Origin of the sequence: Neobacillus driksii (genome assembly GCF_013409995.1) — a bacterium.
In the GTDB taxonomy this organism is placed as follows: domain Bacteria; phylum Bacillota; class Bacilli; order Bacillales; family Cytobacillaceae; genus Neobacillus; species Neobacillus driksii.
This window is the reverse complement of the sequence record NZ_JACCBX010000002.1, coordinates 385,855-598,041: the sequence shown is the minus strand read 5'-3', so window position 1 is coordinate 598,041 and position 212,187 is coordinate 385,855. Positions and strand designations below refer to the sequence as shown.

At 37.3% G+C, this 212,187-nt stretch carries 210 protein-coding genes, 6 pseudogenes and 4 riboswitches (1 of these 220 only partly in view); of the genes and pseudogenes, 160 read left to right on the top strand and 56 right to left on the bottom strand.

Going from position 1 to position 212,187, the window contains the following annotated elements; translation table 11 throughout:
• The first annotated feature begins 395 nt into the window (after positions 1-395).
• Complete coding sequence (locus tag F4694_RS06155) at positions 396-815, top strand: DinB family protein (protein WP_257029144.1); 420 nt, start codon at positions 396-398, stop codon at positions 813-815.
• 291 nt (positions 816-1,106) lie between these two features.
• Here F4694_RS06155 and F4694_RS06150 read toward each other — a convergent pair whose 3' ends face one another.
• Positions 1,107-1,406 (bottom strand): hypothetical protein, encoded by a 300-nt coding sequence (locus F4694_RS06150; protein WP_179595998.1) that lies wholly within the window; start codon positions 1,404-1,406, stop codon positions 1,107-1,109.
• A 524-nt stretch (positions 1,407-1,930) separates the two neighbouring features.
• On the opposite strand from F4694_RS06150, the gene F4694_RS06145 reads away from it, so the two are divergent.
• The 4 genes from F4694_RS06145 to F4694_RS06130 all read left to right on the top strand — a co-directional run bounded on the left by F4694_RS06145 (position 1,931) and on the right by F4694_RS06130 (position 5,844).
• A complete protein-coding gene (locus F4694_RS06145; protein ID WP_179595997.1) occupies positions 1,931-2,509 on the top strand; it encodes a TetR/AcrR family transcriptional regulator in 579 nt (192 codons plus the stop codon).
• Between the two features lie 357 nt (positions 2,510-2,866).
• Entirely contained in the window at positions 2,867-3,565 is a 699-nt protein-coding gene (locus tag F4694_RS06140) for an SDR family oxidoreductase (protein WP_179595996.1), read from the top strand.
• A gap of 99 nt (positions 3,566-3,664) precedes the next feature.
• Positions 3,665-4,747 (top strand): alkene reductase, encoded by a 1,083-nt coding sequence (locus F4694_RS06135; protein WP_179595995.1) that lies wholly within the window; start codon positions 3,665-3,667, stop codon positions 4,745-4,747.
• 98 nt (positions 4,748-4,845) lie between these two features.
• Positions 4,846-5,844, top strand: a complete 999-nt coding sequence (locus F4694_RS06130; RefSeq protein ID WP_179595994.1) for an NADP-dependent oxidoreductase — start codon at positions 4,846-4,848, stop codon at positions 5,842-5,844.
• Between the two features lie 233 nt (positions 5,845-6,077).
• On the opposite strand, the gene F4694_RS06125 is transcribed toward F4694_RS06130, so the two are convergent.
• From F4694_RS06125 to F4694_RS06110, 4 genes are all read right to left on the bottom strand, one after another.
• A complete protein-coding gene (locus F4694_RS06125; protein WP_179595993.1) occupies positions 6,078-7,448 on the bottom strand; it encodes an MFS transporter in 1,371 nt (456 codons plus the stop codon).
• A 127-nt stretch (positions 7,449-7,575) separates the two neighbouring features.
• Entirely contained in the window at positions 7,576-8,022 is a 447-nt protein-coding gene (locus tag F4694_RS06120) for a PaaI family thioesterase (RefSeq protein WP_179595992.1), read from the bottom strand.
• Between the two features lie 327 nt (positions 8,023-8,349).
• Entirely contained in the window at positions 8,350-8,658 is a 309-nt protein-coding gene (locus F4694_RS32060) for a TetR/AcrR family transcriptional regulator (RefSeq protein WP_257029143.1), read from the bottom strand.
• 412 nt (positions 8,659-9,070) lie between these two features.
• Positions 9,071-9,541, bottom strand: coding sequence for a DinB family protein (locus tag F4694_RS06110; RefSeq protein ID WP_179595991.1), 471 nt, complete (start codon positions 9,539-9,541; stop codon positions 9,071-9,073).
• Positions 9,542-9,790: 249 nt separating this feature from the next.
• Here F4694_RS06110 and F4694_RS31740 point away from each other — a divergent pair, with 249 nt between their 5' ends.
• Together F4694_RS31740 and F4694_RS06105 are read left to right on the top strand one after the other, a co-directional pair.
• Positions 9,791-10,081: a hypothetical protein gene (locus tag F4694_RS31740; RefSeq protein ID WP_218895538.1), complete on the top strand. Its 291-nt coding sequence runs from the start codon at positions 9,791-9,793 to the stop codon at positions 10,079-10,081.
• 849 nt (positions 10,082-10,930) lie between these two features.
• A complete protein-coding gene (locus F4694_RS06105; protein ID WP_179595990.1) occupies positions 10,931-11,203 on the top strand; it encodes a DUF2277 domain-containing protein in 273 nt (90 codons plus the stop codon).
• Between the two features lie 268 nt (positions 11,204-11,471).
• Here the strand turns inward: F4694_RS06105 and F4694_RS06100 are convergent, their stop codons facing one another.
• Positions 11,472-11,639 carry a hypothetical protein gene (locus F4694_RS06100; protein ID WP_179595989.1) on the bottom strand — a complete coding sequence of 56 codons (168 nt, stop codon included), beginning with the start codon at positions 11,637-11,639 and terminating at the stop codon, positions 11,472-11,474.
• A gap of 166 nt (positions 11,640-11,805) precedes the next feature.
• On the opposite strand from F4694_RS06100, the pseudogene F4694_RS31735 reads away from it, so the two are divergent.
• Both F4694_RS31735 and F4694_RS31730 read left to right on the top strand, forming a co-directional pair.
• A pseudogene (locus tag F4694_RS31735) lies at positions 11,806-11,910 on the top strand (GNAT family N-acetyltransferase); the annotation flags it as partial.
• Between the two features lie 18 nt (positions 11,911-11,928).
• Positions 11,929-12,075, top strand: a complete 147-nt coding sequence (locus F4694_RS31730; protein ID WP_218895537.1) for a hypothetical protein — start codon at positions 11,929-11,931, stop codon at positions 12,073-12,075.
• A 23-nt stretch (positions 12,076-12,098) separates the two neighbouring features.
• Here F4694_RS31730 and F4694_RS06095 read toward each other — a convergent pair whose 3' ends face one another.
• The 5 genes from F4694_RS06095 to F4694_RS06080 form a co-directional block, all read right to left on the bottom strand.
• Positions 12,099-12,572, bottom strand: a complete 474-nt coding sequence (locus tag F4694_RS06095; RefSeq protein ID WP_179595988.1) for a hypothetical protein — start codon at positions 12,570-12,572, stop codon at positions 12,099-12,101.
• Positions 12,573-12,914: 342 nt separating this feature from the next.
• On the bottom strand, positions 12,915-13,103 hold the full coding sequence (locus F4694_RS32940; RefSeq protein ID WP_218895536.1) for a hypothetical protein: 189 nt from the start codon (positions 13,101-13,103) through the stop codon (positions 12,915-12,917).
• 43 nt (positions 13,104-13,146) lie between these two features.
• Positions 13,147-13,332 carry a hypothetical protein gene (locus F4694_RS32935; protein ID WP_179595987.1) on the bottom strand — a complete coding sequence of 62 codons (186 nt, stop codon included), beginning with the start codon at positions 13,330-13,332 and terminating at the stop codon, positions 13,147-13,149.
• A gap of 11 nt (positions 13,333-13,343) precedes the next feature.
• Positions 13,344-14,348, bottom strand: coding sequence for a DUF3231 family protein (locus F4694_RS06085; protein WP_179595986.1), 1,005 nt, complete (start codon positions 14,346-14,348; stop codon positions 13,344-13,346).
• A 599-nt stretch (positions 14,349-14,947) separates the two neighbouring features.
• Entirely contained in the window at positions 14,948-15,286 is a 339-nt protein-coding gene (locus tag F4694_RS06080; protein ID WP_179595985.1) for a L,D-transpeptidase, read from the bottom strand.
• 318 nt (positions 15,287-15,604) lie between these two features.
• On the opposite strand from F4694_RS06080, the gene F4694_RS06075 reads away from it, so the two are divergent.
• The 17 genes from F4694_RS06075 (at position 15,605) to F4694_RS06005 (ending at position 28,404) form a co-directional block, all read left to right on the top strand.
• Positions 15,605-15,967, top strand: coding sequence for a YciI family protein (locus F4694_RS06075; protein ID WP_179595984.1), 363 nt, complete (start codon positions 15,605-15,607; stop codon positions 15,965-15,967).
• Positions 15,968-16,277: 310 nt separating this feature from the next.
• A complete protein-coding gene (locus F4694_RS06070; protein WP_218895534.1) occupies positions 16,278-16,712 on the top strand; it encodes a hypothetical protein in 435 nt (144 codons plus the stop codon).
• Positions 16,713-17,415: 703 nt separating this feature from the next.
• Positions 17,416-17,904 carry a CBO0543 family protein gene (locus F4694_RS32930; protein WP_374757410.1) on the top strand — a complete coding sequence of 163 codons (489 nt, stop codon included), beginning with the start codon at positions 17,416-17,418 and terminating at the stop codon, positions 17,902-17,904.
• Positions 17,905-18,093: 189 nt separating this feature from the next.
• Positions 18,094-18,501 carry a VOC family protein gene (locus F4694_RS06065; protein ID WP_179595983.1) on the top strand — a complete coding sequence of 136 codons (408 nt, stop codon included), beginning with the start codon at positions 18,094-18,096 and terminating at the stop codon, positions 18,499-18,501.
• Positions 18,502-18,689: 188 nt separating this feature from the next.
• Positions 18,690-19,106 carry a nucleoside 2-deoxyribosyltransferase gene (locus F4694_RS06060; protein WP_179595982.1) on the top strand — a complete coding sequence of 139 codons (417 nt, stop codon included), beginning with the start codon at positions 18,690-18,692 and terminating at the stop codon, positions 19,104-19,106.
• A gap of 146 nt (positions 19,107-19,252) precedes the next feature.
• A complete protein-coding gene (locus tag F4694_RS06055) occupies positions 19,253-19,735 on the top strand; it encodes a hypothetical protein (RefSeq protein ID WP_179595981.1) in 483 nt (160 codons plus the stop codon).
• A gap of 310 nt (positions 19,736-20,045) precedes the next feature.
• Positions 20,046-20,540 (top strand): GNAT family N-acetyltransferase, encoded by a 495-nt coding sequence (locus tag F4694_RS06050; protein ID WP_179595980.1) that lies wholly within the window; start codon positions 20,046-20,048, stop codon positions 20,538-20,540.
• 390 nt (positions 20,541-20,930) lie between these two features.
• Complete coding sequence (locus F4694_RS06045) at positions 20,931-21,551, top strand: class I SAM-dependent methyltransferase (protein WP_179595979.1); 621 nt, start codon at positions 20,931-20,933, stop codon at positions 21,549-21,551.
• Positions 21,552-22,745: 1,194 nt separating this feature from the next.
• Positions 22,746-23,231 (top strand): CBO0543 family protein, encoded by a 486-nt coding sequence (locus tag F4694_RS06040; RefSeq protein WP_179595978.1) that lies wholly within the window; start codon positions 22,746-22,748, stop codon positions 23,229-23,231.
• Positions 23,232-23,509: 278 nt separating this feature from the next.
• Positions 23,510-23,680, top strand: coding sequence for a DinB family protein (locus F4694_RS32050; protein WP_257029142.1), 171 nt, complete (start codon positions 23,510-23,512; stop codon positions 23,678-23,680).
• Positions 23,681-24,167: 487 nt separating this feature from the next.
• Entirely contained in the window at positions 24,168-24,605 is a 438-nt protein-coding gene (locus F4694_RS06030; protein ID WP_179595977.1) for a VOC family protein, read from the top strand.
• A 68-nt stretch (positions 24,606-24,673) separates the two neighbouring features.
• Positions 24,674-24,844 (top strand): nucleoside/nucleotide kinase family protein, encoded by a 171-nt coding sequence (locus F4694_RS31720; protein ID WP_218895533.1) that lies wholly within the window; start codon positions 24,674-24,676, stop codon positions 24,842-24,844.
• Positions 24,845-25,574: 730 nt separating this feature from the next.
• On the top strand, positions 25,575-25,901 hold the full coding sequence (locus tag F4694_RS06025; protein ID WP_179595976.1) for a PadR family transcriptional regulator: 327 nt from the start codon (positions 25,575-25,577) through the stop codon (positions 25,899-25,901).
• Between the two features lie 15 nt (positions 25,902-25,916).
• Positions 25,917-26,258 carry a DUF1048 domain-containing protein gene (locus F4694_RS06020; protein ID WP_179595975.1) on the top strand — a complete coding sequence of 114 codons (342 nt, stop codon included), beginning with the start codon at positions 25,917-25,919 and terminating at the stop codon, positions 26,256-26,258.
• 342 nt (positions 26,259-26,600) lie between these two features.
• Entirely contained in the window at positions 26,601-27,362 is a 762-nt protein-coding gene (locus F4694_RS06015) for an ABC transporter ATP-binding protein (RefSeq protein WP_179595974.1), read from the top strand.
• Positions 27,363-28,112 carry an ABC transporter permease gene (locus F4694_RS06010; RefSeq protein ID WP_179595973.1) on the top strand — a complete coding sequence of 250 codons (750 nt, stop codon included), beginning with the start codon at positions 27,363-27,365 and terminating at the stop codon, positions 28,110-28,112.
• Positions 28,113-28,161: 49 nt separating this feature from the next.
• Positions 28,162-28,404 (top strand): hypothetical protein, encoded by a 243-nt coding sequence (locus F4694_RS06005; protein ID WP_218895532.1) that lies wholly within the window; start codon positions 28,162-28,164, stop codon positions 28,402-28,404.
• 174 nt (positions 28,405-28,578) lie between these two features.
• Here F4694_RS06005 and F4694_RS06000 read toward each other — a convergent pair whose 3' ends face one another.
• Complete coding sequence (locus F4694_RS06000; RefSeq protein ID WP_179595971.1) at positions 28,579-29,046, bottom strand: low molecular weight protein-tyrosine-phosphatase; 468 nt, start codon at positions 29,044-29,046, stop codon at positions 28,579-28,581.
• Between the two features lie 295 nt (positions 29,047-29,341).
• Between F4694_RS06000 and F4694_RS05995 the strand changes: the two genes are divergently transcribed.
• Complete coding sequence (locus F4694_RS05995; RefSeq protein WP_179595970.1) at positions 29,342-30,454, top strand: FtsZ/tubulin family protein; 1,113 nt, start codon at positions 29,342-29,344, stop codon at positions 30,452-30,454.
• A gap of 236 nt (positions 30,455-30,690) precedes the next feature.
• Here F4694_RS05995 and F4694_RS05990 read toward each other — a convergent pair whose 3' ends face one another.
• Together F4694_RS05990 and F4694_RS05985 are read right to left on the bottom strand one after the other, a co-directional pair.
• Positions 30,691-32,823, bottom strand: a complete 2,133-nt coding sequence (locus F4694_RS05990; RefSeq protein ID WP_218895530.1) for a glycoside hydrolase family 3 protein — start codon at positions 32,821-32,823, stop codon at positions 30,691-30,693.
• A 589-nt stretch (positions 32,824-33,412) separates the two neighbouring features.
• Entirely contained in the window at positions 33,413-34,033 is a 621-nt protein-coding gene (locus F4694_RS05985; protein WP_179596032.1) for an NAD(P)-dependent oxidoreductase, read from the bottom strand.
• A 300-nt stretch (positions 34,034-34,333) separates the two neighbouring features.
• On the opposite strand from F4694_RS05985, the gene F4694_RS05980 reads away from it, so the two are divergent.
• A complete protein-coding gene (locus tag F4694_RS05980; RefSeq protein ID WP_179595968.1) occupies positions 34,334-35,647 on the top strand; it encodes a polysaccharide deacetylase family protein in 1,314 nt (437 codons plus the stop codon).
• A gap of 145 nt (positions 35,648-35,792) precedes the next feature.
• On the opposite strand, the gene F4694_RS05975 is transcribed toward F4694_RS05980, so the two are convergent.
• Together F4694_RS05975 and F4694_RS05970 are read right to left on the bottom strand one after the other, a co-directional pair.
• Positions 35,793-36,695 carry a VanW family protein gene (locus tag F4694_RS05975; RefSeq protein ID WP_179595967.1) on the bottom strand — a complete coding sequence of 301 codons (903 nt, stop codon included), beginning with the start codon at positions 36,693-36,695 and terminating at the stop codon, positions 35,793-35,795.
• Positions 36,696-36,945: 250 nt separating this feature from the next.
• Complete coding sequence (locus tag F4694_RS05970) at positions 36,946-37,437, bottom strand: Rrf2 family transcriptional regulator (RefSeq protein WP_179595966.1); 492 nt, start codon at positions 37,435-37,437, stop codon at positions 36,946-36,948.
• Between the two features lie 207 nt (positions 37,438-37,644).
• Here F4694_RS05970 and F4694_RS05965 point away from each other — a divergent pair, with 207 nt between their 5' ends.
• From F4694_RS05965 to F4694_RS05935, 7 genes and pseudogenes are all read left to right on the top strand, one after another.
• Positions 37,645-38,088 (top strand): carboxymuconolactone decarboxylase family protein, encoded by a 444-nt coding sequence (locus F4694_RS05965; protein WP_179595965.1) that lies wholly within the window; start codon positions 37,645-37,647, stop codon positions 38,086-38,088.
• Positions 38,089-38,371: 283 nt separating this feature from the next.
• Positions 38,372-38,935: a VanZ family protein gene (locus tag F4694_RS05960; protein ID WP_179595964.1), complete on the top strand. Its 564-nt coding sequence runs from the start codon at positions 38,372-38,374 to the stop codon at positions 38,933-38,935.
• Between the two features lie 122 nt (positions 38,936-39,057).
• Positions 39,058-39,480, top strand: a pseudogene (locus F4694_RS05955) (winged helix-turn-helix domain-containing protein); the annotation flags it as partial.
• A pseudogene (locus F4694_RS05950) lies at positions 39,470-40,597 on the top strand (sensor histidine kinase). The pseudogenes F4694_RS05955 and F4694_RS05950, both read left to right, overlap by 11 nt.
• A 244-nt stretch (positions 40,598-40,841) precedes the next feature.
• Positions 40,842-41,408 (top strand): DUF4256 domain-containing protein, encoded by a 567-nt coding sequence (locus F4694_RS05945; protein ID WP_179595963.1) that lies wholly within the window; start codon positions 40,842-40,844, stop codon positions 41,406-41,408.
• Between the two features lie 699 nt (positions 41,409-42,107).
• Entirely contained in the window at positions 42,108-43,868 is a 1,761-nt protein-coding gene (locus F4694_RS05940) for an acyltransferase family protein (protein WP_179595962.1), read from the top strand.
• 170 nt (positions 43,869-44,038) lie between these two features.
• Positions 44,039-44,458, top strand: a complete 420-nt coding sequence (locus tag F4694_RS05935; protein ID WP_179595961.1) for a hypothetical protein — start codon at positions 44,039-44,041, stop codon at positions 44,456-44,458.
• Positions 44,459-44,495: 37 nt separating this feature from the next.
• On the opposite strand, the gene F4694_RS05930 is transcribed toward F4694_RS05935, so the two are convergent.
• A complete protein-coding gene (locus F4694_RS05930) occupies positions 44,496-46,004 on the bottom strand; it encodes an MHYT domain-containing protein (RefSeq protein WP_308806301.1) in 1,509 nt (502 codons plus the stop codon).
• 149 nt (positions 46,005-46,153) lie between these two features.
• On the opposite strand from F4694_RS05930, the gene F4694_RS05925 reads away from it, so the two are divergent.
• The 3 genes from F4694_RS05925 to F4694_RS05915 all read left to right on the top strand — a co-directional run bounded on the left by F4694_RS05925 (position 46,154) and on the right by F4694_RS05915 (position 48,224).
• A complete protein-coding gene (locus tag F4694_RS05925) occupies positions 46,154-47,032 on the top strand; it encodes a LysR family transcriptional regulator (RefSeq protein ID WP_179595959.1) in 879 nt (292 codons plus the stop codon).
• Between the two features lie 131 nt (positions 47,033-47,163).
• Complete coding sequence (locus F4694_RS05920) at positions 47,164-47,532, top strand: CidA/LrgA family protein (RefSeq protein WP_179595958.1); 369 nt, start codon at positions 47,164-47,166, stop codon at positions 47,530-47,532.
• Positions 47,532-48,224, top strand: coding sequence for an LrgB family protein (locus F4694_RS05915; RefSeq protein ID WP_257029141.1), 693 nt, complete (start codon positions 47,532-47,534; stop codon positions 48,222-48,224). Before F4694_RS05920 ends, F4694_RS05915 begins: the two co-directional genes overlap by 1 nt.
• A gap of 351 nt (positions 48,225-48,575) precedes the next feature.
• On the opposite strand, the gene F4694_RS05910 is transcribed toward F4694_RS05915, so the two are convergent.
• A complete protein-coding gene (locus F4694_RS05910; protein ID WP_179595956.1) occupies positions 48,576-48,884 on the bottom strand; it encodes a hypothetical protein in 309 nt (102 codons plus the stop codon).
• A gap of 395 nt (positions 48,885-49,279) precedes the next feature.
• Here F4694_RS05910 and sstT point away from each other — a divergent pair, with 395 nt between their 5' ends.
• Both sstT and F4694_RS05900 read left to right on the top strand, forming a co-directional pair.
• Entirely contained in the window at positions 49,280-50,518 is a 1,239-nt protein-coding gene (gene sstT / locus F4694_RS05905; RefSeq protein WP_179595955.1) for a serine/threonine transporter SstT, read from the top strand.
• A gap of 159 nt (positions 50,519-50,677) precedes the next feature.
• Positions 50,678-51,115 carry a universal stress protein gene (locus F4694_RS05900; protein ID WP_179595954.1) on the top strand — a complete coding sequence of 146 codons (438 nt, stop codon included), beginning with the start codon at positions 50,678-50,680 and terminating at the stop codon, positions 51,113-51,115.
• A gap of 53 nt (positions 51,116-51,168) precedes the next feature.
• Here F4694_RS05900 and F4694_RS05895 read toward each other — a convergent pair whose 3' ends face one another.
• Positions 51,169-51,735 (bottom strand): HAD-IA family hydrolase, encoded by a 567-nt coding sequence (locus F4694_RS05895; protein WP_179595953.1) that lies wholly within the window; start codon positions 51,733-51,735, stop codon positions 51,169-51,171.
• 440 nt (positions 51,736-52,175) lie between these two features.
• Between F4694_RS05895 and F4694_RS05890 the strand changes: the two genes are divergently transcribed.
• The 16 genes from F4694_RS05890 to F4694_RS05815 all read left to right on the top strand — a co-directional run bounded on the left by F4694_RS05890 (position 52,176) and on the right by F4694_RS05815 (position 70,233).
• Positions 52,176-53,312, top strand: a complete 1,137-nt coding sequence (locus F4694_RS05890; RefSeq protein ID WP_179595952.1) for a Gfo/Idh/MocA family protein — start codon at positions 52,176-52,178, stop codon at positions 53,310-53,312.
• Between the two features lie 177 nt (positions 53,313-53,489).
• A riboswitch (TPP riboswitch) is annotated at positions 53,490-53,601 on the top strand.
• Positions 53,602-53,702: 101 nt separating this feature from the next.
• A complete protein-coding gene (gene thiM / locus F4694_RS05885) occupies positions 53,703-54,509 on the top strand; it encodes a hydroxyethylthiazole kinase (protein ID WP_179595951.1) in 807 nt (268 codons plus the stop codon).
• A gap of 12 nt (positions 54,510-54,521) precedes the next feature.
• Positions 54,522-55,328 carry a bifunctional hydroxymethylpyrimidine kinase/phosphomethylpyrimidine kinase gene (gene thiD, locus F4694_RS05880; protein ID WP_179595950.1) on the top strand — a complete coding sequence of 269 codons (807 nt, stop codon included), beginning with the start codon at positions 54,522-54,524 and terminating at the stop codon, positions 55,326-55,328.
• A 9-nt stretch (positions 55,329-55,337) separates the two neighbouring features.
• The gene (gene thiE, locus F4694_RS05875) at positions 55,338-55,997 is read left to right on the top strand and encodes a thiamine phosphate synthase (protein WP_179595949.1); all 660 of its coding nucleotides are present in this window, start codon (positions 55,338-55,340) and stop codon (positions 55,995-55,997) included.
• Between the two features lie 246 nt (positions 55,998-56,243).
• Positions 56,244-56,351: riboswitch (TPP riboswitch) on the top strand.
• Positions 56,352-56,429: 78 nt separating this feature from the next.
• Complete coding sequence (gene thiW / locus F4694_RS05870) at positions 56,430-56,939, top strand: energy coupling factor transporter S component ThiW (RefSeq protein WP_179595948.1); 510 nt, start codon at positions 56,430-56,432, stop codon at positions 56,937-56,939.
• 15 nt (positions 56,940-56,954) lie between these two features.
• Positions 56,955-58,040, top strand: coding sequence for a LuxE/PaaK family acyltransferase (locus F4694_RS05865; RefSeq protein ID WP_179595947.1), 1,086 nt, complete (start codon positions 56,955-56,957; stop codon positions 58,038-58,040).
• A complete protein-coding gene (locus F4694_RS05860; RefSeq protein WP_179595946.1) occupies positions 58,037-59,485 on the top strand; it encodes an acyl-CoA reductase in 1,449 nt (482 codons plus the stop codon). The genes F4694_RS05865 and F4694_RS05860 overlap by 4 nt, the downstream gene beginning before the upstream one ends.
• Before the next feature lie 9 nt (positions 59,486-59,494).
• Positions 59,495-60,238 carry an ABC transporter ATP-binding protein gene (locus F4694_RS05855; protein WP_179595945.1) on the top strand — a complete coding sequence of 248 codons (744 nt, stop codon included), beginning with the start codon at positions 59,495-59,497 and terminating at the stop codon, positions 60,236-60,238.
• Entirely contained in the window at positions 60,235-60,978 is a 744-nt protein-coding gene (locus F4694_RS05850) for an ABC transporter permease (protein WP_179595944.1), read from the top strand. The genes F4694_RS05855 and F4694_RS05850 overlap by 4 nt, the downstream gene beginning before the upstream one ends.
• Before the next feature lie 14 nt (positions 60,979-60,992).
• Positions 60,993-62,000 (top strand): ABC transporter substrate-binding protein, encoded by a 1,008-nt coding sequence (locus F4694_RS05845; RefSeq protein WP_179595943.1) that lies wholly within the window; start codon positions 60,993-60,995, stop codon positions 61,998-62,000.
• A 9-nt stretch (positions 62,001-62,009) separates the two neighbouring features.
• Positions 62,010-62,780 carry a 3-oxoacyl-ACP reductase gene (locus F4694_RS05840; protein WP_179595942.1) on the top strand — a complete coding sequence of 257 codons (771 nt, stop codon included), beginning with the start codon at positions 62,010-62,012 and terminating at the stop codon, positions 62,778-62,780.
• Between the two features lie 273 nt (positions 62,781-63,053).
• Positions 63,054-63,440 carry a heterocycloanthracin/sonorensin family bacteriocin gene (locus F4694_RS05835; RefSeq protein ID WP_179595941.1) on the top strand — a complete coding sequence of 129 codons (387 nt, stop codon included), beginning with the start codon at positions 63,054-63,056 and terminating at the stop codon, positions 63,438-63,440.
• A gap of 174 nt (positions 63,441-63,614) precedes the next feature.
• On the top strand, positions 63,615-65,534 hold the full coding sequence (locus tag F4694_RS05830; protein WP_179595940.1) for a putative thiazole-containing bacteriocin maturation protein: 1,920 nt from the start codon (positions 63,615-63,617) through the stop codon (positions 65,532-65,534).
• Complete coding sequence (locus F4694_RS05825; RefSeq protein WP_179595939.1) at positions 65,531-67,477, top strand: TOMM precursor leader peptide-binding protein; 1,947 nt, start codon at positions 65,531-65,533, stop codon at positions 67,475-67,477. The genes F4694_RS05830 and F4694_RS05825 overlap by 4 nt, the downstream gene beginning before the upstream one ends.
• 22 nt (positions 67,478-67,499) lie before the next feature.
• Positions 67,500-69,077, top strand: a complete 1,578-nt coding sequence (locus F4694_RS05820; RefSeq protein ID WP_179595938.1) for a SagB family peptide dehydrogenase — start codon at positions 67,500-67,502, stop codon at positions 69,075-69,077.
• Between the two features lie 205 nt (positions 69,078-69,282).
• Positions 69,283-70,233 carry an MBL fold metallo-hydrolase gene (locus tag F4694_RS05815; RefSeq protein WP_179595937.1) on the top strand — a complete coding sequence of 317 codons (951 nt, stop codon included), beginning with the start codon at positions 69,283-69,285 and terminating at the stop codon, positions 70,231-70,233.
• Positions 70,234-70,354: 121 nt separating this feature from the next.
• On the opposite strand, the gene F4694_RS05810 is transcribed toward F4694_RS05815, so the two are convergent.
• On the bottom strand, positions 70,355-71,011 hold the full coding sequence (locus tag F4694_RS05810; protein WP_179595936.1) for a hypothetical protein: 657 nt from the start codon (positions 71,009-71,011) through the stop codon (positions 70,355-70,357).
• 177 nt (positions 71,012-71,188) lie between these two features.
• On the opposite strand from F4694_RS05810, the pseudogene F4694_RS05805 reads away from it, so the two are divergent.
• Positions 71,189-72,405: pseudogene (locus F4694_RS05805) on the top strand (translocation protein TolB).
• A gap of 67 nt (positions 72,406-72,472) precedes the next feature.
• Here F4694_RS05805 and F4694_RS05800 read toward each other — a convergent pair.
• Complete coding sequence (locus F4694_RS05800) at positions 72,473-73,036, bottom strand: DUF421 domain-containing protein (RefSeq protein ID WP_218895527.1); 564 nt, start codon at positions 73,034-73,036, stop codon at positions 72,473-72,475.
• A 152-nt stretch (positions 73,037-73,188) separates the two neighbouring features.
• Between F4694_RS05800 and F4694_RS05795 the strand changes: the two genes are divergently transcribed.
• The 3 genes from F4694_RS05795 to F4694_RS05785 all read left to right on the top strand — a co-directional run bounded on the left by F4694_RS05795 (position 73,189) and on the right by F4694_RS05785 (position 75,330).
• Complete coding sequence (locus F4694_RS05795) at positions 73,189-73,641, top strand: DMT family transporter (RefSeq protein ID WP_179595935.1); 453 nt, start codon at positions 73,189-73,191, stop codon at positions 73,639-73,641.
• A gap of 359 nt (positions 73,642-74,000) precedes the next feature.
• Positions 74,001-74,336, top strand: a complete 336-nt coding sequence (locus F4694_RS05790) for a hypothetical protein (protein ID WP_306458393.1) — start codon at positions 74,001-74,003, stop codon at positions 74,334-74,336.
• A 61-nt stretch (positions 74,337-74,397) separates the two neighbouring features.
• Entirely contained in the window at positions 74,398-75,330 is a 933-nt protein-coding gene (locus F4694_RS05785) for a patatin-like phospholipase family protein (RefSeq protein ID WP_179595933.1), read from the top strand.
• 521 nt (positions 75,331-75,851) lie between these two features.
• On the opposite strand, the gene F4694_RS05780 is transcribed toward F4694_RS05785, so the two are convergent.
• Entirely contained in the window at positions 75,852-76,406 is a 555-nt protein-coding gene (locus tag F4694_RS05780; protein WP_179595932.1) for a MerR family transcriptional regulator, read from the bottom strand.
• 244 nt (positions 76,407-76,650) lie between these two features.
• On the opposite strand from F4694_RS05780, the gene F4694_RS05775 reads away from it, so the two are divergent.
• The 7 genes from F4694_RS05775 to F4694_RS32925 all read left to right on the top strand — a co-directional run bounded on the left by F4694_RS05775 (position 76,651) and on the right by F4694_RS32925 (position 84,799).
• A complete protein-coding gene (locus F4694_RS05775; RefSeq protein WP_179595931.1) occupies positions 76,651-76,821 on the top strand; it encodes a hypothetical protein in 171 nt (56 codons plus the stop codon).
• A gap of 163 nt (positions 76,822-76,984) precedes the next feature.
• Complete coding sequence (locus tag F4694_RS05770; RefSeq protein WP_179595930.1) at positions 76,985-80,149, top strand: ATP-binding cassette domain-containing protein; 3,165 nt, start codon at positions 76,985-76,987, stop codon at positions 80,147-80,149.
• Between the two features lie 604 nt (positions 80,150-80,753).
• Positions 80,754-81,920 carry a cell division protein FtsZ gene (gene ftsZ / locus F4694_RS05765; RefSeq protein WP_179595929.1) on the top strand — a complete coding sequence of 389 codons (1,167 nt, stop codon included), beginning with the start codon at positions 80,754-80,756 and terminating at the stop codon, positions 81,918-81,920.
• Between the two features lie 119 nt (positions 81,921-82,039).
• On the top strand, positions 82,040-82,630 hold the full coding sequence (locus F4694_RS05760) for a cupin domain-containing protein (RefSeq protein WP_179595928.1): 591 nt from the start codon (positions 82,040-82,042) through the stop codon (positions 82,628-82,630).
• Positions 82,631-82,881: 251 nt separating this feature from the next.
• Positions 82,882-83,508: a class I SAM-dependent methyltransferase gene (locus F4694_RS05755; protein WP_179595927.1), complete on the top strand. Its 627-nt coding sequence runs from the start codon at positions 82,882-82,884 to the stop codon at positions 83,506-83,508.
• A gap of 73 nt (positions 83,509-83,581) precedes the next feature.
• Entirely contained in the window at positions 83,582-84,481 is a 900-nt protein-coding gene (locus F4694_RS05750) for a TIGR01777 family oxidoreductase (RefSeq protein ID WP_179595926.1), read from the top strand.
• A 204-nt stretch (positions 84,482-84,685) separates the two neighbouring features.
• Positions 84,686-84,799: a putative holin-like toxin gene (locus F4694_RS32925; RefSeq protein WP_374757408.1), complete on the top strand. Its 114-nt coding sequence runs from the start codon at positions 84,686-84,688 to the stop codon at positions 84,797-84,799.
• Between the two features lie 219 nt (positions 84,800-85,018).
• Here F4694_RS32925 and F4694_RS05745 read toward each other — a convergent pair whose 3' ends face one another.
• Positions 85,019-85,714: a helix-turn-helix transcriptional regulator gene (locus tag F4694_RS05745; RefSeq protein ID WP_179595925.1), complete on the bottom strand. Its 696-nt coding sequence runs from the start codon at positions 85,712-85,714 to the stop codon at positions 85,019-85,021.
• 140 nt (positions 85,715-85,854) lie between these two features.
• Between F4694_RS05745 and F4694_RS05740 the strand changes: the two genes are divergently transcribed.
• Complete coding sequence (locus F4694_RS05740) at positions 85,855-86,799, top strand: alpha/beta hydrolase (protein WP_179595924.1); 945 nt, start codon at positions 85,855-85,857, stop codon at positions 86,797-86,799.
• Positions 86,800-86,846: 47 nt separating this feature from the next.
• Complete coding sequence (locus F4694_RS05735; RefSeq protein WP_179595923.1) at positions 86,847-88,499, top strand: flavin-containing monooxygenase; 1,653 nt, start codon at positions 86,847-86,849, stop codon at positions 88,497-88,499.
• 506 nt (positions 88,500-89,005) lie between these two features.
• Here F4694_RS05735 and F4694_RS05730 read toward each other — a convergent pair.
• Positions 89,006-89,647, bottom strand: coding sequence for a hypothetical protein (locus tag F4694_RS05730; RefSeq protein WP_179595922.1), 642 nt, complete (start codon positions 89,645-89,647; stop codon positions 89,006-89,008).
• Positions 89,648-90,008: 361 nt separating this feature from the next.
• Here F4694_RS05730 and F4694_RS05725 point away from each other — a divergent pair, with 361 nt between their 5' ends.
• The 5 genes and pseudogenes from F4694_RS05725 to F4694_RS05705 all read left to right on the top strand — a co-directional run bounded on the left by F4694_RS05725 (position 90,009) and on the right by F4694_RS05705 (position 95,470).
• The gene (locus F4694_RS05725; protein ID WP_179595921.1) at positions 90,009-90,179 is read left to right on the top strand and encodes a Fe3+ hydroxamate ABC transporter substrate-binding protein; all 171 of its coding nucleotides are present in this window, start codon (positions 90,009-90,011) and stop codon (positions 90,177-90,179) included.
• A gap of 46 nt (positions 90,180-90,225) precedes the next feature.
• Positions 90,226-91,302 (top strand): NAD(P)H-dependent flavin oxidoreductase, encoded by a 1,077-nt coding sequence (locus tag F4694_RS05720; protein WP_179595920.1) that lies wholly within the window; start codon positions 90,226-90,228, stop codon positions 91,300-91,302.
• Positions 91,303-91,450: 148 nt separating this feature from the next.
• A pseudogene (locus F4694_RS05715) lies at positions 91,451-92,691 on the top strand (cytochrome P450).
• A gap of 413 nt (positions 92,692-93,104) precedes the next feature.
• Positions 93,105-94,175, top strand: coding sequence for an undecaprenyldiphospho-muramoylpentapeptide beta-N-acetylglucosaminyltransferase (locus F4694_RS05710; RefSeq protein WP_179595919.1), 1,071 nt, complete (start codon positions 93,105-93,107; stop codon positions 94,173-94,175).
• 179 nt (positions 94,176-94,354) lie between these two features.
• Positions 94,355-95,470, top strand: a complete 1,116-nt coding sequence (locus tag F4694_RS05705) for a mechanosensitive ion channel family protein (protein ID WP_179595918.1) — start codon at positions 94,355-94,357, stop codon at positions 95,468-95,470.
• Positions 95,471-95,577: 107 nt separating this feature from the next.
• On the opposite strand, the gene F4694_RS05700 is transcribed toward F4694_RS05705, so the two are convergent.
• A complete protein-coding gene (locus F4694_RS05700; RefSeq protein WP_179596029.1) occupies positions 95,578-95,664 on the bottom strand; it encodes a YjcZ family sporulation protein in 87 nt (28 codons plus the stop codon).
• 218 nt (positions 95,665-95,882) lie between these two features.
• Between F4694_RS05700 and F4694_RS05695 the strand changes: the two genes are divergently transcribed.
• Both F4694_RS05695 and F4694_RS05690 read left to right on the top strand, forming a co-directional pair.
• The gene (locus F4694_RS05695; RefSeq protein WP_179595917.1) at positions 95,883-96,176 is read left to right on the top strand and encodes an RNA polymerase alpha subunit C-terminal domain-containing protein; all 294 of its coding nucleotides are present in this window, start codon (positions 95,883-95,885) and stop codon (positions 96,174-96,176) included.
• A gap of 81 nt (positions 96,177-96,257) precedes the next feature.
• Positions 96,258-97,142 carry an alpha/beta fold hydrolase gene (locus F4694_RS05690; RefSeq protein ID WP_179595916.1) on the top strand — a complete coding sequence of 295 codons (885 nt, stop codon included), beginning with the start codon at positions 96,258-96,260 and terminating at the stop codon, positions 97,140-97,142.
• A 45-nt stretch (positions 97,143-97,187) separates the two neighbouring features.
• On the opposite strand, the gene F4694_RS05685 is transcribed toward F4694_RS05690, so the two are convergent.
• On the bottom strand, positions 97,188-98,174 hold the full coding sequence (locus tag F4694_RS05685; protein WP_179595915.1) for an inorganic phosphate transporter: 987 nt from the start codon (positions 98,172-98,174) through the stop codon (positions 97,188-97,190).
• Positions 98,175-98,205: 31 nt separating this feature from the next.
• The gene (locus F4694_RS05680; protein ID WP_179595914.1) at positions 98,206-98,820 is read right to left on the bottom strand and encodes a DUF47 domain-containing protein; all 615 of its coding nucleotides are present in this window, start codon (positions 98,818-98,820) and stop codon (positions 98,206-98,208) included.
• Between the two features lie 191 nt (positions 98,821-99,011).
• On the opposite strand from F4694_RS05680, the gene F4694_RS05675 reads away from it, so the two are divergent.
• The gene (locus F4694_RS05675) at positions 99,012-99,887 is read left to right on the top strand and encodes an alpha/beta fold hydrolase (RefSeq protein ID WP_179595913.1); all 876 of its coding nucleotides are present in this window, start codon (positions 99,012-99,014) and stop codon (positions 99,885-99,887) included.
• A 36-nt stretch (positions 99,888-99,923) separates the two neighbouring features.
• On the opposite strand, the gene F4694_RS05670 is transcribed toward F4694_RS05675, so the two are convergent.
• Positions 99,924-100,436, bottom strand: coding sequence for a GNAT family N-acetyltransferase (locus F4694_RS05670; protein ID WP_179595912.1), 513 nt, complete (start codon positions 100,434-100,436; stop codon positions 99,924-99,926).
• A gap of 443 nt (positions 100,437-100,879) precedes the next feature.
• Between F4694_RS05670 and F4694_RS05665 the strand changes: the two genes are divergently transcribed.
• Positions 100,880-102,232, top strand: coding sequence for an MFS transporter (locus F4694_RS05665; protein ID WP_257029140.1), 1,353 nt, complete (start codon positions 100,880-100,882; stop codon positions 102,230-102,232).
• Between the two features lie 92 nt (positions 102,233-102,324).
• Here the strand turns inward: F4694_RS05665 and F4694_RS05660 are convergent, their stop codons facing one another.
• Complete coding sequence (locus tag F4694_RS05660; protein WP_179595911.1) at positions 102,325-104,283, bottom strand: XylR N-terminal domain-containing protein; 1,959 nt, start codon at positions 104,281-104,283, stop codon at positions 102,325-102,327.
• Positions 104,284-104,506: 223 nt separating this feature from the next.
• On the opposite strand from F4694_RS05660, the gene F4694_RS05655 reads away from it, so the two are divergent.
• The 12 genes and pseudogenes from F4694_RS05655 to F4694_RS32040 form a co-directional block, all read left to right on the top strand.
• Entirely contained in the window at positions 104,507-105,787 is a 1,281-nt protein-coding gene (locus F4694_RS05655; RefSeq protein WP_179595910.1) for a Rieske 2Fe-2S domain-containing protein, read from the top strand.
• 324 nt (positions 105,788-106,111) lie between these two features.
• Positions 106,112-106,249 (top strand): hypothetical protein, encoded by a 138-nt coding sequence (locus F4694_RS05650; protein WP_179595909.1) that lies wholly within the window; start codon positions 106,112-106,114, stop codon positions 106,247-106,249.
• Positions 106,221-107,645, top strand: a complete 1,425-nt coding sequence (locus F4694_RS05645; protein WP_179595908.1) for an amidase — start codon at positions 106,221-106,223, stop codon at positions 107,643-107,645. The genes F4694_RS05650 and F4694_RS05645 overlap by 29 nt, the downstream gene beginning before the upstream one ends.
• Before the next feature lie 19 nt (positions 107,646-107,664).
• Positions 107,665-108,051 (top strand): VOC family protein, encoded by a 387-nt coding sequence (locus F4694_RS05640; RefSeq protein ID WP_179595907.1) that lies wholly within the window; start codon positions 107,665-107,667, stop codon positions 108,049-108,051.
• A gap of 83 nt (positions 108,052-108,134) precedes the next feature.
• Entirely contained in the window at positions 108,135-109,049 is a 915-nt protein-coding gene (locus F4694_RS05635) for a catechol 2,3-dioxygenase (RefSeq protein WP_179595906.1), read from the top strand.
• A 147-nt stretch (positions 109,050-109,196) separates the two neighbouring features.
• Positions 109,197-109,523, top strand: coding sequence for a 2Fe-2S iron-sulfur cluster-binding protein (locus tag F4694_RS05630; protein WP_179595905.1), 327 nt, complete (start codon positions 109,197-109,199; stop codon positions 109,521-109,523).
• Position 109,524: 1 nt separating this feature from the next.
• The gene (locus tag F4694_RS05625) at positions 109,525-109,965 is read left to right on the top strand and encodes a GlcG/HbpS family heme-binding protein (RefSeq protein WP_179595904.1); all 441 of its coding nucleotides are present in this window, start codon (positions 109,525-109,527) and stop codon (positions 109,963-109,965) included.
• A gap of 259 nt (positions 109,966-110,224) precedes the next feature.
• Entirely contained in the window at positions 110,225-111,709 is a 1,485-nt protein-coding gene (locus tag F4694_RS05620) for an aldehyde dehydrogenase (protein ID WP_179595903.1), read from the top strand.
• 189 nt (positions 111,710-111,898) lie between these two features.
• Positions 111,899-112,615 carry a 2-keto-4-pentenoate hydratase gene (locus F4694_RS05615; protein WP_257029139.1) on the top strand — a complete coding sequence of 239 codons (717 nt, stop codon included), beginning with the start codon at positions 111,899-111,901 and terminating at the stop codon, positions 112,613-112,615.
• 45 nt (positions 112,616-112,660) lie between these two features.
• Positions 112,661-113,443 carry a 2-keto-4-pentenoate hydratase gene (locus tag F4694_RS05610; protein ID WP_179595902.1) on the top strand — a complete coding sequence of 261 codons (783 nt, stop codon included), beginning with the start codon at positions 112,661-112,663 and terminating at the stop codon, positions 113,441-113,443.
• Positions 113,444-113,504: 61 nt separating this feature from the next.
• Positions 113,505-113,693 (top strand): 4-oxalocrotonate tautomerase, encoded by a 189-nt coding sequence (locus F4694_RS05605; RefSeq protein WP_179595901.1) that lies wholly within the window; start codon positions 113,505-113,507, stop codon positions 113,691-113,693.
• A gap of 355 nt (positions 113,694-114,048) precedes the next feature.
• Positions 114,049-114,168, top strand: a pseudogene (locus F4694_RS32040) (group II intron maturase-specific domain-containing protein); the annotation flags it as partial.
• Between the two features lie 401 nt (positions 114,169-114,569).
• On the opposite strand, the gene F4694_RS05595 reads toward F4694_RS32040, so the two are convergent.
• Both F4694_RS05595 and F4694_RS05590 read right to left on the bottom strand, forming a co-directional pair.
• A complete protein-coding gene (locus F4694_RS05595) occupies positions 114,570-115,634 on the bottom strand; it encodes a tyrosine-type recombinase/integrase (protein ID WP_179595900.1) in 1,065 nt (354 codons plus the stop codon).
• Positions 115,635-116,144: 510 nt separating this feature from the next.
• The gene (locus F4694_RS05590; RefSeq protein WP_218895526.1) at positions 116,145-117,608 is read right to left on the bottom strand and encodes an alpha/beta hydrolase domain-containing protein; all 1,464 of its coding nucleotides are present in this window, start codon (positions 117,606-117,608) and stop codon (positions 116,145-116,147) included.
• 275 nt (positions 117,609-117,883) lie between these two features.
• Between F4694_RS05590 and F4694_RS05585 the strand changes: the two genes are divergently transcribed.
• From F4694_RS05585 to F4694_RS32035, 18 genes are all read left to right on the top strand, one after another.
• Positions 117,884-119,206: a prolyl oligopeptidase family serine peptidase gene (locus F4694_RS05585; protein ID WP_257029138.1), complete on the top strand. Its 1,323-nt coding sequence runs from the start codon at positions 117,884-117,886 to the stop codon at positions 119,204-119,206.
• Between the two features lie 220 nt (positions 119,207-119,426).
• Entirely contained in the window at positions 119,427-121,064 is a 1,638-nt protein-coding gene (locus tag F4694_RS05580) for an apiosidase-like domain-containing protein (RefSeq protein WP_179595897.1), read from the top strand.
• Positions 121,065-121,150: 86 nt separating this feature from the next.
• Positions 121,151-122,164, top strand: a complete 1,014-nt coding sequence (locus tag F4694_RS05575) for a LacI family DNA-binding transcriptional regulator (protein ID WP_179595896.1) — start codon at positions 121,151-121,153, stop codon at positions 122,162-122,164.
• Between the two features lie 347 nt (positions 122,165-122,511).
• Positions 122,512-123,999 carry an ABC transporter substrate-binding protein gene (locus F4694_RS05570; RefSeq protein ID WP_179595895.1) on the top strand — a complete coding sequence of 496 codons (1,488 nt, stop codon included), beginning with the start codon at positions 122,512-122,514 and terminating at the stop codon, positions 123,997-123,999.
• A 317-nt stretch (positions 124,000-124,316) separates the two neighbouring features.
• Positions 124,317-125,222 carry an ABC transporter permease gene (locus tag F4694_RS05565; RefSeq protein WP_257029154.1) on the top strand — a complete coding sequence of 302 codons (906 nt, stop codon included), beginning with the start codon at positions 124,317-124,319 and terminating at the stop codon, positions 125,220-125,222.
• 17 nt (positions 125,223-125,239) lie between these two features.
• Positions 125,240-126,127, top strand: a complete 888-nt coding sequence (locus tag F4694_RS05560; RefSeq protein ID WP_179595894.1) for a carbohydrate ABC transporter permease — start codon at positions 125,240-125,242, stop codon at positions 126,125-126,127.
• Between the two features lie 91 nt (positions 126,128-126,218).
• Positions 126,219-126,869, top strand: coding sequence for a YesL family protein (locus F4694_RS05555; RefSeq protein WP_179595893.1), 651 nt, complete (start codon positions 126,219-126,221; stop codon positions 126,867-126,869).
• A gap of 233 nt (positions 126,870-127,102) precedes the next feature.
• On the top strand, positions 127,103-128,404 hold the full coding sequence (locus F4694_RS05550; protein WP_179595892.1) for a prolyl oligopeptidase family serine peptidase: 1,302 nt from the start codon (positions 127,103-127,105) through the stop codon (positions 128,402-128,404).
• A 291-nt stretch (positions 128,405-128,695) separates the two neighbouring features.
• Positions 128,696-130,411: a sensor histidine kinase gene (locus tag F4694_RS05545; protein WP_179595891.1), complete on the top strand. Its 1,716-nt coding sequence runs from the start codon at positions 128,696-128,698 to the stop codon at positions 130,409-130,411.
• A gap of 29 nt (positions 130,412-130,440) precedes the next feature.
• Complete coding sequence (locus F4694_RS05540; RefSeq protein WP_179595890.1) at positions 130,441-132,054, top strand: response regulator transcription factor; 1,614 nt, start codon at positions 130,441-130,443, stop codon at positions 132,052-132,054.
• A gap of 307 nt (positions 132,055-132,361) precedes the next feature.
• Positions 132,362-133,306: a fumarylacetoacetate hydrolase family protein gene (locus F4694_RS05535; protein WP_179595889.1), complete on the top strand. Its 945-nt coding sequence runs from the start codon at positions 132,362-132,364 to the stop codon at positions 133,304-133,306.
• Positions 133,307-133,313: 7 nt separating this feature from the next.
• Positions 133,314-133,802 (top strand): DinB family protein, encoded by a 489-nt coding sequence (locus F4694_RS05530; protein WP_179595888.1) that lies wholly within the window; start codon positions 133,314-133,316, stop codon positions 133,800-133,802.
• Between the two features lie 12 nt (positions 133,803-133,814).
• On the top strand, positions 133,815-134,927 hold the full coding sequence (locus F4694_RS05525) for a cupin domain-containing protein (RefSeq protein WP_179595887.1): 1,113 nt from the start codon (positions 133,815-133,817) through the stop codon (positions 134,925-134,927).
• A gap of 318 nt (positions 134,928-135,245) precedes the next feature.
• Positions 135,246-137,528: a glycoside hydrolase family 3 protein gene (locus tag F4694_RS05520; protein WP_179595886.1), complete on the top strand. Its 2,283-nt coding sequence runs from the start codon at positions 135,246-135,248 to the stop codon at positions 137,526-137,528.
• Between the two features lie 71 nt (positions 137,529-137,599).
• Positions 137,600-139,675: a beta-glucosidase family protein gene (locus tag F4694_RS05515; protein ID WP_308806300.1), complete on the top strand. Its 2,076-nt coding sequence runs from the start codon at positions 137,600-137,602 to the stop codon at positions 139,673-139,675.
• A 59-nt stretch (positions 139,676-139,734) separates the two neighbouring features.
• Positions 139,735-140,703 (top strand): ROK family protein, encoded by a 969-nt coding sequence (locus tag F4694_RS05510; RefSeq protein ID WP_179595884.1) that lies wholly within the window; start codon positions 139,735-139,737, stop codon positions 140,701-140,703.
• A 61-nt stretch (positions 140,704-140,764) separates the two neighbouring features.
• The gene (locus F4694_RS05505) at positions 140,765-142,285 is read left to right on the top strand and encodes a DUF1593 domain-containing protein (protein ID WP_179595883.1); all 1,521 of its coding nucleotides are present in this window, start codon (positions 140,765-140,767) and stop codon (positions 142,283-142,285) included.
• Positions 142,286-142,427: 142 nt separating this feature from the next.
• Positions 142,428-142,559 (top strand): hypothetical protein, encoded by a 132-nt coding sequence (locus tag F4694_RS32035; protein ID WP_257029137.1) that lies wholly within the window; start codon positions 142,428-142,430, stop codon positions 142,557-142,559.
• A 255-nt stretch (positions 142,560-142,814) separates the two neighbouring features.
• On the opposite strand, the gene F4694_RS05500 is transcribed toward F4694_RS32035, so the two are convergent.
• Positions 142,815-143,855 carry a LacI family DNA-binding transcriptional regulator gene (locus tag F4694_RS05500; protein ID WP_179595882.1) on the bottom strand — a complete coding sequence of 347 codons (1,041 nt, stop codon included), beginning with the start codon at positions 143,853-143,855 and terminating at the stop codon, positions 142,815-142,817.
• Between the two features lie 321 nt (positions 143,856-144,176).
• Between F4694_RS05500 and F4694_RS05495 the strand changes: the two genes are divergently transcribed.
• The 6 genes from F4694_RS05495 to F4694_RS05470 all read left to right on the top strand — a co-directional run bounded on the left by F4694_RS05495 (position 144,177) and on the right by F4694_RS05470 (position 150,895).
• Positions 144,177-145,613, top strand: coding sequence for an L-fucose/L-arabinose isomerase family protein (locus F4694_RS05495; RefSeq protein WP_179595881.1), 1,437 nt, complete (start codon positions 144,177-144,179; stop codon positions 145,611-145,613).
• An 18-nt stretch (positions 145,614-145,631) separates the two neighbouring features.
• Positions 145,632-146,462, top strand: coding sequence for a transketolase (locus tag F4694_RS05490; RefSeq protein WP_179595880.1), 831 nt, complete (start codon positions 145,632-145,634; stop codon positions 146,460-146,462).
• The gene (locus F4694_RS05485) at positions 146,459-147,427 is read left to right on the top strand and encodes a transketolase family protein (RefSeq protein WP_179595879.1); all 969 of its coding nucleotides are present in this window, start codon (positions 146,459-146,461) and stop codon (positions 147,425-147,427) included. Before F4694_RS05490 ends, F4694_RS05485 begins: the two co-directional genes overlap by 4 nt.
• 7 nt (positions 147,428-147,434) lie before the next feature.
• Positions 147,435-148,925: a glycerol kinase GlpK gene (gene glpK / locus F4694_RS05480; RefSeq protein WP_179596026.1), complete on the top strand. Its 1,491-nt coding sequence runs from the start codon at positions 147,435-147,437 to the stop codon at positions 148,923-148,925.
• 84 nt (positions 148,926-149,009) lie between these two features.
• Positions 149,010-150,494 carry an apiosidase-like domain-containing protein gene (locus F4694_RS05475; RefSeq protein WP_218895525.1) on the top strand — a complete coding sequence of 495 codons (1,485 nt, stop codon included), beginning with the start codon at positions 149,010-149,012 and terminating at the stop codon, positions 150,492-150,494.
• Positions 150,495-150,592: 98 nt separating this feature from the next.
• The gene (locus F4694_RS05470; protein ID WP_179595877.1) at positions 150,593-150,895 is read left to right on the top strand and encodes a hypothetical protein; all 303 of its coding nucleotides are present in this window, start codon (positions 150,593-150,595) and stop codon (positions 150,893-150,895) included.
• Between the two features lie 259 nt (positions 150,896-151,154).
• On the opposite strand, the gene F4694_RS05465 is transcribed toward F4694_RS05470, so the two are convergent.
• Entirely contained in the window at positions 151,155-153,080 is a 1,926-nt protein-coding gene (locus tag F4694_RS05465; protein WP_179595876.1) for a BglG family transcription antiterminator, read from the bottom strand.
• A 190-nt stretch (positions 153,081-153,270) separates the two neighbouring features.
• Here F4694_RS05465 and F4694_RS05460 point away from each other — a divergent pair, with 190 nt between their 5' ends.
• From F4694_RS05460 to F4694_RS05430, 7 genes are all read left to right on the top strand, one after another.
• Positions 153,271-153,588: a PTS sugar transporter subunit IIB gene (locus tag F4694_RS05460; protein ID WP_179595875.1), complete on the top strand. Its 318-nt coding sequence runs from the start codon at positions 153,271-153,273 to the stop codon at positions 153,586-153,588.
• Between the two features lie 18 nt (positions 153,589-153,606).
• The gene (locus F4694_RS05455; RefSeq protein WP_179595874.1) at positions 153,607-154,839 is read left to right on the top strand and encodes a PTS sugar transporter subunit IIC; all 1,233 of its coding nucleotides are present in this window, start codon (positions 153,607-153,609) and stop codon (positions 154,837-154,839) included.
• Positions 154,840-154,842: 3 nt separating this feature from the next.
• The gene (locus F4694_RS05450) at positions 154,843-155,193 is read left to right on the top strand and encodes a PTS lactose/cellobiose transporter subunit IIA (RefSeq protein WP_179595873.1); all 351 of its coding nucleotides are present in this window, start codon (positions 154,843-154,845) and stop codon (positions 155,191-155,193) included.
• A gap of 81 nt (positions 155,194-155,274) precedes the next feature.
• Positions 155,275-156,720, top strand: a complete 1,446-nt coding sequence (locus F4694_RS05445) for a glycoside hydrolase family 1 protein (RefSeq protein ID WP_179595872.1) — start codon at positions 155,275-155,277, stop codon at positions 156,718-156,720.
• A gap of 58 nt (positions 156,721-156,778) precedes the next feature.
• On the top strand, positions 156,779-157,045 hold the full coding sequence (locus F4694_RS05440; protein WP_179595871.1) for a phosphocarrier protein HPr: 267 nt from the start codon (positions 156,779-156,781) through the stop codon (positions 157,043-157,045).
• A gap of 241 nt (positions 157,046-157,286) precedes the next feature.
• Entirely contained in the window at positions 157,287-157,436 is a 150-nt protein-coding gene (gene sda / locus F4694_RS32920; RefSeq protein ID WP_179595870.1) for a sporulation histidine kinase inhibitor Sda, read from the top strand.
• A 372-nt stretch (positions 157,437-157,808) separates the two neighbouring features.
• The gene (locus tag F4694_RS05430) at positions 157,809-158,102 is read left to right on the top strand and encodes a hypothetical protein (protein ID WP_179595869.1); all 294 of its coding nucleotides are present in this window, start codon (positions 157,809-157,811) and stop codon (positions 158,100-158,102) included.
• Between the two features lie 475 nt (positions 158,103-158,577).
• On the opposite strand, the gene F4694_RS05425 is transcribed toward F4694_RS05430, so the two are convergent.
• On the bottom strand, positions 158,578-159,129 hold the full coding sequence (locus tag F4694_RS05425) for a cysteine hydrolase family protein (protein ID WP_179595868.1): 552 nt from the start codon (positions 159,127-159,129) through the stop codon (positions 158,578-158,580).
• Positions 159,130-159,250: 121 nt separating this feature from the next.
• Between F4694_RS05425 and F4694_RS05420 the strand changes: the two genes are divergently transcribed.
• The 4 genes from F4694_RS05420 (at position 159,251) to F4694_RS05405 (ending at position 161,013) form a co-directional block, all read left to right on the top strand.
• A complete protein-coding gene (locus F4694_RS05420) occupies positions 159,251-159,691 on the top strand; it encodes an Lrp/AsnC family transcriptional regulator (RefSeq protein ID WP_179595867.1) in 441 nt (146 codons plus the stop codon).
• Positions 159,692-159,979: 288 nt separating this feature from the next.
• On the top strand, positions 159,980-160,351 hold the full coding sequence (locus tag F4694_RS05415; protein ID WP_179595866.1) for a DUF2089 domain-containing protein: 372 nt from the start codon (positions 159,980-159,982) through the stop codon (positions 160,349-160,351).
• The gene (locus F4694_RS05410) at positions 160,351-160,740 is read left to right on the top strand and encodes an SHOCT-like domain-containing protein (protein WP_179595865.1); all 390 of its coding nucleotides are present in this window, start codon (positions 160,351-160,353) and stop codon (positions 160,738-160,740) included. The genes F4694_RS05415 and F4694_RS05410 overlap by 1 nt, the downstream gene beginning before the upstream one ends.
• A gap of 3 nt (positions 160,741-160,743) precedes the next feature.
• Positions 160,744-161,013 carry a hypothetical protein gene (locus tag F4694_RS05405; protein WP_179595864.1) on the top strand — a complete coding sequence of 90 codons (270 nt, stop codon included), beginning with the start codon at positions 160,744-160,746 and terminating at the stop codon, positions 161,011-161,013.
• Positions 161,014-161,092: 79 nt separating this feature from the next.
• On the opposite strand, the gene F4694_RS05400 is transcribed toward F4694_RS05405, so the two are convergent.
• The 4 genes from F4694_RS05400 to F4694_RS05385 all read right to left on the bottom strand — a co-directional run bounded on the left by F4694_RS05400 (position 161,093) and on the right by F4694_RS05385 (position 165,501).
• Positions 161,093-162,964: an ABC transporter permease gene (locus tag F4694_RS05400; RefSeq protein WP_179595863.1), complete on the bottom strand. Its 1,872-nt coding sequence runs from the start codon at positions 162,962-162,964 to the stop codon at positions 161,093-161,095.
• On the bottom strand, positions 162,939-163,703 hold the full coding sequence (locus tag F4694_RS05395; protein WP_179595862.1) for an ABC transporter ATP-binding protein: 765 nt from the start codon (positions 163,701-163,703) through the stop codon (positions 162,939-162,941). The genes F4694_RS05400 and F4694_RS05395 overlap by 26 nt, the downstream gene beginning before the upstream one ends.
• A gap of 92 nt (positions 163,704-163,795) precedes the next feature.
• Entirely contained in the window at positions 163,796-164,797 is a 1,002-nt protein-coding gene (locus tag F4694_RS05390; RefSeq protein WP_179595861.1) for a sensor histidine kinase, read from the bottom strand.
• Positions 164,794-165,501: a response regulator transcription factor gene (locus F4694_RS05385; RefSeq protein ID WP_179595860.1), complete on the bottom strand. Its 708-nt coding sequence runs from the start codon at positions 165,499-165,501 to the stop codon at positions 164,794-164,796. The genes F4694_RS05390 and F4694_RS05385 overlap by 4 nt, the downstream gene beginning before the upstream one ends.
• A gap of 208 nt (positions 165,502-165,709) precedes the next feature.
• On the opposite strand from F4694_RS05385, the gene F4694_RS05380 reads away from it, so the two are divergent.
• The 5 genes from F4694_RS05380 (at position 165,710) to F4694_RS05360 (ending at position 167,911) form a co-directional block, all read left to right on the top strand.
• On the top strand, positions 165,710-165,934 hold the full coding sequence (locus tag F4694_RS05380; RefSeq protein WP_179595859.1) for a cyclase: 225 nt from the start codon (positions 165,710-165,712) through the stop codon (positions 165,932-165,934).
• Between the two features lie 186 nt (positions 165,935-166,120).
• Positions 166,121-166,618 carry a hypothetical protein gene (locus tag F4694_RS05375; protein ID WP_179595858.1) on the top strand — a complete coding sequence of 166 codons (498 nt, stop codon included), beginning with the start codon at positions 166,121-166,123 and terminating at the stop codon, positions 166,616-166,618.
• A gap of 44 nt (positions 166,619-166,662) precedes the next feature.
• Entirely contained in the window at positions 166,663-167,088 is a 426-nt protein-coding gene (locus tag F4694_RS05370) for a hypothetical protein (RefSeq protein ID WP_179595857.1), read from the top strand.
• A 116-nt stretch (positions 167,089-167,204) separates the two neighbouring features.
• Complete coding sequence (locus F4694_RS05365) at positions 167,205-167,543, top strand: YolD-like family protein (RefSeq protein ID WP_179595856.1); 339 nt, start codon at positions 167,205-167,207, stop codon at positions 167,541-167,543.
• A gap of 170 nt (positions 167,544-167,713) precedes the next feature.
• On the top strand, positions 167,714-167,911 hold the full coding sequence (locus F4694_RS05360; RefSeq protein WP_179595855.1) for a hypothetical protein: 198 nt from the start codon (positions 167,714-167,716) through the stop codon (positions 167,909-167,911).
• 170 nt (positions 167,912-168,081) lie between these two features.
• Here the strand turns inward: F4694_RS05360 and F4694_RS05355 are convergent, their stop codons facing one another.
• The 4 genes from F4694_RS05355 to F4694_RS05340 all read right to left on the bottom strand — a co-directional run bounded on the left by F4694_RS05355 (position 168,082) and on the right by F4694_RS05340 (position 171,875).
• Positions 168,082-168,639 (bottom strand): TVP38/TMEM64 family protein, encoded by a 558-nt coding sequence (locus tag F4694_RS05355; protein WP_179595854.1) that lies wholly within the window; start codon positions 168,637-168,639, stop codon positions 168,082-168,084.
• Positions 168,640-168,914: 275 nt separating this feature from the next.
• Positions 168,915-169,295: a DUF1259 domain-containing protein gene (locus tag F4694_RS05350; RefSeq protein ID WP_179595853.1), complete on the bottom strand. Its 381-nt coding sequence runs from the start codon at positions 169,293-169,295 to the stop codon at positions 168,915-168,917.
• A gap of 282 nt (positions 169,296-169,577) precedes the next feature.
• Positions 169,578-170,489, bottom strand: a complete 912-nt coding sequence (locus tag F4694_RS05345) for an EamA family transporter (RefSeq protein ID WP_179595852.1) — start codon at positions 170,487-170,489, stop codon at positions 169,578-169,580.
• Positions 170,490-170,657: 168 nt separating this feature from the next.
• Complete coding sequence (locus F4694_RS05340; RefSeq protein ID WP_179595851.1) at positions 170,658-171,875, bottom strand: ROK family protein; 1,218 nt, start codon at positions 171,873-171,875, stop codon at positions 170,658-170,660.
• Between the two features lie 242 nt (positions 171,876-172,117).
• Between F4694_RS05340 and F4694_RS05335 the strand changes: the two genes are divergently transcribed.
• Positions 172,118-172,936, top strand: coding sequence for a purine-nucleoside phosphorylase (locus F4694_RS05335; protein ID WP_179595850.1), 819 nt, complete (start codon positions 172,118-172,120; stop codon positions 172,934-172,936).
• Positions 172,937-173,172: 236 nt separating this feature from the next.
• Here the strand turns inward: F4694_RS05335 and F4694_RS05330 are convergent, their stop codons facing one another.
• The 7 genes from F4694_RS05330 to hppD all read right to left on the bottom strand — a co-directional run bounded on the left by F4694_RS05330 (position 173,173) and on the right by hppD (position 180,512).
• Positions 173,173-174,198 carry a TDT family transporter gene (locus F4694_RS05330; protein WP_218895523.1) on the bottom strand — a complete coding sequence of 342 codons (1,026 nt, stop codon included), beginning with the start codon at positions 174,196-174,198 and terminating at the stop codon, positions 173,173-173,175.
• Between the two features lie 350 nt (positions 174,199-174,548).
• Positions 174,549-174,785 carry a DUF1450 domain-containing protein gene (locus tag F4694_RS05325; RefSeq protein ID WP_179595848.1) on the bottom strand — a complete coding sequence of 79 codons (237 nt, stop codon included), beginning with the start codon at positions 174,783-174,785 and terminating at the stop codon, positions 174,549-174,551.
• 27 nt (positions 174,786-174,812) lie between these two features.
• Positions 174,813-175,763: a cupin domain-containing protein gene (locus tag F4694_RS05320; protein ID WP_179595847.1), complete on the bottom strand. Its 951-nt coding sequence runs from the start codon at positions 175,761-175,763 to the stop codon at positions 174,813-174,815.
• Positions 175,764-175,898: 135 nt separating this feature from the next.
• Positions 175,899-177,056: a homogentisate 1,2-dioxygenase gene (locus F4694_RS05315; RefSeq protein WP_179595846.1), complete on the bottom strand. Its 1,158-nt coding sequence runs from the start codon at positions 177,054-177,056 to the stop codon at positions 175,899-175,901.
• Between the two features lie 34 nt (positions 177,057-177,090).
• Positions 177,091-178,389 (bottom strand): fumarylacetoacetase, encoded by a 1,299-nt coding sequence (gene fahA / locus F4694_RS05310; RefSeq protein WP_179595845.1) that lies wholly within the window; start codon positions 178,387-178,389, stop codon positions 177,091-177,093.
• Positions 178,386-179,327 (bottom strand): hypothetical protein, encoded by a 942-nt coding sequence (locus tag F4694_RS05305; protein ID WP_179595844.1) that lies wholly within the window; start codon positions 179,325-179,327, stop codon positions 178,386-178,388. Before F4694_RS05305 ends, fahA begins: the two co-directional genes overlap by 4 nt.
• A gap of 63 nt (positions 179,328-179,390) precedes the next feature.
• Complete coding sequence (gene hppD, locus F4694_RS05300) at positions 179,391-180,512, bottom strand: 4-hydroxyphenylpyruvate dioxygenase (protein ID WP_179595843.1); 1,122 nt, start codon at positions 180,510-180,512, stop codon at positions 179,391-179,393.
• Positions 180,513-180,761: 249 nt separating this feature from the next.
• Between hppD and F4694_RS05295 the strand changes: the two genes are divergently transcribed.
• The 8 genes from F4694_RS05295 (at position 180,762) to F4694_RS05260 (ending at position 187,404) form a co-directional block, all read left to right on the top strand.
• Positions 180,762-180,998 carry a DUF1450 domain-containing protein gene (locus F4694_RS05295; protein ID WP_308806288.1) on the top strand — a complete coding sequence of 79 codons (237 nt, stop codon included), beginning with the start codon at positions 180,762-180,764 and terminating at the stop codon, positions 180,996-180,998.
• A 119-nt stretch (positions 180,999-181,117) separates the two neighbouring features.
• Positions 181,118-181,759, top strand: coding sequence for an Ntn hydrolase family protein (locus tag F4694_RS05290; protein WP_179595841.1), 642 nt, complete (start codon positions 181,118-181,120; stop codon positions 181,757-181,759).
• A gap of 297 nt (positions 181,760-182,056) precedes the next feature.
• Positions 182,057-182,761: a GntR family transcriptional regulator gene (locus F4694_RS05285; protein WP_179595840.1), complete on the top strand. Its 705-nt coding sequence runs from the start codon at positions 182,057-182,059 to the stop codon at positions 182,759-182,761.
• 14 nt (positions 182,762-182,775) lie between these two features.
• Positions 182,776-183,666 (top strand): hydroxymethylglutaryl-CoA lyase, encoded by an 891-nt coding sequence (locus F4694_RS05280; RefSeq protein ID WP_179595839.1) that lies wholly within the window; start codon positions 182,776-182,778, stop codon positions 183,664-183,666.
• A gap of 103 nt (positions 183,667-183,769) precedes the next feature.
• On the top strand, positions 183,770-184,930 hold the full coding sequence (locus F4694_RS05275) for a CaiB/BaiF CoA transferase family protein (protein WP_179595838.1): 1,161 nt from the start codon (positions 183,770-183,772) through the stop codon (positions 184,928-184,930).
• Between the two features lie 89 nt (positions 184,931-185,019).
• Complete coding sequence (locus F4694_RS05270) at positions 185,020-186,354, top strand: CitMHS family transporter (protein ID WP_179595837.1); 1,335 nt, start codon at positions 185,020-185,022, stop codon at positions 186,352-186,354.
• A 38-nt stretch (positions 186,355-186,392) separates the two neighbouring features.
• Positions 186,393-186,896, top strand: a complete 504-nt coding sequence (locus F4694_RS05265) for a gamma carbonic anhydrase family protein (RefSeq protein WP_179595836.1) — start codon at positions 186,393-186,395, stop codon at positions 186,894-186,896.
• Positions 186,897-187,101: 205 nt separating this feature from the next.
• Positions 187,102-187,404 carry a YerC/YecD family TrpR-related protein gene (locus tag F4694_RS05260; RefSeq protein WP_179595835.1) on the top strand — a complete coding sequence of 101 codons (303 nt, stop codon included), beginning with the start codon at positions 187,102-187,104 and terminating at the stop codon, positions 187,402-187,404.
• Positions 187,405-187,537: 133 nt separating this feature from the next.
• Here the strand turns inward: F4694_RS05260 and F4694_RS05255 are convergent, their stop codons facing one another.
• Positions 187,538-187,852, bottom strand: coding sequence for a DMT family transporter (locus F4694_RS05255; RefSeq protein ID WP_179595834.1), 315 nt, complete (start codon positions 187,850-187,852; stop codon positions 187,538-187,540).
• Complete coding sequence (locus F4694_RS05250; protein WP_179595833.1) at positions 187,852-188,193, bottom strand: DMT family transporter; 342 nt, start codon at positions 188,191-188,193, stop codon at positions 187,852-187,854. Before F4694_RS05250 ends, F4694_RS05255 begins: the two co-directional genes overlap by 1 nt.
• A gap of 596 nt (positions 188,194-188,789) precedes the next feature.
• Positions 188,790-188,887, bottom strand: a riboswitch (guanidine-I (ykkC/yxkD leader).
• A gap of 123 nt (positions 188,888-189,010) precedes the next feature.
• Between F4694_RS05250 and F4694_RS05245 the strand changes: the two genes are divergently transcribed.
• The 8 genes from F4694_RS05245 to F4694_RS05215 all read left to right on the top strand — a co-directional run bounded on the left by F4694_RS05245 (position 189,011) and on the right by F4694_RS05215 (position 195,099).
• Positions 189,011-189,355: a hypothetical protein gene (locus F4694_RS05245; RefSeq protein WP_179595832.1), complete on the top strand. Its 345-nt coding sequence runs from the start codon at positions 189,011-189,013 to the stop codon at positions 189,353-189,355.
• A gap of 423 nt (positions 189,356-189,778) precedes the next feature.
• Positions 189,779-189,988, top strand: coding sequence for a hypothetical protein (locus F4694_RS32030; RefSeq protein ID WP_257029135.1), 210 nt, complete (start codon positions 189,779-189,781; stop codon positions 189,986-189,988).
• A gap of 301 nt (positions 189,989-190,289) precedes the next feature.
• Entirely contained in the window at positions 190,290-190,490 is a 201-nt protein-coding gene (locus F4694_RS05240) for a cold-shock protein (RefSeq protein ID WP_027322891.1), read from the top strand.
• Between the two features lie 275 nt (positions 190,491-190,765).
• Positions 190,766-191,257 carry a hypothetical protein gene (locus F4694_RS05235; RefSeq protein ID WP_179595831.1) on the top strand — a complete coding sequence of 164 codons (492 nt, stop codon included), beginning with the start codon at positions 190,766-190,768 and terminating at the stop codon, positions 191,255-191,257.
• A gap of 584 nt (positions 191,258-191,841) precedes the next feature.
• Positions 191,842-193,506: a hypothetical protein gene (locus tag F4694_RS05230; protein WP_179595830.1), complete on the top strand. Its 1,665-nt coding sequence runs from the start codon at positions 191,842-191,844 to the stop codon at positions 193,504-193,506.
• Between the two features lie 308 nt (positions 193,507-193,814).
• Positions 193,815-193,973 carry a hypothetical protein gene (locus tag F4694_RS05225; RefSeq protein ID WP_179595829.1) on the top strand — a complete coding sequence of 53 codons (159 nt, stop codon included), beginning with the start codon at positions 193,815-193,817 and terminating at the stop codon, positions 193,971-193,973.
• 346 nt (positions 193,974-194,319) lie between these two features.
• Positions 194,320-194,562 (top strand): hypothetical protein, encoded by a 243-nt coding sequence (locus F4694_RS05220; RefSeq protein ID WP_179595828.1) that lies wholly within the window; start codon positions 194,320-194,322, stop codon positions 194,560-194,562.
• Between the two features lie 93 nt (positions 194,563-194,655).
• A complete protein-coding gene (locus tag F4694_RS05215; protein ID WP_179595827.1) occupies positions 194,656-195,099 on the top strand; it encodes a GNAT family N-acetyltransferase in 444 nt (147 codons plus the stop codon).
• 288 nt (positions 195,100-195,387) lie between these two features.
• Here the strand turns inward: F4694_RS05215 and F4694_RS05210 are convergent, their stop codons facing one another.
• The gene (locus tag F4694_RS05210; RefSeq protein ID WP_179595826.1) at positions 195,388-195,591 is read right to left on the bottom strand and encodes a hypothetical protein; all 204 of its coding nucleotides are present in this window, start codon (positions 195,589-195,591) and stop codon (positions 195,388-195,390) included.
• Positions 195,592-196,233: 642 nt separating this feature from the next.
• On the opposite strand from F4694_RS05210, the gene F4694_RS05205 reads away from it, so the two are divergent.
• From F4694_RS05205 to F4694_RS05195, 3 genes are all read left to right on the top strand, one after another.
• Positions 196,234-196,995 (top strand): SDR family oxidoreductase, encoded by a 762-nt coding sequence (locus F4694_RS05205; protein ID WP_179595825.1) that lies wholly within the window; start codon positions 196,234-196,236, stop codon positions 196,993-196,995.
• 238 nt (positions 196,996-197,233) lie between these two features.
• The gene (locus tag F4694_RS05200) at positions 197,234-197,593 is read left to right on the top strand and encodes a P-II family nitrogen regulator (RefSeq protein WP_179595824.1); all 360 of its coding nucleotides are present in this window, start codon (positions 197,234-197,236) and stop codon (positions 197,591-197,593) included.
• Between the two features lie 5 nt (positions 197,594-197,598).
• Positions 197,599-198,909: an ammonium transporter gene (locus F4694_RS05195; protein WP_179595823.1), complete on the top strand. Its 1,311-nt coding sequence runs from the start codon at positions 197,599-197,601 to the stop codon at positions 198,907-198,909.
• A gap of 116 nt (positions 198,910-199,025) precedes the next feature.
• On the opposite strand, the gene F4694_RS05190 is transcribed toward F4694_RS05195, so the two are convergent.
• Positions 199,026-199,148, bottom strand: coding sequence for a hypothetical protein (locus F4694_RS05190; protein WP_179595822.1), 123 nt, complete (start codon positions 199,146-199,148; stop codon positions 199,026-199,028).
• Positions 199,149-199,385: 237 nt separating this feature from the next.
• On the opposite strand from F4694_RS05190, the gene F4694_RS05185 reads away from it, so the two are divergent.
• Positions 199,386-201,212: an APC family permease gene (locus F4694_RS05185; RefSeq protein WP_179595821.1), complete on the top strand. Its 1,827-nt coding sequence runs from the start codon at positions 199,386-199,388 to the stop codon at positions 201,210-201,212.
• A 59-nt stretch (positions 201,213-201,271) separates the two neighbouring features.
• On the opposite strand, the gene F4694_RS05180 is transcribed toward F4694_RS05185, so the two are convergent.
• Positions 201,272-202,264: a potassium channel family protein gene (locus F4694_RS05180; protein ID WP_179595820.1), complete on the bottom strand. Its 993-nt coding sequence runs from the start codon at positions 202,262-202,264 to the stop codon at positions 201,272-201,274.
• A 386-nt stretch (positions 202,265-202,650) separates the two neighbouring features.
• On the opposite strand from F4694_RS05180, the gene F4694_RS31715 reads away from it, so the two are divergent.
• Together F4694_RS31715 and F4694_RS05175 are read left to right on the top strand one after the other, a co-directional pair.
• Positions 202,651-203,022, top strand: a complete 372-nt coding sequence (locus F4694_RS31715) for a hypothetical protein (RefSeq protein ID WP_218895521.1) — start codon at positions 202,651-202,653, stop codon at positions 203,020-203,022.
• Positions 203,023-203,054: 32 nt separating this feature from the next.
• Entirely contained in the window at positions 203,055-203,264 is a 210-nt protein-coding gene (locus tag F4694_RS05175) for an SDR family NAD(P)-dependent oxidoreductase (protein WP_179595819.1), read from the top strand.
• 92 nt (positions 203,265-203,356) lie between these two features.
• Here the strand turns inward: F4694_RS05175 and F4694_RS05170 are convergent, their stop codons facing one another.
• Positions 203,357-203,500, bottom strand: coding sequence for a hypothetical protein (locus tag F4694_RS05170; protein WP_179595818.1), 144 nt, complete (start codon positions 203,498-203,500; stop codon positions 203,357-203,359).
• Positions 203,501-203,665: 165 nt separating this feature from the next.
• Between F4694_RS05170 and F4694_RS05165 the strand changes: the two genes are divergently transcribed.
• The 3 genes from F4694_RS05165 to F4694_RS05155 all read left to right on the top strand — a co-directional run bounded on the left by F4694_RS05165 (position 203,666) and on the right by F4694_RS05155 (position 205,871).
• Positions 203,666-204,265 carry an NADPH-dependent FMN reductase gene (locus tag F4694_RS05165; protein WP_179595817.1) on the top strand — a complete coding sequence of 200 codons (600 nt, stop codon included), beginning with the start codon at positions 203,666-203,668 and terminating at the stop codon, positions 204,263-204,265.
• Positions 204,266-204,631: 366 nt separating this feature from the next.
• On the top strand, positions 204,632-205,354 hold the full coding sequence (gene prsW, locus F4694_RS05160; RefSeq protein WP_179595816.1) for a glutamic-type intramembrane protease PrsW: 723 nt from the start codon (positions 204,632-204,634) through the stop codon (positions 205,352-205,354).
• Between the two features lie 295 nt (positions 205,355-205,649).
• A complete protein-coding gene (locus tag F4694_RS05155) occupies positions 205,650-205,871 on the top strand; it encodes a hypothetical protein (protein WP_179595815.1) in 222 nt (73 codons plus the stop codon).
• 461 nt (positions 205,872-206,332) lie between these two features.
• Here F4694_RS05155 and F4694_RS05150 read toward each other — a convergent pair whose 3' ends face one another.
• Positions 206,333-207,460: a 5-methyltetrahydropteroyltriglutamate--homocysteine S-methyltransferase gene (locus F4694_RS05150; protein ID WP_179595814.1), complete on the bottom strand. Its 1,128-nt coding sequence runs from the start codon at positions 207,458-207,460 to the stop codon at positions 206,333-206,335.
• Between the two features lie 79 nt (positions 207,461-207,539).
• Positions 207,540-207,641: riboswitch (SAM riboswitch) on the bottom strand.
• Between the two features lie 207 nt (positions 207,642-207,848).
• Between F4694_RS05150 and purT the strand changes: the two genes are divergently transcribed.
• The 4 genes from purT to spo0A form a co-directional block, all read left to right on the top strand.
• Entirely contained in the window at positions 207,849-209,018 is a 1,170-nt protein-coding gene (gene purT / locus F4694_RS05145; protein WP_308806282.1) for a formate-dependent phosphoribosylglycinamide formyltransferase, read from the top strand.
• 49 nt (positions 209,019-209,067) lie between these two features.
• Complete coding sequence (locus F4694_RS05140) at positions 209,068-210,339, top strand: L-lactate MFS transporter (RefSeq protein ID WP_179595813.1); 1,272 nt, start codon at positions 209,068-209,070, stop codon at positions 210,337-210,339.
• A gap of 191 nt (positions 210,340-210,530) precedes the next feature.
• A complete protein-coding gene (locus F4694_RS05135) occupies positions 210,531-211,184 on the top strand; it encodes a DsbA family oxidoreductase (RefSeq protein ID WP_308806298.1) in 654 nt (217 codons plus the stop codon).
• Between the two features lie 283 nt (positions 211,185-211,467).
• Positions 211,468-212,187, top strand: partial view of a sporulation transcription factor Spo0A gene (gene spo0A, locus F4694_RS05130; RefSeq protein ID WP_179595811.1) — the 5' portion only. Its footprint extends 66 nt past the window's final position; 720 of the gene's 786 nt are visible here — the first part of the coding sequence; it begins with the start codon at positions 211,468-211,470; its stop codon lies beyond the right edge, outside the window.

Below are 212,187 nucleotides of genomic sequence, written 5' to 3'. Positions count from 1 at the left end.
CAGATACGTTCTACCCTGGCTACTGATATAATAAGACCAAAATAAATAAGGTCAACCAGAAATATTTAGCATTCTGGCTAACCTTATAATACGAAGGGGCAGGTTAGTGGAATAAAAAGTGAATTAATCCATTATTATCTGTATTATGTTAACTGCATAAATCAGTTGTACAGAGATAATAAAGTTGTTTAATTTGCAATTATTTTGCGGTAATGAAATTAAATATCAAAAATAAAGGAAATATCTTCTTGACAGTCGAATATTTGCCTAGAACCATAATTAGCTATTCCGATGAGGAGGATTCTTGTGCGTCCACGGCCATTATTTATTGAAAATCCAGAGCATTATAGGTATGTCAGTCTAGTGCCAGATGGAGATATTGAAGAAATACTTAGTTGCAACCAACTAAGACCATTACCCTGTTAAGCAGCGTATCAGAGGAGTCATCAAGGAAGGCGTACGCACCAGGGAAATGGACTTTAAAAGAAGTGATCGGGCATATGACCGACTCGGAACGTGTGATGTCGTATCGAATGCTTGCCATTGCACGAAATGAAAGTGCACCACTCCCAGCAATGGATCAGGATCAATACGTTTCTGCGGCAAACTTCAACAAATTATCCTGGGAGCAGTTACTAGCTGGTATAGACACGGTACGCTCCAACACGTTAAGCCTTATTTCAACCATTGATGATGCAGCGTGGGTTCGTAATGGAACTGTAATGAACAGCCCTGTTTCGATAGGTACCATTGCATATGGCATTGCCGGGCACGAGTTACACCATATGAACGTGATTAGTGATAAATACTTATAAATCTTTTTCTATTAATGAAAAAACCTAATTTCTCATTTAATGCTGAAAAATTAGGTTTTTTTATATTGAAACTTCCTTAACGTTGTAAATCTGCATTTTCCTGACGCTCCCCCTTATAGCGAATTTACTATACTTTCAATCAGAAAAAGCAACAAGAGAATTAAATAAAACTTCTTCTGCAACTAACGGGTAGCTTTAGTTGAAGAAAGCCACTGATTTTTATCAGCGGCTTTTTGTTTGTTTAATGAAAGACTTCTTACGATTAACTATTTATTCAATCACGGCGGAATTCTAGTTACTTAATTCCATTAATAATTCGTGGACAATGTGCTGTTTAAAATCTTTTGGCTTATCCAATAGTATCCCTCTTTTTGATGTAGCTGCAATTATTAGTCCTAATTCATAGTACATATTTTTAGAAACTAATCCTTTTGAAATCATTTTTTGCACTTCATAATAAAATTGAATCAAAAAATCACTTGGTAATTTCTCATACAAAGACATTCCCGAAACACCTACTATTCCTACCTTATTAATAGGAATTGTATCAATTAAAAGCGAAATTGAAAAGAGTTTTTTCTCCAGATTCACAAATTTTTCATTTAATTACAGTAGGTTTGACAATACAGCTTTAATCTTGTTGAACTAAAGGTGCTGTTTAGTTGAATAAGGAATGGGAATAATACTCCTAAAAATGTTTAGGTGATAGAACTATGACTACTTTCTTACTTATATCCTGTGCGCCAATTTGTGGTGCTGTTTATGTAAATTCAAACGACGAGTCGGGTTTTGATTTTGATACCAATAAAAAAATGCCCTTCCTTCTAAATCACAAAAATCAAATTTCTTAAATTACACAGAAAAAAACAGTTTTTTTATTACACAAAAGTATTTTCTTTTTAAAAATCAGTCTTTGGTAAGATTCTTGGGACCATATGATCAAGCGATTTAGGTTATGCTGACAGATAAAATGTAGAAGAGATTGTGGAGTTTCCTTATTTGAGCTATAAGTAGTTTCACTACATTTGATAATATTTGGAATAATTATTACGAGATTACTTTCTTTATCGTTCGTTCTCAATATGTTATAGTGACTATGGGAGGAGGATAATAGAATGGCAAGAAGTAAAGAATTCGAAGAGAACGTAGTATTAGACAAGGCGATGAAGCTCTTTTGGGAACAAGGTTATGAGAAGACATCCATGACCGATCTGGTCGAGCATATGGGAATCCATCGCAGAAGTTTGTATGATACATTTGGCGACAAACATACGCTGTTTTTGAAAGCTATGGATCGATTTCGCGATAAAGTCAGTGCTGATCTTACGGGAGAAGTTAAACGCTCCAAGAATGCAGCGGAAGCTCTTCAGTTTATTTTTAGTTTCATGATATATGGTGAAGAAAACTCTCCTTCAGGCTGTTTAATGGTGAATTCGGCGGTGGAATTGGCAATGCGCGATGCTGATGTGGATTCAAAGTCCACTGAATCGTTCACACTATCAGAGCAGCTACTCAAGGATATTATTCTGTGGGGGCAAGAGGAGGGAGAATTTGCTTCAGAGTATGATGCCGGCGAACTGGCGGAACATCTGCATACTGTGTGTGTTGGGTTAAGGGTAATGACAAGAACCTCCATTCCCAAAGAAAAATTACACCGTATAGCCAATTTATCGATAAAACTTTTAGATAAATAGTTCCTATAAGAGAAAGTTTGAACTGTAGTAAAGCTTTCTCCTATGAAGATATCATTGCTTATGTATTTTTTAGAATGATTGTTCTCATATATGATTCTTGCCTTGCTTAAGCTCTCTCCATGAAGGGATTTTTCTTTTGTGTTTTTTAGAATGATCGTTCTTGTATATGATTTTTGCCTTACTTAAAAATTTCTCAAATGAAGGGATCATTCCTTTGTACTTTTTAGAATGACCATTCCCATATAGCAAGACTTGCCTATGCCCAAAACTTCTCCTTAAGGAAATCGTTACTTGCGTAGTTTTGAGGAGTAAGACATTTTGTTGTACCAAAATAAATATTAAAAGGAGCACATAAAAATGAAAATTTCTGAACAAGTCGTATTTGTAACCGGAGCGAACCGAGGTTTTGGACGCCATTTAGCACTTGAACTTCTATCCAGAGGGGCTAAGGTTTATGCCGGTGCAAGAAATCCGGAGTCCATTGACATTCCCGGTGTAATTCCTGTGAAGCTTGATATTACCAACCCTCAAGAGGTAGCTGCAGCCGCTATGGTCGCTAAGGATCTTACGCTTTTGATTAACAATGCAGGATCGTCTACAGGTGCTTCTTTGATTGATGGTGATCTCGATAAAATACATTTGGAGTTTAATACCCATTTCTTTGGCACACTTTCCATGGTACGAACTTTCGCACCGATTTTAGCAAAAAATGGGGGAGGAACGATTCTGAATATTCTTTCCGCATTATCTTGGGTCAGTTTGGGAACTGTTGGCGCTTATACAGCTGCAAAGGCGGCAGAGTGGGCATTGACAAACGACCTACGTATAAATCTCTATCCTCAAAATGTGAGAGTAGCTGGATTACATGTAGGCTTCATGGAGACAGGTATGACATCGAGCTTAGAAGTTCCCAAATCCAACCCTAAGGATATCGCAAAAATTGCTGTTGATGGATTAGAATCCGACAGTTTTGAAATTGTTGCTGATGACGTGAGTCGAAATATCCAAAGAGTTTTTGCTGGTGGTGTATCTGCGATATACCCACATCTCTCCTAATACAAATTACTAATACAGTGATTGGTCCAAGATTTCAAACAAAAGGTAAAAGGACACCGTATACACCGGGGAACATAATTTGAAGAGGAGTGTACAAAAATGGATAAATTGTGGAGCAAAATGAAAATTGGAAATTTGGTATTACCTCATCACTTAGCGATGGCACCAATGACACGTAGTAGGGCGCAAGAAGATGGTACACCAGGAGAACTAAGTTCCCTTTATTATGCTCAAAGAGCATCAATGGGATTAATTATTAGTGAAGGTACACAACCTTCTGATGATGGACAAGGCTATTTATGGTCACCTGGCATCTATACTGAAAGGCATATTAAAGGGTGGAAAAAGGTTACGGATGCTGTGCATGAAGCAGGTGGATTTATGTATATCCAATTAATGCATGTCGGTCGTATGTCGCACCCTGACAATACACCACATCATCGTCAAGCAGTTGCACCATCTGACATCGCACCTGGAGTAGAAATGTTTACTGCTAAAGGGATGCAGGAAATACCCGTTCCCCGCGAGTTAAGTGAAGAAGATATTCAAACGACAATTGCAGACTTCCGAAAAGCAGCATCTGCAGCTATTGAAGCAGGAGCTGATGGTGTTGAAATTCATGGAGCAAATGGTTATCTAATTCATCAATTTATCGGTGAAAATTCTAATAAACGAACGGATAAATACGGCGGATCAATAGAAAATCGTGCTCGCTTTGCTATCGAAATAACGAAAGCAATCGTTGAAGAAATTGGAGCAGAAAGAACGGGATTTCGTATCTCACCAGGGGTACCTCTTGGTGGAATTGAAGAAGGTGAACAAGGTCCTGAAGTTTATCTCCATCTTGTAAAAGAATTAGCTCAATTCAATTTGGCTTACCTTCATGTTATGCATGTAGGAAACGAAACACTGCTCCATAAAATTCGTTCACTTTGGTCCAATCCATTATTAGTCAATCGAGCTGGTCGAGCTCTAGAAAATATTAGTGTAGATATTGATAATGGCGTTGCAGATATGGTACCAGTTGGTGTATGGTCATTAGCTAATCCGGATTTAGTAGAACGTCTCAAAAATGGGGTTCCTTTGAATGAAGCAGACCGTACAACATTCTTTGGTGGTAACGGAAGCATGGGTTATACGGATTATCCTACCATGAAAGAATTAAAATCTCAAGAGGGGTAAGTATAGCTTATAAGGTGAAGAATGGCGTACAACTGAAAAATTGTACGCCATTTTATAGGAAAAAGCACCAAAAAATTGTAGAGGAAGAGGATGAAAAAATGAGAGCTGCTCAAATGCAGAAATATTCAAAAGAAGTTCAAGTGGAATTGAATGATGTTAAAATTCCAGAATTTAATAGCCGGGAGGTACTCGTTAAAGTAAAAGCAGCAGGTGTTAATCCATTAGATATCCTTATTTTAAATGGAAGTATTCGAATGATTTCTGATTATGATTTACCATTAACTTTAGGAAATGAACTATCTGGAGTTATTGAGGCTGTTGGAAAAGATGTTAAGAACTTCCACGTTGGTGACCACATTTATACGAGGTTGCCAGTTAATCAAATTGGAGCTTTTGCTGAATATGCGGTCGTCAATGAAGATGCTATATCCATAATGCCTAAAAATCTATCCTTTATTGAAGCAGCAGCTGTTCCTCTCACTGCTTTGACTGCTTATCAAGCATTAAATGATGTACTCAATGCTCAGCCTAACAAAAAGCTATTTATCCCTGGAGGAACCGGAGGCTTTGGTGCTATGGCAATCCCCATCGCCAAATCAATGGGGTTATATGTTATAACAAGCGGCAGTGAAAGAGGTAGATCCCGTACAATGTCGATTGGCGCTGATAAATTCATAAATTACCATGAGGAAAACTATGCCAACATTTTATCTGATATAGATTATGTTATTGACACCTTGGGAGCAAAAGAGATAAAAGCAGAACTTGGTATATTAAAGCCTCAAGGGAAATTAGTATCATTAAAAGCCGTACCTAATTATCGCTTTGCGGTTGAAAATAATTTTCCAGTGTGGAAAAAACTATTGTTTGGTTTAGTGGGTGCTCGTGTAGATTCTTTAGCACGTAAACATAAAAATGAATATCACTTTTTATTCGTTCAAGCCAATGGCAGTCAGTTACAAAGAATCACTAACCTTGTTGAAAAGGAAAATATCACGCCCTCTATTGATTCAACTTATAATTTTAATGACATTAACAAAGCATTAATAAAAGTTTCTACTGGACACTCACAAGGCAAAGTTATTGTAACCTTTTAATCTAAAATTTAAGTAAGTGGAAGAACTCTTGTAAACTATAAGATGCTTTCCTTTTATAGTTCCAGCTACCAATAGGGTAGCTTTTTATTTCGCAAACGGGGAAGTTCAATTATAAGATGACTCACAACTGAAAAAATTATTTTATTGACCTTCTTTGGAAATAAAACAGCACCCTTGAAAGAGTGCTGGAAACCTATTATGGAAGTCCTATTTCTATTCAATCGATGAAGAATTTAACTTTGCTCCTTTAACCTAGCTCTACGAAGATAGAAGACGTATATGAAACCAGTCATAATGTTAATAATCGAAAAGCAAATAAAAATATTTCTATAAACCGTTTCCAAAGTTAAACCTTCTTGAATGGTTATGAGTAATCCAGAAATAGTCACTCCGAGACCCGCACCGAAAAATTGCATTAATTGTCCGATTCCAATACCCGAACCAATTTGATTGATGGGTAAGATCCTTGTTATCTGGTTTGAAATACTCGAAGAAATTGCCGTAAAGCCAACGCTAGCAAACATATAAATGAAAAGGATAAAATAGGGATTTGCAGAAGAGAACCATGCAAATAAGATTGAGGCACTTAATAACAATAACTGTCCAAAAATAATTAAGGGTGCATTCCCAAAACGGTCAATGAATCTTCCTATATATATGCCAGCAACCATGGCGATAATGGCACCTGGAAAAATCATCAGTCCTAGCTCTGCTGGTTCTTTACCGAATACAGTTGTGAGAATAATAGGCATTAAAAACAGAAGTGAAAAGTTAATGAAAAAAGCAGAACAATTAATAAGAAGGAGCTTTGTGTATTGCTTATTTCTAAGTAGGATTAGCGGAATAAACGGTTCTTCCGTCTTATTAAGATATTTCCAACATACCGCAAAAAGAACGACTGTTCCTAATAGTATCCCATACGAAAATGTAGATAGAAAAAGTAACAGACCTGTTACACTAAGCCCAGTAAGAATAGCACCGAATAAATCGAAATGACCTTTTTTAATCACCTCATTAGGCAATAACTTTAGGAAGAAAGGCATAGACAGGACAGAAAAAATAGTGACAACGAAAAGATAATTCCATCCTAAGTATTGAGTAATCACTCCCCCTAGTACAGGACCTAACCCAAATGCCAAAGAGGCAGCTGAAGCAATAATCGCCATCGCTTTTCCACGCCTTGATAGAGGGATATACCGCCCAGCCATGATCATACTTAATCCCATAACGGCTCCTGCTCCAGCTGCTTGAAGAATTCTAACTCCTAATAGGATAAAAAAATTAGTTGAAAAGAAACCGATGACTGATGATATTCCTAATAGGCAAATTCCATGGAGTAAAAGACTTGAGAGGGGAACAAAATCAGATAGGCGACCAAAAGTTAACGTTGAAATGGCAAACATGATGGAATAACCTGATACCAGCCATGAGCCCAAGGATGAACTTAAGGATAAGTCTCTAAGTATAAAGGGTAATGCAACATTAAACATGGTTGTATTCATTACAACAAGCAAAGTGGTAACACTCCATATTAAAATGAGTTTATTCTCTTGTAATTGCACCGTGCTTTCCATTTTGGAAGGAGCCGTTAGAATAGAAGGCATTTGTTCCCACCTAACCTTATTAAAATTGGTAAAAATGAACTTTACATCGTACTACAAGCTAAATGATAGCTAAACCTTTATGGACCTTACTTTGAATGGACTTTCTTTTTACAAGAGATTAGTTATATTATTCTATTTTCAATCTTTTTCCGGCAGAATTACCCTTTAAAATCATACATGTACTTGTAGAATGTGCCACAAGACTTTGTTTTTCATCATATACATGACACTCCAGTAATCCGATTGATGAACCTTTTTTTATTAATTTTCCCACAGCTCGAAGTCTAGATTTAAAAATAGGTTTTAGGAAATTTAATTTAATTTCGATCGTCGTAAAAAGTTCGTCCTCAGCTAATGTAGTTACAAATGCATAGCCCATAGCGGCATCGGATATGTCACATAAAATCCCTCCATGTAGTGTACCGATCGGATTGTGTAATCTTTCTGTTGCATCCATTTCGACCACAACCTTCCCTTCCTCAACATCTGTTATGTGAAAACCGATTACCTCTGCAGCCGGCGAACCAGGTATTTCGCCCTTTGCCATTTTCTTCAAAAACTCTAAATGATTCATTCTTTTCACCCTCCATATTAAAAATAAAAAAGATTGTACTAGAACGTTCATTCTAAAAATGTTAATCTAATACCGCTAAAGTCGAATCAATGATGTTTTGAAGTATCTCTTTATCTTTCGTTGTTTTGGCTAATACTCTTACCCCAATAAGTGAATTATGAATAAATTCAGATATTTTTTCTATATCAAGTTGATCGGATATTTATTCACTTATTTGCCCCTGCAATAGTAGTTCGTATATAACTGATTCTGTCTTACTAAAGCTTTTACTAATCCTGTCAGCAACTTCTTGGTCATGTAAGGTTAATTCTACAGCTGTATTTACAATTAAATATCCTGGGGGTTATTCTTCATCCGAAAAACCACCATTTCAAATAATCTTCTTATCGCTAACTTGACTGAATTAATAGGTTTAATTTGTTGTTCCATTCTTATTTCGAATATTTCTTCGAAGAGTTGTAGAGCTCGCAGAAACAACGTCTGTTTATCACCAAATGTGTCATAAATAATTCGACGGTGTATGTGCTTATAGTCTACTAAATCTTGCATAGACGTTTTTTCATATCCATTTCGCCAAAAAAGCACCATTGCTTTTCGTAAAACCTCGGCTTCATCAAATTCTTTGTGTCTAGCCATTTCCCCCCCTTTTTTTAAAATTTTATCATTTTTAGAATGATCAGTAAAGAATATTTCAACTATTCAAATAATAAGGGGTTATGAACAGCAGTAACATCGATATTTTCTTGTTCCTTTCAAAGAAATTGTGAAGAAATGTACTTAAAGTAACGGGTGCGATGCTTCGATAGCGAAGGAACGCACTTTCTTCTTGAAGTAACGTGCAGGATAGTTTAAGAAAGAAGGGGAAAAATAATCTCCCTTTAAGTTATATTTAAACCAAATTGCGACTAAAGTAAATATAATTATTACTCGAGAGCTTATCCGACTGAAGATTCAAAACAAGAAATAGGGCAAACATGAACAGTGATTCAGAACTAATCTGTGAAATAAAAAAGGTGCATCACTATTGTGTTAGCACCATCGGAGTGGATTAATCCCAGATACGGACTCTTGGAACACCTGCTGTTCTCAAATAATCCAATAACTGACCCGTATGAATAGATTCATGATAGCCAACACGTAATAACATGTCGCCTAAATCTCTTATGTAACCTGAATCAGAGCGGTCAATCTTTATATTTTCTAAGTCTTCTTCAGAAAATGACTTGATTGTATCTATGAACGCTTTTCTATAAGGTTCTGCATATTCCAATTCGGCATTTACTGAGGTAAATGGACGATTTTCGAAAGGAGAATTGAAAACGGACAAACTCCCTCTATTTTTAATTGCTAAGTGATAGTAATGTTCACTTTCTAGTACATGTCTAACCATTTCCAGGCAATTCATTGCCTCACCATCTGGCTTCCAATGGAGTTTATCATCAGGAATGGATGTCCAGACTTTAATGCTTCTTCTCCTTATTTCATTAAAGTTTAAAATAATTAAATCAATAGAATTCATCAAAATTCCTCCTTTTATTAGAATATCTTAATTATACACGAATGAACGTTCGTGCAAATAAAAAGGATAAATATTTAGAAAATTTATTTCACAGATACAATTATGTGGATTTCGAAATATTGTGAAGAAGTGTACTTAAGCTAACCGTAGCAAGAGTTAAATATGTGATTGCTGCGGCGATCTTTTTTCTTGTAGAGCTAAAGTGGCAATTAACTTCAAGAAGGAAGAACTTTATGTTAAAATTTGGATATGAAAGAGGTAGGAGGGGGATACATTTTGGGACAAGTTATTTTAATATTTTTGCTTTTGATCAATATTTCCTACTTAGTAAGTTTTCTTGCTTTCTTTGGGGCTTCATTATTAAATAATTTATGGTTCGGTACTTTTATAGTTAGTTTAATATTATCTTTTTATTATTTAATGCGTACTAGAAAACAAAAGGGCTACACGCCTTATTTATCAATTGCAGTAATAAGTTTTAGTATGGGTTCGTTGGGACTTTACGTTTTTATATACTATCTCTCCAATCTATTGGGATAGATATTCAATTTAAGGAGCGGCTGTTACTTACAGCCTTTTTGTTTGGAGCTAACGAAGCAGCTTAGTTGAAGAACAGAGTAGAGGCTTTCCCATAAGGAGTCAGACACCTTAAGTAATTATCAGATTATGAAAAGATATACTTAAACTAATGGGTGCATTCCTTCAATAAGGAATGCTGATTGCAGCTAAAACATTGGTGTTGCTACTTTAACTTACCTTGACGAAAATAAATAATGAAAGCCAAGCACCGTCCTTTCTCTATATTTTGTTATAGGGGAAGGGTGGTGTTTTATTATGGGAATTACAGCCACCGGATCTTGATAGAAAAAATTGTAACGTTTTATCTTCTTTTGTAGAAAACAACCAACTAGCACATTAATCATGCTAAAGTGAACAAAACATATCTGAGGAGGAAGGGTAATGCATATTGATAGTTTCGGTTGGAGCTTAAATATAATTCTAATGATTTGTTTTGTTATAGCATTATTGGTACTAATGAGAAAACCGAAAAAAACACAAAGAAGAAAATGTGAAGTAATGTACTTAAACACAAACAGGTGCTTTACTTTAATAACGATATAAAGAAACAGATAGGATAGCTTATTGAAGTAACGGGGCAGATAAAGAAGGTATTGTTAAAAACATGGAGAATAAATACCTTAGCATTTATTTAAAAGTAGGTGTTAGATATGAAGTGGAGTTTTCCATCAATGGTAATTCTAAAAATAGAAAAGATCCATTTTTTTGATCAATTTTTGTTCGAAAAGATGAATTTTTATATTCCTTAAATTTAATCAATCTTTTTTCAAAACCAACAATAATGAAAACAAAAAGGAGATAGAGTAAGTTATGTGCCGAAACATTCGAACGTTATTTAATTTCGACCCACCAACTACCGAAGAAGAGATTCATGCAGCATCTCTTCAGTACGTCAGAAAGATAACGGGTTATAACCAGCCCTCAAAGGCGAATGAGGAGGCGTTTATTCGTGCAGTCAATGAGATTGCAATGGTTTCTAGAGAACTATTAAACACACTGGTAACGAGTACCGAACCACGGAATCGTGAGGTCGAAACTGAGCGTGCTCGTACTAGAGCAGCTAAAAGGTATGGAACAAATTAGAGGACTAAAAAATAGAAAAAAGTGTTTGAAGGATAGGTCCTTTAACCAGTTCTTAAATCAATAAGATAAGCTGTTTCGACAGCTTATTCAGAATTAGTTTGTAAAACTACACGTGCTTGAGTTGAGGAGGAAAGGCTGCCGCGGCAGCCTTTTTATTCTACTAACAAAGCAGTTTAGTTGAAGAAGAAAAAACGTTTAATGCGATTTTTGACTCAAATTGCGAAAAAAAATGAACTGTACTATGAAGACAGTTCAATTAATAAGTATTTTATTTTTTAAGAGGGGAGATGACATTGTAATAAAAAAATGTTTCCCATTTAGCCAACAAACCGTTTCCATTTTCACCACGTTGTATTTTCATTTCGTGGTGCTTATGAAAATCTGCTATTCGTTTAGTATGTTCTTTATGCCATTGATGGAGAGCAACTTGTTTCATTTATATTCTCCTCTCTTTTAATACCTTAATTATATAGCTCTGGTTGAAAATTACAAAGTAAATTTAGCCACAAAAATTAAGATAAAGATATTAAACAGGTGGAGAAAATTATGTAATGGGAGTACGATATTGAAATTGAACCTGTAAGATGAAGAACACCAATGCCGTAATACAACTTACTACTGATAAACAAAGAGTCGATGCATTACGTTTTTATGAGCGATTAGGTTTTAAATCAACGCACGAAGGGTTAAAAATGAAATTGAATTAGTTAGCTTATTCAACTAACGTGGCAAGAGGTTTAGATGGGATCGCTGCGGCGGTCTATTTTTGTTATGGAGCTATCGGTGCAGAATACTTGAAGAAGGTGTTCACAGGTTCCTTTGGCCTTCGTTTTTTAGTGCAACTAACAGAGCAGGTTAAAGGGCATCCTTAAGGTTGCCCTTTTTGTTTTCCCCCTTATCTTTTTTTCGCCTTCAATAAGGCAGCGTAGCTTGCCGCCTTTTCGGGTGGAGCAGTGAGGGATTTCTCATAACCTTTCTGGAAGCTTTTTTCGTACGCCCTCACAAACCTCTGCCCGAGTATTCGCTGGGCCGCCTGTACCGCATTCATTTCCGGATGGGCATGAAGGTAGGCGTAGAATTTCTCCCCAGAGGAAAAAAAGAGGTACACCTGCCGGAGAAGTCCTATATTTATGAGGGGCCGAGCTATCTCCTTCTTGTTGTCTAAGCTCAACTGGGAGCGCGGCATCTGCTGCCAAGCACGAGAGATCCTGAAATTATGCCGGTCTTCAAGCCCCGAACGGATTCCTTCATAATATCCTTCTTCCATTCCCATCTGGACAGGGTCGGAAGGCGGTTGGCCGTCTGTCTGAATACCGCCGGCGAAAAGAAGGCAGACAAATAGGAAAAAGGCCATAAATTTCCGTATCACAGCTTTTTCCCCCTTTCTATTTACTTTGTCTTCTTTAGTTTAACCAGTCATTTCCTTCATATGTAGTAGGGAAGGAGGAGAATCTGATGGATAAAAAGGATCTATCTAGGAAGCTAATTTTCTTTGTGCTGAAGAGCTAGTTCAAATAGACATAATAAATATTTCTTTATTTATGAAAGGAATTTTGATGAGGTAACTACTACCTTTTCTTAAAATTGTGAAGTGTTTCACTTAAAGTAACGGGGGCGTTAGTGGAAGATGAACTAAAGGAACATTAAATTAGAAAACCATCAGATTGTATTGAATCTGATGGATTTTTGAAAGATGGCTTTAAAAAATGTACTAATAAATAACCCAATAATTAAAAATAACATTTGCAACCAAACCGGTCAGAAGAGTATTCCCATTATCCTCAATGTCGGGGAAAAGATTAGACCAACTGTTATAAAATAAGCAGAAAACAAACAGCAAAAACGAAAAAGATTCTTTTCCACCGTCAGCGTCTTTATAAGCATCCCACATGGAAAACATGTATAGACAAGGGTAAAACATCAGCCATTGATAATTCGTTCTATCAATGGCTGATTGGATATGACCGAAAGCTTAAAATGATTACTTCGTTAAAATTTGATTGAATGTTAATTAAAAATTTTAACGAAATGAAAAGTAATCCTTTTAGAAACTTTCCGTTTAAGACTTGAGAAAGTCCTGGTAATGCAATACTCAAAAGGACGCTTTCAAGTTGATTTGTATTCTTCATTTTATTTCCCTCTAAGTATTAGCTAATTTATCATGGTCCACTACTTTTGGTGGTTGTTCCATCCAACCATAATCGATCATTATGTTTGCAGCGTCTTCTGTATATTTTAGAACTTCCCCTAAGATTCGGAGGTAATTTGTAGATAAATCACGTCTAGAACTTGTTGACAAGCTTGTTCCGTAATATCCTATGGCGCCCGCGGCTAGTGCATTTACATGAAACATCATTAGTTTATCGGAAAAAGGGGAAACGGTTGAGTCTAATACTTGGTTATCCCAAGACACAGAAGCAGGAAGCTCATTTTCTTTTAAAACGGAACTATAAATTTCAATATGCTTTGAAGCGATTTCTTTTCCTCTTGCCATAAAACGACCCACTTCTTTTGACTTTGCCACTTGACTGAAGCCGATGAATGTTGTCATAGCTAACACATTTCTTTGAAGATTAGCATAAAGATTCGTTATTTCTAACGTAGTAAGTGATCTACGTTCTCCAAACCAACCAGCTAAGAAGTTTTGTTTTCGAATAAAATCAACCTTTTCAGGAGTCGTAACATATGGTGCTCGTATATAGAGACCTTTAGATAGTAAAACATTTCTTGTTTTTTTGAGAAGATTCTTCGAATCATCAATACATTCTGAAAAATATTGAAATACATCAGAACGTGTTGCTAAAGACAACGAGATGCCATAAGCTTCTAACCCTATTGAACTCCATTGTTGAAGATAATAAAGAAAGTAAGAATCCGAAAATAATCGTGGAGCTGTAATATCGACATCTTCATCTTTAAATCCGTATGGAATCGGAAATTTCTCACTGTTAAAGATTAATATAATTTTTTTTACGTGTGCGTGTGCTACCTCAAGTGCAAATTCTACTACAGGACGAATCTCAGGATCCTCTGCTTTTTCCAAAAAGTATGTAAGTACACAAATTGACAGGCTATCATTCATGTAGGCAAACCATAGCTGTGAAATTTCAGCAGACGTTAGTTTAATGTTATTTTCACTTTGCATAAGAGACCACCACCATTAATTTGAAATGAAATCCTTATGATATGTTTCCTAATAATATAAATAAATATTTATCCGTATTATGAATCCAAATATGTTGAGAGAAAAAAGTCTTGGACACTTTTATTACAAGGTTAAGATTTCATGTAAAAATAAAAATTAAATTCCTAACCTTTAATCAAAGAAAATGTCATATCCTGTATAAACATTTTTTATATACGATTTAATGAACAGTACGACCTTATTATGGAATAAAAGCGTATATGCTTGTTCAAGTAACAGGTGCTTTAACACAGTAACTAATAAAATTAATAAACCTAGAATATGCAAGTTTTTATGCACAACTTGCATATTTTGCTTTTTTTACCTTCAAAAAACATACTCAAATATACACAGCATATTTAATTTCCAAATACACCTAGAGGCTCCAAGACAACACCTTAATCGCTTATCTATGGAATCATATAAACAATGATAAAAGGTGCACCATTCGAAGGTTTTGTTGCTGATACTGTATATAAGAACCAGGTTAGTTTAATAAGAAGAACTGGGCTGTTGTCGTAAGACACAAACAATGCAGTTTAGAGGTGAGATTAACAGAATTATTTATGAATGATGACCCTAGTACCTATCGGAACTCGAGATGATAATTCTAAAACATCATGATTAAACATTCTAATACAACCGTGGGAAACGCTTTTACCTATGGATGAAGGATTGTTTGTACCATGAATTCCATAATGAGGTCTTGATAATCCCATCCATAAAGCCCCAAAAACATGTCTAGGAGGATTTAGCTGCTTATTTATTAAGGTGTAGGTGCCAAACGGTGTCGCAGTTAATATTTTTCCAGTAGCTATGGGATAGGATTTTATCAGTCTGTGTCCTTCATACAATCTTATTCGGTGTTTTGATGTTGATACGTCAATCCATCTCGCCACGAAGATCAACTCCATTTTTTTAATAATGTATGTAGTAACTCAAGCCTTTGTTATTTAACAGAGATTGATTGTATGAGAAGTAACAGTACGTTGGGATTACATGCAATAGCAGAGAAGGTGCTTGTTAACCAACGTGCGCATTAATCCAAAATTGATTAATGCACTTTTTGTTGAAGTTCTTCATGTGCTAAGGAGCAGTTTAGTTGAAGAAGGATTCTCTGTTCAGATGTTGAATAACATAAAAAGGTAAGAACTTTTATTCAAATTACTATTTTCAGCAGAAACTATAACCAAGCAAGTACAAAGGAGGGGTGACTAATGAAATTTATGATGGTTGTCAAAGCTTCGAAGGATTCTGAAGCAGGGACAATGCCAAAGGAGCAGATGGAGAAGATGTTTGCCGCGATGAAAAAATACAATGAAGAACTGAAGAAAGCAGGAGTTCTGGTATCAGTTGGTGGACTCCATCCAAGCTCCAACGGCATTCGTATTTCTTACCCTGTTCCGGGAGAACCGCCGACCATAACAGAGGGTCCTTTCGCCGAAGTCAATGAGTTGATTGCAGGATACTGGTTCATAGATGTGAAATCTCGCGAGGAAGCCATCGAGTGGGCGATGCGTGCGCCAGATCCGCATGGTCTTGGAGAAGGACAGATCGAGCTTCGCCAAGTATTTGAATAGACAAATAAGCTGCAAGTCGGATTAACAATGATTCTATTGAAGTGGTTCTAATCAATCATAAAGCTAGGAAATAAAGATATAGGATCAATAACCATCATGGCTTGGTATAAATGCAATGATTTATTTATTTTTAGAATACTGATTTTTGTGAAGTAGTGTACCTAAACTAAAAGGTGCTAGAGCTCAAGGGGGATCGCTGCGGCCAGTGTTTTATTCTAATTTGACTAATGAGTCGGGTTACTTCAAGAAGAATTGATCAATTGATCACTCTTTTCTATTTGGGGGAAGTTAGAAAAGAGGTGATTTTATTTTGAAAACATTGGGTCCACTTCTCTTTATCATTCTCTTTTTTACTTTGGGGTCATCTGAAGTCAACGCACAACCTAAAGAATGTCCTGTGTTAGGTGAATTAGAGCAAATATCCATCAAGGATAGAAAAGAGGTTATTGAAGCATTAAATACTTTAATACCAAAAACTTATGGAACTGGAATAGATGATTTTCCCGCCATATACACTAAATGGAATGTAGTAACTGCTAAACCTTTTCCTAAAACAGCTGGCAATAGAGAAGAAGAATCCTATTTTGGAATGGCAAAGAACTTTTGTGGTACGGAAATTGCTGAAAGGTCATGGTTTGTACGCTTAGATTTCCCAAAAGCACCTGGTGCGAACTTAGCCCAAGGTCAAATGTTTTTAGCAAAAAGTAAGGAAAAAGGATGGTTTGTTTGGTTTCGGTATCATTAAATTTAAGAATTTCTAAGCATTACTTAAAAATACTGCTGCCGAACCAGGCAGCTTTTTCTTGTTGTACTAGTGGGACATGATATTTGAAGTAGATTTCTTTTTTAAGGTGGTTAGGTTTTAAAATGGAGGTGATATATAATGACTTATAGGAAAATTAAATTGAAGGAGAATAATTTGTGTGGAAACTTGTATATCTATGTTTTGGTATTTTTAACGTAGCTACATTTTTGATACCTAAATTATAAAATTGAAATTTACGCAACTTCCTTTTTTGCCTTCACCTATGGTGTTACAGTCGATATGATATTAGACTTACATTATGATTTTTACGGATATTTTGGAGAAGGATTTCAATGGTTGGGACTTTTAGCTATATCTTTGTATTTTCCATCTATCAGCGTACTGTTTCTTAATCTATATCCTTTAGAAAGTAATAAACGAAAAAAATAATATACATTTTAGGCTGGACCGTTTTTTCAATCGCTTTTGAATCGTTTTGACTACATACTAAATTTTATTATTACAATGGGTGGAAACTGTGGTATTCTGCAATCGCTTATCCAATAATATTTTCAACACTTCTGTTTAATTTAAAGCTAGTTCGGAAACTAAGTCACCCTAATTAGAAAATTAATAATTTTGACTATTTAGCAAATATTAAAACCAAACTGTTTAATAAGGGTGTTTCTATTGCGTATGTCTTCTGTGCCTTACTGTTATACTCTGTTGCTGGAAAATTGGAGATATAAAAAATTGGAAAAAGTATTATCCAACTATTTTATACCTTGTTTTAAACAATTTATTATATTGCTTCTTTGTTGGCAAAAAACACTTTCTATGGAGGTTGGAACCTGATTTTTTATTGAATTTCACGTTTTCTATTTTAGTACAAACGTTCATTATACTACCGTGCATTGCAATACTGTTCTTGTCTTATTTACCTAAGACTCGGAAGAAAGTAATACTATATTTAATAATAACAGGATCCATTCTTGCTGGGATTGAAACGATCATGTTTATTGCTGAAAAAATCACCTATCATAACGGTTGGAATTATTGGTGGTCAGTAGCCTTTAATTTCTTATGGGTTATTATGTTGAGATTTCATTACCTTAAACCCATTTCTGCTTGGATTGTTTCGTTTTTATTTACAGCTTTTTTTATTATTTACTTTCATGTTCCGTTACCTTAACACTAACCGTTTCTTATTCAACTATTGGGTGCGTTGATTCAGAAGGATTTATGTCGTTTTTTATAGAACTTTATTAGAGTATCGGGCGATATTAGTTGAGGAATGAATATATTATTACGAACCATTATTTAACCTAAGTAAACAAGTTATCGGTAATAATCAGAATAATTTGAATAGGAGCCAAAGAAAATGGCATTTAAATCCAAGAATATTTTTATCAATTTACCAGTAAAAGATGTGAAGAAATCCACCAACTTTTTGACTGAAGTAGGTTTTGAGCTTAACCCACAATTTAGCGATGAGAACACATCTAGTATAGTCATCAATGACAATATCTTTGCATTAATCATGAATGAGGAACGTTTCAAGGAGTTTAGTAAGAAGGAAATTGTGGATACTACTACTGCCTCCGAAGCGATTTTCTGTTTATCTGCTGAAAGTCGAGAGCAAGTGAACGAGTTGGTAAATAAAGCAATTTCAGCTGGGGGAAAAACTTATAGTGACCCTCAAGATCACGGATTTATGTATGGATGGGGTTTTCAGGACTTAGACGGTCATATATGGGAAGTAGTTTATATGGATGAAAGTGCATTTTAGCTGATGTGATACTCACGTAAAAAAACAGAAGCCATACAGTTTCTGTTTTTTTGTTATTACACCGATATAATAATAGTGACATTTCTTAGAATAAGATTGTGAATTATTGTACTTAAACTAACGAGCAGGATAGTTTAATAAGAGGTGTTCAGGTATATGTTAAAATCTGAAAAAAAGGGAGAGATATGATGAAATTTTATATAGCATCTAGCTTTAAAAATATAGAAAAAGTTAGGTATGTTAGTAAAAAGTTAAAAGATAAAGGATTTATCCATACATATGATTGGACTGTAAATGAAAACGTAACAACATTTGAAGAACTAAAGGCGATAGGTCAAAAGGAGAAAAATGCTGTAATAAAAGCTGATTTTGTTGTAGTTTTATTACCAGCAGGAAAAGGAAGCCATATTGAACTAGGTATTGCTATTGGGAATGGTAAAAAAATTTATCTTTATTCACCGAACAATGAAGTAGATAACATTGAAACAACGAGTACTTTTTATCATTTACCTGAAATCGAAAAGTGTTTTGGAACCATAGATAAGTTAGTAGATATTATAGACTTAAAATCAAAAAGTTTATTAAGTAACAGGTGCTTGAGTTAAGGATCAGCTGCCATTCTCCTCGGCTTTTTTTATTCAAGTAACGGAGAAGTTTAGTCGAAGAAGGATTTTTCAGATTTGAAAGAGAAATAAGATTTACCTTTAAAAAAAAAATAGAAGATATCCAAAGACTAATATTAGATAAAGGGATGACCGAAGCTGATATAAGTCTTTATTATGAAAATAAGTGGAAACCAAAAAGAGTTCTGTTTCGGGATCAAGTTAGATGTATAGCTAGTATGTATACATATTTATTAGGACGGTTTCAAACCGAAAGGACAGAGAAAATAACGATAAATTGTGTAGAAAAAACAAACGACAATGCACTTGTAAAAACAACATTGGACGGATTTACTAAAGTTTCGGTAGAACTAGATATCGATTCCTATTTTTTGTTATCAAATTATGAAAAGAAAAGGGTAATTCTAGAAAAAATAAATGGAGGGGTTACAAAAGTAGCAAATGAGTTTTCATGGGATATTGAACTCTTTAATCGTATTTCATATGAAATAATTAAAAATGACTATGTTAATGAATATGTTTGGAAACAAAAAACTTCGCCAGACAAAAAGTTCAAAGCTGAGGTATATTGCCAACATGATATAGACTTTTTCACCATTTCTATTTTATAAGAGATAGAAAAACAGGTGACATTATAAAAAAAGAGGTGATTTTGAAGGATAGACCCCATCTTTCATTGACTACCGGGTGCAATATTTAAAGATAATGATCGCTGTTGCGATCATTTTTTCTTGTTGAACTAACGAAGCAGGTTAGTAAAAAAAGAAATACAACTATATAAATTAAAAAGTTAATCTTATCCTAAAATAACCTGTTAGATTTTCTCACATAAACCATCTATCTAATATTTTTTGTGGTATTTTAACTATAGATACTAAGTTAGTGTAGTTGTCCTTGGGTATCTATTGGGAGGGAGAAAATATGAATTTAGATATAAGGTTAGCAAATGAGAAAGAAACTCCAATTGTACATAAGCTTATGTTAGAGGCGTTTGAAGAATATCGATTCCTCGAAGTTCCTTCAAGTGCATTAAATGAATCACTAGATACCTTGCTAAATGCACTTAAAAACGGTTCAGAAAAAGCCTTATTGTGCTTTGTAGATGGGGAACCATTAGGTTCTTTAAGATTTACAATTAAAGACGATTCGTTATATTTTTCAAGATTATCTGTAACACCACACGCAAGAGGAAAGGGGATTGCAAAGGCTATTTTATTGTGGCTTGAGAAATATGCGAATGAAAATGGAAAAATGAAAATGGAATGTCGAGTTCGAGCTTCATTATCTCAAAATATAAGTTTATATGAGGCAATGGATTATATTGTTTCTGAAGAAGAAGTTGTAACTAATCCTAATGGTTACCGTGTTAAAACAGTGGTTATGGAAAAGAGTTTGGAGCAATTAACGGCTTGTTAAACTAACTGGGGGCAAGAGTTGAAGATGAGAGCTGTCATTTTGGCAGCTTTTCTTATACCACTAACTAGCAGGATAGTTCAATAAAAGTTCAAAATACAACCATTGGAAATAGTGGTAAAGTTGGCTTAAGTATCCAGTAAAGGATGATGGTCGATGATAGCAAATATACTGATGTCTATTTTTATATTAGCTCTTACAGTAGGTTTGGGAATTCTCCTGTTTAAATTAGCTAAGGTTTTAAAAAAATAATGAACTTGGGCGACTTTTCAAATACAATTGTCGCTTTTCTTTATTGAAGTAACGGGGCAGGTTAGTTAAATTGGAGGAAATCAAATAATTAGTATAGAAATAGTTAACAAACCCAATAGAAACCTTTAGGAGAGGAAAGTAATGAATAATTCATGGAATAGAGTAATATATAGAATCTGGTCTCCAATATATGATAGAATTTTTAATTCTGGAGTTTTCTTGAAAGCTCGAAAACAAATATTTCAGCAGATACCTTTTAATAGTGGTCAAAAAGTTTTGTTTGTTGGCGTAGGAACAGGTGCTGATTTGGAGTTAATTAATCCAACGGATTTGAATATAACAGCAATTGATTTTTCACCTGATATGCTAAATCGGGCAAGGGGAAAATTTAAGAATTCCTCTATTAAGTTCATAGAAATGGATGCTCAAAATATGGAATTTATAAATGAAACATTTGATTATGTAGTTGCCAGTCTTATTCTTTCTGTTGTACCTGATGCAGATAAGTGTTTAACAGAAATGACAAGGGTTTTAAAAAAAGAAGGAAAAATAATTATTTTTGACAAATTCGTATCTAAAGAACATAAATTATCTTTACCAAAAAAACTTCTTAGACCACTTATTAAAGTATTAGGAACAGATATTGGATTGAATTTCGAAGAGATGTACCATAGAAATAATAAAAATTTAACGATAAATGAAGATAAAAATGTAATGATGAATAGAATGTACAGAAAAATAATAATTAGTAAACGTAATTAGTAGAAAATATATTTATTTTGCTTCACTAAATAATTTGTGATGTATTGCACTTAAAGTAACGGGCGCTTTTGTTGAATAAAAAAATTAAAACCCTCTTGCACGAGAAGGGCTTTTTAAAATAAAATCGTTTAAGTCTAGACAATTGTTACTCTTTTCTAATAAACCTAATATGAATTGGTAGTATAATACCAAAAGCAATAAGAAACACAATAATTGAAATTAACCAATTCCATCCTTTAAATTTCATATACCCAACATAGACCATCCCAAATTCTATTAAAAGTGAAATTATAGTGAAACAGAATGTCAATTTCCATTTATTATTCTTTGTAAGGAAGTTTAAATAAAGTATTGCCAGTGAGGTTGGTATAAAGGTATAACTGAGAATATCTCCAAGTCCAGCTTTTCTCGGGTCCCCTACATCAAAAAGGTCGAAACCCCTGGCAAGTAGACCATCGCTAAACCAAGTAACAAATCCTACAACCCCAAATGTAATATAGATTTCTTTCCAAGAAATATTTTTTTTTGGGGATTATAAGGGCTGTTATAGCAAATAAAACACTTGCTGCAACAGGAAACCACAACCCCTTTGCTCCTAAGTCTAAATTTTTTATAAATTCCTGCATTTATCTTTATCCCTTCTAACTTCCCTTTAAATTTTTATTTTATTTTTAGCTATTGGAAAAGGTTATATACTGATTCTTTAAGGACAAAGCCTTGTTTCAAACAGAGCGGCGATGGGAGACTAATGAGAATTGAATGGTCGATCATAATATCCGTGTACGTATTGGCAACAGTAGTTATGTTGTTCATTCCGAAAGATAGAATTCGCCTAGTAATATTTGCACTTTTGTGTAAGCAGGTAATTACTTTCCTATTTTGTTTTGAAAAATATACTGAACTAATCAAATACATACACTGGGAATGGTACATTACTTGGATTACATTATTATCACGTTTTATATTGTTCGTTTATTATATGTTTTGTTTTTCACAAAGGAGTGAGTTTCATACATGAATTCCTTTGCATTGACATATGGCATTAATAAAAAAAATGATGTTGTAACTGTATATTCACCCATATTTTAGCTGTGTGTTACAGAAAATTTTTTGAATATTTTAAAGGATAATATTTATTCAATTAGGAAATTGTATAATTGTCAATATTAATTTTTTTTGGAAGGATGTATTTTTTTGGAAAAGAAACTCTTAAATTTACTTACAACTTTATGTTTTATTTCTTTACCATTTATATTTAAAGGACCAAAAATGAGAGAAAATCTCGTGATTTTTTTCTCAAAAGGAGTAATTTCTTCTCTTATAGATGCATATGTTGTTGGAAAAAAAAGAGTTGAATATCCTGTGCGTCCTTTTCCAAAAATTTTTAAAACAAATATTATTTATGACACATTATTTTTCCCGATTTTAAGTGTTATATGGGTTAAGATTTCATACAACGATAAGTTTTGGAAAATATTACTAAAGAGCTTAATATTTAGTGTTCCCATGACTATTGGTCAATGGTACATGGAAAAGAATACAAGATTATTTAAGTGGAAAAAATGGACACCATTACATACTTTTGGCTTCGTAAATTTAACTTTGTTTATAATTAGAGGATTTGTAGGATTACTAAAAATATTAGATAAATTAAAGAAACATCAAAGAGTAACTGAATAATTTAAATTTACATTATTTTCAGCGTCATCTTAAAGGTAAATCGTTGCTGCTGTAACCTTTTTTTTATTATTAGATTAAAGTTTGTCAATTTATGTACTTAAACTATAGGGTGCTTTACTTCAGTAAGGAGTAGAGCTTTTTGTTGTTCCACTAATGGGGCAGATAGTTGAATAATATAAAAGGAATAAGTGTCTTATCGATGTTTAAAATAAAGGTTTTCAGCTTAATAGTATAGAATAAAAATAATAATTCAAAATTTTTTCGGGAGCGGGTATTACATGTATAAAGACAACGAGTATTTTGAGCATTGGATACGTCATAGGAAGGTACTTCACGATTTATTGGATTTTATTGATAACGAGCACATCCATTATAAACCTTGGAGTGGTGCATTCTCGCTAGGAGCTTTGGCGATTCACATTGCAGTATCATCCGACAGGTTTGTATAAGGGATAAAGAACGGTGAATTTACTTTTTCCCATTCATCAAATGATTTTGAAACAATTGAAGATATTAAAAATATCATTAGTGAATATACAGAGAAAACTAAATCCACTTTAAAACTATTATCTGATTCTGATTTGGAACAACAGCTGGCTTTCAATGGATTTATTGCACCAGGAAAAATATGGCTTAGTACAATGATTGACCATGAGATTCATCATAAGGGTCAATTGTTTTACTTACGCTCGATTGATTGGAATTGACAAACTACCATTTTTCATAATTCAACCCCCAAAACAGTGAATATATCCTCTTCAAATAATGGGAATTGAGTGAAAGATGTGATTCCAATGATGATCGCTACGGCGATCATTTTTTCTTGTTAAGTTAACGGGGAATTTAGTGCAGAAAGGAATTGCGAAGTAAAAATCGAATAAAGGAAACTAAGCATCGGAGTATTGCAAATAAAACAGAACATAGGAGATGTGGGATATGAAGATCAATAGAATAGACCATGTGGGTGTAATCGTAAATGATCTGACAGCAGCTAAGGCGTTTTTTCTTGATTTTGGACTTGAGGTGAAAGGGGAATGGGAAATGGAAGGAGAGTTGATGGGATATGCAGTTGGGCTTAATGACGTTAAAGTAGCGTGTGTAGGATTGGGAACGCCAGACGGTCAGACATGGATAGAGCTAATCAAATTTTATACACCGTTAGATGAAAAAGATATTCAGCAACCCTTTGCAAATTCACTGGGTATCCGACATATTGCATTTGCTGTTGAAGATATTGAAGCTGTTGTTGCCAATTTGAAAACGAAGGGCACTGATATTTTTAGTGAGATACAGCAATATGAAGAAAGTTATAAGTTATGCTACGTTCGTGGTCCGGAGGGGATTATTTTAGAGTTAGCTGAGGAAATTAAATAAGTATTGAAATTACCTAATTCAAAGGTTCTTTTTTTGATGACTATGATCTCAATGTTCCAAATGACATTGTGAACTGGGTAGATAATGGGGGAGACCCTAACAAATGGGATTTAACTCCTTTAATCAAGGATTTAGAGGCGTTATTAAGTGAACAACTCGATTACATCGACTTAGACTTCCCGATTTCCTATAAACATTCTGAATTAAGTAAATTCATTGATTTTCTCCGTATTTATTGATATTCCATTAGACATTGCTTTGGAACGTTGAGTAATAGAAGATTTTAGGGATAGTTCACTGATATTATTTTGTTTGATATGGAAAATTATATTTCGTTGTTGATGGTACATACAAGTAACCGAAGTTGCAAAAATTGCTTTTGATAATTAAAAAAAGTTGCCTCTTAAGCATATTCAAGGTAAAAAATTTTGAAATATTACACTTAAAGTAAAGGGTGCTAGAGTTGAAAAAAGGGTTGCTGCGGCAGCCCTTTTTTTTTGTTCCACTAACGAAGCATTTTAATTTAAGTATATTTCTTCACAAACTTATTGATAAGCCAATATCTAAGTTAACAAACGCATCAAATTAATTGAATCGATGCGCTTGTAACTGAATAGTGCCTGCCTTTTTGCGAAGTCGAGACCGTTTGTATTACTAATCATCATTTTGGTCACTTTAACATGTAAATCATGCACGTAAATGAGCGAGTTCTCCCTTCACCAATTATTTTTAAATTATTAGCTTTTCTTGAGAAAAATTACGTGTCTGGCTAAAGTCTAAGCTAACAAATTGGATAAAAACATCTGTGAAGTCGTAATTAGGGATTTTTGCCGAAAAGTTTTATTGACAAGTGACGCTAATCGGTAATACTATATACTAGTAGTCAGTAATACTAAATATCAGTAACACAAAATACCTGTGTTACAGAGTACTGAAAAAATTTAAGTAAAATATAAATGGAGGTAAAGAATGGAAAACATCACAGAAATGCTGAAAGGGGTGCTTGAAGGTTGTGTGCTTGAAATCATCAGCCGAGGGGAAACTTACGGCTATGAAATCACGCATCAGCTGCGAGAACTTGGCTTCACTGATGTAGTTGAAGGCACAGTTTATACGATCACCATGCGTCTTGAGAAAAACAATTTGGTGGACATCGAGAAAAAGCCATCCACTATGGGACCGCCGAGAAAATTTTACACACTCAACGCAGCAGGTCAAGAGCATCTTGAGGTTTTTTGGAAAAAGTGGGATTTTATATCAAGTAAAATAAACGAACTTAAGGATAAAAAAAATTAAAAGGAGAGAAGTAAAATGAATATATTTGAAAAAATTATCGGAAGTTTGGATGACAAGCGGGAATGGAGGGAGATGGAGGCACGTGCGAAGGCACTTCCAAGTGAGTACCGCAACGCTTACAAAGCTATCCAAAAATATATGTGGACTGCTGGTGGTGGTCCCACCGACTGGAAGGACAGCAGCCGTATCTTTGTAGGTATTCTCGATCTCTTCGAGGAAGGAGCAGCGGAAGGCAAGAAAGTCATTGACCTTACGGGCGAGGATGTTGCTGCTTTCTGCGACGACTTGGTTAGGGATGAGCAAACTTGGAAGGACAAATATCGCAAGAAGTTGAACGATACGATTGGTCGTGGCTAACGGTGAATTCCAATTGGAGTTTCGCCTAGCATGGACACTAACCATGGAAACCGTCACTGTGGACGACCTGGCTTCCTTTCCGACGAACAAGTGGCTCCCGCTAAAACCTATGTCGGCAAGTACGTGAAGATTTGAATCAGTGTATCATGAAGCGATTGGAAAAAAGTAAATTCAATAGACATTTCGACTGAATAGAGAGGGTTACAAATGAAATGTGTCACCTTCACTATTCAGTTATATATTTAACTCGGTAGTAAGTAATACAGAATATCAGTCAGACATAGTAGTGAAGTATAGTCAATCTAGCGCCTTGCTGCGCTTATTAATAAGGAGGAAAAAAGTATGAGCAATGCAGCGATTTCTGTAAAAGGGTTAAAAATGTCCTTTAAAGATAAGGAAGTCTTAAAGGGGGTGGATTTTGAGGTGCGGCATGGGGAAATTTTCGCCCTGCTGGGCTCAAATGGTTCGGGTAAGACCACGACGGTCAACATCCTCTCGACGCTGATGAAGCCCGATGGCGGCGAAGTCTGTTTTTGCGGCTTTGACATCCAGCGTCAACCGGATCATGTTCGCCAGAGCATCAGCTTGACAGGACAGTTCGCAGCTTTAGACGGCATGCTCACAGGAAGGGAAAACCTGATAATGATCGCCAAGTTGAGAGGGGTTTCCGATCCCGCTCAAGTCGCTGACCATCAACTTGCAAGATTCAGCCTGCGTGACGCGGCAAACCGCCGGGCGGATAAGTATTCCGGCGGGATGAAGCGCCGGCTTGACATCGCCATGAGCCTGATTGGGACGCCAGAAGTCATTTTTCTCGACGAACCGACGACAGGGCTTGACCCCGAAGCGCGGATTGAAGTCTGGGATACCGTCAAGGAGCTTGCCGGAGGAGGCACGACGATCTTGCTGACGACCCAGTATTTGGAGGAGGCCGAACAGCTGGCTGACCATATCGCCATCCTGCATGGCGGAAAAATCATCACAACCGGTACCCTGAAAGAACTCAAAGAGATGTTCCCGCCAACGAAAGTGGAGTATATCGAGAAGCAGCCCACATTGGAGGAAATTTTCCTCGCAATCATCGGCAAAAAGGAGGATATGTAAATGAAAAGCAAAACAGGGGTAATACTAGGACGAATAATGCGCAACATCATGCGAAGCCCGGATACGATAATTACGGTGGCGATTACACCGATTATGATGATGCTGCTGTTTGTCTACGTATTTGGCGGCGCCATAGAGACAGGTACGGATAACTACGTCAATTATTTATTGCCGGGAATCTTGCTGATGGCTATCGCTTCCGGCGTCGCTTACACTTCATTGCGGCTGTTTAACGATGTAAAGAGCGGACTGATGGCTCGTTTCATTACCATGCCCATCAAGCGTTCCTCGGTATTGTGGGCTCACGTGTTGACTTCGCTTGTCTCCAATGCGCTTACTGTCGTGGTGGTTATCCTCATCGCGCTCTTGATGGGCTTCCGTTCCAGTGCTGGTATCTTGGATTGGCTCGCCGTAGCTGGGATAGTCGGGCTGTTTACGCTGGCGCTGACATGGCTTGCGGTCATTCCTGGATTGACAGCGAGCTCTATGGAAGGGGCGACAGCCTACTCGTATCCGCTGATTTTCCTGCCGTTTATTAGTTCGGCCTTTGTCCCTACCGAAACCATGCCTAAAATTGTCCGTGCGTTCGCTGAGAACCAGCCCGTGACTTCAATCGTGAATGCGATTCGAGCCCTCTTGTATGAAGGGTCTGTTGGCACCGATATCTGGATTGCGCTTGCCTGGTGCGTCGGTATTATGGTCATCGCTTACTTCTTTGCTAATAAAGCATTTAAACGACAGTTAGGGTAAGTATACCATTAAGGGATTAACCCCTATCAATAATAAGCCCCTATGATAAATGCATTTGCTACACATTGAAGGCTACTTAAATGCGGTGCAACCATTAATGAAATCATGGAAACCCTCAAAATATGTTGTGGTTGGAGGCGCATTGATCACTTATACAGCTCGGGGTTGCCAGGATGGGGTAGAAGAATGTACAGCGGTTAGTGCTCTTTCGCAGGAGGAGAAATTAAAAGCTTACAGCATTCCTGTAATAAATGAGTGGAAAACAGACAAGTTTGTGAACAAATCTACTTAAATAAAAGAGTGCTTTTGTGAAATAAAGTTTAGTTATTCCTAACAAGAAACTCGCCAATTGTGGCGAGTTTTCCGTTTTTATATACATGTAGAAACCACTATCATTTCGGCACTTATTTTTAGAAAAAGCACCTCAAAACGGAACCCGTTATCGTGTATTGGTGGGATATTTTTGTTAGCGTAAGTTATGCTCATGGCGAATTTTTTCGAGCAACGCCTGACAGCCTTCTGAAACAAGCTGGTAGGTTTCTTCAAAATCTCCCGTGTAATATGGGTCAGGAACATCTTTGTTATGTTGTGTTAAATCGAGCAGACGGATGATTTTCGGATGATTCGGTTTACCGGTGATCTCGAAAATGTTCTGTACATTGCTCTCATCCATCCCGATGATATAGTCGAACGTTTCAAAGTCTTCCTTTGTTAATTGACGCCCGACAAGTCCTTGCGCGGAAATATTGTATTTCTTTAAGATGGCAAGGGTTCCTTTATGCGGAGGAGAACCGATGTGCCAAGAACTTGTAGCAGCAGAATCAACGCTGACCTTGCTAGACAAATTTTCCTTTTTCAGTAAGTCACGAAACACGCCCTCAGCCATCGGTGAACGGCAAATGTTTCCCAAACACACAAATAATACATTAATCATGTCATAAACTCCTTTTAATCTTTTAAACTACGATGCGACTTCCATAACGACCATTCTAAGCATTTTTTCAAAGATTGTAAATTGAAATACAACAAACAACATTAATAACCAAAGCTATAACAGCCATGAAAATAGATGTGCGCTGTTATAAAGGGCAGGGACATATTTTGGTCATAATCGGTACATCTAAATAGTAAAAATGGTATAAGGATTGTTTTTTCCATATCCATGATTGGTAAAAATACTTCTGAATTTTACAAACTTAGATAATTAGATTATTAAGGAGGCGTGTTTGGTGAAATCGATTGGAATCTTGGGCGTAGGTCAAGCAGGTGGGAATATAGCGGAAATTGCATCAGCCTTGAATTTTCCGACAGCTCTCATTAATACGAATCAACGTGATGGTGTTGTAAACACCAGGGTAGAAAAAAAGTTTTTTGTTCCAGGATATAATGGTGCAGGTCAAGATCGTTCATTGGGACTACGGGCACTTCAAGAAAACTATAAGGAAATTATTGATTTTGTTAACAGCTCTTTTAAGAATATTAAGCTCCTTTTAGTTGCTTTTTCAACAGACGGTGGCACGGGGTCTGGGATGAGTCCAATGCTAATCGATCTGTTAATCGATCAACTGCCTGGTATCAAGGTTGGGGCAATTGCAATTATACCTGAACGAAATGTATTAGCAGGAAATCGTATTAATACCGCGGAGTGTATCGAAGAACTTTCAAATATCGAAGGGATTTCTTCTGTATTCCTCGTCGACAATGATCAAATGCGTAAACAGAAACCACAATCAAGTAAACACGAAATTTACCTGTCTGCTAATCTTCAAGCCATAGAGTCCATAAACCATCTTTTAAAAATCACGAAGAAGAGCTCATTCTTTGGCAATTTTGATGAAACCGATTTAATGAATATCCTTGGATCCAGGGGCGTAACGATTATCTCTTCTGCTCCCATTACGGACGCGAAGAATACATCGGAAGTATCAAAGAAGGTACAGGTTTCTTGGGAGAACTCGATTTTCTGTCCTGTTGAATCACAGGGGGTAATTCGAGCTGGGCTGATCTATGAGGGGCCAGAGAACATTTCAAAGCTGATTAATGTTCCGTCGATTTTTGAAAGGGTGGGGGAACCGCTGCAATTATTTGAAGGGACGTACATCACAGACTCTGACCCAACAATCACAACCGTTCTTGCAGGATTATCATTTCCAACGCGCCGGATGCTCTCGGTGGAAGAATCGATTGAAAAGAATAAAGAACGACTACAGAACCTCGTAAAAAAGGAAAATACCCAAAATTACGAATCTGGTATCCGTTGGGCGTCTAACTTAAAACTAATGAAACAAAACAGTAAGCCGGTATCCATCACTACGAAGTTAAATAAATATCAAAAGAAATAAGAATGAGTGAAAGGAAACAAAGTCGGGGGTGAGATACCTAAATAAAGCTTCTGTCATAAACTTTGTTACTTTTCAAGGCAAGATTAGCTAGAGGGATTAGTCCTCAAGTCCCTTTATAAAATAACAATCTATGCGAAAACAATCAAAAAAAAGAATGATAGGGCTGACTTATACTAGCCGTATTATAACGACTATCCTAAGTCAGCCCATTTTAAACTATTTAAGCGATATGTTGTTTACTTTTCATAGGTTAGACCAAAATCAAACCCATATGCATTACCGTTCTTATCACGATATACATAAGAAGGATCTTCAGCGTAACCGGGAACATCGCCATTGTTATTATTAATTGCTTCTTGATCAGCAGGGATGGTGAATGGAAGTTTTCCTGTTGGAGCAAATTTGCCGCGAATCACATCGACTAACGCTTCTGCTTTCACTCCGAATACTGCTAAAGTAGCTGCTGCGTTTTCTTCAATCTCTCCAATTAACCATGGGCTTGTCATATTAACGGTCAGGATGGTAGGAACAGCTGCTTCAATTTCTTTAATTCTTTCCACATTTATCCCTGTTTCTGAACCTAGAGCAACAGAAAGTGGAATGTCCGGACGATCAGGCACTGTGCTTGGAATGGCATAAACTAGTGCGTGAGTAGCATCCTCTAGGTTGTCAACTACTTGGATAGCTGGATCATACTGTGTTATCGATTTTTTCAAATCAGCAGTTCTAGTTTGTGCGCTGTTTCCGGAGGAGAATACCTCAACATATAATTTAATATCCTCGACTTTATTATCGTTCAGAGGTAATGTGTTATCATCATTACGCAGCAAGACTACGGATTTACGGTGTGCTTCATCTGCTTTTGCCTGTGAAGCTGGGTCATCGGCAATCTGTTGTGCTTGATTCGGATCAACATACGGATTTTCAAATAAGCCTAATTCCATCATTTCGCTTAGAAGTCTTGATACCGCTTCGTCGATTCGCTTCTCGGTAATTAACCCATCCTTAACTGCTTTAATAAGGTCAGTAGGATCCGCTTCACCGGAAACAATATCTGTTCCTGCGTTAATAGCCTTCGCATAACGTTCAGGTTTTGTCAGATCTTCGACTCCCCAAGGCATAGAGTAGATTATGGACGTATCGCTATTTACATATCCCTTGAATTTAAGCTCTTTGCGCAACAAATCTGTGATCAGCCTTTTATTGTAGGCAAAGCCCACTTCCTCAAACTCCTCACCTTTTTTCAACTGTGGTACGCTATGTTCATTACTTGGGTAGGCATAATAAGGCATGATGGATGTCGTTCCGGCTTCAATCGCTGCTTTAAAGGATGGAAGGTGGTACTTATATAAGCTGCCTTCGGTTGGATATGGATTGAATTTAGACCACTCATAATGTGGATCATGACCATCTTGACGAGCACCGCCGCCAGGGAAATGCTTTGTCGTTAGTGAAACGCTATGTGTACCAAGTTCATCACCTTGGAATCCTTTAACCACTGCATAAATCATTTCAGAGGCAAGGTCAGGTTGTTCTCCAAACGTACCGTTGATACGATTCCATAGTGGATCTGTCACGACATCGGCCATGTACATGTAACCCTTACGAATTCCTGTAGAAGTCCATTCCTTCGCAGCAATTTCACCAAATTCTTTAACTAGGTCTGCATCTCGTGTAGCTGCAAGTCCTAGTTCACCTGGCCATAATGAAAACTGTCCGGATGCTTCGCTAAAACCAAATGCTAAATTTCCAGCATGATTTCGAGGATTTGATGTCATGACGACAGGTATTCCTAGTCTTGTATCCTCAGCAATTTTTTGTAGCTCATTGATCCATGAGGCTAAATCTTTAGCAGCAGGATTGTCCCGAATAATTAAGTAGCGTAAATTCCGTTCCTGAATTCCCTTTGTCGCAGCAGATGCTTCAACAATCGGCGGATTAAATTCATAGAATTGCTGACCAGGAACAGACCAGCGATTAGTACTAGTTAGTGTATCTTGCTCACAGGTAATAAAGTCCCCCGTGTCCGGACAAGATCTGCTGTTTCCCATATAGTGAGAAGAGATCAACATCATTCCGGCTTTTTCCTCAAGGGTCATTTGCTTAACAAGATCCTTTACACGTACATTTACTGGAAGGTCCCAGTTTTCATATTTGTCTAGTTTTCCGTTATCATTTAAATCTTTGTACTCTTTACCGTTGACAGTAAGAATATCCTTTGAAATTACACTAAGTCGAGGGACTGTTATAACCTCTACTTTGTTTTCATTTCCACCGTCAGCCGAGGCATAAGGAATCACTAGCGATGATAACATCAGTGCTCCTGCTGATAATACAGCTGCTTTTTTTATCTTTTTCAATAAACCCACCTTTTTTTCCTCCCTCATTTTCATAGACTTAAATCCTTAGCAAAGCAATTTGGTTTATGTAAATGGAAGCGGTAAGAACACAAATCACCAGGTCCATTCAACATAACCAAACAAAAAGAGTAGAATATTTATTATATATAATCACCCCCAGCAATCTAAGCAAACGCTTTCTTTTTCAACTTAAGTGTACGAAAGGGGAGGACAAACGGAGTAGGGAGTTTTTTTAGAAAAATTTGTGATTTTTTAATATTCTGAAAGATAATGTTTTATACCTAGTACTTAATCACTACCAATCTAGTGAAAAAATTCATAAAAATAGATAGAAAACCTCGACGTTTTTCTTTTTTTAGAATGGGGGTGTCATTCCAAACAGAGTTAGACTGATTACTAGTCAATTTGTAGAGCACTTCTGTTTCACTTAATGGAGAATTTAAGCCTATCTTCAAATATTTAAAGGTTCTTAACAAACATTACTTAAAAAAGGGATCATCAGCCGCTGTGCGACCGATGATCCCTTTTTCTAAGACACTTATTTATCAACAATATCCCTAATGGTTACATTTCTTATGCCATTAATAAAGTAGTATAATTAGTAGGCGATACCTACACGTGATTGTATATAATCATTACTTTTTATCAAGTTATATGTAAATTCTGCTGTATCTGATACGGATATTTCAACGCCGCCCTCCGGTAAAAAATTACGATCTACACGATAATCCCCTACACTCTTACCATCCGGCAAATAGGTAGGGCAGACAATAGTCCATTCTAGTGTTGATTGTTTAAGAATATCGTAAACTTTATGATGTTCTTTCGCTGCGCGGACGGACTTGCGTTTTGATTCACTTGACTGATATCGAAGTGTATTTGGGCTTGTTCTACTTTGCAGGATACCTGCAGTGCCTATAGTTATAATTCGTTTTATACCTTCGTTTTCCATTGCTTCGATTATTAGTGGCATACTATCTGATAAAGTGGTTGTCCCGTCAGTATTTAATGCACTAATAACTACATCGATCTCACGCATGGCACGTACGATATCATCTTTATTTAAAACATTACCTTGAAGAATAGTTAAATTTTCATTGTTTATTTGAATCTTCTCTGGAGTGCGGACTAATGCAGTAACATGATGTATGTCACGAAGGGCAAACGTAACTATTTGACATCCAACTCGTCCAGTTGCACCTAAAATTAAAATATTAATGAGTATGAACCTCCTTTTACGATACAATTTTACCCTACACTTAAAAGTAATTCTATCGTTTTCTTCAACAAATGGGTATAAGAGTTGATGAAGGGATAGTGCGGTATCTTGTTTTTGTTATTTTTTAAATTACGAAATTTAGCGGTGCTGAAACCGATGATTTTACTTTTGGGAGAGGAGTATATCTTTCCCCCATCTAAACGGACACGTTATTCTCAAGGCCAGATGCTTTACATAGCAGCAGTTCACACTTCAAAAGATTTGTAATTTTGAGAACATCAGTGATATTAGGAGGAGAGGATGGTTTTTTTGAAAAGATATTTATGGATTCTTGTATTTTTTTATTTAATTATTCTTGTTTCTTGCAGCCCAGGTCCTGTTACCAGTTCATCTAAAAGTAATGAAGAACCCAACCATCAAGAAGATATAATATCTGACCCTCCAACAAAGGAAGAAAGTAAACCCTCAGAATCTTATCCAAAACAAATAAGAGATTTAGCTTTGAATGGAAAGGGTCTTAATTCTGAATTTACATTGAAAACTAACATCCAAAGAGTTTATGAAAATTGGGGCGATCCTGATTATACAGATAAGTATAACGAGAATTTTTATGTAAGGTATGAACAACGGGGAATTACATTTGGTTTTTATGAAAACGGGGAAATTTTTGATATTCGATCTTACGATGATGAACTACACTCGTTGACCTATGATGAAATTAGTTCAGCACTTGGGGAACCTACCGATAAAAGGAGAGTAAATGACGAAACTATTTATGTGTATAAACTCAATGAAGAAAATGAGCTAAAATTTATTATTCCTAATGGAACAGGCAAAGTAGATCATACATCGGTATTCCTTACTCAAAAAAATGTCGATACATCAAACATAATTAAGGACTATATTTTAGAAATCAAAGGAACATCCGATAATTTGTCAAAAAAAGCATGGGCGAATATGTTGAAGTCACGTGCAGAAATGCTTGCTTTGGCTAAAAGTAACCCTAAGAACATATTTTTAAATGGATCTAACCAGAAAAAAGTTGCCCTTACTTTCGATGATGGGCCAGATAAAATAGTGACACCTGCAATAATAGATATATTAGCTCGATATAACGTAAAAGGTAATTTCTTTTTTGTCGGTGAAAAAGTTCGTCTTTATCCAGAAATCGTTAAAACGGCATTTGACGATGGCAATTTAATATTAAGCCACAGTTATTATCATAATGACCTTAGTAAGAGTGGTAAGGAGGTTATAACAAGGGACCTAGCATTGACAAATGATGCGATTCAAGATGTTATCGGGAAAAGACCAGCGATGTTTAGACCTCCATATGGAGCAACAAGTAATTTTGTTATTTCTGCTGCTCAAGAAATAAATATGAAAATCGTCCTATGGTCCATTGACACTCTTGATTGGTCTCAAAAGGAAAGTACTCATATTAAAGAAAATGTCCTTAATAATGTTAGAAGTGGGGATATTATTTTAATGCACTCGGATGAAGATAAGACAGAAACTGAAAAAGCACTGCCTTTAATCATAGAAGAACTTAAAAATAAGGGTTTTCAAATAGTTACTCTAGATATTTTAATTAATGAAGCCGCTTATAGATAGAAAAGACTTGATTGAAACCGCGTATTTTCCGTTTGAAACTAGTAAGGGAACAGACCGGTGGGAAAACCACCGGTCCCTTTGTATACAGCGGATAGAGCCAATATAGAATTAAAGACAAAAAACGGGGAAGACCAAAGTAATAAACTCACTTGGGTAGCCGACTATTCTGATAAGGCAGATATGGAACATTTTTAGGGTTAAAGGAAATTACATCCGAAGAATAGATCTCAATCATTAATTTATTCCCTAATGTATTTGCTTGAATTAAAATCGGTTGATTGTATTTATTTTTAAAAACGAAATCAGGTCCATTCCAACTTACAGTGGCATCCCGCCCAGGTGGAACGTACGAAATCGGACTGCTGTGGGGATAACGCTTAATAACTTCTAAACCTGCATTATCTACTGCATTATAAAGAGTTGATGAAACTTGACAAATTCCACCACCTGTATCTTCTGCAAATTTCCCTTTCTCGATGACAGGAGCGGGTAAATAGCCTTTACCTGCTGTTCTTTCCCCAACCACTTTATTAAATGAGAAGGTTTCACCGGGATAAAGAACAAAATTATTAATCGCTTCTGCGGCAAGATAAATATTATTGTTTCGGTTTTTTTTATTGGTACTGAACGCTGTAACATATTCCCCAATTTTTTCACTTCGAATTGTTCCAAGTAATTCACTATCAACCTGAGGATAAATGGCTTGTAATGGAGCTTCTAATTCAGACGTAGTGTTATTAAAGTAATAAGTATAAACTTGTTCTGTGAATTTTTGACGATCTAAACGATAACCAATCTGCTCTCCAATGATATTTCCAGACCTATCTATAAATGCGTTTTTGGGATCTTTAGAAACATCTTTATCTATTTCGTCCATAAATTTATTAAACTTTACTGTATTCATAATAGGTAATCCAGGCAGGTTCAACGATAAGTCAGTACAATTAACCGTTGATATAGGCTGACCATTGTTAGTAATTAATAAACTGCCTGGAATATTTAATTGTTGAGATAGAATCATTAGCCCAAGTATCCAAGTAAAATTCATATACAGGAAAGCCCCCTTAACTTTTTATGGAAGTATAGACATTAGACTATATTTTAATTTATCCTCTTTAATAATTCCCAATCCATCAACTTTAACATTCCCTCAAGCGTCTGCCTTTAGAATTGGAAAAGACATATGGATCCCACTTCCAAAAATATTGGTATGAATATTAGCTTCAGGAATACTTTCGTTTGGTGCAAAGAAAAAACCTCTCTAAATTCCCTTTGTAAAGGAATTTCACGAGAGGTTTTTATATGTCGCTCTTCGAAAAATATTTCCGAGTTTCTTCACGCATTTGTTTAGGTAAGACTACATCTAGCTCTTCATTTAACCATGCAAGTGTTTTACTTCGTAAGAAATCACGCATTTTTTCCTCTGCAGCGAGCATTACGATATTTATCGTACAAGAGGAGGGAGCTGAACAGCAGTTTTCTCTATACAAATATCCATTATCTTTGATATTTTTACATTGAAAAATTGGCTTAGGACCTTCAACTGCTTTAATTACATCCCAAAACGAAATTTCATCTGGAGATTTAGCAAGTCTATAACCACCCTTAACTCCCGGGACGGAACTTACGATACCTGCCTTGGATAATTTAGTAAAAATCTTTGAGAGATATGTATCCGAAATACCTTGAAAAGAGGAAAGTTCCTTTATTCCGGTGGAAGAATCCTCAGGGATATCAATTAAATAAACGAGACAGTGAAGTGCATACTCAACTCCAATACTATACTGCATAAAAGACACCTTTCTCATAAAAAAAGTAATTTACTTAATCTTAGAAATGATTTAATTCTTTGTCAATCATACTAGCACTTGAGTGGGTTGACAGAATATAATAAACAACCTATTATAGATATAAGTAATCGCCGATTAACATTATCTGTAATTGTTCTTGATTATATATTTATTAATCGAGTGACCTATTTTAAGGAGGTAATTAAATTGAAACAACGAATTGATTACAACAATGTTGTACCAGCAGCACTGAATATAATGATGGAAATGGAGAAATATACGAAAACTACAGGTATAGACCGCAAACTTCGTGAACTTATAAAAATCCGGGCTTCTCAAATTAACGGCTGTGCTTATTGTTTGAATATGCATACAGATGACGCTCGAAAAATGGGCGAAACAGAACAAAGAATATATTGTGTCAGTGCTTGGGAAGAATGTGAATTCTATACTGATGCAGAAAAAGTAGCCTTAGAGTTGACAGAATACGTGACATTAATTTCAACAAAACGTATTCCAGAAGAACTTTATCAGCGCGTACGTAAACATTATGACGAAAAAGAGTATGTGGACCTTATCCTAATCATTAATCAAATTAATAGTTGGAATAGAATCTCGATTGCAATGGGGAATACAGCTACGGAAAAATAATTTATCTCAGACAATAGCTCGGTATCTAAGTTCGTATTCAAAATAAATAACGCTGTTACAATCAAATACAATTAAGAAGGAGCTTGGATTTTCCAAGCTCCTTTTTAATTACAAGAACAGTTTCGGTGCTCCAATAGAAGCTCATTTATCGAGAGACTGCAATAAATTTAGGGAACCTTTACTCTCTCTTTAAAAAATCTTTAACAATTGCCACTATACTAAAGTCAAGCTTAAGCGAAAGAACAGCGCCATCAACGATTTTAAATTTAGGAGGAGAAACAATATGTATTACACAATAGATTCTTGGTATATTTTGCTGCCGGCATTCATTCTCTTTTTAGTAACTCTTTTCATTGGAACCAGAAAAAAAGACTATCGAGCGGGACAATATTTTCTATTAATAACACTTGCTATATATCTTTTAGCAGTGATTCATTTAGTATTCTTTCCAGTAGAGGTCTATTCAGGAGAATATAAATCCTCGCAACCATTGTTGCAAATGATTTTTCAAGAATTTAATTTTATTCCAATCTTAACCATCGACACTCCAACTTTTGTATTAAATATAATTATGTTGATACCTTTTGGTGTGTATTTACCATTACTTAATGGTAAAGTGGATTCAGCTAAAAAAGCAGCAAAATATGGTTTCTTCCTAAGCTTGTTAATTGAAGTGATACAATTGACAATTGAAGTCACATTAGGAAGTGGCAGAATCGCAGATATTTTTGACATTATTGCCAATACACTTGGAGCTGCAGTTGGATTTTTAATAATAAGGAAATTGGTAAAAATAAAAATATTCAACGTTTTGGTTTCTAAACTTTCATTAGCAAAATCTGAGTAAATCCGCTATCCAGGGGATTTATGCTTGATTCGAACTGGTTTTAGGGGGTTGTATTTTGAGTAAAGCAATACTTGTTGTCGATGATGATAAAGAAATTGCAGAGTTGATTGAAGTGTACCTTCATAATCGGATTAATGACAGGTGCAGATGATTATATAAGTAAACCTTTCAACCCGTTGGAATTGACAGCAAGAGTGAAAGCATTACTTAGAAGAGCCAGTTACCAGCAGCCGGCAGTGGAGAATGATCGAATTCAAATTTCTTCACTAGAAATTGACAAACAGAGTCATGAAGTAACGGCTAACGGAAGAGCAATAAAATTACCTGCCATTGAATTTGATATTTTATATTTACTAGCCAAGAATCGGGGTAGAGTTTTTGGCTCAGAAGAGATTTTTGAAAAGATATGGAATGAGCCTGGGGCAGGGTCGAATAAAACGGTTATGGTTCATATAAGTAACTTGCGAGATAAAATCGAAGCGGCTTTGCCTGGAGAATCGATTATTCAGACAGTCTGGGGGGTTGGCTATAAAGTTGATAAATAATTTCCTTGATGTCGTAAAGCTTATTCCGAATAAGAAAATTTATCTTTATCTTTTTCTTTCCGCAATAATGACCATAATTACGGCTTTTTTTGTTATTCCTTCTTTAGAATATTACGATGAACACTCACGATTTTTTTCGAAGATTGTTGAAGTATTGTCCTATTTCGGGCCATTTTTCATTATTTTTTTCTATTGTTCTATCTTTTGTGCGTACCTTTTTCTATTTTATCAATATGAGAAACAACGATACACAGCCTTTAGAATTTATAAACTGTCCGGAAATTCGTTTAATTGCAAAAGCTAATTTTGATAAAAAGGTAACAGAAATAGATGTGAAAACAAATTGGGGCAATTAACGGAAAGTATTAACGCTATTATCATTCAAGCACAAAAGGCCATTGAGGAAGAAAGAAGGGCAAAGGATATTAAGAATGATTTAGTAACGAATGTTGCCCATGACCTTAGATCACCTCTCACCTCTATTATTGGATACTTAAACCTTATCAATACCGATCATTATCGGGATGAAATCGAACTACGCTATTACACCCAGATTGTACAATCAAAGGCTGAGAGATTACATCACTTAATCAATGATTTGTTTGAATATACGTATGTCCAAAACAAAGAAATCCTGATAATTAAAGAGCCAATTAATATAGAAGAAATGGTAAACCAATTAGCTGTTTAATATTGGATTCAGCTGCAAGAAGCTGGAATGTAATTAAGACAATTCACAACCACCGAAAATCCGATTATTAGAGGTGAAGGTAATAAACTGGCCAGAGTATTTGAAAACCTGATACAAAATGCCATCCGCTATGGAAAAGAAGGGAAATATTTAGATATTAGAATAATGGAACAAGTGGAAACGATAGAAATTGCCATCAGTAATTATGGTCAGCCAATACCAAGTGTGGACCTTCCACATATTTTTGAACGGTTTTACAGAGTAGAAAAATCACGTTCTGAATATACAGGTGGTGCCGGGTTAGGACTCGCCATTGCCAAAAGTATCGTTGAATTGCATGATGGCGAGATTAAAGTAGAAAGTTCCGCCGGGAAAACCACTTTTATTGTTAGCTTAGTAAAAGAGATGGTTGAAACAACTATTTAATCCAAACATGCAGGTATCTGTCTTTTCCATAGCGTTAAATATAAAACGCTAATATATGAGAACGCCTGTCTTTTCGCTAACCTAGTGTTTCTATTGGGATTACAAGGTAAACTACGGGAATGTTTGAATTCTTGTAATGATAATAGATAAATTTTGGCAATAGTTGAATAAATTCTAGGGGATTAATTGAATGAACAGGTTAGTTCTTATACAATTAGGAGTATAAACAAGGGAGGAAACCAATATGACAGTTATAAATAGGGAGTTGTCCCTGGAACAACGTGAAGAACTACTTAGAACATTGAAAGCCCGATTTGAGAAAAACATGATCCGACATGATGGTCTTGAATGGACTAATGTACAAGCTAAGCTCGAAGCCAACCCTGAAAAACTGTGGTCGCTCAATGAAATGGAAGGTACTGGCGGTGAACCGGATGTGGTGGGCCATGATGAAGAGACGGGCGAATACATATTTTATGATTGTTCTGCAGAAAGTCCTAAAGGTCGCAGAAGTGTTTGTTTCGACCGTGCTGCACTGGACGCAAGGAAAAATCACAAACCAGAAAATAGCGCAATGGATCTTGCTGCTGAAATAGGGATAGATCTTTTAACAGAAGAACAATACCGGGAGCTCCAGAAACTTGGAAAATTCGATTTAAAAACGTCGAGCTGGGTGCAAACACCTGCTAATATAAGAAAACTTGGCGGGGCACTCTTTTGTGATCGCCGCTATGATACTGTCTTTGTTTACCATAATGGCGCAGATTCGTACTATGCTGCAAGGGGATTTCGTGGGTCGCTAAGAGTCTAATCTTTACACAGGCATCTTTATGGGATTTCCTTGTGGCAATGTGGAGGATTTTACATAAAAGGAAGGCTCTGCTAAAGAATGATGTTGATTTTTCCCAAAGAAATCCTTATGAAGGACTAATCTCACTGGAAACTCTCCTGATTAGTCTCTCAACATGCTTATGAAGGACTAATCTCACTGAAAGCTTTCCTGATTAGTCTCTCAACATGCTTATGAAGGACAAATCTCATTGGGAACTCTCCTGATTAGTCTTTCATCCTGCTTTTGATGGACTAATCTCATTGGGAACTCTCCTGATTAGTCTTTCATCCTGCTTTTGATGGACAAATCTCACTGAAAGCTTTCCTGATTAGTCTCTCATCCTGCTTTTGATGGACAAATCTCACTGAAAGCTTTCCAGATTAGTTCTCAACATGCTTATGAAAGACAATTCTCACTGAAAACTCTCCAGATTAGTCTTTCATCCTGCTTATGAAGGACTAAACTCACTAAGAATTCCGCTGATTAGTCTTTCATCAACCTTTTATACCGTTGGACTAATAATCAACAATAACTAAAAGTAAAATTGAAATAGATATAAACAGGAACAGACGCGGTTTGGGGAATGATTAACCCATCATTATCATAAAAAACATTAGGGGCGTAATTAAACCTCTAATGTTTTTTTGTCCTTTCAACATAAAGGAAGGAGAGGATGGAATGGGAGTCCCAAAAAATGAAAAACGTAGATATATGCCAGGAATTGATGGACTTAGAGCGATAGCCGTCATTGGCGTTATTCTTTACCATCTGAATATCCCTTGGTTTCAGGGTGGATTTTCAGGTGTAACGGTATTCTTTGTTTTGTCTGGCTACTTAATTACAGACATCCTAATTGATGAATGGGATAATAACAATAAAATTGACTACTTTCGCTTTATGATTCGGCGTTTTCGCAGACTGGCTCCCGCATTATTGACGATGATTTTTATCGTTACCCTATGGGTAATTTTCACGAATCATCCTTCGTTTGAAAAACTACGTTCAGATTTTCTTCCTTCACTTTTGTATGTGACAAATTGGTGGTACATTTTTCATAATGTTTCCTATTTTGATCGCTTCGGTCCTGCTTCACCCCTTACTCATATTTGGTCACTAGGCATTGAGGAGCAATTTTATCTTATATGGCCGCTGTTGGTGATTCTTGGATTTATTTTTATAAAAAGAAAAAGGTTACGAGTTTTGGCAATCTTGGCCGGAGTCTTCATATCTGCTTGGTTAATGGCATTCCTTTATACACCGGGAGAAGATCCTTCTCGTGTTTATTATGGAACAGATACAAGAGCTTTTTCACTACTGTTAGGTGCTGCACTTGCATTCGTTTGGCCAAGTCAGCGATTGTCTAAGACCTTACCAAGGCATGCTAGTTGGGTTCTAGAAATGGTGGGCTTAACGGGAGTATTGCTGTTAATTATTATGTTTATGGTTACGTCAGAATTTGACTCTTTTCATTATCAGGGAGGCATGCTTCTATTATCCATTATTACCACTTTAGTGGTAGCGGCATTAGCTCATCCTGAAAGTATGCTAGCGAAATGGCTAAGTGTGAAGCCTTTGCGATGGATTGGAGTTCGTTCCTATGGGATTTATTTATGGCATTATCCGATAATCATCCTAACCACACCGATTATTAACACAGAAGGATTAAATGGTTGGCGAATAACCATACAAATAGCTGCGACAATGATTATTTCGGCCTTGTCCTATCATTTTGTGGAAACACCAATTAGAAAAGGGAAGATTAAATTTACGTTAACTGCCTTTAAAAAACTGTCCTTTTTAAAACGAAGGATTGTTTTAGGAAGCTGTTCTTTACTATTTGCGTTATTAATCGGCATTGGAGTCGAATTTGCAAAAACACATGTTATTGTTACGACCAAGGCACCCTTAACGATTGAAACGATACATGAGATTGAATTCAACAATGACCCAATCATAGAACCTGAACCAGCTCCTGAATTGAAAACGATTACCGTCATTGGTGATTCGATTCTTTATGATGTTGCTCCATTCTTTAAAAATCTTTACCCAGAGGCGGTTATCGATTACCGAGTCGGACGGCAAATGTCTGAGGTGCCAGAGGTGATACAGCAACTAGAGAGCAGTGGGCAATTAGGACAAAATGTGATTATTCAACTTGGAACCAATGGACCGTTTGTGAAAACAGACTTACTAAATTTAATTAATAGTCTGGAAAATAAAAAAGTCTATTTAGTAAACTGTCGAGTACCACGTGTCTGGGAATCCACTGTGAATCGTACGTTAGAGGAGGTCGTTACTAGTACGCCGAATACTGTTCTCGTAGATTGGTATAGTACCAGTGCCGGGCATCCTGAGTTTTTTGCAAACGATGGTGTTCATTTAACGAGGTTTGGCGGCGAAACATATGCTAATATGATTGCCGCGATGGTAGCAGAGTAATTGGAATCCGTCATTACTCTGCATTTTTTTATTCTCATTAGTGATTTCGATAAGGTCGTAAAATGTCGATATTTGTATTTTTTTATTTCGATTGGTTTCCAAATAATTGGAAATCATAATAAACACTTCCATTAAACGGAAATAGCAAACATCGTGCAAAGGAGTTATTCATGAGAAACCTTGCTGCTTTATTTTCCATGCTTATGCCTGGATTTGGTCAACTGTATAATAAACAATTTTTAAAAAGTGTATTTCTTCTCTTTGTTGAACATTATGATAATGTATTGGGTAGAATCAATACGGCCATTCATCTAGATTTTAATGGCTTCCATCAAAAAGCGTTAGAGGCAGCCAATTTTCAATATGTGTTATTTTATCCTGGATTTTATGCCTATACGGTTTGGGATGCCTGGTATTTTGCAAAGCCAAATGCAGATAAAAAAAAATCCGCCATCCCTTTTTTGATAGGTGGGTTTCTTGGTGAATTTGGTGCGATCTTCTCTAGTCGATTGCCCATTCCTACTCTAACGGTGGGACTGCTAATGGTTGTACCTATGATTGTAGGAATGATTATACTAAGAAATCAATAAAAAAGCTTTACCTTTTTGTGTGGTAAACCAGTTCAACTTAAGAAGATTCCGATAAAGTGGGATCATCTTTAAGATTTTGTTTTACATACTCTAGATGGCTAAGTTCTGTGGGCAAGGTGATTGTTACGGTTGTAGCGATGTTCGGCACACTTTTTATTTCAAACTTCCCATTGTGATTTTGAATGATTTTCTTGCTCACCATTAGCCCCAAACCGGTTCCCTCTGTTTTGGTTGTATAAAAGGGGGTGCCTAATAAAGGAAGATTTTCCCTCGATATCCCCACACCGTTATCAATGACCGAAATAATTAAATTGGTGTTTTGATGTTCCATTCTAATCTTAATTTTTCCTCCTTGCGGCATGGCTTCTATCGAATTCTTAATGAGATTGGCAATTACTTGTTTTATTTGATTTTCTTCGCATTTAACTAAAAATCGGTCTCCAATAAACTCCGGGATGATTTCTATGTTATTCATGATCGCCTGTGTATTTAAGAGGGTAATCACATTTTTTACACTTTGCGAAATATCGGTTAAGGAATACTGAACGATATGTGGTTTAGAAAGGACCATAAATTCACTCACAATAAAATTGATCCTGTTTATTTCATCAATCATAATCTTGGAATATCGTTTATTTGCTTCGGGATCGGTATTTTCATTCATCATTTGCGTAAATCCTTTTAGGGTCGTTAAAGGATTTCTAATTTCATGTGCCACACCAGCTGCAAGTTCTCCTACCAGCGATAGTTTCTCAGATTCTCTTAACTTTTTCTCATGATTATTTAAATCCTTCATTTGAGCAATTAGCTTTTTATCCAAAAAGGCACTGGATAATAACATAATCAACACGACGAAAATGGCAGGGACTGAGATAAAAGAACTCAAGTTATTGGAGCTTACTGAGTAATATGCCGCTGAAGGTGGGTGAGAAGGTTGATAGTGAAGATTCGTACCCCACATCCCAATATAATGCATTCCTGCGATTCCAATGCCCATTAGGATACTGCTCAATACCCGGCGATTAAATTTCATTGAGCGCTTATGATTAAAAAAGAAAAGTACCCATAAAGAGCCAAATGCACTCGTAAAAGCAATACATAACGACAAAAGCACGATCGTAGGGTTATAGGTGATGGAGAAGTTCAGATGCATTGCCTCCATCCCTAAATAATGCATACCCACGATTCCTCCGCCCATAAACAGACTCGCATAAAGGAGTCTGCCATAATTCATTTTCATCATAAAGAAGGCAAGCCCAGTACCTGCTATTGAAATCAACAGTGAAAGCAATACCATCCTAGCGTCATACTCACTATCACTTGGCATATCCATCGCAAACATACCCACAAAGTGCATGGTCCAAATTCCAATCCCCATTGCAATCGCACAACCTAGTAACCAAAGATTGTATTTTAAATTTTTAAAAATGATCATTTTCCAGCGAAGATCTAACGCTATATATGAAAAAAGAATTCCAACGAGAATGGAAAAAACGAACCAGTAATCATTATAATTCCCGGTCAAATTATGTTCCATCATTAACACTTCCAACTAGTTTATATTTTTACCATGATTCACTTCCAACCAATTTATTATAACGAAATAACAATAAATGGTAAAATATACCCAAATAGCGATAAACCGTTAAAAGTACTATACTTTAGTAAAATATAAAGACATGGGGGTTTTATGCTTTGGAATTGCGACAATTACGAGTATTTGTAGAAGTAGCGAGGCATAAAAGTATAACGAAAGCTGCAGAGCATTTGCATGTTTCACAGCCAGCACTGAGCAAGTCGATCATGGCCTTGGAAGAAGAGCTGGGCATGTTGTTAATGATTCGAAGTAATAAGACAAGCGAGATCACCGATGCTGGCAAAGTGGTGTTGGAATATGCACAAAAAATGACGCTGCTGCTTGACGAGATGACAGATACCTTGAATGACATGACAAACCTGACACGTGGACAAATAAATGTTGGATTGCCTCCGTTTATTGGCAGCTTATTTTTCCCGCGCGTAATGGCTAAGTTTCATCATTCCTATCCGAATATTGGTTTGAATATTACGGAGTATGGAGGGGCTAGGGTGGTGAAAAGTGTCGAAGAAGGAGAATTTGAACTCGGAGTAGCCGTTCTTCCTATTGACGAAAAGCAGTTTCATGTCTACCCGATTGTAGAAGAAGAAATGAAATTGCTCGTATACAAAGACCACCATCTAGCTTCAAAAAACGAGGTAGATATAAAAGAATTAAAGGACGAGGAGTTTATTTTTTATCATGAAGAATTTGCGCTTCATCAAATTATGAGGAATCATATTATCGCTGCTGGCTTTGAGCCAAAAATCTTATTTAAGAGTTCTCAATGGGACCTGATGTCAGAAATGGTCGCGGCAAATCTCGGAATCACCATTCTTCCGCAGTCCATCTGTAATCGGCTGTTTAACAAGGACATAAAGATTATTAACTTAAAACAAGAAATCTTATGGAAACTTGCAGTTATCACGAAGAGGGACCGGTATATCTCTAACGCTGGGAGAACCTTTATTGATTTCATTTTAAACGAACGTCTATAACTTTTAGTTATGAAACTCATTCTGAATATGTATTTTACGAATGGTGAATTTCGTCGTACCATTATCCTATTCTTAAAAAAGGCTTTTGAAAGAGTTAACCCAACTCTTTTTTTAATAGAAAGGATTTTACGATGAAATTAACGGTTATTGTCCTACAGGTATTGTTCATACATGTGTTTTTATTTTTAGGTGCTGCGTTAAAGGAAGTGATTCCGCTCCCGATACCAGGATCGATGTTTGGTTTGATTCTCCTTTTTCTCGCACTTTATTTTAGAATTGTAAAGCTGGAATGGGTAGAAAAAGGGGCAAAATGGCTAATGGCCGAGCTGTTATTGTTCTTTGTTCCATCAGCAGTTGGAATCGTGAATTATGACGAAATTTTAAGTCTGCAAGGAGCAGAAATTGTGCTATTGATTGGAATCAGCACCGTGATTGTTTTAGGGATGACGGCTCTTGTAGCAGAAAGAATTACTGGCAGAAAAAGAGGTGAGCAGCATTGATGATGATTTTGTTTACTGTTCTTACATTTATTATTTACCGGTTAGCGAAGTTGGTTTATTCCAAATTTGCCGTAGCAGTCTTTCATCCGTTGTTGCTTGCACCTATTCTATTAATCCTGCTGATTAAAGGTGTGAATGTTTCAGCCAATCAATATCTAGATGCGACCAAATGGCTCACACATTTATTAGGACCCGCGACAGTTGCATTTGCTGTTCCGATTTATAAGCATTTACCTACGATAAAAAAACATATGGGAACGATTATGATTAGTATAACAACAGGAACGTTGGTGGCGATTTTTTCGACCTTCGCCCTCTCAAAGATGATTCATTTAAAATCTGACTTTTTAACTTCGATTCTCCCAAGATCGATTACGACGCCAATTGCGATTGAGGTTTCAAAAGAAATTGGCGGACTGCCAACTCTTACGACAGTTTTTGTCATTATCACAGGTTTAATGGGTGGTGTAATGGGACCTTCCGTCATCAAGTGGCTGTCAATAAAAACACCTATCGCAAAAGGGCTCGCTCTCGGAATGGCTGCACATGGTGCAGGGACCAATAAGGCCATGGAATATGGGGAACAAGAAGCTACATTTTCGTCCTTAGCGATGATTTTCGCCGCTTGGATTACACTACTTTGGGGAGTTCTATTAATTCCAGCATTGATCCATATGAAGCCTTTATTCTAGAAGATCATCAAAATAACAAAGCCATCCTCAATGGGGGATGGCTTTAAGGCGCTGTTATGATTCATTTTTGATTTTTGTGTAGGTATGAGAATTAATAGGCGGAGAATTTCCGGTTAATGGATAAAGAGGAAGCTTAAGGAGCAGATATAAGCGGAGATATTCCGGTTAACTTCTATAAAGAGAGACAAATCCAAAGATTTGGATCATATAACCGGAAAAACTCCGCTTATTTTTAAGGAAATATGGGTATTTCCCAATATAGCCGGAATTTTTCCGTTTATTTTTCAAACACAGTAAATCATCATCAGACTTTAACCAAGCAAAAAATATTAGACTCGGATACCTGCTAGTTTATTTTTTTTCCACTTTTACTAACCCTTTTCCAAAATTATCTTTCTCAAAATAGCAAATAACCACATCACCAACTTGAATTTTTTCACTCGATGTGATGCTTTCAGCAGAAAATTCAATCTTGGTTCCATCTTCACTTTGCCCATAAAATTGATCTTCTTTAATTTGGCTAATTTTGTATTCAACCATTTTGTATTCAGAATTTTCATTGTCTAGATTGGTAACAGGAGTGCTGGTTTGGGATTTTATGATCATTAGCACGGTTAAGATAGATACGAGTATTCCAAGGATGATTATTTTTTTGAACATATACGACTAACCTCCCATTAGTATTTTAAGAGATGTTGGGGGAAAGTAAATCCTACTATTTTCCTTTAGTCTTTCTACCTATAAAATTATTTATATCTAGGGTCTAACACTTCAATAATAAAAAGCGAACGATTTAATACTAAATTTAATCAATATGCAGTAAAAGACGAACGAATATAAAATAAATCTAAATATTGTTCATATATTATTGCTAAACGACTATGATGTTGTTATACTAGTCTAAACGATAAACTATTGTAATATATCTAAATATTCACTATAATTCTATTTATTAATATTTAATCGGGTAATGAATTATTAGATACCTAGGAACACACCTAATTGTTTCTAAGTCCGGTGAAATTTGATTGACTACAAGTAGGAGGGATACATCTATGAAAAACTTATTGAAAAAGTGGAATCAAATCAGTCTGGTTAAGCAAATATCTATTGGTCTACTAATTGGTATTATCCTGGCTGTCGCGATTCCTGAAGTAGCAAAACCAGTTATCATTTTAGGGTCATTATTTGTTGGAGCATTAAAAGCTATTGCACCAGTACTAGTTCTTTTCTTGGTTATGTCAGCAATAGCGCAGCACAAGAGTGGGCAGCAAACCAATATGAAATCGATTATATTCCTATATCTTTTAGGGACATTTCTTGCTGGGTTAATTGCTGTTATTGTTAGCTTTATTTTTCCTGTAAGTATTACTCTTACAAAGGGTGCAGGGGATGTGACCGCTCCAGGTGGTGTAGTCGAGGTTCTAAAATCATTACTGATGAACGTTGTCGATAACCCTGTAAATGCGATTGCAAATGCAAATTATATTGGTATTTTAGCTTGGGCAATTGTTCTAGGGTTGGCTTTAAAAAGTGCCCCAGAATCAACTAAAACCTTGATTACTAATTTTTCAGATGCAGTATCGAAAATGGTGACATGGGTCATCAAGCTGGCACCGCTAGGAATTATGGGTCTAGTGATTGATTCCATTACAACAAATGGACTTGAGTCACTCTTAAGCTATGGAAAATTACTTGTCATCCTGATTGGATGTATGCTTTTTGTGGCATTCGTTGTCAATCCACTTATCGTATTCGTGAACGTACGTCAGAACCCTTATCCACTTGTTTTAAAGTGCCTAAAGGAAAGTGGTATTACTGCATTCTTTACACGTAGTTCTGCGGCTAACATTCCGGTAAATATGAAATTATGTGAAAATCTAGATTTAGATAAAGATACGTATTCTGTATCGATTCCATTAGGCGCCACCGTCAATATGGCTGGTGCAGCGGTTACCATATCAGTCTTAACCCTTGCAGCGGTTCATACACTGGGCATTCAAGTGGATATTCCTACAGCGATTCTCCTCAGCGTCGTTGCAGCTATTTGTGCGTGTGGAGCTTCAGGTGTAGCCGGCGGCTCACTATTATTGATCCCGCTCGCTTGTAGCTTATTCGGAATTCCTAATGATGTAGCAATGCAGGTAGTTGGAGTAGGTTTTGTCATCGGTGTTTTACAAGACTCCTTTGAAACGGCACTTAACTCCTCAACGGACGTCCTTTTCACAGCAACAGCTGAATATAAGAAGAGGATTAAAGAAGGCAAAAAGGTCAATATCAAAAAAGTTGCATAACAAACAGATAAATCCCTTTTGTGAACACAGGTTAGACCTGTCTCACAGAAGGGTTTTTTTAATTGGAACAAAGTTGTCACTATCTCACTGCCACAAATTAACAACACAGAAGTATAATAAAAGTATAAGAAATAGTTTTTTTATGAGAGGATGATAGAAATGTTAACGGATTATTCAAGAATCGTTGTTGCATATGATCATTCGGAATTAAGTAAAAAAGCATTGAAGATGGCCATGAATTTAGCAAAGCAGGATAAACAAATTGAATTGTTGGTGGTTATGGTCACACAACCTGATAGACCTATGGTTTACTCCTATGGTTATGCATTTGAGGCCTACCATGAGAAGCAACGGGAAGAAGTAAAAGCCATCCGTAATGAGCTTGAGCAAGAATTAGAGTTGCTGCCAAATAAAACTAGAACATTTGCGATAGAGGGCAATCCAGGTCACATGATTGTGGAATTTGTGAAACAAAATGACGCGGATCTTGTTGTGATGGGAAGCAGAGGATTAAGTGGATTGAAGGAACTATTCTTAGGAAGTGTCAGCCACTATGTCGTACAAAAGGCACACTGTCCCGTTTTTATTGTGAAATGACTATATGAAAAAAGCTTTTAGAAAAAGTCCAATAGGACTGATTCTAAAAGCTTTTATTTTTGGAAAACCAAAGGCATAAATTCAGCATAGCTATTAAGGTGAAAATCTGCTTCGATGTTGCGGTTTTGAAAAGCAACTGTTTTAATTCCAAGTTGTCTAGCCGGAAGTAAATCCAATTCCCGGTCACCCACGACCAAGTCGATGTCATACTTTTTCAAGACAAATTCATAAGAAGAAGGATGGGGTTTTCTGTTGAATCCTTGTTCTTCAACAGAAACAATCTCTGTAAAGTATTTTGATAAACCGTATTTTTCAAGCAAGTAGTCAGCCGATTCTCTGTCACGATGGGTCACAATAATATTGTTATCAACCGCTGCTAAAACTTCTGTTAAATGGTCAAAAGGCTTACTCGCTTTTGAGTATTGAATATCTAGCTGTTTATACTCGTCACGTCGGTCTTCATTGATCCCAAAATGTTTAAAAGCCGTTTTCGAATCGACTTTTAACCATCGTAAGACTTCATTGCGGTCAAGGTCACGCTGACTTAATCTAACAAAACCCTCCACCAGGGCTGGATATGTATCAAAAAGCGTACCATCAAAATCCCATAATATATTCATCTTATATCCCCTCATTTCAAAAATAATCTTTAAAAGTATTACTTTATCATTTTCTAATCTATAAAACCAGCGAGGCTCGTAGCACGCGGTGGAAATCAAAGGAGGAAGTGGGAAATATAGGTATAAGGTAGGTAGGACAAATAAGGAGATTGACACATTTACAGATAATTCAAAAAACAATAACATTAATATGTAATCGATTTCAAAAACTTAGATATCTTGTTACCTTTGGCTAAGAGCAACGCGCTATTATTAAAAATTGTTTAATAATAGTGCGCTACACACAAATGTAATCGATTACATTTGTGTTATCAAGATACCAAAACTTAAGGTGGGTAAGGTAAATCGTTTCGAAGGGAGGAGTACATAACTCTAGAGTTAGTACAAAGTTAATGAAGCGATGGTAGTAGGTTTTAAACAATGAGGAGGAGTATGTGGATATGAAGAAAATAGTATGTGTTTTCATTTCGACGGTTTTATTGACAGTGCTACTTGCAGGTACGATTAATCCTGATGTGCCTTCAGCAGCACAAAACAATACAAAGGTACGTCTTGCGCTTGTGGGTGCTTGGCATGTACATACGAAAATGTTTATTGAAAAAATAGCTAAACAATCGGCTGGAAAAGTTGAATGGGTAGCGGTTTGGGACCATGATGCTGAACGAGGTAATAAATATGCAGAAATGCTTGGTGTTCCTTATGAATCTGATTATCAAAATATCCTGGATAACGAAAACATAGATGCGGTTATGATTGAAGCCGAAACTAATTTACACAAAGATCTTATTATCCGCGCTGCAAATGCAAAAAAGCATGTTTTTACAGACAAAGTCATAACCACTACTGTTAAAGATGGTTTAAGTGTGAAAAAGGCGGTTGAAGAAAATGGTGTAAAACTGGTAGTCTCACATGAATCCTTACCTATTGGTTCATATCAATATGCTAAGAAATTGGTTGACGAAGGAAGTCTTGGTGATATTGTTGCCATTAATTTTAGGCGCGCACATGGTATGGCGAAAACAAACAATCTGCCTGAAACCTGGTATGACAAAGATGTAGCAGGAGGCGGGGCCTTAATTGACCTAGGCGTACATGGTATGTCTATGCTTACTTATCTTGCAGGAACACCAACGAAGGTTTCGTCTTTTATGGAAAACTGGACAGATAGAGAAGTTGAAGATAGTGCAACAATCATGCTTGAGTTTGAAAATAATGCTATCGGTACGGCACATACGAATATGGTTACAAGCATAATGGAAAATTCATTAGAAGTAATCGGAACAGATGGGATCCTAGTAGTCTTGGGTGTGGAAGGTAGAGAATCTGTTTATCTAAATTCTAAACATATTTCGGGGATGGAAACAGGAATGAATTTGATTGAACCGACTGTGTATGGATCGGATGGTTCAGTTCCAATAAACTTATTTATTGATTTTGTTTTAGATGAGTCCAATAAGGATCAGTATTTACCTGGATTTGATATAGATACTGCGCTAACAGTTGTTGGTATTGCAGAAGCTGCCTATAAATCTGCTAAAACAGGAGGAAGTGCGGTTAAGTTTAAAAAATCTTGGTAATGCCAAAAGAAAACAGTAATTAATTTCATGCAGCTTAAAATATTGTAAAAAAGGCAATTTTAACCTGTGGTTAAAGTTGCTTTTTTCTTTAATTTTCAAAGGGACGTAAAATTTTATTGGTAAAAAATACTTTACATATAGAAATATGTAGACTAACATAAAAATAACTTCATACGATTTAACTACTAGGGGTGCCCGGAACTTGGGGCTGAGAGAAAAACGTTACGTTTTTTAACCCTTCGGACCTGATCTGGATTATACCAGCGTAGGAAAGTAGCCAAGTGAAATTACCTTTTTCTCTAACTATTAAGCCAGGTCCTATTTTAATGGATCTGGTTTTTTTATGTTTAGAAGACTAATAGGTGAATGAAAAAGATGGGGGTTGTTGTGATGAATCATCACGAAGTAAGTTCTATTTTACAAAGGGTTAGAGATGAAAACCCGCTCGTACATAATATTACCAATGTAGTGGTCACCAATTTTACCGCAAATGGTCTTTTAGCACTTGGGGCTTCACCCGTAATGGCTTATGCTCCAGAAGAAGTAGCGGATATGGTGAGAATTTCACGTGCGCTTGTACTGAATATCGGGACCTTAAACAAGGACGTGGTCAGCTCGATGATCTTAGCTGGAAAAACAGCCAATGAGCTGGGAATTCCGGTCATCTTCGACCCTGTTGGTGCAGGAGCCACCCTGTTCCGTACAGAAATGGCACAAAAAATAATTGAAGAGGTGAAGATATCAGTTATTCGCGGAAATGCCGCAGAAGTCGCCAATGTTCTAGGCGAAAAGTGGGAGATCAAGGGCGTGGATGGCGGTGCACGTCAGGGAAGCAATGTCGAATTGGCTGTCACCGCTGCACAAAAGCTGCATACCACTGTCGTGATTACCGGGAAAGACGATGTACTGACAGATGGGAAGACAACGTATTTGGTTTCCAATGGTCACCCTCTGTTAACAAAAGTGACAGGAACAGGCTGTCTGTTAACCTCTGTCATCGGAGCCTTTGCGGGAGTGGAAAAGGACTTACTGCTTGCTGGGGTGTCGGCGCTAACCTTTTATGGAATTGCAGCGGAGAGTGCATTCGAAAAGGCGGGTGATTTGGGACCTGGTAGCTTCCAGATTGAATTTTTAAATCAACTATCACACGTTTCTTCTGAGGATATTCAACAATTAGCGTCATTCAAACAATTATAAGGAGTGGACATTATGAAAAAAGCATTAACGATTGCTGGTTCTGATAGCGGTGGCGGTGCAGGCATTCAGGCAGATTTAAAGACTTTTCAAGAGTTAGAGGTTTTCGGGATGTCAGCACTGACAGCTGTTACTGCTCAAAATACTTTGGGGGTTCAAGCCGTCTATCCGATGACAGCTGAAGCCGTCAGCAAGCAAATACAATCGATTGGCGAAGACATGGGTGCAGATGCCGTTAAAACAGGAATGCTGTTTAATGCAGAAATCATCCAAACTGTTTCTGAGCAAATAGAACACTATAACTGGAGAAATGTCGTGGTTGATCCCGTTATGATTGCAAAGGGCGGGGCGTCCCTGCTCCAACTTGAGGCCATTACCTCATTGAAAAAGTATTTATTACCGCTGGCGATGGTGATCACACCGAACATTCCTGAAGCGGAAGTTTTAACAGGGATTTCCATTCGAACAGATGAGGATAAAGAGGAAGCCGCTAAATATCTTTATAACTTAGGTGTTAAACATGTGGTCATAAAGGGCGGGCATGATGATGACCGTGATGTGTCGGTTGATCTTTTATATGATGGGAACGAATTTAAGACGTTTACGAGTAAAAGAATTCCGACAAAGAATACTCATGGAACAGGGTGTACATTTTCAGCGGCTGTTACCGCAGAACTAGCCAAAGGGTTAAGTGTTAATGAAGCTGTATCAAAAGCGAAGCATTTTATCCAGGCAGCCATTGAGGATCAGCTTCTAATTGGTCAAGGTCATGGACCAACCAATCATTGGGCATATCGAAAAAGAATGGTGGCGATGAGGTAGGTGACCAGCATGAATATTCGCAATAGTGACTCTTTAAAAGAGACATTGAAAGTTTACTTTATCATGGGCAGTCCCAACTGCAAGGAAAATCCAGCTCGGGTTTTGGAGGAAGCGATTGAAGGTGGAATAACGCTTTTTCAATTCCGTGAAAAAGGTATTGAGGCTTTAACAGGTGATAAAAAAGTTGAACTGGCCAAGGAACTTCAGCAAATATGCAGAAAGCACCAGATACCTTTTATCGTGAATGACGATATCGATTTGGCTATTGAACTTAACGCAGACGGTGTTCATATCGGGCAAGAGGATGAGCCGGCAGCGGAAGTTAGAAACAAGATTGGCCATGAAAAAGTTATTGGAGTTTCTGTACATAGTTATGATGAGGCAATGAACGCATTAGAGGGTGGTGCTGATTATTTTGGCATCGGGCCCGTTTTTCCAACGAAAACAAAAGCAGACGCCAAACCTTCAAACGGAACGAAGCTAATAGAAGAACTAAGAGACAAGGGAATAAGTATTCCGATTGTCGGAATTGGCGGAATCACTGCGGAAAACGCAGGGTCTGTTATCCAAGCAGGTGCTGATGGAGTTTCGGTCATTACCGCGATTAGCCATGCAGATTCTGTTACAGAAGCAGCAAAAAGCTTAAAAAGAAGGGTTTTTGAAGGTTAGAAGTTTTGATCCTATTCTATGAAGCCAAAAGTCAGGTCAGAAATCTTAAAAAAGGACTCATGAAGGGTTTATGAGACCAAAACGCGTTTAAGAAAGCTGTAATTAGGACTCATGAACGGATTATGAGACCAAAACTTATGTAAGAAATCTAAAAAAGGGTCCCATGAATGGTCTATGTGGCCAAAACTCATGTAATAAGGGTCCCATGAATAATCTAAGAGGCTATAGCTTTTTATTAAAATTTCATACTAGCACTGGGGGAGCCGAATCTGGCTGAGATTAGACTATTAAAGGTCTTAAACCCCTGAACCTGATCTGGGTAGTACCAGCGTAGGGAAGTGAACGATACGTCCATGAACTGTTTGAACCATAATGGAATGTATTAACCCGTAATCCCCCAGTGCTTATTAAAAAATCGGAGGGATTTTTTTTATGAGAAAAACGCACAAACTCACATTGACAGCGATGATGATCGCGATTGGTACACTCTCTAGTAATTTATTGTTTATTCCGGTAGGGTTCACAAAGGTGTTTCCGATTCAGCATTTCTTGAATGTTTTGTCTGCAGTCTTATTAGGACCGGTTTATGCGGTTGCCCAGGCACTATGTGTCTCAATCCTGCGAAATATCATGGGAACTGGATCGGTTTTTGCGTTTCCAGGAAGTATGGTGGGTGCCTTGTTGGCAGGGCTCCTCTTTATGAAGACGAGAAAGATTTATATGGCTTTTTTCGGTGAGGTTATCGGAACGGGCATTCTTGGCGCGATTCTCTGCTATCCAATCGCCACTCTATTAATGGGGCAGGAAGCTGCCGTATTTGGATTTATCCCGTTATTTATATTTAGCTCGATTGCGGGTGCACTGATTGGTGCCATTATCCTATCAGTCTTTTTAAAAAAGAAGGTTGCTATATTTACTCAAAACGGATCGACTTTGAAATAGAAAGGAAGTACCATCGTGGAACAGCAGCAAATCATAAACCAACTACTTACTATTCTACAATCTGATTCGCTATCAAATGATGAATTTAATCAGAATGCCTTACAACTATTTGCTTATCAGTTCACAAATAACCTTCCATATCGGAAGTTCTGCCAGCAAAAAGGCAAAACCATCCGGACGGTAAAATCATGGAAGGACATTCCAGCGGTGCCGATTAATGCATTTAAAGAGGTGGCCCTGACCTGTACGCCGCCAGAAGAAGCAGAAAGGTATTTTATGACAAGCGGCACCACACAAGGTGTAAAAGGGAAGCATTATCATCCGACCTTACAAGTATGGAATCTATCGATGAAAACCTATTTTAAACGGCGTTTTATGAAAGAAACGGAAAAAATCCGCATGGGTATTCTGTTCCCGACGGAGGAAGAAATGCCTAATTCCTCATTAGCTCGGTATTTAGCGCTGGCGAAACAGGAGTTTGGTACGGAGGAGAGTCACTATCTTCTAGGTGATAATGGGATTGATCTTGAGAGGGTGATTCAAGAATTGGAACAGGCAGAACACTCAGGTGAACCTTTTGCATTGTTAGGTGCCTCATTCAGTTTTGTTCATCTGTTCGAAGAACTCGCAAAAATCGGCCGCAGCTTTCAGTTACCGGCTGGAAGTAAGATTTTAGATACAGGTGGATTTAAAAATCAGTCAAAAGAATGGGAACTGGACGAGTTTTATCACGAGTTATCGAGAGTGCTAGGTGTTCCGAGAAAAGATTGTATCAATATGTACGGTATGACGGAGTTAAGTTCACAGCTCTATGACGCTGGAAATGAACAGGTTCCATCTATTAAATCCGGTCCTCATTGGCTGAAAACGAGAATTATACATCCGTTAACCGGTGAAGAAGTCGCTGAGGGGGAACGTGGGGTTATCGTCCATTGTGATCTGGCAAACTATAATTCTGTCAGTTCAATTTTGACCGAAGACTTAGGTATGAAAGTTGGTGAGGGGTTCCTTCTTTTGGGCAGGGTCCAAGGAACTGAGGCAAAGGGATGTTCAATTGCCGTTGAGGAATTTATTAAGGCAGCCACGGAGCCAACACGATGAGAGAAAGAGTTGGATACCTTCCTGATATCGGAGAAGAAATCATAGAAACCAAGATTCTTACCTTTACCAGAAAGGGTGAAGTGCTTGAGGTAGAAGCTCCACTACTTACTATGAAGCAAATGCAATTGGTGACAGAAAAGGTTAAAACAGCAAGTTCAGAAGTATTAAAAAACATGAGTATCACTGAGATAATTTCGATCATTGACACCGCCATAGAAGTTCTGCTCGATCGTCATTCAACCTACCGGAAAAAAGCAGAAATGCTGCTGCCAATTGTTACCGGATACGATAAAGAAATGATTCGCCTGGGGCTTACTTCCTTTTTAAAAAAGTTCCGCAAACATGAGCTGCAGCGCTTCGTGGTCGAGGACTTAGGAAATCCTTTGCTGCTAGATGATTTCCAGCCTCGTGTAAAAAGAGGATATTCAAAAGCAGTGGGACCAGAATTGATTCTCCATGTATGGGCAGGAAATGTACCCGCACTCCCCTTATGGAGTCTGATTTCAGGGTTATTGGTTAAGTCTGGCAACATTGGCAAGGTATCGAGTGCCGAGCCGTTGTTTGCTGGCTTGTTCGCACAGGTTCTAGTCGAAGTGGCTCCCCAATTAAAAGACTGCCTGGCGGTTGTCTGGTGGAAAGGAGGAGATGAGGCACGAGAAAAGGAGATTTTTAGATATTCAGATGTGGTCGTCGGCTATGGAAGTAATACTTCGCTAGAATCCATGAGTCGAAGAATTCCCGTCACCACTCGTTTCCTGCCATTTGGACATAAAGTCAGTTTCGGGGTAATTAGTAATGCTGCTCTAGACTCACGGAAAGCATTAACCACTGCTCATCATGCTGCATTTGATATCATCCAATTTGATCAACAAGGCTGTTATTCCCCGCATATTTTCTATGTTCGAAAAGGGGGTAATGTAACACCGGCCGAGTTTGCGCAGTATCTTGCACAGGAGCTGGAAAGTTATCAAAAACGTTACCCGAGGCGCACTCTTACCTTAGAAGAAATGACAGCAGCCGTCCATTGGCGTAACCAAGAAGAAGTAACTTCTTTTTCAAATCCTGCGAAACAAGTATTTGGTCAAACGGATCACCATTGGACCGTTGTTTATGAAGAGGGTGCTGCGTTCTCACCAACTTGTTCCAACCGTACGGTGAAAGTTATTGCTTTTGATGAGATAGAGGACATTTTGCCAAGTATGCTGCCCTATCGGAAAATCTTGCAGAGTGCTGGTATTGCTGCCGCTCCGAAGGAACTGTTTCGATGGGCTGAAAAGTTTGGGAATATCGGTGTAACAAGAATTACTGCTCTAGGTAAGATGACTTCTCCTGAAGCAGGCTGGCATCATGATGGCGGGTTTAATTTACTAGATTTGGTTCAAATGGTTGATATTGAGCATTCAGCGGAAGAGTATGCGGAGTATTTTGCAGCTTATGTTGATTAGGAGGCAGAAATGGCTTATTTGAGTTTACAAGATGTTCGTTACAGCTATGCAAAAAATAACCTGATTGTCGATTCCGTTAGTTTCGATGTGGAAAAGGGAAAGTTTCACAGTTTACTAGGTAAAAGCGGCTGTGGAAAAACCACGCTATTAAAGCTGGCGGCAGGATTATTAACACCAAATGAGGGTTCAATTCTGTTACAAGGTGAAAGAATAAAACCTTCAGAAAAAATAGGCTTTGTATTTCAGTCACCAACTTTATTGGAATGGAAAACAGTAATAGATAATGTTCTTTTACCCGTTTCTCTTAAACATAAAGTAACAAAAGAACATGTAAAAAAAGCAGAATCCCTTTTGGATTTAATGGGACTGTCTCATTTAAAAAAGGAATACCCAGCTCGTTTATCTGGCGGACAACAAAGTCGTGTATCGATTGCTAGAGCGCTCATGGGATCGCCGACCCTGCTTTATATGGATGAGCCTTTCTCAGCTCTTGATGCCATCACAAGAGAGGAGCTTCAAGATGATCTTCTCCGGCTCTGTGAGCTCCATCAAATGACGGTGTTATTTGTTACCCATGATATTTCAGAAGCAGTCTATTTGTCAGACAGGATTGCAGTTATGGATAAAGGGAGAATTATTCATGAGTTTTTTGTTAATATACAAGACCGGCACACACCAGATAGTCGATATTCCGGGCAGTTTAGTCAGCTTTGCCTGGAAATCCGAACAGCCATAAGTGGAGGACTGAGATGAAAAAAGGTTCGATTTATTCCTGGTTATTATTCATCTTGATTCTATTACTCTGGGAAATGCTGGCCAAGCAAATGTCCGAGCTGGTACTTCCAGCACCATCCGTTGTGTTCAACACACTGATAGAGGGATTAACGAGCGGTTACTACACTCCCCATATTCTCCGAACAAGTTTGGAGATTGTCATCGGCCTTTTTCTCGGGAGTTTGTTAGGAATCCTTACGGGCATTTGGATGGGTGAAGTGGAGTTTATTCGAAAGCTATTATTTCCTTATGTGATAGCTAGTCAAGCTGTTCCCAAACTGGCACTGGCACCATTATTTATTCTTTGGTTTGGTTTTGGAATGACATCAAAAGTTGTCATAACCGGTTTAATTTGCTTTTTCCCGTTAATGGAAAATACCGTTACCGCCATTCAATACACCGATCCAAAAAAATTAGAATTGTTTCGTGTGTTAGGGGCCAACCGATGGCAAACCTTGTTTAAATTAAAAATACCTGCTGGGCTGCCTAGTATCATGGCTGGTTTTCGGGTTGCTGTTGTCCTCGCTGTTGTCGGTGCCGTAGTGGGTGAATTTATCGGAGGCAGTGAGGGATTAGGTGCTTTGATTATTGCTTCACAAGGGATGATGGACACACCTTTAATGTTTTCCGTGCTTATGTTAATTACGTTGATTGGAACCTTTCTCTATCAACTCATTTATTTTATAGAACGTCGCTTATTTAAATATAGAAAACAGTGAGGAGTTTAGTACAAATGAAATTGAAACGAAGTATTACAGCAATTGCCATGGTCCTAATCTTGTTGTTAACGGCTTGTGGTTCAAAAGACACTAAACAGCAAGCCACAGCGGGAACAGAGTTGGACACAGTAAAAATCGCGAGCTGGAGTCAGCCGATTTCAGAACAAACGAACCTGCTTGTCAGCGATGAAAAAGATTTTTTTAAAAATGAAGGTTTAAATGTTGAATTTATTCCGGGTGCAGGCGGCGGTGATGCCATTAAAAATATCCTTACTGGTAAGGCTGATATTGCCTTTACTGATCCAGGTTCGCTCTATTTTGCCTTAAACCAAGGGGAGAATTTAAAAGTCATCTATAATATTTATCCTCAAAACGTATTTAATGTTGTTTCTTTAAAGGAAAGCAACATCACGAAACCTGAGGATTTAAAAGGGAAGAAGATTGGAGTATACAGCCTTTCTAGTGGTACTAGGCAAAATCTTCTTGTTCTATTGAACCAAGCTGGCCTATCCGAAAAGGACGTTACGATTGTTGAAACAGGTCTCTTGAATTTTGCCCCGTTAATGCAGGGGCAGGTCGACGCAACAGCAGCCACAGACACTGGCTTAGTGACAGCAGCAGAAAAGGGATTGGCGGATGTTAATGTACTGGAGGTGAAAAATTATCTTAATATCCCTAGTGATATCTTCGTGGTTTCAGAAAAAACATACAATGAAAAAAAGGATATGTTGAAAAAGTTTGTTAAAGGCTATCAAACGAGTGCGGAGTGGATGATCAGCCAGCCCGAGGAAGCTGCTGCTTTAGCAGCTAAACATGCGATTGATGGCAAGGATCAAAATCATAATTTAGAAATTATTAAACTGCGAAACGAAGCCGGTACTTCAAAGGCTACAAGCGAAAGAGGCTTAGGTGCATTAGAAGTGGATGTTTTGCAGCAGGGTGCTGATATCTATCACGAGCTTGGACTAATTGATAAGGAATTACAAATGTCAGAATTTATCGTTGAAGACTTTACGAAATAGGGTGAGCTTGTGAAAAAATTTGAGAATAAAACAGTATTAGTTACTGGTTCAAGTAGAGGAATTGGTGCAGCCATCGCAAGAGGTTTTGCAGTAGAAGGTGCCACGGTCATTGTTAATTATCTTCAAAATGAAGAAGCTGCAGAAAAAACAGTGGCTTCTTGTCTTGAGCTTGGTGGTGATGCTTGGGCGATTCAAGCAGACGTTACGTCTGAATCGGATGTTAACCGTATGATGAATCAAATTGAGCTAGAAGTAGGCAAATTAGATGTAGTCGTCAATAATGCCTTTAAACCCTATGTCTTTAATCCCGAAACCCGAAAAATGTTCTCGCAAGTAAAATGGGAAGACTATCAGGAACAAATCGATGGAGCAGTAAAATCTACTTACTATGTATGTCAACAAGCCGTCCCCTTAATGAAAAAACAAACCAGGGGAAGCATTGTTAATATCGTAACAAACTTAGTACAACGCCCCCTCATTCCTTATCATGACTATACAACCGCTAAATCTGCATTAATTGGGTTTAGCCGCAATTTAGCCGTTGAAGTTGGGGCATTCGGAATTCGAGTGAATTGTGTAGCACCTGGTTTGGTGTATCCAACCGACGCAAGCAGAGAAACGAAAGAAGAAGTAAAAGAAATGATTATTTCTCAAACACCGCTTAGGAGAATTGCACAACCTGACGATATTGTCGGGCCTGTCATGTTCTTATCTTCGGAATGGAGTCAGTTTATGACAGGGCAGACACTGATTGTCGATGGCGGGCTGGTAATGAGTTAGGTAAGTCTTTCAAAATTATGTAAATGATTAGTAGCATATTCGGGGCCCTATAGCTGGGGCCTCTTTTCCTATTTTGGCTGAGAAAATTCTTTTTTCGTCCTTATAGTTTTTTTGAAACTTCATAAATAGGCTTTTGTATTAGTAGCAATACCCAGCCATTATACATATTTTGTTGGAGAAGGTATAGCAGTGTATTTACCTATATTTCAGGATTGTTCTGTGCCCGTTTCCTGTAGCTGCGCCCTTTTTTTAAAATATAAGGAGGTATATAGAATGAATGATTTCCAAAGTCAACTCCAGGGCTTAAGTCTTGGGGATTTCCAAGCAACCGAGGCAGTTCCTTTTGACCCAAGCATGTACTACACTGATCCAAATCGATTTGGTGGTCTAGGCGGTATTGGTGGTTTAGGCGGTGTTGGCGGTATTGGTGGTATTGGTGGTATTGGCGGTATTGGGCGATGTTTTAGTTGCTTTAGTTGCTTTAGTTGCTTTAGTTGCTTTAATTGCTTCCACAATTGCTTCCACAATTGCTTCCACAATTGCTTCCATAATTGCTTCCATAATTGCGGTGGACATCGTTGCCATAATTGCGGCGGAGGACACAATTGCGGCGGAGGCGGTCATCGTTGTGGTGGCGGAGGCCATCGTTGCGGCGGTTGATAACAATAGATTTTTAACAAAGACTCCACCTAGAAATGGAGAGGAGAAGAGCCCTTGCAGTTTTTGCAGGGGCTTCTTCTCTTCAACAATTAACATAAGGGACAAATTGCAGTACATAGGATGATAGTGATGATAATTAAAAATGAAGTATGCTAAGGCTAAGGAGGAGCGGAAATGACAAATATGAACCCTTCTGTGCGTCTGAAGGTGAAAAGGGACACGTTTTTTCTCCCTGATCCAAACAGTGGTGTGTATTTTCGGAACAATATAAGCTCATTTCGTATGGAAGGCAGTATGATCGATCAATGGGTTGAAAAGCTGATACCAATGTTTAATGGCGAGTATACCTTGGAATATTTGACCAACGGATTGCCGGCGGCATACCGAGATAGAGTGTTTGAAATTGCAGAGGCACTATATCGAAATGGGTTTGCTCGAGATGTTAGCCAAGACCGTTCCCACCAATTGAAGGAACATGTTCTAAAAAAGTATGCATCTCAAATTGAATTTGTAGACAATTTGGTTGATTCGGGGGCGTTTCGTTTTCAGATCTATCGTCAGGCAAAAGTGTTGGCAGTAGGCTCTGGTCCTTTTTTTGTTTCATTGGTTTCTTCCTTACTTAATTCTGGATTGCCCAAGTTCCATATGCTAATCAATGACCGGGTTCAAACCAATAGAAGGCGGTTGATGGAAATTGTGGAACATACGCGTAAAACAGACGCTGAAGTGGAGATGGAAGAGGTCACACTAAACCAGCAAGGGGAAATTTCCTGGGAGGAGATTATAAGACCGTTTGACTATATTTTGTATGTGTCACAAAAGGAAGATGTAGAGGAACTCCGGCTTCTACATAGGGTTTGCAGGGAAGCGGGTAAAGCGTTTCTCCCTGCTATTTGCTTAGAACAGGCGGGTTTAGCGGGTCCGTTAGTGTATCCAGACTCAGAAGGGTGCTGGGAGTCTGCATGGCGGAGTATTCACCAATCAGCTCTCTTTAAAGACCAGCCATTATCCGATTTTTCTTCCACAGCTGGAGCTATGCTGGCTAATGTTATCGTATTTGAGTTGTTTAAAGACGTTACGGGTGTGTCCGAAAAGGAGCAGAAGAATCAATTCTTTCTTCTAGATTTGGAAACGTTAGAAGGAAACTGGCACTCGTTTATGCCTCATCCATTGGTAACAGGACGGTCAACAACTAGATTGGTAGAAGATATTGATTTGCGACTAGCAGACCGCATGGAGAGTGTCGATCCAGGTAAATTACTTTTTTCCTTCAACCAGTTGACATCAAAGGTAACAGGGATTTTCCATATTTGGGAGGAGGGGGATTTAGGGCAGCTTCCGTTAGCTCAGTGCCGAGTTCAGGTATTCAACCCATTGGCAGATGGACCAGCTGAACTAATTGAAGATATTGTCTTATCAGGTCTGACACATGAGGAGGCAAGAAGGGAAGCAGGTTTATCAGGAATCGAAGCGTATGTTTCACAACTAGTGGGTCTGCTCGACCTACCTCCGGAAGTTGAAGTTGGAGCTGGTGAAATGTTCGCGGAAAGTGTTTGTAGAGGATTGCAAAGATGTTTGGACCAAGAGTTAATCAAACAAAGCCTTGAACAGAAATATTCAGTTTCGAAGGTACAATTGAGTACGGTAGAAGATGAACGCTGTCGGTTTTATTTGCAGGCACTGACCACGTTGCAGGGAGCACCAACTATAGGGATAGGCGAGGAAGTATCAGGATTCCCCGTGGTGTGGATTGGTACAAATGACGGATGGTATGGCAGTGTTGATTTGAATATTACTAGGGCTTTACGAAATGCCCTTCAACAGGCACTTACCAAAATCCAAAATGAACAAGAAATCGTTACTGCCCGATCCTTGGAAGTTTCGTCCATGCTTTTAGATGAAAAAGTTCCGCTGAGCGTTGAAATTCCTGCTTGTGAAGAGAGGATACAATCCGAGGACTTGCTGAGCGCTATGGAAATCTTGGAACAGAACGGAAAGCAGTTGTTTGTATATGAATTAGAACTAGAACCCTTTTTGAAAGAGGGATTGGCAGGGATCTTTGGCGTATTGGTTCAAGAGGAGGGATTAAGGTGAGTGCGGTCGTTTTGGTTGTTGGTGAAGGGATGCTGGCAGACCACATGTGTGAAGAAATGTCATCTCAATACTTGGTATTTCGCCAATCCGATTTCGGAGCATTAATACCGGTCGGGATTGATTTGGCTTTAGTTTTACATGATGCATGGAATCCGTTTATTCATCAAAAAGCTGAAGAGGTGTTTCGCCAAACCAACACTCGTTGGCTGCGAGGCTTTGTTAATTTTGGAGAGGGGATTATTGGTCCTTTGGTTCACCCAAATCGGTCAGGATGCTCTCAATGTGCTGAATTGCGGCGTCATATTACAAGAACCGACCGCACAGAAGTATGGGAGCTACAAAAGAGGTTAGAGTTATCTGGAGGAATAAAGCAGGAAGCTTGGGCGACGCGCTCGGGAATATTACAGATGGCCCACTTAATTGGGGCGGAAGTACAAAGAATTATGCAGGGTGATGAGGCTTACTCGGAGGGAAGGGTATGTTATATTAACTTGAAAACATTGAAAAGTTCTTGGCATAGGTTTCTGCCAGTTCCCTTGTGTCAGGTGTGTAGTCAATTACCCGACGATTCACCAACTCTGGCTCAAATTACACTGCAACAAAGTCCCAAGGTATCCAGCGACAGTTATCGCAGCCGTTCGTTAGATGACCTGAATAACGTTCTTGTTAAAGACTATCTTGATGATCGAACAGGCCTTTTGAATGATAAAATGGTTAACCTCGTGCACACATTTGCTGATGTAAGTGTCAATTTACCTATGTTCGAGGGGGACGAGGGAACAGCAGGACGGACTAACTCCTTCGCTGTAAGTGAGTTAACAGCTATTTTGGAAGGGTTGGAGCGATACTGTGGACTAAAGCCCCGTGGCAAAAAGACAGTGGTACATGATAGTTATAACCATTTGAAAAATCAAGCACTCAATCCGATAGAGGTTGGTGTACACGCCAAAGAACAGTATGAGAGACCTGGTTTTCCGTTTACAGAATTTGATCCAGATCGCCCGATTGATTGGGTATGGGGATATTCACTTTTACAGGAACGTCCGATACTTGTTCCAGAGTTGCTTGCCTATTACAGTTTGGGCTGCGGGTCACGTGGATTTGTATATGAAACTTCCAATGGATGTGCGTTGGGGGGAAGTCTGGAAGAAGCCATTTTCTACGGTATTTTGGAAGTGGTGGAACGTGATTCGTTCCTGATGACTTGGTACGCGCAGATGTCCCTACCACGTCTTGATCCAGCCTCCATTGAAGACGAAGAGCTTAAGTTAATGATTGAACGAATGCGTGCGGTCGCGGATTATGATCTATATTTGTATAACTCTACGATGGAGCATGGGATTCCAAGTATTTTGGCCATAGCGAAAAACAGAAAAGATAAAGGGATGAATCTTATCTGTGCGGCCGGATCTCATTTGGACCCGGTACGGGCGGTGAAAACGGCGGTTCACGAGTTAGCGGGTATGATGCTGTCTTTGGATGAGAAATTAGAGGCGCACCGGGAGGAATATGTGCGAATGTTGCATGATTCTACCTTGGTGCAACAAATGGATGACCATGGCATGCTGTACGGTTTGCCGCAATCAGAAGAGCGTCTGCAATTTTTGCTTGACGAAAATCGCCCAATGCGACCATTTCACGAGGAATTACAGTGGAAGTCAAAACATTTAGATCTTACTGAGGATCTTCAGGATATTCTTCAAGTTTTTCGGCGAATAAATCTCGATGTGATTGTGGTTGACCAGACGACACCGGAAACAATCCGAAACGGGCTCTATTGTGTAAAAGTACTAATACCGGGGATGCTGCCGATGACATTCGGACATCACCTTACTCGCATAACAGGGCTGGAAAGAGTGTTCAGGGTACCTATGGAACTAGGATATTCAAATGAACCGCTGACAGCCGAACTGCTAAATCCACATCCTCATCCGTTTCCATAAGCAGTCACTAGGAGGATAGAGTATGATTCTTGATGAGTTTCTGCACAATTTACATTTTGACATTGAAAAAGCAAGCATCCCGAATTGGGAAGTGGATTGGGAAGATGGACCACTTCCTTATAAACTATACCGCGGATTGCCTGTGGTCCCATTATCTTTAGAAGTACCACTGACACTTGAAGGACATAAACAACCCTTAAAGCCTGACCTGCGTCAAATGGGGCATTTTCTTTGGTATGTTTATGGCCTTACTCAATTTAGCCAAATGGTCTTTAACTTGGATCCTTCAAAGAATACAACAGAACGAATGCAATCAAACAGGAGGTTTGCTCCCTCGGGCGGAGCTCTGTATCCAAATGAATTATACGTATATTTGAAAATCGAGGATTTGCCATTTGGTGTGTATCATTATGATGTGGCACACCATCGCTTAGCATTACTGCGAGAAGGAAATTACGATTCCTATATTGCCAGGGCTCTTGGTAATCGTTGTGAGATTTCATCATGTTTTGGGACGGTTTTTGTAACGACCATGTTTTGGAAAAATTTTTTTAAATACAACAATTTTGCCTACCGACTGCAGGGGTTGGATGCGGGTGTTTTAATTGGACAATTATTGGAAGTATCGAAACGATTTGGCTTCGAATCGGGCGTATACTTCCAATTTCTTGACCGGGCCATGAATCATTTACTTGGATTAACTGAAAAAGAGGAGAGCGTGTATGCTGTCATTCCTCTATCGGTGGAACCTACTATTTGGTCAGCCAATGGGGGTGAAAAAGACAGAATTGTTACTGCAGATGAGTTAAGTCGAGAATTGACATCGATTCATCCAAATCATTATGTCCGGTCCCAAAGGGTCAAAGAGTATCCGATGTTAACCAAGTTAAATGAAGTGTCCATGTTGGATTCTACAACAAAGTTTCCTTTGATCATGGCGAAGGAAAATGTAATTAGTGAGGGTCAAGCCGTATCTTTGCCTCATGCTGAGAGGCTCCAGTATGATCTGGGATCTGTATGTCGAAACCGATTTTCTCCAGATATGGATTTCATATTGGGAAAGGTAAGTCAAGTCGAACTGGCAAATCTGCTACACGAGGCAACGGATTCCTTTTTGTATCGAAATGATTTGGAGGTTGTCCATCAGAAGCATAAGCCGCGTGTGTCACTGAATGTCTGTTTATATAATGTTGAAGGAATTCCTAATGGTGCGTATCAATACGACAGCACTGCTCATGTATTACATCCGGTCCAACTAGGAGATCATCGACTCCTGCTGCAATCTGGTATGTCGTTATATAATGTAAATTTGCTCCAAGTGCCACTGTGCATACATGTCACTGGAGTTAAGGATTACTTTAAAACTACACTCGGATACAGAGGATATCGAATCCAACAAATGGAAGCAGGGATGCTCGTGCAACGATTACTCTTATCAGCAGTAGCCAGTGGAATGGGTGGGCACCCGCTCCTCGGATATGATTCCAACCTGTGCGATGAAATTTACAAGATGGAACCACAAGGAAACACCAGCTTAATTCAAATTCCGATTGGTCCCCATCGACATCGTCCTTGGTTATTGGGAGGTTTGTGTAGTTAATAGCTTTACAAATAAAAATCAACTTTGTTAAGCAGCTTAAAACTTCAAAAGTAAGGAAAAAATATATAATTGAGAAAAGGTTTATGAGGAATAACAGACGAATAAATAAGTAACGGCATTTCTACTAGTTACATAGAAATGTCGTTATGTTATTACATAGTTTTAAGAAAAACAAACATTAGCAAGATAGAGGAGGTTCAAATAGATGGACCAGTACCCACCGCTAATTAAAATCTCGGAGGATATCTATCAACTAGTTGTTCGGTATCCGTTTGGAATGTTTGAAATGAACAGTTACTTAATCCGAGGAGAAAACGGCTTTACCATCGTCGATACAGGTAGTGAGGCACTAGAATCCATCGAACTATGGGAGAAAACATTAGCATCAGGAATCATTGTCGAAAAATTAGTGTTAACTCATGCCCATCCAGATCATTGTGGACTTGCTAGATGGTTTCAGGAACAACATCACATTCCAGTCTTTATTTCAAGTTTAGGTTACCAAGAATTACAGAAAAAACGAAACAATAATAGGGTTAATTGGCTTCACAGTTTCCTAACATCACATGATTGTCCAGAATTAACTCAAAATATGGGGAACTCGGAAGAGGCGGCATATGAATTTGAACCTGATGGAGTATTTGAAAACCAGCAACCTATCAAACTAGGAAATGATACGTATGAAACCATTTGGACCCCAGGACATTCTTATGACCATTTCTGTTTTTATAACGCAATTCAGCAGGTAATGCTGACAGGGGATCATGTGTTAGCTGGACTTTCACCGATCGTAGCGCTATGGACAGAGAACGATGAGAATCCAATAAAAGATAATTTTTCCTCTTTAGAAAAATTAAAAGCATACCCTACCAAGCTTGCACTTCCTGGTCATGGTGAACTTATTTACAACTTGAACGAACGGATAGATGAAATGATAAAGAGTCACAACTATCGCTTACAGCAAATCTTAAATTTTGTTGGAAGTGATGAAAAGACAGCGTGGCAAGTTTGCCAGGACATCTACGGTTCTCTTAGTAATACCAAATTCTTTGCTCCTCTTATGGCCACGATAGCAAGACTTATTTTCCTTGAAAAAAGCGGGGAATTACATAGTGAGTTGAGAAGCGGGAAATGGTACTTTCAGTCGAAGCAGTAAAAAGTAAGCATTATAAAAAACAAGTCTGCCCCCGATTTACGGAAGCAAGGGGGACTTGCTTTTTTGAAAATCTATTTGTTTACATCCGCTCTTTATTCGATATTGAAAGAGAGGTTGACTTTTATTTTGTTACATAGAAAATAGTTTCAAGTTGTCCATCAGGCATTGTTCTATGTTCTACGTTTGTAACATTTAATTTATAAGTTGATGCAATATAAGCAATAGCAGTATTGTCGAACCAAGGTTGCATACCAACTGCATAAATCCATCCTGCATTTTGTGATGTGTTTACAGAACCTTCAGTAGTATATTGACCTTGTGATTTTGCCCAAGTAATCCAATCTTGAGTCATAGTTTCATCTGTCCACTCTATTGGCTTTTCAATATCTACTTCAGGCTTTTCAATATCTACATTATCAGATAAAATGTGATATTCTACCATAAGATATAATTCATTGGTTTCTTTATCGAAAGATAACACACTAACCTCTTCACCTACATAACCAATATCATTTGAATTATAACCGTCTTTAAACATTCTTAATTGCTTTTTAGTAATATGATTATCCTCAACATTCGTTACATGAAAAATCTCATAATTTTCATCAGCATTTACCCAGCTTAAAAAATTATCCCCTTTGAAAGCTTCATCCACTTTCCAAAAAAATGCATTACCAGTTGGATCAACAGTTTCACTAGAACCTTTAGCAAAACCATTTCCTGCAAAACCTGTTAGTAAAATTGCTGCCACAGTTAAACCTGTTAATAATTTTTTCAAATGGGTAAATCCCCCTTATGCTTTGCACATTATACTTTGTATTGTATTATCTCTCAACCACATTCTTATTATTATATTTACAACGACAGTTTTCTAATTGTGGTAGCTAGAAGCATTGATTGTAAGTAAGAATTCTCACTCATGATCAGGACATCCTATAAACAGGAGGGATAGATCATGTGTTTTCGAGTACTATTATTATTCATCTTTATCTGTTTTCATTTTTCATCGTTGGCCAGTGCTGACGTTCCACTAACGGCAGCATTTATCCGTGACCATCAGCTTTGGATCAAAAAAGAGATCAAGAAGTCCAACTCACAAAAGGACAATATATACTTTCTCCAAAATGGTCATAAGATGGACGTTTTATTGCGTATCTTGATGGCGATGAGCAGGGAGAGAAATCAAATTTATACATTTATGACACAAAGGAAAAAGAAAGCTTCCAGCCTTATGTAACCATTGAAACATCCGATTTTAAGTGGTCGCCGGTAAAAAATCAACTAGCCTACAATTCACGCGGTATATTAAATGTTACAAAAGAAAAGAATGGCCGGCCGCATGGATTTGAAAATGTTTCCCTAGGTGTTAGTGATTTTGAATGGTTTCCGAACGGGAAAGAATTTATTGTTTCCTCACAATCTAATTTACTTCCTACGGGATGGGGACCTGTCCCCCTGTTTAGAATTCCTGTAGATGCCAATCTTAATACAGAGAAAATGAAGCCTTTTTATACGATTCAAACTGATGAATCCGATTTGTTTGCGATATCTGCTGATTATTTTAAATGGAGTTTTGATGGAAAGTGGGTTAGTTTTTTAGCAATGCCTACTGCTTCCTGGTCCAATGATAGCAATACCTTATGTGTCTTATCTTCACAAGGAGATCAATTTCAAGCGGTTGGAAAAATGCTATGGTACAAAGATTGGATCAAGTGGTCAGCTTCAGCTAATCAACTCGCCTATATTTCAGGAGAAGGCAGATTTTTCGTTGATAACAAAAAAACGAAAATTGCTGAAATGCCAAGTTCATTACAACAAAAGGAATATACTCCTAAGGGCTTCGTTGACCTTGATTTAGAATGGTTCTCTCCAGATAACGTGATTGTAGCACGTGCAAAAGAGAATAAGGAGTGGCACGAAGGACCTGTCCCTACCATGTTTACTGCACTCTATTCCATTAATATTAAATCAGAAGAACAACAGCAGATTTCCTTTCCAAAGGAGAATGAACTGGATGTTGATCCTCAGGTTGTTGGGTCTCATATTACTTGGTTACGCAAAAAGGGCAGGGAACTTAAAGGGGATGTGTGGATAAAGAATGCTTTAAATAATAAAGAACAGATATGGCTGAACAATGTTGATGATGCTCCAGTGTTTTTTACACAGAAGTAATGATCTTCGATCCCCGATTATACAAAAACGGGGATTGTTAGTGCGTTTATGTGACATCACTTTGGTGTTATTTAATATTAGGTATTTTATTGAATAAATTACCTAGTTTTTTTTCTGAACTTGTTTGTAAATTTTCATTGCGATATTCCCCAATCATTTCTACTAACTCTTTACGCGTCACTGGCTGGGTATGTTCCATTAGTTCATAACCTAAACCGCCATCTGATTCAATTGTGGCGGTTTTTACATCACTAATATAAGCTATGCCTTTTTGCCGCAATTTCATTTCTAGTTGATCCGTAGTCATTCGTAGTTTTTTTAACCCATCGATGATGATTTTACCATTTTGGATTACTATTGTTGCATTACCCGTTATATAACGATCTAGGATGTCTAACTTTAGTTGAAGGAATTGGACGAAAATTAAATAAAGTACAAAAATAGTTAATATCACTACTATTTGCCAGAATTTATTTTCTTTAATCGCATGTCCCATTGTGGTTCCGATTGCCAAGGTAATGACAACCTCGAGACTTGACATTTGGGCAACTGATTTTTTACCAGCAATCCTAAGGAGTATGGTGCTAATCAAAAGTAAACTGATGGATTCCCATATAAAAGTAATATTCATTTGCCCACCCCAAGCGCTTTTAGTTTATTTTGTATCAATTACATCCTATTCAAACACGATTTCAGATAATGTATTAGTCAGTCAGCTAAAAGCATACTAATTAGTATTAAATGTCCCTTTGGCCTTACCTAAGGGGTTAGGTGGAATCATTCATGTATATGTTTTTTTATTTATTATTAGCCATAATTGGCGGTACTTGTATTGGATTACAAGCCGGGATAAATGGTGTGTTGGGAAAAAAGATTGGAGTAATTGAAGCTTCTTTTGTTTCGTTTTTTATCGGAACGATGATTCTTTTATTACTCGTTATCTTTGCGGGTAAAGGGAACATATTAAATGTAACCAATGTTCCGAAGTGGCAGCTGCTGGGTGGAGCGCTCGGAGTTGCATATGTATCAATTATGGTAGCTATCGTACCGAAAATTGGCGTCGCATCCGCCATCACAGCAGTCATTGTTGGACAGTTAATTATTAGTGTTACCCTTGATCATTTTGGCATCTTCACAAATCAACGAATACCGATTGATTGGTACCGTATTTCTGGATTGTGTTTATTACTCATCTCATTATTATTAATATTTAAAGGTAACATTAAATGGTTTTAAAAAAATAATATATCAATTGCATCATAAATGTCCATCGCCTATGGAGTATCAATGTTCATCCAAGGTGCAGGACTCTTTTTTTTGCATAGGGATTTTTCCTCAATTGGCCAGTGATAATATAGGTATCTAGATTTGTTTTATGATGTGATGAATAAATGTTGTCATTATAGCTTTATAGTTTTACTTTATATTTGTAAAATGGAAGAGTATAAAAATAATAAAAATCGTATATTGTCAGTTAAAAGGGAAGTGTCAGCGTAATGCTTTATATCAGAAATATCGAGAAAATTATTGAAGAAACTTTAGAGCAGCACAAATTAGATCTTAACTATGAAATTAACAATAAACTCACTGTACCCATGAGTTATAACGTTTCAACAAACACGATTAAATTTAATTACCTTCAAGTTAATGGTTATATTAATAAAATTAGAATTAAAGATACAGATGAAAATGTTGTTAAAGTTATACTTTATCATGTAATTGGATATTATTTAGATTTTAAGAAAAACAAACATGATTTGAGAACCTTAAAGTATGGTGAAGACTACGAAATCGCAAAGCTTAAGATGGAAATAGAAACGAATGCCTGGGTGTATGGGAGAACATTGGTACCTGAACAATTGTTACATTCATATGATCAGGTACGTGAACTAGATAAAAACCTCGTACATGGTAAACTAACGAATATATAATGATATTTTTCTCCTTAAATAGCATTTTAAACTTATGTCAGAGAGGGAGAGGTGTAAATAGTTGAGAGCAGATGCTGTTTTCGAAGGCGGTGGGGCAAGGGGAATTGCCTTTGTCGGAGCCATTCAAGCAATGGAAGAGGAAAAGGTAGAATGGCAAAGAATTGCTGGAACCTCAGCTGGAGCCGTAATCGCTGCTCTTTTAGCTGCCGGCTATAAAAGCTTTGAGATTAGAAAGCTTCTTAGTGAACTAGATTTTTCTAAGCTTCGAGGCAGGACGATCATGAATCGAATTCCCATTATTGGCAGTTTACTTGAACTAATGTTCAATCTAGGTATATATAAAAATGATTATTTGGAAGCCTGGGTTGATTCACTTCTTTTAAAAAAGGGTATTAATACATTTGCGGATCTTCCAGCCGAGAAGTTAAAAATCATCGCTTCTGATGTTTCGAATGGACAAATGTTTATTTTGCCGGATGATTTAGAGCGCTATGGAATGACCCCCGCAGATTTGAAAATTTCAACTGCCGTTATGATGAGTGCATCGATTCCATTTTTCTTCCGTCCGGTTATTTGGAAATCGAAAGATCGTAACAAATCCTACATATTAGATGGCGGTTTGCTGAGTAACTTTCCAATTTGGATTTTTGATACGCCAAATCCTCAGTTTCCCACCTTCGGCTTCCGTTTTGTAAAAGACAAAGTTAGTATAGATCCAGTAATACCAACACCGCTGCATCTTTTTAAAAATATTTTTAGAACGATGCTGCAAGCTCATGATTTACGACATATGAACGAAGATACACTAGAGCGCACAATTAAAATTCCAACAGGGGACATCAACGCAACTGATTTTAAACTGAATAAGGATGAAATCGATTTTCTCTATCATTCAGGCTATTCATCCACAAAAAAGTTTTTATCGGGGTGGGATTTTGAACAACATAAGGCCAATAGAATTGCAAAGATTAAAGAAGACAAGGGGGCTAGATAACGCCCTTCCATAAAAAAATAAAGGGTTCCGTTTTCTAGTGCATTCTTATTAAAAGACACCGAATTGACGTATGAACAGTCATACGTCTTTTAGCCTTCTAAGAAATATTATTAAGGTAAGCACCTGTACAGATCAATAGGCGGAGAAATTCCGCTTAATGAGTAATTAGTATAAAAAAAAGCTTTAATAGATGGAGAAATTCCGCCTATTGACTCGAAAAATACGAAAATGGGAGATTTTTCTTTGATTTAGCGGAAAACCTCCGCTTATTTACCCCGAAACTAACTTCATTTAGCATTTAACCGGAAATTCTCCGCTTATTTTACTCTTGCTAATTAATCGAATTAAGGACAAGACATCTTAACAAAAAGAGAGTGACTTTTTTTTCAAAAATCTAATAGAACCTCATTTTGGTGCAAAACAACTAAGGTGTTTTTTATGTCAATACGACTGTCATTTCAGCACGTATTTTAAGAAAAGCACCTCAAAGGATCCCATTCCATAAAAAGAAAGACGTTTTTTTATTTCCACCACTGCCACCATTTCTTTTGCTGTGCAGCTGCAATCTGTTTTCTAGTTTCCTCTAGCATGAAATTACTACGCTCCTCCAATAGCTGCTCCGTTCGTTCCACATACTTTAAGATTTTGTTTATCTTATCTTCTAGATATGCTTCCCGTACGGCTTTCTCCTTTAGGAGTGTGAGTAAATCCATGTTGATGCGCTCTAAATTTTCGATCCGTTCCAAAAAATCATCCAAATCACCATTTTTCGTCATGATCTGGTCAGGCATAAGTTGTACTGGTTCTTCTTCTGTAACCTCGACTGTTATATCCGCTACAGCTATCCCTGTCATAATCGCTTGGGCCGAAAGTTCCAACGTCATCCCCTCTTGACTGCATAATTCTATGAATTTGCGAATCGTGTTAATATCCTTTTCAAAATAGCCCCGATGTCCTCTGCTATTACGGTGAATAGGATACCCGTGTCCTTCTAATAGAGTGGCATACTTTCGTAATGTATTGCTATCAATGCCCAGTAATTCTTGTACATGACTAGGGGAATATAGTTCCGTCATAACAAAGCCTCCTCTATTACTATGAATTTATGAATCATTCAAAAAATATGTAGATAAGGTCATTATAACAAGTGATCGTTAAGTTTTTGTCGAACCAACGGATAGTTACCGATTTGTAATTAGAGTGTTAAACATTTGAAACATTTAGTGTAAAAAAATTCTATTCAACGTGATGTATATCACATCAGTGGAAGGGAGGTATCCCTTAAAATAACATTAAGACGATAACAAAGGGGGAAATGAAATGTTTCTAACTTGGTTGATGTGTATTAGTTATTTTATTGGTTCTTATTATATTTGCGTTTTTATTTTTGATCGACTTAAGGAGAAAGATCAAGCTGACTTAGCTCAATTAGAATCTCAATTTATAAACATTTCCGTAAATCCTACAAAATCTATGAAACAAGCAGTTTAATTTAAAAAATAAAACCGTGTTAAAAATGACAGCCAAAAGGCGTACTCAGATGCCTTTTGGCTTTTTATTATGAGAATTTGTAAACGTTTTTACTATAACTAACGTATTAACTTGTAGTTGTGCTATTATTAATGTTGAAATTCGAGAGTGGAGAGGATATCCATTGAAAATTAATGCATTAATTGCCAACAATATCAACAAATTAGATGCCTCCATACCAGTAGACCAATCACTAGGAATTGCGGGATTGTCTGGTTCAGGTAAAACCACATTCTGTCAAACCATCGGTGAAGAATCCAAGAAGCGTCTTGTTTCCCTGTTACCAAAGGCTGAATATCAGTATCTTTTTTCCAATATCATGGAAACAAATTTCAGTGCAATTAAGATGGAAGACATGCCGTTGGTCCTTTTTCTCGGAAAATCATCGATATCATCCAATCCACGTTCGACCATTGGAACGCATACAGGAGTCTTTAGAGAGATAAGGGAATGCTTTGCGGATAAACATCATCTTTCCCCAGAAGTTTTTTCCTTTAATAATGCATTAGGCTGGTGTCCAGATTGTAAAGGTCGCGGGACCACCAAAAATGTTGAATGTCCAAAGTGTAAAGGCAGGCGCTATAGCCAGGAAGTTGAGCAGTACAAGCTTGAATTATTTGGTCAGCCACATAGTATTTCCGATGCAAACAACTTAAGCATTGAAACTATATATTCTCTAGGAGAAGAATTACATATCAGTGAAGGTAAGCTACATATACTTCAAAACATTATCAATATGAATATCGGTTACTTAACCTTAAATCGGATTATGGGTACCTTATCGGGTGGAGAATTAACTCGTCTTTACCTGGCAGAATTCATGGCTGCAAGCGAAAATACGGTGATTATTATCGATGAAATCTCCGTCGGTCTCGATCACCAAACATTATTGAAAATTTTAGAACAGATTAGAAAATTAGGTTTTAAAAATCAAATTTGGCTCATTGATCATTCAGACACTGTACTCGACGCAACGGACGAGCAATTGTTCTTTGGACCTGGAAGCGGGAAATATGGTGGTAAACTTGTCGACGAATCACCACGCCCAATACCAATCATTTGGGAACGAGATCCTGCACCTCCAACAGAATACTATCAATTTCGTGACCTGTACTGCCGTAATATTCAAATGGCAGAAATTGAAATTCCTAAAAATAGACTTATTACGTTTACAGGTGAGTCTGGTAGTGGTAAATCGACGCTGGTTAACGAGTGTATCGCTAAAGATTTTTTGAAGCGTTATCCAAAAGACAAGCTGGTAATCGTTGGGCAGGATCGAAACCAATCAATCACCAGTCGCTCTACGGTCGCTACTTTTCTTGATATAAAAAGAAAACTCACCAAATATAGTGATGACATTGATGATATTTTTCAGCGTTCGATTGAAGATATTATTGAAGAACTACCAAATGAAGACATCGCACATAAACGTTTGAGTTTATTGATTAAACTTGGCCTCGGTTATTTGACGTTAGAACGAAAGACCCAAACTTTATCAACGGGTGAGTTTCAGTGTGTTCATTTAGTATCTGAGCTGTTTGCTAATACAAGGAACCCTCATACGCTGTTTATTTTTGACGAACCTTCAAAAGGGTTGTCACAAAATATCTTAAATCAATTTATTGATAGTGTTAGAGTCATTCTTCAAGACGAGTCTGTCTCCATCATCATGATTGAACACAATGCCTATATGCTTGAAAGCTCAGATTATATCGTTGATTTTGGTAAAAGACAGATTGAACCTGTCACACATTTAGATGTTCTAAGTCATGAAGATTATGTTTGTCATAATAAGCGTGAAGATAACGATACGCCCATTCAAATTTCTTCAACGCTTGGGTTGCAAAGTGGCATTTGCTATCAACAAGAAAATCAAATCGCCTATTTTAAAAATGCTGAAAACATCTATAAAGGCGGCATTTTAAAAAGCTTGTCATCAATGGCACGCTTGATTTATGGAGAATACGAATCTGAAACAATCGCACCTGTTATCGCCATTGATCTAGAACGACATTTGTATAGTCAATATAGTTTTCTCTATGAACTTGGCGGTCTGATTAATCATATTGTGGCGTCTCATCAGACAAATAAAGATACACGAAGCTTCGATTTCTATCTGCAAGACAATCACTGTCCATGCTGCTCAGGCCGGCGTGTCATTGAAAAGTTCAATTTCGATGTGGTCGTACAAGACAAAACCGTACCATTTTGGGACGGGCTATTATATCCCGATGTAATGGAGGTATTAAAATGGTACCAATATCCAAAATTGCAATTCCTTTTTGATGAGATCAAGAATGAACTTGGTCAAGATATTAGTAAAAGCTACAATGAGATGACAGAAGCAGAAAAGCATACCTTTTTATATGGGTATTGGGAAAAGTCATTTTACGATAAAGCAGGTAAGGCACAGAGAACATGGGAAGGCTTTAATATGATCCTGGGGCGTTATATGTTCATTTCGAAATCGATTATTAAAGAGCAAATGAAAGAATCAAAAGAGATGATCACTTGTCCGGTCTGCAAAGGAACCGTGTTAAACCACCATAAAAAACTTCATTTTGGTGATCGTGATATTCGAGAGATTATCCAAATGCCACTTGATCAAGTCATCGAAACTGTAGGCAACTTACCGGAACTTGAAAAACTAAAAAGTATTGTAAGCGGCGATATGGTACTCACAGAAGATGTATCCTTATTGCCCCGGGAAACACAGGTAAGATTGAAGATGTTTGAACTTGAACTCGCAAGCTTTGTTGGCTATGAAGTGGTGTTGCAAAATGCCTTACCATTTTGGGGCAATATAAAAGGCAATATCGAAAACATAAGCAGTAGAAATCTAGTGACTATCTGTGATTTTGACAATATTACTGAAACAAGAGAAGCGATTATTGATAAATATTTTACCAATGGAAAATACAAAAAACTATCGTATGTCTATGAAGCGTTCGGCTACAAGAAAATTGTTACCTTAATCAATAAGATCAAAGCGGCTCATCCATGTCCTTTCTGTAATGGGAAAAAGGTTATTTCAGAAGATAACCTCCATGAAGGCGTACATAAATTATCGGTACCATGTGTGAGTTGTCATGCGAGCGGCATTAACGCTGAAGGGCGCAAGGAAATTGTCGAGGGCATTGAGGTACAAACATGGCTTACTGGTAAAGTAAGTGATGTTGTGTCAGGAAGCCTAGTTACTGAGGCTTTGGCAGATATCCCTATTTTTAATCGTATTCGTGAGTTGAATAAACGAGATATGATGGCAGTTTATCAAGTGCTTGAGCAGTAGTTAAACAATGCTAAGGAGAACTCATTTGCAATTGATCATTGCAAATGAGTTTTTTTAATTTCTAGTTTACAAAGGAAAGCAGGTGTTTGTAAAATTTCAATTTATTTTAGAAAAAGATCAAACCCGATTGTAATCAACCAGCCAACAGCAAGAGTAACGGTGACATATGTACCCAGGTAAAGCAATATTTCCGCCATGTTTCCTCCTATTCTTCCTTCTTCTAAGATATAAAGCCATCATAACAGGGGACTTTTTCAAAATTTGTCGAACCAAAGGATATTAACCAATTTGTAACTAGAATGTTAACTGCCTTTAACATTAGAAATACCCTCAAAACAAACAGGACCTTACTCCCCCAAAAAGGAAAAATATGACTGCTTTTCACCTTAAAGAAGGGTGTGCTTTTTCCCATATCACCTCTCGAAATAATAGGTAACCCTTAACTAGACAATAAATTTAATGTTCCGTAGACTAAAAACTATATTATTTTTCTAGTAATTTACTTAGGGGTAAAAAGTAACTCTACTTAATCGAATAATAGAATGACTACCGAATAATAGCGAATAGTGTAATAGTAGGATTTCATGTAACGGGAGGAATAACCATGTTAGAATTTGATACAAGTATGGACCAATTAGCCACAATTAAAGTAATCGGTGTAGGCGGCGGGGGTAATAATGCCGTAAATCGAATGATTGAGGATGGAGTTGTTGGTGTAGAATTTATCGCCGTTAATACGGATGCACAAGCAATCAAGCAATCGAGTGCAGCCATTAAAATGCAAATCGGGTCCAATTTAACCAGAGGTTTAGGTGCCGGGGCTAATCCAGAAATAGGAAGAAAAGCGGTGGAAGAAAGTAAACACCACATCGAAGAAGTGTTAAAGGGTGCCGACATGGTCTTCGTTACCGCTGGAATGGGCGGTGGGACAGGAACAGGTGCAGCACCTGAAATTGCGAGAATTGCCCGGAAGCTTGGTGCATTAACGATTGGTGTTGTCACGCGTCCTTTCAAATTCGAAGGGCACAAGCGAGCCGTAAATGCAGAAAGTGGAATTAGTGCGATGAGAGAAGCTGTAGATACGTTAATTATTATTCCAAATGATCGCCTATTGGAGATTGTAGATAAAAAAACGCCGATGATTGAAGCTTTCAGGGAAGCGGATAATGTTCTTCGCCAGGGTGTTCAAGGGATTTCTGATTTAATTGCAGTGCCTGGTTTAATTAACCTTGATTTTGCTGACGTGAAAACAGTCATGTCCCATAAAGGTACTGCTCTCATGGGAATTGGCATTGCGGAAGGTAGAAATCGTGCAACGGAAGCTGCGGAAAAGGCATTAAATAGTCCGCTATTGGAAACCTCCATTAATGGTGCACATGGTGTGATCATGAATATTACTGGCGGTAACAATTTAAGTCTTTTTGAAGTACAGGAAGCAGCCGAAATCGTTGCCTCTGCTTCGAATGAAGAATTGAATATGATTTTTGGATCGGTTATTAATGAAAATTTGACTGATGAGATAATTGTAACGGTCATTGCTACAGGTTTCACTGAAAAAGAGGAAACTGAAGTACATAAGCCTTCCCAGCCAGTCATTGAGGAAACGCGACATTCCTATAGGAGGGAGCAACGTATACAATATCAAGAACCAGAGCCCATTATCCATTTCGAAGAAGTTCTAGAATATGATGAACACCGAGAAGAATCAGAGGAATCTGAGGATATTCCAGCGTTCTTGCGTAATCGAAGAAAACGAAATCGTTCCTTTTAAGACTACTTTTTACGAGCTGTAATTCGAATCGTACGGTAGATTGCTTAGGAAGGATTAGGTACATTCATTGTTAAAAAGGAATAGGATAACGGGATAATTCTTTGAAAGGAATGAGCAAAATGAACTATGTTCCTTATTTGTACCCCTATCCTTATCAATATCCTTATTATGTCAACGTTCCAATCGATCACTGTGGAAGACAGATTATGAATTGGGATTACACTGACGAGTTTATATATTCAAATCCAAATCCATATCGACATTGGCACCCTGTTTTCGATGAAAGAAATATTCAATTGAAGGATTATGGAAAAGAGCCATATGTGGTCAATATCAACGAGGCCTCTAAGCAAAACAGCACATTTCGTACGGCAATATGGACAGGAAATCATCTGCAAGTTACTTTAATGAGTATCGGCGTTGGGGAAGATATCGGTTTAGAAGTACACCCCCATATCGATCAATTCTTGCGGATTGAAGACGGTACAGGGATTGTTCAAATGGGTGATTCCAAAGATAACTTAACCTTTCAAGCGCGCGTTTCTGATGATTTTGCCATTATGGTCCCTGCTGGTAAATGGCACAATGTAACCAATACCGGGAATAAACCACTTAAACTTTATTCCATTTACGCACCGCCTCTGCATCCTTTTGGAACTGTTCATAAAACTAAAGCAGAGGCCATGGCTGCAGAAGAAAACCATGCATAACCAACATAAAATAATTAGCCCTAATAAACAGCTTTTTTGTTTATTGGGGCTTTATTACATTCAAATTGAGTCTATAGAGTAAATTCGAATTTTTCTGGTCTTAAAATGGTATAATTTGTAGGCTGGCAGATAAAAAGATGAGGCAGCAGTACCCCGATATAATTTAGAAGAACTGGATTGGGGAATGTTTAACATTAGCGTTAATCATGATACATATCAATACATTTTAATTCCAAAGGAGATCGATATTGATGGAGTTCTGGGAATCAAGCTTTATTGAAAAAGAAACGATGTGGGGATTTGAACCTTCTGACTCCGCAATTTTGACTAAGGACTTCTTTCTTCAAAAGGACGTTAACGACATACTGATACCAGGTATTGGATATGGTAGAAATGCGAAGGTGTTTATCGATAATGGAATTAACGTAACAGGAATTGAGATTTCAAAAACGGCAATCGAATTGGCGAGGCAGAACGGGCTTAATATTGATATTTTCCATGGTTCGGTAACGGATATGCCTTTTGACAATAAACTTTATGACGGTATCTTTTGCTATGCACTTCTTCATTTATTGAATGCACATGAGAGAGAGAAATTTATTAAGGATTGCTACAATCAATTAAAACCAAATGGCTATATGATTTTTACAACTGTTTCAAAAGACGCCCCAATGTTTGGAAAGGGCAAACAACTTGATAAAGACTATTATGAGATTATGGAAGGCGTGAAAATGTTTTTTTATGATTCTGACTCTGTAAAAGGAGATTTTGAAAAATATGGGCTGGTAGAGTTTTCAGAAATAGACGAACCAAATAAGAACATGGAAAATAAACCTTCCATCAACTTTATAATGGTGACATGTAAGAAGGAACTATAGAGTAATCATACAATAATAATAGTTTCCATTAAAAGCAGGATTGCTGGACGACGGGCCAATTGGGGGAGATAAAATGAAGATTGTTATTGCCGGCGGTACAGGTTTTATCGGTAAAAAGTTAACAGACATGCTTCTAACAGAAGGGCATTCTATTGTGATTTTAACAAGAGGTAATCGTGAATCTTCCGGGAAAGTCCAATTTGTAAAGTGGCTAGAGGAAGGCGCTCAACCAGAAAAGGATATCAGACATGCAGATGCCTTTATTAACTTAGCTGGTGTTTCCATCAACGCTGGCAGATGGAGTGAGAACCATCAGAAACAAATCTATGAAAGTCGGATGACTGCAACAGACGAGTTACTAAGAATCATCTCCTTGCTACCCGAAAAACCTTCAGTTCTGGTCAGTGCAAGTGCCATCGGCATTTATCCTGCCTCAATAAAAAATGTCTATACGGAAGTTTCGACAGATCGAGCAAATGATTTTTTAGGGAAGACGGTTCGAGATTGGGAAAACAAAGCGAACCGAGTAGAAGAACATTCTGTTCGTGCGGTTTTCATGAGATTCGGTGTCGTGCTCGGTAAAGAGGAAGGTGCTCTGCCACTCATGGCACTGCCATACCGTTTATTTGTGGGCGGAAAAGTAGGTTCGGGTGAACAATGGGTATCCTGGGTTCATGTTTTGGATGTTGTCCGCGCTATCGTATTTGCCCTTGTAAATGAAGACTTGCGAGGACCCGTCAATGTTACTTCACCATCACCCGTTCAGATGGACGATTTTGGAAAGACTATTGCCTCGGTGTTACATCGTCCACACTGGATTCCTGTTCCTTCTTTCGCTATGAAAATGGTCCTTGGGCAAAAAAGTGCACTCGTTTTGGAGGGGCAGCATGTAGTACCTCAAAGGTTAATAGACTATGGGTTTGAATTCACGTTCCCGATTCTAAAGCTTGCTTTAGACGATCTGCTTACATAGTTTAACTATTTTCGCATTGATTGTTGTTCAGATTGCAACCATGTTCACGAAATCCTCCTCTTAAATAGTTGTCTTTTCGTTTTTAACGAAAGTTAAAAGGTATGCTTTAGTTTTTATTATAGAATATACGAATATATGTTCTTGTTTTAAATAGTTTTATGATATACTAGAAAGGCATAGAATAGGTGTCTCAATAGTGTCGGCATGCTCCCATTGGAAAGGGGGTGCTGCTGTTTGACAATTTTTGAAACGTTCATGATTATGTTTGGTTTTACTAGTTTAGTCATTGCCATTCTGACGTTTAATCAAAAAAAATAACCCACCCATGAGTTTGGAAGCCTCGGGTGGATTATTTATACGCATACTAGCCGATCCTATTGAGAGACCGTCTATTGCAGGACCGACATGTTGCACCATGTTCGGTCTTTTTAGTTTGTGATGATGTCTATCTATATTATAACGAAAAGTAGGAAAAAAGAAACATATATGATGTGTAATCTAATTAACAAATATAGATAGTAAGCGTTTACATTTTATTTAAGAAATAATACCTCTTCTTAAAAGTTCACTTACTGCATGAGAACGATTATGTGCACCAAGCTTTTTGATTGCTGACTTCACATATTGCTTTACGGTTAATTCACTTATATCCATCGCATCAGCCATTTCCTTCATGCTTTCTCCCCAAGAAATCTTTCTCATTACCTCTAATTCTCTTTTACTTAAATTTGGTGTTTCGTCCAAGGTGTTGGTCTTTTCCATGTAATTTCCAACTATTCTCCCGTAATCAGTAAGAGAGGTAAGTGTCTGTTCATCGATTACAGCATGATTAGAAAATTCTGTGGTACATATGTAGCCGATCACCACTTTATCAAAACAAATCGGGGTTACAGCCATTGAATTTACGTTGGGAGTAAGGATATACTTGCTGCTCGTTTGTTTTAAAAATTCAATCCCAGAGCAATACTTGGCTCTTCTTTCTAAGATTGCAGAGTAAATGATGGGCAAAGTACGAATGTTGTCCCGGATATCGTTTATGTAGACAATGCCAGTGGTGTTTAACATGATAATTCCTTCACCCAAATACCCTAAAGGTGAGAAGCGGAATAAATACGAATTCCGTACAGGGTAGATTGACATGTATAATTCTAATATTTTATACAACTTCTCCTCATGACTAGCAGTTTCCTCCAGCTGGCCAACTTTTTCCATCAAGGTATACTGTGAAGCCAAATTATCATCTCCTTTTGGGGGAATCGGTAGATATAAAATTAGGAATATTCAAATTATACAAAATATTTTATTATTTAGATAGTACTTACTATGCTTATACAAAAAAAGATGAAAACTTTTAAAACGAAGGGAAGATGACAATGGCAAATTTAAAACCACAATCACAACTCTACCTAGAGGCATTTAAGCAAATGCCGCCAATCGCTTCATTAGAACCACAAACTGTAAGAGATATGTTTGCGATGGCACCTCCAGTAGAGGTAGAACTAGCACCACTTGCAAAGATTGAAGATCGCCTTGTACCCGTTCAAGACGGAGAAATTAATGTGAGAATTTATACACCGGAAGGGCAGGGTCCTTTCCCGGTTTTTGTATATTACCATGGCGGCGGCTGGGTAATAGGCGATATCGCTACAGCTGATGCCAGTTGCAGAATGTTGGCAAATAAAACCCAAAGGATTGTCGTCTCTGTCGATTATCGACTTGCACCTGAATATAAGTTCCCTGTACCGGTTGAAGATTCCTATGCTGCTTTACAATGGGTAAGTGAAAATGCTGCGGCTTTAAATGCAAACGCTTCCAATGTTGTCGTAGGCGGTGATAGTGCGGGCGGCAATCTTGCTGCTGCCATGACCTTAAAGTCACGAGAAGAAAACGGACCTACCATTGCTGGTCAAGTACTTATCTATCCTGTTACGGCCTTAAGTTATGATTCCCCTTCCTATGAGCAATTTAAAGAAGGATTTGGTTTAGACAGAGACCTTATGATTTGGTTTGGCAATTACTATATCCGTAATGACGAGGACGCTAAGAACGTACTTGTCGCACCTATTTTGGCTGAAGATTTACGTAATCTCCCGCCTGCTTTTGTCCTGACTGCAGAGTATGATGTATTAAGAGATGAAGGGGAGGCCTATGCAGAACGGCTTCGGGAAGCTGGAGTGTATGTGGAAACTTCACGTGAGGAAGGCTTAATCCATGGTTTCTTTACGAATATGGCGGTTTTCCCGGAAGATATTAAAGGGTCGATTGATAAATTTGCTTCCTTTTTAGCAAAGGTAGATCAAGAGGTAAGTAGAGTCTAATTAAGATAGAAGCTGTATCTGAACCTTATATTAGGAGGGAAATGCTAATGTCATCTAAACAAGAAGCGAATCAAATTGCAAGTTTTGACGCAGTTGTAATTGGTGCAGGCTTTTCAGGTATGTATGTGCTTTATCGCTTACGTGAAGCAGGTTTATCGACTCGAGTATACGAGGCCGCCGATGGTGTTGGCGGTACCTGGTATTGGAATCGTTACCCTGGGGCACGCTGTGACTCGGAAAGTATCTACTATAATTATACCTTTTCAGAGGAGCTTTATCGTGAATGGACATGGTCTTCACGGTATCCGGAGCAGCCTGAGATTTTAAAATATCTTAACTTTGTTGCTGATAAATTCAATTTGAGAACCGACATTCAGTTTGAGACCCGGGTACAGGCAGCACAATATGATGAAGACAGTAAGAGATGGCAGATTTCTCTAAACGATGGTACATGCGTTTCAGCTAAGTACTTTATCACGGGTGTGGGATGTCTTTCTGCATCAAACCTACCTAAATTTAATGGCTTAGAAAACTATAAGGGAGATTGGTACCACACAGGGCATTGGCCGCACACAAAGGTTGACTTTACAGGCAAACGGGTTGGGATTGTGGGAACTGGTTCGAGCGGCGTTCAAGCGATTCCGGTTATCGCTGAAGAAGCAGCTCATCTAACCGTCTTCCAGCGGACACCGCAATATAGTGCACCTGCTAGAAATCACCCTTATGACGCAGAATATATCCGAGAGGCAAAAGAGAACTTCCACGAAATTAAGAAGCAAATACGAGAATCCGCAGGAGGAGCACCTGCAGAAGTGCCTACCAATTCAGCGCTTGAGGTAACTCCTGAAGAACGGTTGGCGAAGTTTGAAGAGGCATGGGAGGTTGGCGGTCAAGGTATCTTTACCTCGTTCTATGACATTACCATTAATCCAGAAGCCAATGAACACGCAGCCGAATTCATCCGCTCTAAAATACGTTCCATTGTTACAAAACCGGATGTCGCAGAAAAGCTTTTACCTACCTATTTTTATGGAACCAAGCGTCCGATTATCGACACCGATTACTATGAAACGTATAACCGAGATAATGTTTCATTAGTCGATGTGAAGAAAAATCCAATTGTAGAAATTACGGAAAAGGGAATTCGTACGACTGAAGGAGAATTTGAACTCGATGCCATTGTGTTCGCTACTGGCTTTGATGGCATGACAGGCCCACTGTTAAAAATGGACATTCGCGGTAAAGATGATGTGTCATTGAAGGAAAAATGGAATGGGGGAGAAAATACACGAACCTACCTCGGCGTTGCCAATGCCGGATTCCCAAATTTCTTCATGATTACCGGACCAGAAAGTCCCTCTGTTCTAAGTAATATGCCGGCTTCCATTGAGCAGCATGTGGAATGGGTCTCGGATTGTATTGAATACATGGTTGCAAATAACTTGGAAACTGTGGAAGCAAATGTGGAAGCAGAAGAAGCATGGAGCAAGCATTGCCGGGAAGTTGCGGAAGCCACACTATTCACGAAGACAGAATCCTGGTATACCGGGGCCAACATCCCTGGTAAGACTCGCAGATTCTTAATCTATTTAGGCGGCGTCGGTGCATACCGTCAAAAATGTACAGAAATTGCCGAGAATGGGTATGAAGGATTTACGTTTGAAAAGTCAACTGCGCCTATACAGGGCAGTATAAAATAAATCATTATCCCTAGACATACGTCTAGAGATTTTTGCTATCGAACCAGAAATGGATAATAGATTTGGTCATGAAGGGTTCATGAAGCCCGAAATCATCAGTTACTTCGAAAAAGTGGCTTCATGAAGGGTTCATGAAGCCCAAAATCATCAATTATTTCTAAAAAGTGGTCTCATGAAAGGTTTATGAAGCCCAAAATCATCAGTTACTTCGAAAAAGTGGCTTCATGAAGGGTTCATGAAGCCCAAAATCATCAATTATTTCAAAAAAGTGGTCTCATGAAAGGTTTATGAAGCCCAAAAACATCAGTTATTTCTAAAAAGTGGCTTCATGAAGGGTTCATGAAGCCCAAAATCATTAGCTATTGCGAAAGAATGGTCTCATGAAGGGTTCATGAAGCCCGAAAATTGTGACCATCCTTATAAATAATGTAATAAGGCTACTAAACAAGGGTTTATGGTCACTTGTATAGTAACCTTTTACCATTCAAAATCACGAACCTTCTAGTTTATTCCGAAATTCCACCATCATAAATAAACTCAAAATATCGATTAACGCTGTTGCCTGTTGCATTAGTTGCGGTAATCCGGTAGGTACGATAGTTAGGCGAAGATTCATCAAAATGAATACTCTTTTCAAATGAATTTGGTAACTGTTCTGTGGTCTCCTCGTCTGTAAAATTTAGACTAGCAGCATCCGAGCATCCTTTGAATGTGACATCATGTTCTCCTGCAGGAAGGTGTGTCACAATCTGGGCAGGACTTTCAATGGTTAGTTTTGGGAGTGTAGTATCAGGTGCTTCCTTAAACGTAAGCCCTTTTAGGATGAAATGATAGGAAATCAGGGAAGGGTCTTCTGGTGATTCAGCTGGATTTGATGTTATCACTAACATATAATCTCCTGCTGGCAATTCATTGCCATTTCCATACATCGCTGACCAGTTTTTATCAGTGATGATATAATCGGATCCAAGTGTATCCGGTCCCCAACTGATGTCAATGGTTCCTTTCTTAGAAGTTGAAAATAGGTAATAGTGTGTCTCCAGATCACGATAGATCTTACCTTTATATTCAACCGTCATTTTGACCTTTTCCTTTTGTTTTTTCTCTGTTTTTATCTGTGCTGCAAATACAGACTCATGTTTCGTCATTGGAGAAATCATTCTGGGTGTGAAAAACAGTAGGAACACCATAAAACTAATTAGAATATAAAAAAACCTTTTTGATAGAAACATAACAATCATCCTTTCTTGATGACAATAAAATTATTGAGTTTCGTCCAGTGCCTGATTGTATGCTGCAATTCTTATCTCTCTAAAGTAGACGATATCATATGAGTATGGTTACACTGGTTTCTGAGAAGATATCTTTTCAGGTGCCCATTTTTTTTATAAGTTAGAAGAATTGTTTTAGTTCGTTCGTATTGCTGTTATCCTAATAAACTAATAATATGGTTATATACAAATTTAAACAGTAATTACAATGTTTGTTAGAACAGGAGGCCGTTTGCTCATGTTGTGGGATAAACCAAAATGCATGGTTTGTGAGAAAGAAATTAAGGAAGATGAGATCGTCTTTGTAAAAATGAAATATCCTAAACGTAAAGGTTTTACAGAAATCAAAGCCTATTTAAGAAACGAAGGGAAATTTGTTTGCGAAGACTGCATTGCACTTAAAAAATAGGAAGAGTAAGTATATCCAGAAAAATATAATCTACGAGGTGTAATCGATGTTAAAAAACAAAATGACTGAGCTTTTAAAAATCGAGTATCCAATCATTCAAGCTCCGATGGCGGGAGGAATAACGACTTCGAAACTAGTAGCTGAGGTTTCGAATGCTGGAGGTCTTGGAATGATAGGCGCTGGCTATATGACTCCAAATCAGATCCGAGAACAAATCATAGAAATAAAGCAGTTCACACCCAAGCCATTTGGTATAAATTTATTTGTTCCAAACGAATTTGCTTACGCTGAAAGTGAAGTGAAATTAGCCAATCAGCTATTACAGCCCATTCGTAATGAATTACATATAAACAAAGGTCCTAACAATGAAATCCCAACATGCTATCAGGAATTTAAAACATTTAACAAACAAATCAAGGTTATCATAGAAGAAAGCGTTCCAGTTTGTTCCTTTACATTTGGTATTCCTTCTGAGGCAGTTATTTCGGAATTAAAACAAAATAATATTTTTGTGATTGGAACAGCTACAACAGTGGAAGAAGCCATTGAAGTTGAAAAGTCAGGAATGGATATGGTTGTGGTGCAAGGCAGTGAAGCGGGGGGACACCGCGGTAACTTTATTAGATCAACTCAAGATAGTTTAATAGGTTTAATGTCACTCATTCCACAAGTTGTCGATCATGTCAGCATTCCGGTTATAGCTACTGGTGGAATTATGGACGGAAGAGGTTTAATGGCTTCTCTATGCTTAGGTGCAATGGGAGTTCAAATGGGGACTGCATTTTTAACGTGTATCGAAAGTGGAGCGCATCCGATATACAAAGAAGCTATTATCCATGCAAAAGAGGACCAGACTGTCTTAACTCGAGCTTTTTCTGGTAAATATGCAAGAGGAATAAAAAATAAATTTATTGATGAAATGGAGAAACACGAAGATTCATTACCAGATTTCCCGGTTCAAAATGCACTTACTCAGTCTATAAGAAAAGCTTCATCTTCTCAACAAAACCCAGACTACCTATCACTTTGGTCCGGTCAAAGTCCTAGATTAGCAAAAAATCAAAGTGTTAAAATGCTATTTCAAACCATATTAACCGAAGCTAAAAACATGAAAAATAAATAATGAATCTATAGGATGCGTTTCTACTTTTGTAGAGACGCATTTCTTTTTGAAGACTACATATAAGCTCTACTGTGCATAAATCAGGAAGGAATTTACAAATAATACAGGTAAATCTTACAAAAATGGGGATGATCCTTTGTCAGCTTCAATGCCGCATGAAGATGGAATAGACCACACAATCAGCCTTATGAGAGAAGGTTATCTATATATTTTAAATCGTCGCCGCAGTTTTAACTGCGATGTTTTTGAAACCCGTTTACTCGGTAAGAAGGCGATCTGCATGGGAGGAAAAGAAGCAGCAGAGATTTTTTACGACCCAGAAAAGTTTCAAAGAGAAGGTTCAGCACCTCATCGGCTGGTCGAAACCTTATTTGGCAAGAAGGGGATTCAAACACTAGATGGAGAACACCACAGACGTCGTAAGGAAATGTTTATGGCGCTAATGTCCCCTACTAATATAAAAGGGTTAGCCGACCTGGTTAAAGAAGAGTGGATATCTGCCGCAAAAAAGTGGGAGCAAATGGATGAGATTGTCTTTTACGAAGAAGTGCAGAAAATTCTCTCCACGTCCGCTTGTCGTTGGGCAGGTGTAACTGTACCAGAAAATGAATCGAAGATTTTCCTAATGATTTAGTGGCATTATTTGAGTCTCCAGCAGCCATTGGTCCGGATCATTGGAAAGGAAGAAATGCGCGGAATCGAGTAGAAAAGTGGGTAGGAGAACTTATTGATAAGGTACGGGATGGGAAAGAAACGCCACCGGAAAATACGGCCTTACATAGCTTTGCCTGGTTTCGCGATTCAGATGGAAATCTACTAGATACCGAGACGGCTGCTGTTGAAGTAATAAATATCTTAAGACCAATCGTTGCGATTTCAATTTTCCTTAACTTTACGCTATTGTCCTTACATCATTATCCTGAAGAAAAAGAGAAACTGAAAGTGCAGGATGATAAATATGCGAAAATGTTTGTGCAAGAGGTACGGCGGTATTATCCGTTTTTTCCATTTGTGTCAGCTAAGGTTAGAAAAGGATTTGTCTGGAATGACTTTACATTCGAAGAGGGGACTTTGACGTATTTGGATCTTTATGGAACCAATCACGATCCAAAGATTTGGGAAAACCCAGATGTATTCAATCCACAGCGCTTTGCTGATTGGGAAGGAAGTCCCTTTGGGTTTATTCCACAGGGTGGCGGTGATTATTTATTGGGTCACCGTTGTGCCGGTGAGTGGCTCACCATAGAAGTTATGAAGGTTAGTCTAGACCTCCTTATGAACCGAATGAATTACGAGATTCCTGATCAAGATTTAAGTTACAGCATGGTGAGTATTCCAAGTATACCGCATAGTAAAATAGTTATTAAAAATATAAAGCTGGTTGATTAAAGTCCTTATTGGTAACTAACTATATGATATTTCGCATGTAATTTATAAAAATCCTGCCAAGATTAAAGTGGCAGGATTTATTTTGTTTTACTGGTTTAAAGCAGTTTCTATCAGATCTATATTTTTCCATGCCCACACCAGTGTAAATAAATAAATAAATAAAAAAATAAAAAAATAAATAAATAAATCCGATTCAGCAAGAGAGACCATGTCTTTTGTCGATGGTTCAAAAGAGTGAGCGTCTACACAGGAGGTAAAAACAAGCATATACTTAATCTTAAAGACAAGAAATAATAAATTTTCTTGTTTTTTTATTTGGAGGGGAGTTATTCTAAGGAATAAAAGAAGAAGAATTTACCTATATAAGCAGCGTATAATGGGTACTACATAATCATGAACAAACAGGAGGATTTATGGCGAACAAGAAGATTGTATTCACCGGTGGTGGTTCTGCTGGGCATGTAACGCCAAACATAGCCATTATTAATGAGCTTCATAACGATTGGGATATATCGTATATCGGGTCTATAAATGGAATTGAAAAGGAATTAATTCAAAAAATAAGCATTCCTTATCATGGTATAAGCAGCGGGAAACTTAGAAGGTATATAGACTTTGAAAATTTCGTGGATCTATTTCGAGTAGCAAAAGGATGTTTTGAAGCAAGAAGTATTCTAAAAAAATTGAAACCTAATTTAGTATTTTCTAAAGGTGGATTTGTTTCAGTTCCGGTTATTTTAGCTGCAAAGTCATTAAGAATCCCTATATATATACATGAAAGTGATTTGACACCTGGATTAGCGAATAAAATTTCTCAAAGATTTTCAACGAAGATTTTTACTTCGTTTGAAGAAACAAAAAAATTCTTCCCAGAGTTTAAAACAACTGTCATTGGTTCTCCGATTAGAAAAGAAATAATGAACGGCTCCGCTGTTAATGGACGAAAATTACTTGGATTTGATAAACATACGCCAATCTTAACGATTATGGGTGGAAGCCTAGGAGCAAAAAAAATAAATGAAGTAGTCCGGGAATCGTTAGAACAACTAACGTTACATTACCAGGTTGTTCATATTTGCGGAAAAAATAACAGGGATGATCAGTTAACAAACCTTTCTAAGTATAAGCAATTCGAATATGTTTATGATGAGTTATCAGACATATTAGCTGCTACGGATATCGTTATTACTAGGGGTGGTTCTAATGCAATCTTTGAATTTCTTGCCTTAAATATACCAATGCTTATTATTCCATTAGGTTTAAATCAAAGTAGAGGTGACCAAATATTAAATGCGAGGGTTTTTCAAGATAAGGGTTATTCACTAACCTTGGAAGAAGAAAACCTTACTAGTAAAACGCTAATGGAAAACTTAAATACTGTCTATAAAGATAAGAAAAAATACCAGAAAAATATGAAGGAATCTTATAATCGTGACGCCTTACAAACTCTTGTAACAGAGATCAATAAAGTGAAAACCACCTGATAAAATTTTGTAAGATCTGGCTGGTAAAAATGCAGCCTTTTTTTGATTAATAAACTTCAAAAATTATAAATCTAAGACTTTGGTTGTATTCAAATATCTTGTTTAAGAAGTTATTATATTGAAATGTGATGGTTTTAACCATTGTAACTGTTAAGAATTATGAAAGAAGGTTTTTGTGAATGGCTTTTGATTCATTTGGCATTGCTTTTTTAGGTATACGTTTAGACTATGAACTGTTAAAAGATATAGGGATTTCAATTGGGATCTTGCTATTATTTATCCTGTTTCGAAACATATTTACGAAGTATGTATTCCAGCTAATTTTAAAATTGGCAGGTAAAACACCTACAGATCTTTTTACAAAAATCTGTTTAGGGTTTGAGCGACCATTAGGATGGGCCTTTATTATTCTAGGGTTGTATGTAGCGATGGATTATTTCCCTTTTATCGAACAACACAATGCGTTATTTTTAAAATTCTTACGTTCCATGGTCATTGTCTTAATTACATGGGGATTATTTAACTTATCCTCACCTACAACGGGAATCTTAATTAGCGTGAATGAAAAGATTAATAATAAGATAGATTTAATTCTACTTCCGTTTATTTCAAGAACCATCCGCGTAATCATGATTGCGATCAGCATCAGTATTATTGGTCAGGAATTTGATTATGACGTAAATGGCTTGGTCGCAGGACTTGGTTTAGGGGGGCTCGCTTTTGCATTAGCAGCGAAAGAAGCGGTTGGGAATCTAATTGGTGGTATCGTTATTGTAACAGAAAAACCTTTTTCGATTGGTGACTGGATTTTGACACCAAGTGTTGAGGGAACAGTTGAAGATATTAACTTCAGAAGTACCAAGATTCGAACCTTTAGCCAAGCGCTCGTTACGGTTCCAAATTCAACACTGGCAAACGAACCGATTACCAACTGGAGCCGAATGGGGAAAAGAAGAATTACTTTCCACTTAGGGTTAAACTATCAAACCTCCAAAGAACAAATTGAAAGAGTGGTAAAGCGGATTGAGCAAATGTTGAGGATTCACGAAGAAATTCATCCGGATACCATCATGGTAGCATTTGACCATTATAATGATAGCAGTCTTGATATTTTGTTATATTTTTTCACGAATACAACCGTTTGGGCAGAGCACGTTAAAATAAAACATGACATCAACCTAGCAATTATGGGGATCTTAGAGGAAGAGGGAGTAGAAGTCGCTTTTCCAAGTAGAACGATTTATGTATCTCCACAATCTAGTGAGCTATTCCAAACAATGGGATCATTTGATTAATAAACTAAGAAAAAACTCGCCAATAGTAAACTAGCCTTAATTGGACAGTCACTATTTTGGCGAGTTTTGCATTTATTCGGCTAACAAATTCATACCAACAACAATAATCAACAAACAGCCCAAATAATAATTAACAGGATAAATAAGACAACAATTAAATGAAAACCAAAACCTGATTCATATTCATTACTCATTTGAAATACCTCCTTATTCTGGGAAGAATACATCTTATGACATTCGCCCAAGGAATGATACTAAAAAACATCATAAATAATTCAGCACGAGTCATTGTCTTGAATAAACCGGTTTTTTGCTGCAGTATGTAGGAAGGCGATTTATTTTTTATAAAGGTATAAATATATTATGATTAAAATAAATACAGCCTTTATACCAAGTGGAGGTGATTTTAGCAATGACTACTTCAGAAAAAAATGTTAGAACTTGCCCCGAAGGACACAAGTATTATAAAAGTAGTGATTGTCCAACCTGTCCGACCTGTGAGCAAGAACGGAAACCCAAAAGTGGTTTTCTCTCACAGCTCTCCGCACCAGCAAGACGAGCATTGGAAAACAATGGGATAACATCATTACAGGAACTATCAACCTATAGTGAAAAAGAGATTTTGAAATTACACGGAATGGGACCTGCTTCTTTACCTAAACTTAGGTCAGCATTATCCGAAGAAGGCTTACAATTTAATAAATAACATCCAAGTTTTACTTGTTGACCTTACCAAGAAGCTGGCAGAAGGGGAAAGTTATTCAACAAATTGGGGATGAGATATTTCATGAACTGGGTAAATGGAGAATATCATATACAAATTAATTCAATTAAACATTGGATAAAAATTGAGGGGAGTGAACATCAAACCACACCTTTGGTTCTTCTTCACGGCGGCCCTGGCGGAAACCATTACAGCTTTGAAAGAACCATTGGACCTTCGCTCTCTGAAAAAAGAACAGTCGTCTATTATGAACAGCGCGGCTGTGGCAGAAGTGAAAAGCCTATATCAGATGAAGATTATAAAATCGAACAGCTTATATCTGATTTTAGCGAAATAAAAAAGTGGCTTGATGTAGATAAGGTCGACCTATTAGGCTACTCCTTCGGTGGAGAATTAGCGCTTGAAATTGCCTATGCTCTGCCTAATGAAATCAACAAGATCGTGCTCTCTGGACCAAGTTTAATTGATTTAGAAATGGGGAAATTAATTCAAATTGCTGGCTTTATGTCAGTTGGTGATCCTCAACTATTAAAACAAATGAATGAATTGCTAAAACAAAATCTTCCTATAAGCAGTTTATATGACCAAGTTTGGAGTTTGGTTGATACCAAAACAGTTGATCGACTGTTATTTCAAAATCAAACTATAGCGCTTCAGAACAGAAAGCTTTGGGAAGAAAGTCAGCTCACCAATACAGGGTTAATGGCAAAAGTAATCATGGGCCAGCCTATGGAAACTCCGTTACTAGACCGGTTAAAACACATAAAACAGCAAGCTTTAATTATTACTGGTATTTTTGATCGAAATACAGGGGTAACCATTTCCAAGCTCATACATAATGAATTAAGAAATAGTGAATTAGTGATTTTTAAAGAAAGCGCTCATTTTCCGGACTTAGAAGAACCCAATCATTTTAGAGATACCGTATTAAGCTTTTTACATTCTTAATAATCTAAAATGGGTAACGAATTTTATTTTCGTTACCCCTTAAATTTAAATGAAGAGTTTTATGATCATCATAACGATACCAGCAATTAATGCAGAAATTGGCAGTGTTATAACCCATGTGGTCACGATTCTAATGGCTACTCCCCAGTTTACACCTTTAAAACGCTTTGAGGCACCAACACCTAAAATAGATGAAGAAGATACATGTGTAGTGGATACCGGCAGTCCTAAAAAGGTAGCACCCTGCAAAACAGCAAACGAAGATAAATCTGCTGCAAATCCATTGATTGGCTGAACTTTAAAGATTCTTTTCGCGACCGTTTTAATAATACGCATACCACCAATCATCGTCCCAAGTCCGATGGTGGCTGCACATGTGACCTGTACCCAAAATGGTACGTCTAAGGTTGCTTGATAACCCCCTGCAACCAATGCAAATACGATTATCCCCATCGTTTTCTGCCCGTCATTTCCACCATGAGAAAATGCCGCTAAGCCTGAAGCAATGATTTGAAACCCTCGAAAACCGCGTGTTGCACGGTAAGGATTTGCGTTTCTGAACAGAATCGCTAATATTTTCATAAGGATAAATCCTACTCCAAAAGCTAAAAAGGGAGAAATGATTAGTGCTTTGATAATATCGGTAAAACCTTCCCAGTTAATTGAATCTAACCCTGATCCAAAAATAACAGCTCCAGCAACTGAACCGATTAAGGTGTGTGAGGAAGAGGAGGGAATTCCATAATACCAAGTTAAAAGGTTCCAAAAAATAGCAGCAATTAGGGCGGCTATTACGATTAACATTCCGTTCTCAATTTGAAAAGGGTCTGCGATTTTCCCACCAATTGATTTTGCAACAGCTTGTGATATTAAAGCACCAACAAAATTTAAGACTCCTGCATAAACAACTGCAAATCGTGGTGTCAAAGCCTTGGTAGAGACTGACATCGCAATCGCGTTGGCTGTATCATGAAAACCATTGATGAATTCGAAAACTAAAGCAAGAATTAAGATAATAATGAATGTTGTCATTAGAACCTCCAATCGAGTATTTCAGCTGTAGCTAAGCGTTTTTCATGATGATTGTTTCTAATGTATTGGCTACAGATTGACAGTAATCTGCAATATTTTCAAGCTCTTCATAGATTTCCTTATATTGAATAATACGGATTGGGTCTTTTTCATTTACAAAAAGACTCTTGATGGATTCCCTTAAAATCCCATCACATTTGGATTCTAAATCTTTGATTTTTATTGCATGTTCTCTCATGTCCTGTAATTTCTTTGTTCCCAGCATTTCAATTGCTGTTTCAATTTCAGATGCACAATTTCTAATTGCGTCCACAAACCTAAGCATATAATCATCTGCATTTACCACCGAATACATTTCAAATAGTGCAGCTGTATGCTCTAAACCATCTAAAACATCATCCATACTCATCGTAAGAGTTAAAATATCCTCACGTTCAATAAAAGTAATAAAAGCATTATGTAAATCCTTAAATACTTCATGAACCATTGAATCTCCTTTGTTTTCATATTCCTTCATTTTTTCTGAAAAAGTCTTTAGGTCACTGACATTCTTTAATTTATAATCTGCAAAAAAGTTAGCACTTTCTTTTAAATTTGAAGCGATATTTCCTAAATAAACTGCAAATTTGTCCTTTTTCTTAGCCATGCTGTTACCTCCACATTTATCCAATTGTTTTAGAACTATTTATTTATTTTTACTATATCCTGATTGGACTATCCAATACGTATATCCACATAAACGAAAGGAAAATGTTTCATAAAACGAAGAAGGATTCCTGTACTTTTTGTTGAAATAGTCTTAAGAAATCTAGGGTAAATCTAAAGGGAGAGTACTTAATGAAGAATTACATTTTAGAGTTGGACGGGAAAAAGGTAAATTACTATACGGAGGGAGACCCAGAAAAACCACTGATTGTCTGCTTGCATGGCTTAGCTGGCAGTGCAGCCTACAGTTTCACAAATCTAAGCCAACAATTATCAAAATTTTTTCATTTGCTGTTAATCGATCAGCCTGGGCATGGGAAAAGCACATCATTTAATAGGGAAGAGGACTATTTATTTTCCAACCTCGCCACATGGTATGAAAAGGTCTTTACATCTTTAATAGACCAGCCATTTTACCTACTAGGTCATTCGTGGGGCGCAGATGTTGCACTACAGTATGCCAAATTTTTCCCTGAAAAAGTCAAGGGAGTAATTCTACTTGATGGTGCTTATACTTTCCCCGAATTTCAGGAGGAAATGACATTTTCAACGGCTTACAATGGATGGGAATCTTACATGGCTAATGCTGAATATAATACCTGGGAAGATGTCCTTAATGAGTATCGTACATATACAAAACGATGGAATCAATCGATAGAGCATTCGGTGAATTCGATTTTTGCCAAGAACAACCAAAGGTATGAATTAATCGCTTCAAAATTCACTGTTTTATCGATTATAAAGGCCTTTTTTGAAGAGCCGTTTTCTACTGCCTATCCAAATATCCAGTCACCATTATTATTACTACATGCTACTGAACCTGAAGAATTACATGCTGCAAGGGAAAAAGGGATTGCTCAATTAAGGAAGGATATAAAAAACGTTACGATCATTCCTTTTGAGGAGGCGGGTCACATGATCCAATGGGATCAACCGGAGAAAGTATGTGCTGAAATAGTTAGGTGGATCAATAATAATGAAGAAAACTATTTAAATCTGTCAAAATAACCCCCAAAGCAATGGCTAAGGGGGTGAATCAACTCATTATTCTTCTATAGGTTTATTAGGGCCGTCTAAGTTCAATTGATAAAAAGCTAAATCCAACCAGGTATTGAATTTATAGCCTGCATTTTTAATTGTCCCTGCATGGACGAAACCAAATTTCTCATGCATGGCAATGCTTTTATCATTTGCAGCATCGATACCGCCAATTAATGTTTTATATTCTCGTTCATTCGCGATTGAGATGATCTCTTTTAATAAAGAAGATGCAATCCCTTTCCTTTGATAATTACTGTCTACATAAATAGAATGTTCGATTGAATATTTGTAAGCCGGCCATGGTCTAAAGGGACCAAAAGTAGCAAAGCCAACTACCTTATTATCTAACTCATATACAACAACTGGAAAACCTTCATCCATTTTTTGTTTAAACCATATTTCTCGGCTTTCAAGTGTTTGAGCTTTATACGTATATACAGCAGTAGTATGGAGGACGGCATCATTATAAATATCTAGAATGTTTTGTAAGTCCTTTTCTTGTGCAAATCTTATCACGTTCGACACCCCTAAATTACAATATGGCGTTTATTATATCAGTGAAAGACTAATATGAAAATAACTTAATACAAAACTTTGGTTGGGTGTCATAGAATATTCATTATCTTAAATCATATTGTAATTACAACTTTTCCTTGTGCATGATCCTGCTCAAACTTAAATCCACACATTTAGATGCAATTAGTTTATAGAAAAAGTAGTTATTTAGATGAACATTGTTAATGCTATCTGATAAAATTACACTTATATGGAATTATTAGGAGGTAGTCAAACGTAATGAACAAGAAGATATCGCTCATCCATTCTATAATCAGTTTATAATATCCTCATAGTAGAAAGAGGTGGAAGTACAAATTATTGTAATAGAAATAGAAAAGACCTTGTAAGTAAGCAATGGCAGTCTTGCCTGCAAATGTAGGAATCTATCGGAGGTGTTTATGATGTCTAGCATGAATGCAAATGAAATTTCAGACAAAAAAATGGCGAGAAGGGCTCTAGTTGGTTCAACCTCTGGTGCGATTATTGAGTGGTATGACTTTTCACTTTATGCAACTGCTTCTGCCTTAATCTTTCCAAAACTGTTTTTTCCGAATTCAGACCCGTTTATCGCAACAATCCTGTCATTCGCAACTTTTGCAACCGGTTTCTTAGCAAGACCAATAGGAGCGATTATATTTGGACATTTTGGTGATCGAATTGGCCGGAAGAACGCTTTGATTGTTACTTTATGGATGATGGGTTTGAGCAGTGCTTTTATGGGACTCATTCCAACCTATAACTCAATTGGAATATGGGCTCCTATTCTGCTAGTTTTAATGAGATTAATACAGGGTGTTGGTGTTGGGGGGGAATGGGCAGGATCCATCCTATTATCAATGGAATGGGGAAAGAAAAAACAGCAAGGATTTATGGCAAGTGTCCCTAATGCAGGAGTGGGAATAGGGATGTTGCTATCCTCGGCTGTCATAGGGTTGTGCATCACTCTTGCAGGCGATCGTTTCTACGTATGGGGTTGGAGGATTCCATTTATCGCTAGTTTATTGTTATTAGCTGTAGGACTTATTATTCGAGCAAAAGTTATTGAAACACCGTCATTCCGCAAAGTTCAAGAAGGTGAAGCAGTTTCTAAAATGCCGGTCTTAGATGTGATTAAACAACATCCAAAACAGATTTTTTATACAGGCTTAGCAAAATTATCTGAAAACGCACCATTTTCTATTTATACGACCTTTTTGATCAATTACAGTATCAATAATGTAAATATTAGTTCCTCTTATATGGTTAATGTTAATACAGCTGCAAGTTTCTTATTATGTATTTTTATTCCATTATTTGGCTACCTATCAGATAAAATAGGAATTAAACGTCTATTTATGATGGGGGCGGCTACAACACTTATCTGGGGATTTGTTTTTGTTGGATTCGTGAATACAGGTATACCAGCTATGATCACAGCAGCTATGTTAATTTCGATGATTCCACATTGTATGCAAACCGGTGCACTTCCTGCCTTGGCTTCGCAGGCATTTCCAGCCCGGTTACGGTATAGTGGTACTTCACTAGGGACACAAATCCCTGCTATCTTTGCAGGAGGCATTGCCCCAATGATTTGTACGTATTTAATACAGGCAACAGGAACGATTTATTCGATCGGATTTTATATTGCATTTGTTGCTATTGCCAGCTTAATCGGTACAAGCAAGCTTAAGAATCTTTCAAATGAAAATGGTGCTGTAAGCACAGACAACCATGGTGGTTTGATGTTAGATACTACAAATGAAGTAAAAGCATAATCGTTGTAATGAGATCAGGATGTATCTAAGTTATGGTAAAAAATGCAAGGGACTGTCCAATTAGGTCAGTCCCTTTATTTAATTCGTAAATCTCAATCTCCTAAACCTTCTTCCACTTGGTTCAAAAGGAGGGCAGACAGTTTGCCAAATGCTACATATATGTCTAAGGCCATTTGAACTTCACGACGCGTTGTTGCATTCATCATATCGATGTTAAATCGTTCTTTTAAATTCGCAAGGCGGTAACGCATCCCTCCAATTGATAAGTTCAAGAAGCGGGCTGTTTTATGCAAATTGCATTCATTATATAAATAGAAATAAAGAGTTTTTAATAGTTCTGCGGATTTCTGAATATCATATTGATAGATCGTACCTAAAATATGATTGGCATAGTCCTCCAATTCCTGTGGATTTCTTGCATCTAATAAAATGGAGATAGGTCCAATAGCCGAGAAATGGAACACGTGTTGGTTCTCATTGTTGATTTGAGCAATTTCTAAAGCCTTTTTCGCTTGTTTATAACCATCGTGAACTTCATTTATATTCAAACATTTGTTGCTGATTCCAATTATTAGTCGAGATGAAGGAAATTTATTTTTCACTTCTTTCACTATAGATGTCCCTAACTTCTTTTCGCTCCAATTATTAGCCTTCAATAAATCTTCTGAAATAAGTGCTTGAACCTGTCCAAAAGAGTTCGAGATTAATATATTTTCTCCTGCAGATGCTGAATATTTTCTAAGGATGTTCATAATCACTTCCTTTTCATCATGTACTAATTCATCCCTTTGAAAATCAAAGGATTGATTTTGTAAGCGAAAAATAAACACATAATGAGGTTTGTTAAGATTATAGCCTAGAAAAGATATTTTTTTCGTTATGTTAGAATCTAACTTTGGCTGTAGCAGAACTTCGTCTAGTAATTCTCCTTTCATTCTATGTTCCGTATCAATGGCTGTTTTTTCATTTAGGATATGAAGTGCACAAATATTTGCTGCCCGCTCGATAAAAGATGACTCGAGTTCGTCCATTTCTTTCGAGTTTTTTATAATCGAAATATAACCAAATACATGGCTTTGTACTATGATTGGAGTGATTAAAGGATAATGAGAAAATCCTTGTTTATCTAAAGTATTGAGTTGAATGGTGGTTCGATGATGGATCATTTCAATTATTTTTTTCTGGTCTGATGAGTCAAGATTTTCCTTTTTTTCGATGATGCTTTTTAAGGAATATTCAAATACATCCCCATATTGTGATTGGGTTTCGAAATCTTTGTTGGAGATAACGATTCCACATTTTAAGCTGCTTCCAAGTGTCTGGGCAATTGAATCAAGTCCTTTTCCCTGTAAGACAATTTGTGTCAATTGGTTACTTAACAAATTCCCTCGTTTTAAAATTTCACTTTGTCTTTCAATTCGTTTATGTGCTTGATCTAGTTCGTCCCCAATATCTTCTCGTGCATAATCAACCAACTCAGGTGAAATTTCATCTTCCCATAGATCTAGTGTTTTTCCAATAAAGTGACAATATGGATCACCCTTCCCGATACACTCGACTTCTTTAAAAACCACTTTTTGGCCGAAAGAGGTACTGCAGTAACCGCTTGCATACCCTTCAAGAAAGTAGCAAACAGGCTCAGAGTGTGTGGGGAAGTGCTGCAAATATTGTAGGGCCTCATAAGAATTATTCCAATATCCTTCCACGTCAAATTCCTGATTTTCAGCATCAATATGAACTTTAATCGGAACGGATGTTGTTCGTCCGGAAAGGCCATGCATGGTAACCCCTCCCATGATCCATTCCCTTTTATTTTCCCAATTAAACATTTCCTTCAGCATCAAGGCTTCATGCCTTCCGCATTGATATCCATAACGTAATAGAAAGCGTTTGGCTCTTTCAATTCCTAGAGCTAAAACTAAATCTTTAATTAAAGCTCCCCAGGCATCCGCGCTTGAAATAAACATTCGATGAGCCTGCAGGAAGTTGTCATTCTCAGGGTTCATTCCAAATAAATCTCCCAAGGTGATGGTGTTTGCTTTAATGGCCATATTGCCTCCTCCAGAAAATCATAATCATTTATTACTACTTTATCATAATTTACAATATTTTTGAAAGAGTCAGACCACTTATCTCTAACTGTATGTTTCGGTTGTAAAATGAAAATTTTCCGACCTAAAAATATATTGTTTGAATGGGTGCTAATTTAATAAGATATAAACATAAAATCGAAATTTTCTAAAAACAAATAAAGTACAAATAGGAGGAATCGACATGTTGTCAAAACAAGATAATCATTTATTAACAAGAGTAGGGCCTGGTACTCCGATGGGTGAGTTGTTTCGCCGCTATTGGATACCGGCATTAAAGTCAGATGAATTACTAAGCGACGGCAAGCCGCAGCGCGTGAAATTGCTCGGGGAGGAATTAATTGCGTTTCGTGATACGGAAGGGAAAGTCGGCTTAATGGAGGAAGCCTGCCCGCACCGTGGAACATCTCTATATTACGGCATCAATGATGGATGCGGCTTACGCTGTATGTATCATGGCTGGAAATTTGATACGAATGGTGATTGTACGGAAATTCCGTCAGAGGAAGGCGATCCGAAGTTTAGACATAAAATCAAGATCAAAAATTATCCGGTGAAGGAGGTAAAAGGTATCGTTTGGACGTACATGGGACCGGAAGAGAGCCAGCCTGAATTTCCTGAATTCTACTGGATGGGGCTTCCTGATGAATATATGATGTCGGAACGGGTTTGGCAGGAATGCAACTATGCACAGGTAATGGAAAATGATCTTGATTATGTACATGCGGCGTTTCTTCACAAAGCACATGGGAAACAGGAGACAGGAGAAGGAATTTTAAGTACAGATTTAGGAATTGATCCGAACCATCCGCTTGTGAAGAATCCACCGGTCAAACAAGATGTAGAGGATACCAATTACGGAAAACGCTGTGTAGCCGTAGGAATTGGCAACGAAACAGAAAATGCCTTTATGGAAATTCATTATATCTTCCCGTTTTATACTTATCCACCAAGATTTGAGGGTGAGGATGGAATGTGGCATGCGTTCATTCCAAGAGATGACTACAGCACTTGGTCCTGGGATGTCCAATTTTCACATAACCGTACAATTGATGCTCAGGCCAATCATGAACGCCGCGGCTTAAAGTTAGATGAGCACTTCAAAAAACAAATCAGTCTTGAGAATGATTATGCACAGGACCGTGAGCTACAAAAGACAGGAAATTTCACAGGAATCCGAGGAATCGCTAATCAGGATCACGCAGCAACCGAAACAATGGGGCCGATTGTCGACCGCTCTAAAGAGCATCTAGGAACAAGTGATTTACCGATTATTCATATGCGCCGCTTATTGCTTCAACAGGTGAAAGCGTTTCAAGAAGGAGCAGAGAACTTTAAGTTAGACAATGAATCACTGAAGAACCTATACAGTGCGGGACTCTACGACAGGAACGAAAAGTCCTGGCAGGAGGCTTTTCCTTTGGAGGAACAGTATAAAAAGGATGGGCAGAAAGTAAAGTCTTAAATATTGAATAAAGCAACTTAATAGGCTGTGTTATGGGTAGTTATTGTTAAATGACCAGTGGTGTGATCTAGTTTCAGCGCCTACCCCCTAGAGGTCACAAGCCAATCATCCTAGAAAGGTAAAGAACACCTTTCCGCAAGGCTGGTCTTGGGCTTGTCGGGGTGGGCAAGGCACATACACTTTTCTATAGTATAGTGTCCGTGCGTGTGATTCAGCATGAATCAGTTGATGGACAAGTACTCCAAAGGTCATTGTGGCATCTATACTATTAAACGCAGCCCTTTAATAGAGTAGTAGGAATATCAAAGTGAGAGCAGGGATTTGATGACTTTAGAAGAGTATCTACGCACCATTTTATGTGATGAGGAACTAGAATTAGCAACATTAGAGCCGTCCTTTACTTTTAATTTAGAAGTTTATGAGGAGACAAGCCATGAATCAATTCCTTTTCGAAACAATTGAAACTGCAGGGGCCGCGATTAGAAATAAACGGATTTCACCGGTTGAGTTGACGCAAATGACATTAAACCAAATTCACGAGTATGAGCCAAGAGTTAATGCGTTTATTACTGTCATGGAAGAAGAAGCCCTGGCTCAGGCGAGGCAATTGGAAGAGGAATTACTGAATAATGTAGTGCGGGGGCCGTTGCACGGAATTCCAATTGCTGTCAAAGACATTTTAAAAACGAAGGGTGTAAAAACGACTGGCGGCTCGAAAATTTTTGAAGACTGGATTCCTTCTGAGGATGCGGCAGCTGTTCAAAAGCTAAGAGAGGCTGGAGCCGTTATCATCGGCAAGGCTAATCTGCATGAGTTTGCCATGGGGGCAACGACGGAAAATCCTCATTATGGAAGCACCAAGAACCCTTGGAATGTCACTAGAATTCCAGGCGGCTCAAGCGGCGGCTCAGCAGTGGCAACCGCAACAGGAATGGCCTTTGGTGCGGTAGGCACAGATACAGCTGGGTCCATTCGACTACCGACTGCGATGTGTGGCACAGTCGGGTTCAAGCCAACCTATGGAGTCGTTAGCAGACGCGGGTGTCTACCGTTCAGCTGGTCATTGGATCATGTAGGGCCGATGGCAAGAACGGTTCAGGATGCGGCCATCATGCTTGAGGTCATGAGAGGGCATGATGTGAAAGATCCGGCATCTGTTAAAAGGAATGTTCCTGTTCGATTTGACTCCTTAGGCGACTTAAAGGGTGTTAGGCTAGGATTCTATGAGCCATACATGTTTTCCGGGATTGATGCTGATGTGAAATGGGTGATTGAACAAGCCTTCCGTCAGCTAGAATCACTTGGCGCTGAAATCATTCCGATTGATTTACCAGGAATAGATGAAGCCCTTAACGCCTTAAAGGCAATCGCACAATCAGAGGTTGTCTCCGTGCACGAACCATTATTGAAAAAATACGGTCATCTATACGGAGATGATTTGAAATACCGCTTTGAATTTGGCAGTGATATTTCCGCAACAATCTACCTTCGTGCCCAGCGCAGGAGAGAGCAATTTGTCAGAGAAACAATCAAACAAATGAATGGGATTGATGCCTTAGTCGGCCCAACAAATGTCCAGCCACCGTTTGAAATCGGTACGATGGTTCCGGAAATGGCAATTAGCAATATGTTTACACTTGGAAAAACACCATTAGCAAATATCCTAGGCTTCCCAGCTCTATCCGTAGCCTGCGGCTTTACAACAGAAAACCTGCCAGTAGGATTGCAGCTAATTGGAAAACCATTCACAGATCGTCGAGTGCTTCAAATTGGCGACTGCTACGAAAGGTCAATGCCATGGGTCAAGGCACTAATGATGTTGCCAAGGGGATGTTCTGCTGCTTCCTCAAACAAATGAAGAATAAAAGGAGAACTATATGATTCGGAAAATGGAGCACGTATCCATAATGGTTCGTGATATGGATCAATCGATTCGGTTTTATTCGGAGATTTTTGGATTTAACGTCCGTCTCCGGGGAAGTAAATCCGATCGCGAAATGGCATTTTTGTATCTTGAATCACAGCCGGATATGGAGATTGAGCTTATTCAAGAGAAAACAGCAGCGCTTAAGTACAGTGAAATGGGTATTGTGAACCATCTTGCTTTTACAGTCGAAAACATTGATGAAACGATTCAGTTTTTAATAGAACAAGAGATCATCGTTACTTCGGATGTGGTCAAGCCAACGCTTGATGGCGGGCGCATGATCTTCTTTCACGGGCCAAGCCGGGAGCTGCTGCAGTTAGTAGAAAAAGTAAAATGAGCTGCTGTCAGCATTTTCAATAGTGCTAAGGTGGCATTAAGGTGCCATCTCTCAAAAAACTACCTATATTAGGAGGATAAAAAATGACAAGAGTTATGCGTTTAGGCCGCGTGGAATTAAATGTATTAAACTTAGATAAATCAGTAGAATACTATACAAAGGTTATTGGGTTAGAAGAAACGGGACGTATGGGAAATAGTGTTTACTTAAAAGCATGGGATGAATTTGATCATCATAGTTTAATTTTAACAAAATCGAATAAGGCAGGTTTAGTCCATTTAGCCTTTAAAGTAGAGACAATTGATGATCTTGCCTATTATGAAAGAAAAATAGAGGAATTTGGCTGTACGACTACTCGTATTTCCAGCAATAGTAGATTAGGTGAAGGGGAAGCCGTCCATTTTATTTTGCCAACTGGTCATCACTGTGAACTTTATCATGAAATCGGTTTCTTAGGCACTGCCGTAGGAACGAGAAATCCTCATCCATGGCCATTAGGTATGAAAGGGATCGCTCCACATCGCCTTGATCACCTATTACTTACTGGTGACGATTTAAAAACAGTTACAAGATTCTTTGTTGAAGTGCTTAATTTTGGACAAAGTGAAAGAGTTGTTACAGAGGGGGAAGAAGAATTAGTCGGCAGTTTCTTATTTACGACAAATACGTCTCATGATATTGCTTTTGTAAAAGGGCCAGATGCAAAACTTCACCATGCAGCATTCGGTGTAGAATCTCTTCATGATGTATTTAAAGCAGCTGATTTATTATCGATGTATGAAGTACCATTCGATGTGACTCCTACTCGACACGGAATTTCAAGAGGACAAACCATTTATTTCTTTGACCCATCAGGAAACCGTAATGAAGCATTTGCAGGTGGATATATGGCATTTCGGGATATGCCAACGATTACATGGGATGCATCAAAAATTGGAACGGGTATTTTTTATCACCGCAGAGAATTATCTGAATCCTTTATGAAGGCATTGACTTGATTTAATTTTCAGAGTAAATGAAATTGACCTACTTGGAAAAAAGCCCCTACAAAGTAAGTTGGAAAACAAATGGGTGGGGCAAGGGATTCCTTCTCCCATCTGCCTCGGTGAATGCCGAGAGTCTATCTGAAATTAAGGAGAAACGATATGTATAAAGTAACTTTAAAGGTAAGAAATCAACAATTTGAGTATAATTGTGCTCCAGATCAAACACCTTTAAGAGCAGCCCGAAACGAGTTTATACCATTTCCGACAGGATGCCAGCGCGGCGGCTGTGGGATGTGCAAGATGAAAGTTTTAGAAGGGGAATATAAGCAAGAATTAGAGCGCTCACATGAAGCACTTTCTGATGAGGAACTAGCCAACGGCTTTGCCCTAGCTTGTTGTATGACAGTTAAAAGTAATCTTGATATTATTTCGGCAGCTGATTACGAAGACCAACTAAAAAAAGCGAATCTGGAAGAAGCGAAATAAAATGCTATATCAAAAATACGCTTTAACCCAGTCGCTAGCATTGAAAATTCTTGAGACAGTTACAAATAAAGCAAAAGAGTTTGGAATTAAAATTAATGCTGCCATTGTAGATGAAGGAGCTAATTTAAAAGCCTTCATTCGCATGGATGAAGCCGCATTACTAAGCTCAGACATTGCCCAAAATAAAGCTTATACTGCTGCTGCATTTGGAAAACCGACACATGAATGGTATCCAATGATAAAGGATGAACCCGCCTTGTTAACAGGGATTGTTCATACAGATAAGCTTGTTGTTTTTGGTGGAGGTATTCCCTTACTATACAATGGAATTATTGTTGGAGGCATTGGTGTTTCCGGCGGTAGTGCCACAGAAGATGTACAATGTGCCGAAGCAGGTGCTAAAGTATTTGAACAGTATGCTCAGCTTAATCTATATAGCTAGTAGCCCTATTTTATATGTATAAAGGCAAAAAAAATCGGCCTTTCTCAAAATTAAAGACTTTTTTCTACTAATGTAGATAATCGGGAACCGTTAATAGAATAGTAGATACACTGTTTAAAAAATGAATATGGGCTGTTTTTAAATAAACTTTTTAATAATTACCAATTAGTTGCTTTATAGTAACTAATTGGTGTTATATGAATCGGACAAGTAGTAACATAAAGTAGGTAAGCATTAGTAGTCAAGGAGGAGTTTTACAATGCAAGTCCAAACTAAAACAGTAATTGAACCTATTGTTAAAGCATTTGATTGTTTACATTATTTTGACGGCAAATTTGTTGAATCTATAGATGGAAACACATTTAATAACGTGAACCCTGTAACGGAAGAAGTTTATGGTACAGTTGCAGAAGGAAGCGCAGCAGATATAGATTTAGCTGTTAAAGCTGCTAAACGTGCTTTCGAAGAAGGACCATGGGGAAAAATGAGTGTACAAGAACGTTCGAAAATTCTCCGCAAAGTTGGTGATATTCTTGAAGCAAGACAAGAAGAAATCGCACAATTAGAATCCTTGGATACCGGGAAACATCTTAAATTCTCACGTCACGTTGATGCACCTCGTGCAGCAGCAAACTTCCATTTCTTTGCTGACTACATGATTTCTATAGGAACAGAAGCATACCAGGATGAAGTTCATAATGCGCTTAACTACGGATATCGCCGCCCAATCGGAGTAGTCGGATTAATCCAGCCATGGAACCTTCCATTATTCTTATTAACTTGGAAATTAGCTCCAGCTTTAGCTGCAGGCTGCACAGTAGTTATTAAGCCATCTGAATTAACTCCAATGACAGCAACAAAATTAATGGAGATTCTTAAAGAAGCTGGTGTTCCAGATGGAGTTGTAAACTTGGTTCACGGCTTTGGACCTGGTGCTGGAAGTGCTATCAACAAACATCCAGACATTTCAGGTATTGGCTTTATCGGTCAAGTATCAACAGGTACTAAGATCATGGCAGAAGCTGCCCCTACTTTGAAAAAGCTTTCTTTCGAATTAGGCGGTAAAAACCCTAACATTATCTTTGCGGATGTGGATATTGATGAAGTAGTTGCCACCACTATTCGATCAAGTTTTACAAACCAAGGGGAAGTTTGTGTATGCGGTTCAAGAATTTACGTTGAGCGTCCAATTTATAAAGAATTCATAGAAAAATTTGCCGCAAAAACAAGAGAATTAAAAGTTGGCAATCCATTTGATATGGCCAACGATCAAGGCGCATTAGTTGCTAAAGTACACTATGATAAAGTAATGAGCTACCTAAAAATTGCTGAAGAAGAAGGCGGTACTTTCGTTACAGGAGGTAAACGTCCTGAAGGATTAGATAAGGGATATTTCATAGAACCAACTATTATTACTGGTTTAGATGACAACTCGCGTTGTGTTCGTGAAGAAATCTTTGGGCCAGTTGTTACAGTTATTCCATTCGACACAGAAGAAGAAGTAATTGCGGCAGCAAATGATACTCGCGTGGGCTTAAGTAACACAATCTGGACTAATGATATCCGTCGTGCACATCGTGTAGCTCAAAAAATTGTAACAGGTTTATCTTACATCAACTGCTGGTTCGTTCGTGATTTAAGAACTCCATTTGGCGGTACGAAAGATAGCGGACTAGGTCGTGTTGGCGGTGCTCATAGCTGGGAATTCTACACAGAATTAACGAATATTTGTGTTAAACTATAATTCTCTTTTCTAAATACGACTATGTTGCATGGTTTAGATAGGTTAGGCCGTGCAACAGGTTTTTAATGTTGACTGTTAATACGAACAATGACCAAAATACATATCTAGTAGAAAGGATGTATTTAATTGATAAGTAAAATTTAAAAGTTTGCAGCTCAATTAATTGAAGCTGAACAAACCCGCGTTGGAATGGATCCGTTAACTACGTCAGATCCAGAAATTTCGATCGATGAGGCATATTATATTCAACTGCAAAATATTAAAAAGAAGCTAGTTGAAGGACAAAAAATAGTCGGTAAAAAAATCGGCTTAACTTCTGTAGCAGTGCAAAAAATGTTAGGTGTGGATGAACCAGATTACGGACATCTTTTAGACAGCATGGTAGTAGAAAATGGCGGAACTATTGACATTAAAACCATGCTTCAACCAAAAATTGAAGGCGAAATTGCTTTTATTTTAAAAAAAGATCTAAAAGGTCCTAATGTGACTGTCCTTGATGTTTTACAAGCAACAGATTATGTTGTCCCCGCTTTAGAAATTGTTGACAGCCGGGTTCAAGATTGGAAAATCAAATTACAAGACACAGTTGCAGATAATGCTTCTTCAGGATTAGTCGTATTAGGCGGCAAGCCGACAAAAATTGAAGATATTGATCTTGAATTAATTGGCATGGTATTAATGCAAAATGGTGAGGTTGCCAATACCGGGGTTGGGGCGGCTGCTCTTGGAAATCCGGCTTCTTGTGTTGCATGGTTGGCAAACCGTTTGGCTGATTATGATATCACCCTAAAAGCGGGGGAAGTAATTCTCTCTGGTGCACTTTCTAGCATGGTGGTTGCAAAGCCTGGTGACAACTTTACTGCAAGATTTGCTCATCTAGGACAAGTAAGCGTTAACTTTAAATAATTTGGCTTGAATAGATCATGGACTTGTATCTGAGGAGGAAAAGAAATGGCTAGTGAAATCTTTAAGCAAATTGCAGATTATCTTGAAGCTGCAGAATTAGAAAAACGTGAAGTTGTAAAAATCACAAAGACAATTAAACCTGATTTAACTATGGCGGAAGCATATCAAGCACAAGAATTGCTTGTTCAAAAGAAATTAGATCGAGGACACAAAATCGTTGGTCCTAAAATGGGCTTAACAAGTAAGGCAAAATGGGATCAAATGGGTGTTTCTGAGCCAATTTATGGATATGTATTTGATTATATGCTTGTTGATAATGGCGGAGTCGTTCCTTTTCAAATTCATCCAAAAGTAGAGGCTGAAATTGCTTTCCTTATTGGTGAGGATATTGAAGGACCTGGAATTACTGGTGCCCAAGTATTAGCAAAAACAGAATATGTTTTGCCGGCACTTGAAATCATTGACAGCCGTTATGAAAACTTTAACTTTACCCATACAGATGTTATTGCTGATAATGCATCTACTTCAAGGGTTGTTTTCGGAAATACACTAAGAAAACCAAGTGATTTTGATTTGGAATTAATGGGTGCTACACTTTCGATTAATGGTCAAATTAAAGATCTTGGAGCTGGTGCAGCTGTTTTAGGGCATCCAGCCAATGCAATTGCTGTGTTAGCCAATATGCTTGCCAGAAAAGGCGACAAGATTAAAAAAGGTGAAATCATCATGTCTGGTGCCTTAACAAGTGCTGTCCTTTTAAAAGTAGGGGATTTTGTTTCCGGAAAGTTCGACGGACTTGGAGAAGTTACTTTTACTGTTGGTGAATAAGGTAATTAAAGTTAAGATAAGGTAAGATTGAAATTTTATGAAGGATTGAGAGTGATAGATTATGCCGCTTATTCAAGTACATATAATGGAAGGCAGACCCCCTGAAAAAATAAAAGCATTAATTGAAAATATTACTGATACAGTTGTTGAAACATTAGATGCTCCTAAACAAAGTGTCAGAGTTTTGGTTAATGAAATGCCAAAGACTCATTGGGGAATTGCCGGAGTACCAGCTTGCGAAAGAAAATAAAAAATAGTAACAATGTAAACGTCAAATAGTCCCCCATCTGTCGATTATCAAAACCAACAATAAAAATAAAAAAAGATAAATAACATGAGTCTTGCATTTTTCGCTTTGGATCCTAAAAAAGACAATACTAAATAAGGGTTTAACCTATTCAGTTTTTTAAGCCCACAATTTTAGACATTTCAGTACTTCAGCCAGAGGTCTTTGGGTAATTCCTTGTTGATATGCATAGAGAATCAAAGGACCGAGATGACCTTTTCGAATTCGGCGAACAGTGATGGACTGGAAACTGCAGTAGAAAGCAAAAAAAGATCTTACGGACCTTTCAAATATGTTTAACTCAAAAATCATAGGCTAAATAAACTACTATGGTAAGTTCTACAAACCCGAAATGTACTCAACATTAAGGCATATTAACGAAGCCTTAATAATGTGGGCAAGGAAGAAATATAAAAGGCTCGCCCGTCATAAGAAAAAGGCAGAATATTTTATGGGTAGAATTTCGAAACAAAATCGCAGACTCTTTAAGCACTGGGAAATAGGTATCAATCCTACGGCTGAACAACCGGAGCCGGATGAGCTGAGAGGTTCACGTCCGGTTCTGTGAGGGGCTACTGGGGAGGTACCAGTGGTCTACTTGCCTTGTTTGTTGTTTTCAATATAAAAGTGAAGCTGAACAATTCTTCCATTCGCTAAAGTTAAGGTTAAAGAAATTTAACTTAGAAATAGCTGAGGACAAAACCAAAATTATTCCCTTTGGACGGTTTGCGGAGATAAATGCAAATCAAAAGGGGAGAAGTAAACCAGATACCTTTGATTTCCTTGGTTTTACACATTACTACGGGAAAAGCACAAGGAAAGTTCCGAGTAAAACGGAAATCAAGCAGGAAGAAAGTCCAGGGAAAACTCAAAGAATCTAAAGAATGGTTGAAGAGTAATAGAAAAAAAGATATTCATATGATTATGGATAGATTTCGACGCTAACTGGTTGGCTATTACAACTACTATTGCATCACAGATAATACCCAAAGTGTTATCAGCATGGTCCAGGATTTTCTGTAACGTGAATACATCACCGTCGTTTAGAATGTAATTTCGTGCAAATGTATGACGAAACATATGAGGGTGGAGCTTTGGTATGTTCAATTTCTGCTTAAGTCGATTTAATCTTTTCCTAAAGGCGTCTGCAGTAAAATCATCCCCGTAGGCGTTCATAAAGATCCGTGAACCTTCACCAAAATATTGTTCAGTTTCAGCAGCTAATTGTTTCAACCTTTTAGTTATTTCACGGCTAATTGGTATTTCTCTCTGTTTTCTATTTTTAGCGATTTCTGAGGGAACAATAAGAGTGTTATGTTGAAAATCAACATGTTCCTCAGTAAGCGACATGGCTTCGTTAATTCTTAATCCTCGCCACTGAGCAAATAGTTTATCATCATAGGAAGCTAGAATCATATCGATTTCCTTGTCAGTCAACCCCTGAACCTCTTCATGTAAGTCATCTTTCACAAGGGGGATATTGCTTGATGGGTTTTTGGTTAAGATTCCTTCTTCGGATAAGAAACGGAAAATTGCTTTAATGTTTCTTAATCGGATATTAATCGTATATATAGATAACCCCTTTTTAGTTCTCTCACGTTGTTTATCACCTTGATAAGGTAATCGATCTTTTTTTAAATAATATATATAACTTCGTAAAAGCGTACTGGTGATTTCATCAATATATTCAATATCATTATTTAACCAATCCCTGAAGTATCGAACTGTATCATAGTATCCTTTGATAGTGCTTTTACGTAAACCCTCAGCTTCCTTCGCGTGAATAAAGATTTTGACAGCGTCTTGGATGGTATGTCGGACATCAGGTGTCTGTCGGTCATGACGGAACTGTCGGTCATTGGTCGATTTTGTTTGTCCTCGTTGTGCAATAAATGTACGTCCCATAAGTTATTTTGCCCCCTGTTTGGATGCTGCATGTCCTATAGTCACAAAACTTCATGTCCTACAGTGTAGCGAAAAAACAGCAAAAAAACGCTAATTTATCGCTATACCTCAACCATCATAAAACAACGGTTAAATAGCTTTAAATCAGCGTTTTCAGGCTTTTGTACGTCCCGAAGAGGATTCGAACCTCCGACCTACAGTTTAGGAAAAGTAGGAAAAGGATTAAATCGTTAACAAAATTTTTATCAAGATGTTAATTTATCAAGCTTTTTAGTTAATTAAAATTAATCTAGTAAAATAAAAATAATATGGTTTTACTGAGTTTTTCGGCAAATTTTCGGCAATCAGATACCCTCCAATCCGTGATCCATCACCGATATTTCAAAACAGTACGTTCTTCCAATTGATAAAAAAATACCAGAGCATAGAAATATTTTGCTGGGTTGCAAACACTTCAAAAGAAGTAATAATAAATGAACTAAACAGTTAGGAAAAATGAAATTATGACCTTTATTCTAAGCCTCTGTTTGTTGCAATAGAAACAACTCTTTCAATCAATTCGTTACGATCTTCAGGCAGGATAAAGCCAAGAGAGATGGCGTTGTCAGTACTTTTCGTAACCAATGAACGATAATTTTCAAGAGTACCATAAAAAACTTTCAATTGCTCCCGAGAAAAGGGCATTACATTGCCAAACATGGCCTGTACACTGCCAGTAGCCGTTTTACTAAAACTGGTATAAACACCAGTAGGGCAATCTGCAGCTGGATGCCTGATCCCGCCAACTGTATTCCCAAAATGATCTTTAACATTTTCCGCAAAGCTGCCAAACGGGTCTTCTACCGTATCTGGGTTGATGGAAATTCTTGTTTTGATTTTAGGTGCATGTGGTGCAGGGATCCTATATTTTGCCCAATTGTATAAATGGAAAAAAGCTGCATTATAGATTGGTTCATAAGGACAATCCATCGGTTCGCCTTCGCACCCTTCCCATGCATTTGTGATATTAATCTTGTTCAGGTCTTCACGTCCCTGACCTTCATAATATTCGATCAGATTATAATGGGTGTCATGGCTGGAAGCAGGAATCTGCCAGGTACGAAATTTGAAATCAGGTTCGTCGAAATCACCAAACCAGTAGGCAAGCCGGTTCTCACTTTCCGTGTTAACGGCAATTACCGGTTCTTTTCCACCAAGAATACTGCCCTGCGGGATGCCGCTTTGAAAGAAACGGGCAGTTGTACTTGGACTGTATGCATTGAGCGGGGCGTTCGTTGCGCCGCAGCCGGCCAGCAGGTATCCGTCAAAAAGAGGTCCGTCTGCTGTGTTTTCTTGCAAATAGGCGAAAGAATGCAGGATTCTTGCAAGATAACTGCCTGATTGAGACCAGCCAGTTAAATAAAGCATTGCTTTTCCATAGTCGGAAACTGGATTGAGGGCATGATCCGTTCGCAGAAGTTTTGCAAGATCAATGAGCATATCCCAGAACAGTCCACTTTCATACTGCGAAAGAAATGGGAAAGGTCCTCCGAGAATTTCTGGGGATGGGATGCGTTCCGGTTGAGGATTGCTCCAGTTGATTGCTTCATACCGCACAGAATCAAATTTCTTTAATGAATCAACAACATGTCCTTTGCTAGTAATTCCAATATAAATATCTCCGTTACGTGTGAAGAATTTCCAACTGTTGACCCACATCCGGTCAATATCAATCATTGCCGTAGCATTAAGAATTTCAATGACGATATTGCCGCTGAAGTTCTGTTTCTCTTTAGGGCGGCGGATTAGAAGCCGGGTGGTATAGGGAGCATTGGAAATAATGACCTCAGGCTTTTGGTCCTCTGATTCTTCATAAATGTTTGCAGTACCTGACATAAAATACTCGTCTTCTATATAGTCGATTTCGGTAAAACGGCATTTCTCTGCAGCAGAAGCAAAAGGCCGAGTACTGTCAGTAGTGGGAATGTAGTTCATCTTCGTGATAATGGTATTACCTCCTCCAATAGTTATACTTCCAGTATGAAACATAGTTAAGTGAAATTCAATAGATTTATAACAAAACAAAAACCTAAAAAATAAAAACGTTAGGTAAATATTCACTGTTAATGACCTAACGATTTAAATATAATCAAATTATCATAGATTGAAGGAGGTAGCTAAATGTATACCAAGGAATTTATGACGCAAACATGAAAACAGGTAATTGTCCCTTTTTACAATGTCTGCGAAAAGTAGAGGAGGTAGTAGAGTTGGTAGGTAAAATTAAACAAATATTGTTTCTAGTGATTGTAACAGCTGTTATATTTTCTTTCGGTTTAAGTGTTTCTGCACAGGACAAAGAAGGTACGTACAGAACCGTAATCGAAGTTCAGGACTTTGGGCCGGTAATTACAAAGGTAATAGTTGAGTTAGGTCATCCAGTTCCGAAAGGCGCAGTTACGAAAGATACTTTTAATGTGCATGTTGAAAAGACAGACCCAAGGGTTCCTGAGGGCGGTTGGGGAGCACATGTTGAAGGTGACCGTACCGTAACGAATGCTTATGTTTCTGACAAAGATGGTAACCAAATTGATAATGGAACAGGAAAGTACGCTGTCTTAGAAATGGAAATTGGTCCAAATGATTTATTAGGTTCAACTGTAAATTATGACTTCGCTTCAGGTCATAATGATTGGGTTGACTACGACTATACCATCACTCAAGTAAATGATATCATAGCACATCCAGGAAAAAGTGGGAAAATTTCTGATTTAGAAATTGATACATTCGCAGGAGAAACTAGAGTCCTTGTGGATGATTTCACTACTGGTGAAGCTACATATGGTGATATCACATTATCTTATGCTGATTTCAAGCCTGTTAAAGATAAGGGTCAAAATCCACTCATTATCTGGTTGCATGGTGGTGGTGAAGGTGGAGTGGATCCAACGATTGCCATTGGTGCCAACAAAGCTGTTGCTTTCGCTTCTGGTGAAGCACAAGAAATCTATGGTGGTGCCTATGTATTAGCTCCGCAAGCACCTACTTATTGGATGCAGGGGAAAACTAGTCCTCTTGACGGAACTTCTATCTATAGTGATGCTCTAATGGCTTTGATTCAAGATTATGTAGCGAATAACCCAGATATTGATCCTAATAGAATCTATATCGGTGGTGCTTCAAATGGCGGATATATGACGATGTTAATGATCCGAGATTATCCAGGATATTTTGCAGCGGCATTTCCAGTTTGTGAAGGCTTATTCGATACACGCGTAACCGATGAGGATATTGTAAAGATGATTCAAACTCCTATTTGGTATGTTCATTCCAAAGCTGATAAAGTATTAAATCCTAACTTTACCTCTATTCCAACATACAATCGTATGATGGAGGCTGGTGCAAATAATGTTTACTTATCATTATTTGAGGATGTGCATGATACATCGGGATTATATACTAATGCTGATGGACAACCACATGAATATGATGGTCACTGGTCTTGGATCTATGTATTCAATAATGCACCAACCGCAACAATCGACGGTGTAAAAACAACGATCATGGGATGGATGGCGGCACAGTCAAATTAATAGATAACTATAGAATAAAAAACTGCACCCCGTTGATGGGCACTCAACAAGTGGGGTGCAGTTTTTTATCCTTTCGGCATGAAATAACATTAGGAAAAAACTAACAGAATTAAAACATAACAAATTCCTAAAATATTTATACTGTTAGGTTAAAATAGATTGATGTTAACCTAACGAAATAGTTATAATCAAATTATAATAAATTAGAGGAGGTAGCACCATGATTGCCAATGAATTTATGACCCAAACATGGAAACAAGTAATCCTTCCCTTTGAAATTGACTGCCAGTATGAAAACCCGTTTTTGGATGTTTCTATTGAAGCCGTTTTTACTGGTCCTTCTGGACAAAAAATCGTCCGGGAGGCATACTGGGATGGAGGTAAAACTTACAAAATTGCGTTTGCTCCTACAGAAGTGGGTCAGTGGAAATGGATTTTGAAAGCTCCGGAAGAAACAGGATTGAATGAGAAAACAGGACAGGTAATCTGTATAAAATATGAAGGTACTCTTCCCATTTATAAACACGGTTTTCTAAGAGTGGATGCTTCACGCAGATTTTTGACGTATCAGGATGGAACTCCGTTTTTCTGGTTGGGAGATACGCACTGGGCATTTGCTTATGGAGAGAACTGGGATGAATCTAACCATCCACAAATGGATAGTATGTTTAGGGGTATGGTGGATCGTCGTGTAAATCAAGGCTTTACAGTTTATCAGACAAATCTGCGCAGCGACCCAGGCAGTTGGGGAGGAGCAGATAAGTATTGGTTGGAGGGCAAAATTGGTTCACTGCCTAATGTTCATTTCTATCAGGAAGAATTGGATCGGAGAATGGAGTATCTAGCAGAGAGTGGTCTAGTAAATGCTCTTGGCTTTGCCTGGTTTATGTCGATTCAAAATAACATCCCTCTGTGGAAAAATATGGCGCGATATATTATAGCGCGTTATGGTGCATTACCGATGGTCTGGACCCTTGCTGGAGAAGTTGCTGGCTATTTTGGTGAACCATCGAGATCCAAATTTATCAATGGTTGGCGTGAAGTAGCAAAATATATTGAGGAAATTGACGGATACGGACAGCTGCAGACAGCACATTATACGAATGAGCGTCCTTTTGCAGACTATTATTATGATGAGGATTGGTTTGACTTTACCCTAAATCAAGCTGGCCATGGTGATTTTAATGTGAGAGCTGAGGATTTTTACGAGTATCGGAAAGCACATGCGGACAAACCGTTTGTAGAAGGGGAGAGTATGTATGAATTCTGTTCCACATTAGAAGAAAACGGAACTAGATTATGTACTGCGGATATGGTACGCAAAGTTGCTTATACAGCCATGCAGGTTGGCAGTTGCGGTTATACCTATGGTGCACAAGGCATTTGGGATAATGTTTGGGACAAACCGGAAAAACCAGATCCTTTTAACACCTTTAACCGGTTTGGTATTACCTGGTATGAGGCATTAGATGGTGAAGGTGCCGTGCAGATGGGATATATGCGTGAGTTTTACGAAAAACAGCATTTTGAGAAATTGGTACCAATTGCAGTGTCTGCGATTAGTCCGTTCGGAAATTTGTTAGGTGAAGAAGGAAAAGTCGATATGTTTTCTCCGTTGGCAACAGCAAATTCGGATAGAAGTCATATCAACATTTACTATAATGAGCATACTAGAGGCGGATGCAGTATCTCTGGATTGAAACAGGAAGAATATACTGCTTTATGGTTTGATCCGAGGACGGGAGAATATACATCAGCGGTGAAATCTTTTATTCCAAGTGAGGGAAAATGGGAAGCGCCTGCGAGGGAACAAGGCGGAGACTGGCTAATGGTAATCAAATTGAATTCTGCAAACTAACATGTTAAGATAAATTACACTATATTTTTGGAAAATGTTTGTTTCAAAAAATAGATTTGTAGAATGGAATTTTGGGGATGAAAATCATGGCAGGCATATCGATGAGAGAATTGGCAGAGGCTTTAGGTGTAAGTGTGGCTTCCGTTTCTGTAGCTTTACGTGGGAAATCTGGAATTTCTGATGAGACAAGGGTGCGTATTCTCGAAGAAGCGAAAAAAAGAGGATACGATATGACAAAACTCAGCATATCTGAATCAAAGGGTATCATTGAAATTATAGATTATACTTATTATAACCTTAAAGCTGGTGCAACGAAAGAAATGTTTACTTATTATACCCAGTTTATCGATGCAGCCACGGCTGCTATTGAAGATTATGGTTATCAGATGGCTGGTCCTTATAATCCGAAAGAACCGGGTTTTGCGTCCAGACCCTCTGCCTCCGGAGCGATCCTGCTTGCTGCTGCGATTACGCCAGAGGAACTTGAACTATATCAGAAAGGCAAAAAATCTTTCGTTGTTTCGGGAAATTCTATGAACAGAATGGCCGTAAATACAGTTTCCCATGATAATTATTATGGAATCGCGATGGCCCTCGATCATCTGATCACATTGGGTCACGATAAAGTAGGATATATTTGTTCTATTCACGGAAACATTGGTACAGAAAGATATCATGCTTTTTTATCAGAAATGGCAATAAAGCAGATGGCACCGGCAAATTACCTGGATCTTAGGGGAGAAGAAGCCGACAGCATGCTGAATGCAATAAATGACTGGCTAGATCATAATAAACTGGAAGCGACTGCTATTATCTGTGACAACGATTTTGTAGCAGCTTCTATGATGCGGGCATTAAGGGAGCATCGAATGATTCCAGGTAAAGATGTTTCTGTGATTGGATTCGACGATCAGCCCTTTTCTGTTTTGCTGGAACCGCCTCTTACCACTGTTCGTACGTTCGAGGCTGAACTTGGGGCTGCATCAGTAGAACAGTTGGTTTATTGTCTAGAACATCCAGAATATAAATTCAGGCATCTTTATATTGGGACAGAGCTTGTGATAAGATCAAGCACTTGCTCTGTCTCTAATAATAATTGATAAAGTGGGAGTATTGGGATTGAAAGAAGACCTTTTGATTCAATGAGGTGGAGATGACAAACGGTTGAGCTCATGTATCATTTATGATATATGGGCTTTTTTAGGAAGCTAATATGCTTATCAGATATCTACGTAGAACTCTATAATTCTGCAAAAAAAGTTATGAGTTTAGATCCGTTAGACTGTCGAAGTTCTTAAGAAAGTCAGAAAAGTCGGAAAAATTAAAATTAAAGGTCGTATTATTAGTAAGTCCTTTTTTAAACTATGGATTAAACTAAGAATGTAATTGATAGCGCTTTCTCGGAAGGTTATCAATAAGCATAACTAAAAAAGGGGGAAAGAAAAGAATGAAGAAAACTAAATCGTTTGCAAAATTCTTCATGATCATCCTATCAGCAATTTTAGTGATGGCAGGATGCTCTTCGAAGGAAAGTAACACAAGTAATGGTGACTCGAAGGCGGCGCCATATGAGGTAACGATCGCTTATTTGTCGTTTGCAAACATAGACGACCTTCCAGCTGTCCAGGAAGAAATAAATAAAATTACCAAGAAGAAAATTAATGCAACCGTAAAACTGATGCCAATTGGCCCCGCTGCCTGGCAACAACAGTCTAACTTAATGTTAACAGGTAACGAAAAACTTGACCTTATTGTAACTACAGCATCAGGCGGTTTTCTTACACAGGCCGCTAAAGGACAATTTATTGCTTTAGATGATTTACTTAAATCTCATGGACAAGATATCTTAAAAGTAGTTCCTAAACATCTGTTAGAAGGAGGGAAGGTTAAAGGGGAAATATACGGCGTTCCTAGTATGAGAGACTTTGGTATGAATTACGGATTTGGAATGAGAAAGGATATTGTCGATAAGTATCAAATCGATCTTTCTAAAGTTAAAACCTTTGCTGATTTAGGAGAAGTGTTTAAACTCATTAAAGAAAATGAACCTACATTAATACCAGTAGTAAACGCTAAATCTGTTGCCAATCCTGTAACTGTAGTAACAGGTGGACTTTATGATCAACTCGGGGATTACCTGGGGGTAATGTCATTTAAAGATAAAAAAATCATTAATCTGTTTGGAGACCCGGATTATATCAAAGCACTAGAATTAGTTAGAGAGTGGTACAAAGCTGGATATATAGCAAAAGATGCAGCAACATCGACAGATACCCCTGAAAGTATGATTAAAGCGAATAAAGCGTTTGGTTTCTTTAATCGTATGAAACCAGGGTATGAGGTACAGGAACAAAGTATGACAGGCTATGAAATGGTAACAGTCAGATTAACAGATGTATATTCATACACTGATGCTGCAATAGGTATTAATTTGTCCATTGCCAGAAATAGTCAAAATACAGAAAAAGCAATGGAATTAATGAATCTATTATATTCAGATAAAGATATTATGAATTTATTAGCTAATGGTATAGAAGGGAAGCATTATCAGGTAAAACCAGATGGCACCGTTTCACTGCCTGATGGTGTAAAAGAGTCTAAGTATGTATTTAATCAGTGGGAAATTGGAAATAATTATTTAACTTATCCTTGGGAAGGAAATTCTCCAGAACTCTGGGAAGAAATGAAGAAGTTTAATGATTCAGCAATTCTTTCTCCTGCATTTGGATTCCAATTTAATCCGGACCCAGTTAAAACAGAAATTGCAGCAGCTACCAATGTGTTAAATCAGTATAAGGATGGTCTTGAAACAGGAACTTTGGATCCAGAGAAGAGTTTACCTGAATTTAATGAGAAACTAAAAGCTGCTGGTCTAGATAAAATTATTGCAGAGAAACAAAGCCAATTTGACAAGTGGAAAAAAGAAAATAAGTAAGCAATGAAGAGAACTAGAGTGATTTGCTAGTTCTCTTACTTATAAGTCCTATACTGCATAATTACAATTAATTATATAATTTCTATCTATTGTTCCTCTGGGCAAATTAAAAAGTCGGATAAACAAAAATAGATGGTCGTAATGCAAAAAGCTTATAAACATGAAGTCTATTATAATTAAGAGTATAGAGCAGAGGTTTATGAAATGTTAGTGAAAACAACTTTTAAAAACAAGGGGGAATAGGGATGTCAGAAATAACAATGAAAACAGCGGATACAGACGTTCAGTCGGTACCTGCAAAAAAGATAAATAAAAGGATGGTAAAATTTAGTAGATATTTTCCTTTATTTATTATGTTGGTGCCTGGATTAATTTATTTATTAATCAATAACTATTTACCGATGTTTGGACTAGTTATTGCATTTAAGGATATTAATTATGCCAAAGGGATTTTCGCTAGCGATTGGATTGGATTTAAAAATTTCGAGTATTTATTTAAGACCAAAGATGCATTCATTATTACAAGAAATACAATTCTCTACAATGGGGGATTTATTATCTTGCATACTGTAATCGCAATTGGAGTAGCAATAATGCTAAATGAAATCAAAAACAAGCTTATGAAAAGCTTTTATCAAAGTGTCATTCTATTACCATTTTTGATTTCAATGGTTATTGTTAGTTATTTAGGATTCGCCTTCCTTAGTGTCGATATTGGGTATTTGAATAAAACATTGTTGCCAATGCTTGGTTTGGAAGAAATCCAATGGTATTTTGAAGCTAAATTTTGGCCTTACATATTAACCTTTATCCATATTTGGAAAAGTGTGGGTTTCTTTTGCGTGATTTATCTTGCAGCAATTATTGGAATCGATAAAGAATTCTATGAGGCGTCCACTTTAGATGGAGCATCAAAGATGCAACAAATTTGGTATATCACCATTCCCTCCATTATGCCTGTAATTATTATGATGACTTTACTTGCCATAGGACGTATTTTCTATTCTGACTTTGGATTATTTTACCAAGTACCCATGAATTCAGGTGCGATCTATGATACAACAAATGTTATTGATACATATGTGTATCGTGGATTGATGCAGCTTGGAGATATTGGGATGTCAGCTGCGGCAGGTTTATATCAATCAATCGTCGGATTTGTTCTTGTGTTGATTTCTAATTATATTGTCCGCAGGAAAAACAAAGAAAATGCATTATTTTAAATTGGAGGTTGAGCTGGATGTATAAATCTGACCGAATAACTCAGTGGGTTTCTCACACAATTCTATTACTTTTATCAATAGGTAGTATCATTCCTTTTATAATCTTAGTATCTTCTTCTTTCACAGATGAAGCAACAATATTGAAGGATGGCTATTCCTTTTTTCCAAAAGAGTTTAGCTTTGCGGCGTATGATTATCTTTTGAATAATTCAGGAAGTATTTTAAGGGCATACGGGATTACTGTTTTCGTAACGCTTTTCGGGACCATCTTAAGCCTTACAATCACTTCACTGTTAGCATATGCACTCTCTCGTCGTGACCTTCCATATAGAAATACTTTTGCTTTCATTGTTTTCTTTACCTTACTATTCAATGGTGGTATGGTTCCAACCTATCTTGTTTATACAGAAATATTTGATATTAAAAACACGATTTGGGCTTTAATTATTCCAGGATTATTAATGAATGGCTTTAACGTATTATTAATGAGAACATTTTTTATTACTTCCATTCCTGAACCAGTAATCGAATCAGCAAGAATAGATGGTGCAGGTGAATTTAGAACCTTTTTCTCTATCATTCTGCCACTTTCATTGCCAATCTTAGCAACAATTGGTTTACTTCAAACCATCACGTATTGGAATGATTGGTTTAATGGACTTATCTATCTTACAGAACCATCTTTATTTAGTATTCAAAACATTTTAAACAGAATGCTTGCTGATATTCAGTTTTTGGCAAGTAATAATCTAGGAGGTAATGCCGCTGAGGCTGCTTCACAAATTCCGAGTACTGGAGTTCGAATGGCAATTGCAGTTATTGGGGTATTACCAATATTAATAGCCTACCCTTTCTTTCAAAAATATTTAGTAAAAGGGATTGCGATTGGCGCTGTAAAAGGGTAATCAATTCCTTTGATGAAAAACAAATAAAATGGTCTTTTGTAAAAGCCCAAAGGGCCATTTTATTTATTGTTCTAAAGAAGGGGGATAACAGATGGGAAGTTTTATGAGAGGATTCTATAGTATTTGTGAATGGATCATGAGGTTTGCTTATGTAAATATTCTTTGGTTTCTTTTTACCTTTCTTGGCCTTGTTGTTTTTGGTTTTTTTTCTGCAACCACCGCTATGTTCGCAGTAGTCCGTATGTGGGTATTGAAACAAACAGATGTCCCTATATTCAAAACATATTGGATAACATTTAAATCTGAATTTATCAAGAGTAGTCTGTTAGGAATTTTGACTTTTATTTTCGGGTTGTTCATGTATTTTAATATAACGATTATTGAAGCGACGACGATACCTTTATTAAAACTTCTTTATATTCCAAATGTAATGGTCATTTTGATCTTTCTGCTTACTCTTTTATATATTTTCCCGGTATTTGCTCATTTTGATTTAAGCATAAAAGAGGTAATCAAAAATGCATTTATCTTAATGTGTATTAATCCCATTGCAACATTTACCATGGGCATTTTATCTGGCTTTCTTTGCTTTCTCTATTATAAGTTCCCTGGTTTGATCCCTTTTTTTAGTGGTAGTCTAATAGCTTTTTTGCAAATGACGATAAGTAATTATGTGTTTACAAAAATAAATAAGAGTCATCTGATGGAGTCGGATGGAGTAGCTGAAGGATTTGGCAAATGAATAAATAAAAATATTTACCAATAAAGGAGTTTTCCCAATGATTTTCACTGAACATACAAAGATAGGGTATATTTGGGCAAGTCCTGTTAGTAAATTGATAGAATTGAGCAACCGATTTGTTAGTTACACAACGTCACTTGAAACGTCTGATACGTAAACAATCTAAATTTTTGTAAACAAGTATGTAAATGAGACCTAAAATTTTAAATATTACTATAAAAGGAGATATCAAAATGAATTATTCTTATTTTACCGTAAAGGAAGTCACTGACTATGGCCCGTACATAACGAAAATCATTTTTCCTCTCCCCAAATTTGTTAAATCAGAGGTGCTATCGGAAGATACTTACAGCGTTTATGTCGAGAGACGAAGCAAAAAAAACGGAGAAGTGCTTCAACTTAAAAAAGATTGGAATTCGAATGAGACTCGTCCGTCAAAAGGATATTGTCATATTACAAAAGCGTATACTTCAGATGGTGAAGGGAACAAAATCGAAATTGGCAGTCATGCCACACTGGAACTCGAATGTGAGGCGATCTATCGTTTAAACTCAGAAATTGCTTTTCTGGAAGAACAGGGGCATAATGTATATGTTTTCTGCGATTTTCGCATAACACAGGTGAAAGAAATACAAACCGATAGTGATTCTATTACAGGGCTAGTCTATGATCATTTTAGCGGCGGCTGCATGGAGCAAGTTAAAGGATGGGTTAATAGCCAATCATCTTATGCTGAGATGCCATTGCGTTTCGGCTATTATTCACCAAAGTTGAGCAGTGGAAAACGTCCTTTGATCATTTGGCTGCATGGTGCTGGGGAAGGCGGATATGAAACTGATATTGCTTATACCGGAAATAATGTTGTAAACCTATCAAGTGATAAAGTACAGAGTATATTCAGCGGCGCTTACGTACTTGCTCCACAAGTACCTACCATGTGGATGGACGGTGGCGACGGATTATATACTAAGAGCGGCCAATCAAAGTACGTGAATGGATTGAAAGCGCTTATTGATGAGTTTGTCGAATGCCATTCAGACATAGATACAAATCGCATCTACATCGGAGGGTGTTCTAACGGGGGCTTCATGACTATGCGCATGATAATCGATTACCCAGGCTTCTTCGCAGCAGCATTTCCTGTTTGTGAAGCCCTTTATGACAACTTGATTACGAATCAAAATATTGAAGATATTAAGAATACTCCTATCTGGTTCACACATGCAAAAAATGATGAAATAGTTAAACCTGAGATCACGGTTATTCCAACATATGAACGTCTCCTCAAAGCCGGCGCTCCTAATGTTCATTTTTCATATTTTGATAAGGTTGTAGATACCTCAGGCATTTTCAAGGATATTAAAGGTAACCCCTTTGAATTCTTCGGTCATGGTACCTGGATTTACATGCTCAAAGACGAATGCGTACTAGATTACGATGGTTCACCCGTAACAGTAAACGGCAAAGATATTACTCTTTTACAATGGTTGGCGCTGCAGGAAAAACAAAACACAGTTCTGCTTTCAAGTTCTTAAATGTAAAGTAGATTTATTAAATAGTTTCCTATAAAAATATATTCTTTCTAAAAACATCGCTTATTGATTGTATAGCGGTGTTTTTCTTTTTACCCTCCAGATGCCCAGTCAGCTAACAAAAGTCGGAAAATTGATAAAAAAAGTCGTTTTTACAGTAGGAAAAGGCTTTCAATTTTCTGTATTATTTAAAGAAGGTGTTTTCGTTAATCATAGTTTTCACAATTTTTTAAAAACAATATTGTATAATGGAAATATTATATTAATTGAGCTATGGCATCAGGAGGGACACGAATGGGAATGATGAAACAAATTTTCAATTCATTAATGTTTAAGCTCTTTTTGGCTATATTCCTCATAATTGGGCCATTAATCATTGTTCATATTATAAATAATTATTATGCGAATGAAGTTATTCGAAACCAAGTGGCTCAATCCAACAAGAATATGCTGAATATTTATATGGATCAAATTGATAAGAGTTTGGAGGGGGTTGGCAATTATATATTTCAACTTTCTGCAAATACTGATTTATATTTCCTTCAATATCATGAAAACTTCGACCTTAACGACTACGAAGAGGCTAAGATTCGATTGTTTAATTCTATCAATAATCAATCTTACTTTTATACAGCAATTGATTCTATATTTCTTTATTCATCTTCCTATAAGGATTTCTTTAATACTAAGAAAAATGATGTTAATTTTTCAGAACGCATGAATGCAACAGAGGAAATTCACGCTTTGCTCGAGAATAAATCGGAAAATCTTATCGAGGGAAAATGGAACTTATGGAAGGGAAAGAAAAATTATTATTTACTATACTACTTAAATATAGATGGAGTATACGTAGGGGCTTGGGTAAATATGAACAACTTGATTAAGCCCTTTAAGTATATTGATTTTGGAGAAACAGGTAGAGCCATGCTAGCAACTTCTGAATTGCATCCGATCACCAATAAAGATTTCATTGAAGATGAAAAAATAGACTTAACCGTTAAGGGGAATAAGTTTGCAATCGTTGGGGAAAAAGAACGGTTTGTTGCAATGAAAGAAAGATCTACTGTTGGTGATTTTTATTTTTTAGCCCTAATACCAGAAAGTGAAATATTAGATAAACTTCCTTTTTTACAAAGAATATCATCTATAATTTCAATCGGGGCTGTTTTGTTTCTATTTCTATTTATCTTTATCATGAGAAAGGTCTTTCTTCAACCAATAAATCAAATTGTTTCAGCCATGAAAAAACTTCGTCAGGGTAATATGGAAATACGTGTTCCAATGAAACGTAATTCCACGGAGTTTGAAGTCATGAATGGGACCTTTAACCATATGATTTCGGAGATAAGAGATCTAAAAATAAATGTTTACGAAGAAAAGTTGAATTTACAAAGGGCGGAACTAAAGCATTTACAATTACAAATCAACCCTCACTTTTTCCTAAACTCATTGAACATTATTTATAATCTTGCAACCGTTAAAGAATTTACCATCATCCAAGAAATGTCCAAATGCTTGGCCAATTACTTTCGGTTTATGTTCAGTAGTAATTCGTATTTTGTTAGTTTGGAAGATGAATTAAAGCATACGGAGAATTATTTAAAGATTCAACAACTTAGATTTCCTGATTCTATTAATTTTAATATAGAATCGCCTTCCGAATTGATAAAATGTAATATACCCCCTTTGGTAATTCAAACTATTGCCGAAAATTCGATTAAACACGCGTTTCATATGGATGAGCCGATTAATATTCATATAACCGTAAAGAAAGACTGTGAAGACTCCAGTTTTATGGAAATTATAATCCAGGATACGGGTGAAGGTTTCCCTGAAGAAGTTTTACGTAGTTTAGAAATTGATGATCCACTCACAACCCAAAAAGGGGAACGAATTGGACTTTGGAATGTTAAGCGAAGGTTGAATTTGTTATATGATGGGATTACCAGCATACACTTTTCAAACGAACATGGAAAAGGTGCGACTGTCCGTATAAGGTTACCGATATAAAAATTCAAACAATGGAAAGGGAAATGATGATGAATCAATTTCGTGTACTTATCGTTGATGATGAAATCCATTCCATTAGGGGAGTTCAGGCTGGGGTTGATTGGGGAAAGCATCAGATCTCTACTGTTTATACAGCACATAGTATGAGACAGGCCCAGGAGGTATTTTTAAATAACAGGATCGATCTTTTGCTTTGTGATATTGAAATGCCTAAAGGATCAGGAATTGATCTATTGAAATGGGTCAGGGAACACTACCCAAGTACGGAAGCCGTTTTTTTAACATGTCATTCAGATTTCGGATATGCAAAGCAAGCATTGCAGTTGAAGAGTTTCAACTATTTACTAAAACCTGTCGATTATCAAGAACTGGAAGAAGTTATTCATAGCGCCTTGGAAAAAATTAAAAAGGATCAGGATACAAAACTGGTGGAGGAGTCTTACCAACAATTGAAAAAATCACACCAGTCGGTCATGAAGGAACGATTCTGGTTAGATCTCATTCATCAAGTTGTTCCGTCTACTACAGACAAGATTACTGATCATAAGAAGCACCATCATCTATCATTTACGGAGAACACAACCTTCCTGCCCATTTTATTTCATGTTCAACGATGGAAAAAGGTTCTGTCAGTCCATGAAGAAAAAGTAAGGGAGAATGCTCTTCAATCAGCGGTGTATGAAGAACTGGTAAAAAAAAACGTGGATGCCCATGTCGTTAATATGGGAACGGGTGACATTTTGTTCATCCTGCCTCTGGTAAGAGCAGCATACATTGAGGATCTGAAAAATAATTTTAATCATTTTATTTCTCAATTTGCACTCTATTTTTCATGCGAGCTTTGCTGTTATATAGGCAATCAGGTGCCTATTGAAAAAGTAGTAAGCATGGTTCACCAATTGCAGGATCTGGATCGTAACAATGTAATCAAAATTAATGAGATCATTGTGTATAATAATGAAAAAAAGCATTCATGCTATATCCCTTCACTTCCCGCTGACTGGTCGAGTTTAATGAAAATCGGTCTAAAGGAAAAATTATTGGGTGCAATCAATCAATATTTTAAGGATTGGAAAAAATCCGATGAAGATATAACTGCACAATCCCTTCATTTATTTTATCAGGATTTCTTACAGCTTGTTTTTTATGTAATCCAAGTGAAAGGGATACAGGCCAATCAGGTCTTTTCACAAAACCTGTTGACTGAAAAGCCTGCAAAAGTGTTAAAATCGTTGAATTCTCTTCAAGAATGGGTCATTTATATTATGGATGTCGCCATGGACCAGCTTCATCTTCCTCAAGAAAAAGGCTCTGTTGTCAATCTTGTGAAAAAGTATATTCAAGATCATCTTGGTGAACAGCGTTTAACACGAGAAGATATTGCCAATCATGTTTATCTAAATCCAGACTATTTAACAAGAATGTTTAAAAAACAAACAGGGTTTTCCATATCGGATTATTTACAGCAGCAACGCATTGAATATGCTAAAAGACTATTAATAGATACAAATTTACCTGTAAGTGAAGTGGCATTATCTGCGGGTTATTCAAATTTTTCTTATTTTTCAACGATATTTAAAAAGTCCACTGAATTGAATCCGATGGAATATCGAAAAATGCACACTTCTTTGATAAGTTATTAACAATATTGAAAGATACAAGAGAGCTAGAATGGAAATTCTAGCTCTCTTATTTATTGGGTTCACAAGTGTGTCCATTTTTTATCTTTTATATTAAAAAGTCGGATTAATGAAAATAGGTAGTCGTAATCCGAATAGTGGGTACAAATATTGTGTCTTAATATGAAGATACAGGTTTGTTTACTTATCTTACCTCTATAATCCTTATCGAATAAACGATGTTTGTTCCGAGTTTAAATTTATGAAACCACTGCCCATTATATTGGCACAGGAAGAAAAATTTAATGAAGATGAAAAAGGAGCTTAAAAAATGAAACTGATAACTTTTAACAGAGAAGGGGCTTCACGTGTTGGCGCAATTATAGATAACGAGGTTATTGACTTGAACTTGGCATATCAGGTTTTAGTAGAATCTGAGGGGAAACTTCGGGCTCGCCAAATTGCTGAAGCATTTGTTCCTGCAGATATGAATGGCTTCTTGCAAGGAGGCAAAGAAAGCGTTGAACTTGCAAAAAACGCCATCCAATTTGCCCTAGAAAATAGAGAAAATAAAGGTCGCAAACTTGTATTTTCAGTTTATGATGTAAAATTGGAAGCTCCCGTTCCTAATCCAGGAAAAATGATTTGCGTGGGCCATAATTATCGTGAACATATTTTGGAAATGGGACGTGAAATTCCAAAGTTCCCTGTTTTATTTGCGAAGTTTTCTGACACAGTCATAGGACCGGAGGACGATATTCCCTTTTTTCCAATTTCAGAACAACTCGATTATGAAGCTGAATTTGCCTTTGTTATTGGGAAAAAAGCGAGAAATGTATCACAGGAAGTAGCACTAGATTATGTAGCAGGCTATACCATCGTTAATGATGTAACCTATCGTGACATTCAACGCCGCACGATTCAGTGGTTACAGGGAAAAACGGTAGAGGGTAGTGCCCCAATGGGTCCATGGCTGATTACTTCAGATGAACTAACCGATCCATCTGGTTTAGAAGTAGTACTAACCGTCAATGGCGAGGAAAGACAACATACTAATACTGCCAATCTAGTATTCTCAGTTCAATATTTGGTGGGATTCTTATCAAATTTGGTGACACTAGAGCCAGGAGATGTGATTTTAACAGGAACACCAGGAGGAGTCGGATTTGCTATGAATCCGCAAGTATTCTTAAAAGACGGCGACATTGTCAAAATTTCGATTGATAAAATTGGGTCTTTAGAAAATAAAGTGAAAAAAGTGATAGAGCAGGAGTGATCTGGTTATGGAGACCAAAACAATCAAGCAATCCATTCAACTTGTACAACATACCATCGATAAAATGGTTGAGACAGTTTCTGGGATTTCCGAGGATACCATCCGACGGAAGCCAAGTGACGATGAATGGTCGATTATACAAATTATTTGTCATGTTTTAGAAGCAATTCCTTATTGGATGAAAGATATTTCCCAAATAAAGAAGTATCCAGAGGAATTGTGGGGCAGAAATCACCTTCAAGAAGCACGCCTTGCAGCGATCGAAAAAACAGATAATAGAACCATTGATGAAGTATTAAAGGAGCTAATCGCTTTAAAGACTCAAGTAGAAATGGAGTTCAGTACGTTGGACCCAGGTATCTTGGCAATTGAATCAACAAGCCGAAATCCAAATTTTGGTACAAAACCAATATCATTTATCGTTGATCATCTAATTGTTGAACATGCCAGTAAACACTATGGGCAGATAAAAAGAAATCTTTCAAAATTAAGCTAAAGGGGAATCCGAATGGCAGAGAAAATTGAATTCATGAACAGTCAAATTGTTAAAGATTTTAATAGGGACCTAGAGGAATTTCATCTTGGACCATTGTGGGAAGCCATCCCGGCCTTAATGCATAAGCAGCCGGAGCCCCAGGCGCAAGCATATCTTTGGAAATGGGATGTTATCTATAAAAAGTTAATGGAAGCTGCCACTATCTTTACCCCTGATCGCGGCGGGGAAAGAAGAGCCATTTACTTTCAAAATCCTGGATTGACAAATCGCCAGCCGTGGGGATGGGCATCAACAACCCAAACCCTTTATGCAGCTATTCAATTAATTCTCCCAGGAGAGACAGCACCGTCCCATCGGCATTCACAAAATGCACTTCGTTTTATTACACATGGAGAGGGCGCTTATACAATAGTTCAAGGTGAACGGATTTTTATGGAGGAGGGTGATTACCTTATCACCCCAAAAAATCTATGGCATGGCCATACTCATCTTGGTGATAAACCGATGATTTGGATGGATGCCCTTGATATCCCTACCATTTATTCAATAGGTGGAACGTTCTTTGAGCCATATCCGGAAAAAATCCAGGTTCCAAAGGTACCTGATAACTTGTCCGCGCAGCGCTATGAAGGGGGAATGGTTCGCCCGATTGGTGACCGCTATCCAATGTCTGCGCCGCTTGGTGCTTATAAATGGAAGAAAACCGAGGAGGCAATTAAGGGATTAAGTCGTTTTGAACCAGATCCATATGATGGGTATGCTATTGAGTATATCAATCCATCCACAGGAGAAACGGCCAATAAAAATATTGCCTCCTGGATGCAAAGGCTGCCCAAAGGATTCCATTCAAAAGCCCACAGGCATACACATGCCACTATTTATAACGTATTTAAGGGTACAGGTTATAGCGTAATAAACGGAGTACGCTTTGACTGGTCTGCCGGTGACTATTTTGTGGTGTCAAACTGGGCATGGCATGAGCATGTTGCTGATGAAGATACGTATTTATTTTCATGTAGTGATCTGCCCATAATGGAGCAATTTGAACTTGAACAATTTCAAGTTTTGGAAGAATATAATGGGCATCAAACTGTTAAGAGTGAATTTAAGCCTAAATTTGCTTAGAAAAAATAAAGTATTCGTAAATTTTCTTGTTGTACATGGTTCCTCTATATTTATGGAAAAAACATTGTGAGAACATTAGATCTAGTTGCAATTATCCCTACTGTGTTGACGATATGGAAAAACCATACGAACTGCAATAGAAGGGATTTATTTTAAATAATACTTGTCTGAATATTGAAAATAGAAGGTCGTAAAAACAGTAGATTGCTTACTGTGAAAGCGTTAGCATAATCAGTAAGAGTGCGTAGGGAAATGCCAACATTTTTATCCGGGTAATTTTCCGAATCCTCAAAAAATAATAGAATTGGGGGATTTTAAATGAATGATGTTAAATTAAAAATCGATTCAGAGGGTTATATCAAATATGTGGAAAATAACGGAGGTCCTACCTTAGGTTATTCGACAATATCCGGGGTTAAGATCATCGAAAAAGATGGCCTTTTTTTTAAGGATTTAAACAAGGATGGAATAATCGATAAGTACGAAGACTGGAGGTTATCTCCTGAAGAAAGGGCAAAGGATCTGGCTTCAAAAATGACAATAGAGCAAATTGCAGGACTCATGTTATACAGCAGGCATCAATCTGTTCCTGCTGGCAGCAGAGGTTGGTTTGATGGTTCCTATGGCGGCAAGACCTACGAAGAAAGTGGTGCAAAACCTTGGGATTTAACTGATCAACAAATCAAGTTTCTTTCTGAAGATAATCTAAGACATATTCTCGTAACCATTTTGGAAAGTCCAGAAACGGCTGTACGCTGGAATAACAAGATTCAGGCTTTTGCTGAAGGAATCGGACTTGGTATCCCGGCCAACAACAGCTCGGATCCGCGCCATGGTTCAGATTCCAGTACCGAATTTAATGCAGGAGCGGGCGGTAAAATTTCCATGTGGCCGGAGCCGCTGGGTCTTGCTGCTACATTTAATCCGGATATTGCAGCAAGATTCGGTGAAATTGCATCTAAAGAATACCGAGCATTAGGCATAACAACTGCATTATCACCGCAAATTGATATTGCAACAGACCCTCGCTGGTTTCGTTTTAATGGAACATTTGGAGAAGATTCACAACTTTCTACTGACATGGCCAGGGCTTATGTGGAAGGTTTTCAGAAATCAGAAGGTGAAAAAGAAATTGCTGAAGGCTGGGGCTATGACAGTGTTAATGCGATGGTAAAACATTGGCCGGGAGGCGGCTCTGGTGAAGGTGGGAGGGATGCCCACTATGGTTATGGAAAGTATGCCGTTTATCCAGGAGGGAATTTTGAAGAACATTTACTTCCGTTTACAAAAGGAGCCTTTAACTTGCCGGGTAAAACAAAAAAGGCTTCTGCGCTTATGCCGTATTACACCATTTCAGTAGGTCAGGATCCGGTAAATGGAGAAAATGTCGGAAATTCTTACAATTCTTATTTAATCAATGATTTAATCCGAAAAAGATATGGCTATGATGGCGTTGTTTGCACAGATTGGATCATTACTGCCGATGAACCGGAGGATATTGATACATTTGTCGGCGGGAAGCCTTGGGGTGTTGAACATCTGTCGGTTGCTGAAAGACATTATAAATTAATCATGGCCGGGGTCGATCAATTTGGGGGAAATAATGAAGCCGGACCTATTCTCGAAGCGTATCAGATAGGTGTGGCTGAGTATGGGGAAGAATTCATGCGTAAGCGCTTTGAAGATTCGGCAGTGCGCTTATTATTAAATATCTTTCGTCTTGGACTTTTTGAAAATCCATATTTAAAAGTCGAAGAATGTGTTCAAGAGGTTGGAAAGCCGAAGTATATGCAGGAAGGATATGAAGTGCAGCTTAAATCGATTGTCATGTTGAAAAACAAGAATAATGTCCTGCCGTTAAAGAAGGAAAGCATTGTGTATATCCCTAAGCAATATACACCAGCCGGAATGGATTGGTTTGGCAATCCAACACCTGATAAACTCGAATATCCGGTTAATATGGATGTAGCCAGAAAATATTTTAAGGTAACCGATGACCCGGATGAAGCCGATTTTGGATTGGTCTTTATTAGCACTCCTAAATCGGGAACAGGTTATAGCCATGATGATGTCAAGGCAGGCGGAAATGGATATGTGCCAATCAGCCTCCAATACAAACCTTATAAAGCGATTTACGCCCGTGAAAAAAGTCTTGCGGGAGATACTCGTAACGATGATGTATTAAACCGGTCCTACCAAGGAAAAACGGTTACTCCAAGTAACACTACGGATTTGAATACAGTACTGGAGACAGTTGAAGCAATGAAAGGAAAACCGGTTTTCGTTTCACTTCTGTTAACAAATCCAACGATTGTGGAAGAATTTGAAAAAAATGTGGATGCAATTATTGCAAATTTTGGAGTACAGGATCAAGCTGTTTTTGAGATTATATCAGGCGAAGTGGAGCCTTCTGGTCTTCTTCCGATGCAAATGCCTGCAAATATGAAAACAGTCGAAGAGCAATTGGAAGATGTGGCACACGACTTGGAATGTCATATAGACTCTGAAGGTCATGTTTATGATTTTGCATTTGGACTTAATTGGACTGGCAGGATAAAGGATGACAGAACCGAAAAATATAAAAAACCCACATCTATATAAAAGCAAGCTATTGAACGAAACTGTATAAATAACATAAAAACCAAAAGTTGAGGGAGGAAAAATCATTGAAAGTGGATAAGAAATATCGTTTATCATATGCAAACAAAGCAAAAGAAATTGTGGATCAAATGACGCTAGAAGAAAAAGTTTATTTAATGAGTGGCAATATCTTTATGGAAGATATTCTTAAGGCCAGAGAACAGGGGATCCATTATAATTTAACTCCATATGAAGCAGGGGGAAATGAACGTTTTAAAGTACCTGAAATGAAATTTATTGATGGGCCGCGAGGAGTTGTGGCAGGAACTGGCCGTAGTACTTGTTTTCCGGTATCTATGGCACGAGGTGCAACCTTTGATAAAAAACTCGAAGAACGAATAGGGAAAGCTATAGGTAAAGAGATTAGAGCATTCGGAGGAAATTTATTTGGCGGTGTTTGTATAAATCTTCCCCGTAATCCGGGATGGGGCAGAAGCCAAGAGGTATATGGTGAAGACTCATTCCATCTGGGTTCAATGGGATCTGCACTAGTAAAAGGAGTTCAAAGTGAAAACGTAATCGCTTGTGTCAAACACTATGCGTTAAATAGTATGGAAAATGCACGATTTAAAGTAAATGTTATAGCAGATAAAAGGGCGGAAAGAGAAGTATATTTATCACATTTTAAAGATGCTATCGATGCTGGAGCAGCAAGTTTTATGAGTGCTTATAATAAATATCAAGGTACATATTGCGGACATAATGATTATCTTTTAAATCAAGTTTTAAAAGATGAATGGGATTTTGATGGTTTTGTTATCAGTGACTTTCTTTATGGTATTAGGGATACAGTGGAAGCTGCTAATGGCGGAATGGATATAGAGATGCATATCACACAATATTTTGGTGATAAACTTATCGATGCAGTGAAGAATGGACAAGTAAGTGAAGATAGGATTAATAATGCTGCTATCCGTATTGTCCGTACATTGCTTGCATTTAGTGAAGCAGATGACAAAGAGTACGGTGAAGAATTAATAGGCTGTAAAGAACATATTTCATTAGCGCTAGAAGTAGCAGAAAAATCAATTACATTAATAAAAAATAAAGAGAACGTATTACCTTTTTCAGTGACAAATGTAAGTCGTGTGGCCGTAATTGGAAAATTGGGTAATAAGGAAAACATTGGAGATCATGGATCCAGTAGAGTTTATCCAGAATATGTGATTTCACCTTTAGAAGGTATCAAACGAATTGTACCTAATTCAGAAGTTGTTTTTGATGATGGTACAGATCTGGAACAGGCAATTGCAGTAGCAAAATCTGCTGATGCAGTAGTTTTTGTAGTAGGTTTTGATTATGACGATGAAGGTGAATTTATTTCATACAGAAATGGTAAAAAAGGAGTTACAGCTATAGGAGGTGTTTATGATGCAGCGGGTGGTGATAGAAAGGAATCACTTGGTCTGCATAAAGACGAAATAGAATTAATTAAAACGGTTGGACCAGTAAATAAAAATTCGGTAGCCGTCCTGATTGGCGGCAACATGATTATGTTAGAAGAATGGAAAAGTGATGTTTCCGCGATACTTATGGCATATTATCTAGGAATGGAAGGTGGAACAGCCATTGCAGAGACGTTATTTGGAAAAATTAATCCTGGAGGAAAGTTACCTTTTGTAATACCTGAAGATGAAAAGGATCTTCCACAAATAGATTGGGAAGCTGAAGAAATAACGTATGAATATTATCATGGATATACCAAGTTAGAAAAGGAGGGAATCGAACCTTCGCTGCCATATGGATTTGGTTTATCCTATACTACATTTGATATTTTAAATGCTTCATTTGCGGTTGTTGATGAAAAAATCTTGGCTAAATGTGATGTCACCAATACTGGAAGTCGAGAAGGTGATGAAGTTGTTCAAATGTATGTTGGGTTCAAAAACTCTAAGATTGATAGGCCAGTTAAAGTATTACGGGGGTTTGAACGAATGAACCTAGCACCTGGTGAAACAAAAGCAGTTGAAATTTCTTGCCCAATTGAAAAAGTTAAATGGTTTAATTCTGATTCAAATTCATGGGAATTGGAACATATGGAGTATGAAATTTATATCGGGAGCAGTAGTTCAGATAAGGATTTAATTCAAGGAAAAGTAACTATATAACTTAGATTAGCGAAGAAGAACAGGATAAAAAATAGATTCAAGCATGGAGGGTTAGGGTGATGACTCAAAAACATTATTTAACTTTTGATATAGGGGGAAGTAATCTCAAATATGGTTTACTAAACAGTGCCGGCACATTAATTGAAAAGCATAGGATACCTACCCCAAAGCAGGGATTAGCACAGTTTATGGCTGAAATACAAAGCATCATTGAAAAATATAAAGACAGTATCAAAGGTATTGCTTTTAGTTGTCCAGGAAAAATAGATCAGTATAGTCAAACCATTCATTTTGGCGGTTCATTACCATTCTTAGATGGTGTTCAGTTAGCGAGAGAACTAGGAGAATATTACCATATCCCAATTAGTATTGAAAATGATGGGAAATCTGCAGCTTTAGCTGAATTGTGGCAGGGTAACTTGAAGGATGTTTCCAATGGTGCTGCAATTGTATTAGGAACGGGAATTGGAGGAGGCGTCATTATTAATGGGGAGTTGATACAAGGGACCCATTTTCAAGCTGGTGAATTAAGTTTTATGATCAATGATAAAACCCAACCAGACATACAAGGTTTAGCTGGTTTCAACACTTCCGCGGTACGGATGATAGAAACAATTGCTAAAGAACTTAAATTTGAAGATATTGATAATGGAGCAGCCGTTTTTAAGGAAATCAAAGCTGGAAATCCAGCTGCAATGAAAATATTCAACCGTTTTTGCCGCAATATTGCGATTTTAATATTAAATATTCAATCAGTAGTCGATTTAGAACGTTTTGTCATTGGTGGCGGTATTAGTGCGCAATCTTTAGTTGTTGACACGATTAACCATCAATACAACCAAATGCTTGATGAGATGCCATTGGTTAAGCAAACATTAACTCGTCCCGAAATCATAAACAGTAAATTTCATAGCGATTCCAATTTATATGGTGCACTTTATCGTTTATTATTACAAATCGACAAACTGGAATATGAATTGTTGGGAGATGAAAATGTTAGAAGCATATGCACAAGTAGCAAAGGGTGAAAAAAACTGGTATCAGATATACAAACAGAGGAAATATACTAATTTTAAGGAGAGTTGAAATTTGGCTAGGGATAATAAACTTCGTACTGTAGTTATGCACGACCCAGAACTTGATGATATTAATACTATAATTAGATATTTACTCTATAGTAATCAGTTTGACACAGAAGGGCTGATTTATTCAAGTAGTCGTTTTCATTGGAAAGGTGATGGCAAGGGGACGCTGTTCTATGGAGAGTCTGAACACTCCAATTATGGAATTGGACCGATTGCTAACTGGCGATGGGATGAAGGTTCGCGTTTTTTTGAGGATGCTGTCGACATTTATGCAACAGTATATCGGAATCTTTCGGTTCATGCAGAAGGCTACCCTCATCCAGATGAATTACGTTCCCGAATCTATGAAGGTAGCGTGGAGTTCCCAGGAGACATTTCAAAAGATAGCCCCGGTTCGAATCACATCAAGAAATTGATACTGGATGATAAGCCGGGCACACTTTATTTATTGACAGGGGCAGGTCAGTCAACGATTGGGAGGGCACTGTTATCGATTGAAGAAGAATACAAGAATAGTAGTCAGTGGAAGAATGTTTATGAAAAAATTTCTAAGAAAATAATCATTCAGTCATTCGGTGATCAAGATGGTATCTACGCATCTTATATAGGTCTAAATTGGCCAAATATCGAATTCCGTGAAGTGGCAACAAATATATGGGGATACTTTGCACGTAAAGTAGTCCAACCTGAAGACCGTCATTATCTTTCTGCCGCATGGACTCGAGAGAATATATCTAAGGTCGGCCCTTTTGGAGAGCACTATATCGTATGGGGAGACGGAAAACAACTTCATAAGAATGATATCGCTGATTTCTTCGGCTTCAGTCGGGTTACTGTAGAACAACTCAAGGAGCTCGGCTATACACCATGGTATGGAGGAGTTGAAGAACCAGGTTCTTGGATTTCTGAAGGTGACACATCTATGTACATGAACCTCTTGGACAATGGCCTCGATGCTCATGTGGATGCAAGTTATGGTGGTTGGGGAGGCCGAAATGGCAAAGACATTGACCCTAATGGCGTTTCTTCAAAAGACTACTCTTCCTCACGTTGGTTCGGAGCTGCTCAACGAGACTTTGCAGCAAGGTTGCAGTGGACCGTTACACCAGAATATAAGGACGCCAATCACCATCCTGTAGTCGAGGTTGTTGGTTTGGATAGCATGACTGTCAAACCTGGCCAAACAATCACTTTAAAGGCAATCGTTAAGGACCCGGATGGAAATCATCTCACAGGTCGCTGGTGGCAATACGAAGAAGCAGGTACATACCCTAGAAAGGTAGAACTGCTTTCTGTTGAAGAACCGAACACTGAAGTGGAGCGTACTTATCCATTTGACATTCCTGCTCCAGGCTCACCGGAGATTGATAAGTTGATAAAAAGTGAGATTGAAGTAACGAGTCAGTTTACAGTGCCTACGGATGCTGTTAATGGCCAAACCCTACATTTTATACTCGAAGCCTGGGATAATGGTGAAAAACCTTTAACATCATACAAGAGGGTAGTTTTGACAGTCTCAAGGTAAAAGCCGGCGACTCTTATAAATTTCATGTTCAACTTCGGATCGACTATGTCAGTTTTCATGGCAAAGGAAAAATGAATACCCCGAACATTGATCGTTTCTCGGAAGGAATTGGGTTCACCAACTGTATCAGTGTTAATCTAGTATGTATGCCGGCTCGTTCTCATGCCCGCATCCACTATACGAGCCTTCTCCATCTTATGTGGATCGAGTGGAGTACGAGGAGGAAGACGACTTTGTTATTGATAATAATGTTCCACTTTCAGATGAACAATAAGAACGATATTTGTTGAAAATTAATAAAACAGCCTGGTGATAATTGTTAATTTTCCTCCGGGCTGTTTTTTTATCATCTTTTTAGTTTGTCATGTTGGAAGAAGTTTCGATAAAGAAAGTTCATTACCAAATGGGAATTCCTTACAACAATACTTACTAACTGGAAATAGACTGCCTTTTAATAAATTGGGAAATAGCAAAAATTAAAAAAGAATAGCAATTGAACATGCTACTCCTTTTTTGATTGATATTTAATTCATTTTTCTCTATTTACCGCACAAGAATTTCTTTCAATGATTTCGGTATCAACAAGCAATTTTATTTTATCTGTATCGTTGTTCTCAATCAGTCTGATTAGTTTTTCAACAGCTAGTAATGCAATCTTATCCTTTTTCACATGGATGGTAGTCAACTCAGGAGTAACTACCCTTGATTCAAAAATGTTATCAAATCCAATTATTGAAATTTGACCTGGAACTTTAATCCCCAATTCAGTTAAGGATTTGATTACGCTAATCGCCATATAATCCGTTTCACAAAATAAAGCTGTTGGCAGATTGTCTAAACTATTTTTGATCTTTTCTGTAAAAGCCTCTTGGGGTGAAATGGTTGTTGGTGATATGGAAAAATAATTGTTTTCATCTATCCTCAAATTCCTTTCTGTTAGTGCCTGGATAAATCCTTTTTTCCGCATATCAAAGTTATACATTCTGATATTTGACTCAACATACCCAATCTCTCTATGCCCTAAATCCATTAGATATTGTCCAGCTTGATAAGCTCCAAAGACATTGTTCATCACTACAAAGTTTGCATCTAACGTTTCATAACAAGTATCCAATACAACTAAATTCAGTTGTATGTCGGCTATCATTTTAATTTGCTCCGGTGTTAAATTGGTACCCAATAACAATATTCCTGCAGATTTTTGTTCATTTTCAAGTCTCGTTATTTCCTCTTGCAGATACTCAATATTTATAGATGAAACCATTAAGGAATAACCACTAGAACCTGTTTGAGTATCAATATATTTAATTAACTCCATAAAAAAAGGAAGAGATTCAAATTCATCTGATACAATACCAGCATTTGTGACGGCGACCAGTCTCAATATTTTTGTATTGGTTTGAAAATACTGTTCTGCTTTGATAATAGGCCGAGGAATGTAACCGTGTTCCTCGGCGATTTTTAATATTTTTTCACGAGTCTTCTGACTAACTCCATTTTTCCCGTTTAGTGCTAAAGAGACCGCTGATTTTGAAACATTAGCCAATTTAGCAATTTCATCTATCTTCATAAAACCATGCACCTTCCTAAAATTACATATCATATATAAACGAATTATAACATATTATCTTTTGGTTTAGTTACTTTTTTAGATTTTGTTTAGTAATTAAATGGTATTACTTTTCCTAGACTAATAGGTTTTCAGGTAATTATTTAATAGTTTAGTTTAATTTTACTAAATTTATTTATAAAATTCATTGACTTGTAAATAAAAAATTGTTAGTATTTTATCAATAACTAAATTATTTTAGTTGCATCAAAGATATTTTAGGTAAACGAACTAAAGTTTAGTCTTTTTGCTTAAAAGTGTTTATATATGGAGGGAATAGAAATGGAAAAAATTAAACTTGGATTTGCTCCAACTCGGAGATTTGTGTTTAGTAAAGAAGATGCTTTGAAATTTAAAAATTTAATCAAAGAAAAAATTGAAAGCTTTGGACTAGAAATGGAAATTGTTGATTTAGAAGGAATCAATGAAGAAGGGCTGTTATACAGCCGCTCTGAAGAATCAGCTATTATAAAAAAATTTAGAGATGCCGAAGTAGATGCTGTATTTTTCCCTCATTGTAACTTTGGGACAGAAGACATTGTTGCACGTGTAGCTAAAGCCATTGGTAAACCAGTTTTACTCTGGGGACCAAGAGATGAAGCACCATTAGAAGATGGGATGCGCCTTCGTGATACTCAATGTGGTCTTTTTGCAACAGGTAAAGTTCTAAGAAGATTTAATGTTAAGTTTACATACATCACGAACTGCACCGTTGATAGCCCTGTTTTTGAAAGAGGATTTAAGAATTTCATTGCTGCTGCTAATGTTGTTAAGCATTTTACGAATCTACGAATCTTACAAATCTCAACAAGACCATCTGATTTCTGGTCGGTAATCTGCAATGAAGGAGAATTGTTAGAGACTTTTGGCATTCAAATTCATCCAATCACACTTGATGAATTGAAAAAAGTAACATTAAAAATTGAAAAGACAGATAGCCCTGAACTAGATGAAGCAATTGGCTATATCAAGGAAAAGCTCGATTGGAGCAGTGTGACAGAACAAGATGTTCGGAGAATTGCTTCGTTAAAAGTTGCTATGAAGCAACTGGCTACAGATACAAGAAGTACAGCGATTGCTATTCAATGCTGGTCGACTTTACAAGACATTATTGGCATTATGCCATGTCTGGCAAATGCAATACTTACAGACGAACAAATTCCAGTAACGTGTGAAACCGATATCCATGGAGCGATTACCTCAATTATGGTTCAAGCAGCTACGTTAAATACGAAACCAACGTTCTTTGCAGATATTACTGTACGTCACCCTGAAAATCCAAATGGCGAATTGTTATTCCACTGTGGTAACTTCCCTGTTTCGTTAAGCGTCGAAGAAAAACCAAAGTTAAACAAGCACTTCCTATTTGAAGATCATTCTCCAGGAACGCATGAAGGAGAAATTAAGGGTGGAGCAATGACACTTGCTCGTTTTGACGGAGACCATGGCGAATATTCTATCTTCCTTGGAAAAGCAAAAGGAATTCAAGGTCCGTTCACAAGAGGTTCCTATGTTTGGGTGGAAGTGAACGATTGGCCATTATGGGAAGAAAAGTTGGTAAAAGGTCCTTACATTCACCATTCAGTAGGTGTCCATGCTGACGTTATTCCGGCTCTATTTGAAGCATGCGAATATATTCCTGGTTTGAAGCCTGATCCGGTAGATCCAACTGAAAGTGAAATTAGAGCATGGCTTCGCGGCAGCGACCTTAATAAATAAAGTAGGGGGTTAACAAGGATGAACAAGATTGAGTTTCTAAAACGAAAAGCAACCGAAATTCGTATGGAACTTCTAACCATGATTTATGAAGCAGGTACGGGCCACACAGGCGGTTCCTTATCCAATACGGATATCTTAACGGTTCTTTACTATCATATTATGAATGCCGATCCAAACAATCCGAAATGGGAAGACCGTGACCGTTATGTACAGAGTAAAGGACATGCGGTGGAGTCATACTGGGCGATTTTAGCAGATAAAGGATTCTTTCCAAAAGAAGAATTAAAAACATTTTCTCAATTTAATACAAGATTAATTGGTCACCCGAACAATAAAGTACCAGGTGTTGAAATGAATACAGGTGCGTTAGGACATGGTTTGCCAATTTCAGTAGGTATGGCCTTGGCTGCTAAAATGGATGGGAAATCGTATCGGGTATATACGTTAATGGGAGACGGTGAGCAGGCAGAAGGCTCAGTTTGGGAAGGGGCTATGGCCGCTGCACATTACAAGCTCGACAATTTAGTTGCGATCATTGACCGGAATGGATTGCAAATCACAGGAACCACTGAAGATGTTATGTCCCTTGAACCATTTGGCGCTAAATGGAGTGCTTTTGGCTGGGAAGTGGTTGAGGTAGATGGTAATGATATCGAACAATTGGTTACTGTTCTAGAGAACACGCCAAATGTTGCTGGAAAACCAACTCTCATTGTCGCCAATACAGTCAAAGGCAAGGGAATCTCATTTGCAGAAAATGTTGCAAAATGGCATCATCATGTACCAAGTAAAGAGGAATATCAATTAGCAATGGAAGAACTCTCAAAGCAATTGGAGGTGCAACAATGACTAATGCAATGCTAAAAAGTGCAAAAGGAAATAAAATCGCCAATCGTCAAGCTATCAGTGAGGTTTTATTAGAATTAGCTAAAGAAAATAAAGATATTTTAGTAGTAACCAGTGATTCAAGAGGATCAGCTTCGCTTGTGGAATTTGGTAAGCAATTACCTAGTCAAATTGTCGAGGTCGGAATTGCAGAACAAAATCTAGTCGGAGTTGCTTCAGGCTTGGCGGCATCTGGTAAAAAACCATTTGTGGCATCACCAGCTTGTTTTTTAAGTATGAGAAGTATTGAACAAATCAAAGTGGATGTAGCATATTCTAATACCAATGTTAAGTTAATCGGAATAAGCGGCGGCGTTAGTTACGGTGCATTAGGTATGTCGCACCATTCATTGCAGGATCTTGCGGTGACCCGTGCGATTCCTGGTTTGGATGTCATGATGCCGGCAGACCGACATGAGGCGAAAAAAATGATTGAGGCATTAGTAGAGTATGATCGACCAGTATATCTACGTATTGGCCGCAATCCAGTAGAAGATTCCTATGCATCAGAAAACTATGAGTTTCACATTGGTAAAGCAGTCACCATGAAAGAGGGTACGGATATTACTATTATTGCATCAGGTGAGACAGTTAGAATTGCCTTGGATTCCGCAGTAGCCCTACAACAGGAAGGTATTGACTGCAGAGTCATTAATATGCATACGATTAAACCGTTGGATAAAGAATCCATCCTAAAAGCAGCAGAGGAAACAGGAAGAATTATCACAATAGAGGAGCATAGCATTTATGGAGGCTTAGGTTCGGCGGTGGCGGAAGTGGTATCCCAAAGCAATCCGGTGCCAGTCAGGATTCTTGGTTTACCGGACGAACCAGCTATTGCAGGAAAAACCGCCGAAGTATTTGAATATTACGGATTGAGTATAGACAATGTCAGGAAGATTGCCATTCAAATGGTCGGAGGTCGATGAGGTGTCTATGAAAAAAGAGAAATACATCCTCTCTATCGATCAAAGCACGTCTGGAACAAAAGCATTGCTTGTTAATTCAAAAGGGCAAATCATTCATAAATGTTCGATGAGTCATACGCAATACTATCCGAAAACAGGATGGGTGGAGCATGACCCTGTTGAAATCTATGAAAATGTTAAAACCCTTTTCAAGGATATGGTTCAAACAACTGCCATTCCAGAAAACGAGTTGGCTGTTTTAGCGATTACGAATCAAAGAGAAACGGTAGTGGTTTGGGATAAAGAAACTGGAAATCCGGTTTATAATGCCATCGTTTGGCAATGTCGGAGAACATCTGATAGTTGTGAGGAGCTGAAAAAACAAGGCTATGAAACGATGATTCAAACCAAAACCGGGTTAAAGGTAGATCCATATTTTTCTGCATCCAAGGTAAAATGGATGATGGATCATGTCAATGGTGTCAAAGATAGAGCAAAACAAGGAAAGCTCTTATTAGGTACGATTGATAGCTGGCTGATTTGGAAATTAACAGGTGGAAAGGTTCATGCAACAGACTTCACGAATGCAAGCAGGACTCTTCTATTTAATATCCATACCCTTCAGTGGGATGATGAGTTAATAGAGTTATTTGATATTCCTAAAGAGATGCTTCCTAGAGTGAGAGATTCAAATGCAATCTATGGTGTGACAGAAGACCCAACTCTTCCCTTTAGCAAACTTCCTATCTCTGGTGTAATCGGGGATTCACAGGGTGCATTATTTGGACAGAAATGTTTTGAACCAGGGATGGCAAAGGCAACCTATGGAACTGGTACTTCTGTGCTAATGCAAACAGGGGAAATGGTAGAGGGCACGAATGGTTTGGTCACTTCTATTGCATGGGGATTAAGTGGGAAGGTAAGCTTTGCTTTGGAAGGAATTATTAATAGTACCGGTGATACAATTAAATGGTTGAAGGATCAACTGGAATTAATAGATAACATTGGCGAAGCTGAGCTTTTGGCTAGTTCCCTTTCGAATAATGAGGGTGTCTACCTCGTTCCTGCTTTTGTCGGATTGGGAGCTCCTTATTGGAAACCCTATTCACGTGCTGCCATTATGGGAATGAGCCGAAGTACAGGAAAACGGCACATTGTCCGAGCTGCACTGGAAAGTATTGCTTACCAGGTTAAAGATGTAATCGAACTCATGCAATCAGAATCAAATATTCGCATCAAGATTGTTAGAGTGGATGGAGGAGCTACAAGTAATCGCTTCCTAATGCAATACCAGGCAGACATGTTGGATATAGATGTTATTGCTTCCAAAATAGTAGAATTATCATCAATGGGCTCTATTTATTTAGCTGGTCTTGGGATCGGAATATGGAAAACAACAGATGAAATATACGATCTTAATCAAGAAAATGAATTGTACCAGCCTTTGATAACAAATGATGTAAGAGACAAGTATTATCAAGGTTGGAGGCAATCAGTAAATAGTGTTTTGGTATGTTAAACAGAACTGTTTTTTGTGTAGGTTAACCAACTAATCACTAAAGTAATATCTGAACTAACTAAATTTTTTATAAGGAGGATGAAAGTGGAAAGGTTAAAAATCTCAGAGAATAGAAGATATTTTACACATCAGGATGGCACACCATTTATCTGGCTGGCAGATACTGATTGGACGATTGCTCAAAGATTAAAATGGGACGATGCAGAATACTTGATGCAAAAAAGAAAATCACAAGGGTTTACCGTACTTCAAATTGTTGCATTGGATCCGGAGCAAGATAGAGAAATGAGAAATCCAGCTGGAGATAAGGCTTTATTAAATGATAATTTGAGCACTCCTAATGAAAAATATTTTCAGTATTTAGACTGGATAATCGATAAAGCAGAAGAATATGGATTTTACGTACTATTACTGCCAGTATGGGGAGAACTCGTAGTAGGTGATAACTGGATGGGGGAGTTTTCAAAGAAAATTGTTACAAAAGAAAATGCTTTTCAATATGGAAAATGGATTGGCAACCGCTATAAAGACAGAACAAATATCATTTGGTGTCTAGGTGGTGACAGGCAGCCTATTCATCTAGGAGTAGATTACAGAGATGTTTGGCGGAAAATGGCTGAAGGTATTGCAAAAGGGGTTCTCCAAAAGGATATGAAACATAATGAAAAAGATCCTAACTGGCAAAAGCTTTTAATGACTTATCATGCATGCCATGAAGCGGAGACCGGGGAATGTTCAACGATGTCATATTGGAGTGATGAGGAAGCTTGGATATCGTTTATCATGATTCAATCCGGACATGGGTTAACACCAAAAAATTATGAACTAGTGAAAAATGATTATAATAGAAAAAATCGAATGCCTGTTTTTGATGGAGAACCTGCTTATGAGCAAATGCCAACAACTTGGCCAATTGGTTCTGATTTTCATGGAGGATGGATGGTGAGGAAACGTGCCTATTGGAGTTTGTTTGCAGGATCCTTTGGTCATACATATGGGCATCCATCTGTGTGTTGGATGATTTCAGAAAAGGAAAGAGACAACTTCAGAAGATATTCTTGGTTTGAAGCTTTAGACCAGCCTGGAGCATGGCAAATGAAAATCTTGCGTGATTTTTTGGAATCTAGAGATTTAAGTCAGTGTCTTCCGGGTCAGGATTTACTAATTGAACAGAATGATAAGTTACAAGATGTTACAGATGAACACATTCAGGCATGTATAGAAAAGGAAGGAAAATTCGCTTGCTTATACTTCCCATCAGGCGGAGAAGAAACCGTAGATTTAAGTAGATTGGAAATAGATCAGTTGCAAATTTGGTGGTTTAATCCCAGAGATGGAGAATGTTATACACAAGAGAATGTTATAACTGATAAAGCAATTAGTTTTGAAGCACTACAACGAGATGGAGAGTTAAGTGTATTAAAAGTAATAACACCAACACGTGGAAATGAGCAGGATTGGGTATGTGTGATAGAAAACAGAAATAATCAATCAACAATTCCTGGCGAAGCAAAAATTTATGGAGAACTGCAAGTACCGCTTGAAATCAAGAAAACATTTATGTGGTGATATAAATAAAGACCGAATCGGAGGTTCGAATCCTCTTCGGGACGTCAAAAAGCCTTGACCAATTTTGTTCTGCACCCCAAAAGTACGAGTGTGTCGGAATGAACAGCCATCACTCCAGCTATGGTTCTGTTTTAGCCATGGCGCCGAAGGGAAGGGCTGTTGGTATTGCAACCGGCCTGTTTTTTGGTGCAACTTTTGTAGGGGAGGCGCTGTGCGCATACGTAACCCCTTGGATGGCAAACCTGATTTTCGGTTATAGTCTACCTTCTACAAACATTAAAACTGGCGGCATACTCTGCATCGTCATCGCCTTCATTAGTTACCCATTCTTCAAGAAGACCTATAAGCTTGCATTTCCAAAAGCCGGCGAAAGTAAAGCCCAGGCGATAGTTAACTTATAACCGAATTGATATTAAGTGGCCCTATTTCACTTATATCTGCTTACTAAGATTCCTCTATAAAAACAATAGCCGGAATTTCTCCTCCTATGAATTCTGAATAATTTAATTATCAGTTATATAAGAAGCAGCTGGATGAGGATCCAGCTGCTTTTTTATTTGGCTCTGTTAAAACTGAACAGTCGAACAATAAATGAAAAAAGGGCGAACAAGTCTTCCCTGAAATAGCCTGTGCTTGTCAAGAGGATGTTATCTGCCAAACTCATTCTTCCATTAATAATAAAAGGGTATTTATAAACTTATCATAATTGTTGGATCTTAATAACAGGTATACATTTTTGGGTTCTGATAATATTTTGATAAAACTATCATAGATATCCCGAAAAATACTTCGTTCTTCCTTATTCAGGGCAATTAGGGCGATTATTTGTACACAATTATTCCCCCAATTAACAGGTTTGTCATTTAATACAATCGAAATAGCTGACTTTAATGCGTTCATTTGCATTGAGTGTGGCACTGCTACATTATTATTAAAAGATGTTGAGGACATTTTTTCCCTTTCAATGATATCGTCAATGCCTCCTTCTTCAATAAATCCTAACTGAACCAGTTTAACTCCAATAAACCTGATCATTTCAAATTCATTTTTTAAGTAAATGTTTTGTTGAAACAAGTGGGGATCGAAAAGGCTAATTAAATGATTTTTCAGCTTCGTACGACTTCGTTTTTTATTAATCTTTGTGATACTGTGCTGGATCTTCTGAATGTCCTCTTCTAAAAAAAATGGATTTAAATGGACAATTTCATATTCCGTTCGTTTTGGAATCTGGACCGTTGTGATCATTAAGTCTGAGTCGATTTGCCCGAAATCACTATCAAGCTTGGTAATCACCCTGCTAATCTCAATTTGTTCTCCGAAAATCTGCTCAAGTCTTTTTAGCATCGGAATGTGCATATTGTAATACTCTGGACATACCACTGTGCAAGTTATTTTATTTTCAAGCGTTTTTTGTCGTTCTAGAAAGGCACCAATATGGAAGGCAATATAGGCGATTTCGTCTTCGTTAATTTGAATATTTTCTTTTTTTTGTATCTCATTCGAAATAAATACTGCCAGGTCATAGATTAGTGGGTAAGATGATTTAATTTGCTTGGTTAATGGGTTTTTTGACAAATAATTGTGCTTTGCCCGGTTAATTAAATTGCGTATATGCAAGGTGAATTTTATTAGAAATTCATCACCGTAAATATCCACCAGATAATAATCTTTTACTTTATGAATAATTTCATTTACTAAGCGAATATAACGCTGCTCAATATATTCCCCAAGATTTTCGTTGTTTAAGTTGTCATAACTCAATATCGTTGCCTTGCTAATTAAAAGAATCGTTAAGTAATATAGCTCTGCTCCTTCAAACGTTGTCCCAAATTCAGATTTTATTAACTTGGCGATATCTGATGCCGCCTTATATTCATTTGTTTTGGTTAATGCTTCTATGTTGTCTTCCGAAATGGTTCGATGCTGGCTGACCCGATCTGTTGCAATCACGATATGGAGCAGGATGTTCCCAATTGTGTACTCATTTATATAAAGATTATAGGAGGCCAACACTTTAATCAGCTCTTCCTTGAAATCTTTTAAGTCATAACCAAAAGCTGATTGGATACTTTCTAAATGCAAAAATTGGTCCTTTGTTTCTTCGTAAAAAATATGGCTCATCAACTTTCTTTTATCCCGTTCAAGTCCACTTAAAATGAACAAGTCGCCATCTCGTTTGAAGGATAAATTAAACTTTTCCAAAAGGCTTTTGGCCTTTTTCAAATCGCCTTCGATCGTGGATGTACTTACATAAATTTCTTCACTTATGTCAAATATATCCATACCTTCAGAATGGGCAATCGATTGCTTTAATAGATAATAGAGCCGCTCAAGTGGCGTCAGTCCTACCGTTGTTTCTTTATTTTTTTTGTGCTGCATTTCATGGTAAACGGTTTCATTTATTTTATAACCCAGGTTGGAGGACATAATCAATACGGATGGAGAGGTGGTTTCATTTATTTCATTTACATATTTACGGATGCTCCGACTGGATACAGAGAATTGTTTAGCGAATATGTCTGCTTTTACCCAATCATTCTTATTTAACAAGAATTGAATAATCTCCCGCTCTCTCTCTTTTTTCATGCTACAAAAACCCCCAAAAGGTCTATTTATTGTTAGTTTTCCACTTATATATTGTAAAAAAACACATAATAAAATGATAGGTTGAAAAAGTTCCTACCCCCCGGAACTTTTTCAACTTGAGCTCAGAACTAAAAAAATAGGACAATGACCTCAGAAAGTTAATTCAAATTTTTCTTGGGAGGAATTTATAATGACGGAAAAGACAATTCTTTTAGTTTGCGGTGGCGGTGCTTCCAGCGGATTTATGGCCCAAAACATTCGAAAGGCTGCTAAAAAAAGAGATATTGACCTAAATGTAATTGCCAGAAGCGAGTCAGAGGTAGACGATTATCTGAATGAAATAAATGTCCTGCTTATTGGCCCTCATCTAAAATATATGGAAGAAGATTTACAATCGAAAGTTGCACCTCACAACATTCCGGCGGCGGTCATTCCGCAAACCATTTATGGTCTTTTGGATGGAAACAAAGGTCTGGACCTGATTTTGGAACTTCTTGGCGAAAAATAAACTTGAGGAGGTTATTCAATGAACACGTTTATCAATTGGATGAACCAAAACTTTACACCGAAAATGAATAAAATCACGAAAAATGTATGGGTTTCATCGATTCAGGAAGCCATTATGGCGATTTTGCCGCTGATTCTTGTAGGATCGCTGATTACTTTGATTTCAATCCTGAATAATTATTTTTCAAAAATGCCCAATTTTTCACCTATCACTACGTTTTCATTTGGTCTTATTAGTCTATTTGTTGCACTATTAGTTCCTTATTTTATTATGGAAAAAAAGAAAAAGAATGATAGAAAAATAATCTCAGGATTAACAGGACTTTCCCTTTTTCTCATGCTGCTTATGCCTAAGCTTACAGACGACGGCGGTATCACCTTCACGTTGGAACGTTTCAGCGGCAATGGCATGTTTGTTGCTTTAATTGTTGGCCTATTGGTTGGAGCCTTCATGTATCTCTTTTCTAAGTTTTCTTTCTTTAAAGGTTCGAGTTCGCTTCCAGATTTTATTATTGTTTGGTTTGACACAGTTATTCCTATCACGATTCTATTGCTGTTAGGGTGGATATTTACCTTCCAACTGAATGTTGATTTGTATGATTTAATCATAAAAGTTTTTGAACCCGTTACAGCAATTGCCCAAAGTTTCACCGGGTTTGTATTCATCGCTTTTCTTGGTGTTTTCTTTTATTCTTTTGGAATTAGTGCCTGGGTTCTGTACCCCATTATTTTTCCGATTATGCTGGAGGGTATTCAACAAAATATCGATGGTGTCGCTCAAAATATCAATACAATGGAAACTCAAACGGCTTGGGTATGGATTGGAGGTATGGGAACCACATTACCTTTGGTACTGATGATGTTATTCATGGCAAAGTCCAGCCATTTAAAAGCCATTGGTAAAGTAACGATTGTACCGTCTATTTTCAATATTAATGAACCTGTCATTTTCGGTGCTCCGGTGGCTTTTAACCCGATTTTAATGGTTCCGATGTGGTTGAATGGTTTAATTATACCTGCAATCACTTACGTGGCACTAACCTGGGATTTTGTGACAATCCCTGAGAGACTTTTTCAACTATGGTATATGCCTGTTGGAATTTCTTCCATGCTAATTAACTCCGATTTACGTGGATTAATTTTATTAGCTGTCGTTGTAGTCGTATCTTGGTTGATTTGGTTCCCATTTTTCAAGGTGTATGACATGCAGCAGTTTAAAAAAGAACAAGTAGAAATGAAATTGGAGGATTAGACTATGAACGACCACAACACAAATGATATCAATGAAGTATCGATGAAGATTATCCTAAATGCCGGTGACGCAAGATTAATCATTAAAGAAGCACTCGACTGTGTGGCAACTTGTGAATTCGAGGCGGCAAAGCAAAAGCTCGTTGAAGCGAAAAAGAAAATTACCGCTGCGCACGCTGCTCAGACTGAAACCATTCAAAGTGAAGCCCGCGGTGAGCAAATTGTATTCTCCCTCTTGTTTGCCCATGCGCAAGACACGTTAATGACAATCATGAGCGAGTGGAATACAGCCAATCATATCGTTCGTTTATTTGAAGTGTACGATGAACGGTTAAGAAAGCTTGAAGAAAAATAAATCATCAGTAAATGCCAGGTGGATCGTACAATCTGGCATTTACCTTTTCAGGAGACTGTCAGATTAGGAGAGATGAAGATCATGAAAAAACTAGAATTTCCAAAAGACTTTTTATGGGGTGGCAGTATTGCTGCTCATCAATGTGAGGGTGCTTATCAGGCTGACGGAAAAGGTCCAGGCCATATGGACTTTGTAACAACAGGAGAATTTGGAAAGGAACGTAAAATCACGAAGACTATTGAGGAAGGTAATGTTTATCCTTCACATGACGGAATTGACTTCTATCATCGCTATAAGAGTGATATTGAGTTGTTTGGTGAGATGGGATTTAAAGCTCTTCGTATCTCAATAGACTGGTCCCGTATTTTTCCTCATGGGGACGATGAATTACCAAATGAAGAGGGATTGGCTTACTATCATCAAGTGATTGATGAACTAAGAGCAAATCAGATTGAACCGATTATTACTCTATGTCATTTTGAGATGCCGATTGAAGTGGTACGTAAATACCGTTCCTGGTTAAGCAGGGAAACGGTTGAGTTATATCTTCGATTCTGTGAAACAGTAATGAAGGAGTATAAAGGGAAGGTACGCTATTGGGTAACTTTTAATGAAATGAATCATTTAGAAATTCAGAGTGATTTTTCTAATACCTTTACTTATATGATAACTGGTTTACAGTATTCTGATTTACAAGATAGAGAGATGCAACTTGCGACAATGGGATATCATATGACTTTAGCTAGTGTTAAAGCGGTTAAAATCGCTCATGACATTGATCAGAATAATCAGGTTGGTTGTGTTTTTGGACTCACACCTTGTTACCCAAAGACTAGTAAACCTGCTGATGTATTGCAAGCCTTTAAAGATACAGAAAGAGATCTATATCAGGTTGATGCGATGTGCAATGGAGCGTTTCCTCTGTATAAACTGAAGGAGTATAAGCGGAGAGGTATTACGTTACCAATTTGTGAAAGTGATCATCTCGCCTTTAGAGAGGGAAAGATAGACTTTATTGGGTTAAATTATTATTCCAGTGACGTTAGTTCGGCTGAACTTGATGAAAACACCGAATCCTCTTTGTTTGGTGGAATTCCAAATAAGTATTTGGAAAAGTCAGCATGGGGATGGTCCATTGATCCAACGGGTTTAAGGTATATGCTGAATTATTTGTATCACCGATATGGTATTCCGATTATAATCACCGAAAATGGTTTAGGTGCTGTTGATCAAGTGGAAAACGATGGAAGCATCCAAGATGATTATCGCGTTGATTATCTGAAAAAACATCTAGAAGCATTAAAGGCTGCCGTTGAAGAAGATGGTGTCCATTGTTTTGGCTACTTAATGTGGGGACCAATCGATTTGGTCAGTGCGACCACTGGAGAAATGAAAAAACGTTATGGATTTATTTACGTAGACAAACAAGATGATGGCAGTGGAACACATGAGCGAAGTAAGAAAAAAAGTTTCTACTGGTATAAGAAAGTTATATCGACAAATGGAGAGGATTTAGCTAGTATTTAAAAATTACTTAATCTGTTCCGCAATACAAATTAAGAAGTTAAAGGGGATTTATTGAAAAATGGTAGAAAAAACATTTAAAGTAACCTCAGAAACAGGAATTCACGCTCGTCCAGCAACGGTATTAATACAATCAGCAAATAAATATAATGCAGATGTAAACTTAGAGTATAGCGGTAAAATAGTTAATCTAAAGTCTATTATGGGAGTTATGTCTTTAGGTATCCCTCAAGGGTCTCATATAAAAATTATTACTACTGGAGCAGATGAAGAACTAGCACTTATAGGAATTGAAGAAACATTAAAAAGTGAGGGTCTAGGAGAATGATAAATTACACGCTGCCCAGCAACCATTTTGGTACAGTCTGCTAGCAAATTATGCAGATGTAAAGCTAATATATTATGGGAGTCGGTCATGTGGAATTAAATATGACGATGAAATTATTATAAATGGATACGATAAATACAAGCATTGGAGCATCTGCAATAGACCTTAGTGAAAGAATCTCTTACTGAGTAATCTAAATAATAATAGGAGAAAAAATATTAAAGCAATAGTAAGTAATGAGGTGAATCATATTAGGCATCAACTTAGCGTAGATGAGTTACTCAAGTTATTAAGAGATGCCATTAAGTTTAATCTAAAAACGGATTTTATTATGCTTATATCTGAAGAGTTAAACAATCGATTAATAACTAATATTGATAATAAAAAATAGATTGTTATGATAATATTCTTTACCTTCTCCATTCAAATAGTCTAAGCAAGTGGAATATGAACATCTACACCTATTAAATATGTAAGAAATGAATAAAACCTTGTATATTTTCGGTTTAATAAAAGTTGGATTATTGTTACTTTAAGTCAACAGATTCACTGATATTACTGGGGAATTTTGAAGTTGATTTGACCACTGTTCCCATAACAGTCATCATAACTGGTTGTGACCTGCGTGCAAGGTCTTGTGTGAAGGCTACTCCCCAATGCAAGTCCTTATCATGATTTTTTGTTCTTTTTCTCTCGAATATTTTCAGCATACCTTGGTCAAAATACCATTTGTTACTAACTATGATGAAATGGGGCCAGATTAATGAAGGAAGTTTTACAACAGATTAAAGAGGAATTAGAAAAGGCTTATGATAATCCACAATCCAACAATTTAGACCAATGCCTTCTTCAGCTTCAGGCTGCACGAGAACAGTATGGTGATAAAGGTAATATGATTGAGAACTGTATCACTGCAGTAACGCAAGCGAGAAATTCGATTGTGGCCTTGGAGAATGCAGGAGATGTATCTTCTGCCGCAGCCTTCGGTCAAGCGCATAATGCTCTTCAAAATGCGATAGAGTCTTACTCTGGTACAGATGATAATCAATATGAATGAGGATGTTCCAAAAGCATTGCTTTTGGACATCCTTTTTATTATTTCACTGATAGGGATTGGAAAAAGTTCCTAATAAAGAACCTCTTAGGGAGTTGAAGAAAAGGCAAAATAAGTAGAATGTTAGACTGGTTGACAGCAACGGTTCGTTCGAATTCATCCTCAGCACATTCCTCATAGATAGTATCTATTAAGAAAGTGCGTACTGTTTGGAAAACCCTATCCACTATATAATACTTTCATATCCTAATACAGCAGGGGTAGAGCAAGAAGAATAATATACACCACCGGATTTGGGGCGTTCCAGGAAAGATTCCCAACTAAGTACTAAAAGAGTAGCAATGCGATATTATGTGATGGAAGTTTGCTGGAAGTACAAACTATTAGGTAAATGGGTTTGATTATACAACAGCAAAAGGGTAGCTTGTTTTTATACAAACTCCCTATTATATTTAATCATTTGTCCTTCAAAATGGTGTTAGTTTCGTTCCAAAAAATCCTCGGTCGAAATCACATTGGCATACACACCGTTAAGTGCGCTAACAAACGCATAATGAACCTGTTCTGCTGATACAACCTTATCTTGGTAAGATAAATGCCTTGTCGCACATGCATCTTCAATAAGTGTAGTTTCAAAGCCTAGATCCACTGCAGCTCTAACGGTTGCATCTATACACATATGTGTCATCATCCCTACAACCACTACCTTGGTTACACCTTTTGCTCTTAATTTACTTTCTAATTCAGTTTTTAAAAAGCTGTTAGGGAAATTTTTTTCAATCATGTTTTCGTGTTCTACTGGCTGAACCGTTTCATGAATTTCTGCTCCCTCTGTATTTGGAAGAAAGAAGCCTAATTCAGGACTACTTGCGATATGCTGAACATGAAAAATATGGTCTTTGTTATTTTGTCTGAACCAATCAAGAACTTTAGCAGCATTCGCGGCTGCTTTATCAGGATTGCTTAACTCCATCTTTCCATTTGGAAAATAGTCGTTTTGTATATCGACAATAATTAATGCTGTACTCATTTTATCCACCTCATTAAAAAATTTATATTACAAGTATGATAATATAAAATATATTGATTTTGTTCGATACTCTGATGAAACACTTTTAGCTAAAAGCGTTTCATGGTGAAAGGAATTTAATATGGAACTTGATAATATTGATTTTCAGATTATACGGATACTATCCGAAAATTCACGTATTCAATGGAAAGACCTAGGTGAACAAATTCATATGACGGGGCAAGCAGTAGGAAATCGTATTAAAAAACTCGAGGATAGTGGTGTCATTAAAGCTTACTCTTTAATCGTCGATGAAATGAAAGTAGGGCTCTTCTTTACGGCGTTTGTCATTATCTATATGAAAACAGCAAACCATGATTCGTTTATACGTTTTTTAAATGATCGATATGAGGTAGTTGAAGCTCACCGGGTTTCAGGAGAAGCCTGTTACCATTTAAAAATAAAAGTTGATTCACAAGAAACATTGAATCTATTTCTTAATAAGATTCTTGATTATGGGAACTACACACTGTATCTATCCATAAAAGAGATTAAACTACAAAATCCGCTGACTGCCACATGACCAATATGAAGATAAAAAGAAACAAAAGTGTGCAAACAGAAAATGGCGGACGTTGAGTGAATTTTTATTAAGTGTCAAATAGGCTTCTAATACTTTATGCAATCCATCAGACTCTCCGATGAGTCTATTTTTTTTGTTTTTCTTTAATTGAGTAAATGGTTAATTTATTTAATTCAAAAATTAACTTATTAAATAAAAATATAAATTTTTATAAATAATTTTAAGTTTTTATTTGAAAATTAAAAGTTATGTTGTATGATATGATTAAATAAATGAAAGGAGAACAGTATGGCGTATCCTTTACTAACTAGTTGTCCTGTTTGCAGCAAGGCGCTTAAAATCACTAAGCTGCAGTGTAACCATTGCCAGACAACGATAGAGAATGAATTTGAAGTTTCAAGACTGGCGGCTCTTGGTCAGGAACAGCTGCAGTTTATTGAGATTTTTCTTAAATGCCGTGGAAATATCAAAGAGGTAGAGAAGGAGCTCGGAATTTCCTATCCGACGGTCAGAGGGAAATTAGATGAAATTATCTCTGCTCTGGGTTATTCCTCTCAAAAGAAACCGGAAGTAGATAAGAAAAAAATTGTCACGTTATTGGAAAAAGGTGAAATTACCGCAGAGAAAGCCATTCAATTATTAAAAGAGGGGGAAGAGTAATGAAGGACGAAATTTCTAGAGTCTTAACGCTAGTGGAGGAAGGTAAGATTGATAAGGAAAAGGCAAGTGAATTAATTACGATCTTACAAGGTAAAGATCAACCAGAGCTAGTGATAAGTAAAAAAGAAGCTCCATATGGAACTAAAATGCTAAAGATTCGTGTGACCTCCCAAGAAGGTGATAATGTAAATGTAAATTTACCGATTAATCTGGTAAAGGCTGTTCTAAAAGTGGGTACCAATATTGCTGAAAAAATACCTGAAGCTGAAAAATATGTAAAAGATATTAACGTTGACCTGCTCATCGAAGCCATTGAAAACGAATTGGACGGAGAGATTGTTAACATCACTTCGGCCAATGGGGATAAAGTGTTTGTGGTGATTGAGTAGATTATGTTAAAGGTCAAGGTGAAGGCAAAGGATATACGATTCTCCATTCCTGTTCCCTATGGTGTTTTAAATTTGGTTAGTTTGATTATTACATCAAAAAGGATTACTCGTTTAATAAATAAAGCAATTGAAAAGGATGGCAGCAAATTCATCTTCCCAGAAATTGAAAGAAAAGATTTGAAGCCGTTGCTGCAGGGATTATCTAAGTACAGTGGAGTAATCCTTGTTGATACGAAATTGAAGGATGGAACTGAGGTAGAAGTAAGGCTTTAAATAATACTTCTAATGGACAAAAAAATGAGCGCAGGTTTTATAGGATTTATGATCCTATGAAACCAGCACTTAGTAGATCTTAAAGAACAGTTTTTATCTGCTTTGTATAGAAATGTCGCACGATGAAAAAGTAAATGATTTGTATCATTAAGAATACACCTAACACCGTTATTGATTCCTTAAAGAGATTAAACGAAAATAGATTGGATAAGGCCGTTAAAGCAACTGCACCATGAACAAGTGCCACAAGGATGGGTGCGAAAAAGAGAATGGCAGTTTGTCTGTTTAATACCTTCTTTAACTCTTTCTCTGTTAGACCCATTTTTGAAATCGATGAGAATTTCTGCTTATCTTCATCTAAATCCATATATAATCGGAAATAAAGGAAACTTCCGGCTGAGACAAAAAAGACAATTCCGATAAATAATCCCACAAATAAAATTGGCCCGTAAAATTTCATGATTTCATAAATTTCGTACTCAACGGAAAAGATTTTATAACGTTCTAAATGTTGATATAGCTTTTCAGATGCAGTCATAATCCCAGCTTCACCGTCTGTCACTTGCCAAGCATAAAAGCTTTGCACTTCTACTGGATTAGGAAGTTTTTCGAAGTCACGATCTGACACAATATAATAAGTATCACTTGCCGGTAATGCTCTTGAGGAAATGACTCCATCTTTACCGGGCTTTAAAGTAAAGCCTGATTCCAATTTAATCGTTTCATCTAACGGCTTTCTAATCTGTCCCATATTAGGACCTTCATACTCTACAACGATTACTTGACCATCTGGGACCTTTACTTGCTTTTCATTAATTAAAGAGGCAAAACGATTAAAATCAGAACTCTTTGTGATTAATATCGTATCATTTGCATGATCGTAGTAGTTCATGTCCATATGCTCAGTGTCTGCCACAATCTTTTCTTCTTTCAATGTTTGGTTAATAAACTCAACATCTTTCTTTACACTTTCCTTTTCATTGGATTGATAAGAAAAGGTAGTAGCATTCACATGTTTAATGCCTGATGTAAGGAATGATTGGAATCCAAATAAAGTGCCAATAGCACTAAAAGCTACCGTTGAAACCATGGCGACCATAAAAAATGTCCGAGCATTATCCTTCATCCGAAAGGCCAAATCGGAAAATAGAAGCATATTTGTTTTAAACCAAAAAATAGATTCCTTTTTTCGTAACCTTCGAATGATGTATACACTTAATTGGGTAAATAATAAATAAGTTCCCACCATGACAACTACTATCACGGGAAGCATGACAACTACAACAACCGGACCCTTAGCAAGTAGGGCGGTTGTATAGCCAATTACTAGCAGTATGACTGCTGCCAGCGTTAAAAATAGGCTCGACTTTGGTTCGCCCTTGGAAATTTTATTTCCTTTAATAAGCTCAATCAGCTTTTTACTGCGTAGAACATACGTAACAAATAAAGAGATTAAGAAAAACAAGACAATAAATGACGCAAAGGTTAAAATGATTGCTTGTGTTGGAAAATAAAAGGGTAATGCACTTTCAATAATGAGCACGTTCTCAGCAATCAAAAGGATACCCTTCGCAAACACAACCCCAATGAAGATTCCGCCAAGTGTCGCAAAGAATCCAATCACCATATTTTCTAGAAACACCATCATTCGGATTTGTTTCATTGACATCCCTTGGATCATTAACAAGCCAAATTCTCTTTTACGCGATTGCAAAAACGAACTCATCGAATAAAGAATGAAGAAAAAGGAAAAGACGTAAATGATTCCGGCAGAGATGTTCATCCCTTTTGTTACATTTGCATTCATCTCATTTCCACTTAGCGCTGGATGATTAGCAAATATGGAAAATGTAAAAAACACCATCACGGTAAATAAACTGCTAAGGAAATAGGCCGCATATAACCTTTTATTACGAATGACATTATTAAACGCGAATTGTCGAAAGGTCATGTGCGTCACCCCCCATTAAAGAAAGTGTATCGATAATCTTTTGGAAAAAGGCTTGGCGGTTATCACCGCGATGGATTTCGGAATAGAACTTACCATCCCGAATAAATACGACCCTGTTACAATAGCTCGCAGCCTGTGCGTCATGCGTCACAAGCATCATTGTTGTCCGTTCTTTTTTATTAATCGCCTCAAGCATTTCCATTACATCTCTTGATGACTTTGAATCAAGATTTCCTGTTGGTTCATCCGCTAATAAAAGCTTAGGTCCATGAATCATCGCTCTTGCCACAGCGGCTCTTTGTGCCTGTCCTCCAGAAATCTCGTAGGTGCGCTTTTTCATTATGGAACTAATTCCTAGCTTTTCAGCGATATCATCCGCTTTCTGCTTCATTTCCTTCACTTTTTTCCCATCTAGGGTTAAAGGAAGGACGATATTTTCTTCAACCGTTAAGGTATGAAGCAGATTAAAATCCTGAAAAACGAAGCCTAGCTCACGACGTCTAAATTTTGCTAAAGCTTCTTTTTTTAATTGATGAGGATTATGCCCATTAATCACAATTTCACCTGTTGTTGGCTCATCAATCGTGGCGATCATATTTAATAGTGTGGTTTTACCACTCCCAGATGGCCCCATAATCCCAACAAATTCACCTTCATTTATCGTTAAATCGATATCTGTTAAAGCTGGATATGCTATTTTACCTTCGTAAATTTTACTTACTTTTTTTACGTTCAACATCACAAGTTCACCTTTCCTTTCCATTTCCTTTAACTTGTGACCATTATATCCTTTGTTCATTTTTGTAAAAATCGATTTTTCTTTCACTATCCTTACAGAGTTGTAATGTTTTGGGTCACACTAAAAATGATTCTAATGGTTGTGCCTTCACCAGTTTTTGAATCAATCTCGATTCGATGGCCAAGCTGCTTTGCTGCCTCACTTGTTAAATACAGTCCCATTCCTGTTGATTCTCTGAATTTCCTGCCATTTTCTCCTGTATAAAACGGTTCAAATACACGCTGCTTGTCACTCTCAGGTATTCCTACGCCATAATCCTTTACCTCTAAGACTGCTTCCCCGGCTCTATCGTAAATGGATATAGAGATGGACTTGCTTTTACCCTTGGAATATTTAACGGCATTATGTATCAATTGGGAAAGCATGAAGAACAGCCATTTTTCATCTGTTTCGACTAGCATACCGTCTTTTTCCTGAGTGAACTGAGGATAAACTTGATTCCGAATATAAAAACGTTTATTTTCATGATTCACTTCACTAACCATCTTTGCTAGTTCAACAGGTTTAATATGAAAATCCTGTTCAATGATCCTTAATCTAGCCATATAAAGGATGGTATTTAAACCTGTCTTCATCCGGTCTGTTTCCTCACGGATATTGGAGGAATCTGGTTCATCGAGGTTTTGAGCAATGAGCTCAATGACAGACAACGGTGTTTTCATTTGATGAACCCATTGATCCATAAACTTTAAATGCTCAGCTTGCCTCGATTCCAATCTTTTGATTTGCTCCTGATAATGCTTATATTGATTTTTTAATAATCGATCCAATGCTTTAGAAATCGGTGTTTGTTCCGTTTTTTGTAAAGATTGATCCAAGGACTCCAGTTCGCTTGTAAGTCGCTTGTAAAAAAGTCGACGGCTATAATAATGATAGAGTAAATATCCGCCAAGAAAAAAGAGACCGAGGAACACTGCATAAAGTGCAGGTAATAAATGGTGATAGCCATCTAGATAATAAATCGCGAGAATAACAAAAAATTGAATGATTTGGATAACAATGAGGAGGGCATGCTCTTTTAAAAATAGCTTCATTGATCATCATCCTTTAACCAGGAAATCGTTAAGCGATATCCAGCACCTCTTACGGTTTCGACGGCTCCTTTAAGACCAACGCTCTCCATTTTTTTACGGACTCGAGTAATGTTTACATTCAATGTGTTTTCATCGACATACACCTGGTCATCCCATAATTTTTCAAGTAAATCCTCACGTCCAGCTACACGGGGATATCGATCGATTAAGCTTTCGATAAGTTCAGCTTCTTTTTTGGAAAGGGGAACGGTTTCTTCTTTGTAAGTTAACTCTAGCCTCTCAGGAAAAAGCTTTAGCCCTTCTAATTCCAAGACACGCTCCTGAGCTTGCGCAGCATATTCCCCATATGCTCGACGAAGCTGGCTGCGAATTTTCGCGATGACGATTTCCGGATGAAACGGTTTTGTAATAAAATCGTCGCCACCATTTTCTAACGCCATGACCTGATCCATTTCACCAACCCTTGCTGAGATGAAAATAACAGGACAAATCGATTGCTTGCGTATTTGCCGACACCAATAATAGCCATCATAGCTAGGTAAATTAATATCTAATAAAACCAGGTCTGGTTTACGCTTCTGAAAATCCTCTATCACTCGATCAAAATCATCCACGATGAACGACTCAAACCCATATTTATTTATGTATTGTTGCAGATGTACCGCAATTTTAGGGTCATCCTCAATAATCAAAATCTTTTGCACGCGGCACACTCCTTTCCCTGTGCCATTATCCCATATCCTGTTAAAAAAGAACAAATAAAACCTTACATGGATGTAAGAGAAATGTGAGCTTATGCCATATCTTTCTTAACAAATTTTATGTTTCATTTACTATTGAAAACAAGGTATTTGTTTTTTAGTACCAGAATATAAATAACACTCTAAAACTAAGTTTAAGGTGGATTCGAAAATGGATAAAAGAGTTCTATTCGACTTTGAAGTCGAGTTTACGAATGGCGGTGGAATTCAAGGGCAGGAATTCCGTCTTGATATTGATGGGGATGACATTTCGGACGAAGAGTTGGCTAGGTATATTGTCGAAGATATGAGGTTGCTAATAGTGGGTAAAGTACGTATTCTTAACAAGAAAATCATAAATGAAAAACATAAAAGAAGATCTGCTGGCGAGGATTAATAAAAGTTTATTTTACGGACCTTCACGTTTAAGCTTCCTATAAGGGGCTTTTTTTTTTTTTTTGCTAAACTGTTCAGTTTAGTTTATCAGAAAAATAAGTAGCCAATATTTTGTTTTCTGTTAATTTTGAATGTTATGAAACTTTACAAATCTAAAATCGTCTATTATTTAAGGGGGGATGCTTAAATGTTTAAAAACACATTCGTTCTGATTTTGTTAATGATTTTTTCATTAACAACTGTTAGCTTTACGAATGTTACCAATAAAAATGACGAAACAAAAGATACCCATCAGGAAGAGAAAAATCGAGCACAAAATTGGAATGAAAGTTCTTTGTTTAAAGCTGGTAATTATACTTTGAATGGTGAAAAAGGACGTTTAGGTTTTATTTATGATGATAGTGAGGTGCTAAGATTTTATCCAAATAAAACCCAAAAATATATGTGGCATTTTTGGGGAGAAGATAAAGAGTTTGAAGGACAACTAAAAATTGTCGCCACACACGAAAATGATGGTGAACAAATAACTTTGTTAGAAGGTGTAGAAATCGGTGGTCCAAATAATGGTGCAGACCGACACATGCCATCAAATATGTCACTTCCTAAGAGCGGGATGTGGAAGTTAGAAGCTTATATGGGAGATAACCTTTTTGGAACAGTATTTATTAAGGTTCATAAGAAATAAACGGCTTAGTGATATAAAAATTACTTTTAAATGAGTGAAGAATATTGAGAAAAATAATTATAATGGTATTGTTTCTTTTTTCGTTACTGTTATCAGGATGTAAAGATGAAAATAAAGCGTGGGAACCTTATAGTCCTGAAAATACAACATCATTAATGCTGCAATTTGCTTATAAGGGGAATATCGAACAATTTAAGACTCTATTTTTAGATGGAATGGATGAAGACTATTTGCTACAAATATATGAAACTGTGAGATCAGCTGAAAATAAGGATGAAAATGAAACTTCATTCGGAGAAGTTTCTACATTTACTTTGGTATCCCTTGAAAACGGTAAAACATTTCTTGTTGAATTAACACCACCAATACCAAATAAAAATGATGAAGTGTTAATTCAAGATGTTATTGAGTTACCAAAAGAAATTAGAGATTATATTGAAGAAGAATTGAATCGAAAGTATAACAAGTGAAGTATAAGAATTACTTCTTCCTAAACATAGCTGAAATTGGGCCAACATTGGTCTATTTATTTTCTTTACATACGGAACGTTTGTTCGTTTATAATAGTAACGAAGGAGATGACGTTATGGCAATTCGCGATAGAGGCAAAATAAAATGGGCACCGGCCAGTTTTATGCCGGAGGGATTCGCAATGACTCGGGAGTTGTTTAAGGATCAGCTGCGACAAGCCAAGCCAATTATCGACGATTATGAAAAGGAGGAGTTTGACCTGCGGATAGGCTATGCGATGGAGTTTCACTTGCCGGTGCAGTTAACGACGTGGAGTGATGGATTCACCGAGATTAAAACTGGGAAGATACATTACATTGACCCAATAACCTACCAGCTAAGGGTTGAGCAGAAGCCTGGCGAGTTTGAACGGGTTACGTTCGAAAGTGTGGTTGGAGTGACTGTAGTTGAATGAGCGAATAATTAAGAAGCTACTAGGATATCGAACTTTGTGCAAATCTTCGCTTAAGGGAATGGGGCGAAAGAGTGGATTTTTTGATCCTCTTACCAATAATTGTCTTTTTTATGGTATAATAAAATTAACATTATTCGAATTTTAGAATAATTTAGTGAAGGGGGTACTTTATGTCAAGCATCGCTTATTTATTTTGGGGCATTTTATTAGGTATCATCCTATTTGGAGTTTTGATCGATAAATTATTTAGAAACAAAGTTAAATTTAATGATTCAGAACACATCAAATCCGCTAATCAACAATTAAACGAAAATGCTTCATTGAACAATAAGAGTACAAATGAAATAACTGGCTCTTTTATACCCTGATTCTTTGGAGGTTTAACTTTCACCTCAACAATATTCGAAAAAAGTAATAAACAGCAAAAAGGGTCCTCGAATTATTCGATGGACCCTTTTTTTGCACGTTTTACAGTGTTCAAGATGAGTGTACCAGCGTTGAATTCCCTGAAATATATCAACATTTTGATAAAAATGTGTTAGTTATTTCTTTTAAGTAACATTTTTTTACTTATGCAAGAGGTCAACATTACAATCCCTAAGATTACAATTACTAGAAAACTTAACTGAGTATTGTTTAAAGCAAGTGACTGTGCGAAATCTACTGAATATGCCAAAGAGAATGAGGTTATTAGTTTTGCAACACCAGCTATTAAAAGAAATTTCTTAAAGCTTACTCCGCTAATTCCTGCTCCAAAACAAATGATCTCATCAGGTAAGATCGGAATAATGAATAAAATTAATAAAATACTTATCTGGTTTCTCGCAACATAACGTTCATACTGCTTTATATGATTTTCCTTTACCCATTTTTTTATAAGCTTTTGTCCCCCATACTTCGCTATGAAATACGCAACCATTATTCCTGAAAGTGTACCAACAAAACTAATGCTTGCTGCAGGAAAAGAACCGAGTACCGCACCACCAGCTCCGACAGTTGCTGCTTCAGGGAAGGGTAACAAGATTGGTTGTAGGAAACAGATTGTAAAGAAAATAAAAGCAACAACAAGCTGATTTCCTTGTAATAAAATCTCCATAAAAATCCACCTCTTTTTCACTTTTGCTATATTAATAATAAGAGGAAGATATTATGATATTGTTATATATTTCCTTAAGATTTCCTTAATTTTATTGTCTGGTTCTTGAATATAAAAAATCGGCAGTTTCCCAAGAGGAGGGCGATACTAAGATTTTATTGATGGAGGGATATTTTTAAAATAAGAAATTTCATTATTTTTAGTTGAGGAAGGAATTGAGTAGAAATAAAGCCATTTGTGATATTTAGTAACCAACATCACAAATGGCTCGGTTTTTAGAATAGTCCTGCTTCTTTTGCAGCCTCAATACTATTTCTGGCAAACTCAGACGCACTCATTCCTACATTCTCCCAATGCATATACATTAACCGCGGTTCTTCAAATAGCCAATGGTTATGAAATGCTGTTACGATAATACCTCTGCACCGTAATGCATCGAGCATTGGATTAACTTCTCTTTGAAGGAGTACAGATTCACCTAGGTTAAGACCATTATTTTCAAAAGATAACATAAATGGAAGTGCTAGGGGAGAAAGAGTGCGACGACCTAAAATAGTTGCTCGAATATCATCTCGAAGGCGCATAACTACACAAGCAGGAGCCGCTTGAACAACTTCACCGCCGATAATATCTGCAAGTCTTTGGCAAGTTGACATATTAATACCTCCTTTCTTTTAAGATGTTATACCCTATGCAGAACTACAACAGCTTGTCTAGGTTTTTTCATTAACATCCAAAAGGAAGTAAAAAAAGGGATGGTGCAGTTTAACTAACGGGGTTATTCTTTAAGAAGGAGAAGCATCCTTTTTTGTTAGAGGTATTGTAGTAGGGGAAGTAGGGTTGAATCATAGATTGGTGAGTTCCTGGTTTGAAAATTTATGTATCTAACAGGAGAGGGGAGACCCTCAAAGGAATCTCCCTACACTGACATACCATATTTAAAAGGTAGATTCCCTTTCCAAATAAGAAGACTTTTTGATAGGTTTAGATATTTTCAGATTTCCCGCTATAATTCCGCCAAGTATGAAAACAACCCCGAGCCATTGAGACATACTTACCTGTTCTGTTAAGACTAACGCTGATAGAATTACAGCAATCGGAAGTTCAGCGGATGTTAAAATGGTCCCTAAACCTGGTCCGATATGGGGCATGCCGATGGTAAATAGGATCGGCGGCAAGACTACGCCTAATAAACCAAGATACAAACCGTACGGTGCAATTTCCATTAAGACTGATAATTGTAGTAACTCAGTTGGTGGACTTAGAAGGAAAACAGTAATCATCCCCCCAGTGGTAAATAGAGCACTTTTTTGCACAGCTGGAGTATCCTTTTCCACACTACTACTAAGAAAGATAAAAGTGGTATAGGTTAGTGCAGAAAGCATTCCCCAAATCGTACCCTGCCATGTCATTCCTCCGCTGCCTTCCGCAATAATCCCTGAAGCAAGTATGGAGCCAATCACCAGAATAGCTATGGAAACGACCTTACCCGTGGTTGGTTTCTTTTTATAAAAAACAAATTCAAATAAGCTGCCAATCCAGACAAATTGAAATAAAAAGATAATCGCAAGCGATGCGTTAAGGGATTGCAGTGATTGGTAATAAAATAGACTCGTTAAACCAAGCGGAATTCCTGATAACAGTAATTTTCCTATTTTTGGCAGTGTTAGTTTTTTCTTTTTTGAAAAGAGAGCTGCAATCCAGATTAAGAGTGCACCCATTAAGAATTGACTTCCTGTCACCGCTGAGGAGGTAAAACCAGCTGAATAAGCCAACTTTACAAAAGTCGATAATGCACCGTAGCTGCATCCCCCGAGTAGAACAAGTAGTGCGTAATGCCAAGTTTTCATTTTTATATACCCCTTTCATTCTATAAAACATAAAAAGCCACACAGCAATAGTAGCTGTGTGGCGAAAATAGAGAAGTCTCTAGAAAAGTCCACTAACAAATTTTTTTGGGTTCAATATTACTTTGTTTATTCTAAAGCGATTCACAATGATTGTCAATCAAGAACTTTTTATGGTTGGAATTCTTCCGTGAAATAATCCAGTACCATACATCCAGCTCCCTGGGCAACGATGTTGTAGGCAGCAGTTGATTTTATAATCTGAAAATGACTTTTAGGATAGTGCATGAGTCGATTTTGTGCGGTTTCAGAGACCTCGTCGTAAAAAAGAGGTTTCGGCACCAACGTTCCTCCACAGACAACAATATCCGGTCGTAATAGCAAAATGAGATTACTAAGACCGACGCCAAAATAATAAGCTGCCTCCTTCACTACATCAAGGCAAAGAGAGTCTTCTTGCTCTAAAGCATGTAAAATATGATGAAAATCGATATCTTCTACATCTTTAACTATATCTTGAAGGATAGAATTATGACCACGCTTTAGCCGACGGACCACTTCGTCACGGATGGCAGGCAAGCTGCTATATGCTTGTAGACAACCATACGAGCCGCAGGAGCAACGCCGTCCGTGTATATCCACTACCATATGTCCCAGGGTATCATCCATCTCCATGTTAGTACGAACCAATCTACCTTGTAAAATAGTACCGCAACGAATTCCCATATCACTCGAGACAAAAACTAAATTGTCTGTTTCTTTCCAATAGTTTTTACGGTATTCAGCTAATGCAGCCAAATTTGTTCCGTTATCTATGAATACATGTGTATTAATATTTTGTTGTAAATAATCGACGATGTTAAGGTTATCCCAGCCTCCTGCAGGAAACAGATGTGGGTTTATGATAACCCCGGTTTCTTTGTCAATTGGATCAAGAACTCCAATCCCTATACCCAGCAATTTCTCTCTTTGAATATTGTGTTTAGACAGTAGCTCATCGACACATCGTGATACAAAATTTAAGGTGTACACTCCAGTGCACTGTGAATCCATCCTCAATTTTTCAACGTCTATGATATCTAATTTTAAATCAAGGAGAAGCACTGTGGTGTATAGGTTGGTGATTTCTACGCCAATTACATAATAAGCGTCAGGCTTGATGACGTACATCAGTGGTTTACGTCCTCCACTAGACTCCCCAATCCCACTATCGTAGATAAGTCCTTCCTGAACAAGCTCGTCCAGTAAACGTGTACATGTCACATGTTTGTATCCCGTTATTTCAGTAAGTGTATTGATCCTGACTGGACCTAACTTACGAATCAGGCTATATAAAAGTTTTAGGCTCTTTGTTTTTGGTGATGTTGAACCAGCAAATTGCTCTAACATAAACTTCCTCCAAATGAATAAGGGTTATATTATATTTTAGCTGATTCATTCATAAAGGAGAAGACAATATAACGAACTTTTTTTCTATTTTAAAAAAAGCAACCTGATTAATGAAGGCTGATAGGTTATTAAAATATAATTTCTGTATACTTTTTTTCAAAATGGTTTTTAGTTATTTACAATCGCCTCGAAATCTATTAAACTTTTATTATAAATTGTTAAAAAAAAGGGAGATATTTATTATGCATAAAATGCAAGAAATTCTAGAAGCTAAAGATTTCATCATGAGTAAGACTGAGTATACTCCAACGATTGGAATGATTTTAGGATCAGGATTAGGTACGCTTGCAGATGAAATCGCGAACCCAGTCACCATTCCTTATAGCGAGATTCCTCACTTCGCAAAATCTGAAGCAATTGGCCATGCAAACGAATTAGTAATCGGGGAACTAATGGGTAAAACCGTAGTGGCGATGAAGGGACGTTTTCATTATTATGAAGGCTTTACGTTAGATGAAGTCACATTTCCCGTACGAGTAATGAAGGCGCTAGGTGTAGAGAATCTACTTATCACGAATGCATGCGGTGCGATTAATACAAGCTTCAACCCTGGAGATTTAATGTTAATCACGGATCATATCAATTTAGTCGGTACAAATCCATTGATTGGACCTAATAATAACGAATTAGGAACCCGTTTCCCTGATGTTTCTCAAGTATATAATCGTGAATTACGAACTATTGCTGCAAATGTTGCAAAAGAACAAAACATTACCTTACAAGAGGGCGTATATGCTTGGTGGAGCGGACCAGCGTACGAAACTCCAGCCGAGATCCGTATGATTCGAACATTAGGAGCGGATGCTGTTGGTATGTCAACGGTCCCAGAGGCGATTGTAGCGATTCACGGAGGAATGAAAGTACTTGGTATTTCCTGTTTAACGAATATGGCATGTGGGATTCTCGATCAACCATTAAGTCATGATGAAGTCATTGAAGTGGCTGCTTTGGTAAGAGAGAAGTTTATCAAACTTGTTAAGGAAACCATTGCAAGAATGTAATAAAACATTGTTGACTTATTATAATTGTAATTATAAGTCAGCTGAAGAATAGAACTAGTAAAGGTATGTGGTTTTCTTCCTGTTGCCGAAGTCTCCGAACGAAAAATAAATTAATTAAGAAATGAAAAGCACTCACAAAAGTTGTCAAAATCAACGTTTATGAGTGCTTTTTGTTTTGAAAAGATAATATTGAAATTACCACATTGTGAGTGTTTTTTACTTCAGGATAAAAATGGTTAAGATTTGATGTATGGAGTGCTTACTTCGTTTTCTTTACCGATTTCTCTAAATGATTGTTTATAGGTTTCTATGGCATCTCTTAAACTAAGCATTAGTTCAATTATAAGAAGAATTATCACTACCCACACGCCCACCTTTAAGATGGTGTCAATCACGAAGGATCCAATAAATAAATGGGTATGGAAAAGTGATGTAAAAGTATAGAACATTGCAAAAGTAAAAACTCTACTCCACTGCGTCACATCATATATTAAGATTGCCTCTCTGAACCCATAGTGTTTAATTCGTCTAAATAGCCTATAGAGTTCAACAGCCTCAACTGCAATGAAAATAATAAGGGCAGCTCTCCATATCAATCTTATGATATCAATACTAATAATGCCCGTGACTAAACAGGCAATCCCAGAAATAGATAATGCTCCATGTAAAATACAGTTCGTGTTGTTCCAATCCATTTCAATCGACCAAGAATGATTGATGTATCTAGATAAAATAAAGAAAACACAAACCAGATAAAAACAAAATCCGATAATCAATAAAGATAAGTTAAAGATATCAGGAAATTCTATGAAAACAGTGTTAAGTAAAAGGACAATTGATTGAGTGCTTACGGTAGTAAGTAGAAGAATGCCGTGGACATTCTGATATGATTTTGTCCGAAAAATTTCTATAAAAGTTTTTACACAAATCCCGATATAAATAATCCATAGGCCAATATTTATAAAAGCAATAATCTCAGAAATAAATCCCCAGTGAAAAAATTGTTTATAAAATAAGATCCCACTTATAGAAGTGCCGGCAACCCATGTACCAATCCCAAAGCGGTTGATCACATTGGAATAATGGATGTCTTTAAATTTTCCATCCAAACTGGCTATGAAAAAAGAGAAAATAAAGGCAAACCATAGGGAAAGGTTAATAATACATAGAATTTTTCCAAAAATGTGTTGGAAGAACTGGACTCCAAAGTAGTTTAATAGAACTCCTTGCGTAACAATCCCAATTGCCATAACGATCGCCATAGTTGAAGTTCTAATATATATTTTTTTAAAAGTGAAAAATAAAATAATACAAACTATAAGGAAGATCAAAATCAATAAATAAACCACACTTATCACCATTATATTTTAGATATTTAATTAGTATATCACCTATCAATCTAGAGGTCTGCACAAATATTCCGACTTAATGGTTCACAATAAATAGATGACCTCGGAGTATAGGTATTTTTTCACTATTTTCTTACAAATCCACTTACATTACAAATTGGTAGCTATAAAATTACCAAAAGACATAATGGACCGTGCGCGAAAAGACCCAAGTGAATAATCAACACTTGGGTCGTGATTTAAGTCGCCTTAGCGATTTGTTCTTACGGAACCGGTTTAACAGTTTGAAGAATTTTATTTATTAAGCTTTCAGCATCATCAGCCTCGATGGTTGTTAATTGAATACGGCAGAACGGTCTTACTCTACATTCCAAACACCTGCTAAAGCAGTCTACGATACGAACATCGACAGTATTTTGATAGTGCAGGCTAAGAAGGTCAATGACTTTGTCAGCGTCCGTTACCTTAATGTTTCGCTCACAAAACTTAGCTACTCTCATTCTGTCTTTCCTCTTATAATAAAACTTCTATTCTTGATCGTAATGGGTAAATTGGATATCCAAAGTACGAAGGTAGGTTTGCAGTCCTGCATCTTGGATTGGGATAATGAATGCGGGTTCCCCTGATTCATTGTGATGAGAGTGCCACAGCCCTGGAGGGGTAACGAAGGCTTTTCCTGTTACCCAGTCAATCCGAATGGGATCAATGATTTGTTTTGTAAGAGGGTCTACCTTATCCCCAACTAATGTATATGTCCCAGGTGCAGCATATGCCACAAAGTCAAGTGCAACAGATTTATGACTATGAGGAGCTTGGCTTGCCCCTGCAGGAACAATCCCCAACATTGCCCATAAAACATGTGTAATCGTTAACGTTTGTTCGAAATTTTGATTATTTAACAAAATGGAGATGCGGTTTTTTAAATGTGCATCTGGTGCATTCGCTACTTCATCTAATTTTGCTTTCGCCCGTTCCGCTGTATAAAGTGTCGGCTTAAAACGTGCTTCCGTCGCTTTAACACCTAAGTAGTTAAGAAGCGGGGTGTCCAAAATGTAGTAGATGGTTGAATCCTCTGCGGCTATATGAGTGCTAACTGATCCGGATGGAAGAGTTAAGAAGTCACCTTTTTTCCAATTGATTGTTTGTCCATTAACTTCGGTAGTGCCAACACCGGAAATAATATAATATAATTCACTGGTTGCGTTTGGTTGTGTATGAATCGAATCTCCTGCATTAATTCGGATAAAGTGAGCAAGGAGGGATGGACTCGTTGCCTGATAGTTGGTTCTTAGTTCGTTTGATAAATCTAGTGATATTATACGAGTTTCTCCTGAGTTATATAGTACAGGTGCAAATTCTTTAGGAGGGATAGGGCTAGTAATCCCACTGCCAATTGGATCAGCAGCCGTGGTATACTCGTAAAAAAGGGCATCCTGTGTCCAATTCTCGCTTACAGTTTCAATAACATCTTTTTGCATATGAAACCTCCTATTATAAGAGTCATACATTCTTATCATTTGTTTTGTAATTATCAAGTGTAATGGTTTCTTTTCCTGTATTAAAATCTTATTCCTAGAAAAGAAACCATTCATTCCTGTCATCTTCCTCTAAGACTATTTTGGCAGCCAGCTGCTCATATAGTCCTCAACTTCCAATTGGTGAGCATCCTTTACAATATAAAGTGGACGGAAAGTGTCAACCATGACCGCTAGTTCGCGTGTCTCTTTTTTTCCGATACTTTCTTCGATTTTGCCCGGATGCGGCCCATGTGGAAGTCCGCATGGATGAAGGGTAATGGAACCTTGCTCAACTCCGCGACGGCTCATAAAGTCACCATCCACATAATAAAGTACTTCATCGCTGTCCACATTGCTGTGTACATAAGGTGCAGGAATTGCCTCTGGATGGTAGTCATATAATCGCGGCACAAATGAACAAATGACAAAATTATACGCTTCAAAAGTTTGATGGACTGGCGGCGGCTGGTGAACACGTCCTGTTATTGGTTCAAAATCATGAATACTGAATGCATATGGATATAAGTATCCATCCCATCCAACTGCATCAAGCGGGTGGAAATCATACGTATAGGAAGTAATCATTCCTTGAGCACGGACCCGAATTTCAAATTCGCCTTTTTCATTTTTGGGCTCTAATCTTTCTGGTGTCCGGATATCGCGCTCACAGAACGGAGAATGCTCAAGGAGTTGACCAAATTCATTTCGATAGCGCTTAGGAGAAACGATGGATGAATTTGATTCGACAATTAAAAAGCGTGCTTCCTCTGAATCTAAAACAACACGATATGTAGTGCCAATCGGAATCACAAGGTAATCGCCGGGTCCAAAACCTAACTCCCCAAAAATACTTTCAATTTTACCTGTTCCTTCATGTACAAATAACAATTCATCGCCCTCACCGTTACGGTAAAAATAATCCATCTGGCGATTAGGGCGCGCCACGCCAAGCGCTAGATCAGCGTTTGCCATAAAAATTTTCCGGGCTGATAGAAAATCTCCGCCTGCTTCCGTATGCCAAGAACGAAAATGGCGATGTCTTAACGGTCCTCTTTCTTCAAATTCATAACGAACATCGCAGATTTTTTCTGCTTTTTTAATTTGGGTTGGCTGATTAATATGATAGATAAGAGATTGGATACTTGAGAAACCTTTCGTGCCCATTAATTGTTCATAATAGAGACTTCCGTCTTCCTGACGAAATTGTGTATGTCGTTTATGAGGAATACGGCCCATTTTTACATAATATGTCATTATCTAAACTCCTTTTGTTTTTAATTTTTTTATTTCAAATTTTTACGGCAGCTTGATTGCCTAATACATGGGTTTCTGAATGTGCAGGCAGGATCTGACCGGTTACTTCACCAAAACCAATTCGATATCCATCTCCTTGGCACCAGCCGCTAATCGTCAAGGTATCACCGTCTTCTATCCAGTTCCGCTCACCGCCGCCATTTAGTTTGACAGGTTGTGAACCACGCCAGGAAAGCTCAAGCATGCTGCCGCGTTCTTCTCGATTAGGACCGCTGATCGTTCCAGATGCCTGCATATCACCTGGGCGTACGTTGCAGCCTGTTATTGTATGATGGGTAACCTGTTGAGCAATGGACCAATACATATAGCTGAAGTTGGTTTTTGTAATCCTAGTTTCTTTCCCGGTGTTTTCAGGTGTTAAATAAACTTCTAGATTAATATTAAAAGACCCATCTTTTCCTTGCTGGAGGTAAGGGAATGGCTCTGGTTCCTGCTTGGGTCCAGCACTGCGAAAAGGTTCTAGCGCTTCTAATGTTACAACCCAAGGCGAGATGGAAGTGGCAAAATTTTTCGCAAGGAAGGGCCCGAGCGGCTGATACTCCCATGCTTGAATGTCACGAGCACTCCAATCATTCACAAGAACGAGCCCAAAAACATGATCTTCAGCCTGATGAACGGGAATAGGTTCACCAATAGTATTTCCAGGACCGATAAACCAACCTATTTCAAGTTCAAAATCAAGCTGTGTACATGGGCCAAATACCGGATATTCTGAATCCTTTGGTTTTCTTTGACCTAAAGGGCGCCGAACCGGGGTACCGCTTGGAACAATCGAACTAGCTCGTCCATGATAGCCAATTGGCAAGTGAGTCCAATTTGGCATTAGTGCGTTATCTTTACCTCTAAACATTGTTCCTACGTTGGTTGCATGTTCCTTTGAAGCATAGAAATCGGTATAATCACCAATCTCTGCCGGAAGTAGCATGGTTACATCTTTTATTAGGTGAAAAGCTTGATTACGAAGATCCTCATCATCACGTAAATCAGGGGTGTTTTCATCTAATAGATGTTGAAGTTTTACCCTTACGGCGGACCAGACTGAACGGCCAAGTGCCATAAATGGATTTAGGGAAGAAGAGTTAAAAATATTTTTTCCTTCCACACCAGTACCATTTAATAATCCAGCTCGTTCAATTAGGGATAAATCAAGAACATACTCCCCAATGGCTGTCCCAACACGTGGACTTTCCCCATTTACATGGAATATGCCATAAGGTAAATTTTGAATTGGGAAATGTGAATCGTGTTTTGTTTCGATAAAAGAATGTTTCATCTTACAGCCTCCTCGTGGAATAGTGCAAGCTCTCCTAGTTCTTTCCGTGGTTCATCAAAACTGCAGCTTCCGTATGAAAGTGAAAAAACATTACGTGCAGCGTTAATTTCTAAAGAGCTGACGGATAAATTTCTCCAGATGAGCTCATTTGTTGTAAAAGTAAAATTTCTAGGGTTATCTTCAAGTAATATTTCTTGGATCGTATCATGCGAGATAGAGAGGCTATGTGCCATTATCGATGCCGTAAAAACATTAACGAATCCATGCATAATGGTTCCTACTTCATTGCGGTATTGACGAATGGGATGGTGGAGTCCAGCAGTAAATTTTAGTGCAAGACCTCGTTTTTTGCATTCATGAATGACAAATGCCGCTTTTTCTGAGGATGGAAACAAATTGGCCGTAATTCCTCCCATACGAAATTTAATCCCAATCAATCGTGAAGTAACTTGGTTTTTCTTTTTGATTCTATTTAATGATGATTGCAGCTGTTCAATAGATCCTGCTATTTCACAATATATTCGATACCCCGGTATTAGAATATCGAGCTTATCGAAGATCTCAGAATCAAACTCTAGTGATGGTGGGACTTCAATTGCATCAATCATTCCAGCAGTTTGGTAGGTTTCCGAAAAAAGCTTAATCGCATTCAAATCTGTTTTTACCTCATCAGATTTTGAAAGAATGATGGACAGTCGAAGGGGATACTGTTCATTAAATAAATCTCTAAAAGGTTCTAGTTCCCCCAATCGAGAAGACGGAATAACAAACGGCCCAAGCATCCAGCTATCCTCTTGATGAATATAAGAATGATAGTTTAAGATCGCTTCTTTAAGAGGAAGAGCTGCAGGCGGGAATATGCCTGCATAATCAATCAATTCTGTCATAAAATGACTAACCGAATCCTCTTTCCAATATACCTTTACTTTTGTTAACAATTCATCACGCACCTCCTATGAAAGGGGTCATGCCAGGTAGGAAACTGGCATGACCCAAATCTATTAAATATTTCCTCGTAGTGCCTGCTCTCGTTCAATCGATTCAAAAAGTGCTTTAAAGTTTCCATCTCCAAAACCAAGTGCCCCTTTTCGTTGAATAATTTCGATAAAAAGTGTTGGCCGGTCAACTAATGGTTTCGTAAAGATTTGGAGTAGATACCCTTCATCATCTCGATCCACAAGAATATTAAGTTCCTGTAGTTTTTTTATATCCTCATCAATTTCCCCTACACGGTTGGCGAGGTCTTCATAATAGGTTTCAGGTGTAAACAGTAATTCAACTCCATTTTCCCTAAGTGCTGCCACAGTGCCAATGATATCATTGGTTAATAGAGCAAGATGCTGAACACCTGGTCCATTATAGTAATCTAGGTATTCTTGAATCTGAGATTTTCGTTTTCCTTCCGCAGGCTCATTGATTGGGAATTTAATTCGTCCAGTTCCATTCATCATCACTTTAGACATGAGCGCAGAATATTCAGTGGAAATATCTTCATCATCAAAATGCTTTAGAACGTTAAAACCGAATACTTTTTCATAATAATTTACCCATTCTTCCATAACCTCTACGTTACCAACAAGGTGGTCGACACCTATTAAACCTGTAGGCTTTGTACCATAAATGTCCTCGCGTGCTTCAAAACCTGGCATAAACACACCGTTATAATCGATTGGTTCAACCAATGTATGAATGGTATCTCCATAAGTACCAAGAATCGCTTTTTTTACTTTGCCATGTTCATCTTCTTCTACCCAAGGTTCCCGTATGGCAATGCCGCCGCGTTTAATTGCACCTGCATATGTTTTTTCTAAGTCCTTCACAAGAAGGGCGATATCTTTTACACCTTCACCGTGGGTTTTAATGAATGCTGAAATGTCAGTTTGATCTGATAAAGTACCAGTTAAAATTAATCGAATTGCGCCTTGCTCCAATACATAGGAAACACGATCACGGCAGCCTGTTTCCAAACCTCGATAAGCTACAAGCTTGAAACCAAAAGCTTTAGCGTAATAATAAGCAGATTGTTTTGCATTTCCTGTATAAATTTCTACGTAATGAACATTTTTTACAGGGAATACTTCTTCTTTTTTTACCTTTGGTGCTGCCAACATTTTTTCGACCATTTTCTACAACTCCCTCAATTGTTATGAACTAACAAACAGAATTTTCTAAATTCACTGCCTGTAATGTCACACATCATAATACATAAAAAAAACAGGTGCAAACCTAGGATTTAACGCGTTTTTTCTGTTAAGCATTAACATTTTAATGCGTTAAAGCTGTTGTGCGTTGAGGCGCGTTCTTGCGAATTTTTAAATATTCCAAATAAAATATGGGAAATGAAAAAGGGAGTGGTACATGTGTGCATTAAAGTGAAATTTTGTCCTTGTAATTTCGAAGATGAGCTCGAAGCAACAAAAGGTAAATTAAGGGAGCGTGAAGATTTAGAGGTTATTGAAGAAAGATGTCTGTTGTATTGCGGACAATGTTTAATGGAACCATTCGCTCTTGTAAATGGCAAAAATATTGTCACTGGCAAACCAGAAGAACTCTATGAAAAAATTAATCAATATGTTATTGAAATGAGGCAAGGAGTGGTAGTAAAATAAATGGTATTTTACTATCAATCTCATTATCCCTTCAGAATGTGTAAATTTATGGTAAAATAAATGTAAAGCCCTACTAAAATGAATGGTAGGGCATTCTTTTATTTTGAAGGAGTATCCTGATGACTGCATTGATTGGGAAAAAGTTTGAAGATAGTGTGTTAATTATGGCTGATACACGAATTACCTATAGGGGAAATGAAAAATTTAGTGATGATGAAAAAAAAATTATTGTATTAAACGACAAGGTAATATTTGCATATGCCGGAGTCAAAAATGTAATTGATTTGCCTCTAGAGGAACTTAAAACATTCGCAAGGAAAACGAATTCCCTTGAAAAAATAGAAGCCCATGCAAAAAAAATATTTTTTGCTTCTCTGAATGTATTCAAAAAAGTAAATCCAGAACACGACTATGCAACGGTTTATATTTTGGCTGGTTTTGCAGGTGATGGCTTCCCTCGCGTAACCTATTTTTCTTCTGATGACGACTTCGAAAAGGGAAATTTGCTTGATTTTTTTTATAAGACTTTCCCAAATTCGGAAATGGAGTTTTTAAAGAACTTTTTGATCAATGAAGTGGATATCACCAAGAAAAGTATTAAATACTACATTCGAAAATTTTCCTCGGCCATACGGCGGATTAACAACGTAAAAGTCGGTAAGAAAGCTTATGCGATCTTTTTATCTAAAAAAGGCTTACTAGAAATCGAAATAAATGAGCAGGGAAAATTTCATATAGTCCCAATAAATCTTACTGAATAAATGAAAATTATATAAAATTACTTGGTTCCTTAACTTTAATGCAGTAATGTGAAACTGCATTAATGCAAAGGTGCTTTGAAGCATAAGTTTGCAGTATATGAAAATCAGTTATAATATTTAGAAAAATCAGAAATGGTTTTTCTTTTTTTCTTGCTTTAACACTATTATCACAGTAGAATTAGGAGGAATGATAGGAAAAATAATGATTAAATGAATAGGAGTAATGTATCCGATGAAGAAGAACGTATTTTTTTGTATACATTATCTGAAAATTTAGACTATGTGGGTGGGATAAGGATGAAATCAAAAATCAATCAGTCTAAAACTCTTCAAAATCACGTTTATGAATATTTACATGACATGATTGTAAACGGATTCATACCTCCTGGACAACGAATTGTTGAAGAAAAAGTTGCTCAGGAAACAGGGGTCAGCAGAAGTCCAATTCGCGAAGCAATACGTCGGTTAAATAGTGATGGATTAGTATCGGTCAGTCCAAGAGGTGGAGTAAGAGTTTATCGACCAACGTTTTCAGATTTCAAATATCTTTATGAATGCCGATTAGGTCTAGAACCAACTGCTGCTTATTATGCCGCTTTACGTATGAATGAGGAGCAGCGTAAACATTTGAAGAATTTAGTGGAAGAAATGAACTTGGTGGTGGAAAAGAAAGATCTTGAAAAATTAAAGTATTTTAGTACACAATTTCACTTCTTTATTGTTGAAGCGAGTGAAAACCCTTACTTGATGAAAATGATGAACCAGTTAAATTCACTCATGTCCTTCTATCGAAATGCGGTATTAAATATACCAATGAGGTTAGAGGATGGTGCTAAGGAGCACCAAGCAGTATGTGAGGCCATTCAAACAAGAAATGGAAAAGCAGCAGAGGAGTTAATGAGGGCACATATTCAACGTGATTTTCAATTTTATATTTCTATGTATTCGGATGGGAAGAATGAAAATAGTAATTCAATAAAGAATTCTGTGGAAAATTTTTGAATGGAGGTTCCAACGTGTTATTTCCTGAAAAGATTCAAATACGAGATGTTTCATTAAGAGATGGTTTACAAAATGAACCGGTGTTTGTAGAAACCAATCAAAAGATTAATAAACTTATAGAGTTAATAGATGCAGGGTTCAGACGTATAGAAGTGACATCTTTTGTCCATCCCAAGTGGGTTCCCGCTATGCAAGATGCGGATATTATAGGACAAAATTTGCCTGAAGTTCATGGTGTTGAATATGAAGCGCTTGTTCCGAATCAACGGGGGTTAGATCGATTTCTAAAATCAAAAATACACAATGGTGTTTTTTTCCTTTCTGCAAGTGCAAAGCATAATCAGGCAAATTTGAATAAGAGTATCGATGAATCTCTAGTAGAAATTAAAGGTCTGGTTGAACAATCCAGAAGGGAGGAAAGAAAGGCAATTGGTGCAATTGCAACTGCTTTCGTATGTCCTTTTGGCGGGGTTGTCCCTTACTTTGAAGTAGAAAGAATTGCAGAGAAGCTTGTGAGTTTTGGCGTTGATGAATTGGGACTTGGAGATACAATCGGTAAAGCTGCACCGAGACAAGTATATGAATACTGCAGCCGTTTAGCGGAGAAGTTCCCTGATATCCCAATTGCACTTCACTTGCATGATACATATGGATACGGCTTAGCGAATGTAATGGCTGGTATCCAAGCAGGTGTTCATTTATTGGATGTAGCTCAAGCCGGACTAGGAGGATGTCCATATGCTCCGGGGGCTCCAGGGAATGTTCAAGCAAGTCGTGTCGTAGAATTTTTAGAACTGCAGGATATTAATACAGGACTGAATCTGGAACGACTAAAGCAATTAGACTGTTCATTCTCTCAATTGCTAAGAGATGCTGAGGCTTTAACAAAAAATGTACAGTGTTAGTATGCGGAAAGTATAAAAGTCTTTATTAAAAATTGCATACATTATCTGAATATTCTATATCTTTTAGGAAACTTAGACTGTTAAATGATGAGGAGGAAATCCCTTGAGAAAACCATTAGATGGAATAAAAGTTTTAGAATTAGGAAACTTTGTGGCAGCACCCTTTGCGGGAAAGATTTTTGGCGAATTTGGTGCCGAAGTGATAAAAGTAGAGGATCCAAAAAGTGGTGATTCAATAAGGAATTGGCGTGTCATGCATAAGGGAACCTCACTATGGTGGTATGTTCATGCAAGAAATAAAAAATCCATTACCCTTAACCTTCGTGAGGCAGAAGGTCAGGAGATGGTCCGGGAATTAGCAAAAGATGCAGATGTAGTGATTGAAAATTTTCGCCCTGGAACGTTAGAAAAGTGGGGGATTGGATATGAAGATTTAAAGACAATAAATCCAAGTATTATCATGACCCGCATTTCTGGTTATGGACAAACCGGTCCCTACCGAGACAAAGTAGGTTTCGGCAGTGTTGCTGAGTCAATGGGTGGTCTTAGGTATTTAACAGGGTTTCCTGATCGTCCACCCGTTCGTGTTGGATTGGCTATTGGGGATTCAATAGCGGGTCTATATGCAGTTAATGGAACGTTAATGGCATTAAGAGCAAGAGATATCGATCCATTGAAAAGGGGCCAATATGTGGATGTTGCTCTTACTGAAGCAGTTTTCTCTTTACTTGAGGGGGTACTGCCGGAATATGATCTAAAAGGTATTGTAAGAGAAAGAACAGGCGCGACGTTGGAAGGGATCGCTCCATCTAATACGTACCTTTGTGCAGATGGTAAATATATTGTCATTGCCGCAAATAGTGATGGCATTTTCAATCGATTTATGAATGCTATTGGCCGGACTGACTTGGCTGAGGATCCCAATCTCACTAATAATCAGGGTAGATCTAAACAAGCAGAACAATTGGATCAAGTCATTGAGGAGTGGACAAAGCTTCGTACACAAAAAGAAGTACAAAGAATTCTTGATGAAGCAGGCGTCCCAGTAGGACCTATATATAGTATTGAAGATATTGTTAATGATGAACAGTTTAAGGCGAGAGATATGCTTCAAAGTGTTACCTTGCCAGATGGTGAAGAGGTTCTGGTTCCCGGTATTGTCCCAAAATTATCGGAAACTCCCGGCAGTATAGAATGGATTGGTCCTGAGCTCGGACAACATAATGACGAAATCATAGGTAGGAATCTTTGTAAGCAAAAATAATCGGGTTTTAATGAGGAATATATGGCAGTGATAATTCCAGGCACCAATGATACCGCAACCTAAAACGACCATTGGGGAGGAAGAAGTATATGTTGTCTATTTTAGGGTTTTTGATGATTTTTACCTTCTTATTTTTGATTTTGACTAAGCGTGTATCTCCGTTTTTAGGTTTAACACTTGTACCGATTATTTATGGCCTAATTGGAGGATTTGGGTCGGAACTAGGGAATTTGATGATGGAAGGAATCCAGAATGTAGCACCTACTGCTATTCTATTGTTATTTGCCATTTTGTATTTTGGAATCATGTTGGATACTGGATTGTTTGATCCATTAACTTCAAAAATCATACAGTTAGCGAAAGGTGATCCATTAAAAATCATTGTCGGAACGGCAGTGTTAGCAGGAATTATAGGCTTTGATGGTGATGGATCTACAACCATGATGATTGTTGTAACCGCTTTACTTCCACTTTATAAGAAACTTGGTATCAGTCCCATAATATTAGCTTCTATTACAATCATGCAAATTGGGATTACTACACTCGTTCCATGGGGAGGTCCAGCCGGCAGGGTAGCAAGTGTTCTGAATCTCGAACCAAATCAATTATATCTTGAAATGTTACCAGGAATGATTGTAAGTTTACTATTCGTTATTGCCGTCGCTTATTTTATCGGGTTGAAAGAACGTGCAAGAATTAGAAAGACAAATAGTGAATCACTTTCTATGTCTGAAATAGGAATAATCGATGCGGCAATTGAAAGCGCTGTTATCGAAAACATCACACCTGATAGTCTAAATGTTAAACGCCCTAAACTAATTGGGTTTAACCTTTTTCTTTCAAGCTTAATTATGATTGCCATTGTTCTAGAATGGCTGCCTCCAGCTATCGTTTTTATCGCAGGTACGGCTCTTGCCTTACTCATTAATTATCCGGCTCTTCATCATCAACGTGAACGAATGACAGCACATGCTCCTAATGCATTAGCTGTAGTAGTCGTGGTACTTGCTGCAGGTATTTTTTCTGGAATTTTTAAAGGAACTCCTATTTCTGAATCTATGGCCCAATCGTTGGTAGCTATTATCCCAGATGGACTGGGTGCTTATATGGCATTATTTACTGCTATTGTGAGTGGTCCAGCTCTTTTCTTAATTGGTGCAGATGGTTTTTACTTTGGAATACTCCCAATACTTGCAGAAACTGCATCTAATTATGGAATCGATGCGTTAACAATTGGAACCGCTTCATTATATGGGACTCCATTTGGAATTATGGGGCCGCTCGTAGCGTCTGTTTATTTACTAATTCACATAACCGGGATTAATCTAGGTGATCTCCACAAGCACGCAGCCAAATGGTCTTTAGGAATTATGCTTATCTATATAATTGTAGGTGTGTTCACTGGAATCATCGCGTTATGGTGATGTGAAAACGTCGGAAAGGTTAAGGTGGATCAGGAAAAATGCTTTATAAATATAAAGGGAAATACCCAAATGTCCATTCCAGTACGTATATTGCACCAGGTGCTCAGATAATTGGCGACATTGAACTAAAAGAAGATACATCTGTTTGGTTTAATGCTGTTTTAAGAGGAGATAATGAAAAAATTACGATAGGCAAAGGCTCAAATATTCAGGATGGAGCCATAATCCATGTTGACCCGGGCTATCCTGTACATGTTCGTGAATATGTCACCATTGGGCATAATGTGGTTTTACACGGATGTACAGTAAAAGATGGGGCATTAATTGGGATGGGTGCAACCATTTTAAATGGTGCCGTTATTGGAACAGGTGCCCTAGTGGCTGCTGGTGCGCTTGTTCCGGAAGGTAAAATGATTGAACCTGGGGTTTTAGTGGCTGGAGTTCCTGCAAAGGTGATTCGAACATTAACTCAAGAACAGATTGAGCGTTCAAAAGAAGGTGCGTTACATTATGTCCAAAACGGTGCAAATTTTGAGATGTGAACATCGTCGATTTGGAAAATGCTGTTAAGTAAAAACTTGGGTTAAGGTGAAACCAGGAGATCTTCAACAATTGCTTTGTCTACATTTTTGCTGGAAGTGGGGAAAATGTCTTTTTTGGATGATTCCCCCTTCTATTAATTAAAAATTATAATTTCTTCTATTATATATAAAACGATTATTACCGATATTTAGTGGAGGCAGTTACATGTATATAAAAAAATTACCCCAAGAACCCATTGAACAGTTATTTAATGCAATCCTTTCGTTAAAGACAAAGGAAGAGTGTGCGGCATTTTTTGATGATTTATGTACAATGAATGAAATAAAGGCTTTTGTACAAAGGCTTGAAGTTGCAAGGTTACTAAAAGAAGGCAATACATATATGGATATTCAAATAGAAACGAATGCCTCATCCTCTACGATAACAAGAGTTAAGAAGCTATTAGATTATGGAAGTAAGGGGTATCAAACTGTATTAGAACGGGGAGAAAATTATGTTAAGTCATAAGAATCTAATGAGACTATCTTAGATATGAGACAGAGGTAACAAACCCTTATTAGGCTGCCATTTCCAAAAGTCTACTGGCGCTTGGCAGCCTATTTTATCAGGTTTAGTAGTTTTTATATTATTTTTACTACATTTAGCCAACAAGTTTTAGCCCAATCGTTGCACCTAATATTAATGCAATACACGCTATTCTTCTCCAATCTTTTGATTCGCCATAAATTATGATCCCTAAGAGCGCTCCACCAGCTGAACCAATTCCTGTCCATATTGCATATGCGGTCCCCATAGGTAGAGTTTTCATGGCGTAGGCAAGAAAAAGAAAACTGGCTCCAAATCCGAGAATTAATAGGAATAAGGATTGCCAATTACGACTGTTATTCAATTTATTTATGGTAACAACACCAAATGCTTCACATAATCCTGCTAAAATTAATGATAGCCACGCCATTAGGAATCAGCTCCTTCTTGTTTATCATCTTTTGTTAATAACTTTAATCCAAGCACACCAACTAGTAAAAGTGCTATCAACATGATTTTTTCCAGCTTGATAGGTTCTGAGAAAAATATAATTTCAGAAATGACCGTTCCTGCTGTCCCCAAACCTACAAAAACTGCGTATACTGTACCTACCGGAAGTTTTCGGCTAGCCATGATGATTAAGTAGAAACTCACCATAATCGAGATCACTGTACCAGACCAAGACCAAAAGCCATTTGCATGTTTTAGACCGATTACCCAAAACACTTCAAAAAATGCCCCAACAAACACCTTCATCCAATTTGCATTCATTATCTATTACCTCCATTAATTTATAAAAAAGCTTTGTTAAATTCTCATGTTGATTTACTGTGTTTGAAAAATAAACGGAAAAATTCCGGCTAAATTAGGAAATGCTCATATTTCCTTAAAAATAAGGGGAGTTTTTCCGTTTATATGATCCAAATCTTTGGATTTTGTTTTATTTAGAGCAGTTAACCAGAATAGCTCCGCTTAAATCTGCTTCTTAAGCTTCCTCTATATACATTAACCGGAAATTCTCCGACTATGAATTCTCATACCTACACCTAAATCAACAATGAATCATAACAGAGCCTATAAAAACAAGGTTCTGTTAAAGAAAGTTGTTGATTTTTCTTACGGAAATTCTGATGAAGGACTAAACTCAATGAGGAATCTTCTGATTAGTCTTTCATCATGCCTATGAAGGACAAATCTCACTGGGAACTCTCTTGATTAGTCTTTCATCATGCTTATGAAGGACAAATCTCACTGGAAATTCTCTTGATTAGTCTTTCATCAACCTTTTAACCGTTGTACTTATAATCAACATTTAAATTTAACAAAGCTAAAAACAAAAAAAGCCTGAGAGATCACTGTTAAACAGTATCTCCCAGGCTTTTATCCTTCCGTGACACAGCAATGCTGTGAGTTTTCTCTCGGTCCAGACCAACAGGGGTGTTGCGGAACCCTAGAAAACATTTACATATACAATTACAATAAATTATATAGAAATATAAATATTTTACAACTGTAAGATTTGGAAAAACGTGAACATAGGCAATCCATTTTACCATTTTACCTAGCTGAAATTTGTGGAGTTTACTACATGACGAATGAAAATGAGTCAAAACAAGAGATCAAAAACCCTCTGAAAGATAATAAATCTATCGATTTAAGTGGAATCATGAATATTGCTGGTTCATTACTTAAAAATCCAGAAGTATTGAATACCGTTTCAGATGTAATGAAACTTACTAATAACGGTCATGAAACCACGAAAAAACCAGAGGAACTTCAGGATAACACTATACCAGTGTTGCAAAAACAAATAGCAGAAATGAATCAACAAATTATTGACTTACAAAATCAAATCATTAAAAATAATGAGGAACTAAAAGAATTGATATTAAAAATGCAAAGCTCCCTTGAAAAGCGAAAATGGTGGTTCTAATTTGAAGGAATCTTCGAAATGGAAAAATATAATGTAATAGTGCAGCGATGAGGTTTTTTATACGGGTGAAAGAATGAGAATGAGGTACAAGCTGCCTATGCCTGGGCAGCTTAATCAAAAAGGCATATTGTAAATTATTTAGCAGGATAATTAATAATATTAACCAAATCTTCAATAAGGTAAGTGGAAGATCCAAAAGTTTCCTACAGCAAATGGTCCTAGAACAAGAGATAAATGGTTCCACATTCTTTTTCTTGAAATGCCTTTTTCTACCCGAAAATTATAAATGAACAAGATACCTTCCATCTGTATTAATTTAGTAGCAGCCCATGTTATAATGAGTAACTTAGGATAATTACTACTTTTTTTATAATTTAACGGATGCCAAGAAAAGCCTCCGAAAAGTGATGGAGGTGTAAGAGAATGAATAAACGATGGACCATTGGTAAAATAAAAGAGTTTGTTGAGAATAATTCTGAAAGTAAGTTGCTCACGACGGAATATCACGGTTTTTCTCAACATTTACTATTTAAATGTGAATGTGGTAGCAACTTTGAAAAAACATTTACGAAATTTAAAAATAATAACCAACGGAAATGTGACGTGTGCCAACCGCCAAAAGTGTCTCGATAACGCATAGCGATTGACGAAGTGCCTATTTCAATCAGAGAAATTGGCACTATTTTTATTTTATACCAGACGAAATTTTATTTCTTAAATCGAATAAGAACAACAAAGGAACCCTGAAAATTCATGATGGCAAAAATGGTTGTCAATATGTCTACTTGCAAATGCTCTTAAAAGGTGTTAAGCTTTAGAAGAATTATTTTTGTTCGGTGTAAAGGATAGTATAAGGATTAACTTTTCGTCTTGATGATCACTGAGTGCAAGGATAGTAATACATTGTGTGTAAAGCACAGCTGGAGGAAACAAAATGGAACAAGGTAAAGTAAAATGGTTTAACGCAGAAAAAGGTTTCGGATTTATCGAGCGTGAAGGCGGAGAAGACGTATTCGTTCATTTCTCAGCGATCCAAGGCGAAGGTTTCAAATCTTTAGACGAAGGTCAAGCAGTTACTTTTGACGTTGAGCAAGGTCAACGTGGAGCTCAAGCAGCTAACGTGCGTAAAGCTTAATAAAAGAACAAATGAAAGCAGGCTCTTTTAGAGTCTGTTTTTTTTATTTTTTAAAAAAGGAGCCCTACTCACGAATAAGTAGGGCACATGTGAAAACAAGTAAATCAAATGGTAAACTGAGTGTATCACATAATCATGAATTCGCCTAATTCCCTTTAACGAAAGAACAGTGGAAAACCAGATAATTGTAGAAGTATACTTATTTCAAAGAGATAAGAAATATAATCGATTCGGTTCTAATCAATAATAAATCAATTAATTCAGGAGAAAAAACTTTGAAAAATCTATCGATTACACAGAAAAAATGGTGGTTGACTGCTCATATATTATTTTCTGCCATCTGGTTTGGGGTTACTGTAACCTTTTTAATCCTTTCCATTAGTGTTTTAACGACTAATGATAGTCAGGTAATAAAAGCCTATTATACAAGTATGCTCCAAATGGAACAAACTGCCGGTAGAGCTTCACTTATTGGAACGGTTATTACAGGTCTTATTCTTTCTATCTTTACAAAATGGGGATTATTTAAGTTTTATTGGATCATTACCAAAGAAATTCTGACCTTCATTTGTTTGGTTTTAGGATTTTTCTTTATTTATTATTGGACTCTAAATGGAATTCATCTTTCAGAAGAATCGATAGGTGATCATTTCATGGCAAACCATTATCAACTTATGATTTGGATTATCATACAAGTAATTCTATTGGCAATAATTTTTATTGTATCGGTATTCAAACCATGGGGGAAAAGAATTAAAAGACAATAAATATGCGGGAAATATTAAAAACTGGCTACCGAAAACGGTAGCCAGTTTTTTCTTTAAGGAGCGGTGTCGTATAGTTGAACAATTGTTATAATCCTTTTTTCACTGACTTGTACCTATAACTGTCTACAGTACTTATGGCTTAGGGTTATAGACATAATCATTTTCATTAAACATGCTCATTTAGTTTCCTTTTATAGTAATGAGTAAGTCTTTTTTCTTATTTCTAAGAAACTGATTATATATTTTGAAAACCCTTTTGAATATGATTTCTATTGTTAGAATACCTAGCACTGAAAAGTTGTGATGGATAATGGTAATAAAAACTTGTTTCAAAATGCAAATAGATTAGTAGTTGTCACCATTTTTTATCCTATAATCAGAAAACGCTTTCAAGAGGCGGGGGGTTAGTAGATTTAAGTGTCTTGACTAGACCCTTAAGAATTGTTTTTTATCATTTTGAAGCCCTTTTGATTATTTTTAGGGAGGTGATGATAGTAGGGAAAGCGAAGATGATTGATTTTATTTAGCAAGCCGCTACATTACATCTAGATTTACTGTAAAAATTTTATTGGGGAGGTAATAGTTTGAAATTTAAAAGGGCACTAATCCGGCTAGTCGTTATATCTTTTTTTACAACAACGTTATTATTTGGAGGAAATGCATTAGTAAGTGCAGCAGAAATTGATTCTATACCAAATACAACAAGAAATTTTAAAGACTACGACAATAGTTATCTTTCAGTAACTGGTTATGCATCATTAGGGGTAAATGACCGAACCCATTACATTGATACTACTTATTATCGCCAGGTTAAAACGGAAAGAGAGTTTTTACAGGCTATTTTGGATGCCGGAAATGGCAGTGTGAAGGTAATTGAAGTGGCGAAAGATCTTAACCTAGGGTGGAAAGCATTAAATCTAAGTTCAGAAGAAACTAAAAAATATCGGTTTATAAGAAACTATAGGAATCCTATGAATGGATTTACAAATCCGAATTTAGCTTCATCCGGTGTTTCACAATTAGATATCAATAATGTCGATGGGTTAACTATTTTTTCAAAAAAAGGGAAAACGATTAGGAGTGCCGAATTTAAATTACAAAATTCTACGAATGATATTGTCATAAGAAATCTAAATTTTGATGGAATGTGGCAATGGGATGACACTGGAAAACATAAGGAAGTAGGCTGGACATTTATTAAAATAAATGGTGCAAATAATGTTTGGATAGACCATTGTAAATTCTCTATTGCAGCGGATGGATTAATTGATACAGAGAATGGTGGCTCCAATATTACCATTTCCTGGTCTGAATTCGGATTACCTGCAAATGAAAATCCGCCAGAAGAAAGTGATATTTATCAGTCAATCCAGTATATGGAAGGGAAATATGCTTCAAAGGAACTGAATTCTGATAGTATATACTTTAACATGCGCAATGGCGGTGCGACCAAAGAACAGATAATGGCATATGCAGCCTATCACAGCAAGGTGCATTTAAGTGGTTCAGGAGATAAAGACTATGTGAATTATGTGAGTAGTAGCGGAACTGAGGTAAAGGATGGCAATCAAAGAATCCGTTTAACCCTTGCTTATAACCGTTATACCAATATTGGGCAAAGAATACCAATGATCCGTCAAGGTACTGGTCATATGTACAACTGTTACCTTGATAACTCAACTCATTATGATGTATTGGATAATGTGAGTGCTATCGCTGAATACGGCACTGATACTCTGTCACGAGCACTTAATGCGAGAAATGGTGCTTCTATTGCAGCAGATACCTGTGTATTCCATGACATTAACGAGCCAATTACAGGTTCTGAGATTCAGGGATTAGATACTACAAACATGGATGAACAATGGGCTGAGCTATTTCAAAGCGCTTATAACAGAAATTTAATTGTTAACTCCCACATAACAAATAAATATGGAACCTATACTGGAAGTAGTTGGGATAATAATGGCGAAAATCTATTTAATAAAGGATTTACATGGTATGACAAATCAACGATAGGAAATTGGGCATGGTCTTCACATATTGTAGGAAGTGAAAATATGAGTAAAACGAATCCACCTACAAATCCATTTACCTTCCAATATAATTATGATGAGGAGATACCTTATACTTATAATGTACTCCCTTTAAATAGTGTTATGGCAACACTTACAAACTATGCAGGGGCAAACAAAGTGAATATGAGTCCAATAGGTTGGTTAAAGACAGATTATACTCCTAAGAAATGATTGAACAATGACTAGAGATGTTTTCTGCTCAGTAATCGGGCGCTCTTCTTAAGTAAGACGAGGTCTTTTTGATAACCCTTTACATATTAAGGGGATTAGACTTTTTTGGTAAAAAAAAGATTTTGAAGAGTATCACTTAAACGAACGGTGCAAGAGTATAAGACGGGGATCGCTGCGACGGTCTTTTTTACTAGTTTTACTAACATGAAGATTAGTTGAGAAGAATTAACAATTTATCCTTTCTTCAAAGGTAACCTTCACCTAATATATGGTAAAATAAAGGGAAAAACAGACTGGGGAAAAATGAAATGAATGAAGTAATTCCTGCATTTTTTACTCTTTTACCATTATTAATACTAGCATTTGTATTAAGGTGGGTGCGCCAAATCAAAATAAATAGTGATATTCAAGTTGAACAAAATAAACAAATTATCTCTATTTTGCAAAAAAGTGAAAACAAGAATTAATTGTTCTTAAGCCAACCGGGTGCGATGCTTTAACTACGCTTCGCCCTTTTCATTTTGACTAACGGAGCAAGGTTGTAGTCTCATGTTTGGACTGATTGCTTGGATACTTCCTGTTAATCTCCTTCGAGATAAAAAGGAGGAGAAAAAGAAATGGGTCAGACTTTCCTTTATAAACGTCAGTACTTGTGCAATTTGGTATGTTTTCAGATTTTCTACATCTATTATTTGAAAGGGATCGCGACGGCGGTCCTTTTCTTGTTGACTGCTGACGTTGGTGAAAGAAGGAATTCAGTAAAAAAATGGAGAATATTCATTAAGTGGTACACCTAGTAGAAAGGAGAAAACAATGAAGGGATTAGGGTTAGTTTTAATTTTATCAGGGACTATTTTGATGGCTTTAAGTGGGTTAGAAAAGGTACTTATTTTTTCTTCATTTAATGGTAGTGTTAATGAGATGCAGGCTATTGTTGATTTAACTCCATCGTATATTTGGAGCATTACTAAATATACATTTTGGTTTGGAGTAACTTCTTTCATTATGGGATTACTTTTATTTTTTTTAGTCAAAACCACCAAACCTTTTTCTTAATTAATACGATCTTATGCAGAAAATTGATTGATATAAAAATAGATTGATATATGTTTAATGGGTAGTGTTAATATACAAATAAGGAGTACAAGAATGAAATATAATATAGAAATTTTAATGGAGAACAACGAAGAATTCTCTGCATTTTTAAAAACAATGATAAAGGAATTTAATATTAAGCACTCATTCCACCACAAAGAAGCAAGGAACAAAGGTTCAGTGCAACCCATAAATATTATTGTCTCAGATAATAATAAAAAATGGATAGGCGGTATAACTGCAGATGTTTACTGGGACTGGGTCGAAATCAATAATTTTTGGTTTCGTGAAGAATTTAGGGGCAAAGGTTTAGGTGGGGATTTGCTTGATAAAACGGAAAGGTTAGCAAAAGAGAAAGGTGCAAAGAAGGCACTTTTGACTACTTTTGATTTTCAAGCACGTTCTTTCTATGAAATAAAAGGATATAAAGTTGTCGGTGAAATAAAAGATTATCCTCCTGGTAGTAGTTATTTTACAATGGTTAAAGAATTATTATAGAACAGGTGAAGCCTTCGGCGTTTCAAACCAATTGGACGGCGAGAAAGTTGAGGAACTGATATCCTTCATAAATGAATAATGAATCGAAGGCGTCCACTATGGACGTTTTTTTTACTTGGATAAATTTAACAATACAAATGGTTCATGGTCTTGAGGGGGATAAAAAAATTAGTATGATGACTAGAAGGTGCTCTTTTCTCACCTTAGCTGTCTAAATTTTGCATAAGTACAAACTTCAAAACCCTGGCGTGCATAAGCTATTAAGACTCATATAAAGGCAGGTGAATTCTATGCATGGTCAATCTTGGGGGCAATGGCATCAGCAGCATCCTCACGGTACTTGGCAACAGTGGCAGAATCAGCAGCACCATCATCATCAACAATTTCCGCAAGGCTCATGGCAGCAATGGCACCAGCAACATCCTCATGGTTCTTGGCAGCAGTGGCAGCACCAGCACCAGCACCATCCACAGCACCATCCACATCATCCATTCATTCCTTGGCACCAATGGCATCACCAACATCCTCATGGTACCTGGCAGCAATGGCATCAAATGTATCAAGGGAGATAATGGAATTATGGCATAGGGGGTGAAGATTCACCACCTAAAATAGTGAGGAATTTTATCATAAAATTTCGGGGGCGGTGCTTCAATAACGAAGCATCGCTTTTTCTTTTTGAAATAACGGGTGAGGTTTATTAATTCAAAACTTTCTTTACAAAGCATATTCAATTCAATAAAAAAACGAAATATTCAGGATTGAATATGTCGAAAAAATATATTTTCTCAAAGCCTTATATTAATGTGTCTGTTTTTCTTGTTCGTACACATATAACTCATATGCTCATTTTTTTCATTATTAAAAAGGTAATGCAGCTGAAATATACTTGATAAATTCACGAACTGTTGGTGACGCATGTTTTCTTTTTTTGATATAAATCCTAAACTCCAGGGCTCTATGGGTAAAGATAAACCAAAAGCTTGGTAATTGACAAATTTATCAAATTTTAAAAAAGGAAAGTGTTCTGTGCCTGAGCAGAATGCTTTCCTTTTTGGTTTAGGGTGAATATCTTTAAACGGGTTACAATAATTTCGAGGAAATACATAACGTTCAGACGAAAGAGGGATATTGTTGAAACTATCAGGCAATACAATACTTATTACGGGCGGGGCAGCAGGAATCGGGTTTGCGTTTGCCGAGAGATTCATAAAAGCAGGCAATAAAGTGATTATCTGCGGAAGACGTGAAGCGAAGCTTCAGGAAGCAAAGGAAAAATATCCTGAGCTGATTACACGCGTTTGTGATGTCACCAAGGAATCTGACCGGGTTGCATTGTTCGACTGGGCAACCAGCGAGCACCCTGATGTGAATGTGCTTGTAAACAACGCAGGCATACAGCAGCGCTACCATGTTCTTAAAACGAACGCAAAGGAGGATTGGCGCTATTACAGTCAAGAAATAGCATCCAACATCGAGGCGCCATTTCATTTAGCGATGCTATTCGCGACGTACTTCGCTAATAAAGATTATGGTGCTATCCTTAATGTATCATCCGGTTTAGCCTTTACCCCGATGGCGATTGCACCGATCTATTCAGCTTCGAAAGCAGCGGTTCATTCTTTTACCATGAGCTTACGACATCAGCTTGAAGATACGGCCATTGAGGTAATCGAAGTTGCGCCGCCGGCAGTTAATACTGATTTAGGTGGAGCCGGCTTGCATACCTTTGGCACTCCTGTAGATGAATTTGCCGATGCGATATTTAAAGGTCTTGAAGCCGGAAAAACTGAAATTGGTTACGCGCGTGCTGAAAACGCGATGAGGATGTCTCGAGATGAAATTGATGAGACAGTAAAGATGATGTACGCCAAAATGAAAAACACAATTCTATAACGACTAAAGGAGCTACTCATGGGGTAGCTCTTTATTGCAAATTTATAATTAAAAAAAGAAGGACAATAAAAAGACATCCATGGATGTCTTTTTAATTTTCATAGTCATATTTAGATTTTAATCATAATTGCACTATTTATAATTTTCGCAATAGGTTATTGCATGTTTTTCATACATGTAATATTATTAACCATATCGATGTTAGAAAACATAACATGAGCAAAGAGGCGGAGATAAAATGAAAAAAATAGAGGCCATTATTAGACCAGAAAAGCTGACTGAGACGATTAAGGGTTTAAAGAATATAGGAATTACAGGCTTTACCGTATCGCAGGTGGTCGGTAGAGGGAAACAGAAGGATACTCAAGGAGTTTATCGTGGTAAGAATTATAACGTGACTCTTCATCCAAAAGTTAAATTGGAGATTGTCCTTTCAGACTACATGGTTGAGCCTACAATTCATACTATTATAGTCTCCTCTCAAACTGGGGAAGAAGGGGACGGGAAAATATATGTCTATCCTATTCTAGAAGCCTATAACATTCGAACAGGTACCACAGACTTTGATATAGATGATCTAGCAAATAAGGAGGACTAACCAACATGGAATTAATGTATCTAAATACCGTTTGGATTGTATTAGCTGCAGCAATGGTCTTATTTATGGAAGGCGGATTTAGTTTGCTAGAAGCGGGTCTTGTCCGAACTAAAAATGCTGTCAATGTAACAATGAAAATTTTTGTGGATTTAACGATTGGAGCTTTAGCTTTTTGGTTAATTGGCTTTGCTATTATGTTTGGAAAAGACGCCTTTGGATTTATCGGTACTAATTTATTTGGGAGTCCAGAAAAGATTGCTCTTTCTGTTGAATTGCCAAGTGCAGCTTTTGTGTTATTTCAAATGGGTTTTGCAGTGGCATGTATCTCAATTGTTTCTGGTGCAGTTGCAGAGCGGATGAATTTTAAAGCCTATATTGTAACAGCAGCTCTGATTTGTACAATCATTTATCCCCTTTCAGGTCACTGGATTTGGAACAGCGATGGTTGGTTAGCGAAATTAGGAATAAAGGATTTTGCTGGTTCGGCTGCTATTCATGCGGTTGGCGGTTTTGCGGCTTTTGCTATGGCGAAAGTTTTAGGAGCAAGAAAAGGAAGATTTAATTCAGATGGAAGTGCGAATGTATTTGCGCCTAGTAATATTCCTCTAGCTTCAGCTGGTGCGTTTATTTTATGGTTCGGTTGGTTTGCTTTTAATTCAGGAAGCACATTAGATGCTTCCAATACTGCCCTCGCTTCAATTGCAATTAATACGATGCTGGCTGCAGCAAGTGGAGGTACTTCGGCACTTCTTATAACAATGAAGAAATTCGGAAAAGCAGATCCTAGTATGACGATTAATGGAGTATTATCTGGTCTTGTAGCTGTAACAGCTGGATGTGCCTTTGTTTCACAATGGAGTGCGATAATAATTGGCGCCATCAGCGGAGTCATTGTGATTTATGCAACACTTTTAGTCGACCATTTAAAAGTTGATGATCCAGTAGGAGCCGTAGCCGTTCATGGCTTCAATGGTGTTTTTGGAACGATAGCGGTTGGATTGTTTGATATGTCTCAAGGTTTTTTAACAACGGGTGATTTTTCACTTTTAAAAATACAATTATTAGGTGCTGCCGTTGTAGTTGTTTGGGGGTTTCTCGGTGGTACATTTATGGCCAAGGTATGTGAAAAGACTGTTGGATTACGAGCTAGCGAACGTGAGGAAGAAGAAGGTTTGGATATGTCGTACCACGGTATTCCAGCTTATAATGAATTAGAACGATTTACTGATTTGCCTACAAGTTTATATAACTTTGAAGAAACGACAGGCATTTCGGTTGCTCCTACAAGAAAAGAGCAAACAAGGGAAGTAATCTAAGTATAATAGAAAAAAGCTACCCCATGGGATAGCTTTTTTCAATAGGCTGGAAGTTGAACACACAGGAAGGTTTAAGTGTACAACAATGGTTTGTAGTTTTTTTATGGAATTACTATTCAATCATTAGTTATGGTTTCTATATTTTGTTCAGGGGTTTGCCACCCGTATTGCTGATTAATTTCTTTAACTAACTCGTCTAAAAATTCATCTGTTAAAAAGGGTACATTTTCTTTTACCATTAAAAAAATTCTCCTTCCTATATAGAAATAATTGTTTTGTTTCTAAAATATCCGTAATTACTGGGTTTTAATCTTTTAGCACAAAAATCATTTACGTTTGCTGAATTCAAGAGTAATGTGTCTACAATTCTATTAACTTTGACTTGTAGGCAATTTTTTATTATAAAAATGAGAAAAAGTTGTTTGATGGGGTAATATATAACATAAACTTATTTAAGAATTGGCGGTGATTAATGAATGTTTTCATCAATAAAAAGGTTTTTAATTGGAAGACCGTTGAAATCACATGAATTAGGGGAACAAAAAATTAATAAAACGAAAGCATTAGCTATACTTTCATCGGATGCATTATCTTCGGTGGCTTATGGTCCTGAACAAATCCTAATCGTGTTGGTTGCAATAGGAACAGCAGCCTTTTGGTATTCGATTCCTATTGCAGTGGGTGTTTTAATTCTTTTAACTGCTCTCATACTGTCCTATCGGCAGATTATTTTTGCCTATCCTCATGGAGGAGGAGCATATGTTGTTTCGAAAAATAATTTAGGAGTAAATCCTGGCTTAATTGCTGGTGGATCTCTATTGGTAGACTACATACTTACTGTGGCTGTTAGTGTATCTGCAGGAACGGATGCGATTACATCTGCTTTTCCAAACCTACATGACTATAATGTAGAAATTGCAATAGTATTTGTCATATTTATAACATTGTTGAATTTAAGAGGTGTAACAGAGTCAGCTTCCATTTTAGCCTACCCAGTGTACTTATTTGTTTTAGCCTTGTTTATTTTAATCGGTGTCGGTCTTTTTAACATTGTAACAGGCGGAGTTTCACCTGAATTACATACTCCTATTGGGACACCGATAGCAGGGATTAGTTTATTTATTCTTTTAAGGGCATTTGCTTCGGGTAGTTCGGCCTTAACAGGAGTTGAAGCGATTTCTAATGCAATTCCTAACTTCAAAGATCCTGCACCTAACAATGCTGCTAAAACCTTAATTATGATGGGAATTTTACTAGCTATTCTGTTTTCAGGAATTGTCACTTTAGCCTATTTTTACGGAACTGCTCCAAGAACAGAGGTAACGGTTGTTTCACAAATTGCAGAGGAAATCTTTGGACGAAATTTTATGTATTACTTCATCCAAGGGACCACAGCGTTAATATTAATCCTAGCCGCCAACACTGGATATTCTGCATTCCCATTATTGGCGGTTAATCTGGCAAAAGATAAGTTTATTCCAAGGATGTTCCTGATTAGAGGAGATCGATTAGGCTATTCAAATGGAATTATCATTCTTGGTGTAGCATCAATACTACTAATCCTCGCTTTTCACGCAGAAACTGAACATCTTATACCTCTTTACGCAGTAGGTGTGTTTATCCCTTTCACATTGTCTCAAACAGGTATGATGCTTAAATGGCTTCGTGAAAAACCAGAGGGATGGGTCCCGAAATTTATTATTAATACGACGGGTGCATTGATTAGTTTTATCGTCACAATCATGTTCTTTTTAACTAAATTTAATCAAGTTTGGTCAATCTTAGTTTTTGTACCGATTATTATTTTTGTTTTCCACCGAATAAAAAAACATTATGATGCAGTTGGAGATCAATTGAGAATTACTACATGTGAACCTGCTTTGAAGATTGAGGGGAATGTGATCATAGTGCCCGTAGCAGGTATAACTCATGTAGTTGAAAATTCAATAAACTACGCCAAATCACTAAATCCAGATCAAATTATTGCGGTTTATGTAGCTTTTGAAAGAGATGATGAGCATAAGTTTGAAGAAAAATGGACGAAGTGGCAACCTAATATAAGATTGGTAACACTTCACTCGCATTACAGAAGCATCATTACTCCATTAACTAAGTTTGTAGATACGGTTGAACATAAAGCTAGTGAGTCCAATTACCAAGTTACAGTAGTCATCCCACAATTTATAACGAAGAAGGCTTGGCACAATATTCTCCATAATCAATCAAGTTTATTGATTCGTTCGTTTTTGCTTTATCGTAGAAACGTGATTATTACTACTGTGCCTTACCATTTGAAAAAATAAAAACAGTAGCCTGCTTTTTAAATCTTAAGGATAGATAAAGCAGGCTATTTTTTATTGAACTATTCGGTAATGACAACAGCAAGATCTTCCTGTTGTATCTTAAATTCTAGTGGAGGATTAATATGAGTTTTGTCTCCTCTCTTTATTCCAACCAACATTTTATTCTGCTTCAAAAAAAGTTTACAAGCCTCATAAAATTGTTTTCCAACAATTCCATCAACAGGTTCACATGTTAAGAGGTGGTGGTTTTCAGAATCACGTATTACGTTCAGGATGGAATCCATTGTAGAGTGAGATTCGAGACTGTTAAGTAAAAAGGAACTTGTAAGGATATTAGATTGGATAATCTCATCTGCTCCTGCTCTCCTTGCATTTTCCACTTGTTCAGAGGTTAGAATTTCTGCGATACATCGAATTGTGGGGCGTGTCCCTTTTATCGCTAACAAGGTAATAATAGTATTCATGTCAGCGTACAATTCATTCTTATTTTGGTCGGAGGTTATCACTACGCATTCTGCTTCAAGAATGTTTGCTTTTAATAATATATTGTCTAAATTGGCACGTCCCTTAATAAAATGCACATTTTTGTATTCTGTTGGCATCATATCCAATGTTTCATCGATAAGAACCACTTTCTTTGATGGGTCTTTTTTAGATATAGACGAAATCAATTCTTTGGAACGTTCATTCCAACCAATTATTATCATGTGTCGATGCCCCTTAAAAATGAGTTTGCCTTCCATATAGGCTGCTTGCATGGTTACTGCTACTGTGGCCAAGCTAACAAAATAAGAGGATACAATTGCAATCCCTACTAGCATAAGTATAATTCCTGTTATTCTTCCAGCAACTGTTACTGGAGCATAGTCCCCATATCCAATCGTAGCCGTTGTAACAACTGCCCACCATATCCCTTCAAAGATAGTTGGGAAATTATCTGGTTCTATTAGATGAATGATATACCCAAATATTATCGTAATAAATGAAGCTAATAAAAAAATTCTTACAACAACAGGTAGTCGTAAAAACTTAGCCAACCAATGCTGAACCATCTCTTCCCACCTCATAAAAAGTCATTCACTTTTCATTATTTCCGAATATCACTTATTGCATAATTATAAAAGTGAGACATTTGAAATGAAATTATTTCAAACAAATATTTAGGTTTTGAGTATAAAATTTAATTGTTGACCAATGTAATGAAATCAATTTTTTATTGGCAGAATATAATGTATGAATTTGCAGCTGGAGGAAACTGATGGGGTGAATTTTATTAATATATTAATGGATATTGAATGGGTTTATGTGTATATAGTGTTGCTATTACTTTCAGTAATTGTAACAGTCATATTTTTCTTCAAACACTATGAATTACGAGAAAAAAGGGTAAAGAAGCTTAATTTTAAAGCTTTTCACCAATTGAATCATTTATTAAAAAATGCCACACAGTTCTCTATGCGATATTCTGTTAGTAGTAGCAAGCGAAGTCTATATATGTATTTCTGAACGTGTAAATTTATTAGAAGAGCAGGTTGAGTCATTAAATTATTGTATTAACGAATTAAATATTATTATTGAGAATTGTGTTGAGCATGAATTAAGAAAGGCTTGTATGGATTCAATATTCATACTAGAGCATGCTGTAAAGAAAACAACAATTCAATTATTTAACATGAGTTTTATTACACACGACTTTCTAGATTACTTCCTTAAAATCACAGCAATCAGACTGAAAGTAATCCATTTAGAGAAAAAATTTAACAAGAACTATTGGCAGCTTCTCCATTTAAAAAAGTTTAAATATTATTGAAGAATGAAATAACGTTTAGGTGAAAAAGGGAAATGAAGAAATTATCGGGGAACGCAGTCCTTATTACATGCGGGGCAGCAGGTATCGGGTTTGCGTTTACCGAGAGATTCATAAAAGCAGGCAATAAAGTCGTTGTCTACGGCAGACGAGATGCAAAGCTCCAAGAAGTAAAGGAAAAATATCCTGAATGGATTACCCGCGTATGTGATGTCACCAAAGAATCTTTTTTCTATAACGACTAAAGGAGCTACCTGTGGGGGTAGCTCTTTATTAATGAATCATTTTATTTTAGGATGTGGAAATAAAAACATTTGGTACCCTAATAAACGTACTGTTAAAGATTATCTGTATTAATTCTTGGGATAATTGGTTCATTAGCCGCTGCTGCTTTAGCATTATCATTGTGTCGATCGTTGTTGTATTGATCTAAATTACTGTTAGTTTCAATAGGTTTGGAAGTTTTCTTTTCTTCAGCCACTTTATCACCTCCTACGGATAATATGTCCAACTATTAGGGTTGAAAATAATAATGGTGAGAGCTATTTTTCTGTAGGAATAATGAATTGTAAATTAACAAATATTAGGTTTGTTAGTGGTATTTTAAGGTGAAAAAGGAGGAATATTATCCAGGGGTGGTGGATGAATGGGTTTTTTAAGCAAATTATTTGGTACACAAAGTAGGGAGGAAGAAGACGTGACAACTGAAAAGTTAAATATTGGCATTATCTTAGGTAGTACTCGTCAGGGACGTGTAAGTCCACAAGTCGGTGAATGGGTAAAAGGAATCGCAGATAAACGTGGAGATGCAATTTACGAAATAGTAGATATTGCAGATTTTAAATTGCCTTTCTTAGGTACAACTGATGGTTCCGAGCCAGGTATAGCAGATTGGAATGGAAAACTTGCTAGTCTAGATGGATTCGTTTTCATCGTCGCAGAATACAATCACAGTATCACAGGAGCATTGAAAAATGCACTTGATTTTGCACGAGAAGCTTGGAACAACAAAGCTGCAGGAATTGTTAGCTATGGTTCAACAGGTGGTGCTCGCGCTGCTGAGCATTTACGTGGAATCTGCGGTGAGTTATTGATTGCGGATGTTCGAGTACACCCTACATTGTCTTTATTTACAGATTTTGAAAATGGAACTCAATTCAAACCACAAAATTTACACCTAGATAATGTAAATGCTATGCTTGACCAGGTTATTGCTTGGAGTGGGGCTTTAAAATCATTACGTTAATGATGTATGATGAAATGGTATATAGGAAAAATAGAACCCAACCAATTTTGGCTGGGTTTTTGCAATATATATGGGTGATGGCAATTCTTTTACCATTTATTTTTCAACGTGCACCTGGGGTTTCTTCATTAGACTTACTAAACTCTATTGATGTAAAAAATAATCTGGTTGTTTAAGAGATTCCATTTTGAAATCACCATTCAAATCATTGCAACTTTGCAGGGACTTACGATAAACGGTATAATAAACTTAAATGTATTTATTTATGCTCACTTAAGTTGTAGAGGAATTAATAACATCACAAATAAACTAATATGTTTATATAGTTGGGATTATTTTTAAATCTAAGGTTGAAAGGGGTTTGATATGTTAGGGACATTATTCGCTGGATTTGCTCCAGGTTTAGCATTATTAAGTTATTTTTATTTGAAAGATAAGCATGAACCAGAACCCGTATCTATGGTCCTTTTCACATTTATATCGGGGGCATTGGTTTTCTTTCCGATAGCATTTATTGAATATATATTGAAAGCAGAAAATGTTGTTATATATAATTCCATTAACGCCATATTTTCTGCGAGTTTAATTGAAGAGATATTCAAATGGTCCGTTTTATTTTTTTGTGCATACAGGAGTGTTGAATTCGATGAACCTTTTGATGGTATCGTCTATGGAACCTCCGTATCTTTGGGGTTTGCAACGGTGGAAAATATTTTTTATTTGATGACTAATGGGATGGATTATGCCCTTACAAGGGCAATACTGCCTGTTTCAAGTCATGCGTTGTTTGGTGTTATTATGGGTTATTATATTAGCAGAGCCAAATTCACCAAAAAATCAAAATGGGTTTGGTTGATCATATCACTATTACTTCCAGCCCTATTACATGGTGTTTATAATTTTTTATTGTTAAAAGCAGGTACTTGGTTGTCTATAACTCCATATATGGGGTTCTTATGGTGGCTGGGTTTGAGAAAAGTACAATTGGCCGAAAAATCCAGTTATGATTACTTCCAAAAAAATCATTTTATTAAACAAGGAACTAAACTAAAGCCAGGAATGAAACTATACTTTCCAATAAAAGGATAGAGATTAAAACCAAATCTCTAATAAAAAGTTAATCCCTACTTTAATTTAATCTCTTGTTTCTGTATTGCAGTTTGCTGAATATCTATGGATATTTAATAGCAATGATGAAGATTGTAGGTTTTATCCAGAAGACGAAATATGAGAAAAGCCCTTCATTCATGGATTGAAGGGTTTTTTTAGTGTTAAGTCAATTAGAATTTGTTTAACGACAATTGGGCTAATGAAGAGTGCTTTTTATTGTCAACTTCACATATGTTTTCTTTGTTGAAGCATACTGAAATAGAAAGGAGGCGACATGGATAAGTTTCAGGAAATAGAAAAGCACTATGGACAGTTACACAAGTTGTGGTTGGATTACTGGACTGAGGAAGTTGTTTTTACTCATCAATGGTGGATCATGATTTTTACTTTACTTATTCCTTTTTTTATATGGTGGAAATTGGTAGATAAAACTCGAATAAGAGAAATAAGTTTAGTTGGACTTATTGTAAATTGTATTGCATTCATATTAGACTAAATTGGTTCCTCGCTAGGTTATTGGATTTATCCATTCAGCTTAACACCTTTAGAAAGAGACTTATGGGCAGTTGCGGAATTTTCGTTATGCCATTTTTTTATATGATGCTTTATCAGTGGTTCCCAAAGTGGAAATCGTACTTAGTAGGAATAATCATATTTTCCCTTTTCGCTGCATTTGTCGGGGAAACGATTTTCGAATGGCTGGGGATTTATAAATTGTTAAAGTGGAAACACATTTACTCTATACCATCCTATATATTACTGGGCATTTTTGTAAAGGTTATACTACAAAAGCTCAAAACGATTGAGACTTTATCCAAAGGTAAAGGATAACTCCTTGTTTGATTAACAGGTAGCATTACATAATAAGAGATGTAACGGATAAGCCGAAAATATGCAAGTTTATTGATTTCTTGCATATTTTCGCTCTAATATACCAAAAACATACCCGAAAACGGGTTAAATAGTCCCCCAAACACTAGTAGCTAGATTCACAACATGTTTGATTTTATTCCATTGGTCTTCCTCGGTTAAAATATTTCCTTCTTCTGTACTAGCAAAGCCACATTGCGGACTTAGTGCCAAGTTTTCTAAAGGGATAGACTCGCTTGCTTCGTTGATCCGGGCTTTAATGGTGTCAGCATTTTCTAGTTCCGGTAATTTAGAGGTGATTAATCCCAGAACGACAGTCAAATCGGGGCGGTTAAAGCTTTTTAGTGGTTCAAAATCACCTGAACGTTGATCATCGTATTCTAGGAACAGCCCGTCCACATTTAACTCAGCGAAAATCGCGTCAGAAATATGGTCATATCCTCCGCTTGTAATATAAGTAGATTTAAAATTACCTCGGCAAATGTGCATGGTAATTAACAAATCATCGGGCTTGTCTGCGATGACGTCATTGATACATGCAACTCTTGCTTTGATAATATCTTGTACGTTCATGCCTTCTTTTTCAACTACAGCTGTAATTCGTTCTTCCGAGACGAAATCAATCCAAGATGTATCGTCTAATTGCAAGTAACGACAGCCTGCATCATAAAATGCTTGAATTGCCTTTCTGTATGCAGCAACAGTATCGTTATAAAACACCTCTTTTTTGCCGTTATAATACTCATCACCTTGAATTCTAGTGAAAAGCATATTTGGACTAGGAATGGAGAATTTCGCTACTTGGCTTCCATCACCATATTTTTCAACCGCTTGTTTTAAAAACTCAAAGTGGTCAATCATATAATGTTGATCGAAGTCGACCTTACCAACGACTTTAATGGCATTATTTCTTGTTTTCGCCCCTTTAAAGGCACTCACATATTGGCTTTCAAAGAATTCTACACCTTTGAGACCTGCTAAAAAGTCTAAGTGCCACCATGAACGTCTGAACTCGCCATCGGTAATTGATTTAAGACCTACCTCGATTTGTTTTTGTACCAGTTTCTTAATTTCTCTATCCTCAACTTCCTTTAGAGCTGCTCTATCGATCTCCCCGTTTGCAAAAGCCTTTCTTGCTGCTTTAATCGGTTCTGTTCTAAGGAAACTCCCCACATGATCTGCTTTAAATGGAGCTTTTACTAGTGGTATTGCCATCTTTATTACCTTCTTTCAAAATGATAAAAAAACCCCACTTCTTAAAAATAAGAAGAGGGGTAATCCGTAACCAAATCTCTACTTATCTTCAAGCATTCACTACTGGAATTGGCACAGTACTATAGATTAGTCTGCTGCCGAGGCTTCATAGGGCCAGTCCCTCAACCTCTCTTGATAAGAGTATTCTTGCGTATGTAATTACCTGTTAAGTTACACGTATTCAGATAAACTGTCAACTAAAAACTATTACGATATCGCTTTCATTTTAAATACGAATAATAATAGTTATTTTTGATTTAATGTTCGTGTTTTGGTAAAAATAATAGCTTGTCATCGGTGAGAATATAGGATATTATAATCAAAAGGCAAACGATAGGGGTTGTGTTAGGTGTTTGGTACCCAGACGAAAAAGATCATGTTACTTGGTTCAGGTGAACTTGGAAAAGAAACGATTATTGAGGCGCAGCGACTAGGGCTCGATACCATTGCGGTTGACCGTTATGAAAATGCTCCTGCCATGCAGGTGGCTCACCGTTCATATGTGTTGGACATGCTTGATGGAGAAGAACTTCGGAGTGTTATAGAAAGAGAGAAACCAGATTTGGTGGTTCCCGAGATTGAGGCGATTGCTACAGAAACACTAGTGGAACTTGAAAAAGAAGGTTTCCGTATCGTACCGACAGCGAATGCTGTGAACTTAACGATGGATCGGGAAGGAATCCGCCGATTGGCCAGCGAGGAACTAGGGCTTCCAACAGCGAAGTACGCCTTTGCGGACACCCTTTACGAACTTAGGAATGCAGTTCAGAAAATCGGGACACCATGCGTTATAAAACCTATTATGAGTTCTTCTGGAAAAGGGCAAACGATTTGCCGGTCCATGGAGGATGTGGAGTGGTCTTGGAATGAGGCGATGGCAGGTGGAAGAGGGAAGAAAGCCCGAATGATTGTGGAGGAATTTATCCATTTTGAATCTGAAATCACGCTATTAACTGTACGATCCGCTTCTGGCACAACCTTTTGTCCACCGATTGGACACGTGCAAAAAGATGGTGACTATATTGAATCCTGGCAGCCGCATGACATGTCAGATGCGCAAATCCTAGAGGCACAGGATATCGCAAAAAAAATCACAGATGGGCTTGGCGGCTTCGGAGTTTTTGGAGTGGAGTTATTTCTTTCCCCACAAAGTGTCTATTTTAGTGAAGTGTCACCACGACCGCATGACACGGGGATGGTTACCATGGTTACACAAGATCTATCTGAGTTTGCCTTACATGTAAGGGCGATTTTAGGCTATCCAATTCCAGATGTTCAGCTAGTGAAACCGGGTGCTAGTCATACGATTAAGGCTATAAAAGAAAGTAAGAAGTACCACATATCAGGAATAGCAGAAAGCTTATCCGTCCCTCATACACAGGTTCGAGTATTTGGAAAACCAGAAACCAAAGTGGGGCGACGAATGGCGGTAGTGTTAAGCAACGGGGAATCTGTCGATGATGCTAGAGAAAGAGCGCAGACAGCAGCTTCTAAATTGATGTTAACCTATGAAGATTAACCTTTTAGAATCAACGAGATTTATACAATTTGGAAAGAGGGATGGATGAATGCATACAAAAAATCGTTGGTTAATCGCGCTATCTGCGGTTGGCATACATATTTCGATTGGATCAGTGTACGCTTGGAGTGTTTTCACAAAACCACTTCAACAGGAAATGGGCTGGGGATTAAAGCAAATTTCGTTCACATTTAGTTTGGCCATCCTTTTCTTAGGATTATCTGCAGCCTTTTTAGGGCATTTTGTCGAGAAGTTTGGACCGAGAGCTGCTGGAACACTTAGCGCTGTGTTTTTTGGGACTGGAGTAGCTGGGGCAGGTTTTGCTATTCAAATAGAATCATTGCTATTACTCTATTTATTTTATGGAATGATCGCTGGAATTGGGTTAGGAGTTGGCTATATTACACCGGTTTCTACCTTGGTAAAATGGTTCCCTGATAGAAGAGGACTTGCAACAGGGCTAGCGATTATGGGATTTGGATTTGCTTCCATGATCAGCAGTCCGATTATGAATTATTTAATCGTGAACTATGGGATTTCTAACACCTTCTATATACTTGGAGCAGCCTACTTCATTATCATATTTTGCTCTGCACAATATCTTGCTCCGCCGAAAGAAGGTTGGTTACCTAAGGGTATGACAGCGACAGGGCAAAAATCAGGCGGAATGAAATTAAAAGAAGATTTGCGTCAGTTAACGGCAAATGAGGCAGTCAGAACAAGACAGTTTTGGGCATTATGGTTGATGTTATTTATCAATGTTACCTGTGGAATTGCGATTCTTTCGGTTGCTTCGCCGATGGCTCAAGAGCTAGTAGGTATGACAGCAACTGGGGCGGCAACAATGGTGGGAATCATGGGGTTATTTAACGGCGGCGGACGGATTGTTTGGGCTACCATCTCTGATTATATCGGAAGACCAAATGTCTACACCCTATTCTTTGCTTTTCAAATCATTGCCTTTTTTATGCTTCCTAATATAACAGTTGCTATTCTATTTTCTGTAATTGTTTATATGATCATGACCTGTTACGGTGGAGGGTTTTCCTCGATACCTGCCTATATCGGTGATTTGTTTGGAACAAAACAGCTTGGCGCGATTCATGGATATATTTTAACTGCTTGGGCTGCAGCCGGTTTAGCAGGACCGATCTTTGTATCCTGGGTTAGGGAAACAACCGGAAGCTATCAGGGGACATTGGTCATTTTTTCAGGAATCTTTATTATGGCTCTAACGGTTTCACTACTTATTCGTCTTGATATCAAGAAAATCAGGGATATGAGCGAAAATCAAGTGATGAAAAATGTCGGGAATTTTTAGGAAGTGACGTTATGAAAAAGCTGCCAATTGGGCAGCTTTTTCTGTACAACTAGAAAATTTGTAGCGGAAGACTCTGAAGCAAATTACGTGTAAATTACACATTTAACTCCTATACTATACGAGAATAAAGAATTGGAGGGACAAGTATGCATATTGAAATGTGGACTGACTTTGCTTGACCATTTTGCTATATTGGCAAAAGGCGTCTGGAGGACGCTCTTAAACAGCTTAACCATCCCATTGAAGTGACGTATCGAAGCTATGAATTGGATCCGACAATGGGACGAGATATAAAAGAATCTATGTACGAAACGCTAGCCAAGAAATATGGTATGAGTATCGCTCAGGCAAAGGCAAATGTCGAAAGAGTGGTACAAATGGCGAAGGAAGTTGGATTGGATTATCAGATGGATACTCTCATCCAAACGAACACCTTTGATGCGCACCGATTAACGTTATATGCGAAAACTCAGGGACGAATGAAAGAGATGACCGAGCGGATTCTCCGTGCCTATTTTACCGAATCCAAACATATCGGAGACCATGAAACCTTAACCGAGCTAGCAGTGGAAGTAGGGTTGAACCGGGAAGAAGTGGCGAAAATGCTCGCAAGTGATGAAATGTCAGACGTTGTTCGTGCTGATGAGCAAACAGCCAAACAATATGGTGTTACAGGTGTTCCATTCTTTCTAATTAATAAAAAATATGCACTTACCGGTGCACAGCCTACTGAGACATTTGTTCAGGCTTTGAGAAAAGTGATTGCAGAAGATGACATCACGGTTTTGAACAGTCAAGACGGTCTAAATTGCGATGATGATGGCTGTGAACTCCCTAATAAGTAAAGAACCGAGTGTGTAAGGTATTTGCTAAACAACATTCTTATTGATTGATACAGCAAATTTCTGTTCCTATTGATTTTTTTGAAAAGGTAAGGTAATATTTTACTTGGTAAAAGTAAACATAATAATTAAATATTCCCTTTTGGAAGATGATATAGACAATATTTTATTGTGCTCATACATAGCCAAAATAGATACACTCTAGCAATAGGGTTATTCTATTTTGGCTATTTTTATTATCGATACAACCAGAAGCAATTTAATTAAAAAAAGGAGGAGGAGTAATATGATAAAAATCGGAATAATTGATGATAATGTACAATTCACAGAATTACTAAAAGATATTCTCTCGACTATCAACGAAATGAAGGTAATTGGAGTTGCGCATAATGGAATGGAGGGGATGGAGTTAATAGAGAAGAAGAAACCAGACCTTATCATATTAGATTTGATTATGCCATTTTCCGATGGCTTGTCTTTATTAAAAAATATATATGAAGAAAGCATAACTACAAAGGTTATAATGCTTACCTCTATTGGAACCGACGAGATCATAACACAAGCAAAGGAGTTAGGGGCATCCTACTTTTTGATGAAACCTATTGAACTAAGCAATTTACCAAACATGATCATGTCTATTTGTTCAGATAGTGTTTTACAGAAAACAACTTTAGAAAAGAAAATACATAACACGAATAATGATGATAAGTTAGAATTAAAAATTAGCGATATTTTACGTTCTATAGGTATTCCAGCAAATCTAAAGGGATATTTTTTTCTAAGAGAAGCTATTCAAATGATAAATAATGGCAGTGATATTAGTTTTTCAAAAGTAATATATCCGGCTATTGCATCCAAATATCATACCACTCCAAGCCGGGTAGAAAGAGCCATAAGACATGCAATTGAAGTTGGATGGAATCGAGGAGGTATTGAGCAGTTAGATTTTATTTTTGGAAACACAGTAAGTCCATTAAAAGGGAGACCAACTAACGGTGTATTCATA

Coding starts and splice junctions, on each gene's coding strand:
- F4694_RS05175 (WP_179595819.1), top strand. CDS start 203,055: ATGAAGAAATTATCGGGGAACGCAGTCCTTATTACATGCGGGGCAGCA.
- F4694_RS05830 (WP_179595940.1), top strand. CDS start 63,615: ATGACAAATATGAACCCTTCTGTGCGTCTGAAGGTGAAAAGGGACACG.
- F4694_RS05895 (WP_179595953.1), bottom strand. CDS start 51,735: ATGAATATATTATGGGATTTTGATGGTACGCTTTTTGATACATATCCA.
- F4694_RS06050 (WP_179595980.1), top strand. CDS start 20,046: ATGAATTTAGATATAAGGTTAGCAAATGAGAAAGAAACTCCAATTGTA.
- F4694_RS05180 (WP_179595820.1), bottom strand. CDS start 202,264: ATGGTTCAGCATTGGTTGGCTAAGTTTTTACGACTACCTGTTGTTGTA.
- F4694_RS05335 (WP_179595850.1), top strand. CDS start 172,118: ATGCATAAAATGCAAGAAATTCTAGAAGCTAAAGATTTCATCATGAGT.
- F4694_RS05425 (WP_179595868.1), bottom strand. CDS start 159,129: ATGAGTACAGCATTAATTATTGTCGATATACAAAACGACTATTTTCCA.
- F4694_RS05935 (WP_179595961.1), top strand. CDS start 44,039: ATGAGAAACCTTGCTGCTTTATTTTCCATGCTTATGCCTGGATTTGGT.
- F4694_RS05740 (WP_179595924.1), top strand. CDS start 85,855: ATGGCAAATTTAAAACCACAATCACAACTCTACCTAGAGGCATTTAAG.
- fahA (WP_179595845.1), bottom strand. CDS start 178,389: ATGAAACATTCTTTTATCGAAACAAAACACGATTCACATTTCCCAATT.
- ftsZ (WP_179595929.1), top strand. CDS start 80,754: ATGTTAGAATTTGATACAAGTATGGACCAATTAGCCACAATTAAAGTA.
- hppD (WP_179595843.1), bottom strand. CDS start 180,512: ATGGTCGAAAAAATGTTGGCAGCACCAAAGGTAAAAAAAGAAGAAGTA.
- F4694_RS05705 (WP_179595918.1), top strand. CDS start 94,355: ATGGCTTTTGATTCATTTGGCATTGCTTTTTTAGGTATACGTTTAGAC.
- F4694_RS05320 (WP_179595847.1), bottom strand. CDS start 175,763: ATGCAAAAAGATGTTATTGAAACTGTAAGCGAGAATTGGACACAGGAT.
- F4694_RS05890 (WP_179595952.1), top strand. CDS start 52,176: ATGAAGAAAATAGTATGTGTTTTCATTTCGACGGTTTTATTGACAGTG.
- thiE (WP_179595949.1), top strand. CDS start 55,338: ATGAATATTCGCAATAGTGACTCTTTAAAAGAGACATTGAAAGTTTAC.
- F4694_RS06055 (WP_179595981.1), top strand. CDS start 19,253: ATGACCGAAGCTGATATAAGTCTTTATTATGAAAATAAGTGGAAACCA.
- F4694_RS06130 (WP_179595994.1), top strand. CDS start 4,846: ATGAGAGCTGCTCAAATGCAGAAATATTCAAAAGAAGTTCAAGTGGAA.
- F4694_RS05210 (WP_179595826.1), bottom strand. CDS start 195,591: ATGGATGATGTGGATGGTGCTGTGGATGGTGCTGGTGCTGGTGCTGCC.
- F4694_RS05815 (WP_179595937.1), top strand. CDS start 69,283: ATGGACCAGTACCCACCGCTAATTAAAATCTCGGAGGATATCTATCAA.
- F4694_RS05590 (WP_218895526.1), bottom strand. CDS start 117,608: ATGAACTACATTCCCACTACTGACAGTACTCGGCCTTTTGCTTCTGCT.
- F4694_RS05155 (WP_179595815.1), top strand. CDS start 205,650: ATGGATAAGTTTCAGGAAATAGAAAAGCACTATGGACAGTTACACAAG.
- F4694_RS32060 (WP_257029143.1), bottom strand. CDS start 8,658: ATGGCTAGACACAAAGAATTTGATGAAGCCGAGGTTTTACGAAAAGCA.
- F4694_RS05800 (WP_218895527.1), bottom strand. CDS start 73,036: ATGAATATTACTTTTATATGGGAATCCATCAGTTTACTTTTGATTAGC.
- F4694_RS05780 (WP_179595932.1), bottom strand. CDS start 76,406: ATGACGGAACTATATTCCCCTAGTCATGTACAAGAATTACTGGGCATT.
- F4694_RS05400 (WP_179595863.1), bottom strand. CDS start 162,964: ATGACCTTTCGACAATTCGCGTTTAATAATGTCATTCGTAATAAAAGG.
- F4694_RS05695 (WP_179595917.1), top strand. CDS start 95,883: ATGACTACTTCAGAAAAAAATGTTAGAACTTGCCCCGAAGGACACAAG.
- F4694_RS06000 (WP_179595971.1), bottom strand. CDS start 29,046: ATGATTAATGTATTATTTGTGTGTTTGGGAAACATTTGCCGTTCACCG.
- F4694_RS05795 (WP_179595935.1), top strand. CDS start 73,189: ATGTATATGTTTTTTTATTTATTATTAGCCATAATTGGCGGTACTTGT.
- F4694_RS05645 (WP_179595908.1), top strand. CDS start 106,221: ATGAATCAATTCCTTTTCGAAACAATTGAAACTGCAGGGGCCGCGATT.
- F4694_RS32935 (WP_179595987.1), bottom strand. CDS start 13,332: ATGAAGAATACAAATCAACTTGAAAGCGTCCTTTTGAGTATTGCATTA.
- F4694_RS05220 (WP_179595828.1), top strand. CDS start 194,320: ATGAAGGGATTAGGGTTAGTTTTAATTTTATCAGGGACTATTTTGATG.
- F4694_RS05290 (WP_179595841.1), top strand. CDS start 181,118: ATGACTGCATTGATTGGGAAAAAGTTTGAAGATAGTGTGTTAATTATG.
- F4694_RS05660 (WP_179595911.1), bottom strand. CDS start 104,283: ATGGCCATTAAAGCAAACACCATCACCTTGGGAGATTTATTTGGAATG.
- F4694_RS05535 (WP_179595889.1), top strand. CDS start 132,362: ATGAAACTGATAACTTTTAACAGAGAAGGGGCTTCACGTGTTGGCGCA.
- F4694_RS05675 (WP_179595913.1), top strand. CDS start 99,012: ATGAAGAATTACATTTTAGAGTTGGACGGGAAAAAGGTAAATTACTAT.
- F4694_RS05340 (WP_179595851.1), bottom strand. CDS start 171,875: ATGTTAGAGCAATTTGCTGGTTCAACATCACCAAAAACAAAGAGCCTA.
- F4694_RS05375 (WP_179595858.1), top strand. CDS start 166,121: ATGTTTAAAAACACATTCGTTCTGATTTTGTTAATGATTTTTTCATTA.
- F4694_RS05240 (WP_027322891.1), top strand. CDS start 190,290: ATGGAACAAGGTAAAGTAAAATGGTTTAACGCAGAAAAAGGTTTCGGA.
- F4694_RS05165 (WP_179595817.1), top strand. CDS start 203,666: ATGGGTTTTTTAAGCAAATTATTTGGTACACAAAGTAGGGAGGAAGAA.
- F4694_RS06030 (WP_179595977.1), top strand. CDS start 24,168: ATGAAGATCAATAGAATAGACCATGTGGGTGTAATCGTAAATGATCTG.
- F4694_RS05470 (WP_179595877.1), top strand. CDS start 150,593: ATGAACAGCCATCACTCCAGCTATGGTTCTGTTTTAGCCATGGCGCCG.
- F4694_RS05860 (WP_179595946.1), top strand. CDS start 58,037: ATGAGAGAAAGAGTTGGATACCTTCCTGATATCGGAGAAGAAATCATA.
- F4694_RS05250 (WP_179595833.1), bottom strand. CDS start 188,193: ATGAATGCAAATTGGATGAAGGTGTTTGTTGGGGCATTTTTTGAAGTG.
- F4694_RS05440 (WP_179595871.1), top strand. CDS start 156,779: ATGGTAGAAAAAACATTTAAAGTAACCTCAGAAACAGGAATTCACGCT.
- F4694_RS05595 (WP_179595900.1), bottom strand. CDS start 115,634: ATGGGACGTACATTTATTGCACAACGAGGACAAACAAAATCGACCAAT.
- F4694_RS32940 (WP_218895536.1), bottom strand. CDS start 13,103: ATGTTTTCCATGTGGGATGCTTATAAAGACGCTGACGGTGGAAAAGAA.
- F4694_RS06025 (WP_179595976.1), top strand. CDS start 25,575: ATGGAAAACATCACAGAAATGCTGAAAGGGGTGCTTGAAGGTTGTGTG.
- F4694_RS05685 (WP_179595915.1), bottom strand. CDS start 98,174: ATGACAACATTCATTATTATCTTAATTCTTGCTTTAGTTTTCGAATTC.
- F4694_RS05610 (WP_179595902.1), top strand. CDS start 112,661: ATGGCTAGTGAAATCTTTAAGCAAATTGCAGATTATCTTGAAGCTGCA.
- F4694_RS05510 (WP_179595884.1), top strand. CDS start 139,735: ATGACTCAAAAACATTATTTAACTTTTGATATAGGGGGAAGTAATCTC.
- F4694_RS05760 (WP_179595928.1), top strand. CDS start 82,040: ATGAACTATGTTCCTTATTTGTACCCCTATCCTTATCAATATCCTTAT.
- F4694_RS05970 (WP_179595966.1), bottom strand. CDS start 37,437: ATGCAGTATAGTATTGGAGTTGAGTATGCACTTCACTGTCTCGTTTAT.
- F4694_RS05555 (WP_179595893.1), top strand. CDS start 126,219: ATGGGAAGTTTTATGAGAGGATTCTATAGTATTTGTGAATGGATCATG.
- F4694_RS05360 (WP_179595855.1), top strand. CDS start 167,714: ATGTCAAGCATCGCTTATTTATTTTGGGGCATTTTATTAGGTATCATC.
- F4694_RS05640 (WP_179595907.1), top strand. CDS start 107,665: ATGATTCGGAAAATGGAGCACGTATCCATAATGGTTCGTGATATGGAT.
- F4694_RS05260 (WP_179595835.1), top strand. CDS start 187,102: ATGTATATAAAAAAATTACCCCAAGAACCCATTGAACAGTTATTTAAT.
- F4694_RS06125 (WP_179595993.1), bottom strand. CDS start 7,448: ATGCCTTCTATTCTAACGGCTCCTTCCAAAATGGAAAGCACGGTGCAA.
- F4694_RS05635 (WP_179595906.1), top strand. CDS start 108,135: ATGACAAGAGTTATGCGTTTAGGCCGCGTGGAATTAAATGTATTAAAC.
- F4694_RS05655 (WP_179595910.1), top strand. CDS start 104,507: ATGTTGTCAAAACAAGATAATCATTTATTAACAAGAGTAGGGCCTGGT.
- F4694_RS05735 (WP_179595923.1), top strand. CDS start 86,847: ATGTCATCTAAACAAGAAGCGAATCAAATTGCAAGTTTTGACGCAGTT.
- F4694_RS05850 (WP_179595944.1), top strand. CDS start 60,235: ATGAAAAAAGGTTCGATTTATTCCTGGTTATTATTCATCTTGATTCTA.
- F4694_RS05790 (WP_306458393.1), top strand. CDS start 74,001: ATGAGTTATAACGTTTCAACAAACACGATTAAATTTAATTACCTTCAA.
- F4694_RS05445 (WP_179595872.1), top strand. CDS start 155,275: ATGAAAAAACTAGAATTTCCAAAAGACTTTTTATGGGGTGGCAGTATT.
- F4694_RS06110 (WP_179595991.1), bottom strand. CDS start 9,541: ATGAATTCTATTGATTTAATTATTTTAAACTTTAATGAAATAAGGAGA.
- F4694_RS05485 (WP_179595879.1), top strand. CDS start 146,459: ATGACTAATGCAATGCTAAAAAGTGCAAAAGGAAATAAAATCGCCAAT.
- F4694_RS06005 (WP_218895532.1), top strand. CDS start 28,162: ATGCATTTGCTACACATTGAAGGCTACTTAAATGCGGTGCAACCATTA.
- F4694_RS05575 (WP_179595896.1), top strand. CDS start 121,151: ATGGCAGGCATATCGATGAGAGAATTGGCAGAGGCTTTAGGTGTAAGT.
- F4694_RS05355 (WP_179595854.1), bottom strand. CDS start 168,639: ATGGAGATTTTATTACAAGGAAATCAGCTTGTTGTTGCTTTTATTTTC.
- F4694_RS06140 (WP_179595996.1), top strand. CDS start 2,867: ATGAAAATTTCTGAACAAGTCGTATTTGTAACCGGAGCGAACCGAGGT.
- F4694_RS05265 (WP_179595836.1), top strand. CDS start 186,393: ATGCTTTATAAATATAAAGGGAAATACCCAAATGTCCATTCCAGTACG.
- F4694_RS05975 (WP_179595967.1), bottom strand. CDS start 36,695: ATGAATTTTACTTGGATACTTGGGCTAATGATTCTATCTCAACAATTA.
- F4694_RS05910 (WP_179595956.1), bottom strand. CDS start 48,884: ATGTTCAAAAAAATAATCATCCTTGGAATACTCGTATCTATCTTAACC.
- F4694_RS05365 (WP_179595856.1), top strand. CDS start 167,205: ATGGCAATTCGCGATAGAGGCAAAATAAAATGGGCACCGGCCAGTTTT.
- F4694_RS05530 (WP_179595888.1), top strand. CDS start 133,314: ATGGAGACCAAAACAATCAAGCAATCCATTCAACTTGTACAACATACC.
- F4694_RS05525 (WP_179595887.1), top strand. CDS start 133,815: ATGGCAGAGAAAATTGAATTCATGAACAGTCAAATTGTTAAAGATTTT.
- F4694_RS05520 (WP_179595886.1), top strand. CDS start 135,246: ATGAATGATGTTAAATTAAAAATCGATTCAGAGGGTTATATCAAATAT.
- F4694_RS05390 (WP_179595861.1), bottom strand. CDS start 164,797: ATGAAGCTATTTTTAAAAGAGCATGCCCTCCTCATTGTTATCCAAATC.
- F4694_RS05325 (WP_179595848.1), bottom strand. CDS start 174,785: ATGAGAGTAGCTAAGTTTTGTGAGCGAAACATTAAGGTAACGGACGCT.
- F4694_RS05405 (WP_179595864.1), top strand. CDS start 160,744: ATGTTAAAGGTCAAGGTGAAGGCAAAGGATATACGATTCTCCATTCCT.
- F4694_RS05680 (WP_179595914.1), bottom strand. CDS start 98,820: ATGGCTAAGAAAAAGGACAAATTTGCAGTTTATTTAGGAAATATCGCT.
- F4694_RS05495 (WP_179595881.1), top strand. CDS start 144,177: ATGGAAAAAATTAAACTTGGATTTGCTCCAACTCGGAGATTTGTGTTT.
- prsW (WP_179595816.1), top strand. CDS start 204,632: ATGTTAGGGACATTATTCGCTGGATTTGCTCCAGGTTTAGCATTATTA.
- F4694_RS06120 (WP_179595992.1), bottom strand. CDS start 8,022: ATGAATCATTTAGAGTTTTTGAAGAAAATGGCAAAGGGCGAAATACCT.
- F4694_RS05420 (WP_179595867.1), top strand. CDS start 159,251: ATGGAACTTGATAATATTGATTTTCAGATTATACGGATACTATCCGAA.
- F4694_RS05855 (WP_179595945.1), top strand. CDS start 59,495: ATGGCTTATTTGAGTTTACAAGATGTTCGTTACAGCTATGCAAAAAAT.
- F4694_RS05380 (WP_179595859.1), top strand. CDS start 165,710: ATGGATAAAAGAGTTCTATTCGACTTTGAAGTCGAGTTTACGAATGGC.
- F4694_RS05270 (WP_179595837.1), top strand. CDS start 185,020: ATGTTGTCTATTTTAGGGTTTTTGATGATTTTTACCTTCTTATTTTTG.
- F4694_RS32035 (WP_257029137.1), top strand. CDS start 142,428: ATGTATGCCGGCTCGTTCTCATGCCCGCATCCACTATACGAGCCTTCT.
- F4694_RS05570 (WP_179595895.1), top strand. CDS start 122,512: ATGAAGAAAACTAAATCGTTTGCAAAATTCTTCATGATCATCCTATCA.
- F4694_RS05215 (WP_179595827.1), top strand. CDS start 194,656: ATGAAATATAATATAGAAATTTTAATGGAGAACAACGAAGAATTCTCT.
- F4694_RS05915 (WP_257029141.1), top strand. CDS start 47,532: ATGATGATTTTGTTTACTGTTCTTACATTTATTATTTACCGGTTAGCG.
- F4694_RS32050 (WP_257029142.1), top strand. CDS start 23,510: ATGTATAAAGACAACGAGTATTTTGAGCATTGGATACGTCATAGGAAG.
- F4694_RS05490 (WP_179595880.1), top strand. CDS start 145,632: ATGAACAAGATTGAGTTTCTAAAACGAAAAGCAACCGAAATTCGTATG.
- F4694_RS05665 (WP_257029140.1), top strand. CDS start 100,880: ATGTCTAGCATGAATGCAAATGAAATTTCAGACAAAAAAATGGCGAGA.
- F4694_RS05415 (WP_179595866.1), top strand. CDS start 159,980: ATGGCGTATCCTTTACTAACTAGTTGTCCTGTTTGCAGCAAGGCGCTT.
- F4694_RS05845 (WP_179595943.1), top strand. CDS start 60,993: ATGAAATTGAAACGAAGTATTACAGCAATTGCCATGGTCCTAATCTTG.
- F4694_RS05690 (WP_179595916.1), top strand. CDS start 96,258: ATGAACTGGGTAAATGGAGAATATCATATACAAATTAATTCAATTAAA.
- F4694_RS05255 (WP_179595834.1), bottom strand. CDS start 187,852: ATGGCGTGGCTATCATTAATTTTAGCAGGATTATGTGAAGCATTTGGT.
- F4694_RS05540 (WP_179595890.1), top strand. CDS start 130,441: ATGAATCAATTTCGTGTACTTATCGTTGATGATGAAATCCATTCCATT.
- F4694_RS05565 (WP_257029154.1), top strand. CDS start 124,317: ATGGTAAAATTTAGTAGATATTTTCCTTTATTTATTATGTTGGTGCCT.
- F4694_RS05245 (WP_179595832.1), top strand. CDS start 189,011: ATGACGAATGAAAATGAGTCAAAACAAGAGATCAAAAACCCTCTGAAA.
- F4694_RS05190 (WP_179595822.1), bottom strand. CDS start 199,148: ATGGTAAAAGAAAATGTACCCTTTTTAACAGATGAATTTTTAGACGAG.
- F4694_RS05460 (WP_179595875.1), top strand. CDS start 153,271: ATGACGGAAAAGACAATTCTTTTAGTTTGCGGTGGCGGTGCTTCCAGC.
- F4694_RS05605 (WP_179595901.1), top strand. CDS start 113,505: ATGCCGCTTATTCAAGTACATATAATGGAAGGCAGACCCCCTGAAAAA.
- F4694_RS05185 (WP_179595821.1), top strand. CDS start 199,386: ATGTTTTCATCAATAAAAAGGTTTTTAATTGGAAGACCGTTGAAATCA.
- F4694_RS06135 (WP_179595995.1), top strand. CDS start 3,665: ATGGATAAATTGTGGAGCAAAATGAAAATTGGAAATTTGGTATTACCT.
- thiM (WP_179595951.1), top strand. CDS start 53,703: ATGAATCATCACGAAGTAAGTTCTATTTTACAAAGGGTTAGAGATGAA.
- F4694_RS05710 (WP_179595919.1), top strand. CDS start 93,105: ATGGCGAACAAGAAGATTGTATTCACCGGTGGTGGTTCTGCTGGGCAT.
- F4694_RS05285 (WP_179595840.1), top strand. CDS start 182,057: ATGAAATCAAAAATCAATCAGTCTAAAACTCTTCAAAATCACGTTTAT.
- F4694_RS05650 (WP_179595909.1), top strand. CDS start 106,112: ATGACTTTAGAAGAGTATCTACGCACCATTTTATGTGATGAGGAACTA.
- F4694_RS06085 (WP_179595986.1), bottom strand. CDS start 14,348: ATGCAAAGTGAAAATAACATTAAACTAACGTCTGCTGAAATTTCACAG.
- F4694_RS05960 (WP_179595964.1), top strand. CDS start 38,372: ATGTATTACACAATAGATTCTTGGTATATTTTGCTGCCGGCATTCATT.
- thiD (WP_179595950.1), top strand. CDS start 54,522: ATGAAAAAAGCATTAACGATTGCTGGTTCTGATAGCGGTGGCGGTGCA.
- F4694_RS06060 (WP_179595982.1), top strand. CDS start 18,690: ATGAAATTTTATATAGCATCTAGCTTTAAAAATATAGAAAAAGTTAGG.
- F4694_RS05500 (WP_179595882.1), bottom strand. CDS start 143,855: ATGAAGATAGATGAAATTGCTAAATTGGCTAATGTTTCAAAATCAGCG.
- F4694_RS05450 (WP_179595873.1), top strand. CDS start 154,843: ATGAACGACCACAACACAAATGATATCAATGAAGTATCGATGAAGATT.
- F4694_RS05330 (WP_218895523.1), bottom strand. CDS start 174,198: ATGGCGATCGTTATGGCAATTGGGATTGTTACGCAAGGAGTTCTATTA.
- glpK (WP_179596026.1), top strand. CDS start 147,435: ATGAAAAAAGAGAAATACATCCTCTCTATCGATCAAAGCACGTCTGGA.
- F4694_RS05225 (WP_179595829.1), top strand. CDS start 193,815: ATGAATGAAGTAATTCCTGCATTTTTTACTCTTTTACCATTATTAATA.
- F4694_RS05550 (WP_179595892.1), top strand. CDS start 127,103: ATGAATTATTCTTATTTTACCGTAAAGGAAGTCACTGACTATGGCCCG.
- F4694_RS06015 (WP_179595974.1), top strand. CDS start 26,601: ATGAGCAATGCAGCGATTTCTGTAAAAGGGTTAAAAATGTCCTTTAAA.
- F4694_RS05315 (WP_179595846.1), bottom strand. CDS start 177,056: ATGACATATTATGTAAAAATGGGCCGTATTCCTCATAAACGACATACA.
- F4694_RS05410 (WP_179595865.1), top strand. CDS start 160,351: ATGAAGGACGAAATTTCTAGAGTCTTAACGCTAGTGGAGGAAGGTAAG.
- F4694_RS06020 (WP_179595975.1), top strand. CDS start 25,917: ATGAATATATTTGAAAAAATTATCGGAAGTTTGGATGACAAGCGGGAA.
- F4694_RS05395 (WP_179595862.1), bottom strand. CDS start 163,703: ATGTTGAACGTAAAAAAAGTAAGTAAAATTTACGAAGGTAAAATAGCA.
- F4694_RS05835 (WP_179595941.1), top strand. CDS start 63,054: ATGAATGATTTCCAAAGTCAACTCCAGGGCTTAAGTCTTGGGGATTTC.
- F4694_RS05545 (WP_179595891.1), top strand. CDS start 128,696: ATGGGAATGATGAAACAAATTTTCAATTCATTAATGTTTAAGCTCTTT.
- F4694_RS32925 (WP_374757408.1), top strand. CDS start 84,686: ATGCTCCCATTGGAAAGGGGGTGCTGCTGTTTGACAATTTTTGAAACG.
- F4694_RS05700 (WP_179596029.1), bottom strand. CDS start 95,664: ATGAGTAATGAATATGAATCAGGTTTTGGTTTTCATTTAATTGTTGTC.
- F4694_RS06065 (WP_179595983.1), top strand. CDS start 18,094: ATGGCATTTAAATCCAAGAATATTTTTATCAATTTACCAGTAAAAGAT.
- F4694_RS05195 (WP_179595823.1), top strand. CDS start 197,599: ATGGAATTAATGTATCTAAATACCGTTTGGATTGTATTAGCTGCAGCA.
- F4694_RS05580 (WP_179595897.1), top strand. CDS start 119,427: ATGATTGCCAATGAATTTATGACCCAAACATGGAAACAAGTAATCCTT.
- F4694_RS05140 (WP_179595813.1), top strand. CDS start 209,068: ATGCATACAAAAAATCGTTGGTTAATCGCGCTATCTGCGGTTGGCATA.
- F4694_RS05560 (WP_179595894.1), top strand. CDS start 125,240: ATGTATAAATCTGACCGAATAACTCAGTGGGTTTCTCACACAATTCTA.
- F4694_RS05465 (WP_179595876.1), bottom strand. CDS start 153,080: ATGAAAAAAGAGAGAGAGCGGGAGATTATTCAATTCTTGTTAAATAAG.
- F4694_RS05920 (WP_179595958.1), top strand. CDS start 47,164: ATGAAATTAACGGTTATTGTCCTACAGGTATTGTTCATACATGTGTTT.
- F4694_RS05615 (WP_257029139.1), top strand. CDS start 111,899: ATGGATCCGTTAACTACGTCAGATCCAGAAATTTCGATCGATGAGGCA.
- F4694_RS05430 (WP_179595869.1), top strand. CDS start 157,809: ATGAAGGAAGTTTTACAACAGATTAAAGAGGAATTAGAAAAGGCTTAT.
- F4694_RS05900 (WP_179595954.1), top strand. CDS start 50,678: ATGTTAACGGATTATTCAAGAATCGTTGTTGCATATGATCATTCGGAA.
- F4694_RS05630 (WP_179595905.1), top strand. CDS start 109,197: ATGTATAAAGTAACTTTAAAGGTAAGAAATCAACAATTTGAGTATAAT.
- F4694_RS05200 (WP_179595824.1), top strand. CDS start 197,234: ATGAAAAAAATAGAGGCCATTATTAGACCAGAAAAGCTGACTGAGACG.
- F4694_RS31740 (WP_218895538.1), top strand. CDS start 9,791: ATGAAAGAGGTAGGAGGGGGATACATTTTGGGACAAGTTATTTTAATA.
- F4694_RS06100 (WP_179595989.1), bottom strand. CDS start 11,639: ATGAAACAAGTTGCTCTCCATCAATGGCATAAAGAACATACTAAACGA.
- F4694_RS05750 (WP_179595926.1), top strand. CDS start 83,582: ATGAAGATTGTTATTGCCGGCGGTACAGGTTTTATCGGTAAAAAGTTA.
- F4694_RS05455 (WP_179595874.1), top strand. CDS start 153,607: ATGAACACGTTTATCAATTGGATGAACCAAAACTTTACACCGAAAATG.
- F4694_RS05625 (WP_179595904.1), top strand. CDS start 109,525: ATGCTATATCAAAAATACGCTTTAACCCAGTCGCTAGCATTGAAAATT.
- F4694_RS05150 (WP_179595814.1), bottom strand. CDS start 207,460: ATGGCAATACCACTAGTAAAAGCTCCATTTAAAGCAGATCATGTGGGG.
- F4694_RS32030 (WP_257029135.1), top strand. CDS start 189,779: ATGAATAAACGATGGACCATTGGTAAAATAAAAGAGTTTGTTGAGAAT.
- F4694_RS05945 (WP_179595963.1), top strand. CDS start 40,842: ATGACAGTTATAAATAGGGAGTTGTCCCTGGAACAACGTGAAGAACTA.
- F4694_RS05980 (WP_179595968.1), top strand. CDS start 34,334: ATGGTTTTTTTGAAAAGATATTTATGGATTCTTGTATTTTTTTATTTA.
- F4694_RS05720 (WP_179595920.1), top strand. CDS start 90,226: ATGTTAAAAAACAAAATGACTGAGCTTTTAAAAATCGAGTATCCAATC.
- F4694_RS31715 (WP_218895521.1), top strand. CDS start 202,651: ATGCCACACAGTTCTCTATGCGATATTCTGTTAGTAGTAGCAAGCGAA.
- F4694_RS05620 (WP_179595903.1), top strand. CDS start 110,225: ATGCAAGTCCAAACTAAAACAGTAATTGAACCTATTGTTAAAGCATTT.
- F4694_RS05345 (WP_179595852.1), bottom strand. CDS start 170,489: ATGAAAACTTGGCATTACGCACTACTTGTTCTACTCGGGGGATGCAGC.
- F4694_RS05820 (WP_179595938.1), top strand. CDS start 67,500: ATGATTCTTGATGAGTTTCTGCACAATTTACATTTTGACATTGAAAAA.
- F4694_RS06105 (WP_179595990.1), top strand. CDS start 10,931: ATGTGCCGAAACATTCGAACGTTATTTAATTTCGACCCACCAACTACC.
- F4694_RS05730 (WP_179595922.1), bottom strand. CDS start 89,647: ATGACGAAACATGAGTCTGTATTTGCAGCACAGATAAAAACAGAGAAA.
- F4694_RS05725 (WP_179595921.1), top strand. CDS start 90,009: ATGTTGTGGGATAAACCAAAATGCATGGTTTGTGAGAAAGAAATTAAG.
- sstT (WP_179595955.1), top strand. CDS start 49,280: ATGAAAAACTTATTGAAAAAGTGGAATCAAATCAGTCTGGTTAAGCAA.
- F4694_RS05940 (WP_179595962.1), top strand. CDS start 42,108: ATGGGAGTCCCAAAAAATGAAAAACGTAGATATATGCCAGGAATTGAT.
- F4694_RS05755 (WP_179595927.1), top strand. CDS start 82,882: ATGGAGTTCTGGGAATCAAGCTTTATTGAAAAAGAAACGATGTGGGGA.
- F4694_RS06010 (WP_179595973.1), top strand. CDS start 27,363: ATGAAAAGCAAAACAGGGGTAATACTAGGACGAATAATGCGCAACATC.
- F4694_RS06145 (WP_179595997.1), top strand. CDS start 1,931: ATGGCAAGAAGTAAAGAATTCGAAGAGAACGTAGTATTAGACAAGGCG.
- thiW (WP_179595948.1), top strand. CDS start 56,430: ATGAGAAAAACGCACAAACTCACATTGACAGCGATGATGATCGCGATT.
- F4694_RS05775 (WP_179595931.1), top strand. CDS start 76,651: ATGTTTCTAACTTGGTTGATGTGTATTAGTTATTTTATTGGTTCTTAT.
- F4694_RS05350 (WP_179595853.1), bottom strand. CDS start 169,295: ATGTCAACTTGCCAAAGACTTGCAGATATTATCGGCGGTGAAGTTGTT.
- F4694_RS06075 (WP_179595984.1), top strand. CDS start 15,605: ATGAAATTTATGATGGTTGTCAAAGCTTCGAAGGATTCTGAAGCAGGG.
- F4694_RS06045 (WP_179595979.1), top strand. CDS start 20,931: ATGAATAATTCATGGAATAGAGTAATATATAGAATCTGGTCTCCAATA.